The following is a 230,686-nucleotide window of genomic DNA, read 5'->3' as shown; positions in this document are numbered from 1 at the left end:
ACTGGTTTAAAAAAGAAACGAAACGAATTAAGAAACATTTGAAAAACTAGAAAACCCGAGCCTCTGCTCGGGTTTTCTAAATAAGTTGAACGAAAGAAATTCACTGAATCCGATGACTGAGATCGGTCTTTGCGAGTGAATGCTTGCATATTGGGTGTTGAAATTCATCTGTTTGCCGATCGTTGTTCGTCACTGTAAGGGTTGCGGACAACACGAAAAACGTTTGCCGAAGGGTAAAAAGTCGTGACCTAGGGTCACCACCTGGCACAAGCGTGTGATGGCCGGTCACGTATGTGACAATCCAGCCCTCAAACCTGGCACTTTCGGCACGCAACTGTCACAAATCGCAATATTTGTGACAGTTGGCACCGTTTATGTGCGCATTCACGTTTAAAATGATGATTTTTCTTTCTCAAGTGTCACATTAATGAATATATGGGGCATTTGGACTTCTTTCCACACACCGTAGCCAAGAGGCAGAAACGTGAATCTTGTCGCCCTTGTGTTCTGGAGTATAAAGAAAACACGGTGGACGTCTTTTGGGGCCACCGATGTTGCACTTATGCTCTGGAGTGCATTGAAAACACGGGGGCCGATTTTTGGCCTCCAATGTTGCACTTGTAGTCTGAATTATAAGTTTGATATCAACTTTAAATACCGCTTTAGAGGTGATGATTCTCGCATAAAGGAGGCGATGATAGTGACTGCCCTTGCCCTCTATAACGATTACGATTGGCACATCTTTTTACACGTGGGCATTCTCGATGAGCGCATTCCGTGCATTTCTTTTTATTCACCATCGATCGTTTTACAATTTGAATTACTGTCGATGCAAGAGTAATCCTCTCTTCCCCATATCGTTTGTCACTTTAATCATGAACATTAACGACGATGTAGTACTTTTGCTTTCACAGCAAGAGTTATTCTCCGTCTGCCTCGGAATATCCCTCAATGAGTACCAAATGTTTCATCATATCCCAAGCATATCGTTTGTGGTTTTATCAGTTTATCTTTATACTGATAAATAAGGAGGTCATTCTATGGACCACACATCGACACATGACCGCCGACTCGCCATATTATTATGGTTTAGGTTGGCTCGTTTCTACAATCAAAGCATTAAAGCCTCCAATAAACACCTTGAACAGTGGCAGTTAACGACCGCGCAATTTGATCTACTCGTACAAGTAGGCGCCCATCAGCCCGTAACTCAGCAACATTTAGCTGAAAAGCTACTCGTTACAAAAGGGAACATTACACACCTCGTTAAAAAGATGGAAGAACGTGGCCTGATTATGAGGCAGCAAGATTGGAAAACCAAATACTTGTCTTTAACAGACGAAGGAACCACCTTCTACGAGGAAGTTGTTCCGCAGCAAGAACAGTTTCAAATTGACCAATTTGCTGAGCTTGATACGGCTGATCAAAAAGAACTGCTTCGACTGCTCAATATACTTCATAAACAAGGAGAGAATTAACTTGCACTTACGTGGCATTCATCACGTGTCCGCCATCACCGCCCATGCAAGCGCAAATTATGACTTTTACACGAAAATTCTAGGCTTAAGACTCGTGAAAAAATCTGTTAATCAAGACGACCTAGGCGTATATCATTTGTTTTATGGTGATCAAACTGGAACCCCAGGATCAAAGATCACGTTCTTTGAAATGCCAGAAGCTGAAGTGAACAAACACGGGTCAGGTAGCATTTCAAGCACTTCATTTCGAGTGGCCAATGAACAGGCGTTGCAGTATTGGAAAGAACGCTTTCTCGACAAAAACATTGAACACGGAGTAATCAGTCGCTGGGCCGGAAAACTCGTCCTTCCTTTTCAAGACTTCGAAGGGCAACGATTGAGGATCGTCTCGAATGATCCGGACACCCCCTCGCCAGATGGTTCACCTTGGCAGCACTCTCCCGTCCTGAATCAAAAGCGATTCACGGGTTGGGTCCTATTGAGATTAGTGTGCGAAATGAAAAGCCAACCCTAAAGTTACTCACAACGGTATTTGGCATGCATGTCGTACACGAAGAAACAGTAGATGAAAAGAAAACATTGTATCGACTCGCTATGTCTAGCGAACAGACGACCGACGAGGTGCACGTCATACGTGACCCGGCACTTCATTTTCAACGTCCCGGTCGAGGTGGTGTTCACCATGTTGCTTTTCGTGTAAAAAATCGTGAAGAACTTCTAAACTGGGTCGACAATGTGAATGAGTTAGGTATACCTAACTCTGGTTTTGTTGATCGCTATTACTTTCAATCGTTGTATGTAAGAGACCCAAATGGCATTCTGTTTGAGATTGCCACCGATGAACCTGGTTTTCTGATAGACGAAGCGGAACATCGATTGGGTGAATCTCTTTCATTACCTCCATTTCTGGAGAATAAACGAGACCAAATTGAAGCCAAACTACTGCCATTGAATACTACTTGGCATAAGGAGTGAAACATTATGAAACACATTTTTCAAAAAGGTACCGACAGCCAAAAACCTGTTCTGCTACTTTTGCACGGGACGGGTGGAGATGAGCAAGACTTACTTCCACTCAGCCAATTAATTTCACCTGGATCTTCTGTACTCAGTGTAAGAGGAAACGTTTCTGAAAATGGTATGCCACGTTTCTTCCGTCGCTTAAGAGAAGGTGTATTTGATGAAGAGGACTTGATTTTTCGCACGAAAGAGTTAGCAGAATTTCTCGACCAAAGTGCAGAACAGTACGGATTTGATCGCAACAACATCGTTGCCGTTGGATATTCTAACGGGGCAAACATTGCCGCTAGCTTGCTTTTCCATTTTGAACACGCACTTAAAGGGGCAGTGCTTCATCACCCGATGGTCCCAAGGCGTGGCATTGATCTTCCAAACTTAGCTAACACTCCGATCTTTATTGGTGCTGGAGAACATGATCCAATTTGTCGTCCTGAAGAAACGGAAGAACTAACAAACTTGCTCAAAGGTGCAGATGCTGATGTACACCTTCATTGGGAACCAGGCGGTCACCAATTAACTCAAACTGAAGTAAACGAAGCTTCTGCATGGTTCAAAAAGAATTTCTAATACACATTCATGCATTGGGCTGCCTCTTCAATACGAAGGCAGCCTTTTACATTCGTTATAATGGCACATTTCCATTTAAGATGTATGCAGCAGCCTTTCTTACGAGCGGTGAACTGTTCAACTCCGTCATCTCCTCTAACCCGATCCATTCAACACCACTCGAATCATTTGTCGTCACCGCTTGACCTTTGAGCTGAGCTTCTATTTCAGGCGTAGTCCAATGTTCAATTGAGACATCGACGAAAATGGCGATATGATGCGTCAGGTCTGTCTGTTTATAACGATAATCAACTAAAAAATCAAACGTGCCAATTTGATGATTGATCAAAATGTTTTGACCTGTTTCTTCAAGAAATTCCCTTTTCAAAGCTTGCCTCAACGTTTCGTACTCATTTATAGACCCGCCTGGCAAATCAAACATGTCTTTATACGGACCTTTAATTTTGTGAATGACGAGTAGTTTATTGTGATCGTAGCAAACTCCATAGATCCCTAGATGCCGATGCCAACGCGACAACACATTCCCCCCTTATCGTACGAACCACATATGTACTGAAAAGCCACACCAAAATCTCAATAGATTTTGGTGTGGTGATTGGGTTGTACGTTTATGATTCTACTTGTGTGATGCGATCTTCAACGCTTGGAATTGTTGCACCAGACTGAAAGTAGTCAATCAAGATTTCACTTAACAGCTCACCTGTTGACAAAACGACTTCCTGATCGCTAAACATAGAATAACCGTCGCCTCCAGCTGCTAGAAAGTCATTTGTCCCCACGACATACTCGGCTTCGGCGTCCAATGGTTCATCACCAATCATAACGTCTTGCACGCGGTTGTACGGTTCAGCATTCGGGTCATACGTAAAGCTCATTCCCGAGACATGTAAGAAACCACCATTGCTCTCAGGATATAGGCTGACAGATTCTTCAAGTGCCTGAGCAATGACGTCGCCTGTCATCTTTTGGGCTTCAACAAGATTAATAAATGGGAATGCATTCACAACGTCATGCATCGTCACTTCGCCTGTATCAATACTGTCACGAATTCCCCCACCATTCATAAAAGCAATGTCAGCGCCAGTGCGCTCACGCATCGCATCGGTAATTAAGTTACCAAGATTGGATTCGGCTGAGCGGACAACTTCACGGTCGCCAACGAGACGCTCACTCGTCTGCCCAACCACTTCACCGAGAGCTTCCTCCACTTCAGAGACGACGCTCGAACTTTATCTTCGGTGTCAGGATGGTTTTCAAACCTAGAGCCATCATCACGGATGAGCTGCCCGTTCATTGACGCCAATTCTCCCTCGTAATAAAACATATTTACAACGCCTACGGCTTTCGTATGCTCATGCGCTTGGGCGACGAACGTTCCCGATTCATAAAACGGACGTTCAACCGCTGTGTGACTATGACCCCCAATGACTAGGTCTACGCCTTCAATCTCTTCAGCCATCGTTTGTTCAACAGCGTGACCGGAGTGTGTAAGTAGAATGACGTGGTCCACATCATCTTGCATGGCTTCAACTTCACGTTTGGCAATCTCGACATCATCATAAAATGCTAAGCCTTCCACATTACTCGGGTGCGTACGAATTGGTGTATCTTCTGTTACAATCCCGATAACGCCTACTGTTTTATCTCCTAGCTCTAGAATGGTGTTTCTCTCAAGCAGAGGATCTCCCGTTTCCTCAACAATGACGTTGCTTGCTAACACGTCAAAATTCGCTTGATCACTTAGTTCAACTAACCGCTCATATCCATAGTTAAATTCATGGTTGCCTGCAGCCATCGCATCAAAACCAATGTGATTCATCAGATCAACCATTGCTTGTCCTTCGGTGAAATGGACATTGTTCGTACCGTGGAACGTGTCTCCTGCATCTAAGAGGAGCGTACCTTCGCTCGTCTCTTTAATGTGATTGTAGATCGTGTGAACACGTGGTAAGCCCATCACATCTTCGTCAAGCTCCTCTACGACACGTCCGTGTATATCATTCGTATGGACAATCGAATAACGATCAAACTGCTCGTCAACCCGATTTAGAATGGACTCGACTTGGTGAGGATAAATCGTTTGTGCCGGTCGTATGGAGCCGTCTGAATATCCCGTCATAATGCCATACGCTGCGGTCGCCGCTATTGCCTCAACACCCCAACTGTTCTCATGAATGTCAGTAAGTCGTTCGATTGCATCTAAATTATCTGTTTGCAAATTCATCGCTCGTGTGAGAAATAATGAAGCATGCGCACGGGTAACCGGGTCATCTGTCCCAAATGTTGTCTCCGTTCTCCCGGTTGTGATTCCTAGCTCTAAAGCAGCCGCTACATAAGGTTTATACTCATCATTCACATCTTCAAACGGAAGAGACTCTGTATCATAATGATGAACCTCAACATTTAAACTCGTCATCATACTCTTCAAGAATTCCCCTCGAGAAACATCTGCTGCATCTGTCACTGCGGGTAGACAAAGCAATGAAGCCCCTAGACCGAAGGCTACAATATTCTTTTTCATTCGTTCTCCCACCTCCTATAAGATTACTTCTATCGTAGCAAAATCTCATATATCGACAAGACACGAGAAGGAACTTTTACACAAAAGAAGGAATTGTTTACAAATCAACAACAAAGACCTGCACCTTTCGTCTAAGGCGCAGGTCTTCGTGTTTATGAATGCGGGCGACGATGTCGTTCTTTGTTCTCAGCTTGTCGCTCTTCTTGCGTCCCGAGAATTGGCTCTAAATCGTCTTGAACCGTCCTCTTATCTAGTGGGACACCACTTCGATAAGCTGCTCTGCAGACAAGATGACCTGCAACAGGTGCGGTCAAGAAGACGAATACAATTCCAAGCACGAGACGAATGCTAAAAAATCCTTCTTCAAGACCAAAAAACATAAAGGCACCTGTCAACGTGACGAGTACGCCGAGTGTAGCACTTTTGGTCGCAGCGTGGGACCTCGTATAGACGTCTGGCAATCGTACGAGACCAAATGCACTAATCAAGGCGAGGATGACACCGAACAATACCAACACACTAACAATCACTTCAATCGTCGTTACGTTCAATGGCGACACCTCTCTCAATGTATTTGGCAAAGGCGACTGTACCAATAAATGCTAAGATCCCTAGTAAGAGAACCGCTTCGAGATAAGCGGTCGACCTCATATAAATGGAAAAGACGGCAATCAGTGCAATCATATTAATCCCAATTAAGTCCAGAGCATAGACGCGGTCTGGCATCGATGGACCTTTAATGACTCGGTACAATCCAACGAGTATAGAAAGGGTAAGAAGCAATAGCGAAATGAGAAGTACAACATCAAACATCTCTTGTTACCCCCTTAATCGCTTTTTCAAATTGATCTTTTGAGCGCAGTACCATGTCACTCGAATCCGGAATGTCCATTGCATGCATGTAGAATGTCTTACCATCTTCAGAAAGCTCAACAACAACAGAGCCCGGTGTGAGCATTAATAGCAATGCTAAAAGCGTAATTTCAAAATCTGTCTCCAGTGATGTTTCCATCGTGAATATCCCTGGTTTAATTGTTAGTTTCGGACTCATAATCTGTTTTGTAATGAGAATACTCGAAGAAATCAACTCTCGTACAAATAAGATTAACAAGGACACTAATGCACCGACACGTTTCAGATAGAAAGGAGCGTTGAAAAACCTTCGCATGAGGAAGATTAACAAGAGGCCGAGAATATACCCTAACGTAAACGTGCTGATGCTCCAATCATTTTGCAAAAACATCCATAGAACAGCAATAAAAATGTTAACTAATAACTGAATCGGCATTCTCTCACCTCTTTTACTCCGTAATCTGCATCACTGCATCAATATATAGTGAAGGATTGCTCATCACTTCTGCTGCTTGCATGATATATGGACTGACAAACTCTGCACCTACACCCATACCAATAACTAAGACGGTCAAAATCGCACAAGGCAAAAGCGTTCCTTTTGTTGACATCTTCTCATCTTCAACACTTAATTGGTTTTCACCCCAGAAGCCGTTAATGAATATCTTCACGACAGAGTAGAGAACCATCAAACTCGTAATCAAACCGACGGCCGCAATGACATAAAAGCCTTCACCAATAGCCTCATGCAACACTAACAGTTTACCCATAAAGCCACTGAGCGGTGGAACACCTGCAAGTGCAAGTGCCGCAATAAAGAACATCCACCCCAACGCAGCGTGATTTCGAATCATCCCGCTCATTTCTCTTAATTTGTCTGTGCCCGTCAATCCAATCATGATTCCACCGAGAATAAAGAGCAGCGCTTTAACGAGCATGTCATGCACAATATAGAAAACAGATCCTGCCATTGACGTTGTTGTAAAGATGGCAAAACCAGCGATCATAAAACCAACCGCAACAACGACGTTATACGCGAGAATCTTTCGTAAGCTCCAATGTGCAGCGGCACCTATTGCACCGAGAATCATCGTTATAATTCCAAGCCACGCAAGAATCTGGTGTGTCATTCCCTCTTGGTGATAAAACACAAGGGAAAACATCCTAAAGATCGCATAGATTCCTACTTTCGTTAAAAGAGCGGCAAACAGTGCTGAAATTGCCATCGGTGGTGCTCCGTACGGCCCAGGTAACCAGAAATACATGAGCAATGCTGCCTTAAGTGCAAAGACGAGCATTAAGAAAATCGCCACCGTTGTAATGAGACCATCTTGTCCTGCCTCTGCAATGCGCATCGACATATGTGCAAAGTTCAACGTTCCTGTAATTCCGTATAAGTAACCGATGGCTACAAGGAAGAACATTGAAGACACGATGTTAACGAGTACATATTTAATCGACTCTCGAAGCTGCCTTTTCCCTCCCCCTAGAGAGATCAGTACGTAAGAAGATAGGAGCATCACTTCGAAGAATACGAACAAGTTGAACAAGTCGCCGGTTAAGAATGATCCCATAACACCGACAAGCATAAAATGAAAGAACGTATAAAAGTAAAAGCGTTCCCTCTCTTCCCCAATGGTTTTAAACGCGTACAACAAACAGGTGATGGCCACGATAATCGTCGCTAACACGAGCAGCATCGCCAACATATCAGCCACAATGACAATCCCAAATGGCGGCTCCCAACCACCGAGGTTCAACGTTTGTGTGCCTTGAATATGAACGTGTTGTATGACAACAACGGCGACAATCCCGTTAATAATAAGACTGATAAGACTGGTCCATCGCTGCAATCGCAAATGATTTCTAAAGAAGATTAAAACCAGACCGGTTATAAGAGGAATGATTAATAATAAGATTATGATGTTAGTCATCTTCAGTACCCCTTAATTTATCCATATCGTCCGTGCCAAGTTCTTTATATGACCGGTATGCAAGAACGAGGAAGAAACCCATCGTCGCAAAGTTAATCACGATTGCGGTGAGTATTAGTGCCTGAGGTAGCGGGTCACTAAAACTGACGGCGTCCCCACCTGTGATTGGCGGTTCTCCTTGCTGCAGTCCAGGTGTTGTTAACATCAACAGCAGTGCTCCATGACCAATAATTGCCGTACCTAAAACAATTCTTAGTAAGCTTCTTGCCATGACTAAATAAAGACCTGCAGTAAAGAGAATGCCGACTAGAATGGATACAAGTATTTCCATAATTAAACATCCTCACTAATACTTAGAATGATTGTCAGAGTTCCCCCAACTACCGTCAGCACAACGCCTAATTCAAATAGGACGGAGGTCGCTAATTCAATCTCACCGAATAGCGGGAAATCAACATACTCAAATGTATGGCTCAAAAACGGGAACCCTAATACGATGGACCCTACCGCAGTAACGGTTGAAACAGCCAGTCCGATACCGACTAACAGTCGATAGTTAATCGGAATTCCGTTACTTATCGTGCGAATATCAAAAGCTAAAAATAGCAAGACGAGAGCTGAGGCGGTCACAAGACCGCCAATAAACCCACCGCCTGGATCGTGATGTCCGGCAAAAAACAAATAGGCTGCAAATGACAAGATGATAAACGATACGACTTTCGTAACCGTCTGCAATATCACATCATTGGCTTTCATCGCGACCCCTCCTATTCAAGCGTAATCGTATGAGCGCAAAAACACCAAAGCGCGGCGATCGCTAATACGAAAATCTCTAGATACGTATCAAACGCTCGGAAATCTGCAAGGATAGCGTTCACCATGTTCGCAGCACCCGCAAGTTCATAAGCATCTTCGTAATACCACGAGATGGATTCGAACAATCGATGATCATTCACACTGAGCATAATGAGTGTAATGAGTGTTCCTGTTGCTAACGCCACGATGAAGTTAAACGGTTGGAACTTCTCTCCTTGCTCTTCTTCTCGAGATCGAAGCTTCGGTAGATGATAGAAACAAAGCAAGTATAACGCGACAGACACGGTCTCAATCGCTAACTGTGTAAGCGCCAAATCGGGTGCACGTAAGATAATAAAGAATAACGCAATTACGTACCCTAGCACACCTACTGAGACAACGGCTGTTAGCCTTGAACGTGTAATCACGACGAGCGCTGCAGCACCGATAAGACCAAATGCAAGCGCATATTCAAACAAGTTCACTTCCCCAATATCTGATTGCATTGAGAAACTGTTTGTCAAAAAGAAGCTTCCACCAACGATAATTAAGAATGTAATCAAGATGTAGACAAGATAATCACGAATGTATCCAGTCATATGGAAATCAATAATCTTATGAGACACTCGCTCCATACGTCGAATACCCCCACTGAACCAGTTGTTCAGATGCATGCTTTGCGGGATATTGTTCTACATCCACATCCATTTTTTAAGCGTAGAGAACAGGATAAGACCGAGGGCAACGACCGCTACTGTCATCCACAGTTCAATTGCGTCCCACCCATGCCATGCTTCAATCGTATAATCAAGTGATGGACCGATTGAAGGTGCAATGGAATTCACCATCGGATGAAGCACGTATTCGTACAACACATTCGGGAAGAAGAAGATCGCAATCACAAAGAACCCAAGAATTGACGGAGGAATAAGCATGCCGAGAGGCGCTTCATGTGCTTCTTTTTCAAGCCGTTCTGGTTGGTACTTTCCGAAAAACGTCTTAGCGACAAGGACAATGCTGTACACGAATGTAAAGATACTCGCAATCCAAGCGACAATCGGAATCATTACCCCATATGTTCCAACGTTAAAGATGTCTAATTGAGCAGCATTTAATGTTCCAGTAAAGAACATTTCTTTACTTAAGAATCCGTTAAATGGTGGCAAACCAGCCATCGCTAAACTTCCGATCAATGCGAGCGTAAATGACACCGGCATAATCGACATTAAGCCGCCAAGTTTTCGCATATCTCTCGTTCCTGTTTCATGGTCAACAATCCCAACAACCATGAACAAGCTTCCCTTAAAGGTTGAGTGGTTAATGAGATGGAATACGGCTGCTAAAATCGCGATGAGATGAATTTGAGCAGCATCATCTCCCGAACCGAAGTACAGCGCTGCAGAACCCATTCCAAGAAGAGACATAATAAGCCCTAATTGACTAATCGTCGAAAACGCAAGCAATGCCTTTAAATCTCTTTGTTTCACAGCATTAATCGAACCCCAGAATAAGGTGAATAGCCCGACACCTGTCACAATCCAGAACCATTCAGGCGTACCACCGAAGATCGGTGTGTAACGAGCAACAAGATAAATTCCTGCTTTCACCATCGTAGCCGAGTGCAAGTAAGCACTAATTGGCGTCGGTGCTTCCATTGCATCTGGTAACCAGATGTGAAACGGAAACTGTGCGGACTTCGTAAATGCACCTAAGAGCAGTAACAGCATCGCTGGTAGAAACAACTCATGTTGCATCACCACATCGCCTTGTGCGATGAGTTCTTGAATGCTAAATGTACCTCCAATATTATGCAGCATTAAGATTGCTGCAAGCATTGAGAAGCCACCAAACACTGTAATGAGCATCGCCTTTTGTGCACCAAAACGTGATTGCTTACGCTGGTACCAATAGGCAATAAGTAAGAATGACGAAACGCTTGTTAACTCCCAGAACAAATACAACACAATCATGTTATCTGAAAGTACGACACCGAGCATCGCACCCATGAACATCATTAAATACACATAGAAATTATGAAGAGCTTCTCTCGCTTTCGATAAGTAAAAGATCGAATAAACGACGACAAGAGCACCAATTCCAGAAATAATTAATGCGAAAATTAATCCAAGACCATCAACGTAAACATCAAAGTTAATATCAAAATAGGGGATCCACGGCACTTCCAACATTGCCGTTTGCCCACTAGCTACCATCGGTAGAAAACTGGCTAAATAGCCAAAGATAGCGACAGGCACCGCCAATACAAACCAACCTGTATGTATCTTCGGAAATGCCTTATATAGAAACGGAATGAATACAGCAAATAATAGTGGTAAAACGATCATTACATGTACCCAGGACAATAGATTATGGCCTCCTCTTGCTTATATCGAATCAGGTCATCATACACAGTCATTATAACTTCCCCGATTGTGTGTATAGTTATTACGAAGCTTTCGCTTGCTGACCGAATATGCTTTATTGTTCATTGTACAAGTTGGAAATCGAACCGAAGAACGGTTCATAAAACGGGGTGTGAAACATGGGGGGGGTTTACGTTCGTCAAAAAGACTGAATTTTCTCACATGGATGTTCGGGACAACAGGGTTATTCATCTGTCTTATTAAAAGAGCGATACCAGAGTATCGTTCCTCATACTGCGTTCTTTTACGATCATATTATACTCATACAGTACTTTTCGATGCAAAAGATACGCTTCAAGAATCGCACAAAAGGCTTGCTGTTCTATTTAATTCTTCACTGAGTATATAACAGATTGATATTCAATGCACGACAGAAGCATCCTATTTAAGAGGTTGTTGATGAATTGTAACATTTATGTCTGAATGTATAATTCCCATTCACTCATGCCAAACTTTATAGACACTCGTGTTTTTATCCTTGATTTACACCAGTCAAATAAAAAAATATAAAAAAGAACGAAACTACAATTGACAGCATAAAACAAACAGGAGTAAGCTATTAGTTGCATGAATTCATGGTGCGGCCTTTGAAAGCCCCCATTTCGTATAGAGGTGAAGAACATATGGAACAACAAATTCAAGCGAAGATGGAAGAAAGCCTGCTTGTGTGTGTTTACCATGGCCCTAACGGCGAACGATTGATTCGAAGAGGGGCTAGAATTGCATCGAAACTACAATGTCCGCTTTACATTCTCACGGTTGACGCGGCTCCTGTAGATGAGCTTGACCATGAAAAGAGCCAATATCTTGATTATTGGAAAGAATTATCTAAAGAAGTCGATGCCACAGAATTTATTATTAAAGACAATGAAAAGCGGCCTGCTGCAAAAGTAATTTCAGAAGTCGCCAAACAAAAAGATATTACGCAAGTGCTTATCGGGCAAACCGCTAAAAGCCGCTGGGAGGAAATTACAAAAGGATCGCTCATTAATGTCTTACTAAAAGAGCTACCTTTCGTTGACCTTCACATCATTGCTGTTACACGGGGCTTGAAAAACTATACAGAAGAGCACTTTGAAAAAGGTGTTCGTGCGTATCTCGTGAAAAATACATCCGGAAATGGATACCAACTAAGCTTTAACCACACGATGGCTTGTGCTTATGAAGGCATTTTCTTTAAAGAAGTCGGAACCGATTTTAACAACGGCGTATTTAAGTTTATGAAAGACAATAAAATGATTGAAGTTCACGTCACTGACGACCACGTGAAACCGTCTGAGAAGTTCTTAAATGAACCTAAAACATAAAATGCAGAGCCAATTGGCTCTGCATTTTATGTTTTAGCGTAAATTTATACGTACCTATCTATATAGAATGAACGTAACATTTTCCTAGTTGCGCAGTTTGTTGTTGGTTGGAGGGGAGTGCGGTACTAGGTGCCATTTTGCGCGCAGTTTGTTCCAACTGGAGGGCACATTCAATGCCCATAAGCGAGTACTGTCGGCCCCAGCAGGGCCGAACCCAAATCGAACTCGGGTCGGGGCGGGTGTACACATGACCCGGTGATCTGTTACCGAGTTAGCGCATTCTGTTCTCTAGTTTTAGGAGAATCTATCGTTTTTCCTGCGATTTTCCCCAACTTGAGAACCGTTCGGTCGTTACTGGAGCACAATTTCCACTTTACCAAGCTTCCCATTGGCTCTTGAAGAAACTCTTTCGTTCAGCTTATATAGAAGCAATTTCTTTTCCTTCCTCCATCGGCATACTACGACTTTTCTTACTGAATATCTGGCTTTTCAATTGCCAAATACTCACACCCACTCCTTATTTCTTCTCACTCGTACTGAAACGAGTATAAAACCTTGCTGTTACTAAGTGGTATAGACCTATTGATCATCTATACGGGCGCTGTATGATTACATAAAGGCTTTTGCGTGTATCACGTTATAATTCAAAATATTTAAACATCTATTAAAATGTAAAGAGGAGGCATGTACATTGAAACCGAAGATCAAATCGCTCTTATTTATCACGACGTTCATCGCCAGTACGTCTGTTCTACCAGCCGAAGGACAAACGAAGCAGACATTGCCCCTTAATGGAACAATCCCAGAAACTGTGGACTCAGCAAAAATCGAACTAGAAAACGAAAAGACAGCCCCGATTTACTCTACAGATGATGTGATTATTGAGCATCTCTACGTGGAAACCGAAGTTGATACCGATGGGGACGGTGAATTAGATCGTGTATCGATTCAAGTGATGCGCCCGAATACTGATTCAGATGTAGAAGTTCCAGTCATTTACGAAATGAGTCCATACCGTTCTGGAATTAATCCGATTAACTTCCATGATGTTGACGTTGATCTCACTCCAGTTGAAGCGCTTGCCGGTGTGCCTTTTGCAAATGAAGCTACCACCCAAAACCTTGGCAGGCTAGGAAACTACTACGTCCCCCGCGGATATGGCGTCATTTTAGGTGAGAGTATCGGAACCGGGCTTTCTACAGGGTGTCCAACGACCGGTGACATGAATGAAATCTTAGGTACAAAAGCCGTTATTGATTGGCTAAACGGTGAAGCGAGAGCTTTTAATGAAGAAGGTGAGGAAGTCGGTGCCGATTGGTCAACGGGCAATGTCGGTATGACCGGTGCATCGTATAACGGTACCCTCCCGAACGGAGTGGCTACAACCGGTGTAGAAGGACTGAAAACAATCATTCCCGTCGTTGCCATTAGCAGCTGGTATGATTACTTTCGAGCAAACGGCGCTGTTGTCGCACCTGGAGGGTTTCAAGGAGAAGATACAGACAACCTCGCTGAAGGAGTACTCACCCGTGATAACCGGGAAGTTTGTGAAGGGATGATTTCTTCTCTATTTGAAGGACAAGACCGGGCTTCTGGCGATTATAACGAGTTCTGGGCTGAGCGTGACTACGTGAAAGACGCTGATCAAATTGAAGCGAGTGTGTTTGTTGTGCATGGTCTTGCAGATTGGAATGTGAAAACAACACAATTTGCGCAGTGGTGGGAAGCACTGAAAGAACACGACATAACCCGGAAGATGTGGCTTCACCAAGGTGGCCATAGCGGTGCTCCTGTTTCTATGTGGCAAGAAACTGAGCACAGGTGGTTTGACTACTGGTTATATGGAATTGAGAACGGGATTGTGGATGAACCGATGGTAGACGTTCAACGTGAAGACGGTAGTTGGAATCAAGAAGCGGATTGGCCAGCCGTAGAGATGGAAGAAAAGACGCTTCACTTTAATTCTCTGAATGAAGGTTATGGAGGGACGTTGCGTGTTGACGCAAATGCTGACGCGGTGAATGAAATGTTCACAGATAACCCAGCGATACGGGCGAATCAACTTGTCGAAGATCCTCAATTGAGCAATCCCCATCGCTTATCTTATCTGTCTCCTGCACTTAGTGAAGATGTACGTTTAAGCGGAACACCAAAAATAAGTCTAGAAGCAAGTATTGACCAACCGGTTGCGAACCTCACCGCACTGCTCGTTAATTACAGTGGCTCCAATGCTGAAATTATCTCACGAGGTTGGATGGACCCTCAAAACCGCAACTCTGTACAACATTCCGAGGCCATTGTCCCGGGAGAAACGTACACATTTGAATGGGAAATAGAACCGAAAGATCACGTATTTGAAGCCGGGCATCAAATTGGAGTCATCATAATGGCGAGCGATCATGAGTATACACTTCGTCCCCCTGCAGGCACAGGATTAACCGTCGTACCTGGCGCCAGCAACATCACGCTGCCACTTGTCGGAGATGAAAATTCTTGGACCATCTCTTCGGGCAGCATACAATCACACATTCAGCAATTTGCTGACGAGGGTGCTTTTGAAAACGAAGAAACCGTTCGCGCTTTGCAGCTACATTTAATCGCAATCAGTCGTTATGAAAGCCAACAAAGCAGTGAAAAGATTGTGCGTCACATGGGTGGATTTCAACATCTACTCACTCACCAACTTGAAAACGATTTGATCTCTGAACAAGCCTACGACACATTGCGTATACAAGGGCAAGAATTGGTAGAATATTGGAACTGAAAAATTGAACTAACGAAAGCCGACCTAAGGAAATTTCTTTAGGTCGGCTTTTCATCGGATTATAGTACTTTTCTAAGCAAAGCACACCAAAAGTTCACAACGAACGGAAACTTCTGGGGGGAGAGCGATCTGCTTATCAGCTGTTTCGTTTACGTCGCTTTTTTATCCAATGACTCGTTCCACTCATTGATGCCATTGAGCAATTCTTCCACAGACTGCTCAAAAGGATACTCTTTCAGAATGATGTGTCGCTCATTGTCTGAAAGCTTCTCCCATGCGTGCTTGAGTTCATTGCCCTCTCGCGTAAACTTCATCAGCTCGTACTTAAAATCCATTCATCATCACTCTCCTTAGAAGGTATACGTATACGTACCCTTCACTAGCGACACGCAAACTGTAAATTCTGTTATCATTGCGATATGCTACCACCTAAAGGAGGGTTTCCTATGTTCCATATTTCAAATTTACTCACACTCATCGTATTCTCTATTATTGGATTTTATCTACTGTATTGGACAATACGCCTCGCGGTAAAACACGGCTTAGCTGACCACGCCAGAGGAAAAAAATAAATCTGTCTTACGTTTCAGGATAGAAATGACGCAAATCCAATTCAAGCTCGATACCGAGTATAAGGTCGGCGAGTAATTTGCCTGCTCCTGGTGCCATCGTGAGGCCTGTTGCCCCAAATCCATTGCAGTGAAAGACATTGTCATAGGCGCGCATTGGACCGATTAAAGGCTTGTTATCGGCAGGTATAGGCCGAAACCCTATTCTCGTCTCTAGTAACTCATATTCGTGAGCACCTGGTATGACGCGTTTTGCTTCACTGAGCACTTCGTGAAGTCCGCCTGCGGTTAATCGATAATCAAAGCCTGTATCATCCTCTCTCGTCGCTCCGACGACGAGCCGCTCATCATCAAATGTGAGCATATAATAGCTCGATTCTGGTTGTACGATCGGCCACTCACTCGTATCCTTTCCGTTCGGTCGTAAATGCACAATTTGACCTCGTTGCGCGCGAATTGCATGGCGTGGTTGAACGGGCATATTCAGCTCATTTGCCCAAGCGCCGGTAGCAAGAACGACTCGCTCGGCTTCAATCTGTTCACCGCTTTCGAGCTTAATACCCGTCACTTCGTCACCTTCGATGACGATTGATGCTTGACCATTCATCCACGTTGCACCATGATTTACCGCTGCTTTTTGAAGTGCAAGTTGCAATTTCTTTCCATCAACGTGCTCCTCCGGTAATATGTAGCGCATGTAACGCGTCAGATAACGGTGGAAACAAGCGTCTCGCCTCTTCGTTAGACACTCTATTTACTTCACCAATTTCAGGTGATGTTCGCCGCTCTTCTTTTAATTTCATCACGCGTCATCGACTGCCTGTTCCTCAGTAAATACACCAAGCGATCCCACTTGTCGATAGCTCGTATCCGAAAAGCCTGTCGCTTCTAATGATTGCTGCAATCTTTTGTAGTAGCGCGCACCATATGTTGATAACTGATATGCCATTGTGTTTTTGTTACGCTTCGTAATCCATGGACAGATAATTCCTGCCCCCGCATCTGTTGCCCTTCCTTCGTGATTTGCATCAATGACCGTTACGTTCTCACCTTGTGCTGCTAAATGGTATGCGACACTGCTTCCTGCAATGCCACCGCCAACAATAATGGTCCTCATACATGTCCTCCATTTTGCTTATTTTTTATTTTTTATTCTACACGATCTATCCGGGTTGAAAAATACAATTCGTGTCAACACTAATGCCGAAAGCGCTTACTTAATTTCACAGCTTCTCAATCCACGTCATACACTGTATAACCAAATGAGTTTTTTCTTTTAAAAACATAAAAGCCTTGATATGATGGAAGATAGGCTAACGCTCAACAACAAAGACAGAGCGTTGTATTTTCACGCTGGATTGAACAAAAAGGGTGAATGACATGACTGATTGGATTTATAATGCACTAACGAAAACAATACCTGAAGATAAAATTCTTATAAATGAACCGCTTAAACATTATACACATACACGCACAGGCGGCATCGCGGATTACCTTGTTCTTCCTGCAACGTACGAAGAAGCTCAGCATGTAGCTGCACTCGCGCATAATGAAAACATTCCACTGACCATGCTCGGAAACGGTTCCAATCTCATCGTTCGGGATGGTGGAATTCGGGGGATTGTTCTACACTTTCTCCATTTGGATGCGATTGAACAAGATGGAAATTTGCTTATGGCTCAAAGCGGTGCGCCGATTATTGACGTGTCACAACGAGCATTAAGCGAGCACCTAACAGGGTTGGAGTTTGCTTGTGGAATTCCTGGCTCTGTCGGCGGAGCACTCGTGATGAACGCAGGCGCTTACGGTGGAGAAATATCTAACGTATTGAAGCACGCCAAACTGTTAACGCTTGAAGGCGATATTATTACACTTACGAATGATGAACTTGAGCTTTCCTATCGGAGTAGTGTGATCTCGAAAAAGCATTATATTGTGTTGGAAGCTGTTTTTGAACTTGAGGTTGGCGATGTGACAGCAATTCGAGCGAAGATGGATGAGCTCACGTATTTGCGCGAGCTCAAACAGCCGCTTGAGTATCCTTCTTGCGGCAGTGTATTTAAGCGTCCACCAAACCATTTCGCAGGGAAGCTCATTCAAGATAGCGGACTTCAACAAACACGAATCGGAGACGCCGAGGTTTCCGAGAAACATGCTGGGTTTATTGTGAACCGTGGAAATGCTACCGCTACAGATTATGTTTCGCTCATTCAGCACATCCAAAAAACGGTGAGCACAAAATTCAACGTCGACTTGCATACCGAAGTGAAAATTATTGGAGAAGACTGAGCCACAGTGCTCAGTCTTCTTTGTACGGTGCCCGCTGGTACAAGTAGTTGGGTAACTTTAGTTGATCGTCAATTTCTTGATGAAAAATGGCGGTTGTAGCCGGAGACATGGGAGGAATTAGCCAAGTCCAATCTCCTGTCACTTCCCTTCCCGCGTCTTTTTCTAATTGCTGAAAGTACTCAAATTGTTTGGCTGCCGTATGATGATCAACAATCGTCACACCGTTTTCTTGATAGGAATGTAGTACCGCTCGATTTAATTCAACGAGGGCTTCATCTTTCCATAACGTTGACGGGTGACCTCTTGGGATATTTAGCGCATCGGCCACTTCTGGAAGTTTGTGATAGCGAAATTCATCCGCCAAATTTCTCGCGCCAATCTCAGTCCCCATATACCAACCGTTAAACGGTGAGGCAGGGTACGTTACGCCACCGATGGAAAGACTCATATCAGAAATAATTGGCACGGCATACCATTGTAAATGCAAGTTGTCGAATCGCTCGTCTTTCGGATGCTTAATGGCTACTTCTCGTACGATGCCTTCGGGTACTTCTTTTAGTTGAGGCGGCGCATTTCCAAATTGAACGACGAATGGCAACACATCATATTCTGTGCCTTTTCCTCGCCACCCTAACTGTTCACAAACTTGTGTAAAGGGAATGGAGGCGGCATCTCCAATGATTTCACCATCACGTTCATAACCGGCGTAACGTATGAGCTGATGGTTCCATATTCTACATTCATTGTTACTGCCAGCTGCTGGGAACACTGTAATTAGCGAGCGAATTCGGCCGTTATTCGTTGCCTTAACAATATGGTTTTCTAAATGCAAGAAGATGTCTTCGGTCGATTCAACGTGTCGAGCGTCCACGACCTCCAGGCTATTCCAAAACAATCGCCCAATACAGCGGTTGCTATTGCGCCACGCAACTCGTGCACCGTACGTCAGTTCTTCTGTCGTCTGAACGTACGTGCCTGTACGTTCAATCTCTAATTGGACATCGTTCCACCTGCTATGACAAATGTCTTGTTGATTTGTTTCTTGATAATAGCCCCTTAGAAACTCCTGGGCATCTTGTTGTACATTCATGACCGTTTTGGCACCTCTTTTTCATGTCATACACGTATCTTTCGTCAATCATCTAAGATCCATGAGAAATTTTGAAACCTTTATGTTATCTTGTCGTATAATCAATAGGAGTGCTTTTTCGACTTAACAGCGAGACCAACTTCGCTTACAATATATATGAGTTCCTAGATAAAAGGAAGTGTTACGCACATGAATATTGGGTTTTTCCTACTGCCAAAACAAGAGGTCAAGTACTTAAGCCCGGATGCGACAATTAGACAAGCGATCGAAAAAATGCGGCACCATCGGTATACAGCTGCCCCACTTGTGAATCAGGACGGAAAGTATGCCGGCACAATAACCGAAGGTGACTTACTTTGGGTCATTATGGATAATAGAAATCAAGCGATGGAAGATATTATGAACTTGCGATTAAAAGATATTCCGCAGCGCGTGAAGAATATTCCCATCTACATTCATGAAGAGATGGAAGATCTCGTCGCACTATCATCTGACCAAAACTTCATCCCCGTTATGGATGATTCTGGCTACTTCATTGGTATTGTTCGCAGAAGAGATATTATTAAGTACTGCTCCAACCGTCTATTCGAATCAAAACAAGAAGAAAACATCTAATCCGAAGATTAGATGTTTTCTTTATGAATGATATTGCTTGACGACATGATGAAGCTTTAGCGCATGGCTAATTTCACCATCAATTTTTAACTGGCCTGTCATGTAAGCGGTTGTAGGATTCCAGTCCCCATCAAGTAACTTCTCAAAGTTCTTGTCGCTCATCTTCAAAACACAGTCTGCTTCCCCAGGAACCGGGTTTGATTGCACCTGAACGGAACCTCCGGTAAAAGCAATGCCATGCAACCCTTCGGTCTTTAATTCAAAATGGTAGGTTCTCTCCAAATGTTGGATATGTTCAGGATTGTTGTTCATTTGATCGGCTAGTTTTTGAATCTTCTCTTCAGTTGACATACAATTTCTCCCTCTCATTCCAAGCGTTACGTGCCCTTTCATTGTACCTAAAGGCTAGAGAAGATTAAAGAGAAAAATCATCAAAATCAACGAAAAAATGAGACGATTCTACGGGCGAGCTGTCGTATACGAAGCTGCCTGTTCCCGCAACTTATATTTTTGGATTTTTCCCGATGCTGTCATCGGGTATTCGCTCACGAAGAATATGTCTCTTGGAATTTTAAAGTGCGAGATCTGGTCTTTACAATACGCCTTTACATCTTCGGTCGTTAAACTCGCTTCTTCTTTTAGAATCACCCAAGCTGTTACAGCTTCACCTAGTCTCGCATCAGGGACACCCACTACTTGTACGTCTAAAATATCTGGATGTGTATACATGAACTCTTCAATTTCACGTGGATATACGTTCTCTCCACCCCGAATGATCATATCTTTTAATCGCCCTGTAATTCTGCAGTAACCGCTTTCATCCATGACTGCCAAATCACTTGTACGTAGCCAACCATCTGCTTGAAGAACAGCCGCAGTTGCTTCTTCATTTTTGTAATACCCTCTCATTACATGATAGCCACGTGTGCACAATTCTCCTTGAACATTTGTTGGAACTTCTTCATCTGTTCCAGGGGTAACAATCTTCACTTCAACATTCGGTAGCGCCTTCCCTACCGTTTCCACTCGTACTTGCAAAGGATCATCGACTCTCGTTTGTGTTGAAACAGGTGATGATTCTGTTTGCCCGTAAGCAATCGTAATTTCCGTTAAGCCCATGCGCTCAACTACCCCTCGCATCACCTCTACTGGACAGTTTGACCCTGCCATAATACCCGTACGAAGCGAAGATAAGTCAAACGAATCAAACCGCTTTTCATTCATTTCTGCAATGAACATCGTAGGAACCGTGTAAAGCTGTGCACTTTTCATCTTGGACCGTTTGCAACACTTCAAGCGGTTGAAATTCTTGAACCGGCACCATCGTTGCACCAACAGACACAGAAGCGATCGTCCCCATCACACATCCGAAGCAATGAAAAAACGGGACAGGGATGCATAACCGATCTGTACTTGTTAACTCCATACAAGCGGCAACGTTACGGGCGTTATTCACGATGTTCCTATGAGTCAGCATCACACCTTTAGGAAACCCGGTCGTCCCGGATGTATACTGCATGTTGATGACCTCATCCGCATCGAGGTCAGCCATACGTACGTCCAATTCTTCTTCAGTCACACTGTCCGCAGCAGCGATAACATCTGGCCAATTGTACATACCGGATGCCTCTCATCCCCCATAAAGATGACGCGCTTAAGGTGCGGAAGCTTCCTCAATTGCAACGCACCAGGGGTAGCCTCTTTGAGTTCTGGAATAATATCATATAACATGTCGATATAAGACGTTTCTTTATATTTGTCCATCAAGATTAATGTCGAAGAATCAGATTGCTTCAGTAAATACTCTAACTCCTTCTTTTGATAATTCGTATTGACTGTAACTAAAACAGCGCCCAACTTGGCAGAAGCAAATTGCGTGGTCACCCACTCCGGTTTATTCGTTGCCAGATCGCTACATGGTCACCTTTTTCAATCCCTAGCTGCATAAATCCCCGAGCCGTTTGCCGACATAACTCTTCAAACTGTGCATAAGAAAGCCGCAATCCTCGGTCTCGATAGACGAGCGCTTCCCGCTCTGGCTGTTTTTTTGCTGTGTTTTCAAGAAGGTGACCTAATGTATCATGAATCATTTCTACCATTTCAATAACCGCCTCCTGTTTCGTAAATGAATGTATTACTTGATTCGCTACAACCCATCCAATGTCCTTGCCAAAGTTTCTATTCTATAGTCATAGGGCCCATTTCATTAAGAGCGGTAAGTTTTCCTATCCAGATGGTCGGCAAGTATGAGTCCTATAGGTCTTCTCTCGATTGTATCGCTAAAACACGTACGTTCTGTCCACTGATTGGACGTGTTCGCCTGTTGAGAATCAAGGTGTATGCAAAAGAAGTTAAATCATAAAAATTTTAATTATGTTTTAAAATACTTACATGATGCCTTTAATGAAAGGACGAGGGGGAAAGATGATATGAAAAAAATACTCACGATCATATTAATTTGTGCCATTTTACTTTTTGTATTTTGGCGATTTAATGCCGAACCGGAAATAGCAGAAGAAGAAGCACTTTCGTCTTTCATAGATCAACATAGTAATGACATCGCAGAAATGGAAATATTGTCTATAAATAAACGGTGGGGGAACTATATTATAGAATGGGAGAATGAAGAAAACTGCGAAAAAGGTACAAATACTGTTGATGGAGATACCGCAGCGATTATAAAAGGTGAAGTGACTCTATGCTAATTTAGGTTTTACAATACAATAATTATATATAGATATGCTGAACTAAACATATATTTCTTAGTTCTTATTTGGATGGGTACGCTTTGCACAAAGTTTTTTTTCGGCACCTCCGGTCCCGGTAGTTACTAGCCTCGGAGTTTAAGTGGGTAACTATTTGTCTTTTTCCTCATTGGAACAGAAGTGATCTGAATGCTTCGCTGTCATCATAAGAAACAAGAGCAGTTACGTACTCTGACTCTCTTATGTGACAATCCGCTCTTCAAACGAGTCACTTTAGGACGCTAACTGCCCCATATATTACGATTTGTGACAGTTGACAAAGTTTTTGTGACAACCTAGGTTAAGAATGACGGATTTTTCTCAATGAATTGCCTCAAAAACTGATATTTAAGGCAATTTGAACCTCATCCACTGTTTTTAAAGAACAGCGGAAAGAGGAACGAGCGCATGCCGTACTTGGGGTCTGGTATACACAGTAAAACGGTGGCGAGAGTTGATGTCGCACTTGTGCTGCGGAGTACAAGCATCTGACTAAACTGGCAATCAAGCTCACAATCCCATTCAGGAATATCAATAGGTCAACATATGTACGACTGATTATGAGTGTGGCGGTCGTTAACGACTGTGCACAATTCCTTAGTCATATCAAACCAGGAGGTGCTAAGGCACCTCCTGGTTTGAATAGTTTATACTCTTACGATGTGAATTTCGTCTGCATTTGCGTTAAGTGCAGTCGTTAACGCGTTTAGCACGTTCTGGTGTTCACCATAAGCACCTTCTGCGCTTCCATCCACATACACTTGATACACATCTCCTGACCCAGGAGACGGGTACTGATAGTTGTTGCTACTTCCAACGCGTTGGACGGTAATTTCTCCAGCAGTTCCTAAAGCTGACGACACACTGTTCGTAATATTGTCTGTGTCCCCATAGGCACCTTCTTGAGTCCCGTCAACGATGACACGATACGTTGATGATGGTGGCTCACCACCACCGCCATCTTCTAAATCAAAGATGTCAGCAATCCCGTTTGCATGTCCGACAGCGACCGATTGCAAAAAGCTAGAATCTGAAAGAAGCGCTGCATCGCTTGAATTGTCGATGAATAGATTCTCCGTTAAGATCGCTGGCATCGATGTTTCACGAAGTACCGCGAAGTTTTGTGATTTTTGACCTCGATCAGATACACTAATTTGGCTCATGATCGCATTGTGAATTAACGGCTGAAAATTCACCTCATCTTGGCTTGGAGCAGAATGAATGAACGATTCAAAACCTGTTCCTCCACCTGCGTTGATGTGAATGGAAACGAAATAATCAGCACCCCAGTTGTTTGCGAGTGTTGCTCGTTGACTTAAATCAACAAACACATCCGTTGTCCTTGACATTTCAACCTCTACCCCAGCGTACTCTTCGAGCAAATCTCTCACCCGAAGGCCAATATCAAGCACTAAGTCCTTCTCTTGCAGACCATTGCCTACTGCACCGGGATCGTTACCACCGTGTCCTGGATCTAAAAAGATTCTTACCATGCTTATCATCTCCTTTCGTTACATAAAGACGATAAGCATGCCAATCATCAACACGAAATCAAAATTAGGCTTTGGTTTAGTCCTTTTCGACCTCATTGTCTCCATAAGAAATCCAGTCACTCCAACTTCCTGGATACAGTTTAATATTTTTTAATCCTGCTTTTTGCATGGCAATAATGTTCGCATTTGCGGAAACCCCAGAACCACAGTAGACGATCACTTCTTCTTCGTTCCGTAAATGATCATACATTGCCCGCAAATCTTCCTCTGGCTTCCATGTCCCTCTTGCCGCAAGGTTATCTTTCCAAAACATATTGATCGCTCCAGGGATATGTCCCGCCTTATGGTCCAATGGTTCACTTGTACCGTTGTACCGTTCAGGTGCCCGTGCATCAACAAGCGACACACCGTTTCGATCTTTTCTTTGTTTCAGTTCATCCATAGAAATAACCATGTTCTCATTCACATCGGATTCAAAAGAAACCGGTGTAAGTGTAGGTACTTCCGTTGTTACGGGATACCCTTGCTTCATCCACTCTGAAAAATTCTCATCCATAATCGATGCGTTTTTTTGACCGACATAATGGAGCAACCACCATAGCCGGCCCGCCATCTGACCATGATCGTCGTCATAAATGACGACGTGCTTCTCTTTGTTTATCCCTTTTTCACGAAGCTGCTGAGCGAACACTTCTGGATCTGGAAGCGGATGTCTCCCCCCGTGTGTACCGACAGTTCCTGATAAATCATTTTTTAAATCGAAGAACATTGCACCTGGAATATGAGATTTACGATAAGCTTCACGACCGGCCTTCGCGTCTTTCAAGTCAAATCTGCAGTCAGCAATCATGACATCGGAATCATTCATATGCTCAAAGAGCCATTCCTTTGATACAGTACATGTTGTGTTCATTCGTATCACCTCTTTAAAAATTGCCGCGCGTCCTGATCTTCTTATAGAAGATCAAAGTCCCAACATAGACAAGCTATGATGGGACCCTGGTGTTTTCAATTAACATCCCTTAATCGCCTACTATTCCAGTGCTAGCAATTGTTAGGAAAAGATTTACGTCGAATATGTTCGTTTTTGTAAAACAGCACCTAAAGATACAAACAAAACAGCGGTGGCTAGTAGGACAAGAAAGCTCCAATGTGCTTGTGTACCTGGTGTGAATAACATTGGGAAAAACGCCCAGCCTATCGCAATCGTTCCAATTCCAATACCTAGCGTATACAATCGATGACCTGTTTTCATCATTGCACCCCTCTATATTATCAAACTGTTCTCATGATTTTGTCAACATAAATGAATTAACAAATGTTTATTATTGTAGTAATCTTTAAGAAATAACGAGAAGGGTGTGTTTCCTTGAAGAAACGATTGGACCAACTTAAACAAATGGCAAAATCACAAGGTCAAGAAGCTGTTCTAATTACTTCAACAGCCAACGTATATTACTTAAGTGATTTTTATTGCAACCCGAAAGAGCGATTTCTCGGCCTGCTTTTATATACAGATGACCGTGAGCCTGCCATTATCTGCCTAAAATGGAGACAAGCCTAGCGATTGATGCTGGCTGGACGCACGACATTATCGGCTATGAAGATACTGAGAATCCATTAGAGAAAATTCCTTTCGTGACATCATTGGCGATTGAGGAAGATCATCTCATTGTCGGAAGATACAACGAGCTAAAGCGGCTTCAACCAAGTCTAACGCTTTCTTGCATTGATGGCGCACTGCTCGCACTTCGGGCAGCTAAGGAGGATGAAGAAATTGTCCGTCTACAAGAAGCTGCAGAGTTTGCTGATATCGCTGTTGAACTTGGTGTATCTGTCCTTCGCGAGGGCGTTAGTGAGCTTGAAGTGATTGCCCATATTGAATCTGAATTGAAGGCAAAAGGCATAACTAAAATGAGTTTTGATCCCGTTGTGTTGTTTGGACCAAATGCCGCAAATCCTCACGGTAAACCTGGGACATCAACATTGAAGCGTGGAGATGCCGTATTGATGGATTTAGGTGTCATGTGGAAAGGGTATGCCTCCGACATTACCCGAACGGTCTTTTTCGGCGAACCAACGAGCGCTCACCGTCACGTATATGAAACCGTTCTTGAGGCAAATGAAGCCGGAATTTCAGCTTGTGTGGCAGGTGATCAAATTAAACAGGCCGACATCGCGGCCCGAAACATCATTGAGCGTGCCGGTTTTGGTGAGTACTTCACGCACCGCCTCGGTCACGGTTTAGGCATTGAAGTTCATGAAGCGCCGTCGATGCATGGGAACAATGAAGAGCGTCTAGAAAACGGGATGGCGCTGACCGTTGAACCAGGGATTTACCAGTCTGGGGACATCGGCGTGCGCATCGAAGATGACATAATCGTAACCGTGAATGGACCACTCGTGCTCACGCGCTATCCGAAAACATTACAAATCATTTAAACGCAAAAAAGCAGACAAGGAACGATCCTTCGTCTGCTTTTTTATGTGTTTGCATGAACGGGCAAAAAGAAGTTACGAATGTCTTTCCAATGATCGACGCGAGTGAATCGATCTTCTCCGTGATTGTGAAATGCAGTGTAGAGAATCCCTTCACCCGTAAATCCTTCTAGCTTTGATACGTGATCATCCACGAGGTAATCGGCATGAATAATGCTTTTATCTCCACAGAAAACGAAGTTTTGTGGTGTGAGAAACGGGAAATGTTCACGCAACCACTCGTACTTTTCATTGAAACAAGTGGGTACTTCCATTGCTGCGGTAGCAATAAATAGTTCATAGTGTTCGTCTAACTCTTTCATGACTTCTACCGCATTTTCCATAACTGCTAACCCTCTAAAAAATCCAGGCTCTTGCAAAATTTCATAGATTTCTTTTGTGTGATGCGGTCGTAAATCTTGAAGCTTATGTGTGACCAATTGGTCAGGTTGGATGCTGTCTTCAAAACGCTCATTGTATCGTTTGAGTAACTCAGACACGAGATCCGCCATCACTTCATCCATATCAAATGCAATTCTTTTTCTCAAATTTTCACCCCCATCATTCTAATTGTACTAGAAATACAACTGATGAGCCATTCTCACTCATTACGATCTCGGCTTACCGACAAGCAAGGTCACATCAACCGTTACGTCTAATTCAATTAGACGTAACATCTGCTCTTTACGATTCTCACTCGCATCCCAACTCACTGGCGTCATGTGTATAAGTGCGGGAATGTGTTGATCGGCGACGGTTTTTACATGGTGGACTTGTTCTTTTTCCAAAATATAAAACCGCCTTTCAAAGTTCTCGATCACATCAGTAGGATCGAGAGGACCAATCTGATCTCCATACAGCCGGACGCGCAATTCCTTTAGATATTCCGGTCCCGGCAATGCTTTAATGACGAAGCCATCTGAACGTAATACTCGAGAAAATTCACGGCTATTTACCGGAGAAAAAAGGTTCAATATCACATCAACAGAATCATCTTGAACGGGCAGTTGTTCAAGGTTAGCGACAACCCACATAAGGTTTTCTGTGAAATCCGTCGCCTTTTGAATTGCATCTTTAGATAAATCCAATCCAATTCCTATCGAACCTTCAAGCTGACGTTGAACAGATGCCAAGTGACTTCCTTCTCCGCACCCCACATCTAACAGCTCTCGCGCATCTTCTTTATGCCGCTGAATCAATGCGCCAATGTGTTCAATCATCGGTTGATATAACCCTTGGTTGTAGATGTCCCGTCTTGCCGTAAACATCTCTTTCGTGTAATCACTATTCACCGCTTTTTGGAGTAGGTGTACGTAGCCTTTTTTTGCGAGGTCGTACACGTGCCCTCCAGCACATTGGAGCTGTTTATCAAGGAGCGTCAAGTTTCTGTGGCACGCCGGACAAACTATTAAGTGCCCATGTTCCCGAAACGTTTCAGTGGCAATCTCAATCTTTTTCACAGTGATAACTCCTATCGTTTTAAACTTCTCACATCATATCATAATACCCTCTATAGCTTATTAAACCTGTTGATAAAGATGTATTTTTTAAAAAAACGTCGATTGATTATTATTTTTTTGGACAGGCTAAAGTGAAGCTTCATATTATAATTTTGTGGAGGGTTTACAACATGAAAAAGATAATTCTTTGTACAACAATGATGGTTATGCTTACCGCTTGCGGAACTGGCATGGATGAAACAGACACAAATGGAAACGGAAATGGAGGAACTGATGGTGCGGAAACTTCTGAAGAACCTACAGATATGAGCATGAACCTATCTAATCCTAATAGCCGAGTAGACAATAATGAGTCTGGTAACGGCGAAAATGCGATGAATGAAAACGGATCAGCATATGATCGGGGCGTCGTGGAACTTGAAATTGATATTGAATTTCAAAATGGTGAGGATTGGGAATACGACTACGAAAATCAAAATACGAATGTGAAGGCGGATGTGGAAAAGGGAGAACAGGATTTAGAAGGAGATGAAGCGATTGAGGAAGTAGAGAATTTACTTAAAAATGTTGAGCTTCATGGAGACCAAGGCTCCGAGGAGATGGTTCAAGAAGTTGTTAACGCTCTTGATTTAGAGGATGGCGATTTATATAAAGTTGAACTTTATATTGAATTTGAAAATGGAAACATGTACCAAGTATCACAACAGATGTAAGGTAATGCATTTTTTTAAGCACGAGTCTTTAGTAAATATAGCAAGGTACGTTCTTTAAGCCCTCAAGGTCATTACGAAAAAAGTATTCACAAGTATGGAAGAGAAGTATTGAATATCTTCATGTGATGTGATTCGTTGGGGAAAGGCATATATAATTTCACCTTATATCTTGCCTTAGGTGTTGAGAATTCCTCAAAATAAAGATAGCACATTTCATACTTCTTTTCTTCTATATAGAATGAACTTTAGATTTTCCTGATTTGCGCTGTTGATTGTTGCTTTCCACTACAGGCGGATACTTGCAGTCCAGACTATAAGGGCAACATCGGTGGTCAAAAGACGCCCACCGTATTTTCTTTACACTCCAGAGCACAAGTGCAACATCGGTGGCTAAAAGACAGCCACCGTGTTTACTTGACCGCGAAGGACCGGCCGAGCCTCCTCGGTCTTACGACCTGCGGGGTCTCGTCTCGGCCCAACTTCCGCAGGCGTCACCGCCTTTCGTTCCAATCAACGGTACTGAATCGGCGACGTTGCTGAATTGGGGTTGCTCAATATTGGCATTCAACTCGATCCGTACACTTTGGAGGTCAATGACAGTAGATATTCCTCATTGCTACGTCTATTGTGAACGATTAAGATCGATCTTCAAAGTCGTTGAACGTTAGGCTGTAATGGTTGGTCTACCATTCGTTCGTGAAGAAATTCTTTCGTTCAGCTTATATAGATCGCGCACGAAACAATCTAGATCGCTTTAGAACATCGCAAATCACCTTATACTGGACGATCTATGAACATTCGTTTCTATACCGAACGTAAACCTGTTTATTCATATAAACCTCAAGCGCTAGTAACCATCGGCACCTCCGGTGCCGAAGATATACCGAACGGTCGTCGCATGACTCATGCCGACCTCTCGTTAGCCTTTGTGATGGAAAATGATGGGATTAATAAGTCACGCCTATAAATGAACTGTCCAGCTCAACGAATACACTATAAAGACTGAGAAATGTACTCAATGTAAATCACGGATACGAGAGTGCTTTTTTCTATATTTCCCTTGCCTCATATAGACGCTTAGTGGGAGTAGGAGGGACAATGCCTTCTTCAGCTGCCCGAGCTAGTAGTTCGTGTATCGCCCGATACCCTTCAGTGCCTAAATCTCTAGTAAACTCATTTACATATAGATCAATGTGTGACGCTGCGACGTGTTCGTCCATCTCTTGCGCATGTTCCATCACGTAAGACTTTGAGGCTTCAGGATGCGCCCATGCGTATTCAATTGATTGGCGAATCCAGTCTGTAATTGTGGACACATCAAGCTCTCGCTTGGCAATAATGGCCCCAAGTGGAATCGGCGAGCCTGTGTCAGTCTCCCACCAATCGCCTAAGTCAACAAGTTTAGATAGCCCAAATTTTTCGTACGTAAATCGCGCTTCGTGAATGACGAGCCAGCATCCACCTCACCTTCTTTCACCGCTGGCATGATTTCGTGGAACGGCATGACGACAATCTCACCAAATTGACCTTCTACTTGTTGCTTTGCCCATAACCGAAACAGCATATATGCGGTTGACCTTTCACTAGGGACAGCGACTCGCTTCCCAATCATATCTTGAGCTTGTTTCTCACCGTTTGTAAGCACAAGTGGACCGCACCCTCTTCCAAGTGCACCCCCGCATGGGATAAGGTGATAGTTTTCTAACGCCCAAGGAAGTGCAGCAAACGAAATCTTCATCACGTCATGATCATGGGGGTCTCCGTCAATAGCAAGTGTATTCGTCACATCAATATCTGCATACGTCACTTGAAAGTCAGGTGCACCTTTAATCTTACCGTGCGTGAGTGCGTGAAAGACGTATGTATCGTTCGGACATGGTGAAAATGCGATTTTCATCGTAAAACCTCCATTGTTTTCGCAAGTTGTTCCAACGCCTCAGGAATTTTCCAGGCGTCTCTATCGCGTTTGCCGACATAATTGGATATTGACCGTATTTCGACGACAGGTACGCCGTACTCCTTTGCAGCTGAAGCGACGCCAAATCCTTCCATTCCCTCAGCTACCGCCTTAGGAAACCGCTCTAGTAAATCTAGCGCTGTCTCGTCTGTTCCTGTCACAGTAGATTTGGTGATGATAACTCCTGATTTCATCGTTTGCATAATTTGGGGGGATTCAATACGGGAGGAACCAAACCCGAGTTCTTCTACCGGGATAAAAGAATCCGCTGTCTCTGCCCCTAAATCTGCACAAACAATGTCCGAAGAGATAACAACTTCTAATAGTTCCACTTTTTCCTTAAAGCCACCACCGATTCCGGCATTGATTACGAGATCGTAGTCACCTTTCGCCAACCATATTGCTGTCCTTGCTGCAGCACTTGCGGGGCCAACACCTGCCGTTTCCACTTGGATGTTCGGATTTGTACCGATGCCTTTTTCCACAGCTTTTTTTTCCGCATCAACTGCTGTCATAATTAATATTCGTTTCATTGTCGAACTCCTCACGTTAATGCCCAGTCTGTTTGCCATTGCGTCGGAAGCGGGTAGCCTGCTTGCTTGAGTGCAACATAATATTGTCCCGTATGAATTCCTTCGTGTTGAACGGCAATCTGCATTAATTCTACTGGTGTAATCGTACGATCGTCAAAAGTAATACGGTTCTTTTCGGTATACAAAAAAGCCTCCGCAAGTCGCTCCGCACTAGACAGAAGTAGTGAACGAACAGGAGCATCATCTGGCACCCTCTCGCCTGGGAATTGCACTTTTCCCGAGAATAGCGCTGATCGGTACACGAGGCGCACCCGAATAAGGTGGGCAAACAACTGTGATGGTGTGCCTAATTGTTCAAGAATAGATCCCCCCCATCGTTCTTCGGGAATGACATCTGCTAGTTGATTGTTCAGCGATGTTGCATGCAACAGCCCGTCTGTTTCGATGCTCATCCCTTCCTTTCATCATGTATAGTGTCTTTAACTACGCGCTGCACGGCTGTAATCGTCGCTTCGATTTGAGTGGAGGTCACGTCTTTATGAGTGACAAGACGGATGATGTTCTTTCTATAAGGGTTTGCGAGAACGCCTTCAGAATAGAGTCGGTGTGAGAACTCTTTTTCTGTGCATTGGAGTCCATCTGTTTCGACAAGAATAATATTCGTTTCAACCGGTGTGTGAATGCCCATCCCTGGGATGTTTCCAATCCCTTCAGCAAGACGTTTTGCGTTCGTGTGATCATTCTCTAAGAGCTCAATCATATCGGTGAGTGCAATCTTTCCTGGCGCTGCGATCACACCCGCTTGCCGCATTCCACCACCTAATCTTTTTCGCCACTTTCTTGCACTCTTTATGAAAGTTTGGTCCCCAGCGATGATGGAGCCAACAGGCGCCCCTAATCCTTTTGAGAGGCACACTTGTACCGTCGTGAATGATTTAGTAAAATTCTTAATTGGTTCTCCCAATGCCACACTCGCATGAAACAAACGCGCACCGTCAAGGTGCGTAGGGATTTGATAACGCCTTCCCAAGTCAGTAACTTTTCTCATTTCCTCAGGGGTTATGATGGTACCTCCATGTCGATTATGAGTATTTTCCATGCAAATGAGCCCAGTCTCAGGAGCATGAATATCATCTGGACGAATCGCTTCTTCAACATCCGCGGCGTCCATCACCCCGCGCACCCCATAAACCGTATGAGGTTGCACACCAGCAAATGCTGCAATGGCAGCTCCTTCATAGTGAAAAATGTGGCTTTCTGCTTCCATGATGACTTCGTTGCCCGGCTGGCAATGTGCCAGAACCGCAATTTGATTTCCTTGTGTTCCACTCGACACAAATAATGCTGCTTCTTTTCCGAGCAGCTCGGCTGCGTATTCTTCCAAGTCATTCACCGTCGGATCGTCTTCATACACATCATCGCCAACAACCGCATCTACCATTGCTGCTCGCATCGCTTCTGTCGGCTTCGTTACCGTATCACTTCTAAGGTCAATCATCGACCTGCCTCCTTGTCGTAAAAGTGCAAGTTTTGTAGAAAATAAGGAAAGGTTATCCTTTCGACAAGATTATCGTGCATAATGACCACCTGTCCTTTATAATGCACTAATGGATCATAAGAAACAGTAAAGGAGCGTACCCTATGGACTTTGGATTATTGGCCCTTTTGCCCCTGTGGTAGCCATTATTCTAGCCATCTTAACGCGTAATGTTGTGCCTGCCTTATTTGTAGGTGTTTGGATTGGTGCAACGATGCTTAGTGGTTGGAACCCATTTCTCGGCCTATACGCAACGTTTAATGACTTTATCATACCTTCTTTAGGCGATGAATGGAATGCAACGGTCTTATTGTATTGCGGCTTATTTGGTGTTCTCATCGTCGTATTCCAGACGACCGGAGGTGCCCAGGCGCTAGCGAATGCTTTTGCAAACCGCATCCGCTCACGAAAAGGTGCTCAAGCTTCAACAGGATTTTTAGGATTAACGTTGTTTATTGATGATTACTTTAACGCATTAACGGTTGGTAGCGTCATGCGTTCAATCACAGATAAATTGAGAGTATCTCGAGAAAAGCTTGCCTACATCGTTGACTCAACGTCAGCACCGACATGTCTATTAGTACCGGTTTCAACGTGGGTCGTTTATGTGATGGGCTTAATTGGCACTGAGTTTGTGCGAATGGATATTGACCAAAGCGAGTATCTCATGTACTTAGCCACAATTCCGTTTAACTATTACGCGATTTTGGCGATCTTCACCGTATTTATCGTCATCTTTTTACGATTTGACTACGGACCTATGGCAAAAGCCGAGCTCCGTGCAGTTACAACTGGAAAACTCATTCGTGACGGAGGTCAACCGCCTACAGCTGATGAAATTACACAAGCGGAACCCGTGACTGGCACACCCAAAATTCGAAACTTGCTCGTTCCGATGTTCGTGTTGCTAGCGCTCATTCCACCTCTATTCTTGTGGACTGGAAACTACCCAGAAAACAGCTTTGTTGTTGCAATCGGTGAAGCGGACGGAGGCATCTCGATTTTACTTGCCGCTGTCGCTGCCATTTTCATTGCACTTATTATGGGTGTATCTCAAAAAATGTTTAGCTTCATGGAAGCTGTTGCGCTGATTATGAAAGGCATCAAAGGCATGATGCTCGTTTTCGTTATCTTAATTCTCGCTTGGTCAATCGGCTCTGTGTCATCTGAAGTCGGTACCGATCAGTTTCTCGTAAATGTAGCTGAAGAGTCCCTCATCTCACCGGCGTTGATTCCAATCCTTATTTTCATTGCTGGGGGAATTATCGCTTTTACAACGGGCACATCTTACGGTACCTTTGCCATCATGATTCCGATTGCGATTCCGTTAGCGGTATCGATGGACATTAGTTTACCGTTAGCAATTGCAGCTGTTTTGAGTGGAGGAATTTTCGGAGATCATTGTTCTCCAATCTCGGATACGTCTGTGCTTTCCTCTGCAGGTGCTGCGAGTGACCATATCGATCACGTCAACACGCAGCTTCCGTATGCCATTACTGCTGGGATTGTAGGGATGCTCTGCTTCTTCATTGCCGGCATCACCAATTCATGGTGGATGGCTCTTTTAACAGGGCTTGTAACCATGACGGTCGTCGCCTTCTTGCTTACAAAACTTTGGGGCCAAAAAATACCAGCAGAAAACCAGTGATTTTCATCACTGGTTTTTTTGTCGTCATCGGTTAGTGCACGAATTAACTGCTCGGGGATGGCGTATTGTGTATTTTGTACGTTGACCGATTGCAGTGAATCAGCATCGATCGCCTCTTTCTTATACTCGTTTGCTTGTTGATGTAAGCTTTCCATTCTCTGATCTAACCTCGCCGCTGCTTCTGCAACGTCTTTAAGTTCTGAGGACAGCTCTGATGGAACGATCTCACCGAATTTGTAAAAGATCTTGTGCTCCAAGCTCGCCCAAAAATCCATTGCAACCGTTCGAATTTGAATTTCGACGGCGACGTGTTCAATTCGGTCAGACATGTATACAGGCACTTCCACAATCAGATGCAAGCTCCGGTAGCCATTCGGCTTTGGCGTTTGCAAGTAATCTTTCACATCCAGAATACGAATATCCTCATGCGTCTCTAGCATGTGTTGAATTGCATATATATCCTTTTGAAAAGAACAACTAATGCGAATTCCTGCAATATCTTTAATATGTTCTCGAATGTCTTCCATGTTCATTGGAATTCTTTTTCGCTGGACTTTTTGAAGAATACTTTCAGGAGATTTCAACCTTGATGAAACGTGTTCGATCGGATTGTATTCATGAACGTATTGAAATTCTTCTTGTAAGATGCCCACCTTCGTATTCATTTCATCTAACGCAAACTTGTACGTCATTAAAAACCTCGTCAGTTGATTCTTCATCATTTTCAAACGTGCTGGATCAATAGGAATTGAAGTGTGCTTTCTTTCCATTTTCGTCCCTCCTCGTTACAGCATATCCAACTCATACACAGACTTCAAGAAAAGCCATTGACGCGCACTCCCGATCCCCGCAAACTAAGTGGAAAGGAGGACTTATCTTGGCGCGACTTTTCCAAAAAATCATTCGATTTATTTTCGCAGCCTTCGGTATTACTTTTTTTGCTGGCATTGGTTATCTCTTTTACTGTTTGTTATGACTGATACGATGCATGCTTATTTATACTTTGGAGCGTACGTATTGATCGTTATTTGGACGTTCCTTGCTGTTTTTGATATCTTTACTAGAAAAGTCCGAGGGAGCAGTCTTGGCATAGGTTTGTGTTTGATCCTCCTCACACTCGGAGTCGTACAGTTCCAATCTTATCAAGAATCTCAGCTAGAAACGATCACTGAGGCGGATGTTGAGATTGATCACTACATCCCTTATACGAACGACAATACGTTAGCCACTCTCGATAAAGAAGCATCAATCCAGTTTGACGATGATCTTCCTGTACTAGACGGTGCGACGGCTCTTTATCCCATCTATGCAGCTTTTGCAGAAGCTGTTTACCCAGAGGTACGTATAACCCTGACCGAAGTGCCGTTCGAAGAACGCAAACCGACAACGCCTTTACAGCGCTCCTACACGAAGAGGTGGATATAATTTTTGCACCAGCACCTTCTAGCAATCAACGAGCAGAAGCTGAAGACCTTAGTGTAGAATTTGAGCTTACCCCATTAGGTAGAGAAGCTTTTGTTTTCTTTGTAAACGAAACGAACCCTATCCAGTCCCTCACTCATGAACAGTTACGATCGATTTATACGGGACAGGTGACCGACTGGGCTGAGGTAGGCAGTGAATCTGGCACGATTCAAGCTTTCCAAAGGCCGGAAGGCAGCGGTAGCCAAACCGCTTTACAACAATTCATCGGTGAAGCGGAACTAATGGATCCTCCTGCCGAGGATCGTGTAGCGGGTATGGGTGGCATCATAACCGAAACGGCTGATTACAGAAACCACCCCCAAGCAATTGGTTATTCCTTTCGATTCTTTGCCACAGAAATGAATGATACTGACGGGATTCGATTATTAGCGATCGATGGTGTGGAACCAACACGAGAAAATATCGCAAACGATACGTATCCCCTCTCATCCGAATTCTATGCCATTACTCGCGTTGGGGAAGATGACGAGAATGTGGCTACACTGGTCGAATGGATGATCGGACCCGAAGGCCAAACGATCGTTGAAAGAACGGGTTATGTAGCAAACGAGTAACCGTCGATCTATTAAGACAGCACTCACACACTTTCAAAAGGAGCTAACCTACGGTTAGCTCCTCAATGCTCTAGTATTCTAATTCAAAATCCTTAACATACGCCTGCGGGGTCATGACCGCTTTGCCATCGAAGTGATCCAATGGCTTACCTTCTTTCACCCGATTTGGCGTATCTGGATTCGCTAATGCTTGGCGAGCGATAGCAATATAGTCGGCTTCCCCTCGCTTTAATACCCTTGCTGCTTTTTCTGGATCGCCTAAATCTCCGCACGTGATGATCGGTTTGTTCGCATATTGTTTCGCCGCTTGCGCCATCGTTTTCGTTCCTTCACCAAAACCAGGAGCAGACGCATCGATATCCGAGATGTGGATGTAGTCAACGCTCGTCTTCCCGAGTGCAGAGAAAATGATCCGTGCATCACTTTCTCCTCCTGGCCATACATACGACCCGTTCGTCGCTTTCAACTGTGAAATGCGGATGCCTAGCATCATCTCAGTGCCAACAGCCGCTCGTACTTCTTCAATTAATTCAATGAGCAGACGGACACGATTCTCCACACTGCCGCCATATTCATCGGTACGTTTGTTGCTCACTTCAGAAAGGAATTCATCAAGTAAATACCCATTCGCCCCGTGTAATTCAACGCCGCTAAACCCAGCCTGACTGGCAAGCTTCGCTGACTGTACGAACCCTTGTTTGACTTCTTCAATCTCTTGTTTAGACAATTCTTTGGCTGTTGGGAACGGTCCACTTCCATAATACACTTCCACTTTATCTGCAGGTGGTGAAAACTCAGAAGGAGCAACCGTGACGTCCGTATAATGATTTCCTTGTGTTTGCGCCCCTCCGTGCATTAACTGCGCAATCATGAGCGCGCCGTGACTTTTCACACCTTCTACAATCGGTGCCCAAGCCCTTGCATGTTTCTCTGTCGCTAAACCGCCTTGGTAGCGATACGCTTGACTATGATTTGTATCCGGATAAACACCCTCAGTTATGACCGCAGCAAAGCCACCCTTAGCAAAGCGCTCATAATATTGTTGGACACGTTCATTCGGCGTTCCATCTTCCTCAGAGCTCACACGCGTCATCGGCCCAACGATATATCGGTTTTTTAATATATGATTTCCTATAGATCCTTTTGCAAATAACTCGTTCACAGTTTCACCTAGCTTTCTAAAGTCTCTGTTCATGACATTCCTGTTCTTTTGTCATTTTAAACCTCACGAAATTGTTTCGCTTTGAAAAAGATAAAGAACCAAATGACGAGCCCCACGACTCCAAGACCAAATAACACGAGTTGAATTGGAATCTCGAAAGCAACCATCCCGGTTACAATCCCGTAAGATACCGGGTCAAACCCATTCATGGCTAAAAAGATGATGCTCATGACTCTTCCCATAATGTGTTGATCCGTATTTTCTTGAGCGACAGTAAAGAACGGAATATAGACAAACACCATTGAAAACCCAATAAAAAAGATTAAGATCGTTAACCCCGTTAAGTTCGGAATGAGGCTAAAGATAATAAAGAGCACAAGAGCGGCAAGCAACCCGTATAGGTCATTGCGCCTCTTCGCCTTTTAATTGTATACACGCCGAGAATCATGCTTCCGAGTAACATGCCGATCCCAAGACTTGCCTCCATGAAGCTGAGGTTTAATGGAGAGCCTCCGTGAACATCGACTAAGAGTGGAATGGCAATATGAAGTGCGCCAAAGACAAAGAAGTTAAGCGTAATTAATACGAGCAAACCGACGAGCAAAAATTGCGACCTGCGTACGTATTGCAAACCGTCTTTAAGATCTTGCATTGGGCTTTGCTGTGTGCGCTCTTCCACAGCTGCTTCTTTAATGAGTGGTGGAAAGATGAATATCGCTGAAAAGAACACGAGAATCGTGGCAACGAGAAAGCTTCCGGCCACCGAGTAGGCTTCCATCAACACCCCAGCAAGAATTGGACCGATGATAAATGAAATTTGGTCAGCCCCTTGAAACACGGCATTTGCCCGTTGCAATTGTGATTTAGCAACAATCTTTGGAATGAGCGAAGAGCTTGCCGGACCAAAAAAGGCATCAAGCATGCCAAAGATCCCCGCCAACACTAAAAGAATCGTTAATGTCAGGTTGTCACTTGCAACAAACAGATACAAAAGAAGCAATAAAAACCCTTGCGTCAGGTTCGTAATAAACATGATTGTTGTTTTCTTATATTTATCGGCAAGAACACCGCCAAATACCATCATTAGCAGTCGAGGAATGGTCGCTGCCATCAGCACTAAACCTACGGCTGCAGCCGAGTCCATTTCTGTAACGGCATACCATGATACCGTCGTAAGAAACATACTAAACCCTACTACTGCAAAGACGCCAGCAATAAACATGAGGATAAATGTGCGGTTCCTTGATAGTTTAACTTCTGTCTCCATCATGATTCCTCCTTTACACAGACCGAGCGGTCGGTCTATAATATAATCGATAAAAGAACTTTCGTCAAGGAGGAATTTCACTTGAAAGAGCAATCCATCATTGAAGCCGCAAAGCAGCTGTTCATTGAAAAAGGATACCGAGAAACATCGGTTGCCGATATTGTTCGAGCATCAGAAAGTAGTAAAGGGAATCTTTATCATCATTTCAAAAACAAAGAAGCTTTATTCCTAAAGATTATTGAAGAAGACGATGATCACTGGTTACATGGATGGTCTCTTAAAAGTCATGAATTCAACAACGCAAGAGAGAAATTCATCGGACTCGCCACATATAGTGCGACCCGGCAGACGTATCATCCAATGAGAAGTGCTGTTGCTGAATTTTATGCCTTGGAAAGTCATTACTCACCAGAGATTAAAGCCAAAATCAAAGAAATTGACGACCGTTACACCGAATGCTTTATGGACATTATTCAAGAGGGGAATGATCAAGAAGAGTGGAGTGTAGGCAATTCGTGGGAAGTGAGTGAAATTGCAAGCGCTCTTTCTGTCGGCATGGACATGCTGTATGGTGATTATCCAATTGACGAACGAAAACGACGCTACGTAAAATCCGCGGAAATTTTCCTAGATGGACTGAACTAAACATTTTCCTAATAAGCACAATTAGTTGTTGCTTTCCAATATAGGCGGATGGTTGTACTCCAGAGCATAAGGGCAACATCGGTGGTCAAAATACAGCACCGTGTTTTCTTGACACTCCAGAGCATAAGGGCGACGCGGTTCACGTTTCTGCTACTGGCTACGGTGTGTGGAAAGATGTCCAAATGCCCCATATATTCATTTATGTGACACTTGGGAAAGAAAAATCATCATTTATAATGTGGATCCGCACATAAACGGAGTCAACGGTCACAAAACGTGATATATGTGACCGTTGAGTGCCGAAAGTGGCCAGTTTGAGGGCTCGATTGTCACATACGTGACAGGTCATCACTTGCTTGCTCCAGGTGGTGACTATCGGTCACGTCTTTTTACCCTTCGGCCAACGTTTTCTGTGTTGCCCCGCAACCTTTGCAGTGACGAACAACAATCGGAAACGAAGTAGTCGAAGTGAAATGAACTTCAACAGACGATAAGGAGGCGTTTGCCCGTAAAGACCGATCTCTTTCATCGGATTCAATGAATTTATTTCGTTTAAGAACCAATGGTAAGCTTGGTAAAGTGGAAGCTATGCTCGAGTTGAGGAACATCGCAGGAAAAGCGGTATATTCTCATAAACTAGGGAACAGATTGTGCGAACACGAGAACAGATCATAAGCTCATGTGTACATCCCTGCCCCGAAGTACCCACAAGTTGTCGGCGCGAGCCGCGCCGAACCGAGTCCGACTTAGTTTCGGCCCTGCTAGGGCCGACAAATTGCTCGCTTATTGGCGCCCAGCAACTCGCTGCCCCTTCCCCCAACGTCCAACAGCCTAATCAGGAAACTCTTACGATCATTCTATATAGATGGACTCTCATAATAAAAAACTAGCCGGAGAAGGCTAGTTTTATTGAGGTTTTGATTTCGGGCACCACACAAGCGATTTAGTATCGTTTTAACTATACTTTAGTTCACTTCCATGGAAGCAATGACGGGCGGGTCAACTGCCATCTCCCCTGTTGTTTCCGATTGAGCGATTTCTTCGACAACGTCCATTCCGTCAACGACTTCTCCAAAGGCGGCGTAATCCCCGTCTAAAGATGCATGCTCCCCGAGCATAATGAAGAATTGGGATGATGCTGAATTGGGATCTCCTTGAACTCTAGCCATGGAGAGCACACCTTCTTGGTGATCTAACGGATTTTCAAATTCATTACTTGCGAACTCACCGGTGATGGTTTCAGGAGAGCCCCCCATTCCAGTGCCGTCAGGGTCACCGCCTTGGACCATAAACCCTGGAACAATACGGTGAAACGTAAGTCCATCATAAAAACCATCTTCGATAAGAGAGACGAAATTGTCTACAGTTTCGGGCGCATTGTTCGGATACAAGTGCATCTCGACTTCCCCGCCTGTTTCCATCGTCATCGTCACTTCAACCGCATCATTACGGTCAACCCCGTCTTCAGAAACTTCCCCTTCTGTGCTACACCCAACGAGAAGTACAGTTAAGCCTAACAACAAACCAATTCTTTTCATCTGTATTTTCACCCTCATCTGTTAAACGTTCGACCATTCTATTCTAGCAGAATTCTGCTAGAATAGACGGGAGGTGACCAGATGTTACGAAAATTATTCGTGCTAATGATACTCGTATCATTAGCGCTTGTTGCATTATTATATGGAGAAGAACTTGCTCTTTGGATTGACCAAGAAGGTACCGAGTCAATATTCATCACCGCAGCAATTGCTACATTGCTCTCGCTTTTCCCAATTATTCCTTATCCGATTATCGGGGGTATTTTAGGTGCGATTTACGGCTCTGTTCTCGGAAGTTTCGTTACATGGGTCGGCTCTGCAGCCGCTTCAATAATTATGTTTATGTTCGTCCGCTACGGCTATCAAGATTGGGGAGAACGCGTGCTCAATCGGTATGCTACGTTGGCGCGTATCAACGGCTTATTTGAACGGAATTCCTTTATGACGATCTTTTTGACACGGTTAATTCCGATCGTGCCGTCAATTATTGTAAACATATATAGCGCGCTTAGCCGCGTTGGGTTTTGGAGTTATGCCATTGCCTCTTCACTCGGCAAAATTCCATCAATGATTTTATTTGCGACGGTCGGGAGTACGATCGTACATAACCCTCTCGGCTTAGTTTATGTTGCCGTTTTTTACGGTTTGTTTTTACTCGTCGTGTACAGTTGCTATCGCTTATGGGTTCGTTATACGTTAAACAAATAAACACGACGTTTGGCTGAGCGCATTGCGAAATAGAGTACACCTCCGCTAAAGGCACCCATCACATTCAAAATAAGATCATCGACGTCAGCAACTCGATACGTGAGCAAAAACTGCATCACTTCGATCCACAAGGATACAAAAAAACCTACGAGGACAATGCGCAGGATCGTACGCACCTGTCTGAATAATAACGGCAGAAAAAAACCAAGCGGCATAAACATAATGATATTTCCAATGAGAATACGGACAGGCGCTACCCATTCAGGACTAAAAACAGCAATCCGGTAAATGCTCCTCACTGGAGTGAGATTATAATTTCTTCCCCCAGGACCTTCAGGCCCGAGGGACGCCCCGTGATTCCAAGCAAAAAACGTCACGTATACCAACGCGCCCATATAGAGCGTGAACAATACCCAGTACCAGGTCCTCACAAAATCTCCCCCAGGACATGCATTTCTATTACTGTATGCACACACCAAATGAGCAATGACTTCTAGCAATGCCGTTAGTAACACTACGTAAGAAAGAGAAAATCCTTTTCTCGTTCACACGGGCTAGCGGCACCGAAATTTGTGAGGGAAGGTTTTCTCTCGTTTGATCGCGTATAAAACGAAAATCATGCCATTGAACTTTGATATGGTAGGATTTCCCAACGGACCACACGCAGCCGGCACCTCTCAGTGGAACACTCATCGAATTGGCCCGCCAAGTATGGTAAGCAACCTCCTCTATATCTCGATCTTGGTTAGTTCATACAAGCATAACGAAGGGGGGGGGCGACTCAAACATCATACGGTTCTAATTCCATAGACACCTTTTTGAAGTCACATGCCCACCGATTGGAAGCAGAAAGTAGTCAAACAAACATGACCGCACGTTCGGACGGTACAATCTCCATTCATCGACCAGCACAAAGCGGCCTATGATCGTATCTGTTTTTTTATCCCATCTATTTAAAAAAAACGGTTCCCTCACCTAGGTAAGAGAGGTCACTGAAAAAAACGTCTCTCTGAGTTACTTGCTAAAGTAGACCACCGAGTCCAACTGATGGGGGGGTTCCTACTAAAAGATGTTCCTAATTGATGAAAATCAAGCTAAACATCGTTATACGTATTTTTAATTTCCCTTTTTCAGTGAACATAGGTAACACAGTAGAGAGCAACCACCCAGCGCCCAACATGAACACATGGAGCTCGGCACACTCTAAAAAAAGGTTGATGAGAAGTGATCTTCTCATCAACCTTTGCTCGTTTAGGAAATTTCTCCTCGTTTCCAGCGTTCACGTACTAGATAGAGTGCAGGTACAACAAACAACGTTAATATGGCGGAGAATAGCGCGCCTGAAACGATGGTAATCCCTAACGGTTGGAACAATGTGCTGTTACCAAGGGCGACAGGCATTAGACCGGCAATTGTTGTAAGGGACGTGAGCACGACCGGGCGGAAACGCTGCTCTGCAGCGAGCGTAACTGCTTCTTTGGCACCGAGCCCTTCTTTTCGTCTCTGTTCAATGAATTCGATAAGCACAATTCCGTTTCGGACGACGATACCGGCCAAGCTCACACCACCCATAAGTGACATGAAGCCAAGTCCTGTTTGAGTGATAAATAAACCAATCATTGCGCCGGAAAACGCTAAATACACAGCGCTTAATATGATAAACGGAATGGAAAGCGAATAAAATTGAATTGCCATCACAATTAAAATGAGGAACACAACAACGATAAAGATTAGACCGATTTGGATGAACACATCCGTTCTCTCCGCTGTCTCCCCTCCGATCGTGATGGATGTGTCGTCATCTTCTAACGCTAACAGATCGTCTTCGACTTCAGCGATAATATCGTCAGCGCTCCGTTCACCAGGGAAAGCCCGTACCGTTACGATACGATTGCCATCTGAATGCGGAATGCGCGGCGTAACTTCTGCTTCTTCAATCGTGACGATATCTGAAAGAACAACGGACTCTTCTATACCTTCTAAGGTAACTTCATCAAGCAAGTCAACTTCATTGCCATCATAAGCGACACGCCAATCGAGTAGTTCCCCGTCAACGTCAAACTCTCCCAGAGGGACACCTTCTCCAATTGCAGCAAGTGCATCACTAATTTCACTACTTGAGAAGTTGTTTTCCTCCATTACATCTCGGTCGAGCTGCATTTGATACGATTCAACAGCTGTTCCAATATCATCATCTACATTCAGCACACCTTCGGTGTTTGCGAGAATTTCTTGCGCTTCTCCACTCTTATCAAGTAGTGCATCAATGGATTCTCCTTGAATTTCAATAGCAATTGGCGCTCCTACTGGAGGACCTGATTCAATGATCGACACTTCATACGACTCAAGATCGCCAAAAGCTTCTGGTAGCTCTTCGCTCCATTGATTCATCGCGTCTCGCGCATCAATCATGTCTTTATCAATATAGATGAGGAAGTTTGCGAGATTCTCACTTTCCTCACTCCCACCATCTGATGAAAATAGATCAGGGATGGCCGTACCTGTAAATGTAGATACCGAACGTACAAACGGCTCCTCATTAACCCAGTCAGCAATCTCCTCTGAATAGGCTTCTGTTTCTTGCAGCGGTGTCCCATCCGGGAGCGTAGCTTCAATGAACACTTCTTCGCGGTCAGAATCAGGGAAGAATTCCAACGGAATAAATGGAATGAGCGCAAATGCCGCGGTTCCTAACCCTAACCCGATAAAGGAGACGACAAATGGGCGTCTGACGATGCGCCGTATTAATTTCTCACTGTATACTTTCCCTGAACGCTCGAACAATGAGCCTAAAAGCCCAGGAGGCTTTTCATTAACGGACGATTTTCTGCGTTTCTCTTTCCAAGTTCGGTAAATCGGAATCAGAAACAAGCTAACGACTGTAGAAGCGATGATTGCACTGATGAGTACGACGGGGAGCGGTCGGATGAACTCCCCTGCGCCGCCTGGCAACAGCAGGATCGGGAAAAATGTAAACACGACGACAATCGTCGAGGTGACTACCGACCAGAATACTTCTTTCGTTCCTTTGTACGCAGCTTCTTTCGGGCTTTTTCCGTTTCGAAGCTGACGTTCGATGTTGTCGTTCACAACAATCCCGTCATCAACAAGTATGGCCAGCACGATGATATAAGCGATTAATGAAATTTGGTTCAACCCAATGTCAAAAAATGGAATGGCGATCGACCCAATGCTTAGCGATACCGGGATGGCAATTGCGACACTAATCGCGGAACCGATACGTAAGCCTAATGAACAAACGATCAGAACGGCAACAACCGCAATCGCAAAAGACAAGGCCAAGTCTGCAAATAAGTCCGATACGAGATCATCTTGTGTGTATAGCAATTCTGCTTCTGCGGATTCTGGCAATGATTCATTAAGTTCTGCAACAATGTCATCGAGCTGTAATTGCGCCGTTGGCACACTGCTCCCAGGGCCGAACGTAAACGTCAATGCTAAAGACTGATCGCCGTCATAAGTCACTGCTTGTTCACGCGCTTTGAAACTGACGTCCATCGTCGCGACATCTTCTAGTAGAATCGTGTCCCCGTCTTCATTCACGCCGACAGGCAATTCATTAAACTCATCTATAGATGAATAGTTGCTCACGTCTACTGGGTAGATATAATTATCGTCTTCCCACTCTCCAACAGGCGCGAGGTCTTCTTCTCCGTTCAATACGCCAATGATCTGTTCATAAGTAAGATCATTGTCTTCCATTAAAGCAGCATCAAGACTAACGAGCACCTCTCTGTCTAAACCACCTTGCACATCGAGTTCTAATAAGTCGGGGGCATTTCCAACTTTTTCTGCATAGTCATCGAGTATTTCTTGAATGGCAGGAAGTGCGTCATCATCGTTATATTTCACATGGTATGTAGCAAGCCCTTGATCACCGGATGTAGTCGTAAATTCAGGCGTATTGCTATCGTCTGGAAATGAGGAGGCGAGGCCATTTACTTGCTGGTTAATTTCATTCCAAATGACGGCGGAATCGTCAATGGATTCATCCAGTTCAATTGTAATGAGTGATAAGCCTGGAGCAGATACCGATTCATATGATTCTATTTCCTCATATTGAGTTAAAGCATCCTCAATAGGGTTGGTCACTTGTTGTTCAATTTCTTCTGCTGAAGACCCAGGATATATCGTCGTCACTTGCGCAATCGGAGGCGAGAATTCCGGAATTTCACGTTGTGGCATTTGTGAAAAACTGATCGCCCCAATGATCGTCAACATAATAAAAAACAACACGGTAATCTTCGGTCTAGTTATGAGCCATTTCATCATGTTCCTCTTTTCTATGCAATCTTCTTGATGAAATATACCCTTAACTATGCCGTATTAAAACATTTTATCGTTCATTGTCATTTTCCATAAATACTGAATCATTCCTCTTTTAACACCCGATACACAAAGCCATCCTCTCGGTCTAAATGTTGCTCCGCTTCTGTTTCTGATACATTCAACAGCTCCATGACAATGCAATTTTCGGTCTTTGGCCGGAAAGTTGAAACAATTGCTCTGCCCGCTCTTCACTACAGTCGGTTGCGAACTGTATCATCCGTTTGGAACGGCTCACAAGTTTCTTATTTAACGGTTTAACATCGACCATTAGATTTCGATACACTTTTCCGAGCTGAATCATCGTCGTCGTCGTAATCATATTCAACACGAGCTTCTGTGCGGTTCCTGCTTTCATGCGTGTTGAGCCCATAACAATTTCAGGGCCTACTTCAATGCTGAGCTCGTGTTTAGCATAAGCATGGAGCGGTGCGTGGTGATTACACGTAAATGATACCGTAACCGCACCTAGCTCTTTTGCCGCTTTAAGTGCCCCGATAACATAAGGGGCTTTCCCACTTGCTGTAATGGCGATTACCACATCTGTTTCTTTAACACCTCGTTCGAGAAGATCGTCTCTGCCTAGTTCTTCATTATCTTCCGTTCCTTCAACAGCTTCAAATATTGCTTGGTCTCCACCAGCAATAACGGCTTGAACTAGCTCTCGTTCCGTGCCATACGTTGGAGGAATTTCTGACGCATCCAATACACCAATTCTTCCGCTCGTTCCAGCACCGACGTAAAACAAGCGCCCGCCTTTTTGCAAAGCGCGCACCGCATCTTGTACAATCCCTTCAATCACATCAATGTGATTGGATATGATCGATGCCACTTGTTGATCTTCTGCATTAATCGCACGAAGTATATCTCCAGTCGTTTGTCGATCGATGTGAGCGGACCGCTGATTCCTTGATTCTGTCACGCTTTCAAAAGATTCTCCCATGGCATATGCTCCAACTATTGAATTCTGAAACTTTTAATCATTTTAATATTTTAATAAAGTGTTGTCAATTTAAAATTATATTTTAAAGCGTAGTAACAAAAAAAGATCGGCACATACCGATCTTTTTCTAAGAAAATAAAATTAAGTTTAGCGCTGATATGAGGACTAAAAACATCGCCAATTTGCGTATCACTTCGTTGTTCACCTTCGCAAATAACCTTAAACCAATAAATGTCCCAATCATTACCGCCAACGTACCCGCAATAAATAAACCGATGAAAGAAGATTGAAAGTCACCGTTTATTGCGTGCAATACGATGGAAAACAAACAAACGATAAGGGTAACAAACTGGACGTTTACTAAGTACTTGTATTTATCTGTCGCAAATACCATGAGAAAGTAGAATACGAAAAACGGTCCACCAACGCCGAAAAGCCCTCCAATAAATCCGCCCAATAACCCAAGCATAATCGCAATCCACAACGTCGGCTCTTTCTTTTCTGGCTTCATGACAGATTGAAACAAAAGATAGCCAACCATTAAAATGAGAAAAATTCCGAGCCACGTCTTCAAAATATCTAAATCACCGTATCTCGACAGAATGAAGAACGCAGCAATCCGGCCTAAAAGTGCAAAAATTAAAATTGCTCGTACTTTTTTCCACTCAATATGCTTCGCGTTTTTAATAACAACCGTCACCGCAGCAACGACTAATAAAGATATGACGAGCAACGTGCTTTCCTTAATTGTTAAAAATAAGGGTAAAACGCCCATTGCGACAAGTCCTAACCCAAAACCACTAACGCCTTGAACAATCGCACCTAATAGAATAATAGCGAAGACCACAACAAATTCCCACATAACATCCACTCAAATCTACTCTGAATAAATTCATCTTATCATAGATTTTCAGTGTGCGTTTCTAGCGGAAAGTGCGAAGGGAAGGACAATCATGTCCAGGTTTTCACGGGTGTGATTCATGGCACGTTAATTAAAAAACCTCCCAATCACATTTTGGAAGGTTTTTATGAAATATAGATACACAACTTTATAAACGGTAACCTAGTGCAGATTGGGCTATGAATATTCATAAAACCCTTTACCTGATTTACGACCGAGTCGGCCAGCTTTCACGTATTGGACTAAAATCGGGCACGGTCGGTACTTTTCACCGAGTGTTTCATACAAATAATTCATGTTGCGAAGACGACTATCCAGCCCAACGAGGTCAGCAAGCTCCAATGGACCATCGGGTGATTTAAGCCGAGCTTAATTGCTTTATCGATATCCTCGGCAGATGCGACGCCTTCCATATACATGTTCATCGCTTCATTTCCAATGAGGCAGTTCATTCGGCTAGTGACAAAGCCAGGAAATTCACGTACTTCCACCGTCTCTTTGCCGAGTTGTCGCCCAAGCTTTTGTACCCGTTCGACTGTCTCATCCGATGTATCTAGGCCACGTACAATTTCAATTAGTTTCATGCGATGGACTGGATTAAAGAAATGCATCGCTACGACACGATCTGAACGAGTTGTGGCCGCACCAATTTCTGTAGGGCTGAGTGTGGACGTGTTCGTGGCGAGGATGGTTTGCTCATCCGTCAACTCGTCAAGCTCCTTGAATACGTTAACTTTTAGCTCCATCTCTTCCAACACCGCTTCAATAACGATATCAGCCTCTTTCACTGCTCGCTCTAAGTTCGGTTCATAGACGATATTCTTCTCGACGTATACTTTTTGTTCGTCTGTTATAAATTCACGAGTAGCGCTCTTCTCAGCAAGCTCCACATTTGCTGATTTTGCACGAGTAAGAGCTGCTTCATGCACATCATAAATACGCACAGTAAACCCGTGAATCGCTGCAGTATAGCCAATGCTTCGGCCCATCGTACCCGCACCGATGACAGCAATCCGATTCATTACGCTTCCTCCCTCTCGAGCAAGAGCGCCATACCTTGGCCTCCACCTACACAAAGCGTTGCTACCCCGTACTGTTGTTTCTTTCTCATCATTTCAAAGAGCAATGAGATGGTAATGCGTGCACCTGTTGCCCCGAGCGGGTGGCCGAGGGCAATTGCCCCGCCGTTTGGATTCACACGATCCATAGGCAAGTTCAGCTCACGAATGACCGCAAGTGCTTGCGATGCAAAAGCTTCATTTAGTTCCCATACACCAATGTCCTCTGCGCTCATTTGCGTGTTCGCTAATAGTTTCTGCACAGCAGGAACAGGACCTATGCCCATCACTTCAGGGGAAACGCCAGCGGTTGACCAACGTCTAATTGTCGCAAGTGGCTGCAGACCGAGTTGTGCTGCTTTACTTCGCTTCATAAGCATCACAACCGCTGCCCCGTCATTTCGTCCGCATGCATTGCCAGCTGTGACAGACCCACCTTTTTTAAACGCAGGCGACAGGCTCGACAGCTTCTCCAACGTTGTGTCTCGAGGATGCTCATCAACAGCAAACACGAACGTTTTCTTGCGTTCTTTCCCTTCCAGCGGCACAATTTCATCCTTAAAATTTCCAGCGTCAATTGCCGCTCGTGCACGTCGTTGACTTTCTAGCGCAAACGCATCTTGATCTTCACGAGAAATTGCATATCGTTCAGCAACGTTTTCTGCTGTCATTCCCATTCCTAAGTTCTCCCCGTAGGTTTCCTGAGGCTGTTGCCCGGCTTCTAGGTTGGAATCGACGAGTTTCGGATTCCCTTCACCGTAACGCGAATTCCGAAGGTAGATCGGCGCTTGGCTTAAGTTTTCAGTCCCACCGGCAATGACGACTTGTGCTGTTTCAGACTGGATCTGTTGAACACCTGACGTAATCGCTTGAATGCCCGACGCACAGAGACGATTGACCGTAAATGCAGGGGTCTCTTCAGGTAACCCTGCGCGCAGCGCTGCAACACGAGCCACATTGGAAGATTCTGTTGTGGAACGAACTTCTCCTAATATGACTTCATCTACACTCGACTGTTCAATACCTGAACGTTTGATGACGCTTTCAATAACCTTTGAGGCTAATACACCGCTGTTCATATGTTTAAGACTTCCGCCCGCTCGTCCAACGGCTGTTCTGACTGCGCTTACAATCACTACGTCGTTTTCGCTTTTCATATAACAACACTCCTCTCTCGAGTAAATAAATGCAAACATTGTGCCAATGAAACGCGAGGAACATGCTCGTTTAGAACAATGAACCGATTTACTCTTGCATTATCGATTCATTTTTGAATTGAATGTTGTATTTTTGCAACTTGCGAACGACTGTCGCTTGGCTCGTGCCGAGCCGTTCTGCTAAACGATACGTATTCTGGGTTTCCATCGAAGCTGCAACGAGTAATTCTCGTTCTGCACTGTCTCTCGCCTCTTCTAACGTCGCAGGTAAATGCCGTTTTTTCATCCCTGCAATTAAATCATCTGGCAAATCGGCAATCGTAACGAACGAATCGTGAGTCGTAACGACAAGCCGCTCGACGACGTTGGAAAGTTCACGCACATTTCCCCGCCAGTCATGCTTATAAAAGAAATCCAACACTTCACTTGAAAGTTGTTTTTCAACGTCATATTTCTCATTAAATCGATCAAGAAAAAGTTGAGCTAGAGCAAAGATTTCGTCTTTTCTTTCGCGGATTGGTGGTATTCGAATGGGAATGACATGAATTCGGTAGTATAGATCCTCTCGAAACCGCCCGGCTCTGACGAGCGCTTGCAAATCTTGATTCGTCGCACAAATGACACGAACATCAATCGCTTTTGTTTGCTCACTGCCGACTCTTCTTAACTGTTTGTCTTGCAAAACTTGTAAAAGTTTCACTTGAAGGTCGAGTGGCATTTCTCCAATTTCGTCAAGGAACAACGTCCCCCCGTCTGCAAGTTCAAACATGCCTGCTTTGCCATTTTTATTCGCGCCTGAGAACGCACCCGCTTCGTACCCAAACAGCTCTGATTCTAACAGCGTTTCTGGTATGGCACCGCAATTCACTTTAATAAACGATCCAGTATGATTCCTCGGGCTCTCTTGATGAACGAAACTTGCAAATACATCTTTGCCAACCCCTGTTTCACCAAGAATGAGTATGGACGCATCAACATTCGCCAAGCGTGCACCGGTTTCATAAATGCTTTGCATCGCTTCGTTCTTACAAACCATACCTTTTTTTTCTCCTTGCCTGACTCGCTCCAATTCTGCTCGATAAAGCGTATTCAATTCTCTTACTTCACGCATTTCATCACTAATTCTCCGCAAATCACTCATATCACGAATGATCGTAATAACCTTCTCCACTTCACCATTTTGGTTCATGACTGGACTACCCGTCATCATAATTTCTCGATTCCCTCTGCCACGTTCATGAACCGTCACTGGACGTTTCTCCTCAACGACACGAAATGTAACCGGCCTTGAAAGAATACCTCTGTCTTTGAGTTCTGTTACATTTTTCCCGATAAAATAATGTTTCGGAATCTTCGTAATCCGTTCAACAGCGCTGTTTACCGACAATGTTAAGCCGTTTGTATCGGTAATATAAATGCCATCATAAGCGCTTTCTAATACACTGTCCATTTCACGCCGTAAAGCGTGAACATCAGAATGCGTAATCGGGAAAAAGAAATACAGTTGGCCGTTGTGATCGTCGGCTTCGGTTTCGTTTACCTTAACCATTTCCCATCGTTCATAAATCAATCGTTCTTCCCCTCGACCGAGCACTTCCTCCAAACGGTTACGATGTGCCAGCAGCTCCTCGGCAGCATCATTCCACGAATCAATACGTTTATCTTTTACTCTCACGACTGGAATGATTAGTTTATCAATCGATGCGTCCATACGAACACCGCTTTCTACTTTGTAGAGTTGTTTCTATTATACATCTCTTAAACGACGATTGACTGTATGAACTTTTTCGTTTGCCTTTTTCAAGTCATCCAGAAGCGCTTCTTGATCTTGAATTCGTTGCTTTTGCTTCTCTACTTCCTTTGTCGCCATTTTTTCATACGACGCATAACGATCCGGCATATTCCTTCTCTTTACCAACTGCACAAACAACACGACGAGCATAACAACAATTGCAAGTATAATAAACATCATGAGTAATGCAGCAATAGAATAAATGACGGTTCCCCAAAGAATTCCTTCTTCCATAATCTCCAAACCTCGTCATCCTTTCTTTCTTTCGTTCGATAGCGTCTCCGTTGCGCGAGCAATGTAAGCCGCTGTTATCTCTTCATAAAATGGTTCCAGTGCGTAATAATTCATCGCTTTCCCACTCTCAGATATTTCCCGTTCACTTGTTACAATTTTCGCTTCCTCAAGGCGATTGAGGTGCATGTAGACGAGGGGGCGGCTTAATCCTAATTCTCTTGCCAATTGGCTTACGTACTTGCGGTCTTCATAGAGCAGGGCAACCATTCGTAACCGGTGACGGTTCGCTAATGCCTCAAAGAAAGCGAGCAGTTCATCGCCTGTTCTCTCTTCGCTCATTCTCGCACCTCATGCAGAAGATGATCCAAGTTTCCGATCGCTTGCTGTAGTTTCTTTCTCTCTTCTCCAATTTCTGTCTTCAATACAATTTCTCGTTCGTCTAGTTCTTCAATCGTTTGAGCAACTGCACTTTGTTCGTTGCCCTCATTGTTTGTTTGTTTTCTCATTCGCCTAAGCACGACGATAAGGTAAATGAACAAACCAATAATTGGCAATACGAAAAGAACCTGTACGACAATACCGAAAATATTAAAAGATTCCATCGTATGATTCCTCCTGACTATTTATTTTTTCATATGTAAATAATTTATTACACATGAAAGTTATTGTCAAATTGTCCGTTTCGCGACACAGTATGGACGTTTCGTAACCTCCCGTACGGTTGGCGCCATTTTAACGTCGCTTCAGCACATCACCGTCTGTTTCATGACATGAAACGAACGTCTCCAATCTGAACTACCGTCAATTTGCAAAATCCAGTGTATGGTTAACGTACCAACAAAACAAGGAGTGCATGACCATGATAAACGATTTCTTAGTCTATTTACTTGAAGTGAATCCGCTCGTTCAACACCTCGGAATTCTTCTTCTTGCTATGATTCCATTTTTAGAGACATTCTTTGGAAGCTTTGTGGGTGCCTTTATCGGTGTACCGATTGTTACCGCCGCCATCAGCAGTATGATTGGCAACTGGTTGTCCGTTATGGCGATCATCCTTCCGTTTAATGCGTTGTTCCGTATGCTTAGAGAACGACGCGAAGCGAAAGGAAAAGAAGGGTTTTTCGGCAAACGTGCAAAGAAAGCGCAAGGCTACTACGACAAGTACGGTGTGCCTGGATTAGCACTCATTGCACCGCTCATCGCTTCTGGCCACATCGCCGCATTCATCTCCCTTGCTGCAGGCGCAAGCCGTGGAAAAGTTATTCTTTGGCACACGGTGAGCATCGTTGTATGGGGCGTGCTAGGTGTTGTTGCGGGTTACTTCGGCTACCTTGCCATTCTTCAATAGGGTTCAAAAAACGCTCATCATACGTTCACGTATGATGAGCGTTTTTCGTTTAAACCCGTAATCTTCTCCGTAAGTAAAAGAAGCGATTCACTCGTTGATCAGAGAAATCTCTTTCCTTCATTGTCTGTATTTTTTGTATACTGTAAAGACGAACATATCGTAAGGAGATTGATATGATTACATTTACAAATTTGACAAAAGTTGAAAACGGTCGCTCGATCATTCCTTCAATAAACCTTGAGCTTCCAAAAGGATCGGCAACGGTGATTCATTGTAGTCAAAAGCAAGGGAACCATCTCATTACACTCATCACAAAACAGGACCAACCTTCGAATGGCTCTATATCCGTAGGTGATTTCCCAATCGGTGTGTTCACACAAAACGATACACTTTATGAACGACTTTCCGTTCGCGACAACCTCATGATATTCGCGCAAATGTACGACTCTTCTATAGATATAAAGGCAGTTGTCGGGGATTGGGGACTTTCTGATTATGTGAATGAACCTTATAAAAAATTGCCACACTCTGTAAAACGGCGGGTGCTCATTGCCCGGGCAATAATTCATGAGCCAAAGACGATTATTCTTGAAGATCCTGAATCTGGTGTTGATGACGAAACGAAGCTGATCTTGCGAGCAAACCTCGAAAGCTGGCAACAAAAAGGGATTACGACGCTCGTGACGAGTACATTTTTAGAAGATGCATTGTCAATGGGGGCAGCTGTGTATCGGCTCACACACCGCGCGCTTACGTTTCTTGAAACCGACGGTGAACATACATCATCAGAAACTCCTGAACGAAGCCAGGCTCCGCCACCTTCATTCAAAAAAATTCCTGCTCGATCTGAGGAGAAGCTCATTTTGTTTGATCCTGAGGAAATTGATTACATAGAAAGTATTGACGGCACGTCAATGTTGCACGTCCAAACAGAAACATTTCGCTCGACGTTAACACTGCAAGAATTGGAGTTGCAACTACTCCCCTTTGGCTTTTTTCGAACACATCGGTCGTATCTCGTAAATTTACAACGAGTGCGGGAAGTGATGAAGTGGACGAGAAACAGTTACAGCTTGATTCTTTCTGTGGAAAATACGAGCGTGCCGTTATCACGAGCAAATGTCTCGCCTTTGTATGAGAAGTTGGGCATCCAAACGTGAACCATTCACCTGTCTATTTGCATCACTGGCAAGATCAACGTCACCACTCGTCGCTCAAATGATGCGATCTCTTCTACCATTTCATACACTTGAAACATGGAAGGAGGGACGACACTAAAGTCATGAGCCGGTGTGTACACACCCTCATTGAACGGAGAGAATTCGAACATGGACTTATCCATTAAAAGAATACGATATTTATTTATAAAAGATGTGAAAGATCACCTTAAACATCCACTCATCGTCATGTTGTTAATCATGCCTGTTTTTCTTGCGGTGCTGTATACGTTAATGTCTGACCCGAGTCAACCGAGAGAGAACTTTGAACTCGTATCGATGCCGATATTAATGGCGATTTTGTTTCTTTGCGGGACAATGCCGGCAACGTCGATTGCCGAAGAAAAAGAAAAAGGGACATTTCACATGCTTCTCTCATCTCCAACGAATGTAAAGGAGATGCTCATGGCAAAAAGCATCTTGTTTTTTGGTCTCACCGTAATCATTTGTGCCATCTGCTTATTTATTCAAGGGCTCAGCGTTCAGCCACTTCCTTTTGCTCTGTTCTTCCTGCTGTCTTGTGCATTTTATTTGCTACTTTCAACGTCAATTGGACTGTGGTCAACATCTCAAGTCCAATCAACGAGCATTCATTTGCCTGTTGCACTAGGCCTTTTCTTTTTGGCTACATTCGAACCACTCATCGATCAAAGGTGGGTGTCATCCATCAATGCACTCTTCCCGATCAAATACGCTTACGAAGGACTAGGCTTAAGCATCGCTGGAGGGAATGTATCCGATTATTATCTGCCCCTCATCGTATTAAGTGGATGGACCGTCTTCTTTGGTATTGTTCTTTATCTAGTCCACCGTCACAACGAACAGAAAGGATAAAGAGAAATGATGAATATCCATATTCAAGATCTTGTCAAAATATACGACGACCGGCGCGTCCTAAACGATGTGACCCTCACAATTTTAGAAAATCAGACCTTTGCGATTTTAGGAAGGAATGGTGCAGGGAAAACGACGCTCATGGAATGCCTCATCGGACTTACATCTTACGACTCCGGGTCTCTGTCCATTAATGGCAAGCAGGTTTCTTCAATACGAAATTCTGTCGGCGTCCAATTGCAAAACCACGCCATGTTCGAACGCACCACGGTTCAAGAATTATACTCATTGTTTGCTAGCTTTTATTCAAAACCGATATCTCCTGATCACTTACTAGATCTTTTACACTTGGATGCTTTGAAGCATCAGCGCATCCACAAGCTTTCCACAGGTCAAAAACAACGAACAGCGATTGGGTTAGCCCTCATTGGCGACCCAAAAGTGATTTTGCTTGATGAACCGACTGCCGGCTTAGACGTCCAAGTGAGAGAATTGATTTGGGAAGTACTCGCCGATATGAAAGCAAAAGGAAAAACGATCGTGTTTACGACCCACTATATGGAAGAAGCCGAACAATTTAGTGATCAAGTTGCTGTCTTGCACGAAGGAGCTATTCTCGACATAGATACATCGGAGCAACTCATTCGAAAATACGCAAATAAAAACAAACAAACACTTAATGAAGCGTTCAAGAGTCTCACAGGTTCTACAATGCGGACAGGAGTAGATTGATATGCAAAAACAAACGTTAGTTGAACTGTCCAAAGTTCAATGGTTAGAAATAAAAAGAGTTCCAAGAACATTCTTTCTAATCATGATATTCCCTTTATTATTTTTGCTCATGTTTTGGGGGATTGATATGCTCACTCCAGCCCAGGCCGATGGCCTCTCGTTCATGGAGTATCTATTCCCTGGACTTATCGTGTTCGCGTTGTTATCATCTGGTCTTCTTGGAACAGCCATCCCTCTCATTGAGCAACGAAAGAGTGGTGTTCTTCGACTGTTAGAAATCTCACCGCTAAAGAAAAGTACGTACGTACTCTCACAAATTTCTGTTCGTTTCCTTATTGGCGTGTTTCAAATGGTATTATTTTTGCTACTTGGCGTGTTACTTGGAATCATATCATTCAGCCAGTTTCTCCCTGGAATAGCCATCTCGATGCTCACGCTCGCCATGATGGTTACACTCGGATTCATTTTTGGTTCAATTTTACAATCCGTAGAAACCGCTGGTGCATTGCTCGGTGGATTATCTGCACCCGTGCTCATTCTTAGTGGCGTACTTATGCCGTTAAGCATTTATTCCAGTCAAGTAATGAACACGATCGCTTTATTTTTCCCGTTTACCTATTTGGGTGACGTAAAACGTGACCTCTTAATCGTAAATTATTCTGCTGAGTACCCGTTATGGCTAAGCCTAACCGTGATTATTATCACCATCGTCATTTTATTTACGATCGCCATTCGCGTATTTTCTTGGTCTAAGACTTCCGCTTAACAATAGCGCCTTCTGACACACAAAGCCCGCCTAGTGCTGATGCACAGGCGGGCAATTGTAATGGATTGGAGCTACTTAAACGTTCCATCAGCTACTTAGATCTGAACGAAAAATACGAGTCCGATAACAAACGACAACATCGTGAAAGGAAGCAACATCGCAGGCAATGGACTGCTAGCGTCGTTCGCGAAATTTGTATTTAGAATATCTAAAACGTCGGCAAGGGGAATCGCAAAAATGGCGATAGGAATAACTCTTATTCCATATAAAAGGGCTGAGATGAATATGAGCCCAATTAAAGGTGTACGTGAGATCGATTCATTTTTCCTTCTCCAAATTTTAATTTTTTCCACTCTAATCGAGCCCGTCCCCTCGTCAAGGTTCGCCAATCATTTGTTTTGTTCAGCATATGCTCTCATCGCTTCGTGCATCCAAGCAGCTAATCCGTCACCAAACTGATCGATGTTGTTCTTAAACCGCTCATCTGAAACGTACATCTCCCCTAAGCCCGCGAATGCATCCAGTGAGTATGTACCCATTTCATTTAAATACTCATACCACGTTGCGATTGCTTGTTGAGCTTCTTGTGAAGCCGGGTCTGTATCACGCATTGTAGCAAGATCTCGATAAATGTCGTTCATACGCTCAGCCATCTTCGTCTCCTGCTTGTGTACGTGACTTTTTGCTTCGTCCACAGCTTTATCCCCCCATTTGTCTCTCGCTTCCTTCTCATATTGCTCGCCTTCTGAAAAATCAAACCCTGCAAAATGTTTTTTATCTGTCATATCAATCTCTCCTTCTTTAGCGTCTAATGTTCGATCGATCGTTTCAATCATTTGAATGATCGCTCGCTTTTTTTCTTCCAAACTTTTGCGATGAAGCATTAATGCATCTCGATGGTCAAATTCAGGATTACTTATAATTTCCTTTATTGACTTCAATGAGAGGCCGAGTTCTTTGAAAAACAGAATTTGTTGCAAATCTTTTAGATTCTCTTCCGAATACAATCGATACCCTGCCTCTGTCGTTGTCTCGGGTACGAGTAACCCAATCTCATCATAATGGTGCAACGTGCGCACACTAATCCCTACAATCTGGCTTACTTGTTTGACTTTAAGCAATCCGTCACCTCCTACAATAAATACGTTAAACTGTCACGTGGCGTTAGAGTCAACATGAAATAAAAAGAACAAAAATGAATAAAACAGCATAAAAACATTCACAAAACAGAATTAATGCTGTATACTACCATTAACCAAACCGAAAGGGTGATCACATGTATTTGGAAGAACGAAGAGACACGATCGTGGAAATGTTGAAAGCAAAAGGCCGCGTATCAACAAAAGAACTGTCAGAAAAGTTCGGAATTTCCATCGATTCAGTACGTCGTGATTTGTCGATGATGGAGGAACTAAACCTTCTCAAGCGGACCCACGGTGGGCTATTCCAATGCCAATGAGCAGACAAAGCCCCAGATCAAATCAAGAAAGATATGGCAAAGCTAGCCTCAACAACAACAAATCGCAAAAGAAGCGGTAGCACGCATGGAACCTGAGCAAACCATATTTATCGGTGGTGCATCCATTCACTACGCTCTTCTTCAGTATTTGCCTGTAGACTTTGCGTATACAGTCGTGACAAACTCTGTTGAGATTGCCTATCACTTGCGTGATTATACGCACGTGACCACCTATTTAATTGGAGGAGAAGTTAAATCCTCAGGAAATATGACCGACAGTTTAGCGCTTGAGAACAGTCGGCGATTCTCTGTCGACCTTTGCTTTGCTTCTGCTGGAGGTATATCAGCAAAAGGGTTAAGCACCGCAACACCAGAAGTCGCTGTTTTTCATGAACACATCTATGCGGCATCCGCAAAAGTGATTGCTCTTGTTGAGCATCATAAATTCGACACGACGATGTTTTCTTCCATTTGTCCGCTCGCACGTATTCATGAGGTGATCACAGACAGCGATACCCTTGACGATCACTTGGCCCCAATGAAAAATGCTGGAGTATCAATTACCATAGCAGACACAGAAGTCGCTAGATGAATGCGCTTCTCGGGCGACGGGCCGAGACGCTGGCCTACGCCATGCCCTCTTTAGAATTATATAAACGATCTATATAGGATGAACTTAACATTTTCCTAATTGCGCATCTTGTTGTTGCTTTCCACTGCAGGCGGATGCTTGCCGCGGAGGACCGGCCGAGCCTCCTCGGTCTTGCGATCTGCGGGGTCTCGTCTCGGCCCTTCTTCCGCAGGCGTCACCGCCTTTCGTTCCAATCAACGGTACTGAATGGACGACGTCGCTGAACTGGGGTTGCTCAATATGGGCATTCAACTCGATCTGTACACTTTGGAAGCCAATAGCAGTAGATACCCATCATTGCTACGTCTATTGTAAACGATGAAAATCGATCTCAAAGTTGACGAACTTCAGGCTTTAACGGTTGGTCTACCATTCGTTTGTGAAGAATTTCATTAGTTCAACTTATATAGATAGAATGAACGTAACATTTTCCTAATTGCACAGTTTGTTGTTGCTTTCCACTGCAGGTGGATGGTTGTACTCCATAGTATAAGGGCAACATCGGTGGTCAAAAAACGCCCACCGTGTTTTCTTATGCAGTCCAGACGATAAGGGCGACATCGGTTCGGTGCTGCCTCCTTGCTACGGTGTGTGGAAAGAAGTCCAAATGCCCCATATATTCATATTTGTGACATTTGAGAAAGAAAAATGATGATTTTAAACGTGAATGCGCACATAAACGAAGTCAACTGTCACAAATCGTGCGATTTGTGACAGTTGCGTGCCAAAAGTGCCCGGTTTGAGCTGGATTGTCACATACGTGACCGGCCATCACATGCTTGTGCCAGGTGGTGAGCCTCGGTCACGACCTTTTACCCTTCGGTAACGTTTTTCGTGTTGCCCGCAACCCTTGCAGTGACGAACAACGAGCGACAACGAAGTTGTCAAAGTGATATGCACTTCAACAGTCAATAGGTAGGCGTTTGCCTGCAAAGACCGATCTCAGTCATCCGATTCAGTGAATTTCTTTCGTTCCACTTATATAGAAGTATTTCTGTACAATCATTACCTCAACATCGGTAGTGAGCAGGTAAAAGTTCTCCTCCGTGGAAATCCAACACCGTAAGCAGGAGTCAGGAAAGAGTAGATCGCCAGACCCCTTATATTCCGGTCAAAGATTCGAACGATTGCGAGATGTCACCACCTCTGCCTCGCATCATAATAAAAAAGCGGATGTCTGCTATGCAACATCCGCTTTTTTCACGGGGCTCTTTCTTTACGGGTTCGTTGCCCATAACCCTGCTGTTTTCACAAAAACTCTTGGGTGCAATTTCAACTGCGCAGTAATTAGTTCCGCTAAATCCTCTGGCTGCATCGCTTTTTCTGGGTTCCCATCAGTGAGATTGTTTTCTATGGCTAAGTCGGTAGCGACTGTACTCGGTGTGAGCGCGGATACGCGAACGTTATGCTTTCGCACTTCAAGCATGAGTGACTCGGTGAGCCCCATGACTGCGTACTTGGAGGCGCTATACGCACTCGTCGCTGGTGCACCTTTCGTACCTGCTGTTGAGGATATATTGATGATGTCTCCTGCTTGTTTCTCAATCATATCTGGGAGCACGATACGCGTCGCATTGTATACACCTTTCAAGTTCACGTCAATGATCTCTTGCCATTCTTCTGGGGTAAGATCTAAAAAGCCACCAAACTTTCCAATTCCAGCATTATTAATAAGAATATCAATCGTCCCAAGATCATTTTTAATGTGCGAAAAGGCTTCTTCCATTGCGTTTAGGTCACTCACATTTGCTGAGGCGGCAGAAACGTTGATGTCGTATTGCTTTAGTTCTTCAGCCGTTTTTTCTAAGTTTTCAAGAGAGCGCCCAATTAACCCTACATGGATGCCTTCTTTTGCAAAAGCAATCGCAGTTGCACGGCCAATGCCTCGTCCTGCCCCTGTAATCACTGCTGTTTTATTCGTTAATGTTTGCATTGTTTCAACCCCTTTGTATTTCTTGCGAACCACAGTGTACCCTAGTTTTGGCGGTTTTGTCTAAAATCATGCTTACCGTGGGTTCGTTGCCCACAGCTCGGATTGTTTCACGAACATGCGAGGATGTAACATGAGCTGAGAAACGATCACATCGGCTACATCTTCGGCTTGCATAAATGCGTCCTCTGTATTTTCCTCAGGCTCACTGCCGCCAAATCCAGTAATGACTTTACTCGGATTGATCGTTTGTACACGAATGTTGTGTGGACGCATCTCTTGCATTAACGCTTCTGACAACCCTCTTAATGCGAATTTAGATGCACTGTATACACTTGATCCTTTCGTTCCGCGTAGACCAGACGTTGACGCAATGTTGACGATGTCCCCACGGTTGTTCTCAATCATGCCTGGCAGTACCGCTTGAGTTACCCGGAATACACCTTTCACATTAACATTTAAGATGTCTTCCCAATCTGACTCGGTCAGTTCAAGAAACGGGGATGATTTTCCTGCGCCTGCATTGTTAATAACAATATCAACGTCGCCAATGCTTGCTTTAATACGATCAACTGCCGCTTCAACGGATTTTGCTTCGCCAACATCCATGACTTCTGTTACAACGTTCACTTCATAAGCTTCGAGCAAAGAAGCGGTCTTAAGTAGCTTGTCCTCTGTTCGTCCAACAAGAGCAACGTGAACACCTTCTTCAGCAAGCCGTTTTGCAACGGCTTGCCCAATCCCTGAACCTGCTCCTGTAATGAGTGCTTTTCTTTCTTGTAAGCTTTGCATGAAACTCTCCTCCTTAAAATGAAAAGGCTTGCGGAGTTCGCAAGCCTTTTATGATTGTACGTGCTTCATGATTCGGTACATGCCGAGAAATAGATTGATTTGCGCCAAACTGAAGAAGATAATCCACAATAGGCTTCCGAAATACATGATGACTGCTGAGACAATCGTCAACATCACGGCTGTTATCAATGGCAGTAGTACCGTTTTATCTTTAAAAATCTCTTTCATTTTGTTCTCCTTATTGCCATAGCTTGTACACAGCTTGTGTACCGCTGTTTTCTTCCCCTTTCAAAGCGAGCTCGTCATAGAGACGCTTCGCAAGTCGAAGTCCCGGTAAGTCATGGTCCATGGACTCTAGCTCTTCAAGTGCTACGTCCATATCTTTAATAAAATGCTTCACATAAAAGCCAGGCTCAAAATCTCCATTCAGCATTCGTGGGGCTAGGTTGTTTAGCGTCCAACTGCCACCAGCCCCCGAAGAGATGGTGGCAAGTACCTTTTGTTCATCCAGACCTGCTTGCTTTGCATAACCAAGCGCTTCAGCCGCACCAATCATACTTGCAGCAACCGCAATTTGGTTACACATTTTTGCATGTTGGCCGCTCCCTGCCGGTCCGTGTCGTTGAATGTTGCTGCCCATCACTTCAAAGAGAGGAAGACAAGCGTCATACACGTCTTCATCGCCACCGACCATAATTGTAAGTGCGCCGTTTCTCGCACCAACGTCGCCACCGGATACAGGAGCATCCAGAGCAGCACATCCTCGCTCCTTTGCCGCTTCTTCAATTTTAACAGCTAATGATGGTTTGGAGGTAGTCATATCAATGAACGTTGTGTGTGCATTAGCTGAATTCAACAACCCTTCTGTGCCAAAATAAATGTCTTCGACATCTTTAGGGTACCCAATCATCGTAATGACAACATCAACATCTTGGGCCAGTGCTTGGACAGAATCTTTCCAAGTTGCACCGCCGTTAACGAGCTCGTCTGCTTTTGACGGTGTCCGAGTGTAAACACTTACGTCAAAACCCGCATCCATCAAGTGTTTTGCCATGCTTTTACCCATCACACCGATTCCGATAAATCCAACCTTCTTCATGCTATCCCTCCGATTATTCAGTAGATTACGACGATTGCGTTGTTGAGCGCGCCCGAACCCGGGCGCGCTTCATTACGTAACGATGATCGGTTCATCTTGTGTAACGATAATCGTATGTTCTTTTTGAGCGACGTATCCTCGTTCTTTTGTCAGCAACGTCCATCCATCGTCTTTTTCATAGATCTCTTCAGCCTTGGTCGATACAAACGGTTCATAAGCAATAACAGAACCATTCGTGAAAACTTCTTTATCCCACGGTATATAGTAGTTAAAAATATGATCAGGTTCATCGCGCAAGGATGAACCTACACCGTGACCCGTGAGGTTTTTGATCACTGTATACCCAAGTTTTTTTGCTGTACGGTGAACAGCGCGACCTACACCGTTCATTTTCGCTCCAGCTTTAAACTTCTGAAGACCCGCATCAAATACAACATCCGTCGCCTTCAACAGCTGTTCCAACTCTTCACTCTGCGTCTCCCCAGCAATCAATGATTTTCCAGTATCTACCCAATAGTCGTTATACGCTCCGGACACGTCGATATTTACGAGCTCTCCGTCTTGGATGACTCGATCACCAGGAATGCCATGAGCCACTTCTTCATTTACACAGATGCACGTGTAGCCCGGGAAGTTGTACGTACTGATCGGTGCAGAAATGGCGCCGTACTTTTTGAACATTCGTTCGGCTATTTCATCTAACTGCTTTGTTGTGATGCCTGGTTTTGTGTGGGCAATCATTTCATCTCTGATTTCTGAGATGACTTTCCCTGCTTCTTTTAGTCCGTGTATATCTTTCTTAGATGTCGCAATCATCGACCGGTCTCCTTTATTCATCGCTGTGGACTATTGTATCCTATCCGTTCATTTGCAAACAACTGAGGCGATTGCAAACGATACACATGTCACCAACGATGAATTTTTGTATTCGATTTAGATTCTCTCGTACACTTCGTCAGGGTCCGGTCCTCTTCTGGCATCTTGATTTAGTGCATCAATGCGATGCATCTCTTGTTCTGTTAATTGAAAGTCGTAAATGCTCGTATTCTCATAAATTCGTGTTGGTGTCACCGATTTCGGAATGATGACGGAGTCTTGTTGCAAATGCCAGCGCAATGCGACTTGTGCGGCTGATTTGTTGTGATTCTTCGCAACCTCTTGAAGAACGGGATCTTCAAGAACACTTCCCCGCCCGATCGGACTCCACGCTTCAAACACAATATCTTGCTCATCCATGTAATCTTTTAGTGCGTATTGCGTCAAGTACGGGTGGCATTCCACTTGGTTAATCATCGGTTTAACGTTTGCTTTCGTAGCTAACCGTTCCAAGTGATCAACTTGATAGTTGCATACACCAATGGCTCTTACCGTACCTTCATCATACAATCGCTCTAGTGCTTTCCACGTGTCGAACAGATGCTGTCTACTCGGCCAATGCACGAGCAAAAGATCTAAACGATCCAGCTGCATCTCGTTCATCGAACGCTCAAACGACTGGAGCGTGTTGTCATACCCTTGATGGTCATTGTGAATTTTCGTTGTCATAAACACGTCGTTTATCGACGGTGATGTTCCTCTTAATTGCTCTGCAATAAGCCGTTCATTCTCATAGAGTTGAGCCGTATCAAAAGATCGGTACCCAGCATCAATAGCTGTTGTAATCGCGGTCTCTGCCTCCGAAGGTTCATTAATGAGATAAACCCCAAAACCGTGCTGCGGCATCATGACGCCGTTATGAAAACGAACAACATCTTTCATTGATTCATTCGACATTAATCAACCCTCCTCTAATCATCGATATACTCTTCATTATATCTTTCTTCGCCTTTAGATTCCAAGCATGTTCTTCTCAATTTTTGGAAATACTAACAGTAAATCTTTTAGGAGGCATGGTCATGTTAAAACCGATCTTGTTCACCGTTGCTCTATTACTCACCACAATTGTCGCATCAGAGGACACTGGCGTTTCCATACATAAGGCACAATCAGAAGAAACCGCACGATTAATCGAAATGATTGACGGTTCTTTTGAACAACCTACTCCTGATTCCCCAACAAAAGCCGCGAAGGTTTTTCTTTCAACCCTCTCACCAGAAGAACAGCATCGTGTTCAGCTTGATTTCAAGCAAGAGACAGCGATCGATTGGGATAACGCTCCTCTTTATGAAGAAACGAGAAATGGCGCTTCTTTTGATGAGCTAAATGCAGAAACTATTCGCGCCGCATTACAGCTCATTCGCTCCACACAAAGCGAAGAGGGGTACAAACAGCTTACAGACGTAATGAAAGCCGATGCGTTTTTGCACACCGACAATACCGATGACACTCTCGGTGCTGGGCTTTATTCGATTTCCATACATGGAACCCCTTCTGATGATGATGTATGGATGCTTCAATTTAGCGGCCATCATCTTGCAAAAAACATCGTCATTCACGAGAACATCGCCCATGTTACCCCTCAATTTCTCGGGGTAGAACCGGGTCAGTTTACCTGGTGGGATGGGGTGACTTATGAACCCCTTTACGATGAAAAAAACAGCCTACAGACGTTATTTGATTCTCTAAGTGAGGAGCAAATCGATGCGGCAAAACTCGGAGAGCTACATGAAGATGTTGTTCTCGGTCCAGAGAAAGACGACAGCTTCCCAGAAAAAATGGGCATCGCATACATCGCGCTTTCCGCTCAGCAGCAGGAGCTCTTTCAAGATGTAGTGACTACTTGGACAGTCGCTTCTCCTGCAAGCGAAACCGTACATGCTTACCTCGAAGAAGATGCGCTTGACGAAACAACCATTGCTTGGTCTGGTCACACTGACATGAATGAACCTGGTGCTTACGCAAGAATTGATGGTCCAAGAGTTTGGCTAGAGTGGTCTGCAAAAGATGGAGCTTCTAACGCTAGCGATCCTCATTTCCACACGATTTGGCGGGATAAACAGTTTGACTATGCTGGAGCATTTGTGGACTAATCGTCCAAGCACCTTCAGTTTTGTCTAAACGATACAATGCCGGCATTGGCATATTCATCCAATGTCGGTAATTGTATGCCCGATCAAAAGAATAGAGCAACAGTGTGAGAATGTTTCCGTGTGTTGAAATGAGTGTCGAACCCGTTTGTGCGTGTGCACAAAAACCATCAACAATACGACTTGTGCCTACTTCATTGGATTCACCGTCAGGAAATGAGAAGGATGGTTCTGCCACATCTGCTTGACTACTTCAGTAAAATTTTCAATATGTCCTTTCGTGATGAGACGTTCTCTAAACCGCTCATCGTAAGTAATCGGCAACCCTTTCTTTTCCGCAACAGTTTCAACCGTTTGAACTGCTCTTCGATAAGGACTAGACACAATTGCTGTGATCGAAATCCCTTCAAAATAATCAGCGAGGAGCTGGCGCTCTTTCATTCCTCTTTCCGATCGTTCACGCGTTCGTTCATTGGCTTTATAAATTGCATGCGCATGACGAACAAGGTAGATTGTCTGATCCATTTCTATGCCTCCATAGCGATATTCATGATAGAATATACTGTATATTTCGCTTTCATTGATTGCAAGGAGGAACTTCTTTTGATTTTGATACACCCGATCTATTCAACAACCAAGTCTTCATTAAAAAGCATTAACTTTTACATCATTGAGACGGATCGGGATCTTTTACTGCTCGATGCGGGCTATCCTACAGAAACATGTTGGGATGATTTACAAAGTGAATTACATCGCTTAGGCTACGAAGTTACGGATTTGAGTGCAATTCTACTTACTCACCACCATCCTGATCATGTCGGACTCGTAAACACCATTAGAGACAAAGTGGAAATTCCTTTATATGTTCATGAAAAGTCTACATCTCGATTGCGACGTGAGCCGAACTTTATGGACATGCGCATCGCTTTCTATGAACAACTCTATCGTGAATCTGGTTGTGGTGACGTTGGCAAGGAACAAATTCAACATCTGCTCGCGTCATTAGATGCGAATGCCAGTCAAGCCATTGACGGGGAATTGACGTATGTGGATGTGGATCAATCACTTTTTGGATTCAAGGTGTTAGAAGTGCCAGGGCATGCACCCGATCAGATTGCATTTCAATATCACGATTTGCTCATAAGTGGTGATTTGCTCATTGGACATATATCCAGTAATGCGATTGTTGAACCAAACGAGGATGGAGAACGAATCCAAGCACTCAGTCAACATGTGCAGTCATTACAAAAAATTGCAAACACGAATGTGAATACGGTTCATCCCGGTCACGGTTCAGTAATCACTGACCCTAGAGCGCTCATTCACGAACGGCTTGAAGGGGTCAAAAGAAAAACTGATGCCATTCGCGATTTGCTTTACACATCACAACACACAGCTAGTGACGTGGCAAAGCAGATGTACGAGAAGCGTTACAAGAGTCAATTCCCCCTCGTCATGTCAGAAATCATTGGTCATTTAGATTACATGGAGCAATTGCACATGGTTGATAAGGAGTATAAGCACGGTGTGTACATGTATTCTGCCCGCTAAATATATATAAACAAGTCAGCTAGCCTAAGGGTTGTTACCCTTGAAATGCAAATGCCCTGCCGCCTGTTATTCAGGGGGCAGGGCATTTATAGATTTAAGATTCGAGTACTTTTAACGACTCCCGGTTAAATGCGGGTAAATCATCTGGTGTTCGACTCGTGACAAGATTTCCTTGGCAAACGACAACTTCTTCATCTTTAAAGTTTGCGCCTGCGTTTTTTAAGTCCGGTACGATCGGTTTCACACCAGTTACAGTTCTTCCTTTTAATACGTCTGCATTAATGAGCAGTTGTGGACCGTGGCAAATGGCCATAATCGGTTTTCCTGCATTTGCGAATGCTTTCGTAAAATCAACAAAGCGGTCATCGCCACGCAAGATGTCTGGGGAAAATCCTCCAGGTAAGAGCAACGCATCAAATTGCTCTGGCGATACGTCGTCAATGCCTTTGTCGATTGTCACTTTCGTTCCATCTTTCTTGCCAGTCACTTCGTTGCCTGCTTTTTTCTCTATCGTTACAATTTCATGTCCTGCTTGTTCAAGGTTTTTGGCTGGATCTGTAAACTCACTGTCTTCAAAAAGATCTGTGATGAGTACTGCTACTTTCTTTGCCATTGTATATTCAACCTTTCTTTGCATGATCGGTTAAAGGCTACTGCCTTATTAGTCATGTTCTTCCCTGAACATAGAACTCTTAAACAACTGATTTACGAAAAATAAATCGATAACGTTTCATTATACATGGATAGCAAATCTATCATGAAAGTTAGCAATATTCACTGAAAATGAATTGACTTGGGCGTCTACTTCCATTATTGTAATACTATCAAGACGCCATTTTCTCAATATTCTCATTAAAAACACACTCCATAACGAGAAAGGAGGAAACAATGACTTGCTTCAATTCATAGGAAAGCGCTTTCTTTGGCTACTCGTGACATTATGGGTCATCATTACAATTACCTTTGTTCTGATGCAACTAGCACCCGGCAGCCACTAGATGTTGATGATGTCGGCATGTCGGAACAAGCTCGTGAGAATATGATGGCACATTATAACTTAGACCAACCCGTGATTATGCAATACTTTACGTACTTAACGAACGCCGTCACGTTTAATTTCGGACCGTCGATGGTCACGCGTTCAAGAGAAGTCAACGATATGCTCATTAGCGGTTTTCCTGCATCGTTGCAGCTCGGTTTTGTGACGTTAATTTTTGCGGTGATTTCAGGCATCATTCTTGGTGTTCTCGCCGCGCTTCGACACAACCGAATGATAGATTATGCAACCATGTTTATTGCAATTATTGGAATATCAATACCGAACTTTATTCAAGCAATGTTATTCATCCAGTACATAAGCACACAATTTGACTTCTTTCCAACCGCTCAGTGGGGTACGTGGAGGCATATGATTTTACCCGCACTTGCACTTTCTTCTGGACCGATGGCCATTATTGCCCGGATGACTCGTTCCAATATGCTCGAAGTGTTAACCGAAGATTACATTCGTACGGCAAAGGCGAAGGGCTTATCTGCTTGGCAAATTGTCGTAAAGCATGCGTTAAGGAATGCTTTACTTCCCGTCATCACCATTCTTGGTGTACTTGTAGCAAGTATTTTTACCGGAAGTTTTGTCGTTGAAAGAATTTTTGCAATTCCGGGCGTAGGTCAATATTTTGTCGACAGCATTACGAACCGAGATTATCCGATGATTATGGCGACAACGATTATTTACAGTACGATTTTTATCGTCATGATGTTTATTGTTGATGTTGTTTACGGCATTATCGACCCAAGAATACAACTTCATAAGAAGGAGGAATAACATGGAATCAAAGCGTAAGGAAACAAGCCCTTCTCGCGTTCCTGATGACTTGTTTGTTCCTCTTCCGAAAGAACAACAGGTCGATACTAGGCAGCAAAAAGGCGATAGTTATTGGCGAGATGTAATGGGACGATTATTTTCAAACAAACTGGCGACACTCGGTTTAATTCTCATTATCCTTCTCTCCATTATGGCGATTATTGGTCCGTGGCTAACGGAACATACTTATCGATCCCAATCTATATTGGAATCCAACACTTCACCTAATGGCACGTATTGGTTCGGTACTGACGAGCTAGGGCGAGATGTGTTTACGCGCGTTTGGTACGGTGCACGTGTGTCCTTATTTATTGGACTCGCCGCTGCTGTTATCGAATTTATTATCGGTGTCACGTATGGAGGAATTTCAGGCTACCGCGGTGGACGTGTAGACAATGTGATGATGCGTATTGTTGATGTGCTTTACGGGCTACCGTACTTGCTCGTTGTTGTACTTCTCATGGTTGTGATGGGTCCTGGATTGTTTACAATTATTGTCGCCCTTTCTATTACTGGCTGGATCGGGATGGCCCGACTCGTCAGAGGACAAGTGTTGCAACTCAAATCAGCTGAATACGTCCTAGCATCAAGGGTACTCGGCGGTAGCAACTCAAGGATTATTCGCAAGCATCTCCTGCCGAATACGTCCGGTCCGATTATCGTCTCGATGACCCTCACGATTCCATCAGCGATTTTTGCTGAAGCATTTCTTAGCTTTTTAGGTTTAGGCGTTCAAGCACCCGTAGCAAGTTGGGGGACGATGGCCAACGATGCATTAGGGTCATTCAAACCGGTTATTGGTGGCGACTGTTTTTCCCGGCCTTCTTTATATCATTAACGATGTTTGCGTTTAACGTATTTGGTGACGGATTACGTGATGCACTCGACTAAGATGAGGAAGTGAAACTATGGCTGATCGAACAAATCCGGAATTGCTTCTAGAAGTAGACAACCTACACGTTTCCTTCTCCACAAAGCGCGGGGAGGTCCAAGCGGTTAGAGGCGTTAGTTTTTCCCTATCAAAGGGCGAGACACTTGCGATCGTTGGCGAATCGGGCTGTGGGAAAAGCGTCACCGCCCAGAGCATCATGCGCTTGATCGCACAACCTCCAGGCAAATATAAAGAAGGAAGCATTCGATACAAAGGCAAAGAATTGACGACACTCTCGGAGAAAGAAATGCAAAAACTTCGTGGACTCGAAATGGGCATGATTTTTCAAGATCCGATGACTTCCTTAAACCCGGTCATTACCGTCGGTGAGCAAATCCGTGAAGGGCTTATGAGACACCAAAAGATATCTAAAGCAGATGCAACGAAAGAAGCCATTGAAATGCTTCAACTTGTCGGCATTGCTGACCCAGAAAAACGAATGAAACAGCACCCTCATCAATTTAGCGGTGGGATGAGGCAGCGCCTCATGATTGCGATGGCCCTTGTTTGTAAGCCGGATATCCTCATTGCTGATGAACCGACAACCGCGTTGGATGTCACCATCCAAGCACAGATCATTGATCTTTTCAAAGAAATACAACGTAAAACTGGCGTTGCTATCATCATTATTACCCATGATTTAGGAGTTGTTGCGCAAATTGCCGATCGCATTTGTGTCATGTATGCTGGCAAGATTGCTGAGACCGGGATGAGTGCTGCTGTTTTTCAGCAACATCAACATCCATACACCGAAGGCATCCTAAAATCGGTCCCACGCCTGGATGGTGACCGAGACCAGCCTTTAATTCCAGTGCCGGGCACACCACCAAACCTCATGAATCCACCGGAAGGTTGTCCGTTTTATTATCGTTGTGAGTATGCTATGAAAGTGTGTAAAGAGCACGCTCCACCAGAGTCAGACCTCGGGGATGGTCATTATGTCCACTGTTGGTTGCAAGATGCGCGCGCTCACTCTATACAAGCAAGTCGTCAACACACATAACTAAGGGGGAATTTGTATGAAAAGGAAATGGTTTGTTTTACTATTCGCAATGCTTCTCAGTATGGTACTCCTTCTCGCTGCATGTTCAGGTGAGGAAACCGATTCTGAAGGAGACGACACGTCAACAGACGATACTGAATCTGAGGCCGATGATGCCGCAGATGATGTTGGCGACAATGTGCTCGTCATGAATAACGGGCAAGAGCCAACGTCTCTTGATCCACCGATTGGTAACGATGAGTATTCTTATACGATCCTCAACAACACAGGTGAAGGCTTAACCCGCCTAGCACAAGACGAAGCTGTTCCTGAACCTGCGATGGCAGAAGATTGGGATGTATCAGATGATGGATTAACGTATACATTCTATATTCGTGACGGGGTTGAGTGGTCAAACGGTGAGCCTGTAACTGCCCACGACTTTGAATATTCGTTTAAGCGTTTAGCAGATCCTGACACAGCGTCTGGGGCTGCCCAACATTCTTACTGGATTGCCGGTGCTGAAGCATTTAACGCCGGAGAAGGTGACGAAGAAGACGTTCAAGTAACAGCGATTGACGATCAGACGTTGGAAGTGGTAATGGAAAACCCTACTGACTTCTTCCCTTCAATCACTGCAATGCCACAGCTTTTCCCTGTACATCAAGAGACGGTTGAAAATGATGCAAACTGGGCAGGAAGCATCGATACGATCGTAACGAACGGTCCTTTCAACATGGTAGAGTGGGACCACGACGTTCGCATTGTACTTGAAAAAAATGAAAACTATTGGGATGCAGACAGTGTAAACCTTGACGGTGTGCAGTTTGAAATGGTCGATGATTCTTCGACTGCCTATCAACTATACGAGGATGGCACGTTAGATATTGTCGACATTCCAGCAGACATGATGGAGACGCTTGTTGATAGCGAGGATTCATTCGTAGCCCCTCGTGCTGGAATTGAGTTCCAACGATTTGATGTGAATGAAGAACCGTTCCATAACAAGAAAATTCGCCAAGCATTTAACTATGCGATTGATAGTCAAGTGATTGTTGATCAGATTATCCAGGGGAATGAAAACGTTGCTCACGGGTTCGTGGCGTACGGCTTCTTAACGCCTGATGGCAATGACTACCGTGATTACGTTGAAGATTTCTATGCGTATGACCCAGAACGCGCGGTACAACTGTTGGAAGAAGGAATGGCAGAAGAAGGCTATGACGAGTTGCCAACGGTTACGCTTTCTTACAACACATCTGATCAACACAGCATCGTATCCCAAGCAATGCAGGAGATGTTGTTAACCAACTTAGACATTGATATTGAGCTAGAGAATAGTGAGTGGTCTGTATTCCTAGAAGCTCAACAAAATGTGGACTTACAATACTCTCGCTCTTCGTTCCTCGGTGGCTATAATGATCCAATTAACTTCTTAGACGTATTCACAACGAACAACCCGATGAACCGTACAGACTTTTCAAACGATGAGTACGATGCACTGATCAGTGAAAGTTACACTGAAGAAGACCCAGATGCTCGCTTTGAGTTGCTTTATGAAGCGGAAGCGATTCTTATGGAAGAAGCTCCAATTGTACCTCTGTACTTCTATAACCATACGTTCTTGTATAAACCTGAAGTGAACGATGTTGTTCGTCATGCTGTAGGCTTCGTAGAACTGAAATGGGCGAGCTTAGACTAATCCTTCATAGGGTGTCCGCATGCGGGCACCCATGCTTTATCCTTCCGTCGGTTTTGTAGATACAAAGAGACTAGGTTAGCAGGTGAAAACATGACAGCGGAAAAACTACTGGAAGTCAAACATTTAAAAAAGCATTTTCACGTCGGTAAAAATCAAGTTCTAAAAGCCGTGGATGACATTTCCTTTGACATTTATAAAGGAGAGACATTTGGTCTTGTCGGTGAATCTGGTTGTGGTAAGTCAACGACCGGAAGAACAATCATTAACTTGTACAACAGCAGTGAGGGTCATGTGCAATTTAACGGTCAAGAAGTGGCTCATATTCGTGGCCGGAAACGAAAAGAATTCAATCAGAAGGTGCAAATGATCTTTCAAGATCCATACGCTTCCTTAAACCCGAGGATGAATGTTGCCATGTGTATCGGTGAAGGCATGGACATCCATAAGTTGTACCCGGGTAAAAAACGTGAGAAGAGAATTCACGAATTGCTAGAAACAGTAGGACTGCAAAAGGAACATGCGAGCCGTTATCCACACGAATTTAGTGGCGGGCAACGACAACGGATTGGCATCGCACGTTCTCTTGCTGTAAATCCTGAATTCATCATCGCTGATGAGCCAATCTCAGCGTTGGATGTTTCCGTCCAAGCACAAGTCGTTAACCTTATGAAAAACTTACAAAAAGAGCATAACCTGACGTATTTGTTTATTGCGCATGATCTAGCAATGGTTAAACATATTAGTGACCGAATTGGTGTGATGTATCTTGGTAACCTTGTGGAAATGACGACGAGTGAAGATTTATATCGAGAGCCATTACACCCGTATACGAATATCTTACTATCAGCCATTCCAGTACCTGACCCTTCTATTGAACAGACACGAGATCGAATTATCGTAAAAGGCGAGGTGCCAAGCCCTGTCAACCCACCAAGTGGTTGCGTATTCCGCACCCGCTGCCCAGAGGCTATGGACATCTGTTCACAAATGAAACCGGTGTGGCAAGAAGCAAAACCTGGACATTTTGTCGCTTGTCATCTGTATGAGGAGACATCACATGCTCGCTAACTACTGGCACGAAGAAACAACGATCCATGACATTCATGAAGCTTTTCGCGTGGGTACGCTAACAGCTCAGAAGTTAACGATGTACTATATGGAGAGAATTGCACTGTTTGACCAAGATGGACCGTGCATTAACGCTGTGCTTGATATTGCACCAGACGCCATCACCATTGCAAAAACGTTGGATCAAAAGTTCAAACAATCCGGTCTTACAGGTCCATTACACGGCATTCCTATACTCGTTAAAGACAATATCCAAACCGGGGATACGTTGTCTACAAGTGCAGGGACAACTGCACTCAAAGATTGGAAAGCCGCTAATGATGCGTTTCTCGTTAAAAAGCTTCGCAATGCCGGTGCAATCATCCTCGGCAAAGCGAACATGACTGAGCTCGCACACCGCATCGGTAAAGAAGGAATGCCAAACAGCTTTAGTAGCCGAGCAGGGCTTGTTCTTGCCCCATACGCACCAGAGACCTTTGATGTTGGCGGAAGTTCTTCTGGTTCTGCCGCTGCAATCACCAGCAATTTCGCCGCTGTGAGCATTGGCACAGAAACGTCTGGTTCACTACTCAACCCAGCAGCTAGAAATGCTTTAGTCACCATTAAGCCTACGTTTGGTCTCGTCAGTCGCTCCGGCATCATCCCGCTGTCTTATTCACAAGATGTTGCGGGTCCACTAACGCGGACCGTTGCCGATGCAGCGATTGTTCTCGACACGATCGCCGGTGTGGACGTGGATGATCCGACGACGCACGGCGTTCCAGGTTCACCGACAAAATATAGTGAGCACTTGGACGAAGATGGATTGAAAGATAAGCGAATCGGGATCTACCGAGGAGCCATACCTGAAGATATGACCCCTCATGTGAACGATGCCCTTTATGAATCCATCGTTCAAACGGTCAAATCGCGAGGGGCAGAAATCGTTGAGAACATTGATATTCCCGATATTCATAAACAGATTCCGTCATTACTTCGTTATGAAATTAAACATGCACTCACTACATTTTTTCAAACAGCTACTCCACAAACAAACTTTCAAAACTTCGATGAACTGCTCGCTTATTATTTTGAACATGCTTCTGAGCAACCGTATGGGTTTGACAGCTTACTATCCGGAACGGATCGAAAAGAAGCGCTCGCAAACCGGGAATGGCTCTTACAAAAAATCAAGAACGAAGGGTTGCATGATGAGGAGAGCATCGAAAACACGCTCACACACTACAACCTGGATGCGATTTTGTTCCCTAGTGCCACTGGATTTGCAGTGGGCGCTCGTGCTGGTCTCCCGTCCATAGCGATTCCGGCTGGTTTCATGCCAAATGGTCAACCTTTTGGCGTAACCTTTACAGGACGAGCATTTCATGAGCGCACCTTGATTGAAATTGGATCTAGCCTGGAACAGGCCACCCGACTACGTAAGCCACCTGTATTTTCATAACGCATGTATCTCTAGACCTTTCTATTGGTCTAGAGTTTTTCGTTCGTTAATTCAAAGAAAATTATACAAACTTATGGCATAATAGAGATATATGCTTTTATACCTACACGTGAGGAGCAATGTGATGAAAAGAAGCGTAACAGCCGCCTTGGCGATGAGTGCTCTAGCGCTCGTGCCACAAATGACAATTGCCGCAGAATCCCCGACGTTTTTAGATGTGAATGAGAACCACACTCATTATGGAGCCATTGAGAGAGTTGCAGAGTACGGATTTATTAACGGGTACTCCGACGGTACATACCAACCTCAAGCGTCCATAAGCCGAGGCCACGTTGCCGTCATTATTGCAAGAGCATTGCAACTTGATCTACCAGATCAAAGCGCACTACCAAAGAACCTTTTTGCAGACGTTACAAGCGAACACCCGCACGCTGCAGCGATTTACGCCGTTCAAGAAGCAGGCATTATGAATGGCCGTGAAGGAAACACGATATTCGCACCTCTTCAAGACATATCTCGGGAACAAATGGCTTCGGTTCTCGTGCGAGCTTTTGAACTAGAACTCATAGTTGAAGGTGGGAATCAGGAACCGATTACCGATATTGACCGAGCAAGCGAAGCCCACCAAGCCAATATCGGTATCCTCTCCCAACACGAGATTACTCGAACGAGTGATGGGAACTTTCGACCACGAGAAAATGTGAGCCGTGGACAATTTGCTAGCTTTATTGATCGTTCATTGAGCGTTCAATACACAGAAGCTCTCGGCATTACGAGAGTTCAGCAAATCGACCGAAACACATTTGATGTCCACTATACCGAAACGATTGAGAACTTATCTCCGGATAACTTCTCCTTCACGAACGATCTCGACATATTGGATGCGACACCGATGGATGACGTTGCAGTCATTCGCTTAGTGACGACAGACGATACGTTTGGCATTGAATACACACTCTATTATCAAGAAGGTAGATTGAGTTTTTCATTTATTGGTAATGGCAGTAGTGACGTCGAAGGCATGATGCCGGTCGGTACATTGATCAGCGATGTGAAAAAGGTAAAAGGCACTCCACGAGTGGAAGATTGGTTTATGGGAGGAGCTTATATCTTCTATGACCAAAATGGCTATTTCTATGACGAACTCGCAAACAATCCTACGGTCAATGGTTATTGGATCGGTAACCCAACGACCGATATTTTCGGAGCACACATTGGCATGACTCCTACTGAATTGAATCAACATTTCGGCACAGTTTCAGAAGGTGTGAGGCTAGATAGTGAAGGCGGGATGTACGCCTATGACTATGCAACAGAGGACTATACCATTATGTTTTTCGCAGATGAGCGCGGCGGGAAAACAACAGATGCCATTATTCAAAGTAAGGAACACCGCTAAAGCTAGGTTGTTTCTCTAACCTATGCTTACACGAATAAAATCTTCCCAGAGCACTGTCTATGGGAAGATTTTTGTTGTTTTACTCAGTTAGTCGGAGAGAATCACACCATAGAAACTAAAAATCTTACTATAGAAAGTTCTATGGTAAGATGTTACCTGAAAAATGGCTCAATTTTGATAAAATCAGCTTATAGAAGTTCGAACGCCAATGACAGACACGGTCACCAAAAACGAGCGTCGACCGTATGGTCAGCGCTCGTCTTTTGGTTGTTCCTCGGTAGTTTCTTCTTCGTGATCTTCTGAGCTAGCTAGATCGACATTCTCACTTTCGATTGACGATTGTTTCTCTTCTTGCTCAGCATGAAGTAGATCGCGAATTTCTTTAAGATACAGTTCAGACGCCGTTGGTTCTTCTGGTGCTGGCTCTTCTTCATTTTCACGCTTTTTCATAAGTTTAGTCGCCACTTTTACAAAAATAAAGATGGCCATAGCGATAATGAAGAAGTCTACAATCGCTTGAATGAACAGGCCGTACTCCACTTGTGCTTCTCCAACACCGATGACGAGTGTCGAAAAGTCCACACCACCAAGAATGACTCCGACGAGTGGCATAATGATATTGTCCACAAGTGCGCTAACAATTTGTTGAAATGCGGTGCCGATAACGACAGCGACCGCCAAGTCAATCACATTTCCTTGAGCGATAAAAGCTTTAAATTCTTTCCACATACACGTCTATTTCCTCCACAGCATTTGATTCAGTGTTTATTCTACTCTTTTTTATCAATCACTGCCATTGTACAGCGGGATGTGCAAATGAGTTTATCTTGTTCATCGGTAATTTTGATTTCCCAAATCATTGTTGTTCGCCCTTTATGTACAGGAATTGCCGTCGCGTACACTTCCCCTTCCTGCTTACTGCGAACATGATTTGCATTAATCTCTAATCCGACGGGTATCTTTTTTGACAAGTCGATGTTGATTGCGGTCCCAACCGAAGCAGCTGTTTCGGCCAAAACGACTGACACCCCGCCGTGGAGAATTCCAGCAGGCTGATGCGTTGCTTTTGTAATCGGCATCTTTAAGACGAGCCGGTCAGGATCGGTTTCAATAAACTCGATATTCAAATGGTCAATAATCGTGCCCGAGAGACGTCCGTCGATATTTTCAAAATAGTCTTGTCCCACTTTCATTACCACCTTGTTATCATTTGTACTGCTCCGTAACGTAGTTCAGGATTCCTGTGCGCTCTAGTTTCTCAACCGGGTAGAGAAACGTTACCGTGACGACCCCTGGGTGTCGGCCAATTTCAATGGATCCGTTCACTGTCGCGCGGTTCATCACTTCCGGGACTGTAATGCCTAAAAACTCGGCAGCACGAGCTAAACCGTTTTCTGTAGCCACATTCAGATCTTCGCCTGTACCGATAAATGAAATGGGCAGACTCTCTTCGAGCTGTTGAGGAATGTTCCACTCCAACGCTAACGCTTCGGCACGCGTACGCTCGGCTTCAGTGATCGGTTTGGCCAAAAAAGGCAAATCTTCTTCGACTGGGAGAAGGATGGGGCCAGATGTGTGTACCCCTTTTATAACTTCCACTTGTAATGTAACGATGCCTGAAACATCGGTCGTATGCCCAGCAATCTCTCCATCCCCTTGCATCGCATGCATGTCACCAAGATACACGCCACCACCTGGAACTTTAACAGGACATATAATTGTGGCACCTGCGCGTAACCGGTTTACGTCGAGATGTCCATCTGTACGTTCTTCGAGTTGTTCCTTCGTCACACTGTATTCGTGGGGAGCGTCTACGAGAAAACTGCCAAAATCCCCTGCATTATGTGAATCTGGTAACACTCTAGACGGAGTAGTCCCTAACTGCCCAAGAAATGGTCGTAATCTAGCAATCATTCCGACAATATCATGAGGAGCAAAAGTGACGACGGGGTTTTGAACGGAATTCTCAGGTTTAGCCATATAGTGCTCACCTTCTCGTGCAATTCTCTCCGCCACTTCCTTATTAACAGTAATTCCGATATCTTTTGTATCATTGAACGTCATCGTATATCCATTCGTAAAGGTGAACGGGGTGACATCTTCACCGCATTCTACGCAACGAATCGCCCCATTGCCAATGCCATCAATCTTCGTCTCTGGGTGGTCGGTTCCACAGCCAGGACATTTCGCAGCCACAAAAGGATCACCTAAAAATCGCCCCTCAACTGTCTGATCATTCCCCGAAGAGGTGGCAATTGATGTCGGGTGAATTGAGACAATTCGAATGGCGATGGCGTCACCTACGTCCGCTCCTTCTACGTACACCGGCTCGGTCACTTCGTGCCCACCACGTAAGCTCGGTGTAATCATCGGACCCCAACACCCAGGAGCTGTGTTCGCAACGATATATCCGCCACTTTTTACTGGACCGAGCATCTCACTCGACGGATCCAAAAGACCATTTGTGAATGTGTTGACATAAACGGTTTGATGCGCATTCGTATCCTTCATGAATGAACCCTCCTGTTTTATGTTACGTATTCTATCGTATTGGTCACATCTTCGACATGGAGCACTTGCCCTGTCTCATCAATCGTCTCGACCGTTCCTTCAATGTCTTCGGAAAGGGCTGGAGTTGCCGTCTCGTAGTATCCGAATACGGCCGTACCTTGCTTTTCTTTTGTATCGGAATCGGTGTAACTGATATGAGCAACTGAACTAAGCGCAAGTAATGAAGTAATCATTCCTGTTGTCATTTTCTTCATGGTCAATCATCCCCTTCTAAAGGTTATACGTTCACTGTACAAGAACGATCTGAAGTTCGTCTGTAGTTGAGGTGAAAAACCATGAAGATTATGTGAAAATAAACCACTGGAGTGATTCTTACTAAACTATTCGACAAAACTCGTGATTTCCCTTGCACGATTGTGATTAAAAACGATCCACACAGGGAAATGCTGAAACAATGAGGGAAAGGGTGAAAAGAGGCATGTCTTGGCCTGCAATTGTTTTTTTAAGCATCTTACTTTTGAATATTATTTTTGGCCTTATTATTATTTTTCGAGAACAAAAAAGTGCCCAGGCTACATGGGCATGGTTAATGGTTCTATTTTTTATCCCTGTCGTTGGTTTAATCCTTTACTTTATCTTTGGACGTGAATTGAGAAATAGTTCTTGGAATGAGAACGCGTTGTTCAAAACAAACAGCTTACTGTTGCATCAAAGAGAAGCATTTCAAGAGGAAACATTATACCGTAAATCACCGAGCATGGACGGCCTGGAAAGCCTTATCTATATGCACCTTACGCATAGTCATGCACCGCTGACATACGCGCAGTCCGTCGATCTTTTGACTGACGGTGACCAAAAGTTCGCTTCCCTATTCCAGGACATTAAAGACGCGACAAACTACATTCATTTGCAATATTTCTCCATTAATACAGATGAGCTTGGCGATACGCTCATTTCACTGCTCACTGACAAAGCAAAACAAGGCGTACAAGTGATGTTGTTGTACGATGGACTCGGTTCATACAAGATTACGAAGCGCTATTTGCGTGATATTTAGAAGCAGGCGGTAGGGCACGCGCGTTTTTCCCGCCGCGTTCCATGTTCACGTACGGCAGTTTAAATCATCGAAATCACCGAAAGCTCGGAATTATCGACGGAAAAGTGGGATACCTCGGCGGGTTTAATATCGGGGATAAATACAATACGGAGGATAGCGCGCTCGGCTATTGGCGAGATTCTCATTTGCGCATGACCGGAAGCGCCGTTCACCATCTGCACGATCAATTTATTTCGGATTGGAATAAAGGAAAGAAGTACCGGTCAAAAGCTTTTGAAGATTATGCTGTTCCGGTCTCCTCATCCTTAAAGGGCGGTGTACCGATGCAAATTGTTGCAAGCGGGCCTGGCTTTGAGACCGATCAAGTAAAAAATGGCTTCATCCAAATGATCCAGAATGCGAAGAAATACATTTACATTCAGACGCCCTATTTCATTCCCGATATTGGTTTACTTGATAATTTACGTGTCGCGATTTTAAGTGGGATTGACGTTCGCATCATGATTCCTAACAAGCCCGATCATCCGTTCATTTATTGGGCAACGTACTTTCATATCGGTGAATTACTTCGTATCGGTGCGACGATTTATATTTATGATCGCGGCTTCCTGCATGCAAAAACGATGGTCGTCGATGACCGAATTAGTACGATTGGAACGACGAACATGGACGTACGCAGTGTGAGCCTGAATTTCGAGGTGAACACATTTATGTATGACGAAGACATGGCCGTAAAAATGAAGTCAACGTTTCAAGATGACATCATCGACTGCCATGAATTAACTTTGGAAGAATATGAACAACGCTCCAATTGGGTTCGAATTAAAGAGAACATTGCCAGGCTGCTGTCACCGTTATTATAAACGAGCAGCAGCCTGACGGTTATCTGCGCACACCACCGAGTGAAATGCCAGCGATAAGATGTTTTTGCAAGAAGATAAACATGATAAGCATCGGAATGGTAGATAGGAAAGCCGCTGCCATCAGAAGTGGAAAGTCTGTACTATACTGGCCTTGGAAAGAAGCAATTCCGACCGACAACACCCGCATGCTTTCTGAGTTGGTCATGACGAGCGGCCAAAGGAAGTCATTCCAGGAGTTTAAGATTGTAAAAATCGCGAGCGCCACAAGTGCCGGTTTGGCATTTGGTAAGATGATTCGCCAATAGATTCCCCAATGGGAACAGCCGTCGATAAGGGCGGCCTCATCCAACTCTTTTGGAATACCCATAAAGAATTGCCGAAGTAAAAACACTCCAAATGCACTAAACATGCCCGGTACAATCAACGCGTAAAACGTATCGACCCAACCAAATTCAGTGAGAAGTGCATAATTAGGAATCAAAATCACTTGCATCGGGACCATTAAGACAGACAAAATGAGAATGAAAATCGTATTCTTAAATGGAAACACAAGACGGGCAAACGCATAAGCCGCCATTGAACAGAGGAGCAGTTGTGCGAGTGTCCGCCCAGCTGTCATTAAGAACGTGTTTATATAATAGAGAAAGAAATCCGCACTTTCAAAAACGGCTAGATAATTTGAAAACTGCGGATCACTCGGCATAATTGTTGGAGGTATTTGAACCGATTCCACATAGGTTTTTAAGGAAGTAGAGATCATCCAAAAGAAAGGAACAACCATGACAACCGCACCAACAATCAAAACCAAATGAATCCAGATTTTACTTTTCATGGTTCGTACCCCCTTGTTTACGCATCATAATGCACCCACTTCTTCTGTCCCCAGAACTGAATAATTGTGAAGAGGAGAATCATTAGGAATAAAATGAACGCTTGAGCGGATGCATACCCCATTTGACTTAACATAAATCCAGATTCATACACGCCGTACACAATCGTCCGAATCGGATTGACGATCGCAGGTGTGTCACCGATCATTACGAAAATAAGGTCAAACACTTGTAGTGACGTAATCATTGAAGTAACCGTCACAAAAAAGAGTGTAGGTGTAATTAACGGAAGAGTGATCTTAAAAAACTGATCCATTTTTGAAGCCCCGTCAATTTTGCTCGCCTCGTAATAAGTTGTGGATACCCCTTGTAAACCGGCGAGAATTAAAATGACACTGTTACCGACCGTCATCCATACGTAGACGGCAATCACCGAAAGAAGGGCAATGTTTGGATTAAAGAGCCACTCTGGTTCAGGTAAACCGATGATTCCGAGTACATAGTTAATCAGACCAAACTCGGTGTTATAAAGCCACAACCAGACCATTCCTACCGCTACAGGCATCGTCACGACGGGCAAGAAATACAATGTTCGATAAATGATCATGCCTTTAATTCGTTGATTGAGCAAAACCGCAATCATCGTAGCCAACGATACGGTGACAGGTACAGCTACCCCTGTAAAAACGATGGTGTTTACGAGTGAGCGCATGAAGATATCACTGTTAAAAAGAGCGATGATATTATCCAGTCCTGCAAAAGATGGGGCAGTAAGCCCGTCCCAAAACGTAAAGGCGAGTCCAAATGAAGCCAGGGCAGGCATCATGTAGAAAGTGAACAACCCAAGGAATACTGGGCCGACGAACAACACTGCCCATAACCTATGGTCATGCAATTTCTTTTTCTTCGTGTGCCGTGTACCTGTCCGGTGCTCCGTTGCCACGTTCGCCATCTACTCATCCCCCTCTTCCTCGACATCAATGCCTTCTTGAAGTATTTGATCCATTTCGTTGGCAACCGTTTCTAACGCTTCTTCAATCGTCTTCTGGCCTAAGAAAGCGCCTTGAATCTCGGTTTGTTCGACACGTTGCCACTCGGCTGTATTGTTTGACACCGGGTAAGGAGCACCGGTTTCTTGCGCCTCAAGAAACACTTCTAAATTGATTGATGGGGTAGACTCCAGCCAGCGTTCTCCTTGTGAAATCATCGCCGGTGTGGAAAAACCACTGTCGGCAATTTCTGCATTTCCAGTTTCGCTCGTCAGCTCACGCAATAAGTCCCAGGCAACACTAGGATCAACGACATCTTCGTTCATCGCCCATCCAATGCCATGGATGATGGAGCATCTTCTTTATGACTGGGCAAAGGAGCCACTTCTACTTTATCGCCAAGCGCCTCAACGACCTCACCGAGCATCGGGGACAACTCTGGATACATCGCTACCATCTCAGATTGAAAAAGCTGTGTCATTGCCGATTCAATTTGCATGCGTACGCCAGGTGAAATCCCTTCTTCAATGAGATGCTCTGAGAATTGCAACGCTTCTAAGGCAGCCTCTGTCCCAAAGCCTGAATACAGTCCATCATCGCTCACAATTTGGCCACCTGCCTGATGAATGAGGTTGTAATAGCCTCTTTGATTACTCGTAATGGTTGCCCCATAGCCGTAAACTCCTGCTTCTTCATCGGTTAATGCTGCCCCGGCTTCTTCTAAGTCTTCCCACGTCCAAGTTTCATCTGGATAGTCGACACCCGCTTCATCAAACAGTTCCTTGTTATAAACGAGCGCAATCGCATCGACAAAATAAGGTGCGGCATACAAAGAATCTTCATAGCTGTACAATTCAACTGCATTCTCGTAGTAATCTTCTTTATCGTATTCAGCGTCCGCTTCAACGAATGGATCGAGATCTTTAATTAACCCAGAATCTGCATAGCGATGAAAGTTGACGGCATTCATCCAAAAGAGATCTGGACCACTGCCCGCACCCATGCTTGTACTTAGATTCGTCCAATATTGTGCGAATGGGGTATATGTAACTTGCACATCAATGTCTGGGTGAATCTCATTAAAGGAAGCGATGGCGGCTGTTACCGCATCATCGGCATCCTCATCCCACAGGGCAATCTGCAACGTATCCTGCGTGCGTTCTTCACCTGAACAAGAAACGAGCAACACGCTAGCTACACACGCCAATCCGATTTTCTTACGCATATCCACCCTCCTTATAATTGACTAGATGAGTATCATTTTGCCGGTCTGAAAGGATTGATTCGCTGCAAGTGTGACGGCAAGTGTGTCTACACCTTCTTGATACGAAGCTTTGACGAGTGTCTGATCTCCTTGCCGCACGGCTTCGATGAACGCTTGATCTTGGGCTTTATAGAAATCTTCATCTGATGATATCGTCTTCGTATCATCTGCGGTGACATAGGTTAACGTACGACCGCTCACTTCAATGCGAAATCCCCTCCCGAGAAGCTCAATGCCCATGCGATGATCCGGCTGCGTAAATGTACTCGTTAGATTGGCGATGGCTCCTGAGTGAAGGCGCATGTTTACTGAACTCACATCAGGAATATCCAAGCTTCAATTTCTTTGGAAACCGTTAGTGCCATGTCAGCACTGACGGTTTTAACGTCTCCTGCGAGATAGCGAACAAGGTCCACAATGTGGTGGACTGTTCAACTAATTGTCCCCCGGACTTTTCTTGATGCCGATACCAAGGTGTGTTAACAAACGAACTCAAGTATTGACCTCTAACCATCGCCACCGTTTGATCACCGAGCAGTTCTTTCGCCTTCGCTATGAGATCCCAATACCTTAGACAATATCCCGAGGCGTTAATAATACCTGAACATTCAATCATTTCGGCTTTTTCTTTTGCCCGGGACAATTCGAGCTCTACCGGCTTTTCTACCATCAAATGAATGTTACGAGCGACAACTTTTTCTTCCAAGTCACTGTGCGCAAACGGTGGTACACAAAGAAAAATTGCGTCCAAGTTCTCTTTATCCATCATCTGTTCAGCATCTGCATACGCTCGTGCTTTATATTCAGAAGCTGCTCTTTTTGCAGCTTCTGAATGAATATCGGTAACCGCCACAATCGAAGTATGTTCAATTTCGGCAATGTTTTTCATGTGCACGCGTGCAACACCACCTGCACCGATAAAACCAATTCGAAGTGTGTTCATACGATCCTCCTTAAATCAGTGACTAAAGATGACGTCCATATGATGGGCCGTGTCTATCGCCAACGCTTTGGCTGAAGTGTCATACGGGCTCAGTTCTGCCACGATCGTGCTGTCATAACCAATTTCTCTAAGAGCATTCGCCACCTTTTCCCAATCGACATCTCCAGATAGAAGGTTAGTGAACCCTGTAATGTTTCCTGTACTCGTCTTAAAATCTTTGACGTGCACTTTCAAAATGCGCTCATTCAAAATTTCAATCCACTGTTCTGGATAACCAAACTGCAATACATTACCGACGTCAAAATATGCACCGACAAATGGGGATTCACAACCGTCAATAAACGCTGCCATTTCCATCGGAGACAGTAAGAAGCGATTCCATACATTTTCTACACCGATGGAAATATTCGCTCGTTCAGCGTAAGGGGCCAACTCTCGTAAAGCCGTTTGGGCACGCTCGTAACAGTCACGATAGGATACATCTTTTGTAACAACGCCTGGGACGACGAGGATCGTCTCCATCTCCATCACGTCAGCCAAGGTCAACATCTTTCTCACGACCTCTTTGCCTTTTTCACGAATGTTTTCATCATTTGCTGACAGTGGAGTTTTCCATAAAAGTGCGGTCGATAAGCTCCGCAATCGAATATCAAAACGATCGGCCAACTGTTTGATGGCAGTCGCTTCTTCGGCTGTCGTTTCCGTTGTTAGTCCGACACTGCCTGGTTCTCCAACATTCAGCTCCACAACATCCATCCCGGCTTCTTTCGTCCATGAAAACACATCTTCAAGCGGTGTACCTTCTGGAAAACACCATTGATTAAGTCCCGTTTGCATGTCAGACGCCTCCTTTACGTAATGGCTACAGGTCGTTTTTGTTTGCTAGATTCATAAGCCGCCAATGCGACTTCTACCGTGCGTAGCCCATCATCCCTGTAATGGAAGGTGCGCGATTTGCACGAACAGCACCGACAAAATCCTTAACGAGGCCTGCATCCATATCATCGCCCCAGAACGTCCATTGCAGTCCATTGCTGTGATACACATCAAATTTCTGGGCAAAAGCATCGACAAATAACGTTCCATCCGTTCCTATAAATTCAATCGTGACATCGCCCCACGTCGGAAAATTACTCGGACGTGACCAACTACAATCAAGCGTCGCAAAAGACCCGTCCTCCAACGTCATCGTTAAGATGCCACTGTCGTCGATCGTACTCTTCGCAGTTTGTTCAATTTCGGCATACACGTGTGTAAATTCTTTCTCTGTAATCCAGCGGATAATATCTGCGACGTGTACGGTATGGTCCATTACAGCTCCGCCACCGGAAGACGATTTGTCCACAAACCACCCGCCTGGATTTTTCCCACGATTCGTTCCTTTAATGGCGACAATCTCGCCAATTTTGTCTTCTTGAATGACGTTTCTAGCACGTTTTATCGCTTCATTAAAACGAACAGGGAACGCGGTTTGCAATAAGACCCCTGCCTGTTTACAAGCATTAATCATCGCTTTAGCATCTTCGGCTGTCGGCGCAAGCGGCTTCTCGCAAAGTACGGCCACACCTGCCAAAGCTGCAGCTTCTACATGCTCACGATGACGGCTGTTTTCTGAAGTAATGATTACAGCATTCACGCTCGCCTTTAACAATGCATCGTAGGAAGAAAAGTAGTCTGTTTTAAAACGATTAGCCGCCGCTTGGCCACGCTCACGGTCATCATCTGCAATTCCGACAAGTTCAACATCTGGTATATTTACGAGTGCATCGGCATATGCATTCGCATGCCCATGAGCAAAACTTATAATTCCTACTCTCATGACAACTTCACTCCTTCTGCAGTAATTTCAACAACGTCACCATCGGCAATAGACGCAAGTGCAGCATGCGAAATGACGACGGCTTCATACGCATCTTCAGCGGTGACGACCGGTTCAGAGCCGGTTTCAATGCATGAAATAAAATGCCTAAGTTCTCGGTCATATGGGGAGAGTTGTAACGGGCTTTCTGGGACAGCAACTCCAGCACCACTACCTTCAGTCTGGTGAATTTCTGTCATGACGGCTTTTTGTTTTTGACTATCGTAATCAATGACACCATCGGTACCGGAGAACTCAAATGCCGTTGAAAACTGGCGATGCGCCCACGTTCCTTCCACATGAGCGATGACGCCACTTGAAAACCGCAACGTCACCAATGCATAGTCCCGTTTTTTCTCATTTACGCCTTTGGTCCAGCAATGCTCTTTGCATACACCCGCGTAACATCTCCAAAACACCAGCGTAAAAAGTCAAAGTCGTGGATAATTGTATCGAGAACAAGTCCACCGCTCCTCGAGTAGTCACTATACCAATCACTTGGTACTTGGGGAAATGCACCACCACGCCTTGTCCGAACAACATTGATCGTACCAATCGCACCTGAATCAATTATTTTCTTCGCTTCAACATACTCTTGGAAAAAGCGGACGACATGTCCAACAAATAATTGAACTTTCTTTGCTTTGCAATAATCAATTAACTCTCTCGCTAATTCTGGTGTTCTTGCGATCGGCTTCTCACAAATCACATGAATACCCGCATCAGCGGCTTGCTTGACGTATTCAGGATGCTCATCAGTTGGTAGACAAATGGAGACCACATCAATACGTTCATTCAATTGTATTAGCGCTTCTTGAAATGTTTCGTATTCATTTGTTTCATAACGTTCTGAAAACTGATGACGCTTTTCCGGATTACGGTCCACAACTCCAACAAGTTCTGCGTCTGGCATCTCATAGAACGCTTTCGTATGAACAGAACCCATCGTTCCTAACCCGATGACAAGTGTACGTTGCATGTGTTTCCCTCCTAATAATTGATTTGCTATTGAGCAAATGGAATTTGATCAGAACAGGCGACAGATAGTGCCCCAAAGAGTTCAACTTCCTCACTCAATGACGTTAGTTTAATATTCGTTTTGCTAGCTAGCGCAGGTAACTTCCTCTCTTCAACAATTTGTTGAACTTTCTTTACCAACTGATCATTCCCTTGCACGACTTTGCCGCTTAATACAATCGTATCCGGGCTTAACAAGTGAAGAACATTGATAAACGCGGTTGCCACATATTCTGCGACTTCATTGTTAATGACAACGGAAAGGGGATCGTTGTTTTGCACGGCTCGGATAAACATTTCAGGTGTAATCTTCTCATATTGATTGCCCACCCATTCATGTAGGCACGTGTCTGATCTTCTTGCCATTAACAAGGAAATAATCCGGCCTCGTATCGCCGGCCAACTCACATAGCTTTCTAAACAGCCACGGTTGTTGCATGAGCATAGCACTCCATTTTGAACGACGGTCATGTGCCCAATTTCTCCTGCCGCACCATGTTGGCCTCGATGAATGGAACCGTTGACGAGTAAACCTCCACCCACACCATCGCCAATCGTAACGTAGAGCATATTCTCTTCATGCAATGCGCCCATGTAACGCTCTGCTGTAACAAATGAATTCGTATCATTCTCGATATAGATAGGGACCGCGTAAAGCTGTTGAAGCGATTGCTTTAATGGGTACTCATAAATTTTTAGTTGTGCGTTGTACAACACCACACCACGATCAGCTTCAATTACACCTGGCAAAATGACCGAAATCGCCATACAATCATCCAAATGAACGATAAATTGATCGAGTGTTTGTAAAAAATTCTGAATATAAGCTTCTCCAGTTAACGATTCCACCCTGCCGGTCTTTCGATCCAGCACAACGCCTCCAAGCGACACTTTAGCAAATGTCATCGTATAATCTTTCAAAGAAGCACAGATCACATATCGAATATCATCATTCACTTTATAAAGCAGCGGCTTTCTTCCACCTGTCGAGTGACCGATGCCGTCTTCTTGAATGAAATTGTTTTCTAAAAGGTTTTGAACGACCGTATTTACTGTCGTTGCACTCACATCATTTTGTACACTGATGAGATTTTTTGATGCTTTTCTCTGTAAACGTATGGTATGAAACACTTGCGATGCAATTCGATTCAGCATGCGAACACGTATCCACCCCTTTCCCGATCTTTTAACACTAACTTTAAAAAGTATAGTACAGGAAGTCGGTTCAACTGTCTAGTATTTTTCTGAATAGCATAAAATTTCTGTGATAACGATGACTTAAGACCCAACTTCCAACAAATAAAATAAAAAGTACATAAAAAAGCGCCACAAGGGGGGACCTTGCAACGCTAATGATCTTACCTAGTCATACACAGCTCAAATCGTTCACAAACGAGTAACATTGTTGGGTCAAACGTTCGACCATACGTTTCTAGTAGCTCAGAAAAGTATCGAACATGTCCATCATGCCAATACGAGTAACTTAGATCGCCTTCTCCTTCTGCTCGGGCAAAATCTTCGCCAACTTCGTTAAATGGGATGATTTCAACAGATGTCTGGCGAGTAATCGCTGTAGGCTCACCCGCTCCATCAAGAATAATGTTGTAGCCACCCACTTCTGGAATCGCCTCATCGTCAATTTCATACAAAGCATGAAGTGAGCAAGTTGCTGTCTTTCTGCCTGTAAGTGCAAGTTCTAATAATTCATTGGCCATATCCGCCCCACTGCCAAAGCTCCATGCCTCTGGAGGGTGTTCAGGCGCATTCGGTTTTGCTTCTTGTACTCGTTCCAAAATTGTTCAACCACCATTGATTCACCTCTCTATAGCTCTGTTGCGATTTCTTCTTTTGTAAGTAGCGTCTTAACAATTGGGTTACTAAACACATGTTGTTCGGTATGATATTTCTTTAAGACGTCTGTATCTTTCAACATATTTCCAGTTAGTATACATAATGCCTGCTCTTCTTTATCAATAGTTTGGTTATCGACGAGCTTTTTTAGACCGGCAACTGTCGCAGCAGATGCGGGTTCGCACCCTATACCACTTTGGTCAATGACAGCTTTTGCATTTAGGATTTCTTCGTCGGTCACTGCAACGGTCACTCCGTCAGTTTCCTTTAACACCCGCGCTGCTTTTTTCCAGCTCGGCGGGTTGCCAATATTTAACGCACTGGCAACGGTATTTGGCTCACGTTCAGGCTCATACGGCGAGCCTGTCGCCATCATTCGGTGAAAAGGGCTTGCCCCCTCGGCTTGCACGATCGCCACTCGTGGAAGTTTGTCGATAAACCCTAGCTCGTATAAGTCTTGCAAGCCTTTCCCAAGAGCTGTACTATTGCTAAGTGCTCCGCCTGGAACAATGATCCAGTCAGGCAACTTCCAATCTAAATATTGGGCGAGCTCAAAGACGATGCTTTTTTGGCCCTCGATGCGGAACGGATTAATGGAGTTGCAAACATAAAGACCAAGTTCCTCACTGTATTGCTGCAAAAACTCAATACCTTCATCGTACTTACCATCAGTGCTAAATACTTTTGCCCCGTAAGCGATCGTTTGCATCACTTTGTTCATCGAGATGTTCTTATTTGGGACGAACACGTATGATTTACACCCAGCCATTGAACTGTACATCGCAAGCGATGATGAAGTATTCCCTGTAGACGTACATGTAAATTTATTATATCCAAGGCTTCTTCCGTGAGAAACTGCAACCGCCATGCCATTATCTTTAAAGGAACCACTAGGATTTTCACTTTGAGCTTTAAGCAAGACGCTCTCTTTCATTCCTGTGTACGAACGCACCTGTGCGGAATGATATAACCCGGTATTCCCTTCGTACTTCGTCACCATGTGCTCTTCTTGTACTTCAGGGAAGATCAGTTCTTTGTAGCGCCACACACCGCTTGCTAATGGCGTCATTCGCTCAGCTAACCGTTCGTGGAACGTATGTTTTAACTTTTCTGCATCCACACCTTCAAAGTTGTGAACGATGTCAAAAAGCCCTCCACATTCACATTGGTATTGAAAGTTATTCACTGAGTATGTATTCCCGCAGTCGACACATTGTAATTTCATGTTGAACAGACGCCACCTTTGCTTTTGCTAGTTCTTTCTAGCATAAGAAAGGTTGTCTTATAAAGCAATGGATATTTTCTGAATTGGATTATTGTTTTAATTCAATAACTTCGGATGGTTGCTTGTTATTCACATGGTTTTGATTTGCTTCTACACTGCAACTGGCCGCCATTGCAATTAGCAAAGAAAATGCAATGAACCATTTATTCTTTCTCATCCGTCAGAGCTCCTTTATTCTTCCTATTGGATCAGTCGCTCTTCCCAGTTATTGGTTACATATATTCCAAAAAAATATTAATAAAAAAATGGAGAAACGGTGATGACTCACCTTTCTCCACTCCAATGAAGTTACTTGTTATCTTTTGTTTCTTCATTTGTTTCTTCATTTGTTTCTTCTTCATTTGTTTCTTCTTCATTTGTTTCTTCTTCAATTGTTTCTTCGTATGTTTCTTCCGTATCATCAATTAACTCATCTGGCATTCCTTGCTCAAATTCTTCACGCTTTTCTTTAAGCTCTGCCTTCGATTCTTTAAGGAATGACGGTTCATATTCTTTATGCTTGCTCTCCAACCTTAAGATGTCGTACTCGCCACTTAACGCTTTGAGTAAGGATATCGCCATGAACAAAACGACAAAGGTGAACGGGAACGCGGCAATCAACATCGCCATCTCTAACGCTTGCAATCCACCTGACAGAAGCAATGCCGCTGCTGTCGCAGAAAGGATCACACCCCAGATGACTTTAATCTTCACTTGTGGGTTTAGCCGACCACCGGTCGTTAACATTCCCAATACGAACGTTGCCGCATCGGCTGAAGTAATAAAGAATGAAGAAATTAGAAGAATTGCTATACCCATAATGACAGGGCTCCAAGGATACTGCTCTAGGAAAGCAAATAAGGCAACTTCGTTTCCTTGTTCACTAACGATTTCATACAAACCGCCACCGAGTGCATTATCCATCTCAATACCGGCAACACCGAAAATAGAGAACCATACTGCACTAAACAATACTGGTACTGCTGTAACACCAATGACAAACTCTCGAATTGTACGGCCTCTAGATACACGAGCAATAAATGTACCTACAAACGGAGACCAACCGATCCACCAGGCCCAATAAAACAAAGTCCAATCATTTAAGAACTCACGGTCACCTTCAAATGCATTCATACCTAAGGTCATTTGCGGTATATTCTGGATGTAAGTACCTAGGTTTGTTGTAAGGGACTCTATCATTTGCACAGTTGAACCGAGAATGAATACAAAGAACATAAGTGCAATTGCTACAACGATGTTCATCCAACTTAAATATCGAATGCCTCGATCAACACCCGTTGAAGCGGAAATGATAAAGATAACAGTAACTACAGCAATTACGATCATCGTCGTTGCTGTCGTATTACTAATCCCATCAAACGTGTAACTTAGACCTGCAGTAATTTGCGATGCACCCAAACCAAGAGACGTTGCAATACCGAAAATTGTCGCAAACACAGCAAGTACATCAATACTATGTCCAAGGCCACCTTGAGCTCGATGCCCAATGAGGGGTGTGAACGCTGAGCTGATTAACGCCGGTGCTTGGTGGCGAAACTTAAAGTACGCTAGGGTTAGTGCAACGATGGCGTATGTAGCCCAAGGATGAAAACCCCAATGAAACAGCGTATATCTTGTGGATTCCTCAAAAGCCGCAGCCGTACCCGGGTCAACTACTGGTGGATTGTGATAATGTGTGAGCGGTTCTGATATTCCAAAAAACACCAAGCCAACACCCATTCCTGCTGTAAACAGAAAAGCAAACCATGTAAAGTAACTGTATTCCGGCCTTTCATCAGGCTTTCCTAATCGAATGCGCCCGTAAGGTCCAAATATGAGAAACAAGGCGAGTAACACAAACAAGGTTGTTGCAATAATATACACCCAACCAAAGTTGTTCGCTAAAAATCCATCAATAAATCCTAATACTGTCTCTACATTGCCAGGAAGAAAAACTCCCCAAAGAATAAAAACGCCCGCAATAGCTAGAGAGACCCAAAAGACAATACTTAATTTGTTATTTTTCACAATAAACCTCCTCTAAATCGTCTTTGGAATATTATTAACCAATTTGGATTGAAAAAGACGGTAAATTATGTACAACCCAAACTAGCGTGTCGTTCATATCCTCTCCTTTTTACGTAAAAGTATTAAGCAACAGTTATAGGTGTTTCCCTTTTTTCAACCGACTTTAAACCTATATTCGACAAATCTTTCCAAATGTCAATGAGCACAAGCGACATTTTCTCACATGTTTGTGAAGTTGTAAACATGCGAATCTTGCTGTAAACACTTACATCCTTGCCCTGTATCCGCTTATATTTTTTACATACCCCTGGATTCATTACTTTTTACGTTTAGGTTCGACATGCACATTTGTATGATCAATTTCATGTTCATTTTTAAGGTTGTTTTCAATCTGAGTTGCAATTTCATGACTATCTTCTACACTAAGGTGGGGTTCGACCTCAATAACGACATCAGCGTGGATCGAGCTACCTTGCTTTCGTGCCCGTATCATCTTCAATCCATGTACATGTTCTAATTCTTCAATTGTCGCACGGTACGGCGTTAAATCCTCTTCATGAAACCCATCCGATAGTGAGTGTGCCGCATCTCGAAAAATGTGCCAAGCTGTATAACAAATCACAAGACCGATGATGAGTGCAGCTAATGAATCGACCCATCCTAAGTGAAAATACGCCGCAATAATTCCGATAAATGCCCCAACGCTTACAAACGCATCCACTCGGTTGTCTTTTGATACAGCAAGTAACCCTTGGCTATTAATCTTCTTGGCGAGACGTTTGTTATACCACGATACTGCAAACATTATCGTTGCAGCTCCGATCGCTACCCAGGCCGCAATCAGATTCGGTGATTCAGTCCTCGTTTCTCCAAACAATGAGGTTCCTGCCCCCCATAATACTTGGAAGCCAACAACCATAATGATAAACGCTGCAAGCAGTGCTGCAATGCTCTCAGCGCGAAAATGCCCGTAAGGATGGTCCTGATCTGGAGCTTTTGCGAAATTCGAAGCCCAACGAGAACAGCAATCGATACAACGATATCTGCCGCATTATTATATCCATCTGCGATTAACGCCTGAGAAAAAAACATATAGCCAATTGTGAGTTTCACACCAGCTAGACCGAGGTACGTAGCAATGCTTAACCACGCGCCTTTCTCCCCTTCTCGCAATCGTTCATATCGTCCCATCAGTCAACCTCCTCCAACAGACTATGTATATGTATCGTAGCAATCGCTATATGAGTGGGTCTACAGCAACCTTTTTCGCTACCCACAGACAAGTTGATGCACCTATATATTGTTGCAAGTGGGCAAAAACTATGCACAGCCTTTGTACTCTTACATCATCATGGCTTCCATTCTGCGTGTTGATTTGGAATAATCTAAATTATATATTTTTACGATTCAGAAGGAGGGGTTACAATGTATCATATCATTATCATTATGATTATAAACGTCATCATTACTGGCACCGTTTCACTATTATTTAGTTCTTGATTCGCTGCAGGGTTTATTTCTGAGAGCAACAGTCCGGAAACCTTTGTCGCACCGGAATTTTTCTTGATCATGGCTGTATGGGTAGTTGGTTTGAGCTTGTACGGTGTGAGAGCTATCGTAAAGAGTAATTCTCCAGCGTTAAAGCTTAGCTTAACCATCACATCTTTACTGCTTATGTGGGGCGCGCTGCCGATTGGAACGGAGCTTGTCACAACCGTTCTTGTACTTTTACGCTGAATTCGATGCATCATTTTTTACGCACTGTACGGTAGGTGTCGGGCGTAGTTTGTCGCATTTGTTGTAAGCCAACAGAATTTTTCATCAATATAGGTTAAACTTTTGATTTTTTTAATTTGCACTATTGGTTCTTGCATTCCACTACGAGCAGAAGCTTTTACTCCAGAGCACAAGTGCAACATCGGTGACCAAAGTACGCTCACCGTGTTTTCTCTATACTCCAGAGCACGAAGGCGACATCGGTTCACTTTGCTGTCTACTGGCTCGGGAAAGAACTCCAAGTGTCCCATAAACGATTTTATGAGACACTTGAGCAAGGAAAAGTCACCATTTTTAAAATGGATTGTCACATATACTTCGTCAACTGTCACAAAGAGAAAAATAAGTGACTGTTGAGCCCTAAGGCACACTGTTTGAGGCTGGATTGTCACTTAAAAAGTCAGGGTCGTCACGGTCCTTGCGCCAGGTGATGACTACTGTTCAAGTCTTTTTACCTTGCGGCAAAAGTTTCTATTTTTCCCCGCAACCATCTCAAGGATGAACAACGATCACACCGAAACTTTAGAAATGAAAAGACGAACATAGGTAGTCAATATGTAGGTGTTCACCTAAAAATAGCGATCTCTACCATAGGATTCAGCGAATTGCTTTAGTTCATCCTGTATAGTTTCAGTCATCTATACTCAAGCTCGTCTAACGCCTACGAAACGTATCATCCCTTGCAAACTCCAGATTAGAATAAACACTAAAAAAAGGCCGCCCACGTATCGGGCGGCCTCGTCTACTTCCATTTTTCATATTGACGTTCCATCGACTCGGCGAAGATTCTCATCTTCTGCAGTGACGGAACGGGTACCATTCGGTTGTACTTTTTAATCTTCTCATTCACTTCGGTAAGCCGCTGCTCCTTTTGCGACTCCGTGAGCATTTTCTGCTCGTCAATGACTGCTTTAATATCGTCTCGAATCTCATGTTGAAACTCGAGCCAAGGCGGGACATAGTTGGCATTTTTCAAGATCCCATTTAACGTATCGCCCTTTAAATACTCGTCTGACAATGGTTTTCCGTGCCCTTTTAGCTTTTGGAAATCTTCTTGCTCTTTTGCTTGGCGAATTGAAGATTCGACTTTTCGATCCCACTTATCCGACATCTGTACACCCCACTTTTAAGCTAGTGCTTCATAAAGTAAACGTGCAGCCATTACTAGTACCGTAGCAAATAAAATCCACTTAATCCATTTCGTTTGTGAACTCATAATAATCTGGCTTCCAATCCACGCGCCTGTTGCATTTCCTAATGCCAGTACGAGACCGAGCCACCAGTTCACTTCGCCATTTAAGCCAAAAACGAGCAGTGAGACGAATATGTACGCACCCGTTACTAACACCTTAACACTGTTTGCATGAATAAACGACAATTGAAAAATAAACATTGCTGTAAGTACGATATAAAACCCTGCACCAACTTGAATAAATCCACCATAAAACCCAATCGCTAAAAATAACAAGGCGCCTAACGCTTTACGGTTTAGTGAGAGGTTCATTTCTTTTCCTGACCGTTTTGTCGGGTCCCAAACGATAAAAAATATCGTGACGACCATCGTGATCGCTAAGATGATTTGAAACAATCCATCACTAATGTTCACCGCTGCCATCGATCCAAGAATGGATCCAACGATTGCAGGCAATACCACGAGGGAACTCACTTTCGTTTCAAGCTTCCCTCGCTTTCTAAAGGCTAACACCGATGTGATGCTTTGCACGACGATGGCTACTCGATTTGTTCCGTTCGCTTCCGATGACGGCAATCCTAAAAAAATCAACATCGGCAACGTTAGGAGTGACCCACCAGCAGAAACCGTATTAATCACCCCGGCTACAATGCCGACAAAAAATATAATGAGATACGACCACAATTGTAAATCCACATACATCCCTCATATCTTCGCTGTTCGTTTACTATATCACACAAATCTCAAGCTCAGAATTGGGATTTTGTCCGCACAACGTATATAATACACGAAAGAACTGTTTAGACTGGAGGCAATACTGTGAAACCAATCAATGCTGAAGATGTTCAGCGTCTCATTGAAGAATACGCTGAAAAAGATCTTTACTTGCACTTGGAAACGACGAACGGCGCGTATGCTTCGCACTTTGATCAATCATTTTTCTCAGCAAGTGCATACATTCGCAATGCCAACGTTCAGTACAAGCAAGGAAAAATACGCGGCGATGGTCCTTACCGCGTCGGTTTAGAACTGCCAATTGGCTGGATCTACGGCGAGGGGCTCACTCACTACGAAGTAAATCAAAACGGACAATTCATTCTCGCAGGCCTCAATCAAGACGGAAAAATTGCGGTTACACTTGAATTGTCCGAGCAACCGTTTCAATATGACTAAGGAGGAATTGAACATGCACGATGAAACACATGTCCTTGTCATTTTTCCACATCCGGACGACGAAGCCTTTGGGGTGTCCGGTACGATGGCAGGGCAAGTCGCCAAAGGAACACCGCTCACTTACGCATGTCTTACTCTCGGTGAAATGGGGAGAAACGTTGGGAACCCGCCAATTGCAACCCGTGAATCACTTCGAGACATTCGCGAGCGGGAGTTACTTGAAGCTGGAAAAGCGATGGGCCTCACAGACCTACGTATGATGGGTTTTCGCGACAAAACATTGGAATTCCTAGAAGATGGCGTATTGGAAAGTGTTGTAACGGACCTTGTACAAGAATTAAACCCTTCCGTCGTCATCTCATTTTATCCCGAACACGGTGTGCACCCTGACCATGATGCAACAGCGGAAGCTGTTAAAAACGCTCTAGCTTCAATGACAAAAGAAACACGCCCGCGATTTTGGGGCGTGGCGATCACAAAGGACAACCCAGATGTGGTTTATTCCATCAAACCGTACATCGAACAAAAGATTCAAACGTTGAAAGCTCATTATTCACAGTTCGGGGCAACATTTCCTGAGCATGAGCGATTATATCGTGAAGGAAATAAAGAGGCTGTGGAACGTCTGGAGAATGAACGATTTCACACGTTTACGTTTGATGATGAATAAATTCTAGAAGCGAGAAGCTGTCATTTTTTTTGACGGTTTCTCGCTTTTTTGTCGAATGCTACTTTCTAAGAAAACCTTCTCCGCAGTAGACATTTCGCGTTTTGCGAACGTGCAATGCTAGAAACCGTCGATTTGTGTAAAAACTTATTTAGAGGGGATGTTCAGTTCTTGCAGAAATGTGTAATAACAAGAGAGGGAAGGTGAGAGGATTGCTGAAATGGGTACCGTTAAAAGAACAAAATTCGTATGAACGTAAACTTCTAAAGACGATGAAACGACTTAAAATTAAAGACTTCCAATTTAACTGGGACCGAATTGGCTGCTCAATTGATTTCCGGTATCAGCAAAATTCCTATCGAATGGAACATTCTGTTCAGAAAGCACGGCGCAAAGGCATCATTTTAAGCAATGGCCTTGACTGTTTAGCGGAACTCACCCAGTCGCTGTCGATGCTAGCAGAAATTATCGAACGAGGAAACTATGATTTGGAAACGTGGATTCGGGGGATGCAAGTCGTTACTGAAGATGAGCCTTCTGAATACGATGAAGAGTTTCATGTTCGGTATCGACCGTTAGACCAAGATACTCTTGCCCCATTTAATGCTGGGACGAATCTAACCAACTTTGAGCGAAACCACGCCGTTCGTGATGCCGCTCGTCACTGACAACACAATCATGTTTGGCTGTTCGACAAAGCGTCGAACAGCCAAAAATTTACACCGCACGTTTGAACTCCTTCACAAATGGAAAAACCATTTCTAGGAGGTTTTTTTATGAGAGCGATTACGGTAACTGGCGCCATCCTTATGATTACTGGATGGTTTGCCTCGTTGAATTTGATACATTTTCGGAAGAACACCGCAAAGAAATTCTTCAAAAAATTAAAACAAGTTCGTCCCTCATTCTACTCATCGTTTTAATGCCCCTCGGTATACTGATTAATATTGCGGGAGCGTTTGCCGGTTCATTGCTTTTGACGGTCAGTGGCGCTACGCTAATTTTCATCCAAGGGATCATTGTCTCTACTCTTATCCTTAGACGGAAACGCTGGAAAGGAATGCTACTTCTTTCTGTCATTTCATTGCTTGGTATCTTTATATATATTCCATTATTCATCCATTGATTTGTCCCTTTCCTGTGCGTATACTTGTTGCGTACATCAAGAGGTGGGATTAAATGGAGTTTAATGTGAAGTTTCTATCATTTTATGTGATTGAAGTTGAGGGTAGTGGCGATGACGCGAGCCGTCACTATAAACATTATCAAACCTTAGACCAAGAGCAATTTGACGAAAGTGAACTGAAGGACTTTCTCGACGGTGAGTTAAAGAAAATTGTTAAACGAAAAGCAGAGCACCATCCGAAGTCCGATCAAGTGCCAACGAAAATTGGACGATTTCTAACAGAGGCCGACTATCCGCTTGATTCGAACCCGAATTACGCATTGTTTCAAAAGACGATACGTGCAGAAACGAGCGACGTGTTCACTGAACATAGCAACACTTTCGCAAAGCTATACACCGAAACTGCTGCGGTTCGTGGCGGTGTCTTTCTCGTGGCTTCAGCTGTACCTAAAAAGTATTTTTCCGATGAGTTCGTATTTATCTTAAAATGTGATTTCGAACCAAAGGTGGCGTCGATTAGCGACGAATCGACGCTTTTGCGAAAGATCGAGTACGCCATCACTACGAAGAATATGAAGTCGATTCAATATCCGTTCATGATTGAAGAAGGAATGGTTCAACCTGCGGAGCTGAAGATTCACCAAGCCTCTCATGCTCGTTACTTCCAAGACTTCCTCGCATTTGTTGAGTACGGAGACAGCGTCCCCGTCATGATGAGAGAACAGGTAAAGGGCATGATGACCGAGCATATTTCAGAGAGCTTTGCAGAAGAAAGCGAAGAAAAAGTAAACTGGGAACGTTCCCTCGATGAGTGGGAAACGAGCGATAAGCGTGAGATCAATGAGCACCTTGAAACCCATCAAGTCGTCGAAGCATCTGCGCAAATCGTTGAACAAACCCCCGAAGCCCGGATTCAGGTAAAGCTCGGTGAAACCGAAGTAAAAGGCTTGCTTGCCGACTTTGGTGAAAGCTTACACATCGCCAAACTAAACGGACGATATGTACTCATCGCCGAAGCCGATGAGCTTACATTCGAAAAAGGCGCGACACCCGTCGAGTTTTACAAACCTGAAGACATCTATTCCTTAATTAAAAAGATGAATGACCGCTCTGCCGACTAAGTCTAGTAGGAAAGCGGTCTAGAGATTAGATCGAAACCCCGTTCCACCTGATCGCAGGTATCTTTCATCATCTTTATTAGGCAAGGGATTCTACCGAGTATTGTTCCTACTAGCGCAGCAAAGCGCGCGACAGTAGAAGGCTTTGGAAGTAGAGTTGGGCTCATTTTCTTTATAGCACTGAATCTATTTCCATATCCGCCTGTTTGGAAGCAGATAGCCATTGATTGGAAGCAAAATGAGACGGAAACGGTCATTTATAGGTGAATCTGTTTCCAAATAAATGATCTTTGGAAACAGATTTTCAATACGCTTCCCCCCCTTAAAAACTAGCTTTTCCTCCAAATACAAAGCAATTTCCCGTACTTAAGTAAACCTACCCTCAATGATTACCTTCAATCCTTGCTAAACGTATGCCGAAGTCCATCTGATCTTGTTTCGGCACCTTTGGTGCCGATGGTTGCTAGAATAATGGGTTGAAGTTCAGTGTAGAAACGAGCGTACATAGATTGACCATTGTCAGGTAAACAGCGGTGTTCCAAAGCGATCTAGAGTATTTGAGGCGTGATCTAGATCGCTTATCTCTAAAAACTACCAATATGAACGGCCGCCGCCATCACCTGTGCAGAAAATCGTGAAAAAACGATCTAGATAAGTTGCACGAAAGAAATTCTTCAAAAACCAATGGTAAGCTTGGGGAAAGTGGAAACTGTGCTCGAGTTGCGGCCGAACTGTTCTCAAGTTGGGGGAAATCGCAAGAACAGCGGTCTATTCTCATAAACTCGGGAACAGATTACCGGGTCACCTGTACAATCCCCGCCCCGAAGTACCCACAAGACGTCGGCGCAAGCCGCGCCGAACCGAGTTCGGTTTCGTTTCGGCCCCGTTGGAGCCGACATGTCGGTGGCACTTCAGCCTGGAATCTGCGCTCCAGTTGGAACAAACTGCGCAATTAGGAAAATGTTAAGTTCATTCTATCTAGATCGCCGATCTCATAAAAATCCCCAAACGGTGTACAACCAAGCGTTTATGTAAGCAAAAACCACCTCAACCTATGTAGAGAGCAAAAGCGAACGTGACGGTTCGTGTAATTTTAATGATTTAACAATGTAAAGCTCACCTTATATAGTTCACACTTCCCCGCTATATGCCAAGCACTAGAAACCCTTCTCTACCTAACATAACCGGGCAGACCCCACCGCACCTCCACCCCGTTACTCGGCTACCGATAGCCTAAGACGTTCGGTAAAATCTCCTACTTCAACGACATTAAACCCGTGTTTTTTGTATAAAGGAATGGCTTCGCTTCCTTTGAACACGTGCAGAGTGAGGTTTCGCCCATTCTTCCTCTGCTCACGGATAATTCGCTTTAACACTTCTGTTCCGTACCCATAACCTTGAAACCTTGGATACAAATAAAAGTGTTTTAGCTCATCTTCCCCACCTTCACCTGGTTGTACTGAAACACAACCAATTTCATTATTTTCAAGCATCAGTATTGATGTGTATTGTGGCTGAAAAGCTTTGGCGAAATAATACTTCGTTCGATTTACATCAATTTCGTGTCGCTTAAAGTCGTCAGCCATCACTGTCGTGCGTAGCGCTAATAGCTTGTCAAAATCATCTTCCGTCGCCTGCACATATGCAATCATGAAACCCCTCCTCGTCTCTTTTATCTATTTCCCCCGCAACCTCCGTCATACACATTATTCATGGTTCATGTTTTTCTCCAGATAAATCTGTAGTTTGTCCTCTACACAATTAATACCCAAACATTTATAATAGTCAGTGAGTCACCTTCGCACGACTTACTTACCTCAAGCTGTTACTTCTTTAAACCCTCAACTTTGCGATCCTTTATCCCCAACCTTTTGCCCTTTATGCACACCTGTCCTTGAAATACGAAGAAGACGAGGTGATTATTTGGGATTAGATATGTATTTAGTCGTTGAAAAGAGAAATGATTTTGATGATGTATACCACGAAGAAATCGCTTATTGGCGCAAAGCGAATCACATTCATCGCTGGTTTGTTGAGAACGTTCAACATGAACAAGATGACTGCAAAATGTATCCTGTCACCCGAGAGCAACTTGAACAATTACTCCACGTATGCTCGGAGACGTTAAATGACCCTTCCACTTCCCATTACACGTTGCCCGCCCTAGCTGGTCCTTTTTTTGGAGAGACTTCCTATGACGAATGGTATTACCAAGATGTTTCGTATACTGCTCAAGTGTGCAAAACCATCTTAGCTTTGTTTAACTTTAAAAGCGATGCTCGGCTTCTTTATTACAGTTGGTGGTGAGACTTGTCCCTCACGTGCATAGCAGCAGTAATGAATTCCACAACTTCTTTAGTCATTGGATAGAATAAGACACTTTCACTCTCATTTGCAATCATGTCCACGTTTTGCCAAGGAATTGCTTATCCTCACCATACATCTCGTACGTGCCCGCTAGCCAACGGTCAAGCAGTTGCTGGGCTACCGTCGAAGTCGGCAATTCGTGAAGATTAGAACGAATGTCTTGAATAAGCGCGAGCCATTGTTCTTCCGTCTGTTGATCATAACTTATAGAAAGCATTCTTTCTTTTTCCTCATTATTAAGGTATTGGTTCAATGTATCGTTCGCAGGCATCATCCCTTCTTGATAAAGGTTCATCACTTGAAAAATGACAGCCCAGTTTACGTCATGTTCAACTTTCACTGAGTAGAGCACACTGCGAATCGCTGTTTCAATTTGGGTTAGCCGTTCTTTTTGTTGTTGCACCATTCGCATTTGCCTGGATAGTTCAGCTTCCCACGTAGTTGTTCGTTCTTTCATGAACGACTGTATCGTCTCAAGAGACAACCCTAAAAATTTCAGCGATAGTATTTTCTCTAATCTGAACACTTCTTCGTCACTATATAAACGATGCCCTCCCTCTGTTTTGTTATGAGGAGATAGTAAGCCAATCTCATCGTAATAATCTAACGTACGGATGGTGACTCCCGTTTTTTTGGACAGTGTGCCGATCGTATACAATTAAACCACCTCTTTTAACCGTTACTCATTCCTTATCATTGTACAGAACGTGTCAAATCGAATGGATCATCTCTTTTGTTTGACTATTTTTTCTCGAAATGTGAATGTTGTTAGCGAGTTGGAAATGCTATGATAACAATAAACACATTCGGGGGAGTGCATGATGGACCAGTGGTATAAAATTGATAATGCCGGGAAAGTCTTTCATGCTGTATCTGAACGTGCGAATTCATCTGTGTTTCGCATTGCGATGATCATGAACGAACACGTACAACCGGACAAGCTGCAAACATCATTGGATCACGTAATGAAGCGGTTCCCGATGTTCGCAGTGAAATTAGGTCGTGGCGTGTTTTGGGATTTTCTCGTGGAAAATGACAAGAAATTATTCGTTAAAGAAGAATCAACATTTCCGTGCTCACCCGTCGACCCGATTGAGACGAATGGGTATTTATTTCGCGTGCTCTATTACAAAAAGCGAATCTCTGTAGAGTTCTTTCATTCGGTAACTGATGGTACAGGAGCGCTTGAATTTCTAAAAGCACTCGTCTTTGACTACTTGAATCAAACCGGTGAACAACCGAACAATGACGGCACAGTCATTGATGTATCGGGTACACCTAGCGAGTATGAGCTTGATGATAGTTATCAGAACTACAAGTCTAGCGATTCATCGAAACGAACGAAGGAAGAAAATGCCTATCAAATAAAAGGAACACCGATTGAAGAAACCGTAGTGATTCACGGAGTGATGAGTGCACTTGAACTACGAAAAGCGGCGAAAACAATACAGGTACAATCACTACCTACCTTACTTCGGTTTTAATTATGAGCATTTATCGTGAAAAGCTGCGATTTAGAAACCGTAGTGAACCAATAAAGATTGCCATCCCCGTGAATTTACGGTCCATTTTCCCTTCCAAATCATTGCGTAATTTTTTTGCGGTCGTGAACGTTGGAATGGAAGTGACTGAAGAAACATCACTGGAAATGATTCACACAGAAGTTGTAGAACAATTAAAGAAAAAAACAGAGCAAGAGAAATTACAACAAGGTCTGAACCACCATGTGAAATTACAAAACATGCTCACCGCACGGTTCGTACCAGCGATTTTGAAATATCAAGCCATTCGCTACGGCTACAAAAGTTACGGGGAACGAACGAAAACGATCACGCTCACGAACATCGGCAACATATCCTTGCCAAAAGACGTGAGCACAGCGATTGAACAGATGGAAATGGTGATGTATCCAACAAAAAAAAGCCCTATAAATGGGGGAATTTGCTCAATTAACGACCGCTTTGTTATTTCTTTCGCCCGGTCGATTGAGGAAAGCGATGTGATTCGTGCTTTCTTCACGCAACTTGTGGAAATATCAGGGATCGATGTCGAAGTTTACTCAAATGACGGAGGATGATTTCCTTGCAGCATTGCGAACACTGTCAAGTGCAAACTCAACAGCAAGTCTGCCCACTATGCAGCCGGAAATTGACTGAAGAAGAAAAACTCGCCGATCATTATCCGGTCTACCATAATCGCTCAAAACAGCGATACATGAAACAGAAAGTCACACTATTTATCGCTCTTTTTATCATTAGCGGCTCGCTGTTAATTAATTTGCTGACAACACCGGACGTGCTCTGGGTATTTTATATAGTTGGACCTGTGCTGTACGTACTTCTTCTCGTCAATCACACGATCCTCTCCCGTGCACATGCAGGTTCAAAAATTATTTTTCAAGTGCTCGCATTATCGGCGATGCTCATTGTACTCGATACTGCTGCAGGTGCGACCCGTTGGTCGATCCACTACGTCATTCCCTTTCTCGTCATCAGCGCAACATTAATCGTTACGATTATCATTCTGAACAAACCGATGAAGTGGCGAGAATACTTAGGGTACATGATGACGATGATCGTTCTTGGCTTTATGCCTGTTTTATTGTTCTTAAGCTCTCTGTCGCTCGTCTTATGGCCGAGTGCGATCACTGCATTTTATGCGCTGCTCACCCTCATTGGCATGGCGCTATTCGCGAATCGCACGATGCGTAATGAATTCGTCCGACGGTTTCATATTTAAGGAGTGGTTTCAATGAATGTACGTCTAGCAACAGCAGATGACGGTTGTTACGTAACTGATTTGATGACCCAATTAGGCTACCCAACGAACACTTCACGTATGGAACGACGTTTACAAAAATTCGCCACACATCCTGATTATCGAACCTATGTAACTCACGAACACCACTCCAAAGAAATACTCGGCATGATTGGCTTACATGCGAGCATGTATTATGAAAAAGACACGACATATGTTCGAATCGTCACCTTAATCACCGATGAGTATCATCGCGGTAAAGGCATCGCATCTCTTCTCATAAGTGCTGCGGACGATTGGGGCAAGAGTATCGGGGCAGATCAGCTTTTTGTCAATACAGGCAACCGCAACGAACGCCTGCTTGCACAACAGTTTTATGAGTCACAACAGTTCACAAAAATCGCCAGTGGCTGGGGCAGAGCGCTAAATTAAAAAAAGCAGCAGGTTTTGTATACCTGCTGCTTTTTTGTCGGTTAGTTTTGAAAGACATCCGTTTCAGTAAATTTAACATCTGAGAAATTTGAAGGAGTATCGAGCGTACGATTTGTGCCACTTTCCCAAATAACATCACCTTGCTCGTTCTTCTTAATAAACTTATATTCAATTTCTTCATTTATCGGTACGCTTACCGGTAAAAACCAGTAAGGATGTTCAGGATTAAGAAACGCCTCAGTCGATCGATCCGCATCCCAACTTCCTAGTTCTGGTATGTTTCCAACTACATGAATCGTCTCCCCAAAATTCGTGTTCGCTTCAATATTAAAGACAACTTGGGTTTGTTCACCACTTAACTTATGGAAAGTAAAAGCATTACTTGTTGTTGCTCCAGATTGAAGGGTAATGGATACATCACCCGCATCTAATCCTGTTGGCACTAGAGTGACCAATTCTTGATCACCTCGATCAATAACTTCTGCTTCTACGTCACCGAACCAAACACTCGCTTCTGAGAGGTTTTCTCCATATAAGTGAACACGGTCTCCTGCCACGCCCATTGTAGAAATGACATCCCCAATCATCGGTTGCTCACTTGAATGATTGTTATAAGACCATACAGCAGAAGCTCCACCTGATAATTCAAAACTTGGCAATTGACCGTCACTGACTTCAACACTTTGTCCATCTAACAACCCCCTTAGAACATCTTCATAAGTGTCATTAGGCAATTGAGTCGGAACTGAGGGCACGTTAAACGCTTCATCTGGATGGCGGTTAATGGCTACAACGACTGTATAATCATAGAAACTACGCTCATAAACGAGTACGTGTTCGCTACTATGGCGTATGTTCGTCAAACCGTAAGCAATCGCTGGGTTCTGCTGTCGAAGTTCAGCTAGAGATGAAATGGTTTGAAATGCTACTGTATTTTCATTAAATTCTGTTTCTCTTTCCATGAACACTCGACCCGCAATATCACTTGCATCATCGGAGTCCAGATATTGTTCTGTGCCATAGTAAATATTAGGAATACCTCTACTCGTCATTAAAGCGACGATCCCTGCGTGATAAGGCCTATCATTTTGTTGTGTATACCTAAATCGAGTCACATCGTGATTATCAAGAAATGTTACAGCTTGGTTTTCATAAGAATAATCTTGTTCTGTTTTCACAAGCATATCTCCAAAATCACTCATAGATTCCGAGAAATTTCCGAAAGTATTGGCGGATGCTCGATACCATTCAAAATCGAGGTTGTTCACGCCAGTACGATCTGGAAAGCTAACGTACTCATCATATTTTTGATCCGGTCTACCAATAAAAAATTCCCCAAATTGTGTTATTGGACCGTTGTTATTTGAATCAATTCTCTGCTTAAATCCCTTCATAAAAGCAGGGTTTAAATGAAGTGTTGCATCGTGTCGAATGCCATCAATCCCGGTGTTAACCCAAAACTGCACTGCATCATCTAAATGTTGAATTACCGCAGGATTCTCATGATTGAAACTTGCTAATGAACCAAGATCTTTGTAACGGAATCCGTATCTAGATTCATCATTACCTCGATCACCAATTCGGTAAAACCAATTAGCGTTTAAACTGCCATTTGGATCAGCTAACAGCTGTTCTGTCCTCCCGTTAACGACAGTAGGTTCACCGTCATCATCAAACATATACCTCCCATTTTCGTCCCGATTCGGTTCGAATAGCTGCCCATCTTCAGGTACATTACCGATGGTAGGATTTTGCCAACGACTTGTATGGTTAGAAACAAAATCTAGTACCACTTTAATTCCGTTGTTTTGCAACTCGTTTTTCATATCCATAAAATCTCTCATAGATCCAAAATGCTGATTCGTTTCAAAGAAATTTCGGGCGTGATAGCGTGGAAGCTCGTCCAGCGATCAATGCTTCCATCGGATTGATAGTCCAATATTTCTGTATCTCGATTACTGTATGGCGCGGAAATCCAAACAGCAGTAATGCCCATCTCCTTTAAATAAGGTATTTTTTCAACGATTCCTGCAAAGTCTCCACCTTGGTAAAGCTTTAAATCCTCTCCCGTCCCATCAAATAATGTCGGATCAAAACCTTCTGGCACATTGTTGTTCGAATTTCCATCAACAAACCGATCCGTTACGATTTGATAGATTGTATCCCTTGAGGTAACAGGTCCAAGATTGTCTCCGACAGGTGCATTAGGTGAAGAGATTGCTGCTTGCCCTACGTCTACCAGGGTTAGTGTAGTAACCAGGAAAACTACAATGATAAATTTCATAAGTTGAATAAGTTGTTTCATCGATTAGCTCCTCTTATGATTTAATTCATCGTGTCAATATCTTGTTGAATTTGCTCCACTGCCTCCGTCATAATTTCTTCTGCATCTTCACCATCTGCTAAGAACAACATCGCATCCCCCATTGCCCCAAATACTGGATCAATCTCAGGTACATTTGGCATCGGCTCTCCATTTACAATTTGCTCTGCAAAACCTGACATCAATTCGTCATCCGCTATTTCTGGTGCCTCTAATAAAGTTGATACTGCAGGCATTTCGCCAGTAGCCATATAATAAGACATGTTCTGCTCATCTGACGTAAGGTGAAGCATAAGGTCTTGCGCCCAGTACTGATGTTCAGAATAAGGGGATAAGAGCCATGACTTAAAACCAACAAGTGACGAAGCTGGCTCTCCATTTTCTAAAACAGGAAGTGGAGCTGAGCGCAAGTTCTCCTCACCAATGGCTTCTCCATAAGGGTTGATATTCCAAGGACCTGTGTGCGAAACGCCAATCTTGCCTTCTGCAAATAACCCGTCTTGAATTTCAGGGTTGATCGAAGACGGAATCAAACCATCTTCAAACAGAGACTGAAATCGTTCCGCGCCTTCAATAGCACCATCATTTGCTAAACCAACGTCTCCAACATCGTAACCGCTTTCATTTTCTCCAAATATATAACCACCGTAGCCTGTAATAAATGAATGAGAGTAATAATAGATGGGAACAGTCAGAAACCCATATTCATCGTTCCCTGCGTCTGTCAGCTCTTCAGCGATCAGTAGCAAATCTTCAATCGTCTCAGGAGCTTCTTCAACGAGCTCCACATTGTATAATAAAGCTGCCGTTTCTGAGACAAATGGTAAACCGTATAATTCCCCTTCATAGGTCATCGCCTGTAAGCTCTCTGGAGTGAATCGTTCGAGTTGCTCTTCATCCAAATCTAGAGGCTCTGCGAGACTTTGCACAGCAAGTTCACCGGTATAATCATGGGGCTTAAAGTATATGTCAGGCCCTGTGCCTGCTGGTCCATCTAGCGCAATGTTCTCGGCTTGGTCATCATAATTCATCCGTGTCAACTGAACTTCAATACCTGTAGCTTCGGTATACTCACTTGCCATGTCTTCAATGGCATTGGCTTGCTCATCATTGTCATGAATCCACATATGTAGCTGATCTGGTTTATCAGGTTCTGCACCTTCACTTTCAGTATTGTCTGGGTCTTCAACACTCGCTTCTTCTTCACGATCCGGGGCACATGCCATGAGCAATAAGCAGCTCGTCGCAATCAAACCGTAGTGATACTTCATATGAATCTCCTCCCTTTTTCCGTGCAAACGATTGCATAAAATTCAAAATGTTATAACTCATTTTATTAGACCATACATATTACTCTTTGTCTATCTTTATATGGTAGCGCTTCCAATAAGATTGTTACAACCACAATTAATGAAACCCTTATGCAAGCATTGAAAGCTACTGCTTTATGTTTTGTCGAAACGATTGCATAACACAATTAAGTACGCGTCCACCGGACCACATTCGTACTATACAAAACATGTTCAGACAATCGGTGCGAGGCTGCGATGTTTGGGTGTTGGAATGTCTTCTCAAAGGCAAAATTTAAGCGTTCCATCACGCGTATGGACGGTTGGTTCGTACACGCTGTGAAGCTGTAGACATCTGTAAAGCCTAGCTCATTGAAGCCATAGGTTAAGCATGCGGTTGCCCCTTCGGTAGCTAGCCCTCTTCCCCAAGCCTTTGGGGATAGGCGCCAACCAATTTCAATACACGGGGTGAAATCAGCGGGGAAGGTGGCGTGATGAAAGCCGATAAATCCAATAAATTGTCCGGTTTCTTTCAAATCTACGGCGTACAATAGATAGCCGTATTCGCTCATTTCTTCAATGATACGTTTCTGTAGATTTGCTGACTCTTCCGTTGATAGCCTGCTCGGGAAATGTTCCATCACCTTCGGGTCACTGTTGATCGAGTAAAAAGGATCGGTGTCCCCGTCTTCCCAATCACGTAACCGTAGTCTAGGTGTTTCAATATGAATCACTCCGATCCCTCCTTCATGTTTCGTCATGGCCACACTGTACAATCTGCGCTCTAGTTCGAAAAATAAGTGGTCTTATAAATACAACCTTGCGAACTTACGCGCACAATACGTAAACTAGAGCGCAGATTCCAGTCACAAGTCGTTACCCGTTGCTGCGTCCGTATGTCCACTTTCTCCACAAGAACTCCATTGGTCCTTGGTTGAATTTCTTTAAATACAGTGTGCTGAGAATAACTTGAACGACGAACAGGCCGACACCGAGGAGAAATCCTACTCCTTCGCCTACTTGACCGTACAGTCCAAAGCCAAAGCCGTAAAAAATGAAAACGAGTACGATGCTTTGCATGAGGTAGTTGGTGAGTGCCATTCGGCCGGCATTTGCGAATGGCTTCAACATTCGTTGCCATGTTTCTTTTTGGGTAAGAAGCACGAGTGAAGAGACGTAGAACAACATAAGAATTGGCCCTGTCAACGTGCGTAGGCCTTGTGCTAGTCCAAATCCAACTGCACTCGGTAGCGGCGTGAAATTGTGGATGAGTGCGGTGACGACTATCGTTCCTAACAAACCTGCCCACAAGCTATGCACCCAAATCTTTTTCCACACCCGAGCGTACTCCTGAGCGTTTTTGAACATCCCCTTCTTCCCAAAATATAAACCGAGCAGGAAAAGAGGAAGAATGCCGGGAATAACCATAAACGCATTGAAGAACATGAGCAAGACGTCTGGCAAGCGCGCCAACCACACTTCTGCATACCCGCCGCCTGCCATCTGCTCTGCCAATGCTGTGTCGTACGCTTTCATTTCAGATAACGATGAGAGGCCCGCGGATTTGGAAAGCTGTATTCCAATTCCACCGAGGACATTTAGTAATGTCAGCAGAACCGTCGCACTAACAAGGATGCTAACCGCCCAGATCAAGATAGTCTTTGGCGTTCTTGACACAAAAGCTAGGAGCAAGAATCCTGTAATTCCGTATGTAAACAAAATATCTCCGGACCAGATCATGAAGAGATGTACGAGCCCGATGACGATGAGAAAAACGAGGCGCCGCACGAAGACGCGCGTTGCATTCACATCTTTTTGAAGCAATCGATGATAAAAGATGTAAAAGCCTAGACCGAACAACATACTGAACATCGGGTAAAATTTCCCGTCAATAAATGCAGTCGTAAATAGACGAGCTGCCGCATCAAACCCACCATCTGGCAACACATACCCTTGCACTAGCATTACCTCACTCATAATAGCTTGTGACTTGAAAAACGACATGTTGGCTAAAACGATTCCCAGTAGTGCAATTCCTCGAATGATGTCGAGTGATTGAATTCGTTCGTTTGCTGCTAATCCTTGTTGTTTCATGGAAACTCTCCTCTCTATGCATCTATACTATAACTTGCTCAGCAATAAAAAATCCGAATCTTAAGCTTTTTTTAATGGAGGATTTTGTGGACGGATCTCGAATGAGTAATCATTAGACAGGAGCGTGAAACATTATGTTAGAACGTGTCGATACGATATGTGTTACCGTCAAAGACCTCCAAGCTTCCATACGTTGGTACCATGAAAAACTACAGTTCACACTGTTGCACCAGGGTGAACAATACGCAATCTTAGGCTTTGGCGATCATTCAGCCCCTTTCACAATTGAAGAAGGCACACCTTCAGTAAAAACGAATACGACGTACCCTATATTTTATACGAGCAACATTACACGAGCTCATCAGCATCTTCAAGAGCTTGACGTTCAAGTAAGTTCGATTGAAGAAGATGCGGATCAGCGATTTTTCACGTTTTATGATCCTGACAACAACAAAATGCAAGCATGTTTCTATTAACCCGGCGTCGTTTACCTCTCCATCAATAAGGGTAAAAAGTATACTAAAAGTAGGAGGTATGAAAACATGAAAAGTACAGACCTTAAAGAACGTGGCTTTAAAGAATACCATGGTGAAAAGATCAATGTCTACTTCAATAAGGATATGTGCGAACATGCCGCAAAATGTGTCGGAAACTCACCAGACGTTTTTGATACAGAGCGACGACCGTGGATCCTTCCTGACAAAGACAGCCCTGACGAAGTCGAACATACGGTCAAATTATGCCCAAGCGGCGCCCTCCAATACATTCATAAGGAGTCTTCCTAATGGAGATCAAGCGACAAGAACGAAAGCATGTGATTGAGAATACAGACGGGAGATGCTTGCTGAGATTACTTTTGTACCTTCGGGCAGTTCTATGGTCATTATTGACCATACGTATGTATCTGACGAAATGCGTGAGAAGGGGACGGGTTCTAAGCTAGTCGCTTCCGTGGTGGATGAAATGAGGCAACAAGGAAAGAAGATTATGCCACTATGCCCGTTTGCCAAAGCAGAGTTCGAAAGACACAAAGAGTACGAAGATGTGCTACACAAAAAAGATTAAATTCAGGGAGTCGAATCATGTCAATTATTCAATTGGATGCACGTTATAGTAACATCTACCGTACGTTGCGATTAGAGTCATTAGAACAATGTCCAGAATGCTTTGCATCAAGCGTTGACGAAGAAAAGAGCCTGAATTTAGAAGCGTTCCAAAACCATTTGTTTCGGGATGACCTTGCCACTTTTGGTGCTTTCGATCATGAGAAGCTTGTTGGCATGACAACCCTTGCAATGAATGAGCAACAAAAACTGAAACATAAAGCGACTTTGCTTGCGGTTTATGTTACACCTGATTACAGAGGAAAAGGATACGGCGCACGTCTGTTGGAAAGTGCCATTGATTTGGCGCGAGAGAAAGCCGCTATTGAACAAATACATGTCACGTTAGCAACGAATAACGAAACCGCCCTTAACATTTACCATCGGTTAGGTTTTGAGCAATACGGGAAGATGAGTCGTTCTATGAAGCTAGGACCCGACGTATATTGTGATGAATTACAACTCGTTTTACATCTATAGATGAAGAAATTGGCCCCATCGATCTTGATGGGGCCAAGCGCATTACCTAAACGGTAGGTCGGTGATTGATGACTCGTTTTCTTAGAAGGTTTGCACCTGTAAATCCAGACGCAAAGTACAACTGGTTATGCTCATCGACGGTCATAAGGTGAACGTCATTTTCAATCAGACGGTGATGCAACGTTTCTGGATCAATCACGGTCAACTTTCTGCCTGCCGTCGTATAGATAAGTCCGTCCGGAGCAAATCGCAAATGAAATGGACGCCATTTGCTTGCACTGAAATTACTTGAGTAGATGACTCTACTTTTCACAATTTCAAGCGTGTCAGGATTCATTGCAAACACCGTTCCATCCATTAGCCCCCAAATGAAACCGTCGGGACCGACCGCAAGTTCTCCGATCATTTTTGGTCGCATATCGCTGCCAGAAACGTTCGGGGTGAGTACCGTCTCGACTTCGCCTTTCTCGACATCCCAAACAAACAGCTTCGCATGATCTTCGGTCGGCACTGACCCATCCCCACCCCAAATCGATGTACCTCCGTACACCTTTCCATTTAGGTACGCTAGCCCAACAATGCTCTGGTTTTGTACGACATGACGGTGAACGTCCCAACGATCGTTGGTTTCATCATAGATCGATAGTGCACCACCAAGTTGACCGTAATCTGGAATGGTTCCAACGAATAAATGATCGTTCCCAGATGTTAACGTAAACGGGCGGTCTTGAGCTTCACCAATCGCTTTGAACATTTCTGGATTCGTTCCAAAGTCAAACGGTTCGGAGGGGTTGTATCGATAGATTCTCGCTTGGCCATACGTACCGAAGTAGACGTTCCCATTCATAAAGCCGATGCCTTCCGATTGTTGCATATTCTCCACGCTATGAATAATCTCTTCAGCAACAGGGTCATAAATCGTCATTCCCCTATGATAACCACCCATATACACGTTGCCATCAAACCCGATTTCTATCGAATGAATAGGCACCCCTGTCGGAGCGGCGTCAATCGTCAAAAACTGAAAGTCACCAGATGCGGGCTTATATTCAAACGCTTCTGCAAGACGATTCAATCCGATGAGTACGTACTCGTCTTCTTTTTTCAACCAGCCGAGAGACCGCATATCCGCATCCGACAAGTTGCTCACATTAGAAACATCATGCTCTTTGTTATCTTCCATATTATAATAGTACAATCTCGTCCCTCTCGTGTAATAAAGGTCACGCTCATTATTAGGGTTTGGAGGGGAGATTTCATTTCGATATCGTAACGTTTGCAGCAGTTTATGGGTCTGTTCATCAATGACGAACACTGTACAACAGCCGGAACGAATGAACAGCTTGCCCGCGTACACTTCAATGTTCGCAATAATGCCTTCTTGCCCGGCATTAGGAATCGGCACTTCGTCGCGGTCTCCTGTTTCACGATCAATTCTCACGACACCCGCTGTCATACCAATGCCTGCATAAATGTAGCGATCCGTCGCACCAATGCCACGAACATACTGATCTGTTTCACTCATACTGCCAAGGTTCGCGAACGTTCCAGTGGCAATGTCGTATTCAAACACCATTGCGCTCGTCATCGTTCCTCCGTAAACCTTCCCATCTTCTGTTGCGGCTAAATCCCATACCCATGGCTCAGAAGGGTTGGCTCCTAAATTTTCAAGGCGTTGTTCTACGCGATCGTACCGATACAACATGCGGTTGCTCGTACCGGAGAAATATACGTTCTCATCTGACCCGATGGCAATGCCCCAAGCTGTATCAATCCCTGGGATTCGTTCTTCAAAGATACGCTCACCTGTGTATAGATCAATCACTTGAAAAAGCGCAGGATCCCCATTCGTTGCAAAGAACAACTCACCATACTCATTTTGAGCAGCATTGGAAGTGATCGTGCTCAGAACCATATCCCCTAAATCTTCTTTATCCTCGGTATCCAGTTCCAATTGACTCTCCCAGCGAATGTTCAAGTTTCGCAAATTCGCCGCCGCTGCCATTCCTGCCGTGATGGACAAAGAAGCAGTCACAGCGTGTTCTGGTGCTCTTCCGTACACATACACGCCCATCCCTTCTCTAGCATCAATATTCGTACTTCGAAATGGCATGCATGCGGATTCTACCGTCGTTCCTTCCTCATCGAAGTAGTTTATCTCCAGTTCTACAGAACCGCTTTCCATGACAAGGTCAGCACCTAAGCGGTAAAGCTCATGAGCACTCACCTTTGCTTGCTCACTTGTGAGCGTAACTTCTCCGTCTTTAAAGTCAACGGATACGATGGGTAATGACTCACTCATGCTAATCACTCCTTTTCTCATAAAGAGTGATACGTCGTTTATTTTCAACGATCGGTCTTGCTCATTTTCAAAAGACGAGTCCATGAGGCTTGCAATGTGTGAAGGCGCTGGTGCAAATATTCCATGTACGCTTCTTCATGGGTATCATCTATATCGGCAATCTGCAGCTTGGCGATGTGCAACTGCTCAATGACGCGCTCTGCGAGTGCTTCGTTTTCAATTGTTACGGACGGATCGACGACACGGTGCGGGAAAAGCGGAACGTTGAATGCTGTGAATGCACTCAAAATGTGTTCAAGTTCGTTGTTCATAATGTTAAATGTTCGTGCGTCTGCCTCACCCCACACCGCCCGTGAGAACGCGTAACTATTTTGCGCTTGCAAGTCGTACCATTTCTTCTTGTAAAACGGGTCATCGCCCGAATACGGAACGACAAGATTAAGCATTCCTTGTACACCCGCAGCGTGATACTCGACGGCATCTTTTTCGATACGTTTTTGGAGCGGGGGGAACAGGTCCGTTTGCATAAAATGATCGCTATAGTATTCAAATACGGTAACATCATTCGTGGCAAGCCAGTTGGATAACGCTCGCTCCCCGCGCTCGTCTGGTGCTGCGTTCATATGATAATCACGCCCCCAATAGGCGAATAACGTCGGTAGTTCACTCGATGTACTCGTTCGTTTTTCCAATAACCGCCAATCCAACCCGGCATTGTACGCAATATGCTCGACGGGGATATCGAGAGCCTCATCCATTCGTTCACAAAAGCGAATATAATGCGCGAGATCGACCGCACCCGCAATATCTCTTGGCCATAACGATAACTTTGAAATGCGCGGGTTGTCTTTTACATACATCTGTAGTTGTTGGATAAACGCTCGCTCGTACTCGAGATCCCCGACTTCTCCATACAATGAAAACTTCTGATTCAAATAATCGATACTATGTCCACCTAATGTTACCTCGAGTCCACGGCGCTGTAACTCTGGAGCTGCTCGATCTTTTACTTCGTCCCATACAAGAAACGTAAAAAACAGCTCGTTTAGTTTTTGTTTCGCTGCCCAATCAATGGAAGCGACAATATAGTCGGCATCAAAGTTCACTTCAAATACGAGACCGCGACGTTTGAATTGGGGACGGGAATGAATGTGAACATTACTTTGTTGCTCGTCATTCCCGACAAACTGCAAATCCCGATCTGGGTAAGGCCACTCCACGCCTAGCACGAGCCGCAAAAAATCGTATACGCCATATAGTAGGGCCCGCTCACTACCTGCTGTCAGCGTCCACTGTTGGGCACCGGATTGGATCAGAAATTTTTCTGTTTCAAACCGATCGTCTAATTTCATCCGCAAATTCGGTAACGCATACGTTGCTTGCATGCGTTTCAACTCTTCTTTAGCAAACGTCCGAGGTGTTTCCATCTTTTCTTCACCCTTTCATGCAAAAATGACCGAGACGACGTTCATTCGTCTCGGCCAAAGCTTCAATTAACGGTCTTCTAACCATTGCTCACTTTCTGCTTGAGCATTTTCTAGTGCATCCTCAGCATCTGTCCCTCCGGTGAGTGCATCTTCAACTGCCGTTTGCAAAATATACCTTGGTTGTGACGATGACCACGGATAACGAGGTGTCCAAGGATTCGCTGCTGCCTCTAGTACCCCCTCCATCAATTCGAGCTCTTGAATGCTCGCCCAGTCACTTGCGGCTTCAACGACAGGCACGCCGCTATGTTGTTCCCACATAAACTCTTGGAAAAAGTCACTTGCCGTAAATTTTAGAAACTCAAAGGCGATGTCTTGATTCTCACTGTCTGCGGCAATGGAAAGTGGACTGCCAGCGAACATACCGCCAATGCCCTCATCGTTTTTAAATTCTTGCACGACATGAATTCTGTCTTCTAACCCTTGAGCTTGCACTTGTTGTATAATTTCGGCGGATTCGGCATGAAGACGGATGGCGATGTTGTTGTTTTCAGTCATCCATTGCTCATTGCCTTGAGCACTCATGTTGCCATCGGGTGTGAATTCATTAATGTCAACTAACCACTCTAATCCAGTGACCATCTCATCTGAGTTAAAGGCGAATTCAATCTCTGACCATTCATACCCTTCTCCCCACTGCCTATTTTGACCTTCTGCGGCATTGACGAGCTGGAACAACGTACTGTGCTCTCCAGAGAACCAAGCGCCGTAGTTTTGTTCACCGGTCACTGGATTTTCTCCTGTCATCTGTTCCGCTTTTTCAAGAATCTCTTCCATATCTGGGTAATCAGACAGAGGTTCTACTCCCCATTCTTCAAACAGTTGCCCGTCGTAGGCAACAAATCGAGAGTCACCAAAGGCAGGCAAGCCGTAAATGGCTAAGTCATCATCATCTGGACCTTGGGTGAGCCAACCTTCTACTTGATTATCAATATACACATCCAAATCAAATCCGTCTTCATCGATGAGCGGTTGGAGTGGTTCTAACATGCCTTGGGCTGCAAAATCATTAATGCCTGGCATCTGATAGATATCGGCTTCACCACTGCTCATCATCGCTTGAGTGTTCGCCACATGATTGCTCCACGGCATAACGATAAACTCGACTTCAATATCAGGGTTTTGCGACTCAAATTCGTCTTTAATGACTTCTAATCCTTCCACTGTTTCCCCTGTTATCGGGTCCGTTGTCGAAGACATTTCATAACCGCCTATGAGCGCTACCCGTAGGGTATCCGCATCTCCTGAGGACGAACTTTCACCATTCCCCGTTGCATCATCTCCTGAGCCAGCGTCTTCTTCACCGTTGCAAGCAGCAAGCGTAAGTGCGGCTACAGCGCCGACCATCCCTACCTTTCTCATCCAACGTTTGTGCACAATAAACCCTCCCCTAAATTTTTATTCTTTGATTCCGCTAAGTGCAATGCTTTGAATAATGTATCGTTGTAAAAAGAGAAACAACACAATAATTGGTAATACACTCATCGTCGCAAGCGCCATCGTCATTCCTGCAATTTGTGTCTGATTTTGTTGTGAGAAACTGGCTAAAAAGAGCGGGATCGTCTGTAAGCTCTCCGAGTTGATGACGACGAGCGGCCATAGGAATTCATTCCAATTGGACATGAATGACAAAATTACGAGAGTGGCAGTAATTGGGCCTGCAAGCGGCAAGTAAACTCGGAAAAATGTTTTAAACTCTCCTGCCCCATCAATGCGAGCTGCTTCTCGCAACGTGTCTGGCAATTGATCGAAATATTGCTTGCATAAGAAGATGCCTAAACCGTACAAAATGGTCGGTAAAATTAAGGGCCAAAACGTATTAATGAGATTCACTTGATTAAACATTTGGTAAAGCGGGATTAAACGCGCTTCAATCGGCACCATCATCGTGGCGAGCACGAGGATGAATAGAATTCGTTTGCCTTTAAACCGGCCCTTGGAAAACGCATAACCCCCAAGAAGCGCTGCGGATGCTTGTATCGCGACCGACACAAACGTGACAAAGGCTGAATTCATATAGGCACGAAAAATTCTTCCATTCTCAAACACGAGTTCATAGTTGAAGAGCGCAGGTTCGTCCGGAATGAGAGATGGAGGAAATGGAATTTGTATATTAGCAAGCCGGTCAAAACTGACCGTAATCATCCAAATAAAAGGAGCGATAACGATTAGCCCAAAAACGAATAGAAACACTGTGATAAGAGCATTTATGATTTTACGTCGTTTAGCCACCGGTCTCCCCCCTTACATTCTCACGCGTGCTAACCGAAGATTGATGAGCGTAAGCACGAGTATGATGATAAATAGAATCACTGTTGCTGCAGAAGCGATCCCAAATTCAAAGCCACTGAATCCCCGTTCGTAGATGAACAGCACCATCGTCTGCAAGGAGCGACTCGGACTTCCTGACGCGCCTCCAAAAACGAACACTTCATTGAAACGTTGCAGTCCAGCGATCCAACCGATGACGAGTAAGAACGCAAATGTTCCTCCCATATTCGGAATCGTAATGAAGAACCATTTCTGCAAACCACTCGCCCCGTCAATGTCAGCGGCTTCATACAACTCTGAAGAAATGGCTTGTAAGTTCGCAAGACAAATGATGATGACAAACCCGAGCCAATGCCAGACAGTGAGTAGAACGACGCCACCTTTGGAACTATCAGGGTGAGATAACCACGAAGATGTCGGTAACCCGAGTGAATCAAGAAAGTAATTGAATAACCCCATTTCCGGATGCAACACAAAGGAAAAAATCATCGCCGCTGCGACCATAGAGGTGACGTGCGGCAGGAAGAATACAGATTTGAAAAAATTTTGAAATCTCGTAATGCTATTAATGAAGGACGCGATAATAAACCCGAGCGGAATGGCAATGAGCAATTGGAAAAACGCAATATAAAACGTGTTGTATACGGAATTCCAAAATGATGACGAAGTAAGTACTCGTTCGTAATTGCTCAGTGCGACCCACGTTTCACTTGCCCCTGATGACCGAAAGAAGCTAAGTCGAAACGATTCATATACCGGGTAGAGAATGAAAAGCACAATCCCAACAATCGTCGGTAACAAAAACAAATACCATATGTAGGATTGGCCTGATTTCTTCTTTTTAGGCACGGTTGCCGTCATCTTCATCCCCCCTCAGTTGTCTAATCGTTATACATGATTGTAAAGAATGAGCCGAGCATTGTCTTACTAGTTTCGGCTTACAGTTCTCATTTTCGGCTAAGCCATTTCTTCAATACCCGAGCATCATCTAGAAATTGTTGATCATCGTTGTCCCGCACAAATTCCACTAAAAAATATCGGTCATCACCGGCAAGTTGATCAATGTAACGGTGCCAATCTTCGACCCCGTCACGAAGGGGAAGACGCGTCGTATCCATCCAGTGGAAGACGTGAACGTGACGGATCCAAGTGTGCAACTGTTCAATAGATGCCATCCGCTCATAGTAGGAAATACTTTCTGCAGGCTGCCAATACAAGCGGACATTTTCGTGATTCGTTTCATTCATTAGTTGCTCGGCGCTTTTGGGCGTGTCAGTCAGTGTCCCTTTATGATATTCAACATCCACCCGAACTCCGGCAACACGTGCTTTCTCACCAATGTTTATAAGGTCTTCAGTCACAATTCTCCGTTCTTCCTCACTCATCGTGTCAGAGCCTTTGGCCCCTGCCCATACTCGAACGGAAGGTGCTCCTAATGCACAGGCCGTATCCACTATTGGCTGAACGTCTTCGCCTTTACCGACAACATAATACGAGCCGTAAGAGCTAACCTTTAACTTTGCCGCCTCGGTCTTTTGTTTGACTTGTTGTGCGTGCAGAATATCTCCAGGCTTCACATGCACATCCGCTCCCCATTCAATCGCATCTAGGCATGCTGATTTTGCAATCTCGATAACTTCATCCACTGTTTTTTGCCGGAATGTAATGGAACATACTCCGATTTTCATACGAAGGCCTCCTTTATGCTTGAATTTGGGACTGGGCTCGAGTGACTTCATGTTCCAGTGGCACGCCCGCTTGATAACGCAAGTATTCTTCAACCATAAGCGCACCCATCCGTTCACATTCTCGTTCTTCACTGCCAGCGATGTGCGGCGTCACAATCACATTGTTTAACTTCCACAACGGATCATTACGTAAAGGAGGTTCTGGGTCTGTCACATCCAGCACGGCAGTCAAGTCTCGCCGTTCACCGAACACACGCACGAGATCCTGCTGACGAATAATTTCACCACGTGCCGTATTAATAAAACTGGCATTGGCTTTCATAGATTGGAAGTGGTTCCCATGAACCATGCCTTTTGTTTCCTCAAGCAGCGGTGCGTGTAAAGATACAACATCAGATTCTGCGAAAATCGCCGCTAACGTCGCACGCGTAGCCCCTGCAGCTGCAATCTGTTCATCAGTTGCATATGGATCATACACTTGAACATTCACATCAAACGTCTTTAGTCGCTCGCATACGAGCTTTCCGACTTTACTTAAAGAGATGATGCCAACGGTTGAACCGTATGCACCCGCAATTTCACGATACGGTTTAGCCGGAAACGATTGATATTCCTTTACACGTCGGATCATCGGCCATCCTTGTTTTAGAGCAAATAGAATTTGTGAAAGCGTATATTCTGCGACAGGGATGGCATTTACGGCATTTGCAGATGAAAATCGAATGCCTCGTTCCCAAGCCGCTTCTGTCACGATCGTTCGCAAAGATCCCGCTGCATAAAAAAACGCTTTCAGTTTGGGGGTTGCCTGCAGAAACTGCTCATCGAGCGTCGGGCCACCCCATCCTGAGAAAATCACATCCACCTGTTCTAGCGCTTCTTTATGTTTATACACGTCCAAAGTGTCCATCGGTGCTCGAAGCACGTGGCTCGCTTGTATGAGACGGTCGCGGTCAGCTTGTGCGTATACTTGCTCAAAAGACGATAAATTCATAATGTACAGACTATTGATCATACAATCTCTCCTATCTATACTCAGTTAATCAAATCAGCTGTATGCTGTCTTACTGAATTAAGAAACGTTTCTTATTTTCAGAACGTATTATTGATAGATTTTGCCGTTTTGATGACGGTACGCATTCGGAGGCATACCTACGGCATTCTTAAAAATTCGATAAAACGTTGAGACCGATTCAAACCCTACTTCAAAACAGATTGAAATAATATCTTTATCCGTATTTAACAATAGATTCTTGACGACACGAATGCGAATTTCCGTAAGGTATTGCATCGGGGTTCGGTCATACCGATCTTTGAAAATCGTTTGGATGTAGCGTTTGCTCACATTCATCATGCTCGCCATATCTTCAGCACTTTCAATATCAAAATAGCGCTTATCAATATACTCTTTTAAACGTTCAGCAAGACCAGTGTCCGAATGTTTCCGCTGATCATCCGTTGTTCGTATGATGAGCACAAGAATCTCCATTAAATGTGCCTGGATAATTAAAGACTGAAGCTCATCTCCATAACGCTTTTCATAGAGCATTTTCCGAAGCAATTGTTTAAAGTCATTGCACTCGTATACGTTCAGATTAAGAACAGCTGATGTTAAAAACGCTTGGGGTAACAAGATATTCCGACCATTCTTCTCGAGATCGAGTTCCGTAAAATCTAGAACAAGGTTCGTCATTTTCGTTTCCGCATGAATGGAATGCAATTGACGTGGAGCAATGAGAATCAAGCTGTCCTTTTTAATAAGTTGCCGCTCATGTTGGAAACCACACACACCTGAACCTTCTAACACGTACAAGATCTGAAAGCGATCGTGCGAATGTTCTTTAACCGAATCATGTTCCTTATGATTGCTTTCATAGATGTTCAAGAAACTCACCCTTTCTATTTGTCCATAAAAAACAACGACACGCAAACAACTAACCCTTGTTCTTTTTCTTCGTCTAAAGGTAACGTATACTACGACTAAAGACGTCAACAAAGGAGTCGGTAAACGTGAAGAAGCTATCTGTCCAAACAAAAGCAGAACGGTCCATCGACTACACGCACGTACAAAATGGCATGAAAGGCATTTGTTTTATGTTTTCAGGGCTTGGTTATACGTATGACAAACCCCTGTTTCACTATGCCTCTATGCTCATGAAACAAAAGCATATCGACTTTGTTCATATTGAATATTCATATAGTCCGGAATTATTCGAATCAGATTACGAAACGATTTTAGAAGAAATGATGAACGACGTTTCCCCTGTTGTTGATGACATTATGCGAGAAGGCCATTACCAAGAAACCATTTTTCTCGGTAAGTCCATTGGTACAATTCCACTCATCGGCGGATTGTTGGAAGATGAACAATTCAACGATGCGAAATGGATTGCCCTTACCCCGCTCGTGAAACTTGAACCTTTAAAGGAGTCCTTACTCGCCACGAAAAACCGAAGTCTACTCGTCATTGGTGACCAAGACCCACATTACGATGAAGAGATTGTGCAGCAGTTACAAGGATTACATCAAGTCAACGTCGTACCCCACGCCGATCACTCACTTGAAGTAGAGGATACAGCCACGTCCCTTCAAATTTTGAGTGATACCGTACAATCAATTGCAGATTGGGTGAACAGTTAGATCGTAAAAAACCGAGCGCGCGGCTCATGCCGTACGCTCGGTTTTTTATACATTTTAGACGGTGGGGAAAGTGTACTTATAGTTCAGAGGTTCATCACTCTCTTATTATTTCTTTACGCTTCTGGAAGTGTAGCCCAAGCATCCGATGAGACGGTTGAGGCTGGATGGTAGAGCGCGGTCCATAAAACCGTCACGTTCGCTTCCGCATCGAGTTGCCCGAGCAATCCTTGCATTAGAGTATACACAGATGTTTGATTTTACTGCATACCGAAGTTGAGGAGGTATTTGCTCACAAAAACCGCTAGTTGTATAACCGTTAGGGAATTTTAGCAGATCGGTGATCTATATAGAATGAACTTAACATTTTCCTAATTGCACAGTTTGTTGCTTTCCACTGCACGCGGATGCTTATACTCCAGAGCACAAGGCAACATCGGTGGCCGAAAGACAGCCACCGTGTTTTCTTTACACTCCAGAGCAACAAGGGCGACACGGTTCACGTTTCGGCCTACTGGTCACGGTGTGGAAAGATGCCCAAATGTCCCATATATTCATTAATGTGACACTTGAGAAAGAAAAATCATCATTTTAAACGTGGATGCGCACATAAACGGAGTCAACGGTCACAAATCCCGATATATGTGACCGTTGAGGCTGAAATTGGCCGGTTTGAGGCTGAATGGTTACATAAGTGACAGGAGATCACATGCTTGTGCCAGGTGGTGGCCCTAGGTCACGACTTTTTACCCTTCGGCAAACGTTTTCCGTGTTGCCCGCAACCCTTGCAGTGCCGAAGATAGACCGAATTGTCCTCGGCACGACTCATGCCGACAGCTTGTTGGCATTTGAACGATAGCGTAGTCAACAGGAAGGGACTTGGCAGCAGCTTTTTCATACCTAGTATGTGCTGTTAGCAATGGCCAAATAAGCGCAAGTATGCCTACTTAAAGAGAACTATGACCTTTGGTCGTACGATCTAAGGAAATATGTACCTAGATAACGGAAGTCACAGTACCTGGGATGCGGTCTAAGGGGAAAGACAAAAATACGCTGAACCTTTGGGGCATTTGCTCAGCAAAGTGCCCCAAAGGTTGTTTTACGTTTGCCATTCGTACTGGAGCATGCCGTATACCACATGGTTGTGGTAGGTTCCGTTGACGTTTTCTACTTCTCTAAGTGTTCCTTCAGCGGTAAAGCCTAGCCTTTTAGGGATGGCCTGGCTCTTGTCATTCCCTTCGGCTGCTCGGATATCAACTTTATGCATCGCCAATGTTGAGAAGGCACGATCAACCAATGTTCTTGCTGCTTCGGTCATTAACCTTTTCCTTGATGCATCTCACCGAGCCAGTATCCGATGTATGCCGTTTTGTTTTGCCAATCAATGAGGTTGAAACTGATGACACCAACGACTTGATCTTCTTCTAGGATTACATACGTCTCGCCTTTTTTATCGTTCATCGCATGCAACGAGCTTTCAATAAACGCTTCGGTATGTGATATGTTAGTTGTTTTGTCTACCCACGGCAACCATGTGCGTAAATACTCTCTGCCCGTTTCGGTGAGCGCAAATAGTTGTGGGGCGTCTGATGGGGTAATTTTTCGGATAGTCACAGTCGTCAACGCCCTTTCTTATACCCAGCTTCTGCTTTTTCTTTCACTTCTTGCAAGTTGGATCCAAGCCCTGCAGTGATGACCGCCACATACCCTGCTTCGATCAGCGGAGCGTCACTGATTTCAATTATGCGATCAGGGTACATTTCTTGCACAATTTCTGCGTTCATCTTGGCACTACCGATATCGTAAAAAACGAGAATCTCTTTCTGTTCATCGATTCGCTCAATCATCGGTGTGATGCAGTCAACACTTGTGCCAATTTCTCCATCTTCGAGGCCACCGACAGCGATGACCTCCACCTCGGCATTCGCTTCTGATAGTAGTCTAGACGCTCCTCGTGCCAGTTCTTCAACGTGAGAAAGAAGCAGAATGGTTACGTTCGACATTCGTCATCGGCTCCTTTCATAACCCGAGCAAGTGCTTGAAAAAGATAATCGCTTGAGACTGCACCAGGATCAAGGTGTCCAATTGAACGCTCACCGAGTAAAGCCCCTCTGCCACGTTTCGCTTCTAACTCTTTCGTGCGCTCCATTGCATCGCGAGAAACGTCAGCTACTCGGTTCCAATCAAGCCCATGCTCACGTACCGATTTACTAACAGCCGACCACACATCAAGCAATGTTGCTTCTCCAACTTCAGCCTTACCGCGCTTGGCGATTCCTTCTGATGCACTCTCCAAACCATCACCCCAGTTTACTTCGTTCTTAAACGAGGTGCTTAATCGCATAAAGCCCGTCCCGAGCAATGGTCCTGACGCCCCTCCCACTTTTGAAATGAGCGTCATACCGATTTTTTGAAGTGTCGTGGCGAGTGATTCTCCTGCCCAGTTTGGGAGTTCCTCGACAATCGCCTGAAAGCCACGGTTCATGTTCGTACCATGATCCCCGTCGCCAACTTCTTGATCGAGTGCCGATAGTTCTTCTTTATTGTCTTGAATCAATTGGTATGTTTCTTTCATCCATTCGTGCAATTGTTCAGTCGTCATTGCCCGCCTCCGTCCATGTCGTTGTTTTTGCTCGTGCGTGCAAGAGTTGCAAGAGTTCATCATCAACCGTGAGCAGCGTTAACGACACGCCGGCCATATCCAAACTCGTCATATAATCGCCGACATACATCTTTTTCAACGTGACCTTTCGTTTTTCAAGTTGCTCTTGCACATCTTTTGCGAATACATATTGTTCTAAAAGAGGTGTGCTGCCCATGCCATTAATAAGCGCCACGTACGACCCGTTCTCATCAAGCTCTTCTAACGTATGTTCAGTAAGGAGTTGCGCGATTTCCGCTGATCGCATCACTTCCCGTCTTTCCATCCCTTGTTCTCCGTGGATGCCAATGCCAACTTCCATTTCGTCAGTCGCAAGCGAAAAGCTCGGTTTCGACGATGACGGCAATGTGCATGCTGACAATGCTACACTCATACTCCTCATCTTCTGGATTGCCTTTTCCCCAAGTTGTTTCACTTCTGCCAATGATTTTCCAGCCTCTGCTGCGGCACCGGTAATTTTATGCACAAGAACGGTTCCAGCAATCCCTCTCCTTTTCGCAGGATCATCAACGGCTACATCATCATTTACGATAATCATCTCGGTCTGAATACCTTCTGCCTCCGCCATTTCTTGAGCCATTTCAGCATTCATAACATCGCCGTTGTAATTTTTGATCACAAGTAACACACCGCTTCCACTGTCCGCTGCCTGTATTGCGGCGAGAAACTGATCGGCTCCAGGAGACGTGAACACCTCACCCGCGACTGCTGCATCTAACATACCTGGACCAACATAGCCCGCATGAGCCGGCTCATGGCCGCTGCCACCCCCGCTAATGATGCCAACTTTGGTTGCGACCTTATCAATGCGTGTGATGACATTTGTGCCATTAATTCGCGTCAATGAATCGCCGTGAACGGTGATAAACCCTTGCAAAAACTCCTCTACAATTTGCTCGGAATCATTCATTAGTTTTTTCATGAACGATAAGACCACCTTTCGTTTTCGTAAATTATCTCATTAGATGCTAGACCCGTAAACGATATGCAAAACATTTCGAAACTTCTTTTCAGGACGATTCGTAGTATGGACAAACACTTAAGGAGGCAATTTCATGATTTATCTCGTTCGACATTGTCGTGCAACGGGACAAGAGCCCGATGCACCGCTCACCAAAGAAGGAGAACAACAGGCGAAGAATCTCGCTGCATTCTTTCATAAAAAAGAAGTGTCTCGCATCATTAGTAGCCCTTACACACGGGCGACGGCGACGATTGCTCCGTTTAGTGCTGAGAGCGGCGTTCCGATACAAACCGATGAGCGGCTAAGAGAGCGGGTACTGAGCGAAGAACCGATGGACGACTGGCTCACCCCGTTGGAGCAGAGTTTTCAAGATCCCGATTACACGTGCGTTGGTGGTGAATCGGCTAGAGACGCGCTTACGAGAGGTCGGGCTGTGCTGGACAGCCTTCCAAAGCACACGATTGTTGTGAGCCACGGCAATCTGTTGGCCCTTCTATTAGGGTTCGGTTTTGATGAGTGGAAGCAAATGAAAAACCCCGATGTGTTTGTGTTAGACGCGGGTCGTGTCGAGCGAGTAATCCCGTTTTAATAGACTCATCTGCACAATATCAAAATACTCTCCGTTTCGATAGACGGCTTCGCGCTTTATGCCTTCTCGTGTGAAGCCGAGCTTTTCATACAATTGTAATGCGGCCGTATTAAATTCAAACACTTGCAAATGCAAACGATGGAGGTTCATTTCCAAAAAGCTATACGCTAGGAGGAGACCGAATGCTTCGCGTCCATACCCTTTGCCCCAGTAGTCTTTGTCCCCAATATCAATAATGCATTCTGCGTTGCGATTTTTCATATCAATTCCGATCAGTGACGTAACACCGATCGCCTCATTACTCTCTCGATCAACAATGATGTAACTCTTTGAGTGGGGCGAACCTAGCATGACTTGCTGGACAAACTGTTCGGTTTCCTCAAGCGTATACACATCTAAATAAGGATTCGTCGTTTTCATTACATCCAGATCGTTGCGCCAGCGGTGATACTGTTTGGCGTCGTCGACCGTCATTTTCCGCAGTCTCACTCGTTCAGACTTTAACATGCGATCCGCTCCTTTTCTGTCACTAAGTGTAGATACTTTATTTCTCTGGCATCTGATAAGAGGGACGATCTGGCGCCTCACTGCTCAGGCGCTCAAATATGTGATTCACCACTTCTTGTGCTCGCTCCGCTGTTTCGTACTTCCCGAGCGTACTGCTCCATTCAGAAAACGAACCTTTACCGAGTACGCCTTCTACATATTTTCCTTTGACGGTAATTTGTTGTACATGAAGGATGGATTTCTTATTTTGAGACTGGATCCACATGGCAAGTCTCCTCTCTACTTACGTGACGTTTGACGAACAATTGTCTTCATTGATAAGATAACATAAAGATACTCTATATATAAAAAAGCTACTAGGGGTGCCCACGTACGGGCTGAGATGAGGAAACTCAAACTCTTGAACCTGAACTGGTTGATACCAGCGGAGGAAAGTAGAATGTGTGACCATGCATGGGTACCTACTATGTGACATTCGTCGATCTTTTCTCCAAAGAGGTCGGCTTTTTTGTGTATACAAAAGTAGGAGCGTGAGACCGATGTCTTGGCATTTAGTAACTGACGCACAACTTCCATTTCATATGCAAATACGCATTCTTAAACAATGCGTTCCTCATATTACGACGATTCACGTGAGGGACAAACAAGCCTCATTGCAACGTTTGAAACAACAGATTGACCATATGCTTCGCTTAGGGCTTAGAACAGACCAAATGATCTTGAACACACATGCCGAAGCTGCTGCAGCTTGGGGGCTAAAAGGGGTGCACTTGCCCGCAAGCTACGCCTATCGTATTCGTGAGCTTAAAGCGAAATATCCAGATTTGGTGATTGGTGCGTCTGTTCACTCTAAAGACGAAGCACTCACACAGGAAGGCGAGGCAGACTACCTATACTTTGGGCACGTCTTCGAAACGAACAGCAAACCGGGAATCACCCCACGAGGGTTGGCGCAGCTAGAAGATATCACGCAACACGTGAGCGTACCCATCTATGCGATTGGTGGGATTACTCCTGAAAACTTGCCAGACGTGCAAAAAGCTGGAGCCTCTGGTGTTGCCATCATGTCTGGGGTATGGTCATCTGAAAACCTCGAGTGGATTCTCAAACTTATGGACAGTACGGGAAGGATCGTGCGACACATGAAGCATCCAACGTATGACCTACTTATTGTCGGGGCAGGCATCATTGGCTTATCCACCGCTTATTATGCCGCCAAGCACGGGCTGAAAACGGCCATTATCGACCGTGCTCAGCCGGGTTCTGGCACAACAGCTGCCGCAGCCGGGATGCTCGGAGTGCAGGCAGAGTTAGAAGGGCCGTCCGAACTGTACCCGCTAGCCAAACAGAGCCGCGAACTATACGCGCACCTGAAAGATGAATTGGCTGAACTTACCGGTACAGACATTGGTTGGACCCGCTCTGGTGCACTCAAACTGGCCTTTGATCAAACCGAAATGACGCACCTGAAAGACATCCAATCGTGGCAAAAGCGCGAAGGGGAACACGTTGAGTATGTGGATCAAGAAACATTGCAACGCATCGCACCTGCTGCCTCACCCGAAGCGATCGGTGGATTGCACTTCCCATACGAGGCGCATATCCAACCCGCTCAAACCGCGCGGGCGTTCACACAAGCCATCGTCTCAAAAGGTGTCGACCTATACTTGTACACAACCGTCATCAAACCGCTCATTAACGGCGTAGAGACGACATCTGGCACCTTGCACGCCGACCAGCTCGTCATTGCCACGGGCGTAGACACCTTACCTGAACTGGAAGCGCTTTGGGACGTACATCCGATAAAAGGGGAAATTGTGAAGGTAATGACCGATCGAGCAGCGGTGCAACAGACCCTCTTCTATAAAGGAATGTACGTTGTTCCAAAACCAGATGGGGAGCTAATTCTCGGGGCGACGTCCGAAGCCTCGCGCAACCGAGACGTCACGGTGCACGGCGTTCAACAATTGCTCAGTCAAATCACAACGCTCATCCCTTCTCTAAAGCATGCGAAAATTACGAACATGTGGGCAGGGCTCAGGCCACAATCGACAACAGGGCTTCCTTTCATCGGACCGCACCCCGCCCAACAAAACTGTTGGCTTGCTGGCGGACACGGGCGTAACGGCATTCTACTCGCACCGATCACCGGCAAGCACATCGTCCAACAAATCATGCACGATTCTGTTGCGTTGCCAACATTTCAACCGAAATATGGAGGGATTCCACATGGAAGTCATCATCAACCAACAAAAGCGTGAACTGCCAAACCACGTGACCACTATTGAGCAGTTACGCGAACATTTCGGCCTGCAAAACACGGTCGTCATGATCGAGCATAACGGCAAGGCACTTTCCGCCGACGAGCAAAACGATACCCACATTACTGCAGGTGACCAGATTGAGATGGTTCGCTTTGTAGGAGGAGGATAAACGATGTTAACGATCGGAAACTACACATTTACGTCGCGTTTATTATTAGGTACAGGGAAATACCCAAATGCCGATATTCAAAGGGAAGCCGTCAAAGCATCTGAAACGAACGTGCTCACATTTGCGCTAAGCCGCATTGACCTAGACAATATCGGACCTGATCCGATTGAACAATTGGACAGAAATGACTTTACACTTTTGCCGAACACCGCAGGAGCGAAAACGGCTGAAGAGGCGGTTCGATTAGCTCGCCTCGCGAGGTCTTCAGGCATTTGCGACATGATTAAAGTCGAAGTGATTGGCGACCCGCCAACGCTATTGCCCGACCCCGTTGAAACGTTAAAAGCAACCGAGATTTTGCTAGCCGAAGGATTTACCGTTCTTCCGTATCTGTCAGATGACCCAATGCTCGCTCTTCGAGCTGAACAACTCGGTGCACATGCAATTATGCCAGGCGCTTCGCCAATTGGTAGTGGTCTTGGCATCACCAACCCGTACAACTTGCAACTCATTATCGAAAAAGCCAACGTTCCAGTCATTGTTGATGCCGGTGTGGGCGCCCACATGATGCGGCCGAAGCGATGCAATACGGAGCGGATGCGGTGCTGTTGAACAGTGCAGTGTCAAAAGCGAATGACCCGGTTAAAATGGCCGAAGCGATGAAGCTTGCCATTCAAGCTGGACGCCTCGGCTTTGAAGCTGGACGCATCCCCGCACAAAAGTATGCCAGTGCGAGCAGTCCCCAGGAAAGCTGGGCGAAGAAATGACACGCTATAGTCGTCAAGAACGCTTTAAGCCCATCGGTGAACAAGGCCAGCACAAAATCCGAGCGTCTCACGTCTTAATCGTTGGCGCTGGAGCCTCGGTACAGCTGCGGCTTCGACCTTGTACGCTCCGGCATCGGCACGTTAACACTCGTGGACGGAGACTTTGTTGAACTTCACAACCTTCAGCGTCAACAATTATTCACCGAACAAGACGCCGACGATCATCGTGCTAAAGTAAAAGCAGCCGCTGAACGGCTCAGGCAAATTAATTCATCGGTTCTTATACACGAAGCTTTTGCGGAATTAAGTGCAGCAAATATCGACGAGTATGTCCAAAACGTCGATGTGATTGTGGATGCAACAGACAACTTTGCAACGAGAATGCTCATTAACGATGCGGCGAGGAAGAACGGGGTTCCTTGGGTATACGGAGGTGTATCGGGGAGCTACGGCGTTTCAATGCCTTTCTACCCTGACCAGTCTCCGTGTTTTCGCTGTTTATCTCCTTATATTGGAGAAGATGAGGATTGTGACACGAACGGGGTGTTAGCGACGGGCATCCAAATCGTCGCCGCTCATCAGGCGACACACGTGTTGCGAATCCTCGTCGGCGATGTGCAGACGCCGAAGTTGTACACGTTTGATGTGTGGAAGGCGGAGTCTTCTTACGTTGCGGTTTCTAAGTTGGCGATGGCGTCATGCGAAACGTGCGGCCCGGCGCCTTCGTACCCTGCGCTCCGTGAGCGCCCTCGGGAGAAGCACATCCAATGGATGTGCGCGCGGACGGGGGTGCAAGTCCGCCCTGCTCAGTCTTTACAACTAGATTTCCCGGATAATCTAAATGCGGACGAATGGCACTATAAGCGCTTTCCTGATCTATCGACGTTCCGTAAAGACGGGCGGCAAGTGATTCTGTTCAAGGATGGACGGGCGATGATTCGCGGGGTGCAAGATACAGAGGAAGCGGAAGCCATTTATGATGAATTAATGGGACTTGCCGGAGAGTCGTCATGATAATCGTTTTTTTGTTTCTATGATTGGCTTTGAGCAGTTGGGACAGAGTTGAAATGCCCCCTGTCTACTTGACAGGGGGCATTTCACTTTTTGCATAGTGGCTCTTGCTCTTCTTCCTATAAGATTAACGCTCCTCCTATAACTCCCGTTACAACGATCAGCCACGGTGGCAATTTCCAATAAACGAGCATAAAGAACAGAATAGCCGCAAATGCGAATTCGAGAGGGCCAACGATTGCGCTTGTCCATATTGGTGTATAAAACGCAGCGATAAGTATGCCGACAACCGCAGCGTTCACGCCCATCAACGCTGCACGAGCGGAGTCATTTTGGCGGAGTGTATTCCAAAATGGCAACGCCCCTAGAATAAGCAGGAAAGCGGGTAAGAAAATTGCAGCCGTTGCGATGAGTCCTCCAACCCATCCTCCGAGATCCGCTCCAATGTAGGCAGCAAATGTGAACAAAGGTCCCGGCACAGCCTGGGCCGCACCATAACCCGCCAGGAAGCTTTCTGCACTAATGAGACCCGTCGGAACGAACTCTCTTTCTAAAAGGGGTAAAACGACATGCCCACCACCAAAAACGAGAGCGCCTGCACGGTAGAAGCTATCAACGACGCCGATCCACACGTTCGTGCTTAGTTGACTTAGCATCGGCAGACCAAAGAGCAGCACGACAAACAACGCTAGGCAGACCACCCCAAACCGGCGTGATAGCGGAAGCAATAAGTTCAACGTCTCATCTTTTGCTAACCGTTCCCCTCGATATAGCCAAAAGCCGACAACTGCAGCAGTGATGATCACGATGATCTGAATCATAAAGTGAGGAATTAAAAGTGTGAGTACGAGTGCTCCGAGTGCGATCGCTTTACGAGTCATGTCTGGTGTTAAGTTTCCAGCCATGCCTAGAATCGCATGAGCAACGATGACGACAGCTACAATTTTTAAGCCTTGAATAAATCCGGCATCAAGCACTCCGTAAGATTGGGCAATGTACGCGAACACGATGAGCAACACGACGGAAGGCAGTGTGAAACCAACAAAAGAAACCAACCCACCAACGACTCCCCCTCGTGCAACGCCAATGCCGATTCCTACTTGACTACTTGCAGGCCCTGGTAAGAACTGACTTAACGCAACAAGGTCAGCGTAGCTTTTCTCATCCATCCACTGCCGCCTTCTCACATATTCTTCATGAAAATAGCCCAAGTGAGCAACCGGCCCTCCAAATGATGTTACTCCAAGTCGAAAAGATACAATTAAAATTTCTAAAAGCTGTCGCACAATCTGTCTCCTTTTACGCAATATAATACAAACGGTAAACGACGCTTCACTTCCGATCAATTCTTTCTAGAAATCTTAACAAAAGATTTACATCTTATCGGCCTCACTTTTAATGATTCGAAATTTTAAGCAAATAGTAGACAGTCACGAGCGGATACACAAGGCCTAGGATGGGGGCAACCGCAAACAGGTAAACATTCACACCGAGGCTAACGAGTAGAAAATCGATGAAAATCGGCAACGGAAGTAACGCCGTAATGAATGCGAGCCATGCCATAAGGTGACGCAAACTTCGATAAATTGGCTCGGCATTCTCTTCAGTAACAGACGTTGGGATGTTCGTCCATTTGGAATACGGATTCAGCCACCTTCGCAACATGAGTAATAAAAGAGCAAGGACTGTAAACGTAACACTCATCCATAAGTTTGAACTGGGCGCTCCGTAACTGTAGCCATTGATCCCCCAATGAACGACGACGGGGCCAGAGAACACGAGCCACATCCAGATCGAGACCCCCCATAATAAAAGGAGGCTGCCCACCACACCGGCAGTCAACCTTCTTTCAATTGGGTGGCTTACATAATCATCATTTAATTGTTTCTTAGCGCTTAGCATCCGTCCCACCTCCGTAAAAGTCAAACATATTAGATTTGACGTTTATATGAGCAGGGGCTTCGTGCGCGCGCCCAGCCGCTCTTAAAAAGATGTACGTTTGCTCATTCTCGATCGTTTCGCCGCGCCCGCGCTCATAAAGCAGCGCTTTCCCGAGAATGTATTCTTTTTGCCTGCTTCACTCAGTACGTTTTGTTGGATGAGATACCCCCACATGACAAGTGCCGAAACGATTAAGCCCGCACCTGCGAAAGCAAATCCATTGCTTTGTGCAAAAAAGAAGACGACGCCGACGGAAGCGAATCCAATACTTGCGAGCGTATTGGCGATGACCACAGGCTTTGCCGGTTGAACCAGCCGCGACGAAGAAATCGCTCTTGGTATAATTTCCCTTGTTCTAAATAGGCACGCTTGAAGCGTTCTTGAAAAGCTTTGTCTTGTTTTATTCGGGATTTGACTCGCTCCGGTTCAAACGTCCCCGCTGTCTCGCTCAATTTAGTGAACACGAGCTGAACGAACGGTTTTTCGTAATCCAAAAGCCCTTCCTCATGAACGAGAACAAACAACCCGTCTTGTTCCTCGACATAGCCACGGCGAATGAGATCGACGAAGAGCGCGTGTTGCACGTTCGGGGTAAACAACGCTTTTCGTTTCGTGATGAGCGCAAGCTCCACCGGATAACGCTCGTTAAACGCTTCAGTGGCTCCGGAATAGCTTTTCGATTCACGGGGCGTTCGCTTAAATTGGAAAAGCGCCACGAGGAAGTAGATGAAGTAGATTGGAATCGTAATGAGCAATAGCAACGTCATCGACGCGTCTGGAAAGCCATCAGCCGCAGCTTGCGCGCCAGGAACGCAGCCACTGGCAAGCACGATGAAACCTAGTGGTACAATTCGTTTACGCAAGAATATCGTCCTTTCTACGAGTTGGATCGACTAAAGCTAAATGTAGCGAGAATGATGAGAATGGTTGTAAATCCAACAATGAAGAGAATCTCTCCTGCCGGTGTTACAGGGATGCCAAAGAAATTAAGGTTCAATCCCATTTCTTCATACACTTCTGCACTCAAGTTCTCCACATCAATCATGATATGTTTCATTAAGTCCACGCCGTATGTAACCGGGTTTAATGTAACGAGAAAATCGACCCATGCCGGCATATTGTTTAATGGAAATAATGCCCCTGACAAAAAGATCATCGGCATCACAAGTGCATTAACGACGAGTTGAAACGCTTGTGTTGATTTTAAAATGCTCGCCACGAGTAATCCTAATGACGCAAACGTACACGCGAGCAAAAACATGACTGGCATGACGAGGAGAAACGACACCAAATCGATACTCACCCCGAGCACAGGCATGAGAATAAATAGCATCAACCCTTGCATAAACGCGACCGTTGCTGAGCCGAGCATCTTCCCGATCGCGATATTCACCCGTGAAACGGGCGAGACAAGTATTTCTCTCATGTACCCAAAATCCCGATCTTGAATGATCGATAGTGATGAAAACACCGACGTCATGAGCAACGTCATGGAAACGATACCTGGAAAGATAAACTCGACATAATTAAACTCAAGGTCCCCGCCGACAGCTGAACTCATCAACGATTCCATAGAGCCGCCCATACCGACACCGAACACGATGAGCAATAAGACCGGCATCGTCATCGAACCGAACAGTCGGGCTCGATCTTTAAAAAACTTCAAGACGTCACGCTGCCATATGGCAATCATTCCTTCCATATACTCCCCCTCCTTCTAGTCTCTAATTGCTCTTCCGGTAAATGATAGAAACACATCATTGAGCGTCGGCTTGCGGATGTCCAAACCGGTCAGTGGTGTTTCTAGTTGCTTTATGAAGTCCGACACGAATGCGTCACTGTTTTCGACTTTGCAATGAATCGTATCTTCAACAATCGCGGCCTCAACCACATCAAATTTTGTTTGGATTTCTTCAAGAGCACGGGCATTATCCGCTGTCGTGAGCTCAATAATATCTCCACCAAGTTGCTGTTTTAACGCTTTTGGCGTGTCGATTGTAATGATCTCACCGTGATCCATAATCGCCACCCGGTCACTAATTTCTGCCTCATCAAGATAGTGGGTCGTAAGAAACATCGTAATGTTCTCTTTCTCTTTAAGTTTGAGAATGTAATCCATATGTGTGCTCTTGTCTGAGGATCAAGGCCAACCGATGGTTGGTCAAGAAACAATACTTTCGGATAGTGCAATAACCCTCTTGCGATTTCTAACCGGCGCTTCATCCCTCCGGAAAATTTCTCAACGGTACTGTTTAGGCTGTCGGTCAAATCAACGATCTCTAACACTTCATCAATCCGTGCCTTTCGTTTTGATCTTGGCACGCGGTACAACTTGCAATGAAGCATCAAGTTCTCTTTAGCCGTTAATTTCTCATCGAGTGTATTCTCTTGAAAAATAATTCCAATGCTCTCGCGAACTTTGTTTTTATGTTTGGTCACATCATACCCATTGATGATGACCGTGCCGCCCGTCGGCTTGAGCATCGTTGAGAGAATGTTAATCGTCGTACTCTTTCCTGCTCCGTTCGGTCCGAGAAACCCGAAGATCTCCCTTTATCCACTGTAAATGTACTATCTTTGACCGCCTGAAAGTCTTTGTATGATTTGCTTAAGTTCTTTACTTCAATCACGACGTTCACCCTTTCTGCGGAACCAATCTGCATTCTCATCCATATGAACAAATGGTAGGTCGGTATCAACTCTTCCGTACACCTTTGTACCTTTAGCATCGGTCCCGAACAGCCACGATTCAAAGTCGAATTTCTTCGGTGTCTGATCCCCTCCGATGCCAATCCAAGCACACATCTTCTCTGGCTCATAGACCGACGTGTGAATCGTCCCTGACCAACTGCTATATTTTAGGGAAAATATATCATCTTCAGGCGAGTTTAATAGTGCAAATGCTTCTTCAGCTGTTTGCACGTTCGCATTTTTCATGAGATCTAGACGCCGATGAGAATCGTCTAAATTAAATCGGTTTTCTTCGGTTAACCGTTCGAAATGGTTCGTACACGCATCTGCTGAACGTGCTTCTACACCCCGTGGTGAGCTTTCGATAACGACCATTCCGTCGGTCTGGTCGTAGACGATATAGCTAAACGAGTGGCGATGAGGATGGCACGTACACACTCCACCGCTTCGGTTACATCTGCACACGTCTCAAGAATAATGCGGCCAATCATCGTACAGATGAACCGTCCCCTGGCTTCTTTCGGTTCGTCAAGTTATAGCCCATCGCCAGTCCTTTTTCATTCATGCCATCCATTCTTCCGGTAATGCGTTGACTCGGTCCAATCGTTGCGTACCCTCCATCTGTCGGCTGATAGAGCACATAACGCCCATCATACGTTTTCGGATGATAGTCGTAATTACGTACAAGATATGTATCACCGGACAAGATGGAACATCCGGAGCGTTCACCGTTGACCCGGTAGCCACCAAACTCTTGCAACACTTTTTCCATTGACCAATCCAAGCTGTCGCGAAGACCGTTCAGCTCTTCCCAAATGAGTGGCGCCAATTTCATGAATACTTCTTTCGTCTCTTCGACATCAATTTGAAACCTAGGTTGCCGAACTTTCCACTGATTCTCTCGATTCACAAGCGTGAGTGAACGCCTGAGTTTCTCGCCTTGCAGCACACCAAACTCATAGTGACTGCCACGGTATTGAATGAGATCACTATATACTTCCTTCATTTGATTTCCTCGCTTTGTGTGTCGTTCTCTCTATTGTAGAGCATTTGCCTTGCTAGAAGAAATATATCGTATTACTTGTAATTCTCTTCCATTCTAGTATGATTTAAAGATACAAAAATATCATTGGGGGTCAAAATGAAAAAATTACAAACCATTCTAGCAGTTGGCGCAACCGCAGTTCTACTCACTGCATGTGGAGACGACACAGACGAGACGACCGAAGAAAATGATGGCGCAGAAACTGATGAGAATGGCGAGGATGGTGAGGACAACGTTGAAGCGAGTGATCAAGAACCTGCAGGTGGTCCAATTTCGATCAGCCATAACAACTACGCAGAAGGTATTGTAAAAGCCGAATTTTTCCGACAAGTCCTTGAAGAAATCGGTTACGAACCGACAACCTCTCTTGTAGAGAAAGCATTCTTGTTCTCTGGTTTAGAGAACGAGGAGATTGATTTAGGAATCTCTGCTTGGCTACCACACACGGATCAACAATTCCTCTCTCTTGACTCTGACAATATTGATACGTACGAAGATGGTGTCATGTATGAAGGTACAGAAATGGGACTCGTTGTACCCGAGTATATGGAAGACTTGAATACAATTGAAGATTTGAACGACTACGTGGATGAACTAGATGGCATCATTACCGGTATCGACCCTGGCGCCTCCCTTTCCGACATTACACAAAACGAAATTCTTGACCACTACAACTTGGACGATTTCACATTGCAAACCTCATCAGAACAAGCGATGATTGCAGAATTAAACAGCAAATACAACAATGAAGAGCCGATCGTCGTTACCCTTTGGAGCCCACACTGGACATTCGGGGAATACGATATGAAATATTTAGAAGACCCTGATCTCATTTACGGAGAAGGGGACAACATGTATTATATGACCCGCCCTGGTCTTGGCGATGAAGATCCAGGATTAATTGAATTTATGAACCGCGTCTTCTTTACCGACGATCAACTGTCTGAAATGCTCGTTCTGTATGCGGAACTTGACGATGAACAAGCCGCCGCCGAACAATGGATCGAAGATAACCGCGATCTCGTCGATGAGTGGATCGAAGGCTAAAGTATTTGGTGATTCCCAATTCGGGTCGCCCTTCCCCTAAATAATTTCAAAACAGATCCACACATCGGCACCTGAGGTGCCGAAACAAAACCGCCTCTTACATGTGAACATGTAAGAGGCTTTTCAATTAGGGGGCGTAGGGGTGATCTATATAGGATGAACTTAACATTTTCCTAATTACCCAGTTTGTTGTTGCTTTCCACTTCAGGCGGATGCTTGCACTCCAGAGTATAAGGGCAACATCGGTGGCCAAAGTACGCCCACCGTGTTTTCTTGACACTCCAGAGTATAAGGGCAACATCGGTGGCTAAAAGACAGCCACCGTGTTTTCTTTACCGCGGAGGACCGGCCGAGCCTCCTCGGTCTAACGACCTGCGGGGTCTCGTCTCGGCCCTTCTTCCGCAGGCGTCATCGCCTTTCGTTCCAAGCGACGGTACTGAATAGACGACGTCGCTGAACTGGGGTTGCTCAATATTGGCATTCAACTCGATCCGTACACTTTGGAGGCCAATAGCAGTAGATACTCATCTTTTCTACGTCTATTGAAACCGATGATGATCGATCTCAAAGTCGATGAACTTTAGGCTTTAACGGTTGGTATACCATTCGTTTGTGAAGAAATTCTTTAGTTCAACTTATATAGATCATGATTTCCCAAAATTATCTCAGAGAGGTGACGGGCAGAGGGTATAGGGTGCATCGATTTTGCATACCCATTTTCGGTACTACGTTTCCAGTATTTGGATGCTCAATGCCGGTACTTGGCTCTTTTCGGTACTACGGTTCCAGTATTTGGATGCCCAATGCCAGCACCTCGCTCTTTTCTGTACTACGTTTCCAGTATTTGGATGCCTAATGCCGGTACTTCGCTCTTTTCGGCAATACTCTTCCAGTATTTGGATATCCGGCGCCGAAATATAAATCGACTATATTCAGTGGGGAGGGGGAGTGGTTTAACAGCTCCCCGAGTTAAGGAGACGTCATGCAAATGTTTGTATAGCTTGTAGTAGGGAATTGATGAGTAGAATATGTATTCTAGGAGGGATTTCCTTGCATTACGGAGAGCACGCCATCCACGCACATTACATGACGGTCTTAATTTTTTTCTTTTTAGGCATCATGTTCTTGTTACTCTATCCACTACTGAAAGAACGGAGCAAAGCGCTAGGCTATACCGCACTCACGAGTGGAATTGTAATTATGCTTTGCAGTCTGTATTTCGTCATTATACATATGAGCGGTAGCAGCGAAGGGGTCTTGCGATTATTCCGTATTTTCTAAGCGGGAACGATGAGGTGGGGATCGGATGAAATCATTAAAATGGAGTGCGGTTACGCTATTTAGTGTTTTGTGCATTCTTACAGTGATTACGCTTTATCAAACGTTTACGTACGAATACGTTGAGTCGATCAATCCTTGGGTAAACGTGGCATTTTCACTCGTTGCTGCGCCTGCGTCTTTTCTCGCCATCTTGCATGCGTACGTAAACCCTGCAGATCCGATGAACAAAGGATGGTTTATTGCTTTTTGCCTCTTACCCGCGGTATTTTTATTTACTGGAATTCATTCGTTAGTGCTGGTGCTGATTTGAAGGGTCATTTCAGCAAATGATACGATTTGATCTCTTTGACCATACCTTTGTTGGAAGCGCTCGTAAAGGTAAGCACTTCACAAAAATAAAGAGCAGAATCGTCTTCATAATGGACAACGCCATCAATCGATGCAAATTTCCCGTGCGTAATGACAGATGAAACCTCAACGTCAGTCAACTGTTGTTCGTTCTCATCCAAACGGTCCACAATCTGATCGACGCCACGTAACTCTTCACTCGTTGCAATGTTGATCCAAACAGCCGATTCGCTCACATTCGTACGAATCGTACCCCCGTCCCCCGCTAAAAAAGCTACGATTAAGTCAATGACAATCTTTTTTCGCGGGGCATTATCACACCCCTTCGGAATGGTCATTGTGACGTTCGTTAATGGATTCACTCCCAGATCACCTCCACAAATCGCTTGTTTATGACATACGAAGCTCGCTCCATACGTCAAATTTATTCCCATTTGGATCAAAGAACACAAAATTTCTTCCAGCATGGCCCCGGTTTTCAATGTGTCCAACCTTAATATCATTCTCTTTGAATTCTTTATGCAAAGTTTTTAACGATTCCAATCCGTTTACTTCAAATGTTAAAGAAAAACATTCCTCACCATAAACATCAATAAAATTAGACGTTTGTCCTTCGCTTGACTTCACTAAGAACATACTTTGATTAGCAAGGTTTACTATTGCTTTATCCCCATCTATATATGTGAGGTTTGCGCCTAATTTATCTGTATACCACCGGGCTGATCGTTCAACATCGGTTACGGGAATGTACGTCGTTCCAACTCTTACTAATTTTTCGTCCAAAATGGTTACCTCCACTTGTCGTATTCCTTGCTTCGTTTGCTTAATCGGTGAAGCCATTCCTCTATGGTATATCCCAGCATATCAAGTGTACGATCCCCAATGAAGTAACTCTCTCCACACACTGGTCGTCCATCACGGTTTGCTTAACGAAAGAACATGCGCCAAGTCTTCTTCCGTTAACGAGTGATTTAGCTTTTGTTCTAACGTGCTATGAAGTTGGTTTAATAACTCTTTCCCCGTTTTTGTTAGGCGAATCGCATATCCTCTTTTATCATGATCTAGGGAATGCTTTTCAATAATGTTCAATTGCTTATATTTGATCAACCGCACAATCATTCTAGACAGCGCACTTGGCTTAGTTCCATCAATGTTTGCAATTGCGACTGTTGCAATTCTCCTTCGTCAGCTTCTCCAAGGAAGTAAAGCAAGTAAAAATCATTCATTCCTAATTGATACTCTTCCATTAATGTGTGATTCATTGCTTTTAAGATTCTCATATGAAATTTCGAATAGTTCATCCAAGCATCAATAATGTTCATTTCCTCCACCTCCATTCTTAAACTCATGTGCTAGCCATATAAACCGCTATACTTGCAAAAATACACTGATTGTTTATAATTCTATCATACGGGTATATATTTGCGTGCGCAAACAAATAAATGACAGGAGTGATTGAATGTCTCTCATACAAACACCTTATACGCTAAAAGGTCTAAAGCTAAAAAACCGGATTGTTATGCCTCCGATGTGCCAGTATTCGGTAGATGCCGAAGATGGGGCTCCTAATGATTGGCACTTTGTGCACTACGTATCACGAGCTGTCGGTGGTACAGGTCTTATGATTATGGAAATGACGGGTGTAGAGCCTGACGGACGAATTACGGATCAAGATTTAGGCTTATGGGACGATGCTCAAATTCCTGCGTACGAACGAATCATTACGGAAGTTCATAAGCATGGCACGAAGATGGGTATTCAAATTGCACACGCAGGCCGGAAAGCCGAAGATGCTCCTCAACCCGTTAGCCCATCGAACATTCCAGTTGACGTTATTCCAGAAGAAACGAAGAATGGCACATTAACTCCTCCAAGAGCATTGGAGACACATGAAGTAAAACGAATCATATCAAGTTTTAAAGAAGCGGCAGAGCGTGCCGTAAAAGCAGGGTTTGATACGATTGAGTTGCATGGTGCGCACGGGTATTTGATTCACCAATTTATGTCACCTAGTATTAACAACCGTACAGATGAATACGGAAACTTATCCAAGTTTGGTGTGGATATTATAAAAGCTGTAAAATCCGTTATGCCAGAACAGATGCCCTTAATTATGCGGATTTCAGCCATTGAGTATATTGATGGTGGGTATGACGTCGATCATTCCATAAAAATAGCAAAAGAGTATCAAGACGCAGGCGTAGACCTCTTCCACATCTCCACAGGTGGTGAAGGTTTGCCAGGAGAAATGAAACCATTGAACACCCCTGCATATCAAGTGCCTTATGCTAGGAAATTTAAAGACACACTCAATGTACCTGTCATCGCAGTAGGAAGGCTAGAAAACCCACAAGTGGCAGAATCTGTTCTTTCAAATGGGGATGCTGAATTAGTAGCCATTGCCCGTGGGATGCTGAATGACCCTTATTGGGCAATGCACGCCATTAAAGACATTCATAAACACGTCACCCCTCCAAAACAGTATGGTCGGGCAATTCGATAAGCACGTACGGGAGCAAGCCTCATTTGCTCCCGTATCATTTTTTGTAAAGAAGCATCCAGAGCCTACTTCCCTAAAAAACCACCTTCACAGCGGATCATTTGTCCGGTTAACCAATAGGAATCATCACTCGTTAAAAAGGCAATCACTTTTGCTACATCTTCAGGTTTTCCTATTCGATCGGCAGGAAATTGAGCGAGCAGGTGACGTTTCGTGTCTTCGTTTATCCACCCTGAATCCGTCGGGCCAGGATTGATTGAATTAACAGTGATTCCTAATGGAAGAAGTGCTACAGATAAGGCTCAGTAATGGCAATGGTCATTCCCTTCGTCGCAATGTACGCTATATTGTTAGGGTCTAGTCCTCCAGAAACAAGGTTAATAATTCTACCTTCGTGCTTGTTTTGAAATGATTTTTCATATTGTTTTGCAAACTCAACAGATAACATCAATGTTCCTCGATTATTCACTCGGTAATGTTTATCTAAAAGATCAATACTCAAATTACGGAAATCCGTTGGCGATTCATGCGTCGCATTATTAACTAGAATACTCGCAGGTCCTAACGTTTCTTTCACTTTGTTTAACAGCGTAGCGGGTGCCTCGTCTACACTTAAATCAAGAGACAAATGTTCTGCTCTTACGCCAAAACTTTTAATCTTGTCACATAATTTGTCCGGGAAATCACGCTCTTCCCCATTTCCTCTATCCGATCAAATGCCGTCCAATGTGTAAAAAATACGTCAACTCCTGCTTTTGCAAGAGAAAGGCAAACGGCCGTACTAATGCCGCTTGCGCGACTCGCGCCCGTCACGATGGCTACTTTTCTATTCATTGATTCCATAACGAACCCCCTTAAAATCGGGACGAACAACTAGGCACGTCCTAAAAGTGAAATTTCCCTTTTTACATCGTTATCAATCGTTGCCATATGAATTCTCCTTTGAGTTTCAATATTTAATACATACTCATCATTTGAGTATCCTTTTTGGTGCCGCTTCTACCTTCCGATAGGCACTAAATAGAATGCAGTGAGATTTTTATTGCCAGGTAATATCTTTTCATTTATGATGTCATCTTTAAACCCACCGATTGGAGCGACGGATTGATGAAGCGCACTTGCAACCAACATAATGTTTTGAACGATATGACCTGCTTCTAGCAAACAAAATCGATACCCCCGTTCTCCATAACATCTCGTCGATTCTGCCAAATCAGCAGCTACAATAACGCACACATTAAAATCTATGTCTGTTTGAACAAATGCATCCTCAATTTCGTGATGTCTGCTCACCCAAGCTAATGCATGATCTTTTAATAAATATTGATACAACCCACTTTCAATATTCTTCGCTTCTTTAACCGCAACGTAAATCTCATTGGGATATAGCGCCCCTGCCGAAGGGTATGCTCTTCGGTGTTGTTCATCATCATGAACACCTACTGCCCACTTTAATAGCGTACCGATATGAGTGATGTCCATTTCAGGATGGATCTCTATCGCCTTTTTGCTCTTCCTCGCAAGAATACAATTTGATAGTTTCGTAACGATATTTTCATCATATTTTAAAGGGATAACATGCCGATACGTTTCATCAGTGACTCTTTCTCCATGTTCATCTTTTTGAACAGGTGGCCAACTAGACGCTTGATGATAACGCTCATAACTATTGCTCAATCTCGATCCACCTCCATTAGTCTATTTGTTTATGACAGACGAAGCCCATTCTATCGATCGAATTGAATGACATCCCAAACAAAGAATTCATCCAGGATGCCCACGGTTTTCAATGTGCCTGACCTTAACGATCATTCTCTTTATAGAATGAAGCTTACACAATATACTCCATTACTGGTAGCTTCCTTCCAGGAAATACCTCGGAGTGAACACTTCCGACTTTAATTGCGCCCATTCGCACGTAAAAACTTTCTGCAAATGGGTCACTTTCCAACTGAAAGCGATTTAACTGGTATGCCTTGGCCTTCTGTAATAGATCCACCCATAGTAATTTCCCAATTCCTTGGCCGATGAACTGAGGATGCACAAACAATGATTCCAATCTTTTGTCTTCTATGGATAGGCAATAAAACCCTTTGATTTCTCGATCCTCTAGAAGATAAACTAGTTTTGATTGAATATCTGTTCTGCTAACTTTCAATTCATCTTTACATAAAGACATGAATTCTTCTGAGTAGCCCCAATAGGTTTTTGATGAGATCGCTATTTCTGTTAATCGGTGTTGGTCACCTTGAGCCGCTTTTCTAATTTTCAATTGACCCTCCCCCATTGATTGTTAGTCGTCTCCCTTTACACGCTTCCAGAAAACAGGTTGATGTTATGGGTAGTTTTCTGTCCCTCTTCTTCGTGAAGTAGCGTTTCGCTCCCAGATAAAAAAAGCGTACCACCAGACATATCTTTCACGTAAGAGCACTACCCAAAGATTTGTGCTGCAATGGCATACAGTTGACCGCTTCTTTGGGGCATTTGGTCGGCATTGTTGATCATGAGTTCAGGGGTTCTCACCTTCTTAAATCCACTTTGTTGCAGTGATTCTTTAATATGATCAATCGTGTTTGCCGGCACGTCAATCCTTAAATTCCCTGTATGGAGACGCGCAAGTTCATGGATTAACCGGATTGCCGTAATTGAATCAGCCGCAACAATGGGGCCAATCAACAAATTCTCTGACCCTAAAATAGATAGGCCGAACCCTACCTTTTCACCTTGTTCATTTCTTGCTACTAAAGATTGTTCGGCTTGGTTGATTCTAGTCATGAGAAATTGACCTCTTTGATCTCCAAAAGCCGCGGCGTCTAATTGAATAATTTCTTCTAAATCTCGCTCTTCAACATTCTCAATCGTTATATTTTCTGCATTTGCTATTTTAAGTGGAACATACTTATTGCTTATATACTTATGCACAAAATCAACCGTCTTAAATTCTAACGCTCATACAATGGCTTTCCTTCATCCGTGGAAATAAGCATAACCTTCGTATGCTGAGCTGTTGAATCCATACACCGTTTCGTAACCTCTTTCGCTAGTCCAATCCCTCTATAGCTAGGGTTCACAATGACCATACCGATTGAAGCTATGTACGAATTATATGTAATAATTGCAGCGCTTGAAACAATTGTTCCAGTCACGTTTTTGTGCCCGTAAATGGCTCCAGACTCTAAAACTGTAACAATTTCGCTCCTGTCATAATCCCAACCAACAGATTCAGAAAGATCAATTAAACCTTGAATATCTGATTTGTCAAACCTACATATCTCTAGATGATCTTGAATTGAAATCACCTCCATACTTGTTAGATTGTGAATTGCGGCAAAACATGGATAACCGGCTCCTCATACGGGTGAATATTTTTTATAATTCTCTTCGCTACTTCGACGCGATCAGCACTACACGTAAACTCTACTCGGCACTCTTCTCCAAAAGAAACTTTTCCTTTCGTGCCACGATAAGGAGTTGATGATTGTAACGGACGCCAATAGCCTTTTACATGAACATAAGACAATACATGATCATAATGACCAACATTTAAAAGACCCGCATCGTTTAATTCATCCCGAAGCTTATGAATATACTCCTCCGGAATTAACACTTCAAATTTTACGTACGTAAATTCCATGATTCATCTCCTCTTACTCCGTTTTGTTTTCTTGATTTTCTTCTTGGCTTTCTTCTACTTGAAGTTGAGGCTCGGGCTCTTTGTTAACAAAAAACGTACCTCCAGACACGTCCTTCACATTATTAACGACGACAAAGGCATCGCTATCCACTTCACTAATAATCTTTCTAAACTTTACGACGGTATAATTTTTGACGATGATATAGAGAATATGATGTTCATTATTTGTGTAAACGCCTGACCCCTTAATGTATGTCGCACTTGAAGAAAGTTCTTCGGTCACTCTTTGAGCAATCTCTTCATTTTTTGGTGAGATGATGTTGAACGCCTTCTTAGAATCAACACCTCCAATAATATAATCGGTCGTCAGCTTACCGACAAACAGCCCAATAATCGTATAGAGTGTGTTCAATACACCGATAATCATAACACCGGCTAATACAACAACTACATCAGAAATAAAGGTGACGAGAACAACATTCCAACCGAACTTCTTTTTTAATACGAGGGCGATGGTCGATCCCCCACCGATGGAACTGCCTGCATAAAGAATAATCGCAAACCCAATCCCCATAAAAAAGCCATAAAAAATCCCGCCTACCAATCCGTCTCCAACCGGCTCACCAAACGACTCAGTCAAAAAGGTGAAGAAGGAAACCAAAACGACCGTGAGTGAACTTTTCATTAATACTGACTTCGAAAGATGCTTATAACTAACGAGCAGAATAATGATAAAGCCGATGAAATTAACGACGGCAGGCGAAAAAGAAAAAGCGTGATAAAGAAGAAGGGCAATCCCAATGAGTCCGCCATCAGCAATTCCATTTGGCATTCCGAGAAATGAAATGCTAACTGCAATTACAATTGATCCTAAAAAAATGAGTAAAATATTTTTCATAAAAAAACCTCCACATGTAATGACGTGTCTACGTAACGGAACCTCTTATATGTAGACGGAATCCCCCTATTCATTTTAACAGAAACGAACATGGTGCCTTGCCGCTAGCAAAGAGAACGGTCGCAAAATAAAAAAAACGCAACCGCCAGGAAGCTAGTGCTTCCCGACGGTTGCGTTTCATTCATGTGTTGCACGTGTTTAGTTAAACAAGAACCCTGTAATATTCGCCCAGATAGACGCGAACCAATTTCCTGAGCTTGATCCGCCCATCCCCGTTTGCGGCATATCTGTCGGCATGTTCGCTTTCTCCATTGCCGCGTCTTGTGCATACTCATCTAACTGTCCGCGAATCTCACCTTCTGGGTATTCTTCGGTATGAAGGTTCGCATAAACTTCACCAGCGACAAGCGCCATTGAGAATTCTTCCCACGTTAAATCTCCGACGAGGTCGTCAGCATATAACGTACCTGAAGCCACGTCACCGTTGTAATCCATCGGCTCATCGTTTTCAAAAAGGAATAATTCTACCGGTCCATCTTCACCCGCAGCGCCACTATGCAAGTGACCCGCCGTTGCTCCGTACAAATGTTCCGCGTGAATCCAGTATTCTAATGAATCTCCGTCTTCACTTACCTCAAAATGCGCCTCTCCCATTGCGTCGCTTTCAACGTCCATCACTTCATTCTCAGGCTAAGTTCAACTAAAAACTCTCGGCCTTCGTGATCGGCTGAAGCTGTTCCAGCAAATCCAGTGACAGCTAACACGCCAGCCAATGGAAACACCATTGCTTTTTTCATCGTAATATCGCTCCTTTTGAATTTAGTGAAATCACACTCGGCTAATCGCACACATTCACCAGCCAATATGTAACCTCTTACCTAGATAACGAACGATTCACGACAATGGATCACTCATTTAAGAAAAAAGTTGTAAATTATTGGGAAAAGCACGTAAGTGGGGAGGAGAGGGCGGGGAAGGTTGTCGAAAGTGTGCTCACAAAGCTTCGAGCAATTTAACAAATGTATAAGCCATTACGCTTCTTCAGCAGAAGCGTTGATGGCTCGTTTTTCGTGTAATCGGTAGTGAATTGTCAGAAAGCGTATGCCGAATATTGTGAGTTGTTGTTTGGCTTGCAGTCTATTTTCTTCAAGTGCTTGAACGTGAAATGTCTCATATAATGGTGTGCGGACGGTGAGTCGTCCGAACGTCAAATAGATGCCTTCTTCGCCTTCAACGGGTCGGCTAGATAGGATGAATCCGTCTGTGTTGTCGTTTGCCGGTCGCAATATACCGGTCATTGTCCCGAAGGGTAAGGGCAAAGCGATGTTCATAAATGAATGGTTCGCCCGATGTTGCATGCTGTATACGGCAGTGAAAATGGCTTCTTCGGTTGCCGCATTTCGACGGAGCCACGCACTCGCGTAGAGTCGACCGTCTTCTGTTGGATCAATCGGAAGCACGCGACCGGTCATTTCCACTCTACCAGAAGGAACGTTCAATTGCCCCATGCGCCGAGTGATGGCGTGAACCATTGGTTTTAAAGGACGAATCCAGCCTGCCCACTGTACATCGGCGTGCATGTTGTACGACTGTGGGTCGGCATAGAACTTCTGAATGTTCGGGTGCATTGTTTCTAAATCCCCGACGAAACGATGCCAGTCGTGAACAAGCTTCGCGCGATGTGTTCCAGCGGGCCAATCGCCGCTTTGAATCGGTTTGTCGCCGACATATCCACGGGTTCGCAATCGACTGACTTCGATCGTACGCACATCTGGACGAGCGTGTGTTTGCCAGATAACGAGCACCGTTAAGAGGGAAAATACGGTCGCATTGATTGCCCCGTGCCAAGTCACCATCCACGGGATGTCCACAATCATTGTGCCGGTGTATAACCCGTAACTGTACAGCACACTAAAACTAGACGTACATAAAAATACGAGCGCAGCACTTGACATTACGACGCGAACCCACCCGGTCAAATCCGTTCGACGTGTTGCATCAATGAACCACCAGACCGAGAATCCAGCGAGTGCGAGCCAATAAAAGACGACAAGATAAAATTCCAGTGGTGGCCCTTGATCAATACCGATCGCTATTAGCACCGGACCGATGGCGAGCATACTTGCAAGGGGCGGCCAAACGATCGGGACGGACCGCTTTTGTCGCAAGTGTCTGACGTACAGTCCGGCAATGATCAACAATAAAAAGGATGCATAGTGAAAATGGACAGCTGTGAGCCATACAATGACGTCAGAGTACGGCAACCATGACGACGCTCCAGATACGGATAACACGAGCCAACCGCCACCAACCGGCAAGTAAACGAGTGCAAGATTGATGAGCATTTCCTCACTCAGAAACAATCCGTAGCGAAGTTGTCGTAAAACTCCAAGTACGCCAATCACGAGTGTGAACACGAGCCAAATTCCAGCAAGAATTGTGCTCTCAAGCACAACAGCGAGACCTCCAGCGACGGCAAATAGCAACGACCAGCGCCCCGCCTGAATGAGCCACCGATCCGCCGATATGCCGGTGGACAGAGGGACGATGTAGTGGAGAAGAACAGGTACCCATACAAATATTGCGAGAAATAACGCCAGCTCAATGAGAGAAACGGAGAACAGTACAGAGAACCCGAATACGAGAATTAGACCGATAATCGCTCTTATGCCTACACTCATAACTGTTTTCTAAGCATAATCATCACTTCTCCCTCTTGATTTAGGTGGGTGCCATAAATCATGAAGCCTGACTGGATGTTGAGGATGAGCATCCCCCGCCATTTGTTCATCGTTTTCGTTTCTACTGTCGTATACTTGTGTTGTTTTACGTATTCGTGTTGGGCTTTCATAAGTTGCTTCCCAATGCCTTGTCCACGGCTTCGTTCATCTACACCGCCAAGCCAGCTATAAAATGTACGGTCATTTTGTGGATAACCGATTTTGTACCCGACAACCCGATCACCGCTCGTCGCTACGGTCGTGATTGTTGCGGGCTTTTTTGACAAACGATCTTGTAAACAGTCTCCGAATATTTGTTCGTGCAGTTCTAGTACCCCGGCTTCTGGTTCGTTGGCTGTATGGTAAATGTTCACGTGTTGCCCCCTATTTCTTTTGTATGAATAGGACTTTCAAGTAGTTGCCTGCAGGGTATGCGCCGCTCGTCTTAAAATCTTCAGGCACACCGCGCGTTTCCAGTAGTTCATAGGCTTGGTTGCTGTTTTGAAACGCATCTTGCACAAACCCTTTGAATTTCTTCAACGATACGTTGCTTGCGTTCGTGGATGCAACAATGACCCCGTTTGCGGACGTAATTGCAATCACTTCTTCCAACATGGCTCGGTAATCTTTGGCCGCACGGAACGTTTTCTTTTTTGAGCGCGCAAAGCTCGGCGGATCAACAACGACGACGTCAAAGTTGAGTGATTTCTTCTTTGCGTATGACATGTAACGAAAAACATCCATGACGACAATGTTCTGATCATCGGTCGGAATGCCATTAACGAGAAACTGCTCTTCTGTTTTCTCGAGGCTTCGATTTGCGAGGTCAACACTCGTCGTTTTCGTTGCTCCACCTAGAGCAGCGGCGACAGAAAATGCGCCGGTGTATGAGAACAAGTTCAATACGTGTTTGTCGTAAGCATAATGATCGCGAATTCGCTTTCGGACTTCACGCTGGTCGAGAAAGATTCCTGTCATCGGCCCATCGTTTAGGTTCACGGCAAAGTGCATACCGCTCTCCTTCACGAGCATCGGAAATTCTGCCGGCGTACCCGCAACAAAATCATCTTCCCCCGTATATTTGCCGTCTGTCGCAAAACGTTTCTTTTCATAAATGCCGGTCACATCATCAAGTGTGAGTAAAGATTCAATGACCCAATCTTTGAATGTATAAATGCCTTCACTAAAAAACGTCACGACGTAGTGGTGGTTATATCGATCAATCGTGAGTCCTCCAATTCCGTCCCCTTCACCGTTAAACACACGAAAAGCGGTCGTCTCTTCATCGTCATACGATCGTTTTCGAAGACGGACAGCTTCTTCAATTTTATTTTGAAAAAATGATGGGTTGATGTCTTCTCGCTCGTCCAATGAAAGCACCCAGCCAATCCCAACATTTTGCTTCCCGTAATACGCACGGGCTACAAACTTCCCCCGGTCGTCGGTGATGTGGATCACATCGCCTTCAGTTAACGCATGGTTCGTTGCTTCAAAGTCTTCTTTATGTAGTAGCGGATTTCCGCTTTTTAATCGTTGAATAACCGTTTCATCCACGGTTAACTTTTGTTCTTTTCGATTCATGTGCTCACCCCACCGCACATTATAGCACGGTTGAAAAGAGACTGCTCGGTGTTGTCGAAAGGAATAGCACATGCACTTCGTGATGAAACCTTCATTAGGCATACAGTGGTTGCTGTAAAAATAACGTCTCAAACCCTTCGTTGCTCATTATTGCGAACAATGGGCTTTCGTATATGTGGCGGTTTTAACGGTATCGATCATTGCGAACATAAACGCTCTCATCATAGAAAGCGTCTAAATAGAGTGAACTTTACATTTTCCTGAATTGTGCTGTTGGGTCTTCAGCACGAGGGGCAGCGCGGTGCTAGGTGCCATTTTGCCTATTTTACGATTTATGCAGGATGTTCCAATTCCTCTGCAAATATAATGCTAAGAAGCAAGCAACCAGTCGGCCCCAGCGGGGCCGAAACGAAACCGGTATCTGTTCGGCGCGTCTCGCGCCGACGTGTTGCTGGAACCATGAGCAGGGCGCAGGGCTAAATCTTCCCATAGTATATCCTATGGAATGATTTTTCTTCTTTTACGCGCTTTGTTAGTGCAAACCCTACCATAGAAACGAAGAATTTTACCATAAACAAAACAATGGTAAGATTTCAGCTAAATCGGCCCTCAAATTGGAGAAAGTTCAATCATAGGCTGGAGACTTTTAAACGAATCCTTGAGTAAATCCACGCGAGCACTGAAAAAAACGCATCGCTCTTTGCACTAGTCATTAATGCAAACCTATGGGTCCGATCTATGTGGGGATTTCAATAACACGGAGCGTTGCGATCGCGTATTTTCCCATCATAGACAGCGTGAGGCCAGGAGGGCTATACGGAACAAAAGGGAAAGCCCTCTGAATTTTGTGCCGGAGAGCGCTGAAAAAATAACCTCTCTCTTCCTAAGTTAATCGTTAACGCGACGTATTGGTCCGATCTATGTGGGGATTTCACTAATACGGAGCGTTGCGATCGGTAAGAATCCCATCATATCACCGTCTATGTGGGGATCTAGCCTTGCAATGTGGGGATTCCAACAAAAAATGGTTCCCTATTAAAGAAAATCCCATCATAGACAGCGTCTATGTGGGATCTTCGATTGATTATAAACGAAACACAGTTATACGTTTTCAGTGCGCTAACATGCAACCAAATAGGGGCAATGCGCCACCTGCCTTTGCCTTAATTCAGCTCTTTCACTGGCATCGCATAAATTACATAGCGCTCCGGTGCTGCACCCAGTAGTTGAAACGGATAACATGTGGAAAGCACGAGCACTTCTTCCCCCATGTTGCGGATGATGGTCGTATCGTCTTTATCGACGATTTCATGGTCGACCATCTCATATTGAAACGTACCGTACGAGAGATCCACAATGAATTCATCACCATTTTGGAGTTGACCGAAATTGCGAAAGGCTGTATCTCGATGGCCAGATAACAAGATTTGTTCCCCTTGCCCAGGCCATACCGTTGATGTCATATGACCGACGCCTTGTGCAAGCATCTCTTCTTCGGTGCCTTCTACAATTGGAAGGGTAACGTCAAGTGTGGGGATACGAAGTACACCCACAGATTCGCCTAGCTGTGGGCTGAATTCCACATCTACTCCTTCATCCAGTTCACCCGTACTTTTTTCTAAATTCTGTACTGCCGCCCCTAGTGCTTGGTCTGTATTCACCTTGGTTGAGGCCCAGTCATAAGCTGAAACCCCGACAAGCAAGAGACCCGCAATCAAAAGCGTCGTCCCGAGAAATTTCCTCACGAAGCGCTTACGCGACGGAATCTAAGCATAGCGCCAAGGAGCAATGCTAACAATCCCGCAAAGCCAAAGTTGTATATATTCGTCGATGTATCCGGAAGTCTTTCCCCACCAGACTCTACTGTAGAGTCTACTGATTTTACGATTTCAGGCGTATAGGCAACTGGTTGTGATTGTACAGGCTCGGCTTCTTTTACAGGTGAAGCGCCTCCTTCAACCGGCGCGCCTCCTTCATCCCAACAGTCTTCATCCCAATCCCAGTCAATGTCATCGAAATCATAATACCACCATAACATCTCTAAAAAGTAGTCCAGCCAATCTTCACTTAAATGCAAGAACCAAAGGGTTAACTCTTCTTCACTTAATGATTCCCAGTAGGCGATCCAACGTTCTGCCTCTGCTTCTGTCCAGCTGTCTGGCGCTGGTCCTGTTGGAATCCATAAGTCATAATCAACCTCGATCAGTTCCCAATCCCCATGAAAAGGCGGGGTTGGCTCACTTGGTGCTGGTGCACCTGAGTCAACATTCTCTTCTTGATCTTCTTCGACAGGCGTCACTGGTTCAGGCTCTTCAACAACAGGCTCGCGTACTTCAACCTCTTCTTCAACAACTTCTGAAACCTGATCTTCCTCCTCAAGAACACCCTCTTCAACAACCGGTTCCTGATCTGTTTCTGGTTCTACGAATTCGGGTTCATCAACGATAAACTCAAATTCCTCCTCCACGACTTCTTGCTCAATAACCGGAGATTCCTCTAGGGTTTCTTCAACGTCAACAATGACCGTTTCTTCTTCCGCTGCATCTGCATCCAGGGTATCGGACTCTGCATTCGCATAACCGTCTGTAAGCATGAACGGTACGATTGCACAAGCCGCAAGTGCGGACACTGCGTTCCATTGACGTCGTTTTCTTTCCCCTCTCTTATGTAATCCCCTACCGTGAAGACTGACTTTCCTCATCTTCTTTTTCCTTCTTCCCATTGTGTAATAAGAACGGCTTCATATGAAGCTGATCTTATTATAATGAATTTCCAGAAAAAGTCACTACTTTTCAGAAAATATTTAAATATTTTTTCTTCCTACGAAAAATTCTGGATGTTCGCCTATACGTGTAAGCATACAGAAAGGTGGGTACACCCTAATTAGGAGGTTTTACACATGAAAGGAATTGGCATTCATCGTTATGGAGACGAACGTGAACTCACTGTCGTCGATATGCCCGACCGGGATGTTGGCGCAAATGAAGTTCGCATATCACTACGCGCAAGCGGAGTGAACCCGATCGATTGGAAACTTCGTGAAGGATATTTGAAAGATGCACTATCGTTCACACCACCGCTCACGCTCGGTTGGGATGGTGCCGGTGTTGTCGTTGAGACAGGTGAGTACGTGAACAAATGGCAACCGGGTGACGAAGTCTATTTTCGTCCAGAGCTTACCGAGTATGGAACGTACGCCGAAGAAATTATAGTCGAGGAAGCGTTGCTCCAACATATACCTGCTGAACTGTCGTTTGCTGAAGCCGCTTCGCTTCCGCTCGTTGGTCTCACATCCATCGAAGCGCTCATGAATATCGCCCAGGCTCAAAAGGGAGATTCTGTGCTCATTCTCGGAGGTAGTGGCGGTGTCGGAACGGTTGCCATCCAAATCGCCAAAGCAATTGGAGCTACTGTGACGGCCACATCCAGTGATAAAAACCGTGCGTTCACAAGTGCCCGTGGCGCTGATCACGTGATTGCTTATGATCAGGATGAAGTGATTGAGGGCGAGTTCGACGTATTGTTTGACGCTGTTGGCGGTGAGCCTTACAAAAAAGCGATCAGCCACGTTAAAAACGGCGGTGTCGCTGTGAGCATTGCAGGTGGTGTCAGCCAAGACGAAGAAACCATCAAAATCGAGCAACAAAAGCTCATTCAAGTGAACGAGATGTTCATGCAACCCGACCAAGAAAAAATGAAGCAATTAAACGATTTCGTTACCGCACACCAAGTAAGCCCGGTGCTTTCCCATACGTATCCGATGTCTGTCGAAGGAGCCAGAGACGCTCATCAGGATAGCGCGACGAACCGGACGAAAGGGAAAATCGTGCTCGTTCGTGACGAAAATACACCCGTGCAATAATGAATGAAAGAAATCCGCCGAATAATTCGGCGGATTTCTTATTACACTTCCGTTTATTCTCCGTTTACGACGAGTTCGAGTTTGCCTGTGCCCGGGTCAATAACGAGACCATGCACGGGGATTCGCTCTTCGAGCAGCGGGTGATTTTTAATCATACTTACGCTGTTTCGCACGCTGTCTTCGACGCTATCAAACCCAGTGAGCCATGTTTTTAGCTCAATGCCCGCGTTCTCTAGTGTGTCGACCGTTGACTTCTCGGCGTTTGCTTTCTCTAGCAATTCTTCTGCATTCAGGCTTGCCATCCCACAATCATGGTGCCCAACAACGTATACTTCCTCTGCGCCAAGACTATGAATGGCGACAAGTATGCTTCGCATAATCGAACCGAACGGATGGGACACGACTGCTCCAGCATTTTTGACGATCGCCGCGTCTCCGTGTGCTACGTTCATAGCTTGCGGCAACATTTCAACGAGGCGCGTGTCCATACACGTTAATATGACAATCTTCTTATCTGGATATTTCGTCGTATTATAGGAAAGGTACTCCTCTCCATCGACGAATTCACGGTTAAATTCCATTACTTTTTCGAGGTGTGACATGGACGTTTCCGCCTCCTTATATTTTCTATAAGCGTACAATGAATCTAATCGTTTGGCTATGCTTTTTGCAAGATCGCACGCTCAATGCAAAACTGTTTGAGGAACTCTTTCTCGCCGTGTTCGTGGAAGTCAATGCGGACGCTTTCCTTGTTGTAATCAATGATGGTGCCTCTGCCGAATTTATTATGGATTACTTCGGTATTCACTTCGAAATCCCCATGATTCAACGCCCCTGCGGGAACGTCTATAATCGACTTCAACTGTGAAAAGAACGATGAGGGAGTGCCTGATGAGAGTAGCTCTAAATGCTCCCGGGCTCTCGTAATTCCTACATAAAATAAACGAACCGCTTCTTCCATTAAGGCAGGGTCATTGGCATCTTCTTTCGTTGGCAGCACATCTTTATTTACGTCCACAACATACACACAGTCGAATTCCAGCCCTTTCGACCGGTGCAATGTCGAGAGAGTGAGCACCTCATCGTGCTTTTTGAACTTGGATTCTTTCATGATCTGCTCCAGTCGTTGCAGTCGATTTGCAAAGGCTTTTAGTGTCGGCAATCCTTTGGCAATTTGCTTGAGCGCATCCAATACTTCCGTCGCCCGCTCAAGGTTAAATCCTAGCGCTTCTGACGTTTTTGCCATCGTCTTTCGATAGCCAAGCTCTTGTTCAATGATCTTAATCGCCGCTTCAGGTGACAGCTTGTTCACTTGCTCAAAATGGCTTTTCGCTTCTTTTAGCCGCTTCACTTGATACGGTTCTGGGCTGTCTTGAAGCAAGCGATCAAACGCACACGCTCCCGAGCCTTCCGCTTTTAACTTCTGCATCTGCACCTTTTTAATATAGCCGTTAAATTTCATATAAATCTTCTCTAGCACATCGACACGGCCGGTATGGTAGGAGAAGCGCATGAAATTCAAAACATCTTGCGTCACCCAATGCCGGAGAAACTTCGTATCCACTTCCTTCATATAGAAAGGAATGTGGTTGCGTTCCAACATATCGACTATCGCAACAGCCGATAAGTTGTTCCGATAGAGGATGGCGAGCTCTTTATGATTGTCATTGTCTGTCACAGCCTGCTCGAGGTGCGAAATCTGAACTTGTCTTTCTTTGAAATGATGAAAAGAAATCGGTGCGGCTTCTCGATTCTCAGTGTACATGTTCTTTTCATAACGGTTTTCGTTTCTTTTAATAAACGTGTTCGCTGCTTTCACAATTTGCGAAGAGGAGCGATAATTTCGGTTCATCGTAAGGACCGTTGCGTCTGGGTACGTGTGCTTGAACTCGAGCAAACGATTCACATCAGACCCTCGCCACATAAATACAGACTGATCGTCATCCGCAACGACACACAAGTTGTTACGAGGCTTGGCGATGATTTCGACAATCGCGTGCTGAATGAGAGAATTGTCTTGGCTTTCGTCGGTGAGTACGTAAGCATACTGCTTCTGATAGCGCGTCCGAATGTCACGGTCTACTTGCAAGACTTCATACGCATACACGAGCATGTCATCAAAATCGAGCAGCAACGTTTCCGTTTCATTTTTTTTGAAAGATTCGTAGGCAAGGTACACGTCTTTGGCCGCGTCCACGCTGCACTTGACTGCAGATAGTTCTGCTTTTGGGGTCATGCGATTCTTCACATACGTAATGTATGTCGCAAGCGACTCCATTTCATCTTCGGTAAGCTTTTTCCCCGTCACCTTCGTATACAGCTGAGCGAGTAGCCGTCTTTTTTCATACATTCCTTCGGTTTTACCTTCGATCACTTGAAACGACTGGCGCTGTTTCTGAAAGTATTCACGAACGATCCGAAATGCGAAGCTATGAATCGTTGAAAAATGAACCCGGTCGCGCGTCATGTTGGAGAAAAACTGGTCAAAGCGTTCCGACATATCTTCAGCACCAGCACGACTAAATGTAACCGCCATGATGGACGATGGCGCAACTTGCTTCTCCAGCAGCAAATAACCAATTTTCATGTTCAACGTGGTCGTCTTTCCAGAACCCGGGGTGGCGAGTAAGAGAAGCGGACCATCCGTCTCATACACCGCCTGCTTTTGGACGTCATTTAATTCAACCCCCGTTTCTTGTTGCATTCTAGCGAAGAAATCCACGGTTACCCCTCCTTACATACGCCTCGACACGTTCACCTTCATCGGTGTGACGCGGATAATGATTTTGTTTCGCTACCTTGTCCGATAGTGCGCTAAATAAAGCGAAACTTCGCTCCAGCGCGCGCCACACATCCGCTTTTTCACCCGTAGCATACGTTTCGACGAGTCCTGCCCATTCTTCTTCATCGGCATACTGTTGGATGTATTTTCCACTTTTTCCGATGTTCACTCGATACGCATAATCATGGCCGATTCGCCACACGAGCATTTGCATCAACACGTCCCGTAGCTTATGCAAGTGATCGTGGGCATAGAGAATCTCATCACGCCAAAGCCCCTTCGCCACATACGTACTTAACCAATAAAACTCATTGCAACAGTCACCGTAAGAGCGCACAGTTGGGGGTGTGACCCAGTACATCCGCTCTGATGGAGGAGGAAGCGTACCGATACGCTCATCTTTATCGAGGAGCATGACGGTTAGCGTGTCCTCATCCACATACGCTTCCAATTCCGAGGCGGGGGCGATCGTCAAATCAATTCTCGTTCCATCTGTAAATAGCATGAGAAACGAATAACGCCCCCCAAGCTCTGGGGGGTATAGCTCCATATCTTCAGGCGTCTGCATAATGAGGCGCTCACCAAATACATGAAGCCAATCGTGATGCTTCGTATACGTGCTCATATCCGTGACAAAGTAGACGATATCATAGTCTTGAAATTGATCGGTTGGCGCGTTCGGGTTCGTCCTCGAACCGTTCATCCCGACCGCTCGAATGCCTGAATCCTCTTCAGCCACCTGTATAATCATGTTCATCATCTGTTCAACTGATCGCATCCGTGTACCACGTCCGTTCTGTTCAATACCTCTAGTATAACATCGAACACATTTAGGACGGAGGAGGATTCTCTTGGGATTTTTCCATTGTCTTGTGCATGTCGTGTAGCTTCAGTAGAATGAGTCCGAGCATAATAAACGTCACAAACTCAGCCGTGAAAAGTGCCACGATGGCAAGCGCAATCATGACGATAATCTCGATCGCACGGTTGTTTGAAAACATCATAAAACCTCCAATTTACAATTTATAACCAACCTGGTGAAATGCGTGCGAGGAAGTTGGATAGATGTTGGAATTGTCCGGTAAACAATAACACACCTAGCACTACAAGTAGGCCGCCGCTCACTTTTTGAATGCCAGGTAACCAGCGATTCATGCTGCTTAACCGATTAATCGATTGCGAGAAGACGAGGGACACAACGATAAACGGAATGCCTAGCCCCATTGAATAGAGCAACAACATGCCCATGCCTGCCGCCACCTCACCCGCTAACTGACTAGAAGCAATACTTAGCACCGACGCGAGAACAATGCCGACACATGGCGTCCACCCCGACGCAAACACAAGCCCAAATCCAAATGAACCGAGAAAGCTAGATGAACGTTTCGGTTTCCTAATCCGCTTTTCCGTAAACAACGCACGAATAGAAATGATGCCTGTCATCTGCAACCCGAAAATAATAATCAAAATACCACCGATCTGCTCCAACACCCCTGAATACATTGAGAAACCTTGGCCAATGAACGTCGTAGACGCTCCGAGCAACAAAAAAATGACGGTAAAGCCCATAATAAATCCAGAACTTCGAACCATGATCGTACGTCGATCCGTATGTACAGCACCATCCGCAATCGTACCGCCCGTCAACTGGGCAATGTACGCGGGCACAAGTGGAAAAATACACGGCGAGAAAAAAAGAAACCAAACCCGCCACAAACGCCAGCCCCGCCAACCCGAATGTAATCTCATCCATCCACGCACACCCCGTTTCATTATTCTTAATTTAAAGACTACACGTCCACAACTCAATGTTCAATGCATGAACCATGACGAAAGGATGACGTTTCAGCATGGTCAAGGAGCAGATCTATGCTCGCATCGTACCGGGGAATCGAAACTGCTTTCGATGCGCGAAACGCCAACACAATGTCGGCACCGATGGGTTCAAATTGTCATGGTTTTGCGGGAAAGCTTGAACCGGATGTTTCTGGGGATTCTTCTGGGGAGCAAGAGAGTCGCTCTTTTAAGTGACACATCTCCCCTTTCATACAGGGTGCTTTAAGGTGGAAACTGTCACATTTATTATTTTTAGTGACCATTCGCAAAGTTTATGTGATCATTTAGATCAAGATTGATGACTTTTGCTCGGTCAATCGTCTCAAAAATTCGTTTATGAAGCATTGAGAGGTCTCACGTCACATGTGCAAATATGCGGCGAAGAACATCACAATCTAGTGACCGAACACCTCTCCATATACAAAAAAGACGCTGTCCATTTCGACAACGCCTCTTCTCAGTTATTCTTCCGCTGATTGAACGATCACGAACCCGTCCCCTTTAAATTCCATCTGGAACGATTCGCCACTACCGCGACCGATGAACGTTCTGAAGTTAATATCGGTACGTATGTCTGGTTCTAAGTGACCGGACCAGGCGACAGTTGTGCTCGGGTCAGTCATGATTGGTTTATCTTCGTTCACACGGATTGTGAGTGGTTCGTAATGAGAGGTAATCGCAACGAGCCCGCTACCTTGTAAAACGACATAAAAGAGCCCATTCGACATCATACCTGCAACCCGGCGCATCATTTTGATGTCCCACTCTACTGAAGGCTCAAACGCTAGCAAGTCATTGCTATTGACAGCAATCGTGTCGTCCTTGAGTTCTAATATAGTCACGCGTTTTCCTTTGTCGGCAAGGTACAACTGCCCCTGACCTGTCGCTTTCATGAGCGTGCCGCCTTCGCTCGTAAATGCTTTTTTAAACATTCGACTTGTGCCGTGCTCCATCATGCGTTCACGCTCAAACTTAATGGAACCGTTGTACGACACCATTGATCCAAGCTTCGCCCACACCATTTCTTCCAAGTTCACTTCCAAGATTCTCGGCGTTTCCAGTTGAAAATAGTCATCGCTTTCATTCTCTTGCTCTGTCTGTTCAATGAATTCTTTAATCGAATATTTGCTCAACTCAACCACTCCTCAATTATTGTTCATATACCACAATGAGGGTAGTTTTACACCTGTTCTCTTCTGAAAAATACCTTCAGTTACACTTTACATATAGGGTAGCTCTTTTACGCTATCCAAAATTGTGGTGGGTATAATAGGATGGTTCTCTGCTGCTTTTTTAGTCGTAACACCTGTAAGAACGAGCACACTATTCCACTTTGATGTATTCGCCATGAGAATGTCTGTTTCTAGACGGTCCCCTACCATAAAACAAGCAGATGCAGGAAGATTTAAGGCTTCTTGAATCACTTCCGCAGCAATCGCAGACGGCTTTCCAGCAACCTCTTCAATCTTCGCACCAGTCGCTCCTTCAATAGCACCAATAATTGCTCCACAGTCTGGTATAGGCCCTGTTTCGGTAGGACACGTCCGGTCTGGATTCGTCGCGATAAACACTGCACCTCTCTCCCATGCCTGATAGGCTTGGTGCAACTTCTTATACGTAAAATCCCGATCCCAAGAAACGATAACAACATCGGCAAGTAATGGGTTGTGAGTGATCTCAATTTGCTGGCTTTGCAGTTCCTCATACAACGGCCATTCCCCGATCACCCATGCTTTTTCTCCACTTCTCATCCTTTGTTTTAAGTGAGATGCTAATATATAGTTTGAGTTGTAGATTTCGTCAATCGTCACGTCAATGTTGAAATGCTTCAGCTTTTTTTGAAAATCTGTACGAGAATATAAAGGATTATTTGATAAATAAATGACTTTGTCTCCTCGATCTTTAATATGGCGAATGGCTTCCTCAGCGCCATTAATTAACTGATTTCCTAAATAGATGGTCCCATCTAGATCAAATACATATCCCCTTTGCACAAGCTTCACTCCTGATTAATAAAGTGAATTCTTCGTTACTCGATTGGCAAGCATCTGCAACACGAGTACAACGACAATGATGAGAATCGCCATCGCTGAAGCGGTATACATCTGCCCACGTAGAATATTTTGAAACACCATCAAGCTCATTGGTGCCCAGTCAGATGGTGCTAATAAAATCGTTACACTTGTTTCTTTTATAACGGTGACAAAAACTAAAATAGAGCCTGCTGCAATTCCTGGCAACATCAGAGGCCCGACAATGGTCGTAAGGGTGAGTAACCTCGAAGCACCTAAGTTCACTGAGCTTCTTCTATATCTGAGCGAATTGCCATCATACTGCCCATCGTTGAACGAATCATATAAGGCATTCTTCGAATAGCATACGCGACAATTAGAATAAACGCCGTGCCCGTTAACTGCAGTGGAGCAGTGTTGAATGTTTGAATAAAGGCAATCCCTAAAGCAATGCCTGGTACAACTAATGGGATGGAAGCAATAAAGTCAAGCTTAGTCGCATTTTGTCTGACAACGAAATAAGACACTAATGTTGCTACGATGACGCTAATGACGAGTGCGCCTCCAGCTAAAATAATACTATTCATAATGTTATCGGTTGAACGTGTGAAAATGGTTTGATAATGCTCTAAAGTGAATCCCCTCGGCAGCAAATCTGCGCCCCACGTTGTTGCAATAGATTGCATGAATACTGATAAGACAGTGAGGACAGGAAGCAAAACGACGAGGCTTGTGAAAACAAACAATGACGTCGTCACTGCTCGGTTAGCATTTAGTTTTACTGACTTTGGCTTCCCAGACACCGTTCCATAATCTTTTCCCTTTGTAGCGAGGCGTTGCAACCAGAAGAATATTGCAGCTACCATCACCATAATGACTGTTAATATCGATGCCCCGGCCCAGTTAAAGAAACCCGATATTTCACGATATGCTTCAACAACGATTAGGTTTAGACCATCAGGGCCAAAATAATCGGTGTTCCAAAATCAGAAAAACTTACCGTAAAGATGAGCAAAGCACTCGAAATCATTCCGGGTAGGGCCAATGGCAACGTCACAAATAACATCGTTGACCAACTTTTGGCTCCTAAATTACGAGACGCTTCCTCGAGTGATAAATCCGCGATCTTAAATGCCGCAACCATTGGCCAAAGAGCAAACGGAAAAAAGAAAAAGACTTGCACGAGGACAATGCCTGTCATTGAATAGACATTAAAGATACTTCCTTCAGTCCCTAGAATGGAGTTGTAGATCGTTGTGACCCAACCCGTACGACCAAACATAATTATAAAACCTGCTGCCGAAATGAATGTGGGTACGATGATTGGCATGGTGCATAATGCCGCCAACGTTTTCTTAAACGGCATGGCCGTTCTAGCAAATGCATAGGCAATAGGAAAACACATCGCAATCACAATAACGGACACGAATATTGATAATAGAAGACTATTATTAAGGGCAGAGAGGTACACATTCCCGCCCGTAAATAAATCTCGATAATGTTCAAGAGAGGCGTTAGAAAGTCGTTCAAGATTCGTAGACAAAATCTCTGGATTTACAAAGGAACCTAGAATGTTTACTGGTTCACCTGTAAAACTCACAATAAAGACAGATAATAAAGGTAGGACGAGAAACAAAAAGAAAAAAACAACAACAGCCCACTTTAATAACTTTAAACTATCAAAGCCTTTGCTGCTCTTGACTTTCCTTTTCTTCGTGGGAGGTTGCGTCCCTAGTTGGGAACTCATAAGAGCAACACCCTCTCCTCTGGAATGTGTAAGTACACGTGTGCACCTTGTTCAAAGACAGCAAGTCCAGGTTGAAAATCTTGTTCAACGACAATGTTTGAGCCGCCAACATTAACATCGTAGCGTACACTGGGCCCAAAATACGTACTCATCGTCACATTCCCTTTAAGGATATTCTGTTCCCTATTCGGTTTTTGTAATAGTTCGACTCCTTCAGGACGAATGAGCAGCTTCGATTCCTTCTTTGTAACTGGAAAGCTTGTTTGCACAATAAAATCATCATTTACTTTTAGTTTCTGACCCTCGACTTGAACAGCGTCATAGATGTTCGAAGAGCCAACAAAATCTGCAACAAATGGCGTTAACGGTTTGCCATAAAGTTCTGTTGGACTAGCCTGCTGGATGATTTCTCCATCTTTCATGACGGCAATACGATCGGCCATACTCATCGCTTCTTCTTGGTCGTGCGTAACAAATATAGTAGTGATTCCTACTTCTTGCTGAATTTTTCGAATGGTTGTTCTCATTGTATTGCGTAATTTCTTGTCTAAATTCGATAGAGGCTCGTCCATGAGCAGGACTGCAGGCTCCATGACGAGCGCTCTGGCTAATGCGACTCGTTGTTGCTGACCTCCAGATAATTCGCCAACGCCTCTATTCGCATAGTCTTCTAGTTCTACAGTTTTTAAAGCTTCCATAACTTTCTCATGAATATCTTGAGTTGTTTTCCAAATTTCTTACTCATCAACCTTCCGAAGCTCTTCACACGATTACCAACCGACCCTTTGTACAGGTCTCTTACCGTCAAACTATAGGCAACATTCTCAAACACATTGTAATGAGGAAATAGCGCATAACTTTGAAAAACCATTCCGCAATTCCGACGGTTGGCAGCCACATCGTTCACACGCTTGTCTCCGATAAAAATATCTCCTTCTGTTATATCTTCAAATCCAGCAATACAGCGCATTGTCGTTGTTTTACCACACCCCGAAGGGCCAAGGAGAGCATAAAACTCTCCTTCTTGAATGTCTAGGTCTACACCTTTTAGTGCTGGAACATCATTGTATTGCTTCACAAGACCTTTTACAGTTACAGACCCCATTGTTATCCACTCTCTTTCACTCTAGTATCTCTGTTGCCATTCATTTCTCGCTTCATCATAATTTTCAATCACCCAGTCAACATCGAGTTCCATGGCGTGGTCTTCCAGCACTTCCGCATTTAATGGGGTTTGTGACTCTACATCTGGATGTAGAGGGATGTGACCCCAATCTGCTTTGATCTGCTGACCTTCTTCGGACAACAGAAACTCAATAAATAACTCTCCGCCTTCAGGGTTTGGACCACCTGCTATAAGTGAAGCTGGGTTCACAAGTACCGGTGTGGACTCAGGAACGTGGAAATCAATTGATTCTCCACGATCTTTCATTTGGTACGCCATGAAATCAAAGCCAATGCCAATAGAAGCTTCACCTGAGGCAGCTGCTTGGTTGGCGCTAAACCTGAGTCTGGCATGGCACTCATCTGTTGAACAAGTTCGTCAAAGTATGCCCATCCCTCTTCCTCACCCATCTCTAGCAATTGACTCAATACAAGGAGTGTCGCTGTTCCGGATGCTGCTGGGTTCGGCATTTGCAACTCCCCTTCCCAGCGTGGGTCGAGAAGGTCTTCCCACGTTTGTGGCAATTCATCTTCTGAAACCAAATCAGGGTTGTATGCAAAACCTAGCGCAAACAATTCAATGCCTGTATACATCCAATCTTCCTGCCTCATTTTAATATCATTCTCGTAAACTTCCCAATCGCTAGCGGCTTCAGGTTGATAGGCTTCTAATATGCCCATGTCTATCGCAGACTCGAATGGCATAAATCCTCCACCGCCGTACCAGACATCCGCTTGTGGATTATCACTTTCTGCAAGCATTTGATTTACGAGGACGTTTGTTCCTGCATATTCAACATTTACCGTTCCTCCATACTCAGCTTCAAACGCTTCTGCCAATTCCGCCGACATATCAGGAGTTTCTGGAGAATACAATGTGATCGTTCCTACATCATCGCCGCCGCTGCCATCACCACACGCAGATAAAATAAAAAGCGAACTCACTCCTGTTATAAACATCGAACTCTTCAACTGTTTCAATGCACTTCCCCCTCGTATAGAATTTTCGACAAAAGAAATAAAGAAAGACGACCACAACAAACAGAAAGGCTCTCCGCCTTGCATGTTTGTTAGGGTCGTCTCATTTATTATCTCTTCCCTATATTCTATTGTCGTATATGAAAGCCCTTACACTTTCATCGTATTAAACAGTTTATAATACCTTTACAATTCCGTCAATATTCAATTATTTTATATTATTAACTGCAAGTTTCGCCTCTCTATGATGTTAAACACCTAAATTCCACAAATCTGCTTCTCCAGTTGATACCGCTAGAACACCTGCTTCAAGCGCTTCGTGAACTTCCTGTTCACGGTCAACGAGACCACCTGCAATGATCGGAAGTTTACTAGATTCCAAAAATTGATGAATTACCTTGGGGATAATTCCTGGCAACACTTCAATCGCATCAGGTTGAGAGTCCTTGGTCATTGTAATTCCTTTTTGTACGGCATTGCGATCAATAATGAAAAGTCTTTGTATCGTTAAAAGGTTTTGCTTTTTTGCAAGCTTTATGAGAAAGCTTTTTGTCGTTATGATACCTGTTGGTTTTACTTGTTTCGCAATATAATCAATCGCACTTTTATCGTTTGCAAGTCCGTCTATAAAATCTAAGTGCACAAACACATGCATTCCCGTGCTCTTTAGACGTTCCACATAAGATGGCAACACCATAATATCTCCAGTGAGTAGAAACGCCACATTCGACTCACTTCTGATCGCAACGTCAAGTTTATCCTCTGAGCTGATCGCTGCAATGACTTGAGATTGTACAATATCGTTAAGATATCTCGTCGTTTTCTTCATACTAAACCCCTCTCCCTTATCACTTCCATCTTCTCCCTACTCCCGATTTTGAAAGAATCCTGCCATAATGAGCAGGCCGCTCGCAACGAGAAGAAATGCCGATGTGCCTTCTACGTGAAAATAAGTGCTGTTAGGCAAAAATCCGACATAGGGCATGAGGTAAATGGCAATAAAGACGAGCGCCCCAAACCAGGCGATGTAAGAAAATAGACGGATTTTGAACTTTCGAACGTCGATAAAGATCAGACTTAAGAAGACGCCTACGAACAGTTGTAAAATCGATGCTGTTGTAATGAGTGCGACCACATCAAAGCTTATTTCTGATTGCTCTCTTACGGAAGCTAAGATTTCGGTGTACACAGCGAAGAAAATGATGATGAGAACGAGTACTCCTACACTATACACATGTCGCATAATTTAACTCCTCCTCATTTGATAATGTAAAACGAAAAATAAGATGGACACGATCGCCATAAGTGTGGCTAATGTGAACCAAGCGACTTGGAAACTGCCGGTCACATCGGTGATGAGTCCGAATAGTGGTGGACCAAGGATCACTCCCCAAGCTCCGAAGCTCGTCGTAAACCCGCTCGCTAAGCCGCTTTGTTCTTTCGGCACAACTTCGGTTGCAGCATTGAGCCAGATGCCGTTATAGCCTGCGATTGAAAAGCCAAATAGGATAACTGTAGTAACGAGCAATATAACTGGAGGTTCTGCAGGCAACACTCCCATAACGAGCGCACAGCCTGCTGAAATGATTGCGATGATACAAAGGATAATGAAACGATTGCCATGAAAGAGTTTGTCACTAACGATTCCCCAGATGATGCGACCCGAGGAGCCGCTAATTTCTGAGATGACGAGCAACATGCCGGCAAGAACGAGTGGAATGAGCAAAATTTGATTCGTATATAAGATGAGATAAGTGTTCAATGACATTTGCCCCGCACTCAATGTGCCTGCGCCAACTGTGATGAGTAGCAAATGACGGTTTTTCCCGACAGCGGCCATCTGTTTCCACATTCCTGTGCTCGTCGCAAGTTTCTCTTTAGGCGGATCTCGATAAAATAGATACGCAATCGTGCCTCCGATGATTAAAACTGCGGCAGAAATGAACAGCACCGGTCGCCACCCGAACTGATCAGAAAGCGGGACGAGAAGGAATGCAGCGAGTGCAGAACCGGCAGTCACGCCCATTTGCTTAATGCCCATCGCTGTGCCGCGATTGGTCGTTTCAAACCAGTCGAGTATTCCTCGGGTCGAAACGGGGTGATACGCTCCGTAACCAATTCCACCAATTGCCATAAAAGCGAGAAGTAATATGAAATGAAACGTGACCGATACGAGCATGAAGCTAATGCCAAGCGTAAGACTAAGAACAAGGATCAGCCTCTTTGTCCCTACACGGTCAACGAGTATTCCGAAAGGAATCGAAGCAACAAATTGACCGAAGAACAGCGCCGCTGGGAGCATGCCAATCTGGGCATTCGTTAAGTGAAGGGAATCGCCGATGAATACACCGAGCGGTGAGACACTTCTCCCTATAAATGCAATTAAGATTTGACCGATAAATAACCAGACGAGCATTCGCCACGGGTTCATAGCCGTAGGTCCTGATCCCATTCGCTTTTCTCCTCATTAAAACAAACAAAGGTCATTGTCTCTTCGCGTTGTTCTTTCCCGACGGTATTCACGGAAATGTGCTCTACGTCAATACGCCTTACGACTACTAGGTAACCGTTTGCCCGGTGATCATTCTCCCCACACTCACCCCCTCGCCCGACCGGCTCGGCTGGCTCATCAAACCCGCTCATCACGTACTGTTTTACGATTTGTGGACGACCTGCAACATAGTTGTCTCTTCGAATGACGTTCACGTACGGTCCCCCTCAAAATAATAGTGATGATGATATTTACAGTTTTCATTCCACAACGACGAACACCGTGGGCAATGGGTATGGTTCATATACGTTTGAATGGTGTGCTCGGATTTACATGCCCCACAATAAATGGCACGTTCATCGCGTTCGTCTGTTGCCCACGTGCGCCGCCGGTGCGACTCATTCTCTTCATGACAATGTATACACGGATAATACCGACCACAACATGCAAATTTTATTGCAATAATATCTGTTGGCCCGTCGTAATGAACACATCTCGTCTCTTCATCTAATACTTGCCCGTGAATGTGAATCATCGCTCATTAATGTCCGTTTGCTTTAATGTCGCATACACAATAAACACATAATCATTTTGTTGGATAAGGCTTTGAATGTGATCTTCCTCATACCATGCCTCAACGACTTGGCTAGAATCAAACCTTGCGAACAGCGGGCTTTTCTCCCCTGTCTGCTTAATCTCTGGGGCGTATACGGTCGACAACCCTTGCACACTGTCAAGTGGTTGTTCCATCGTTGAATTGACTGAAGTCACTCCGTAGTGGCCATTTTCTAACCACCGGATCATCAATTCAACCTCTTGCTCATCCCCTACTGTTGTCGTGTTGTAACCGATCATGAGGTCTTCAAGTTCGAATGGGTTCTCCCTAATTCCTGTTGAGACATTGCTTTCATCCACTTGCTCACCTTCTATGTACACTTCATAGGATACTTCCATTCCAGTAATATCCTCACGAAGATCTTCCCCAGCAAAAAACGCATAGCCGTCAAGAATAAGTGGCATGAATTGCTTCTCATCATCTGTTTGCTCCCGCACTTCCACAATTTCTTCAGATCCCGAATCTCCACATGCAACGAGCAACATGAGCAATACGGGCAAACCAATTCGCTTCATCGGGTCGTTCCTCCTGTATGTATCGTTCTATTGTTCTAATTATTCCGATATATTCATCATACAATGCTTTACGATTGAAAGAAACCTTTGCACGTCTTCAACCATCATGATACACTTAATTGACCATTTTAGTATTTTGGTCATTTTTAGATGGAAAGAAGTGGCGGTCTGTGATTACTAATAAACGTCAATCCATTAAAGAGGCGGCGAAACACGCATTTTCTCTATTTGGATACAAAGGGTCTACGGTCGCACATGTTGCGAAAGTCGCGCACGTCGGCAAAGGGACGATTTACACGGAATTCAAAAACAAAGAAGAGCTGTTTGAAGCCGTCATGGACGACTTACTTGCTGACTTTAAAGACCTGTTTGACAGTGTATTACAGCACGATGGTCCGACTCTTCATACGTTACACAAAGCGCTCTACGGCGTGATGCAATATCGCAAAGAACATAAATTGTTGGCGCAACTGACAGAGGAAGTAAACATATACGGAACACACGAAGCGGTTCAAGCCATTGCTCGTGTCGAACAATTTATTTTATCGACGCTAGAACAAGCGGTCGAACGAGGCGCAGAAAAGGGGCGGCTTCGCATCGCTGACGCGAAGATTACGGCGTTCACGATTTATAAATTGTATATGGCGTTTATCGTCGATTGGGAGCAAAAAGAAACACCCCTTACTGAACAAGAATTGTATGATGTATTTCGGAACCATATTTTTGATGGCATCGCGATCCAATAAGCGTAGCGATGTTTCTTTTTTACAATAAAATGACCATATTAATAATTCGGTCATTTGGTTTTAGGAGGAAATACATTGCGAGGATATATAGATGAATGGCGAGCCATTCTTTCGGATAAAAAGATGAGCATCGGAATTCTTGGCATTATGGTCATTCCCGTCTTATACGGGGCGCTGTTATTGTGGGCGTTTTGGGACCCATACGGGGAGATCGAAAATCTGCCTGTTGCGATTGTGAATGAGGATGCGGGGGCACAGATTGATGAGGAACATGTAAATGCAGGAGAAGAATTTGTTGATACGCTACTGGAGAATGAAGATTTCCAATGGGAAGTGACCGATTCCCGGCATGCGGAACGTGGACTCCAGGATTTTGACTATTATTTTTACGTTCACATCCCTACTGATTTCTCTAAAAATGTGACGAGCATTCGTGATGAAACGCCTGAACAAGGGGTGATCCACTACAACATTAACGAGGACATGAGTTTTGTCGGTGGGCAACTCGGTTCGGGAGCAGTCGATGAGATGGAGCAAGAGCTCCAGCGTACACTGACGGAAACGTATGTAGACGTTGCTGATGACGCGTACAGTACGCTAACAGAAGCGGTTGCTGACTTGCGAGACGGCGCAGAAGAGATTGCTGACGGTACGACGCGGGCTTTTGAAAATATGGAAACGCTCGTAAGTGGGCTGGATGACTTGGAGTCAGGATCAGAAGAGTTGGAAACAGGGCTACACGAAGCGTCAGCCGGCGTTTCACAGCTTCACCAAGAGGTAAACAAGCTGATTGAGCGGTATGAGTCGAGCGAAGAAGTGGACCAGATTGGCAATCGACTGGATGAGTTGGAGCGAGAGACCGCACAAGCGATCGGTTATTTGGAAAGCGAGTCGTTCAACGATGTGGTGCGCGCGGTCGCTAATCTTGAAACGACGTGGCAACAAACGAGAAGCACACTTAGTGACGCTCAACAGACGTGGAATGAATGGGAAGAACAGCTAGAAAGCAGTCAAAGTTCCATTGAAACTGCGGCAGAGGTGCTTCAACAAGTGGAGGATGTGAACGAGAGTGTACAGCTTGTTGGTGATACGGTCGATGAGCAGCTTCAATCGATCGAGGATCGACTTGACGCGTGCGAAGAGCAGGCGGTATGTGAGGAATTGGAAGATGTTCACGCTTCCTTGCAATCGTTATCCAATGAATTGGAGGAACGCACGGACCGTGTCGATACACTTACAACAGATGTTGAACAAATGTATGCCGATGCCTCATCAACGCTCTCTGAAGGCAGAGCTGAAATTGAACAATGGATCGCTGACGTGAATGCGAGTTTCGATGCTTTGGCGTCTTCATTGCCAGACGGGTTAGGCACAGGCGGTTTTGATGAATTTGAAACGGTAGAAGATTTAACGACCACTCTTTACAATTTGCAATCCGCTCTCCAACAAACCGATGACCTTGTCCGTACGATTGAAGACACATTTTCTGAAGCAGCGTACGCAATTTCAGACCTAAATGACGGTATGGAGCAGCTTGATGACGGGGCGTCCGAACTCCACACAGGTGTGCAGGGTGCGTACACCGGTAGTGACGAGATTCGCGAAGGCATTCTTGATTTAGATGACGGTGCACTGGAATTATATGAAAATCTCATGACGCTTAGTGACACACTGCTCGACAACCAGCTGAATGAAGAGCAGCAATCCTTGTTTCACTCACCTGTACAGTCAGCATCTGAAGAGCCTTTAAATGAATACACGTACGGGGAAGGGCTAGCCCCGTATTTCTTATCGCTTGCGTTATACGTTGGCGGTTTGACACTATCGATTATTTATCCTTTTCGCACCGCACTAGCGGACCACCAAACGAGTTGGCGTTGGTTTTCAGGAAAGCTCGGTGTCGTTTGGACCGTAGCTACCGTTCAATCGGCCGCGTTGCTTGCCGCCGTATTCTTAATGCTCGATCTAACGATCTCAAATCCGGTGTGGTTCAGCCTATCTCTCTGGTTTTCTAGCCTCAGTTTTATGGCCATCATCTTCCTGCTCGTTGCCGCACTCGACAATCCCGGGCGATTTATCGGCATCATTCTATTAATTATTCAACTCGGTGGTAGCGGTGGTTCATTCCCTGTTGAATTGGTTCCTGCTCCGTTCCAATGGGTGCACCATCTTCTTCCGATGACGTACTCGGTCTTTGGCATGAGAGCAACCGTTCATATGGACCGACCGGAACTTCTTGTAGACACTTGGCCGCTTCTCCTTATGCTTGTCATTTCTGTAGGCCTTGCGTTTCTTTACTTCTTCTTGGCTCACAAGAAGAAACAAAAACAAGAAGATGATGAGTAAAGGTAGGATCCTTATCGGTTCGGCGCGGCTCGCGCCGACAGGATGCTAGGGTTTTGGATTGGGATTGGGATTGGGATTGGGATTGGAAATGCAAAGGAAGGTTCTCTGAATCCGTTGCCACAGGGGATGGCGGCACATACGGGCAAGACGAAAGACCGTTCTGCGCGCAAGTTACCGGTAAGCATCACGTAAATCCTACGCCAAGTGCAAACTTGCGCGCAGAAAACAGAAACTTGCGCGCAGATTGGAGGGATGATTAGACACTGGGAGGTGCACGCTTCCGACACGGGTGTGCACCTATTCAACACCCATGCACGTCACACCAGTCAGGTCTGACAAGTCCGTAATATTCGTGTTATTAAGTTGCAACGGCCTTTGCTTTTTAACTTTCCACTTTAACGATCATGTTTACGAGTGACGCGCCCATACCGCGAATGCGAAGCGGTGCTGCAAATGCAGACCTAAGTTTCTGGCTGATGAGGGTTCGGGATTTATATCTTCATAAATGAGTAAGGAACGTTCGCTGAAATCCGGCTTTGTAAGCAGCGCGTTGTGCACGGCGAAGTGATTTTCTGGTGCATCGTTCACGTTCTCGATGCTAATCGTATCAATTGCAACGGCTTTGCACACAGGTAGTGACGTCCGGATAAAGTGTGCAGCCTCGACAGATAGCGCAGGGAATCCATTCGCGTACTTTACGAAATCCTCATTGCGGTATTTCCAATATCCTGTATTAAAGATCAACAGGTCTGACCTCTCCAACTGCTCCCCTGCTGCTTTTAACATATCCACAGTAATGTATTCATTTCCCCAAATTCAACATCAAACAGCAGTGGAGACTCATAAATGAAGTCTTCAATCGGCACTTGATCATTACCACGGTCGTTAGAATCATAGTGAAAAGGTGCGTCCACATGAGTTCCCGCATGCAAATACATTTTCAGTACACTTCTATACCATGGATCTCCATTCGCAATCCGTACTCTTTTGTCCACCTCTGTTTGTGGCAAACCCGGATATACCGGCATTCCATCAAAATCGAGTACGCTAATTTAACGTATTTAACTATTTATTCTCATTCCTAACTCTAAAATTCTATCCATTTATGCTGCGTCTAGTGTATACATTTATCAACATTTGTATATGATTGAGATTTTTAAAAGGTTTCATTTCCCGGGAAATGATGCGACAGCATTTTTTGACAACTTGCAACATGACATTTCGTTTCACATCCTCTAAAATGGGGAAGCTATACCATACAGAGATGCTTCCAAGGAGTGACACAGATGGATATTGTAACAATACTTGTCATAGCGATTATGGTTATTTTTATCTTTCCGATTTTCATGCGTGGCGTCGGTTGCCTTATTCGAGCATTGCCGGCGGCGTCTTGATTGCTGGTGCAATCATTTTGCTCATGATGTTATTGTGAACTCGTGATCAGTATAGGCAAGCGAACTTACACCCACCATGCATTTATATGATGGGTTTTAGGTTCGCTTGCGACTGTTCGACTACAGAAACGATATGTTATAATAAATTCAAATTGTTCTAACTTTTCTACCTTTACGAGGAGGGACTCGTGAATGAAGGTGCGATGGGTTGTTATTGGGATACTTGTGCTCATTATCGGCATCACGGTTTTCCTTTTGTTTCCAAGAACAACAACGTTTGGTGAGGAATTGCATGAAACGATTACGGCTGAGCAATTTACATCGGTTAGCATGTACGAATTGCATGACACAGACCCCATTACCGTTCAGATTGAAGGTAGTGAGAATGTTACCCGTTTTCTTCAACCATCCAGTTCTATGGAAATGGTTCAAGGGAGCGCCCCTCCAATAAATGTTTCTTACAGCTTAACGATCGTAAGCTATGATACCGGTCACACATATTCATTACTCGTGTCGGAAACAGGAATCAGTATAGAGAACAAGAACTATGAAATTGTGAGTGAGAATACGCTTTTTCAATCCATTCATGATGAGCTCGACGAAGCTGAGTAATCTTCTATGTCGGGAACACAGCAAGGAGTTACTAATTATTTAAACCCCTAAGTTAAAACTCTTTTTTACAAAACATGCATATTGCTTTTCATTACGGGCTCAGTTTATTATAATTATAATGTGAGAATCGTTATTTCCATTTCAAAATTTCATACTTATTTCAAACAAAAGAGAGGGGAATTTTTACATGGATGCAAATAGCAATAATGGTAAGTGCCCGGTGACACACGGGAGCACGACCAACCCATCAACAACTGGAACCCAAAATAAGGATTGGTGGCCAAACGCACTTAATCTTAACATTCTTCAGCAGCACGATACGAAGTCGAACCCGATGGATGAAGACTTTGATTATACAGAGGAATTTCAAAAGCTTGACTATTTCGCGCTGAAAAAAGACCTCGAAAACTTAATGACGGATAGCCAAGACTGGTGGCCTGCAGATTATGGTCATTACGGTCCGTTCTTTATTCGTATGTCTTGGCACGCTGCAGGTACGTACCGTACATTTGACGGACGTGGTGGAGGAGCGACTGGTTCTCAACGTTTTGCTCCATTAAATAGCTGGCCAGATAACGGTAACTTGGATAAAGCGCGTCGTTTGCTTTGGCCAATTAAGCAAAAGTACGGGAACAAGATCTCTTGGTCTGACCTTCTCGTACTCACAGGAAATGTAGCCATTGAATCGATGGGTGGAAAAACCGTTGGATTCGCTGGCGGTCGTCCAGACATTTGGCATCCAGAAGAAGATGTGAACTGGGGACCTGAAACGGAGTGGCTCGGCAATGACCGTTACCACGGAGATCGTGAGCTCGAGAACCCGCTTGCCGCCGTACAAATGGGTCTGATCTACGTAAACCCTGAAGGTCCAGATGGTGAACCTGATCCGCTTGGAAGCGGACGAGATATTCGCGACACATTCCGCCGCATGGGAATGACAGATGAAGAGACCGTTGCGCTTACCGCAGGTGGGCATACGTTCGGGAAATCTCACGGTGCCGGAGATGCAGACAAGCATGTCGCTGATGATCCAGAGGCTGCGCCGATGGAAGCTCTTGGTTTAGGCTGGGCTAACAGTTACGAATCAGGAAATGGTCCGTACACGATCACAAGTGGCATCGAAGGTGCATGGACACCAACACCAACGAAGTGGGACATGACGTATTTTGATCTACTTTTTGGTTACGAATGGGAACTAACGAAAAGCCCTGCAGGCGCTTACCAATGGAAAGCCGTTGATCAAAAAGAAGAAGACATGGCTCCTAGTGCTGCAGACAGTTCAAAACGCGTACCTACGATGATGACGACAGCTGATATGGCGATGCGCATGGACCCAGACTTCGAGAAGATTTGTCGTCGTTTCCACAGTAACCCTGAGGAATTTGCGGATGCATTTGCGAGTGCATGGTTCAAGCTTCTTCACCGTGACATGGGACCAAGGGATCGTTATCTTGGCCCTGAAGCACCAAAAGAAGAGTTTATTTGGCAAGATCCAATTCCATCCGTTGATTACGAATTAAGCGAGCAAGAGATCGATCAGCTAAAAGCGACGCTTCTCGATTCGGGTCTCACGATTAGTGAACTCGTCACGACGGCTTGGGCATCAGCAAGCACGTTCCGCGGCTCTGATATGCGTGGTGGAGCTAACGGTGCGAGAATTCGTCTTGCTCCTCAAAAAGACTGGGAAGTCAACGAACCAGAAAAGCTCGATAAAGTACTTTCAGTACTTGAAGGCGTGCAAAGCAAGCTCGACAAGAAAGTGAGCCTTGCTGACCTGATTGTCCTCGGTGGTTCTGCTGCTGTTGAGAAAGCAGCGAAGGATGCCGGCGTTGATATTCGCGTACCGTTCACACCAGGACGCGGAGATGCCACTCAAGAGCAAACAGACGTGGAGAACTTCGAAGTATTGGAGCCATTTGCAGACGGCTTTAGAAACTACGAGAAGAAACAATATAGCGTAAGTCCTGAGGAACTTCTCATCGACAAAGCTCAACTATTAACACTTACTGCCCCAGAGATGACCGTCCTCATCGGCGGGTTACGTGTTCTTGGCGCCAACTACGATGATACCGACCACGGAGTGTTCACAGATTCTATCGGTACACTTTCAACAGATTTCTTTACAAACTTGTTGGACATGAACATTGAGTGGAAGCCCGTTGACCACAACCTATATGAAGGTCGGGACCGCAAAACAGGCGACGTTGTTCGTACAGCAACGAGGGTAGATCTCGTCTTCGGTTCAAACTCTGTGCTTCGCGCACTTTCAGAAGTGTACGCGCAAGCAGACAATAAAGAGAAATTCGTCAATGACTTCGTTCAAGCTTGGGTGAAGATCATGGACGCTGACCGCTATGATGTGAAAGTCAGAAAAGCGACAGAAAATGTTGCAGCTGTGAAGTAAATTATAAAAACCGCCGAGCATACGGTATGCTCGGCGGTTTTTTTGGAGTTGCGCACGTTTGTATTTTGACAAATGAAATCGCCACATAACACACTCTACGTGGGAATTTCACTAACAAAAGAGACAATTCCCCCTTGCTTATCCCCACGTAGAAACCGTAAGTTCCAACATTGACGTACTTATGTTGGAATTTGGGTAGGTTTTCGGATGACAGGTGTCTAAAATCCTCACATTAGAGCGGAAGCTTTACTGTGGGCGTCCGAGATTTTTAATGAGATAGTCATAGACGAGTTCATCTGATTTATGCGTCTTTTTGTAATGATAACCTAGTTGCTTATATAATTTCTCTGCTTGACCATTGTCTTCTCTTACAGACAGCGCGGTGCTGTTTGTTGTTTTTAACGCTTCTCTTTCTGCATGTTCAATTAATTTTGTACCTAACCCTTGTCCTCGTGCCTCGGCACTGACGGATAAGAGGCCGATATAATACTCTGGACTAGGTTCTTCTTTTTCGGGAGGATCGGTCTTCCCGTTTGGATAATGTTCCCTGACATATTCCATGACTGGTTTGAAAAGGGCTTCATCTTGTTCACCTGGATAATGAACAACAATGCCATCGATACGCCCGTTATTCTCATACACATCGGTACATTGATAGCTAAAGGCGTTGGCTCCGTTTTTAAAAAAGTGGTGAATTAACTGCAGTCGTTCTTCTTCATCTGCACCACCTGTCCACCGCCGAATATGTGGCTCAAACACTACATCGACAAGGCGTGCGACTTGTTCTGCATCATCTTTGGCTGCTTTTCGAATCATGATGAGTTTCCCTGCTTTCCTATGTTTAAAAATCAGTACAATCTTATCGTACCATTGATCTGTGCAATTCAAACATCACAAATGTGCCCTTTTATTTATTCCAAAATTTAGATTAATGATAAAATGAATGTATTGACTGGACACGGAGGTATGAACATCATGCGTAGCCGCTGGGTAGCTCTAACTGTCATCGTCGTGGCGCAATTGTGTGCGTTAAGTGTTTGGTTCAGCGCTTCTGCCGTCTTGCCGAGCCTTCAAGAAGAATGGGGATTATCGGTGGACCAAGGTTGGGTTGTGACCGTTTCTGTGCAGCTCGGTTTTGCATGTGGAGCGACTGTTTCAGCACTACTCGGTCTTGCTGATCGTTACAATCCGAAACGAATTTTTATGGTCGCGAGCATTGCCTCAGGTGTTTTTAATGGACTTCTCATATTCAGCTCTACGCTCGAACTTGCGCTCGTGTTGCGCTTTCTCACCGGCTTCGTGCTCGCAGGAGTCTACCCGATTGCGATTAAACTTGTCTCTTTGTGGTTCCAAAGTTTTCGAAGCATTAGCATCGGAATTCTGATCGCGGGGTTAACACTCGGTTCAGCCCTACCTTACTTGTTGCTCGGCTTTCAAACCGATTTACTCTGGCAAACGACGATTTTGATAAGTTCTGTTCTTGCGATCATTGCCGGCTTGGCACTTTTTGTATTGCTTCCAACGAAAGAGACGAAAGCTTCGTCTTCGAAGTTTTCGTTTCGTAATATCCACTATGTAGTAAGAAACCGCAAAGTTATGTATGCCAACTATGGCTACTGGTTTCATATGTGGGAGCTGTACGCAATGTGGACGTGGCTTCCGTTTTTTCTAATGGCAAGCTTCACCAATTCTGACTCGTCTTATAGTTATTTCATCGCCTTTGTTGCCATTGGTATATTTGGTGGGATGGGTAGCTTTCTTGGCGGCGTTTGGGCGGAGAGAATGGGTAAGGTACGGTTTACCATTATTGCGATGACTACGAGTAGTATATGCGCCATTCTGATCGGCTTAACATTTCAACAGCACCCACTCCTTACAGCTCTCGTCGCCATCATTTGGGGCGCCTCGATTATTGCTGATTCTGGACAATTCTCTGCCCTCGTATCTGACTATGCTAGTCCCGAATACGTCGGGACTGCTTTAACGATGCAACTAGGCGTTGGCTTTTTACTAACAGCAGTATCCATTTATCTTGTCTCTGTATTCGTTCCTGTAATTGGCTGGGGAGCGGTGTTCTTAATCATCTCGATCGGTCCTTTGCTCGGCGTTTTTGCCATGCTCCGCCTTGAAAAAATGACCCAATCCACGTAACTGCATCGCTTGACAATACTGAAAATGAGCGTAATAGTTATAATTGCAAGACATTTATGACACTATTTCGAAAATGGAGGGGTCGTTTTGAACTATCATAAGGCAAGACCGAAGCTGTATGTGATGGATAACGGAAGATTGTCCATGGATGCCAATCTATTAATTGCCGGCAGTAATCAAGCAACAAACGCTGAACCTAGCAAGCCTAACGAAATGGTGAAGTTCCCAATTTATACAGTTTTGATTGATCATCCCGAAGGAAAAATTCTATTCGATACGGCATGCAACCCTGATTCTATGGGTTCAGAAGGTCGTTGGCCTGATGCTGTTCAAGTCGGCTTTCCTTTAGATCAACCTGAAGAATGCTATTTACCTCATCGTTTAGAGCAGTTAGGTGTGCGACCGGAAGACATCTCGTTTGTCGTATGTTCGCATTTGCATATGGATCATGCCGGCTGCTTGGAATTGTTCACTCGTGCGAAGATCATCGTGCATCGAGATGAATTGAACGGAGCGCTAAACGTTTATGCTCATCGATAAAGCTCAGGAGCTTATATATGGGATGACATCGATGCCTGGATGAAAAACGGTCTCATGTGGGAGCCAATCGAACCCGACAAAGCATCAATCAAACTGGCAGAAGGTGTTGAAGTGTTGAACTTCGGTAGTGGACATGCCTGGGGAATGCTCGGCTTGCAAGTAGAGCTAGAAGAGAAAGGCACCATCATATTAGCATCTGACGCTTTATATACAAAAGACAGTGCTGGACCACCATTACGCCCGCCAGGCATTATTTATGACAGCATCGGTTGGCAAAAGACGGCAAATTACATTAAAGCGTTAGCTAAAGATCGTGATGCAGATATTTGGTACGGACATGACGCCAATCAATTTGAAGCATTCCGCAAATCAACCGATGGCTACTATGAATAAGGAGGATTCATTTATGGTCAAGTGTAAAGCCGCCGTGTTATATGAAAGCGGTTACGATATGCCATACGCCAAGTCAGAGCCGCTAAAGATTGAGACCGTCACACTGGCAAGCCCCGGGCCAAACGAACTGTTAATTCAAGTGCGCGCCGCCGGTCTTTGCCACTCCGACCTATCTGTCATTAACGGCAGTCGCAAGCGGCAAACGCCGATGGTTCTCGGTCACGAAGCTGCCGGTGTCGTCACAGAAGTTGGGGAAAACGTTACTGGTTTTGACGTTGGAGATCACGTCGTATGCGCGTTCGTCCCAAGTTGCGGACAATGCCTTCCGTGCAAAGAGGGCCGGCCAGCACTTTGTGAACCTGGCGCAGCATCCAATAACGCCGGTGAAATGTTCTCCGGTGGCACACGCATCCAAAAAGAAGACGGTACCGATGTGTATTCGCATATTGGCATTTCCGGATTCTCCGAATACAGTATCGTGTCCACCAATTCGGCAATCAAGATCGACCCCGACCTTCCTTTTGACCAAGCCGCCCTGTTCGGATGTGCCGTCATTACTGGTCTTGGCGCTGTCATCAACACAGCTGCAGTAAAGCCAGGCACAGATGTCGCCGTCGTTGGGCTAGGTGGAATCGGCATGAATGCGGTGCTCGGGTCGGTATTAGCAGGTGCAAAAAGCATCATCGCTGTTGACTTGAACGAGGAGAAGCTCGCACATGCCAAAGAGCTTGGTGCCACGGCTGTATACAACGCATCCGACGATGGTGTAGTGAAGCAAATAAAAGCTGATACCGCTGGCGGCGTCCATTATGCCTTTGAGACTGCCGGTGTTGTGCCTGCAATGAAAACGGCGTACAACATCACTCGGCGCGGCGGTACGACGATTACAAGTGGTTTGCCAGATCCTAAAGATGAATTCTCGTTTCCGCAAGTCGTTTTAACTGCCGAAGAGCGGACAATTAAAGGATCGTACTTAGGAAGCTGCGTACCTACCCGAGATATTCCAAGGTATATTTCTTTGTTTAAACAAGGCAAATTACCTGTCGACCAACTCATTGGCGAGAAGATTGCACTCGAAGATATCAATGAAGGTTTTGACCGGCTTCACGCTGGCAAATCACAGCGCATTATCGTTGAGTTCCCTGCAACGTGAGTAAAGCGACCCACAGTTGTGGGTCGCTTTACTCATCGGATGGAAATACAAGTACCGCAACGGGCCTCACTAGAGCTAAGAGCGGGTAGACTGCCTCTCCTACGCTTCCCACTCAAACTCAATGGTTTGTGCCGAACGATTGGCCATCTCCTCATCGAATAGTGTGCCGACAAGGTGCAAGCTCATGTGAATGCCCGAAGAAACACCTCCGCTCGTAACGACCGATCCTTCATCAACTTAGCGGACACCTGTTTTCACTTGCACATTTGGAAACATTTGTTTGAGCCATTTTGCTGCGACACGGTTTGTTGTCGCACTTCGTCCTTCTAACAACCCCGCCTTTGCCAAAAAGAAAGCGCCCGTACAAACAGATGCTACTTTCTTCTCTTTATGGCTGGCAATCCAATCGACGGTTTCTTCATCGGCTAACCCACGTTGAATCGCTTTTAATGGGCCTCCAGGTACGATTAGAAGATCAAAATCCGGGCACGTATTGAAAGAAAAGTCAGGCGTGACGTTTAATCCATTGTGCACTTCAATGGCTGCCCCATCTTTTGATACCGTGCGCACTCGGAAAGGCTTACGTTTTAAGCGATTCGTGAAAAGCTTCTCCACATCGGCTTCAGCATAGGTCGATAAATTAAACACTTCATAAGGGCCCGCAAAATCTAAAGCATCCACATCATCAAACAGCAAAATAACGACGTTGATCTCTTTCATGTTCATCACCTCTTTAAATCAATATACCCCATATAGGTATATTGAGCAACAAGAACGAAACTTTAAAATTGCCCGATCATACTTAAGATGAGCGCAACAAAACTTGGTAAGCTAAAGAGAAATACGCGTGTAGACCAATTTGTTTTTAGGTTTCGCTCACTTGTTGTTTCACGGGTAAAACTCTCCCCCGGCGCCGCTTTTACTTGGAAAGCACCCGAGATAATACCGCCTAAAATGATGCCACCGATACCCATTACACCGAGTGGTACGATGAGCCATTCGATTTGTTGAAAATAAATATAGGACAGATAAATGACGGCCGATAGGAACAACCCTAATCCAAACGAAATCATTGTAGACCTCCCGTTTCGAACTATAATACTCTCATGATCGTATAAGTGAGGCATGCACCCATAATGATGATGAGTACGATATTTCCTTTGATTACCCGTTCAGGGATCCCCTCCTTGACGCTTCATCTTGATCATCTGGAAAACGGCAATCCTGCAATAGGTAATTGAAATGAGCAAAACAACATAGGCGACAAGCTGCGCGTAAGGGGTAAACAACTCGATGATTATCCCTAATAAAACTAGCGTGATAATGACTATATAAGCTGAACGAAAGAATTTCTTCAAGAACTAATGGTACGCTTAGAAAAGTGGAAACTGTGCTCGAGCTGCGGACGAACTGTTCTGGAGTTGGGGGAATCGTAGGATAAACGATCTATTCTCATAAACTAGGGAATAGAATGAGCAAACTCGGTAACTGATTACAAGATACCTGTACATCCTCGCCCTGAAGTACCCACAAGCTGTAGGCGGGAGCCGCGACGAACCGAGTACGGTTTCGTTTCGGCCCGGCGGGGCCGACGTGTCGTTGGCACTACAGCTTGGAATCTGCGCGCAAGTTGGAACAAACTGCGCGCAAGTTTGGTGATATCGGCGCTAACATCGGTGAAAAGCGCAAACTTGCGCGCAGATGGGGGAAACTAGCGCGCAGAATGGCATCCAGCACCGCGCTACCCCTCCAACCCAACAGTGCAAGTCAAGAAAATGTTACGTTCATTCTATATAGAAACGCATAATAGAAAAACGGGTGATGATGAAATTCTCTCTTGATGAAATGTCTAAAGCGCTCATTTAACATTTGTATAGAATTCACCATCTATGAGTATGTGTTCTAATTTTCTTGAATTTCAATAAACGACGCCACCTAATATTTCGATGCTTCTTCGTGAAAATGTTCCTGCAGCCATTCCCCTTCCGTTATAAAAAACTGCCGTACTTCATCAATGTTTTGTGGCGGTGTGTCTACCCATTGGAGGAGCGTATCGAGTGTTGACTGTTTCTCTGGAAAATATGTGATGACGACCTCGGCTTGTTCATGTAGTTTTGTTGTCCAGATTTGAGAACGAGCTTTAACCATGGAATAGTATGTGCGTATGAGTTTCTTTGAGAAACTGTGCACGATGCGTGGCAATTCCTGTTTTGAAGCGGTATGTAGCCTGTTCTTCACACGTTGGAGTGATGCCCCGATATCCCCATTAAAACGTATGGCCAGTTGTGGTGTGAGCGCATACGGTCCAAAATGATCCCCGAGGTCGTCGCCATACACATTGACACTCATTTCCTTAATAAAGGCTTGTTCTTCGTACGTAGATGGGTCCATCACTTCATCATATTGCGCAAGGGAAAACCCTATATCACGAACGAGCTGCTTGTAATCATCGGACAACTGTTTCTCTAACTTCCTCAGATGTTCGTTCTCTTTTTCGGTAAGTGCTCTAGTAAACACTACGATAAGATCAAGGTCAGATGTGACGGGTGTTGCATCCCCTCTCGCCACGCTTCCATACACGTAGATGCTGTGTACTTGCTCTTTGAATTGCTTGGACAACCGCTGAACTGAATCTTCTATACAACCCTCGTAATGAGATGAAATACACTGTTTTGATACGTCACTCACGATATACCCGTCATGATTCAGTCCATACCCTCTTTTAATTTTTTTCATTGTGCTCTCCTTTTTAAAGCGAAGTTCTTGCTTTCACAATAAGAAAATGTGGATGAGTGTTCAAATATTGGTACGCACGTTCATGAGTTTCTTTCATTTCTTCTAACGGTTGAGGTTCAATAAGTGACTCTAATCGAAAAAACTGAGTCGTATCATGAATGATCTGTTGCATTGGTCTACGATAAAAGCTGACATCAACTGTAATCGACGGCTTTTCCCACGTGTCTGTTAGCAACGTCGTATCAAAATAATTCGTGCTCTCGAACTTCGTAAAGTCCATAAACGGATGGTGAACAGAAAATATGAGTGTTCCGTTCGGTTTTAGGATCCGTCGGAATTCGGAAAACGTCGGCGTCCACTCTTCCACATAATGAAGAGTCAATGAACTGATAATGATGTCGAATGTATGATCAAGAAGCGGGAGCTCTTCTTTAAGGTCATGACAAAGAAACGTAGCGCCACCTACACGTTCTTCGGCAGCATTCACCATCTCAGGGCTCACATCAATGCCGGTCACAACCGCTCCAAGGTCCGTCAACTGAGAGGCGTACCATCCAGCTGAACACCCGGCATCGAGTACACGTTTGCCTTCAAGGCAGTTTGGAAGTGCTGCCATCATCGCCGGCCGCTCATAAAGAGCATTATACGGACTCGTTTGATCAATATCAGATTGATACGTGGTTGCGAGTCGATCAAAGACCGCTTTTGGTTCGTGCTTCATAGGAACCTCCTGTCTAAACGAGTGTTAGCCAACGGCGAAACAAATGTGCAGCCCAGCTTTGCGCCTCTGCTAGATCACTCCCATCAATTTTTTCTACACGTCGGTTTTGCTGTCCAAAATGTTCGACCCACTCACTAGCAATGCGGGCATTCACTTCTGGATGGAACTGCAACGCATACGTTTTGCTTCCAATCCGAAAAGCTTGTTGTTCACATACATCTCCGCTACAGAGCTGCAAAGCCTCTGTAGGTAGCGAAAATACATCTTCATGATACTGCATAAACTTCATTCGTTTCGGCAAATCAAAAAATAACGGATCTGAATTCGCACTTGAAGTTTTATGTAGCAACGTTAATCCAAATTCCTTTGTTGGCATACGGGTAATCGAAGCCGAGAAAGCACTAGCAATCATTTGTCCACCCAAACATATACCTAGAATAGGTTTGCTTTTTTCATGAAACATTCGTATTAGCTGTTGAGTGCTTTCTATAAATGAATAGAGCGCTTTATCGTTAACACTCATCTCTCCCCCTAGAACGATGAGCGCTGTAAATCCGGCATCACTCGTTGGCGGCACCTCGCCTCGCTCAATTTGAATGGACGTATACGGAATCTGCTCTTCTACTATATACGTTTCTAAATCGCCTAACGGAGAAATATTGCTCGGTTGAATTACGAGTACAGTCAATGGATGTTCTCCTCTCTACGGTGACAGTCTTTTTTATCGTATCACGTTTTTCTGGAGAATTTAATGAACTGTCAGATTTTTATATGCAAAAGAAGGGTAGAGAATGTTGCCCGAGTGCTCGAACTGCCAACGTTTCCAGTTTTAGGGTTCGTCTGTCCTTAAACGGCACTTTTGACGTAGCTATGCACCAATAACGAGTATCGATCACCTTCCACTCTTGCTCATTCCACCGAAAATTGTGCAAAACAAAAAACTCCTAAAAGGCACTATGGCCTCTATAGGAGTTCTATACCGTCTCTGCCGCTTCTGCTTGGAACGCGTCTAACAGCGAGCGTACTTCGCCAGTTGAGTTGGAGTTCATGAGTTGGTTGCGCAAGTCGCTGGCACCACGGAAATCACGCACGTATATTTTGAAGAAGCGATGCAACGGCTTGAACGCTCGTGATTCAACTTGATGATATTTATCGTGTAAATCAAGTTGTAGACGCAACAGGTCGAGCAATTCTTCGCTCGTATGCTCTCTCGGTTCTTTTTCGAAGGCAAATGGGTTTGTGAAGATGCCTCGACCAATCATGACACCATCTACACCGTATTTTTCAACGAGTTCTAATCCGACTTGTCGATTCGGAATATCTCCGTTAATGGTGAGTAACGTGTCTGGTGCAATTTCATCTCGAAGCTTCTTGATCTCAGGGATGAGCTCCCAATGTGCTTCGACTTTACTCATTTCTTTCTTTGTTCGTAAATGAATGGATAAGTTCGCAATGTCTTGTTTTAGGACGTGGGTTAGCCAGTCCCGCCACTCGTCGACATACGTGTACCCGAGCCGCGTTTTCACACTGACTGGAAGCCTCCTGCTTTCGCTGCCTGAATAAGTTCAGCCACTACATCCGGACGACGAATGAGGCCGCTCCCTTTTCCATTACCTGCAACATTTTGCACGGGGCAACCCATATTTAAATCGATGCCGCGAAAACCTTCTTCTGCCATGCCAATACTCATTTGCTCAAAGAGCTCAGGCTTATCTCCCCATATATGCGCAACCATCGGCTGCTCATCTTCAGTAAACGTCAACCGTCCACGGACGCTTTGCTTCCCTTCCGGATGGCAGTAGCTTTCAGAGTTCGTAAACTCCGTAAAAAACACATCCGGCCTTGCTGCTTCACTCACGACGTGACGGAATACAACATCAGTCACATCTTCCATAGGCGCAAGGATGAAAAACGGCCGTGGCAATTCACGCCAGAAATTGTCTTTCATACTCATCTCTTTCCTTTCGTAACGGTAGTGCTCTATATTTAGACTTCTCTTTTATATAACTATATTTCTTGCCCGCATTATTGTACCATATCAGGTGCTAGGATTCACGGATTGGTTAAGCTCTCCGTTTACCGTCAGTAACTATATCGCTAGTTTGAAGAGAAACACCAGAATTAAAAACCTTCAAACTAAACCCATCACCAAAAGGATCGTTTTCCCAACCAATTTCCACCGCATTCTTAAATCATAAAGCTAATTCCAATAACAATACTAACGACAATTGCGAAAAAGAGTACGTACCGAATGGCGCTTTGCTTCGTTGTCATCGCTCGTTTTTTCGTTCGCGACGGTACAATCGGAATAAAGATCATCGCTAATATAAAAATTGTGGCCGCAACCGTTACGATTTGCAACAAGTCAATGTTCATGTCAAGCACCCAAAATAATCCGAACGCGATCGGGATTCCAAGCGCAATTCCCCCGCTGCTTTTAGTACGTGTACACCATATTCTTTGGCACTCATTCGAACACCCTCTCCATTCAACTGAGAAATTCTTATACTTACACGTACCCCAAATGAATTCAAAATAATCTGACATTAGTTTTTCTCGTATATACCGAATATATATTGCATTTGAGGTGTGCAGATGTCTGTTCAACTCTTCATACTCGGACAGATAATGGAAAGCGACACATATCCTTATGAGTTAAAGAAAAAACTATCCGAGCCGATTCCCCTTGATCGTTTTGGCGGAATAACGGAGAGCAAATTGTATTATCACTTCAAATCAATAGAGAAAAAAGGATTCGTTGCACGTACTGAGGTTGTGAAGGAAGAAAATCGGCCTGATAAGCAGCTTTTTCAAATTACGGAGCAAGGAAGACACTCGTTGCCGAAACAAATTTATGATCAGAGAGACAGAACACTCGCGACTTTAGTCGTGAAATGAATGGCTCTCCGTTTTGAATTATCAGACGTTTCAATCCATTCATGGTATACTGAACATAAGAATATATGTTCCCAGAATGGAGGTTCGCTATGTTGACGTACAAAGGCATTCAGTTTCGGTTGTACCCCAATCTAAAGCAACAAGAACAAATTGCTCAGACAATTGGCTGCTGCCGGTTCGTCTACAACCATTTCCGTGCCTCCTGGGAGCACACTTACACCGAAACCGGCAAAGGCCTTACCTACAAGGCGTGTGCGAATGCATTGCCCTTGCTAAAGGGTGACGTTCCTTTTTTAAAGGACGTGGACAGTACCGCTTTGCAAAAATCTGTGTGGTCGCTTGCCGATGCCTACCGACGATTCTACGCAAAGCTAGGCAAGTACCCACGGTTTAAGAGTAAGCGAAATCCTGTGCAATCGTACACGACGGCCATCCAAGGAAAAGCCCAAGTATTTACTAACACGGTCACGAACAACCGAATTAAGCTCCCGAAACTCGGCTGGGTGAAGATTCGTGGGAGTCGTGTTATCGAAGGACGCATCATCGCTGCAACCATCACTCGCAAAGCGAGCGGTCGTTATCTCGTATCACTTAAGGTTGAAGCCGATGTACAGCCCCTGCCGTCCACAGGGCAATCGGTGGGTGTTGACCTTGGAATCACCAACTTCGCCATCCTATCGAGCGGTGAAAAAATGGACAATCACCGCTTCACAAAGGCGATGCGACAAAAGCTCGCTCGTGAGCAACGAAAGTTGTCACGTCGAGCTGAAGGAGCAAAGCGTCGTGGAACTCCGTTACACTTGGCGAAAAATTATGAAAAGCAAAAACGTGTTGTCGCTCGTCTCCATGAAAAAGTGGCCAACCAACGAAAGGACTTTTTGCATAAGCGATCCACCGATCTCATCAAAAACCACGATCGGATCGTGGTGGAAGACCTTCATGCGAAAGGGATGCTTCGCAACCGTAAGCTGGCTTCGGCCATCAGTGATGTCTCCTGGTCGATGTTTGTGACACAGCTCACGTACAAGGCTGACTGGTATGGGAAACAATTCATTAAGGTTGACCGGTGGTTCCCATCTTCCCAGCTTTGCTCGAGTTGTGGGCACCATGATGGCAAGAAAGGACTACACGTTCGTGAGTGGTCCTGCTCAGCCTGCCATACCTCTCACGATCGCGACATCAACGCTGCCAAAAACATTCTTCAAGAAGGACTCAGAACCGCAGGGGCTGCGGGGATCGCCTAGCCATGAACGAAACCCGCTGTCCAGTATCAATCATGCTCGGTCAAGGTTTGTGCTTCTAGGAATCTCGGTACTTTAGTGCCGAGTAGTTCAATCATTGTTTGAGAAATCCGAAGACATTCAAGGGATGATTGTGGGATTGGCAAATCTCCACCATGTCGACACAGATCAAGTGATTGCGATTATCCAGAAGAAAATCGATAAAATAAATACCGATTGGCAAGAAATCACACAATATCGCAATCACCCGATCGACAATGTTGAAGAGTTACGCTTGTTTCTAGACAGCTATCTTGTCAGTCACCATGAACATAAGATTAATTGGTTAGAAAACTTAATTCACTGGTTAAAAACAGGAGGGTATCCGAATGAATAATGTTTACGTAATTACAGGTGGTACAGGCGGTATGGGAAAGGCAACGGCTGAGCAGGTTGGTCCACTTGGCACGGTTTTGTTAGCGGATATAAATGAAACGCGGTTGCAAGAGGCGAAACAGCATTTACTTGAAAAAGGGATTACGGATGTTCATTATCAAACGGTTGATATTACGAATCGTCAAGACGTACAAGCATTGGCAGATCGCGCGGCTTCATTAGGAAAATTACGGGCACTCATTCATACGGCTGGGGTCTCTCCAACAATGGGTGATGCAAGGCAAATGCTTAACGTCAACCTTGTTGGCACAGGAATCATTTTGGACAGCTTCTACCCACTTGCAGAAGAAGGAACTGCAGTCGTTTGTATCTCATCGATGAGTGCTCACAATCCGCCAAAAGAGGGGCCATACACTCTGTTACTAAAGCAACCGTTAGCGGACAATACGGTTGAACAGCTACTTCCGATGACCGAAAATAATTCTGGCAGTGCTTACGCTTTATCGAAGTTGGGGGTACTGCTTATTGTAGAAGAACAGGCGCTCGCTTGGGGGAAAAAAGGCGCACGCATCGTATCCGTATCACCAGGCTCAATTAATACGCCCATGGGCAAACAAGAAGCAGCGGGCCAACCGATGATGGCAAAAATGCTGGAAGTGACGCCTTTGCAACGTTTTGGTGAGGCTGAAGAAATTGCCTCAGCCGTCGCTTTTCTAGTTAGCGATCAAGCTTCTTATATCACCGGAACAGATTTACGTGTCGACGGCGGGACAACCCCGAGCGTCGCAAAAATGCTTAAGGAACAAGGGTAAACCGACAAATCGGATAGATGAGGTGCTACGAGCACTTTATTTATCCTTTTCTTTGCTCGTAACGACTGCAATGACTAGCAATGCAGCTCCACCGAATGCAAGAACGATGCTCAGAAAATAAGGAACAGTACCAGAGATTTGCGATAGCGTAGCGAGCAAACGAGACCCAGAATAATCCCCAAGATGAGGCGAATACGTAGCTATGGCCACGTGCATGAAGCCGAGTAGCATCAAACCACTAGCAAATAGTAAGCTGCCGATTACTGTTAAGTATCTCAATTTAAACACCTCCAAATTTATAGGGAGATTTATACCCTCATACGATCACGTCTCGCACTAGTTACCATTGTTATGCTAAGCATTGAGGTCAGCCGCGAGCAATTGCTTGATTCTGAAGGTGATCACGCAACACGTCGGCTTGTGCCAACGCCATTCGGTCGTCATGAATGTCACCGGGTTTACTGGCGTGACCGATGATGTATGAAGTAAATGACTGTACACCTAAAAATTGAAACGCCAAGTTGAACTGCTCGATCATCGGTAATGCTTTTAACCGAGGGTTATCTCCCCAACAGTGACGACAATCGTTTCCATCTTTTGCAAACTTGTTTTCAATTCCTCTCCGTACCGTTCATCCCGAACTGCTCCGCTAAACCGGTCGATCATATTTTTCATCGGACCGCTCATCCCGTACCAATATAAGGGCGTAGCAAAAATAATCAGATCACTCGTTAAAAATAGATCAACAATTTCTTTGAAATCGTCATTCACAGGATCAAAGCCACCCTCGTCATGCCGTTGATCAATAATCGGCCGAATGTTCAAGTCTGACAAATAAATACTCCGATGATCGATCCCTTTCATCATGCGCTCCACGAGTAACTCTGTATTGCCCATACGACGTGTGCTCCCATAAATCGTTGCAATTCTCATCCAAATCCCTCCAAAAAAACTTTGTTGTTTCTTCATAGTACGGTATACTATCCATTAATAAAAACGAATAATTATGATGTTATCAATTACTATTTTCGATTTAGAGGTGTTGTATGGACATTAAACAATTAACAACGTTTCAAGAAGCGGCCGAAAGCCTGAACTTGACGCAAACTGCGAAGAAACTGAAATACTCACAATCCAATGTGACCGCACAAATCAAAGGTTTAGAACAAGAGCTTGGCATACCTCTATTTGAGCGACTCGGGAAACGCATCCACCTCACCGATTCAGGCCACACCTTTAAACGGTACGCAGATCAGATGATCGCGACAAATCGAGAAGCGAAACTCGCTTTACACGAAGATGAAAGTTCCGGAACGATCATTGTCGGTGCTCAAGAGAGTCAATGTACGTACCGGCTAATGCCGATCTTGAAATCTTTCAAAAAAGCTATCCAAAAGTCAAAATCATTTTCAAACCCGCCCACTCCGACGAACGAGCAAGGCAGCAAATTGTGAACGGCGCACTCGACATCGCATTCATCATGGACCGCTCAAAGCCTGCTGCACAATTGAACATAGAGACGCTCATAGAAGAAACGCTTGTGCTCGTCGCTTCACCAGATCACCCGCTTACAGATAAGTCACATATCTTGCCGAACGACTTACGAGACGTCACCGTCCTCTTAACAGAAAGAGGGTGCTCTTATCGAGAGGTTCTAGAGCAATTCATACAGCCGCAGGGCATAGAACCAAACAATCAAATCGAGTTTGTTAGTATAGAAGCAATCAAGCAATGTGTGATCGCTGACCTTGGGATTGCGATTCTACCTAAAATGGCTGTAACTCGTGAGCTATACAACGGGGAAATGAAAGCACTCTCTTGGACACCTCCCATCGCCCCGATGTACACCCATCTAGCATGGCATAAAGATAAACGCCTCACCGAGCCGCTTCAAGCTTTTTTGGAACTGACGAGAGCGGTATTTATTTAACTACCCATCGCCTTCCAGTTTTTGCAATGGAAGGCTCTCTTATTATTTACTTTATGTCACGCTAAACGTCCAAAACGATTCTCACTAGATAACACAACAAAATGAAGAGATCGATTATATGCCCGTACCCAAAGAACGTATCCTGTTTTCATAATCACCCAAAGACATAATAACCTGTGCTAGCTTGATGTGAGAAATTCAAGCGAGTGAGAACTTTTTTCATATGTACAATCCAATAATGGAATGATTATTTAGTCTATTGATCATGTTGTTTTTTTATCATTTTTGTTTACATACCCTTCTAGATGTTCACGTTTAATAGGTTCATAGCCTATACATTCAGGTGAATCGTAATTCTGATTGAGAATATAGTCTTTTAGTGGCATTCTACTTTGCCAAGATTGTAGCAACAGAATTTCTATTGAACGTAAGCTCGCAGTAAAAAACCTTCTGTGCTCTCCCCAAGTCTAGCTGCTACCTCTTTTTCATACTAATCCATGAGGTCTTCTATACTTTGATTGTTAAAGACGTAAATACGATAGTCTTTAGACGGAAACTTTAAATAATCATTAAAGTAATATGAGCTTGATTCAAGGGTGAAACAAGTTCCAAAGTTCATCCACTCGTCTGAGCTTCCTCGCTTTATATCATTCAGACAGTTGGATACATACCATACGCTAGTGGCTCGCTCCCCCACGTGGAAGCATTTTGTAAACTCCGTCCAATTTTTAGTTCATCGTTGACCCTCTTAGTGTTTGAGAAATGCACACTAAACAAATGGTACAAATACATTGATCATTAACTTCCTAAACAAGCCCTCTAATTATAAAGTGCAAAACGTCGATCGACGTTTTGCACCTGTTAAACATAGATAGTTGGCACTCCATACATTTAAAGAAAATCGTTTTTGTCTTGTGGAGAGACGATGTTCTCTTTAGCGAACACTGTATCATCCGTTGTAGCAGAACTTCCAACAAACAAAGCGACAACAACCAACACAGCAAATACTTTTTTAGTCATACTATTCAGCTCCTATTAGATAATTTCCTTTAGTCGCTTGCTGAGAAATATGCAAGTACGAAAGGGCTTTCTCATAATTCTCATTTAATTTGTAGTAATTGGATAAGTCTTCTGCTAATTCATTCATTTCAAAGAAAAGATGGTGCTCTTTTAATATCATAAAACCTCGATTAATTAATGATTCGTCAACTGTTCTTTCTAAATATAGACCACGTGTGACAGAGCACCTGGCTACATATTCTCTTAAACCTAAAGAATGGTCTTCTAGTTCTTTTTCTACACGTTCCAATAGTTCCTTCCCTTTATCATAAGCCCCTATTTTTAACAATGTATTTGCTAAGTTATAACGTGTCTTAACACCGATAATTGTGTTCTTTTGACCTCCTGTGTCTAAAGCTTCACTATACAGATTGATTGCTTCATCAAGCCTTCCGTGGCGATATGAGTTGTTCGCTTTCCCACGAATAGCAAGAGATTTAGCGTAAGGTTCTTGCGTAGCTAACATAATCGCTTGATTCGAGTATTTGTCCGATCTATCGTAGTTCCCTGCTTCTGAATAAACACCAGACTTTAACATCAAAGCATTAATTTTTAGCTTCGTATGTCTTTGTGAGTTCTTAATCATTTCAAATGAATGATTAGCATAACTCAAAGCAGTTAAATTTTGATCCAATCGATAATATACGTGTGCTTGCCTAAAATAAAATTCTGCTTGCTCATTTGTACTTACGTAAACGAGATACTTTTCGGCTTCGCGGTAATATGACAAAGCTTCTATGTACCTTTCTGTATTTGTTGCCAGCAGTCCCTCCATATAGTTATAAAGGTAATTTAGTGTGTTGTCTGTTTCTTCAACATCAACTACCTGAGCTGATATTTGGCCATCTAGCCGGTGTAGAATCTGATTTGCAAGCATTTGATGTTTAAAGTTTACTAAATCATAGTATGAAGTTACTTGTTTTGATATCGTATTGAATCGCATTAATTCAGTGATCTGGCTTGCATTTCTTTAGCCTGCTCCAATTCATAATCAGACAGTAATTTTAACCACTCCCCAATAAGTGTTACCAGCTTATTCTCTAATTCTTTAGACAAAAACCAACACCCTTTCAACCAATTGAATAACTGAATACTAAGAAATATTCCCTAATATCTACTCTACACTATACAGATCACAATTGCACTTTATATTCTAAATTTATAGATAAATATATTTTTTCTTCACTCCTCATTCAGAAATAAAAACTCATCTTGAACATATACAATATACAGTGGCAGCTATTATGGAAGGTATTATGTCTACATACATTTATTTAGCTTCAGGTTTCTTTAATTGAACAGCAATTGAAGAAAGTTGAAATTACCGAGGACATTTTGCGTTGGAAAGGACTTCGGCTGTTTAGTCCCACGAGAGCATGACAATGAACAACTTGAATTTGGATCACTCGAATGGAGAAGTGCCACTTTCGATGACGACAGGGAGACGATACAATACGCTGACACCATCGTTGCCATTTATGACGAACAAGGCCCTGGCACGATGTGGGAAATTGGTTTGCCTATTCACACCAAAAACCAATCATCAACCTTCATACAATTTCTGAACCTGTCAATATTATGATTCCCTAAAGCCTGCACGTTTACCTTCGCTCCTTCAATCAATTAAGTTCCATACCTTTTCGAGGCGAGGTGACATAATATGCTAATTCATGTTAATCTTACATACAAATCGTTAACACGTGATCATGGAGAGTGACTAACACCCTGAGTGCTATTGTATAAATTTTCAGTTTAACACTTCCGAACATATACGTGATTCGCATGATGTTCTATCCTTAGAAAAACGGTAGCGTTCGTTCTTGCCAAATATCGTATTCTTTCTTGATCAAGTATCTTGGAATGCTAAGAGTAATCCCACCACTCACTACTACCATTAAGATAAAACGTGACATAAAAGGCTTTATGATGAAAAGGAGTGAGTCAACATCGAACCGAAAAAGCTCCGATCACTCGCACAACGATTTAAATGGTTGGCCATTGCCTTCGGCTCAATCACCGTAGTCATTGCATTTATAAATGTATTTCAAATCGGGGAACGAACAATCGACGCTCTATCGTCCGCAGCTTTGGGTATCAGCTGCTTAGCATTGTTCTTCGCCTTACAAAAACATGCACAAAGAAAGATTAACCTACAATCATAGCCGTTTATTTTAATATCATGTCGACAACGCAATCAATCTACATGGGTGGAGTATGCGACTATTTATCTGCCTCATCTTCTTCTGGGTTCATATGAATCTCCTCTTCCTCTTGTTCATTTCCTGAAGGCCTTCTTCATCTCCTGGTGACCAGATCGTGATGGGCGCAATCATGAACAGTAGCACAACGACTGCGGGTATAGGAATAAAGATCTTTTTCAAAAAAGTGCGTCGACGATGTTGCTTTCTAGCTTCTTTCACTGTTTCGTGCGCATAAGCCAAGCCTTTCATTCGGGCTTCTTCTTCCATTGACGGCTTCATAGCTGTCAGCTTTGATTCAAAGGACTTCCAATCTGTAGGTCGCTGCTCATCCTTCATCCTACTCTGCCTCCTTACGTGCGAGATCCATCAATTTCTTCTGCGCCCGATACTGGAGCGCCTGAACCGATTTGTATGAATGCTTCATTACTTCTGCTGTTGACTCTATAGAGTTCTCCTCCACAAAACGAAGAAAAAGTACTATGCGGTATTGTTCAGGCAACTGCTGTAACAACGAGATCGTTTCATCGTAACTTTCCTTTGCTGTAACTTCTCGGTCAACAGACGCCCGCTGAGGCATCCTAAGTTCTAAGTCCTCTACCCTTTTTTAGAAAACGTTGACGTTTCTGTTCCCGGGATTGGTCTATGATTGCACGGCAGGCAATGGAGAATAACCACGTTTTAAAAGAAGATTGCCTCTGAAATTTATGTAAACTCTGCATTCATTTCCAAAAAAACGTTTGCGTTAACTCTTCTGCATCGTGGTAATCTCCTAGATGAACATAAGCATAGCGAAAATAGAGTCCACATACTTAAAATATAGTTCTCAACTGCCCCATCATCTCCGTCCAAAGCATGCTCTACAAGAATATCATCCTCATACATCGTAGCTACCCTCCCTCTCTGGTTTAGACGCCCGAAGGCAAATATTGTTGCAAATCATCCGCAACAATATTTGCTCATTTACGTCTACGCGTATAAGAACGACCCATACAAATACGGAGGTTTGCTAAATGAATAAATGGCTTCTTTACCCAACAACGATCATCAGTAGTGCACTCCTACTCGGAATCTCAGCAGATGATGAAGCGACTGACCCCGCTGAAATTTCCAATGAAATTGAGGCTACTGAAGTTGAAGCCGTACCGATTGAAGAAGCGATATCAGAAGAGATCCAAACCTACCAAAACCGTTTTTCAGAATCAACAAATGCCGACAGTGCACAAGTGAATTCATTTGGGTACGACACGGTAACCGAAGAACCCGTCAAAGTAACCGCACTGGAAGAAGCAGAGGAAGTGATTTATCGTGAGGTTACTGATTAAACGAAATTTGCTTGGCCCAACTGAGCCTAGCCAATTTTTGCTAGGGCTCTTTGTCTTTACAAAGCGAAAATTTTATTCCCTCCCGATAGAAATTCTAGTTCCTCATTCAACTTCAAATATATACCTTGTCAATATTTGTCTAAATTTAGCTATACAGAGAGAAAAATCGTTAGAAATTGCAATTATTGTAGGAATATAAATGTAAATCGCTTATCATATACACTAGAAAAGCACTAGACCTTTACGTCTTATATGTAGGTGAAGCCATGAATCAAAACTCACAAAGTGTACTATTAGACAAATTGAAAATGTGGTTTAAGTTTGTCGGATTGCTAGACATTGATCAAGCGGAACAATACCGCTCTAGCATTCGTTCAAAATTACAGAACGAACTATTACCAGAAGCCTTTGAGTCAATCTACAGCCTTATTGAATTTCGCCACCAATTAGTGATCGGTACTTTGCGAAATCATCCTATCCGGCAAAAAGAATACTTGGTTGATGCTGTCGGAGAAATGTTTTTTAATGATTTTCACAAGTACGTGTTCTTCTCAAACCAAGGAATCATACATTTTAACAATAATAATTATATGACCGCTTTGGACTGCTACCGTGAGGCAGAAACAGCACTCATTGATCTTGACTCCATTGAACAGGCCAACTTCTACTATCGATTCGGGCAAATCTATTATCGACTTCATCAAAACATTGCTGCCTTTAGTTACTTCGAGTCGGCAGCTTTCATCTATGAACTAGAACCGCCATTACGTTATAAACTTGCAAACTGTCAAAATTACATTGCAGCAATCTATTCAGAGTTAAGTCAGATAGAAGATGCAGAGCGGATGTTTTTTAAGGCAATGGAAACCTCAAAGGGGATCACCAACACAACAGGATCGTAAAGCGCACATATGGACTACACCTAATGCGTTATAAGCATTATCACCATGCGAAGCAAGTCATAATATCCTCTCTTGATGATATGAGTAATAACACGACTCTCCAAATAAAATCGAATTTTAATTTAGCTGTCATTCATATCCGATTAGGAGAGATCGAGCTTGGTCTTACCAAGTTATCCGCACTAAAAAGCTCCCTTAATCGATTTCATCTTGTCGAACAACAAGCAAAACTTATCATTCTTGAAGGATTGTTCCATAAAATGGGGGTGTGCTACGAAACGATTGATCAAGGAATAGATATGATGGTTGAACGTGAATTGTATTTTGAAGCTCATGAAGCTTGTGAGTCTGTCTCTGAAATACTTGAGTCACAATTTAATGAGACGAGCAAAGCGCTAGTATATTTACGACAATCCATGGAATTTGCAAGAAAATTAAACCATATAGGGGTAGCTAATCATGAAAAAAATTAGTTCATCATTATTCGTATTAGTGCTTGCGATAAGTATGTTGTCGGGATTCTCATCGATGGACGGGTCGTTAGAAGACGGGGTAAGCACGAACTCTATATCGGTAAACGATGCAACTCCGGATGATAAAGCTGATGGCGAAGATTAAAAACCAGGAAAAGAGGAAGCATCTGTTCTAAGATTGCTTCCTCTTTTTAGCAACAATATCTTTAAATGTATTCATCTTCTTTTTTCGGATGGCCCGTTAAATTCACGACAAGGACTAGCTAATTCAAATAGACACCTTAGTTATCGCCACTCTCCATTTTGAAAACCACGACCCCGGTAGCTATGACGGATCCTACTATAAGAACAACACTCATGATCGCCGTCCGCGTTTCTCCTATCAACCCTTTCATCAGTGGCCCTAGCAAAAGAGCGACGCCAACAACGATGAGCATGGTTTCGATTGTTTTTGCTACTCGATCTCTAGAGGCTCGTGACGAGATCTTCTGAAAAGCCAATCCAAACGAATGAGAGCAAGTGTAGCTTTTTCTTTACACCAATCAAATAGCCGAATATTATTAATAATATTCCTAGTATATATGCGATGGCACTCATAAAACTGACCCCTTTGCGCAATTGAAGATGCTCGTTTTTGAAGTCTTTTTGCATCATTCCGTGTGCTAAGCTTCTCTCTAGCTACGTTTATACTCATGTCAAAGATTCACAATAATCAATCCCCTCTCCAAAAATTAAACTTCGCTAACTATAGATCCATATACTTATCCATTATTTTTTAAAAGCCCTCCCTCATTGCAAACTTTCTCGTCATGCTCTGCAAAACGAGTTCGATTCTTACTTAGTACTAATGAAGTTCATTCGTTGTTTTATCAATCGAAGTGAATGGGTATGGGTTTTTAACAAACAGTATGTCTTCTTACCAATTTAAGCTGGCCTTTTAACACCTCGGGTTCTCTACGTATCTTGAATGGGTCACCAACTAACCTGCACTGAAAAGGAAGGTTTTCAATGCGTAAACTAGTGCCATTAATCATAATAATTTTTTTGGCCGCGTGTAACGATGATGACTTATCCATTTTCTCTGGGAATGTAACGGAAATAACGTCCGCAAACAATAATTTTAAGTGGGTTTATGTTGAACAAGAAAATGAAGGGAATGAAGACGAAAATACCATTATCTTTTCTGTTCCACCTGAGATGTATGAAGAAATTGAAGTAGATGATGATATCACCGTTTACTATGACGAGTTTGTCGGCAGAAATGAGTCTTTACCGCCGCAGCAATTTGGTGTTGAGAGAATTGAGTTCAACGGGATTTAGAGATGGAGGAGTGAGGATTTGTTTAATAGGTTTTTGTACTGACGAATTAAATTAATGAACGAGTATTACTCCCCTTTGTTTTCTTTTACACCTGAAATATAACGAAAAAAATTACAGCCAAGCCTATTGTTAACAAAGCTATAGCAATAACTACTTTTAGAATATATAGTTCCTGTAAATGAGATGTAACCGAGTTGCGTGTTATAACATCGTTCGATACAATAACACCACTACCTGTTGTCCACAATAAAATAGAATACATTAGGAAGCCTATGACAACTACTGATATAGCTAGCACAAGTTGTAATCACTCCAAGAAAGAATTATATATCTTACATCATATCCCCTCTGAATATATTGAATACACATTATTATGAATAAAATTAATGAACGAAACATTAATTGAAATACCTAATATAGCGGAGTACATTCCCCTATACACACACTATAGTTAAGGAATTTGTGAAGTTAAACCTATCTATATAAGTTGAACGAAAGAATTTCACTGAATCCGATGACCGAGCTCGGTCTTTACAGGCAAACACCTACCGATCGTCTGTTGAAGTTCATCTCACTTCGATGTCGATCGTTGTTCGTTACTGCAAGGGTTGTGGGAAACACAGAAGACGTTTGCTGAATGGTAAAAAGACGTGACCGATGGTAACCACCTGAAGCAAGCGTGTGATCTCCTGTCACGTATGTGACAATCCAGCCTTTAAACCGTGAACTTTCGGTCCTCAACGGTCACATATATTCAGATTTGTGACCGTTGACTCCGTTTATGTGCGCATCCACGTTTAAAATGATGATTTTTCTTTCTCAAGTGTCACACAAATAAATATATGGGGCATTTCGGCTTCTTTCCACACCGTGACCAGTAGGCCAGAAACGTGAACCGTTTCGTCGTTATGCTCTAGAGTGTTAAGAAAACACGGTGGGCGTACTTTGACCACCGATGTTGCACTTGTGCTCTGGAGTGCATAGAAAACACGGTGGGTGTATTTTCGCCACCGATGTTGCCCTTGTGCTCTGGATTGCAAGCATCCGCCTGCAGTGGAAAGCAACAACAAACTGTGCAATTAAGAAAATGTTACATTCTATCTAGAAACGAGGACGTTATTAATGAAGAATATTGTAATCGGAGTTCTTGGTATGGGCTTTGCAGTAAGTCTTATATTTAATTTATTTCTAATTAATGAAGAGCAAAATCGAATTCATGGATTTACCTCTTATATTAGTGAATTCAGGAGTCAGGCGAGCGGGGCTTCATATGCAGCTCAATTGCACTTAGAAAATCAAACAGATGAATCATACCACCATTTGTTAATGGAGGTAAAACAACTGGAAAATTTGTGGGTGAAGGGTCCCTCATTTTTTCAGAACGGAATGAGCAGTCCTAGCCCATTAGAGCCGTGGGGTAAGTTACATAGAGTTATTCGTGGTGAAACGGGTGAAGAGTATGAGTTTAACTCCCCACAAGGGTTAAGAGAAGAGGAAGAACAATTCTTAGAAGAGATTAGTGACACGTTTTCTCATATTGATTACAAGATTAGGGAGAAAGGAACTTTGACTGTTGAAGAATACAACGATATCATACGCGAGTTACCAGCCACTTAAGGGCACTTAACATTCCAGTGGTATCATTGAGACAGAGCAATTTAGGCAGATGGTTGCTTTAGTCGTTGCGCGCCAATCAGGTTTAGCACCAAAATATTTATCAGTTACTCTCTTACTTTTTATCGCGCCATCAGCAATATCGTTACTTAGACCTATCGGCATTTTTACTACTAAGATACGCACGCTGTAAGTTTGCGAAAATATCATATTTTAAATTCACTCCATATAAAATCAACAGTTGATGGCACCCCTACCCCCAACTGTTAAGCGCCAGCCGTTCAGCGCACAGACCGAGATGTTGAAAGCCTGAATGACGGAATGACTTGGGTTATCTAATTTATACAGAAAAAAACCGCCCGCAAAGCGGACGGCTCACTACTTTATTCTACGGTAACGCTCTTAGCAAGGTTACGTGGTTTATCTACGTCACAGCCGCGGTGTAGGGCTGCGTAGTAAGAAATGAGTTGGAGCGGGATGACGGATACGAGCGGTGTCAAGTAGTTGTGCACGTTCGGTACAACGACTTGGTCATCTGGGCGGTGCGTGCCTTCCATGCTGACGACGCACGGGTTGGCGCCGCGGGCAACGACTTCTTGGAGGTTGCCGCGAATGTTCAGGTTGACGCTCTCTTGAGTAGCCAGTGCAATGACCGGTGTTCCTTCTTCGATGAGCGCGATCGTGCCGTGCTTTAATTCGCCACCTGCAAACCCTTCTGCTTGGATATATGAGATTTCTTTAAGCTTTAGTGCGCCTTCTTGAACGACGTGATAGTCAAACCCTCTTCCGATAAAGAAAGCATTGCGCGTCTCTAGCAAGAAGTCGCGGGCGATCTGCTCCATGTCGTCTTTGGAATCGGTGAGTGTCTCCATTGCATTGGCAACGATGCTCAATTCATGGATCGCATCAAAGTCACTGTCAATCCCCGCTGCTTGGGCAGCATCCATCGCCAAGATGGATAATACCGCCATTTGCGCCGTGTATGCTTTCGTTGAAGCAACAGCAATTTCTGGGCCGGCATACGTGTACAAGGCGTGATCAGCTTCACGGTCAAGTGTTGAGCCAGGAACATTGGTAATCGTTACTGACGGATGACCCGCTCGTTTGACGTTTACGAGCACGCCGCGGCTGTCTGCCGTTTCTCCACTTTGAGAAATGAAGATGAACAGCGGTTGTTTTGACAAAAGTGGCTGGTTGTATAGAAATTCGCTTGCGATATGCACTTCAACGGGAATGCCTGCAACATTCTCAAGCAATTCTTTTCCGACAAGGCCAGCGTGATAACTTGTGCCTGCTGCAATAATATAAATGCGGTCCGCTTCGGTTACAGCTGCACGGATATCTTTGGACAGTTTAATCTCATTGTCCTCATCTTGGTACTGCTGGATGATGTTTCGGATGACGAATGGCTGCTCATCAATTTCTTTGAGCATGAAATGAGCATACGTCCCTTTCTCCGTGTCGCTCTCATCCAATTCTGCTTCGAATGATTCGCGCTCAACCGGCGTACCGTCCAGCTTTTTGATTTGGACCCCATCACGATTTAAGATGACCATTTCTTCATCCATCAGTTCAACAAACGTTTTCGTCACATGAAGCATCGCCATTGAGTCAGACGCGACAACGTTGGCTTCATCGCTAAGACCAACGAGCAGCGGGCTCTTGTTCTTACCGACATAAATCGTGTCATGGTCCTCTTCATCAAGAAGGGCAATGGCGTAAGATCCTTCTAACAAAGCAAGCGTTTTTCGGAACGCTTCTTCTGTACTTAAGCCTTTTTTAGCAAACGTTTCGATGATCTGTACAATGACTTCTGTGTCTGTGTCACTGACGAGATCCACACCTTGAAGATATTCAGCTTTGAGCTCTTCAAAGTTCTCAATCACACCATTGTGTACAAGTGTATAGCGCTCCGTTGTACTTTGGTGAGGGTGCGCATTCGTAATGTTGGGTACACCGTGCGTCGCCCATCGTGTATGACCACACCGATTGTGCCTTTCGGGTCTTGAATGTCTGCTTTTTCACGAAGGGTCGCGATGCGTCCCTTTTCTTTCACAACCTCTACGTGCTCGTCTACGATCGCGAGTCCAGCAGAGTCGTATCCGCGATACTCAAGCTTTTCCAACCCTTTTAATAAAATATCTTTCACCGCTTGTGATCCTACATAGCCTACGATTCCACACATAAATGATTCCTCCATTATGGGGACGAGGACAATGCTGTTCACTGGGGACAGTTGTCACACGTCCCCGCTCCGTTTATTTAAAATTCACATGTGCCAATGTGTGTTCTTTGTACGAAAAGTCGCCTCTTCGTTTTCAGTACACGCTTGCGGTCGTGACATACAACCGGGAGGTATCCGCCGATGTTCGATAAACCTCCTCCTCGTCAACTGTTTTATCTTCGTCCAAAACAGTCCGGGCGCTTATGAATCATTTTGTATGATCCCCGATGCTCCTTTCTATGTTTGAATAACATGGCAATCGTACTACACGTTTGAGACGAGCGTCAATCAAAAAAGGGCTGAGCAGAAATCAGCCCCACAGTTAGTGTTATGACTGATTTCCGAGTTGCTCTTGAATGACTGCTGAAATCTCGTTTACATACTGTACGCACAGTGCGTCACTTTCTGCTTCGACCATCACACGAACGAGTGGTTCAGTCCCAGACGGACGGACGAGAACTCTGCCATTCCCATTCATTTGCGTCTCGACAGCTGCAATGATTTCTTTCACAGCTTCGTTGTCTTGAACTGCGTGTTTATCAACGACACGAATGTTCTCTAATCTCTGTGGAAAGGTTTGAACTTCTGCAGCAAGCTCCGAAAGTTTCTTGCCTTTCACTTTCATGATATTCACAAGTTGCACAGCGGTTAACATGCCATCGCCCGTTGTTGTGTGATCGAGGAAAATAATGTGCCCAGATTGCTCACCGCCAAGGCTGAACCCACCTTCGCGCATTCTTTCCATCACATATTTATCGCCAACGGCTGTTTGTGTCGATTGAATACCTGCTTGGTCTAACGCTTTGTATAACCCAAGGTTACTCATGACTGTCGTTACAATGGTATTGTGGGCAAGCATCGCTTCTTCTTTCAAGTACTTCCCGCAAATATAAAGAATTTTATCGCCATCTACGAGCTGTCCATTTTCATCAACAGCAATGAGGCGATCCGCATCTCCATCAAAGGCAAGCCCAATGTCGGCTTCTTTCTCACGCACAAGTTGCACGAGCTTTTCAGGTGGGTAGAACCCACGCCGTCATTAATGTTCGTACCATCTGGACTATTACCAATGGTGGAAATGTCTGCGTCTAAGTCTGCAAACATCCTCGGTGCGACAGAAGCGGCTGCACCGTGTGCACAATCGAGCGCAATGTGAATGCCTGTGAACTCTTCATCACTCGTTTGTTTTAAATATTGAACGTACTTCTGGACACCTTCATAATAGCTACTTACACTTCCTAGACCGGTGCCTGTCGGACGCGGAAGCGTGTCTTCTTGATCAACAAGGGCTTCGATTTCTTCCTCTTGCTCTCGTGACAACTTAAATCCGTCACTGCCGAAGAATTTAATGCCGTTGTCTTCTACTGGGTTGTGTGATGCGGAAATCATAACCCCTGCCTCCGCATTCACAGCTTTCGTAAGAAAGGCCACACCCGGTGTAGTGATGACACCAAGCTTCATAACCTCCGCACCAATCGAGAGCAGTCCTGAGACTAATGCTCCTTCAAGCATCGTTCCAGAGATTCTCGTGTCTCTCCCAATTAGCACTTTCGGCTGCTTGTCATCTTTGGCCAACACATACCCACCGGCACGCCCTAAGCGGAACGCTAACTCCGGGGTTAACTCTGTGTTTGCTACACCTCTTACACCATCTGTGCCAAAATACTTACCCATTTCAATATCTCTCCTTCATGCTTACCCTGTTATAAACTATTCAACTAATCGCTTTCTGTTATCTCAACAGGCACATTATCGATTTCTACCGAGTAATCAAAGTCAGTTGGACCCTCGATTTGAATAGGTTTACGCGTTTCCCCAGTTTCCAATTGTTCATCCTCAAAATCAATATACAGGCGTAAGTTCTCTTCACTAAACTCCTGTAACTCCTCTTCATCCCCATGTACGTTGACCATATACGTTTCAGCTTCTCCTGCGGGTATTGTCGCATCGAATCCCGCAGGCAGGTTATCGAAGTCGAGTGGCATTTCTATACTCATCACATCTTCAGCATCCGTCACTTCAATTTCAAGTGTGACCACTTCCGGACGAACGTGCTCTACACCGTCTGGAACGGGAACTTCAACTTCTCGGACTTCGCTTTCGGCCACTCCCGACAAATCAAGTGTTCCTAAAAAGATGGATTCAATATCTTCGATTTGATCCATGGGACCGTAAATCGTCGCCGTTTCTGTATCAATACTCATGTCAATGAGTTCGAGTCCTTCCGGCAAGTCTCCTTCGACGTCATAGTCAAGCGTCACTTCAGCGGAAGGACGAATGATCGGCACTTCAACTTCTACTGTCTCTGGTTCAACATTCGTATCCAACTGTTCACCATATGGACCATACACAATCACATCGACCGTTTGCGTAATCGTCTCTTCTGCACCCGCAACATCAATGAACGCTTGCAGTGAACTAATGTTATCCAGAACAGAGGCGCCTGCATTGATTTCAACTTCTCCTGGCGTAACTTCTGGCTCACCGACAGTATGTCCTTCTGCTATTTGGTCTTCATTCATTAACTCCACTTCCACCGGAAGCGTGACCGACTGCCGTTCTTCAAGTACGACTCGCGCCGTACTCGGTTCCACACTGACCGTCAACCCACTCGGGAAGTTCGCTGTCTCCACATCTACAGTGTGAACCCCTTCTGCATACCCTTCCAAATCAACATAAATCTCGTAGGAAGGGTTGGTCACTTGGAAAAGCGTCAGCGCGCTTTGTGTTCCTGACACTCTTACATCAATGTCATCATCAATCTCCGCAATCGCATACTGCTCATTGTCGTAATACACTTGGAGCTCTGCTTCGCTAAGAGAGATTTGCTCGGTGCTCATTACTGGTGTCGTACCTGGATTGCCAACGTCATCAAGGTTAACGAAAAGAAAGAGCATCGTTGCAATAAGCAAAGAAACAAGCTTTAAAAACCAGTGATTATTGAAGAGCCTATCCATCTTTTCGCCCTCCCCATTGCCAGAATGATGCATTCGATGACTTCGTATTTTTCAGAAGTTGATTTTCCAACATTTTCCTTATCGTATCATCGTCCAAATCCCGGTGCAATTCTCCGTTTTTCGTCACAGAGATTGCTCCTGTTTCTTCAGAAACCGTTATTGTAATTGCATCGGTTACTTCACTCACACCTATCGCAGCTCGGTGTCTTGTGCCCAACTCTTTTGAGATAAACGGATTTTCAGAAAGAGGCAAATAACAAGCAGCCGCCTCCAATATGTTGTTCTTAATAATCACCGCACCGTCATGAAGCGGGGCGTTAGGCATAAAGATATTGGTGACCAGCTCCGTAGAAATTTGAGCTTTCACTGGCACACCCGTTTCAATATAGTCGTTCATTCCCGTTTCATTTTCAATGGAAATCAAGGCGCCAATTCTACGCTTCGCCATGTATTTCAATGACTTCATTAATGCTTCGATCGTGTTAACGGAATTCTGCTCTTCTGGTGTTGGGCCTCGTCCGAATAAACGCCCTCTTCCTAGTTGCTCCAATGCTCTACGCATTTCAGGTTGGAAGATAATAATAATGGCGAGGACTCCATACGTAATCACCAAGTTCATAATAAATGACATCGTATGTAAACCGAAGAAGTTACTCAGAAAGCCGGCAGCTAGAATAACCGTAATTCCTTTTAGTAATTGTACCGCTCTTGTACCACGTACAATCGAAATCAATTTATAGACAACAAACGTAACGAGCAAAATATCAACAATTCTGCGTATCCACGTTAAAAGTTCGAAATCCTCACCAAACATTGATCTTCCTCCCATTAGGATATAAACGAGAAACCTCGAGAGGTTAGCACGCAACCATTATAACATAGCTGAAACCCGATGTTATCATTTCCAATGCGCCGCCCTATCTTCAGTATATCTCTGGCAAGTTTCTCCTATCCCTCCTGATTGTAGAAACGAGTTCCACTACACCTATTCCTACGACAATCGTAATCCCTCGTTACATGATTTTCCAATAAAAACCGCCTAAAACTACGGAATTTTAGCGGAAGAATCGTGAGAAATTAACGCATTTCGTTTTTTGGAGGATTTAGAAGGAAACACAAAAAAGCGATCCGGCACAGTTCGTACCCGGATGCATTTTTGTACATTCTTCCCGCTCAATGGGGAGTGGTGCACGAACGCATCACTCCATGCTTACGAATCGTCCCCAGTCGTTAACCCTGAGAAAAGCGATTTCGTCTCGTACCAGATCCACGAAAGAATTTCATTTATCTCTTCGACATTGCCCGCAACATTGCCCGCAGATGCCATATATTGTTCCCCATTAATAACGGTGAGATCACCTTCTACTTCACCTTGTACGTCAACATTCCCATTCCTTACCGTTAAGTCTCCTGCAACGGTTTCACCTTCAGGGATAATGACAGTGTTCGTTTCATAATTCACATGCACGTCGCCAGTCGCTCCTCGGACCATGACGTCATCTCCACTCATGCCGGACCAGTTTACCCATACCATCGAGGACATGAGCACAAGGAATACAGAAGCCGCCACGAGCATCGGGTGGTTTCTTGACCAGCGCTTCCAAGCAACAGAGCGTCTCTTTCGTTTCGGCAATGCATCCATCACGCTTTCTGTAAACTTACTCGGCGCGGTAATATGTGAAGCGCTCTGTACGAGCGCAATTGATTTCTTCACTTCATCATAATGGGATTTGCAATCTCCGCATTCACGCAAATGCTCATACAGTTGCATTCGCTCATCCCGGGTTAAGTCACCATCGAAATATCGCTGAATACGCTCACTGCTGCAGCTCATGTTGCCTTTTCCCCCCTTACTACCATTTTTTCAATCGCTTCCTTAGTGCCTCTCGTCCCCGATGAACGTGGGTTTTTATCGTACCTACAGGAAGATCAAGAATTTCACTCATTTCCTGCAAGGAGAGGTCTTCCATATACTTAAGAATAATCGCAGCGCGATATTTAGGAGGAAGTGCATTGATTTCTTCTTGAATCGACGCTTGCCATTCAAGGGTCACGACTTGCTCATCCGGAAGGGCGTCCGTTGCCGCCAATTGCGAGTATCCATCCAAGCCTTCCGTCCCGCTAACCTCAGCATCTAGCGAGTAGTCAGGCTTTTTCTTTCGGAGCTTGTCGATACTTAAATTGGTAGCAATTCGAAACAGCCACGTCGAAAACTTCCGATTGGTGTCATATCGGTCGATGTTCGTGTAGGCACGGATAAAGGCTTCCTGAGCAACATCCTGTGCTTCTTGGGCGTTGCCGACCATGCGATAGGCTATTTGATATACTTTATCTTTATATGCTTCAACAATTTGAGCAAAAGCCTCTGGGTCTCCAGCCTTCACTTCCTTTATGCATTGCTTTAACCAATCGTCCATCCCTATCCCGCCTTACGTCCGTTCTGTATGATTACGTCCCTGTCTATGTATAGGTTTCATTTATTTTTTTGATTGTATAAATAGTATAGAGGTCTTCACTATTCACAAAATAGTTCGCAACCTTCTTAGTGTACCACGGGATCAAAGGGTGGGTATCATCTTAATAATTTTTTAAAAGGGAGAGACCTTTTCGGTTAGTAAAACATAAAAAAAGAGAGCGGAACAAGGTTGTTCTACTCTCTTGAGTTCATATGTATGGAGCGGGTGATGGGAATCGAACCACATCATCAGCTTGGAAGGCTGAGGTTTTACCACTAAACTACACCCGCAAATTGGGAACATTTACTATGTTATCACAAAACGAATTGGTAAGCAATGGAGCGGGAGACGGGATTCGAACCCGCGACCCCCACCTTGGCAAGGTGGTGTTCTACCACTGAACTACTCCCGCATGTGAAATGGTGGAGGGGGACGGATTCGAACCGCCGAACCCTGAGGGAGCGGATTTACAGTCCGCCGCGTTTAGCCACTTCGCTACCCCTCCAAAAGAGTATAAGTAAATGATAAAACCAGCAAAATCGTTTGCTGGAGCCTTTATATCGCTATAGATAATTATTGGTGACCCGTGCGGGATTCGAACCCGCGTTACCGCCGTGAAAGGGCGGTGTCTTAACCCCTTGACCAACGGGCCGGACGCTTACATCTCTTGCTGACAAAATATATTATATGATCTCCACAACGAAAATGCAATAGTTTTTCTCAAAAAAATTTCATGCATTTGTTTAGGGGCAAAATAAATCGATGATTTCGCAGCCAAATGCTTAATGAGACACGGTTATGCATGAAAATATGCATTCAATTAAAGAAATCTACAGAACCCTATGGTCTAGATTGCTCTTTATGGGTAAAGCCTCCCTAATTTCATCTTGTTTCATTTCAAAAGTTCCAGTGCCGATCATTAATAGCCCTCGAAATTTCTGCGTTCAAAAACGAAAAGCTTTTGCCTAAGGGTATAAAGACGTGAACGGTAACCATCACCTGGCGCTAGGGCTATACCGACCTCTGAGGTTTTTATGTGACAATCCAGCCCTCAAACAGGGCGCTTTAGGGCCTCAACTGTCACGTATATCTCTTATTGTTACAGTTGACGGGGTATATGTGATACTTCAGTTTAAATATGATGACTTTCCCTTCCCAAACCGCCTCATAAATTAGTTTATGCGACACTTGGGCCTCTTTCTAGCCCCTAGACAGAAAGTGAAACGCGCACTTGTGCTCCGGCGTAAAAAGCAAACACGGTAGGTGTGCTTTGCCTACCGCTGTTTCACTTATGCTCTGGAGCAAAAACTTCCGCCTGTGTTGTAACCAAAAACCAACCGTGCAAGTGTGGTAAGGTTTACGCTTCTAACCTCGCGCAAGCGGCAATTCTATGTTTTAATACTGGGCTATTATTTCCTCAATCAGCTCTTGTGTTCGTCCATGAGTAAACCCATCAAAACCGTGTCTTCATACTGTCCGTCCACCCATTCATTGTCACGAAGCGTACCTTCAATCTGAAACCCGCACTTCTCGTAACATTTAATGGCCCTAATGTTGCCTGACCACGTGTCTAGTTGGAAGCGACGAACCGCAATGGTTTTATGCAAATACTCTACAAGCAGTTGCATCGCTTCGCTACCAAATCCTCGGTCCCAATAATTACGGTCACCAATGACCATGCCGACGGTGCAACTGTTCGTTAATGGGTGGTACTCGCGGTAATCACAATACCCGATAAACCGATCTTCATGATAGATGGAATAGATTCTTCCTTTTTCTAGTGAATTGGCTTGTTGGTAATGAGTATCATACCAGCTTTCCATTTGCTCAATCGTCAGACCTGACCAAAGGTGGGCATTCGTTCCTGCAGTAAGCTTGGCAAGTAGCGGGTCGTTTCTCCACACAAAGATCGTCTCTAACTCTTCTCTTTTTGGTGCACGTAACTCCACACAGTTTCCTTTTATCATTTGCCGTCTAGACCCTCATTTCCACTAATTTTCTGATAATATAGTAAGTGTACATCATCTTTATAATTTTCTGCAATCGGAGGTCATCATGGCATTATACGGAGAGTTTAAAAAGGAAGATTGGCTTCGCTCGTTGAATTTACAAGAGTCGGACATTCCAACTGCCACAATTATTCATGGAGAGTTTCTTCATGAGACGAATTTGCTTTATTGGGAAGGAACGCTCAATCACTCTCGTGCACCAGCGTGGAACTTACGGTTCGGTACTATGAATAACAAAAATATCGCCTACGCAAACGTGTATGGCAGTCCGATGGCAGCGACGGTTGTGCACCCTCTTGCCATTTGTGGCTGTGAACGATTTATTCAAACCGGCTACTTCGGAGGACTACAGGCTGATTTAACCTATGGAGAAGTCTTGCTCGTAACATCTGCGGAAAAAGACGACGGCGTTTCCGATAAGTACGGGCCTGCGAAGACGAGCCCAGCACTTTTGGAAGCAGCTCAAGCGTTTTGTGAAGAGAACAACATTGCTTACCGGCTAGGCTCAATTGTCACGACAGGTAGCTACATCTATGAAACGTCACCGATGATCGAACGCTGGGCTGCTGTTGGTCATACCGGTGTTGAAATGGAGGCGGCTGCAACGCTTGCCATTGCTGCTCAATACGGGCGGGAAGCGATTGCCGTGTTAAGCATGTCAGACCACTTGCCAAGTCAACATACGTTTTACAATGCGACAGAAGAACGGGCCGAGTTAGAAGAGCAAGCCGAAGAGAATGTTCGTCGCATCGCTAAACATTTGGCAACGCTAACTCGGGCATAGATCTTGCATTAATATACCATGATGCATACTACGGAAAAGGAAAAGGAAGTGAAAAGAATGAGCGTTAACGTTCACGTAAATGATCAAGGGTTGGCTACTTTGGAATTGGATCGACCGAAAGCAATCGGTTCCCTTAATCATGAAATGGTCCAAACGATTCAAGAGCAGCTTGAACATTGGAAGAACGATGACCACGTCAAAGTAATTCTTCTAAAAGGAAACAGCGAAAAAGGGTTTTGCGCAGGCGGTGACATTAAGACACTCGCTAACGCGAATAAGAGCGACGAAGATTTTGAACGAGCCCGTCAATTTTTCCTCGATGAGTACGCGCTGGATGCCGATATTGCCAACTACAAAAAACCGATCGTTGCTCTCTTGCACGGTGTCGTAATGGGTGGGGGCGTCGGCTTGTCTCAAGGAGCAAGTCACCGCATCGTCACGCACAATACGAAGTGGGCCATGCCAGAAATGAACATTGGATTCTTTCCAGATGTTGGCGCTTCTTATTATCTAAACCAAGCTCCCGGATACTCCGGAACGTACCTTGCTTTAACAGCTAAGGTCATCCCAGCAGAAGATGTTCTCTACATCGGTGCCGCAGACTTTTACGTCGATGATGTCACCCGTGTAGAAGAAACGCTTCGCAGTAAGAACTGGATGAACATTGATGCGCCAAGAGAAACACTCGATCAACTGCTCAAAGACGTGAGTGAAGAACCGAAACCGAGTGCACTCGCCGCCAAGCAAACACTCATCGATGAATTCTTTCATTTACATCAAGTCGAAGACATCGTGAAAAAGCTACGGGACGATGGCGGAGAATTTGCAACGAAAACCGCTGATACGCTTGAATCGAAATCTCCCGTTTCTTTAAAAGTAACTTTGAGACATATGCTCGAAAGCACACACCAGCCACTGGAAAAGGTATTGGAAGCTGACGCGACTCTAGCAATCAACTTCTTAAAAGCAGACGACTTCTACCGAGGAGTCGAGTCCGTTCTTATTAAAAAGGACAACAATCCACAATACACGTACCGCACATTGGAAGAAGTTAGAGAAGATGTGGTAGATCAATACTTCAAATAAAGGCAAAGTGCAGGGATTGCAGGGGGCGTGGGTGGTTAGTGTGCGCTTCGGTGTCGATTGTGTGCACTCTCATGTCGAAAGCGCGCACTTTGATTTTCTTTCTCGAAAATTGCTTTGTTCAACGGATATAGAGCACCACAAAGTAGCGCTCTATATTCCTTAACCGCGTGTTTAGGTTTTTGAAGGTAAAATGCCTTGAAGTACAATTGCTTGCAGCTGCTCCATCCCTTCCTCGAACGTTACGTTATGTTGCTGTAAATATTGAGTGTCTAAAAAATTTAGGAGCATCTCTTCTAACAGTGTTTTCAGCACCGTTACATAAGCGGTTGGAAACTTCGGCTCAACTAACTCAATGAACGGTTTCCAAACCGCACTTACTTGGTTTGCAACTTTTTCATGTAAAGCGGGGTATTTCTTTTCTAACTCGTCCGCATGTTGAATGATGATGCCTACGTCATAATTGACTGGCAAAGAAGCGAATACTCGCTCCATCTTCTCCGCTTCAGATAACGTGTGATCGTTCACAATCGTTCGGTCAATCGCTTGGATGTCACGGAACACAAAGTCAATCGTCCGGCTAAGCAATTCTTCTTTGCTAGAGAAGTATTCATATACCGTGCGCTTACTCGTGCCGAGCGCTCGTGCTACTTGCTCTGTCGTAAAGCGTATGCCATTCTCAGCAATTACACCGATAATGGTGACGTAGATGGCGTCATTCAGTTCCTTTGTCATCGCTTTGCCCCCTCATCTACCTGTTTGACCATGCGATACACCGCAAACGGCTTTTGGTCAGACTGATGAACGATGTGAAAACCAACACGCTCATAAAGTTTACGTGCTGCTGGATTGTTTTGGTCTACGGTGAGTGAAAGCTTGTCTAGCCCTTGTTCGCGTGCAAACTGCTCTGCCTTGTGAATGAGCATCGTACCAATCCCTTTTCCACGGCTTTCTGGCAACATCGCCAACGTACCGATATGAAACTCACCTTCTTTTGCTTCTTTTAATCGGAGCATGGACCTGAAGTCTTTTCGATTCTTTAAAGAATGAATCAAGAAGCCGAGATGACGATATCGTAAAATCTTAACCGCTGTCGGAAAAAGCAATCGGTCCATCGTTTTCGCAGGATAACACGTCATTAACCCTAGAATACGGTCGCCTTCCTTTGCAACATACGCATATTCGTGACTAAAACGGTTGTTATCCGCTCTCCACAACATCAACATCGTGTCGTCGATAACATGTTGATTGTTTGACCCTACAACTGTTTTCGTAAACGTATTGAGCGCCATCGCATTTAATTTCGCCCCTACAGAAGATCCGCGTTCTGCTTTTTGAATCGTTACTTCTGTCGTCATCTTCATCACCTCTTGGTACTGTATTGTAAATTATAGTACCATCTACTGAATCAAATAAACAATACCTCGCGAGAACTCCCAGAAGTTGACAACGAAAGAACGTCCGTTTAAATAATTGGTGATGAACCGATCTAGCTTTAATGCTTCATTCATTTTGATTGTAAGAATGCTTATTCAGTGTCGAGCCTTGACGTACTGTTAACAGAAAAAGAGTTACCTAGTAACGGTTTAAATCAGCAGTAAAACGTGAACGCATTACTTCTTAAAAACGTCTTTCAGACGATCACTAAATGAACGCTCATCCTCAACGACTAGCTGTATTTCTGAACTGCTAACACTCCTTTGATCACACACATGGAGGGTTGTATGACCTTCCTTTACTGCTTCAATCGTACACGTTCGTCCGTTCATCTGAATAACCTTTACGACTCGCTCATCTGCACTTCTCCACATGAGCTCGTCTTCATCAAAGTCTTGCTCATCCGGCTTTAGCGCTGCCTTCACTTGATGCTGTTCTCCTACGGTTAACGATTGTTCTTCAACATTCGTGACTAGGCGATCAACCGTATCCGTTTGCTCTCGCCACGTATTGTGTAAATGAGTAATCGTCAAATCCTTTACCGTTATGGTCCCATCTGCTGCATACCACTCGATGCCATCATTCGTCGGTTCGGTATAGATGAGTGAAGTAAACACCGTCACTCCTTGCTGAACGAATAGTTCAATTGACGACTCGTCAACGAGCACTTTCAAATTAATGTATTTTCGGCCCCCATCATACTCTGCCTCATAACGTTGTCCAAATGGAAACTTCTCACCACACCGATCGACGATCGTCTTCAAGCCCGCATTGGTTCGGTCAATAAAGACTTTGTTATATTCCACATCCACACCAATTAAGGCTTCCACCCCGTCTCCGTGACGCAGACGAAGTCCAAACTCACGTAGCTCTTCCCACGTTACGGTAGCTTCCAACAAATAATTCGTCCCTTGGAAATGTAGTCGAAATGGTTCATCTTGAACTTCAAACGTTTTGAACTGCCTTTCCTTTGAATGCAGTTGTTCAATTTCAGCCATCGGTTGTTGTGCCAACCGGAGTTGACCTTCAGGATTCGTGACTAAGCTTAACTCTCTAGGAAAACTCATCGAGCCCATCCACGGATTTGTTGGGGATTGATACGGATAACGCCAATTTGCCATCCAACCTAGCCAAATCGTTCGGTCATTTACATTATAAAACGTCTGGGCTGCATAAAAATCTTGACCATAGTCGGTAACGAGTACTTCATCCGATGGATTGTCATTTTGAAACGCATACCCATCAAACCGACCGATAAAGTACTGTGCAGTCGAGCCTTTCGTTTCGTCATTGTCACCTACGCTCACGTGCAATACCCATTTCTCGTTTGCACGTGAGCCATCTACAGGCAATGGAAACAGATCTGGACATTCCCACACCGCAACGTGCAAGCCTTCGTGCTCACCAAACTCACTACTATACGTCCAGTCTACTAAATTATGTGAGCGGTAAAATGATACGGTTTGATCCGTTGAAACGACCATGACCCAAGCATTTGAATCATCATACCATAAGACTTTCGGGTCGCGGAAATCTTTTATACCCGGATTGTTGATGACCGGATTGTGTGGGTATCGTTGCCACGTGAACCCGTCGTCACAACTATACGCAAGCGACTGTGCTTCTCCACCCTCTGTACTCGTATAAAACGCAACTAACCCTTCACCACGATCAAACAGACCAGAATGATTGGAATGATCCATAACTACACTTCCAGACAGCGCTTGTCCTAATTTATCATGTTCTAATGCAAGCGGAAGGTGCTTCCAATGCAACAAATCTTCGCTGATTGCATGAGCCCAATTGCCATCTTTTTGATGAAATAGATGATACGTTTCGTTGTAATAAACAAGGCCATTTGGATCCGCCAAGTTGCCTTTTGGTGTTGAAAAATGAAATTGCGGGCGGTAGCGTTCGGTGTACTCATGCTGATTGGATGGACCTTTGTTCATATCTTCCTCTTACTCCTTTACGTCAATGCTTCATCTACTTTCTCTATTCTCGGTAAGTACGTCATATAAACATTTGTTTATATGATTTTATAAGCCGTTGATATTTCTCTTATCAGCCATTAACAATGCTTTGTTAGAGTCAAAGTCAAGGAGGGGTACTGATGGTATTACTAGATGTAAATGGCGTGAGCAAAATCTATTCTCCACGCTTTTATGCACTAAACAATTTGTCCGTTTCGTTTGAAGAAGGCTCATTTACAGCTATTATGGGAAGTAGCGGGTCAGGAAAATCGACGCTACTACATTTACTGGCTGGTTTAGATAAGCCAACATCAGGCACGATTACTTTGAAAGGAAACGAGATTACCAATTTCAATGATAATCAATTAACGAGGTTACGAAATGAAGAGTTCGGCTTTGTTTTTCAACAGTTTCATTTACTGCCTGTCCTCACGGCCTTAGAAAATGTGATCATACCAACAAGCTTTACGAAACATAGACCGTCATCAAAAGAAATCACCGCACGAGCACAGACATTATTGGAACGGTTACACATTGGTCATTTGGCACACGTTTTGCCGAAGAAACTATCTGGTGGTCAGCAGCAACGAGTCGCCATTGCTCGGGCAATGATTAATAAACCGAGTATTGTAGTTGCTGATGAGCCTACGGGAAGTCTTGATTCCTTCACTTCATCCATTGTCATGAAAGAATTTAAAGACTTACACCAATTTTTAGGTTATACGATGATTATCGTTACTCACGATCCTACGGTTGCTGCTTTTGCTGATCGAGTAGTCATCATGAACGATGGAAAACTTGTTTCGAATCTACCTTTTTCTACATCTCAATCTATGGATCAAAAAGTAAAAACCATTCACCATACACAACTTCAGAATGGACAAATGGTCGAATGAATTTACGTACACTTGCTTTTCGTTATCTTTCAAGACAACGTTTGAAAACCATGTTAATTGTTATAAGTATAAGTTTAGGAGCAGCATTACTCAGTGCATCACAAGTCTTTATGGCATCCATCGAAAAGTCGAATGAATTATCAATTCAATCGGTCTACGGGGATGTTGATCTTTATGTAGGTTACCAATTAAGTATCCATGATGAGCTTCGTAAACCTCTAACAGAAGAAGATTTAAAAAACCTTGAAAGTCTCACTGAAGTACGTCAAATCGGAACCATTCACTACCCTTATTTAGGATACGAAGAAGAATATAAAATGTGGGATGACATTTATGTAGGATTTAATGAGGAACCTTTAGCATATGAAAGTACGATGGTTGATATTGGTGAACAAACCATTCCTGCTGAACGTGAAGTGATTGTCTCAAGAGCTTACGCTTCGATTCATGACGTAGCGATTGGTGATTACATTGACTTATTATTTCCACCAGGAGAAAAGGAACAAGTTAAAATTGTCGGCTACTCAAATGAAGATCGAGAAGATCTGTCTTCCGTTTTGCTTTTTCAAGCCGAGTGGTTACAATCCGTTACTCGAAAAGGTCCGACAATGGCGATGCTACAACTCGACTCTCATGAATCAAAACAATCTGTCCACGATCAAATTGTACAGATGAACCCGTTGTTAAACGTTGATCTTTTAGAAGAAACAAACGATTTACGTGAAAATGTCGGAGGACTGTTGCCCATTCTGACAAGCATAAACATCGCAGTGATCATCGTTAGTGGCTTATTATATCGAAGTATTATGGAGGTGATGATTCAAGAACGAAATCAACAACTAGCCGTCCTCAGGCTCGTCGGCGCCTCAAAGAGAAATCTACTCTTCCTTGCATACAACGAGACTTTGTTCATGAGTATCGTAAGTCTATTCATTGGTTTAGTGATCGGGATCTGCACTGCCTTGATGATTTTATCAGCCCCGATGACATTTGCTGATGTCATGATTGTAACTACAGAAATTCCTTGGCTAAGCATCGGTTTCTATTTGCTCTTGTATGTAGCCTCACTGTTCATCTTCTCAGTATTTCCGGTCTATCAAGCGAGTAACGTTTCACCGATAAGTACTTATCAGCAATCTTCTTCCCAACTAACGTTAACAAGAAAACGGGTTCGTTTATTTATCGTGCTACTCGTGTGCACGCTCATCCTTTCAATACTCAGTTTTGTTACTACGAGTGTTTGGTTACACGTACTCTCCATGTTCAGTATTGTTATGCTATTTTTTGTCTGCATCACTCACACTTTACGTTTTGCTTTACGGGTCGTTCATAGTATTATAAAGCCACTTCGTCACTCGTCGGTATGGACGTTGGCGCCCTTACAACTCCTTCGCCACATACAAAAGACGAAGGCAATCGCGATGTTACTCTCAGCCTGTATCATCTTAACTACACTCGGATTTACGACATTAGAAAACCTAAAAGAAACATCCATTGACCAACTGTTTTCTTTAAATCCTGCCGATTTTCGTGTCACGTCCTATGCCTATGGCAATTATGCACTGCAAAATCAAGGATTCTCACCAGAGCTATATGATGAGATTACCTTACAAAACGATGTGTCGGAGCCTTCCAATTACTTTACAACTCCTTTTATTGGGCTGACAACGAATCTACCTAATGCCACTTGGGCAACAGAAGACGTTGACGGCACAGCACAAGTGCTCGCACAAATTAAAGGCACTGATTTACATCCATATCTTGAAGTAGCACGACAAGGAAAAACAACAATCAACGAGTTGGACCCGTTTGATGTTGTTATTACGGAGCGAACCGCCGATGCACTCGGCTATGAGATTGGCGATCAAATTAACCTTAAAAGCATTGAAAGCGATGAGGAAGCCTTTGACTTTTCCTTTACAGTAGCTTCCATCGTTTCGAATCATCCGTTTTTAAGCAACGAGCAGTTCGAACCGTTTGACTCTTTTCTCATGACACCAAAACAGATGGACGATCATTTCGCGATTACACAACATTCTGAGCTTCTACTATCAAGCGCAAATCGCCAAGCAGAACAACAAATTCATGAAACAATTGAATCCTTGCAATTAGAGAACGACGTACACGTTATTAACCGTTATGCAGCGCTTGAGGAATTCCAAGAACAATATAACGAACGCTTATACGTTTTGGCATTTACCATTGGCATCATGATTGTTCTAACGATGGCTGGTCTTTTTACGAGTTCAATGAGTACCTTTCAAGCACGCTTAACCGAATTGTCTATTCTTCGTTCAATTGGCTTGTTTCACAAACAGCTACATCGAACACTCTTGTTAGAAGGCGCTTTTCTCACATTCATAAGTGCTTTGATGGCTTCTGTATGTTCTCTATGGCTATCTATGCACTTAACATTCTCACTTCAAGGAAGCTTAAGCGTCTTGCCGGTTACTGAACTCTTTATTATTATTGTTTTGTCACCCGTGTTAGGGATACTCGGTTTCCTTCTTCCAACACGATGGGCTTTACGACAAAACATTCTTAAACATTTAACATAAATCGGATGAACGGCGCTTGCCGTCCATCCACTCTCTCTACTAAGTAACCATCGCACTTGCGATTAGACTGTGCTTAAATGAACTAGAGGTGATATGGATGCTAACCAAGAATATCTTACTTATTGACGATCAACCCGATATTTTGGAATTATTAACAGATTATTTAGAAGCCTCAGGGTATACAATTTTCCAAGCAAACAATACGACAGAAGCATGGGCTCACATTGAACGAGAACAACTTGATGTGATTGTTTTAGATGTGATGATGCCTGGGGAAGATGGGTTTTCGTTTTGCAAAGCATTTCGCAAACATCAAACGACACCCATTTTGTTCTTAAGTGCGAAAGAAAGTGAACAAGATCGCATACGAGGTTTAACCATTGGTGGGGACGACTATATTGTTAAATCAGTAAGTCCAGCGGAAGTCGTTGCTCGCGTAAATGCCATGTACCGCCGGCAACAATTTAACCAAGTGAACAACAAACAAAGAAACATCCATGTCCATAACGGCTCATTAGAGCTAACTATTAAGGACAAACGCATCGACTTAAGTCTCTATGAATACCGTTTATTTCATTACTTGTATGAAAACCGCGGAATCATTCTTTCTTATGATCAAATCCTTTACAAAGTTTGGAAAGACGAACTACAAGATCCGCAAATTGTACGTGTCTATATTGCGAAATTACGAGAGAAATTGCGTACCTATGATGATATTCTGTCTATCCGAACGATCCGTTCATTAGGGTACCAACTTATTGAGGTAGACTTCGATGAACCGTAAACTCTCACTAAATGTTGTACTAATTTTGTTTTCGATTAGTCTACTTGTTCTCCCACTTGCGGTCAGTCAACTGTATCAAACTTACGAGAATCATCAGACTCCACCAAACCCAATTGAGGAACCAACCGAATGGATTGATGAATTTATTAAGGTTGATCAATCTTGGCCATCAAAAGAATGGCTCAAAAATCTTGATGAAATTGCAAGAGAAGAGCAGTTACATATCGACGTCGTACTCCAAAACGGTACTACATACTATCACCATCGACCAGCCGATCAATCAGTTGATCAAACACTTGAAGTTTCCTACAAATATTCGATTGTTCAGTCCTCTTCTGTTGTTGCGACGTTGTACTATAGCCAGCCATCATCACCACAGTATGTCACAACAGCGTCAAATGATTCCGCTGCACTGACACTGATCCTATTTACCATCGTCTTTCTTCTACTATTATTCTTGTGGTATGTCCGTATGCACACGGTCAAACCGCTACAAACGTTAAATGATGCACTGACGAACATTACGAAACAAAAAAACAATCCACCTCCCATTCATTCACATATTAAAGAAGTGAATGAATTGACCGAAGCGTTTACGACGATGAATCGAAATTTGCAGCGCCTTCAAAACGAACGGTCACAACTTGAACACGACCGTGATTTATTCATGTCTTCAATTGTTCATGATTTACGTACCCCTTTATTCTCTCTAAAAGGATATTTAGAAGGAATTACTACAGGTGTTGTGGAATCCCAAGATAAAAAAGCTCACTACCTTTCTAAATCGCTTCGACAAGCTTGGCGAATGGATCATTTACTCACTCTTTTATCGAATTACAATCGCTCTCTTTACTTAACTAAACACATTCAAACAACACGTACTCCAATCATTCCATTGATAAATGAACTAATTGAAAGCTTAGACTATCAGATTAACGACAAACAACTTGTGATTCAGACTAAAATCGAATCGTACACGCTCTCTCTCGACCAAGAACTCATGCATCAAGCGCTTGAAAATATCCTTGCGAATGCAATACGTTATAGCCCTCTTAACGGAACGATTCAAGTTGAAGGTTTTTCCGATGACCAACAGTACGTTTTACGCATTACCGATGAAGGTCCAGGGATTAAGCGGTCTAATTTAGAAGAAATCTTTAAACCACTTGTCCAAGGGGATGAATCTAGAAACACCCACAACCACATCGGACTCGGATTAGCCATTAGTCAGCAAAACATAGCCAGTCACGGTGGGCAGATTGCAGCCTACAATTCAGAACACGCAGGAGCAACGTTTGTCATTACTCTTCCTCTATTTAAGAATTATTGAAAAATCCACGGTCAATATGGTCCTTCAGAAATTATTGTTACGACATAAACTACCTTCTTACATTTAAAAATGAGTAGCCGAGAGCAGTTGCCCTCGGCTACTCATTTTCAATTTAGAACCAGCGCTCTGTGACGACTTTCTTTCTTGTATAGAATTGAACACCGTCTTTTCCGTTTGTTCCAAGATCTCCAAAGAATGAGGCTTTGTTCCCGGCAAACGCGAAGAATGCCATCGGCGCGGGCACGTTCACGTTAATACCGACCATCCCCGCATCAATTCGGTCTCTGAACAGTTGCGCTGATTTTCCACTAGACGTATAGATGACCGCTCCATTGGCGAATTTTGAGGCGTTCGTGACTTCAATCGCTTCTTCCAAATCTTTGACGCGAACGACGCTAAGCACGGGTGCAAAGATCTCATCTTGCCAAATTTTCATTTCTTGCGTGACATTATCAAAGATCGTCGCTCCAACGTAATAGCCGCTTTCTTTTGCATCGCCCTTTTCTCGCCCGTCTACAATAAGGCTGGCGCCTTCTTGCACGCCGGAGTCAATATACCCAACGACGCGTTCTTTATGGGACTCGCGAATGAGGGGGCCGACGAAGTTCTCTTCGTAACATCCGTCGCCAACTTCAAGGGAGCGAGTACGAGCAGTGAGACGCTCCATAAACTCATCGGCAATGTCTTCAGTTACCGCCACAACGGAGCAAGCCATGCAACGCTCCCCACTACTACCGAATGCCGAACCAATAACGCCTTCGATCGTTTTATCCAAGTTGCAGTCAGCCAACACCGTCGCATGGTTCTTCGCACCTGCAAGAGCTTGCACGCGCTTACCATAAGCTGTACCGGTTTCATATACAATCTTCGCTACCGGCTCAGACCCGACAAACGAGATCGCTTCAATGTCTTCGTGAGTCAGAATGCGGTTGACGACATCTTTCGCACCGTGTACGAGGTTTAGCACACCTTTTGGAAAGCCTGCTTCGTAAAAAAGCTCAACGAGACGCTCTGCAAGCACTGGTGTCCGTTCTGACGTCTTTAATACGAATGTATTCCCGCAAGCAATGGCGAGTGGTACATCCAAAGTGGCACCATCATCGGGAAGTTAAACGGCGTAATCCCTGCTACGACCCTAGTGGATAGCGCCAAATGGAGCCGTCAATGCCTCCGGCAATACGAGGCAGTGCATCACCCATCATTAAGTTTGGCGCAGATGTAGCCAGCTCCACAACTTCAATCCCTCTTTGTACTTCGCCGTGGGCATCTTTTAACGTTTTGCCGTTTTCGAGCGTGATAATTTCTCCTAGCTCTTGGCGGTTTTCGTTTAAGAGTTGCAAATAACGGAACATGTAACGTGCCCGCTCAGGGACTGGCACTTGTGACCAAGTCTCGTACGCTTCTTTTGCCGCCTGAACCGCGCGGTCGACATCTTCACTTGTCGAGATCGGAACTTTGGCAATTTCCTCACCTGTCGCTGGATTCGGAACCGACTCATACGTGCCACCCACGGTTTCTTGCCACTGATCATTAATGTAATTTTTCATTGTTTTTACTTCTGTGATCATTTTGAACTCTCCTTTACAGATTGGAATGAAATGTCTTGGTCTCCGACGCGTTCATACAATACGGCCATATCGCGATCGCCTAACCCTGCATCTTCTGCTTCTTCATACACATCAATAAGCGCATCGGTTATTGGCAAGTGCAACCCTTCTCTTGTCATCGTCTCCTTCACGAAGTTCAAATCTTTCCGCAATAAACTTAGCGTAAAACCAGGGTTGTAGTCGTTGTTTGCAATAAACGTCTTGTAGTTTCGTTCATAAATTCGGCTCTGCCCGTAACTCACATTCATCACATCAAACAACGCGTCCAAATCCATGTTCTGTTTCTTCGCGAGCGTAAGTGCTTCACTTACCCCGGCAGTATAAAAACCGATGAGTAAGTTGTTGATGAGCTTCGTCATCGTTCCGCTAATGATTCGCTCATCGACGTGGAAGAGGTTCGCCCCGAGCACGTCCATGACGGGTGTCGCTGTATCAAACGCAACTTTCGGGCCGCCGCACATGAACGTAAGCGTGCGGTTTTCAGCGCCAACGACGCCACCGCTGACAGGTGCCTGAAGAAAGAGGACTTCACGTTTCTTCGCAGCTCCTTCTACTGTTTCATTGTTCTCCGGTGCAACGGTGCTCGTATCCATGAGCAACACATCGTCATGGGCGTTTTCAATTAACCCTTCAGCACCTAAAAACACCGATTCGTAAGCTCGTGCGGACGGCAAGCTTGTAATGACCATATCACACTCTGCAGCCAATGCGGCTATAGACGCGCCAATGCTGCCGCCCGCGTTTTCAAACGCACGTTCAGCTTCGGCATTCAAATCAACCCAACGACTTGATACCCCGATTCAATGAGATTCGTTGCCATCGGCATTCCCATGTTCCCTAACCCAATCCAACCAATTTTCATTTCGGATCCCTCACTTTTACGAAATATAGTTTTTAGCTTCAATTACTCGTTCACTAATCTTTCGCTTCACTTTCGTCAGGTCACTTCGTTCTGGCGTTCGACTTTGTCGTTTTACACGATTCGCCTCTTCCGGCTGATCAAGTGCTAACCAAAGTCTCGTCATGTTACTCTCGACGTTCTCATAGCCCTCTTCACAAATCACTCGGGTCATCCATTCTTTTAGCTCGGTCGGGTGCTTCACCGTTCGTGTATACGATGACCGCATCACAGCTACGGTTGCAAACGAGTCTGCGACCATCCGTAACACTTCTTGCTTTTCAGAAACTTCATCGGTGCGAGACAGCCCTTCTAAAACTTCAGACATGATTCTTTCTGTAGCCGCAATCCATTGCCCGTTAACATCCGTGTCACTGATTGGATTCTCATTGACGTGAACGTCTTGCTTGAGCAGAGCTTTTGCTGATGCCATACGATTGATTTCATTTGTCCCTTCAAAAATCCGGTTAATGCGGGCATCACGGTACAGTCTCTCAACCTCATACTCTTGCATAAAGCCATAACCACCATGAATCTGCACCGCTTCATCAGAAATTTTGCCTAACACTTCTGAGGCATAGGTCTTGCACATGGCACAGTCTGGAATGAACGCCCGCACGATCGTAGACGAATTCACTCCCTCTGAGGAGTCAAGTGCATTCTCTACACTTCCTGCTGTCCCATAGGCGAAGCTTTCAACCCCAAACAGTGCCGTGTTCATATTCGCCAACTTCTCTTGAATGAGCGGAAAGTTCACGAGTGATTGCTGAAATTGTTTTCGCTCCAAACCATAGTTGACCGAAAGCTTTAACGCCCGCTTTGATGCACCAATGTTGTTAAATGCTAATTTTAGTCGAGCGAGGTTTAAAGTATTCAGCGCAATCTTGTGTCCTTCACCGACTTCCCCGAGCACACGATCTGGATTTACAGTTACATCCTCAAGCAAAAGCGTTGCCGTTGATGAACCATTGATGCCCATCTTCTTCTCTTCTGGCCCGAGCGTTACACCGTCTTGTGTTCTTTCTACAATAAATGCGGTCATTCCTTCATCCGAATTCGCAAACACCACATACACATCGGCAATGTGCGCATTCGTAATCCATTGTTTCTCACCGGTTAAATGCCATACACCGTCTTGATCATTCCACGTCGCTCGTGCTTTTCCTTTCAACGCATCTGAGCCTGCTGATGGTTCAGTCAGTGCGTATGCCCCTACCCATTCTCCGGACCCGAGCTTTGGCAAATATGTGGCTTTCTGTTCTTCTGTTCCATAATAAATGAACGGCGTCGTGCCAACGCCCGCATGAATATTAAACGCCACACTAAACGAGCCACCGCCATTGCCAATCCCCTCTGCAACGAGCCCAGCGACATGCTTCCCAAGCCCAAATCCTCCGTACGCTTCTGGAATTTCAACCGCCTGCAAACCGAGAGAACCCGCCTCTTGAAAGGCATCTTTGGCAAACGTATAGTCATGCGTTTCCGCCTGTTCCATATTGGCAAGAATGGTATTCGTGACAAACTTCTCTGTCGTCTTCTGAATCATTATTTCATCGGTAGAAAGGTCTTCTGGCGTAAACGCATCTCGCATGCTCTGTAAGCTACCGCCCCACATTGGCCTTGAATATTTTGTTTTCATGCTCATGACCTCCTCGTCATCTAACAAACTGCAAAAGATATGCCAACAACTTCTTCGAACTCCCGAGCGTTGGCACTGCTCAAACTGTCTACGTGTCTAAACACTTTTACATCATCGATCGTTGGAAACGAGACATTTTGTTGTACAGCGTTGCTCTAGAAATTCCAAGTTTCTTTGCCGCTTGAGATTTATTGCCATCCACTTCTTGCAAAGCCGCTTCAATTTGTTCCTGCTCATACTCTTGCACTTGCTCTCGGTTCATCTCTTGCCATTCGATATAAGGAACAGAAGGCGCCTCATCCTGAAAGGTCCGCAATTCACCTGGCAAATCCTCCACTGTAATTCGATCATCATCACAAAGGTGAAACATGCGTTCCACAACGTGTATGAGCTCTCGTACGTTTCCTGGCCAGTCGTACTGGAACATTCGCTCAATCACTGCTTTATCCATCGTCCGCTCTTTCGCACCAGTGTCTCGACTAAGCGTTTTGAGCTGGTGCGCGATGATTAACGGGATGTCTCGCTTTCGTTCCCGTAGCGGCGGAATGGGAATATCGATTACATGTAACCGGTAATACAAATCGGCCCGGAACTTTCCTTGCTTTATTCGTTGTTTCAAGTCTTGATTCGTTGCGGAAATTAACCGAAAATCAACCGGTGTCGGAGACGTACTGCCTACCCTGTCAATCTCTTTACTCTGAAGTGCTCGCAGCACTTTCGCTTGAGCCTCGAGCGGCATATCCCCAATCTCGTCAAGAAACAACGTCCCCCCATGGGCAAGTTCCATCTTGCCGGGCTTGCCTTCACTCTTTGTGCCCGTAAACGCCCCTTTCACATAGCCAAACAGCTCGGACTCCAAAAGGTTTTCAGGGATTGCGGCACAATTGACAGCAACGAATGATCCTTCTCCTCGAGCACTCATATTGTGAATCGCTTGGGCAAACGGTTCTTTACCTACACCAGACTCTCCTGTAATTAAGACAGAAGCTGTTGTCCTCGCCGCTTTTCGACTCATTTTCTTGGACTCGGCAATCTTCGCGCTTTCCCCGATAATGTCTTCAAAACGAATATCTGGAATGCCTCGCTTCTTCTCGACAACCGTCTCCTGCTCAGGTTTGCTGTAATCCAAAATATCCATCCGCTCTAACGTTTCCAAAAGCTCCTTTTTCCCTTCATACACGAGCATCCCCACCGCGCCAATCACCTTGCCGTCTCGCCACATCGGCAAGCGATGCACAACCAGTTCTTGTCCTTGCAAGCGATGCGCCTGACTTCGCTCAGGAACACCCGTCTTCAAGACAACAGGCAAACGCGTATTCTCAATCACCTTCTCAACCGCTCGGCCGATCGCTTCCTCTTTCGTCACACCAACAAACCGGGCGTACGTATCATTGAATAATTGAATGATCCCCCGCTCATCAACAATCACAACCCCCTCATAAGCAGTGTCTAAACTTAGCTTCATCCAATCAATCGCCTGACGAGCCACTTCCTCTTGTTCCTCAATATAACGGTAGAACGCAAACCATTCATCCCGACCGACAATACCGAGCAACGTGCCCGTCTTCACTTGAATCACATAGAGAGGACATGGCTTACTTGATCTCAAGGAAAAATCCTCTCCTACGGAAAAGAATTCAGTGTTCATGACGTGCTGAACGTGGACGTTTGCATCTTCAACACGAAGGCAATCGCGAATTGTGATGATTCCGACTAACTTGCTGGCATCTACAACAGGAACTTCACCATCGGCGACTTCGGCCATGACAGGAAGTACGTCACGGATACTGTCCGTAGGTGCTACTGTACGTGGAGCAATCCTCATCCACTGGCCACTATGGTCACGAGAACTTCTTTGCCCCACTCAAATCACCTCTTTGCTTTCGTATGATCACTTTCATTCCTTAATGACACTCGTCGAATTTTTCCGGATGTTGTTTTAGGTAGATCGTCAATAAATTCAATTTTTCTTGGGTATTTGTACGGCGCCGTCAACCGCTTCGTATGATCTTGCAATTCTTCCACAAGACCGTCATACGCTTTGTCCTTAAGCACGACGTAAGCTTTGACGATATTGCCCCGAATTTCATCAGGTTCAGCGACAACTGCACACTCTTTTACCGCCTCATGTTTCACAAGTGCGTCTTCAACTTCGAACGGGCCGATTGTATATCCTGAGCTAATGATGATGTCGTCGCCTCGACCGACAAACCATAAGTACCCATCCGCATCCCGGTACGCTTGGTCTCCGGTAATGAACCATTCACCACGATACGCAAGTGACGTGCGGTCCGGATCTTTATAGTACGACTTAAATAAGGCGGGTGAACTTTTGTGCACACCAATGTCTCCAACGATATTGTCAGCGCAACGCTCACCATAAGGATCAATTACTTCGACCGTATTGCCTGGCGTCGGCACGCCCATTGAGCCAGGGCGAATTTCCATGCCTTCCAACGTTCCAACGAGCAAAGTGTTTTCCGTTTGTCCATACCCGTCTCTCACATTGATATTAAATGCGTCCAAAAACGCATCAATAACCGGACGGTTTAACGGCTCACCTGCAGAGACTGCACTTTTTAAGTGAGGAAGCTTGTAGCTTGCGAGCTGGTCGACCTTTGCCATTAAGCGATACTCGGTTGGTGTGCAACAGAGCACGCGAATCCCCTCGTTCTCTAAAAGAGAAAGATACTTTTTGGCATCAAACGGTCCATCGTACACAAACGCGGTCGCACCGAGCATAATTGTTGAAAGAAACGGACTCCAGATCCACTTTTGCCAACCCGGTGCTGCCGTTGCCCACACAAGATCATTCTCTTTCGCACCGAGCCAATTTTTCGCCGCGGTCTCTACATGGGCGTACCCCCAACCGTGTGTATGGGCAACCCCTTTTGGATTACCGGTCGTCCCTGACGTATAGGATAAAAACGCCAAGTCTTCACGCGTCGTTTCGCTTCGAACAAGCGTATCGCTTTCCCCGTCAGCTAACTGCTCCAGATCTAACCAGCCGCTCCCTTTCTCTCCGATTAGAAATTGGCGTTCCCGCGCATCATAATCTCCGGCAATTTCGTTTACTTCCGCAGCCGCTTTTGCAGATGCGACGATCGCGCGCGCCTCTGAATGCTCAAACCGAAACTGGAGGTCCTTCGTTCGCAGCATCTCTGAACACGGAATTGCAACAAACCCTGCTTTTAAGCAGGCGAGATACGTTACGTACGCTTCTGGTATGCGAGGCAAGCTAATAATGACACGATCACCTTTTTGTAGACCATGATTTTGGAGAACACGCGCATATTGATTTGCCCGCGAAACTAGCTCACTGTATGTGACATCTTTCTTTTCACCCGCTTCATTCAACCAGCGAATCGCTAACTTCTCATCCTCACCTGCATATTGTTCGACGTCATCAGCAATGTTGTACTCATATGGTGCAATCAAATCCATGATTCATCTCCTCCTTCATTTCAAATTCACCTTTAGTCAACTTAAAAAAGTAAGCGTTTACAATTCGAACCTCCGTTAAATGGTAGAAGTTTCAGTCCTTCTACTATGCAATAGTTGTGCCAATAATTATTAGTTGTGGTTGTATAACTGTTTAGACATTCGGTGTATAAATTCCTCCATGAAAATGAAAAAAATCTCGGCTCCGCCATTCATCGCAATCGTTTTTAGACGATTGAAAACCCGGATTGTTCTTACAAGACATCCGGGTTTCACACACATCCATTTCGGTTCTAGGTAAGTTGAACGAAAGAGTTCCATCGAAAACAAATGGTGAGCTTGGAAAAATGGAAACTGTGCTCGAGTTGCGGCCGAACTGTTCTCAAGTTGGGGGAATACGCAGGAAAAGTGGTCTATTCTCATAAACTAGGGAACAAAATGAGCAAACTTGGTAACAGATTACAAGGTACCTGTACATCCTCGCCCTGAAGTACCCACAAGACGTCGGCGCGAGCCGCGCCGAACCGAGTACGGTTTCGTTTCGGCCCCGGCGGGGCCGACGTGTCATTGGCACTACATCTTGGAATCTGCGCGCAAGTTG

General features: G+C 44.4%; 238 protein-coding genes, 4 tRNA genes, 26 pseudogenes and 1 riboswitch (1 of these 269 cut by a window edge). Of the genes and pseudogenes, 89 read left to right on the top strand and 179 right to left on the bottom strand.

Annotated features, from left to right (window positions below; translation table 11 throughout):
• The 6 genes from JCM19039_RS01185 to JCM19039_RS01165 form a co-directional block, all read left to right on the top strand.
• Positions 1-50, top strand: the 3' portion of a protein-coding gene (locus tag JCM19039_RS01185; RefSeq protein WP_042423056.1) for a hypothetical protein. It extends 1,168 nt beyond the left edge of the window; the window shows 50 of its 1,218 coding nt (coding positions 1,169-1,218); the start codon falls outside the window, past its left edge; it ends in the stop codon at positions 48-50.
• A gap of 650 nt (positions 51-700) precedes the next feature.
• Entirely contained in the window at positions 701-841 is a 141-nt protein-coding gene (locus JCM19039_RS24135) for a hypothetical protein (RefSeq protein ID WP_193744110.1), read from the top strand.
• 199 nt (positions 842-1,040) lie between these two features.
• Entirely contained in the window at positions 1,041-1,478 is a 438-nt protein-coding gene (locus tag JCM19039_RS01175) for a MarR family winged helix-turn-helix transcriptional regulator (RefSeq protein WP_042423050.1), read from the top strand.
• 1 nt (position 1,479) lies between these two features.
• Positions 1,480-1,992, top strand: a complete 513-nt coding sequence (locus JCM19039_RS27000; RefSeq protein ID WP_307190114.1) for a VOC family protein — start codon at positions 1,480-1,482, stop codon at positions 1,990-1,992.
• 23 nt (positions 1,993-2,015) lie between these two features.
• On the top strand, positions 2,016-2,453 hold the full coding sequence (locus tag JCM19039_RS26995) for a VOC family protein (RefSeq protein ID WP_373974721.1): 438 nt from the start codon (positions 2,016-2,018) through the stop codon (positions 2,451-2,453).
• Positions 2,454-2,459: 6 nt separating this feature from the next.
• The gene (locus tag JCM19039_RS01165) at positions 2,460-3,065 is read left to right on the top strand and encodes an alpha/beta hydrolase (RefSeq protein ID WP_042423047.1); all 606 of its coding nucleotides are present in this window, start codon (positions 2,460-2,462) and stop codon (positions 3,063-3,065) included.
• 55 nt (positions 3,066-3,120) lie between these two features.
• Here the strand turns inward: JCM19039_RS01165 and JCM19039_RS01160 are convergent, their stop codons facing one another.
• The 10 genes and pseudogenes from JCM19039_RS01160 to JCM19039_RS01120 all read right to left on the bottom strand — a co-directional run bounded on the left by JCM19039_RS01160 (position 3,121) and on the right by JCM19039_RS01120 (position 11,530).
• Positions 3,121-3,582, bottom strand: a complete 462-nt coding sequence (locus JCM19039_RS01160) for an NUDIX hydrolase (RefSeq protein WP_193744109.1) — start codon at positions 3,580-3,582, stop codon at positions 3,121-3,123.
• Between the two features lie 91 nt (positions 3,583-3,673).
• On the bottom strand, positions 3,674-4,252 hold the full coding sequence (locus JCM19039_RS21300; protein WP_052398400.1) for a bifunctional UDP-sugar hydrolase/5'-nucleotidase: 579 nt from the start codon (positions 4,250-4,252) through the stop codon (positions 3,674-3,676).
• Positions 4,174-5,586 carry an S-layer homology domain-containing protein gene (locus JCM19039_RS21295; RefSeq protein WP_052398399.1) on the bottom strand — a complete coding sequence of 471 codons (1,413 nt, stop codon included), beginning with the start codon at positions 5,584-5,586 and terminating at the stop codon, positions 4,174-4,176. The genes JCM19039_RS21300 and JCM19039_RS21295 overlap by 79 nt, the downstream gene beginning before the upstream one ends.
• 152 nt (positions 5,587-5,738) lie before the next feature.
• On the bottom strand, positions 5,739-6,137 hold the full coding sequence (locus tag JCM19039_RS01150) for a Na+/H+ antiporter subunit G (RefSeq protein WP_042423041.1): 399 nt from the start codon (positions 6,135-6,137) through the stop codon (positions 5,739-5,741).
• On the bottom strand, positions 6,118-6,399 hold the full coding sequence (locus JCM19039_RS01145) for a Na(+)/H(+) antiporter subunit F1 (RefSeq protein WP_042398294.1): 282 nt from the start codon (positions 6,397-6,399) through the stop codon (positions 6,118-6,120). Before JCM19039_RS01145 ends, JCM19039_RS01150 begins: the two co-directional genes overlap by 20 nt.
• The gene (locus JCM19039_RS01140) at positions 6,392-6,874 is read right to left on the bottom strand and encodes a Na+/H+ antiporter subunit E (RefSeq protein WP_042423039.1); all 483 of its coding nucleotides are present in this window, start codon (positions 6,872-6,874) and stop codon (positions 6,392-6,394) included. Before JCM19039_RS01140 ends, JCM19039_RS01145 begins: the two co-directional genes overlap by 8 nt.
• Positions 6,875-6,887: 13 nt before the next feature.
• Positions 6,888-8,372 (bottom strand): Na+/H+ antiporter subunit D, encoded by a 1,485-nt coding sequence (locus tag JCM19039_RS01135; protein WP_042423036.1) that lies wholly within the window; start codon positions 8,370-8,372, stop codon positions 6,888-6,890.
• Positions 8,365-8,703 (bottom strand): Na(+)/H(+) antiporter subunit C, encoded by a 339-nt coding sequence (locus JCM19039_RS01130; RefSeq protein WP_042398291.1) that lies wholly within the window; start codon positions 8,701-8,703, stop codon positions 8,365-8,367. Before JCM19039_RS01130 ends, JCM19039_RS01135 begins: the two co-directional genes overlap by 8 nt.
• A gap of 2 nt (positions 8,704-8,705) precedes the next feature.
• The gene (locus JCM19039_RS01125; RefSeq protein WP_042423033.1) at positions 8,706-9,128 is read right to left on the bottom strand and encodes a Na(+)/H(+) antiporter subunit B; all 423 of its coding nucleotides are present in this window, start codon (positions 9,126-9,128) and stop codon (positions 8,706-8,708) included.
• Positions 9,115-11,530: pseudogene (locus JCM19039_RS01120) on the bottom strand (Na+/H+ antiporter subunit A). The gene JCM19039_RS01125 and the pseudogene JCM19039_RS01120 overlap by 14 nt, the downstream one beginning before the upstream one ends.
• 683 nt (positions 11,531-12,213) lie before the next feature.
• Between JCM19039_RS01120 and JCM19039_RS01115 the strand changes: the two are divergent.
• From JCM19039_RS01115 to JCM19039_RS27655, 3 genes and pseudogenes are all read left to right on the top strand, one after another.
• Positions 12,214-12,897 (top strand): universal stress protein, encoded by a 684-nt coding sequence (locus tag JCM19039_RS01115; RefSeq protein ID WP_042423452.1) that lies wholly within the window; start codon positions 12,214-12,216, stop codon positions 12,895-12,897.
• Positions 12,898-13,588: 691 nt separating this feature from the next.
• A pseudogene (locus JCM19039_RS01110) lies at positions 13,589-15,379 on the top strand (Xaa-Pro dipeptidyl-peptidase); the annotation flags it as partial.
• Complete coding sequence (locus JCM19039_RS27655) at positions 15,359-15,661, top strand: hypothetical protein (protein ID WP_373974797.1); 303 nt, start codon at positions 15,359-15,361, stop codon at positions 15,659-15,661. The pseudogene JCM19039_RS01110 and the gene JCM19039_RS27655, both read left to right, overlap by 21 nt.
• 149 nt (positions 15,662-15,810) lie before the next feature.
• On the opposite strand, the gene JCM19039_RS01105 is transcribed toward JCM19039_RS27655, so the two are convergent.
• On the bottom strand, positions 15,811-15,996 hold the full coding sequence (locus JCM19039_RS01105) for a hypothetical protein (protein ID WP_042423030.1): 186 nt from the start codon (positions 15,994-15,996) through the stop codon (positions 15,811-15,813).
• 111 nt (positions 15,997-16,107) lie between these two features.
• Here JCM19039_RS01105 and JCM19039_RS26185 point away from each other — a divergent pair, with 111 nt between their 5' ends.
• A complete protein-coding gene (locus JCM19039_RS26185) occupies positions 16,108-16,233 on the top strand; it encodes a hypothetical protein (RefSeq protein ID WP_255343602.1) in 126 nt (41 codons plus the stop codon).
• A 7-nt stretch (positions 16,234-16,240) separates the two neighbouring features.
• Here JCM19039_RS26185 and JCM19039_RS24920 read toward each other — a convergent pair.
• A pseudogene (locus JCM19039_RS24920) lies at positions 16,241-17,347 on the bottom strand (NAD(P)/FAD-dependent oxidoreductase).
• A 263-nt stretch (positions 17,348-17,610) separates the two neighbouring features.
• Here JCM19039_RS24920 and murB point away from each other — a divergent pair.
• Positions 17,611-18,519 (top strand): UDP-N-acetylmuramate dehydrogenase, encoded by a 909-nt coding sequence (gene murB, locus JCM19039_RS01095; protein ID WP_042423029.1) that lies wholly within the window; start codon positions 17,611-17,613, stop codon positions 18,517-18,519.
• 10 nt (positions 18,520-18,529) lie between these two features.
• On the opposite strand, the gene JCM19039_RS01090 is transcribed toward murB, so the two are convergent.
• On the bottom strand, positions 18,530-19,609 hold the full coding sequence (locus JCM19039_RS01090; RefSeq protein WP_042423028.1) for a nitric oxide synthase oxygenase: 1,080 nt from the start codon (positions 19,607-19,609) through the stop codon (positions 18,530-18,532).
• Between the two features lie 189 nt (positions 19,610-19,798).
• Between JCM19039_RS01090 and JCM19039_RS01085 the strand changes: the two genes are divergently transcribed.
• Complete coding sequence (locus JCM19039_RS01085) at positions 19,799-20,224, top strand: CBS domain-containing protein (protein ID WP_042423026.1); 426 nt, start codon at positions 19,799-19,801, stop codon at positions 20,222-20,224.
• A gap of 21 nt (positions 20,225-20,245) precedes the next feature.
• Here JCM19039_RS01085 and JCM19039_RS01080 read toward each other — a convergent pair whose 3' ends face one another.
• From JCM19039_RS01080 to JCM19039_RS27640, 4 genes and pseudogenes are all read right to left on the bottom strand, one after another.
• Positions 20,246-20,575 carry an SCP2 sterol-binding domain-containing protein gene (locus JCM19039_RS01080; protein WP_042423023.1) on the bottom strand — a complete coding sequence of 110 codons (330 nt, stop codon included), beginning with the start codon at positions 20,573-20,575 and terminating at the stop codon, positions 20,246-20,248.
• Between the two features lie 108 nt (positions 20,576-20,683).
• Positions 20,684-20,953: a hypothetical protein gene (locus JCM19039_RS27650; RefSeq protein WP_238544546.1), complete on the bottom strand. Its 270-nt coding sequence runs from the start codon at positions 20,951-20,953 to the stop codon at positions 20,684-20,686.
• A 225-nt stretch (positions 20,954-21,178) separates the two neighbouring features.
• A pseudogene (locus JCM19039_RS27645) lies at positions 21,179-21,743 on the bottom strand (AMP-binding protein); the annotation flags it as partial.
• 56 nt (positions 21,744-21,799) lie between these two features.
• Positions 21,800-22,314, bottom strand: a pseudogene (locus JCM19039_RS27640) (AMP-binding protein).
• A gap of 249 nt (positions 22,315-22,563) precedes the next feature.
• On the opposite strand from JCM19039_RS27640, the gene JCM19039_RS01070 reads away from it, so the two are divergent.
• A complete protein-coding gene (locus JCM19039_RS01070; protein ID WP_042423020.1) occupies positions 22,564-22,929 on the top strand; it encodes a hypothetical protein in 366 nt (121 codons plus the stop codon).
• A 686-nt stretch (positions 22,930-23,615) separates the two neighbouring features.
• On the opposite strand, the gene JCM19039_RS26990 is transcribed toward JCM19039_RS01070, so the two are convergent.
• From JCM19039_RS26990 to JCM19039_RS01055, 3 genes are all read right to left on the bottom strand, one after another.
• Positions 23,616-24,461, bottom strand: a complete 846-nt coding sequence (locus tag JCM19039_RS26990) for an N-acetylmuramoyl-L-alanine amidase (protein ID WP_081834248.1) — start codon at positions 24,459-24,461, stop codon at positions 23,616-23,618.
• 76 nt (positions 24,462-24,537) lie between these two features.
• Positions 24,538-25,374, bottom strand: a complete 837-nt coding sequence (locus tag JCM19039_RS01060; protein WP_042423018.1) for a sulfurtransferase — start codon at positions 25,372-25,374, stop codon at positions 24,538-24,540.
• Positions 25,375-25,527: 153 nt separating this feature from the next.
• The gene (locus tag JCM19039_RS01055) at positions 25,528-25,716 is read right to left on the bottom strand and encodes a hypothetical protein (RefSeq protein ID WP_042423011.1); all 189 of its coding nucleotides are present in this window, start codon (positions 25,714-25,716) and stop codon (positions 25,528-25,530) included.
• A gap of 114 nt (positions 25,717-25,830) precedes the next feature.
• Between JCM19039_RS01055 and JCM19039_RS24905 the strand changes: the two genes are divergently transcribed.
• Positions 25,831-26,025 (top strand): aminopeptidase P family N-terminal domain-containing protein, encoded by a 195-nt coding sequence (locus JCM19039_RS24905; protein ID WP_238544879.1) that lies wholly within the window; start codon positions 25,831-25,833, stop codon positions 26,023-26,025.
• The gene (locus JCM19039_RS01050; RefSeq protein ID WP_238544878.1) at positions 26,010-26,903 is read left to right on the top strand and encodes an aminopeptidase P family protein; all 894 of its coding nucleotides are present in this window, start codon (positions 26,010-26,012) and stop codon (positions 26,901-26,903) included. The genes JCM19039_RS24905 and JCM19039_RS01050 overlap by 16 nt, the downstream gene beginning before the upstream one ends.
• A 41-nt stretch (positions 26,904-26,944) precedes the next feature.
• Here JCM19039_RS01050 and JCM19039_RS01045 read toward each other — a convergent pair whose 3' ends face one another.
• Positions 26,945-27,463 (bottom strand): 5'-3'-deoxyribonucleotidase, encoded by a 519-nt coding sequence (locus JCM19039_RS01045; protein ID WP_042423446.1) that lies wholly within the window; start codon positions 27,461-27,463, stop codon positions 26,945-26,947.
• Between the two features lie 84 nt (positions 27,464-27,547).
• Positions 27,548-28,399, bottom strand: coding sequence for a methyltransferase domain-containing protein (locus JCM19039_RS01040; protein ID WP_042423007.1), 852 nt, complete (start codon positions 28,397-28,399; stop codon positions 27,548-27,550).
• Between the two features lie 170 nt (positions 28,400-28,569).
• Between JCM19039_RS01040 and JCM19039_RS01035 the strand changes: the two genes are divergently transcribed.
• Positions 28,570-29,112 (top strand): YusW family protein, encoded by a 543-nt coding sequence (locus JCM19039_RS01035; RefSeq protein WP_042398263.1) that lies wholly within the window; start codon positions 28,570-28,572, stop codon positions 29,110-29,112.
• Positions 29,113-30,161: 1,049 nt separating this feature from the next.
• On the opposite strand, the pseudogene JCM19039_RS01030 reads toward JCM19039_RS01035, so the two are convergent.
• From JCM19039_RS01030 to JCM19039_RS01015, 4 genes and pseudogenes are all read right to left on the bottom strand, one after another.
• A pseudogene (locus JCM19039_RS01030) lies at positions 30,162-31,009 on the bottom strand (1,4-dihydroxy-6-naphthoate synthase).
• On the bottom strand, positions 31,006-31,602 hold the full coding sequence (locus JCM19039_RS01025; RefSeq protein ID WP_193744107.1) for a futalosine hydrolase: 597 nt from the start codon (positions 31,600-31,602) through the stop codon (positions 31,006-31,008). The pseudogene JCM19039_RS01030 and the gene JCM19039_RS01025 overlap by 4 nt, the downstream one beginning before the upstream one ends.
• An 11-nt stretch (positions 31,603-31,613) precedes the next feature.
• The gene (locus tag JCM19039_RS22850; protein ID WP_081834283.1) at positions 31,614-32,054 is read right to left on the bottom strand and encodes a DinB family protein; all 441 of its coding nucleotides are present in this window, start codon (positions 32,052-32,054) and stop codon (positions 31,614-31,616) included.
• Entirely contained in the window at positions 32,051-33,100 is a 1,050-nt protein-coding gene (locus JCM19039_RS01015; protein WP_042423001.1) for a low specificity L-threonine aldolase, read from the bottom strand. Before JCM19039_RS01015 ends, JCM19039_RS22850 begins: the two co-directional genes overlap by 4 nt.
• 175 nt (positions 33,101-33,275) lie before the next feature.
• Here JCM19039_RS01015 and JCM19039_RS01010 point away from each other — a divergent pair, with 175 nt between their 5' ends.
• Complete coding sequence (locus tag JCM19039_RS01010; RefSeq protein WP_202963181.1) at positions 33,276-34,787, top strand: Na+/H+ antiporter NhaC family protein; 1,512 nt, start codon at positions 33,276-33,278, stop codon at positions 34,785-34,787.
• A gap of 242 nt (positions 34,788-35,029) precedes the next feature.
• Here JCM19039_RS01010 and JCM19039_RS26180 read toward each other — a convergent pair.
• A pseudogene (locus JCM19039_RS26180) lies at positions 35,030-35,452 on the bottom strand (GTP pyrophosphokinase family protein); the annotation flags it as partial.
• Positions 35,453-35,804: 352 nt separating this feature from the next.
• Here JCM19039_RS26180 and JCM19039_RS21280 point away from each other — a divergent pair.
• Together JCM19039_RS21280 and JCM19039_RS21275 are read left to right on the top strand one after the other, a co-directional pair.
• Positions 35,805-36,212, top strand: coding sequence for a hypothetical protein (locus JCM19039_RS21280; RefSeq protein ID WP_152550038.1), 408 nt, complete (start codon positions 35,805-35,807; stop codon positions 36,210-36,212).
• A pseudogene (locus tag JCM19039_RS21275) lies at positions 36,197-36,826 on the top strand (PstS family phosphate ABC transporter substrate-binding protein); the annotation flags it as partial. The gene JCM19039_RS21280 and the pseudogene JCM19039_RS21275, both read left to right, overlap by 16 nt.
• A 70-nt stretch (positions 36,827-36,896) precedes the next feature.
• On the opposite strand, the gene JCM19039_RS01000 reads toward JCM19039_RS21275, so the two are convergent.
• The 3 genes from JCM19039_RS01000 to JCM19039_RS00995 are packed head-to-tail and all read right to left on the bottom strand — an operon-like array spanning position 36,897 to position 39,255.
• Complete coding sequence (locus tag JCM19039_RS01000; RefSeq protein WP_042422995.1) at positions 36,897-38,021, bottom strand: NADH:flavin oxidoreductase; 1,125 nt, start codon at positions 38,019-38,021, stop codon at positions 36,897-36,899.
• Positions 38,022-38,044: 23 nt separating this feature from the next.
• Positions 38,045-38,365 carry a hypothetical protein gene (locus JCM19039_RS26985; RefSeq protein ID WP_307190112.1) on the bottom strand — a complete coding sequence of 107 codons (321 nt, stop codon included), beginning with the start codon at positions 38,363-38,365 and terminating at the stop codon, positions 38,045-38,047.
• On the bottom strand, positions 38,329-39,255 hold the full coding sequence (locus tag JCM19039_RS00995) for an MFS transporter (protein ID WP_307190111.1): 927 nt from the start codon (positions 39,253-39,255) through the stop codon (positions 38,329-38,331). Before JCM19039_RS00995 ends, JCM19039_RS26985 begins: the two co-directional genes overlap by 37 nt.
• Before the next feature lie 81 nt (positions 39,256-39,336).
• On the opposite strand from JCM19039_RS00995, the gene JCM19039_RS24895 reads away from it, so the two are divergent.
• Complete coding sequence (locus JCM19039_RS24895) at positions 39,337-39,900, top strand: TetR/AcrR family transcriptional regulator (RefSeq protein WP_042422993.1); 564 nt, start codon at positions 39,337-39,339, stop codon at positions 39,898-39,900.
• 965 nt (positions 39,901-40,865) lie between these two features.
• Here the strand turns inward: JCM19039_RS24895 and JCM19039_RS00985 are convergent.
• Entirely contained in the window at positions 40,866-41,438 is a 573-nt protein-coding gene (locus tag JCM19039_RS00985) for a peptidylprolyl isomerase (protein ID WP_042422991.1), read from the bottom strand.
• Positions 41,439-41,519: 81 nt separating this feature from the next.
• Between JCM19039_RS00985 and JCM19039_RS00980 the strand changes: the two genes are divergently transcribed.
• Entirely contained in the window at positions 41,520-42,146 is a 627-nt protein-coding gene (locus JCM19039_RS00980; protein WP_042422989.1) for a TVP38/TMEM64 family protein, read from the top strand.
• On the opposite strand, the gene JCM19039_RS00975 is transcribed toward JCM19039_RS00980, so the two are convergent.
• From JCM19039_RS00975 to JCM19039_RS00930, 10 genes and pseudogenes are all read right to left on the bottom strand, one after another.
• A complete protein-coding gene (locus JCM19039_RS00975) occupies positions 42,128-42,577 on the bottom strand; it encodes a VanZ family protein (RefSeq protein ID WP_052398394.1) in 450 nt (149 codons plus the stop codon). The genes JCM19039_RS00980 and JCM19039_RS00975 overlap by 19 nt on opposite strands.
• Before the next feature lie 820 nt (positions 42,578-43,397).
• On the bottom strand, positions 43,398-46,436 hold the full coding sequence (locus JCM19039_RS00970) for an efflux RND transporter permease subunit (protein WP_052398393.1): 3,039 nt from the start codon (positions 46,434-46,436) through the stop codon (positions 43,398-43,400).
• Positions 46,437-46,614: 178 nt separating this feature from the next.
• Positions 46,615-47,436, bottom strand: coding sequence for an N-acetylmuramic acid 6-phosphate etherase (murQ, locus tag JCM19039_RS00965; RefSeq protein ID WP_238544877.1), 822 nt, complete (start codon positions 47,434-47,436; stop codon positions 46,615-46,617).
• 127 nt (positions 47,437-47,563) lie between these two features.
• Positions 47,564-48,298 (bottom strand): sulfite exporter TauE/SafE family protein, encoded by a 735-nt coding sequence (locus JCM19039_RS00960; protein WP_042423441.1) that lies wholly within the window; start codon positions 48,296-48,298, stop codon positions 47,564-47,566.
• A gap of 216 nt (positions 48,299-48,514) precedes the next feature.
• Positions 48,515-49,359: pseudogene (locus JCM19039_RS00955) on the bottom strand (3-hydroxyacyl-CoA dehydrogenase family protein).
• Positions 49,359-50,552, bottom strand: a complete 1,194-nt coding sequence (locus JCM19039_RS00950) for a thiolase family protein (RefSeq protein WP_042422985.1) — start codon at positions 50,550-50,552, stop codon at positions 49,359-49,361. Before JCM19039_RS00950 ends, JCM19039_RS00955 begins: the two are co-directional and overlap by 1 nt.
• Positions 50,553-50,640: 88 nt before the next feature.
• Positions 50,641-52,263 (bottom strand): sigma-54-dependent Fis family transcriptional regulator, encoded by a 1,623-nt coding sequence (locus JCM19039_RS00945; RefSeq protein ID WP_052398391.1) that lies wholly within the window; start codon positions 52,261-52,263, stop codon positions 50,641-50,643.
• A 36-nt stretch (positions 52,264-52,299) separates the two neighbouring features.
• Positions 52,300-52,587, bottom strand: a complete 288-nt coding sequence (locus JCM19039_RS00940; protein ID WP_042422982.1) for a hypothetical protein — start codon at positions 52,585-52,587, stop codon at positions 52,300-52,302.
• Between the two features lie 6 nt (positions 52,588-52,593).
• Complete coding sequence (locus JCM19039_RS00935; RefSeq protein WP_042422979.1) at positions 52,594-52,917, bottom strand: winged helix-turn-helix domain-containing protein; 324 nt, start codon at positions 52,915-52,917, stop codon at positions 52,594-52,596.
• Positions 52,914-53,180: a hypothetical protein gene (locus JCM19039_RS00930; RefSeq protein ID WP_042422976.1), complete on the bottom strand. Its 267-nt coding sequence runs from the start codon at positions 53,178-53,180 to the stop codon at positions 52,914-52,916. Before JCM19039_RS00930 ends, JCM19039_RS00935 begins: the two co-directional genes overlap by 4 nt.
• 257 nt (positions 53,181-53,437) lie before the next feature.
• Between JCM19039_RS00930 and JCM19039_RS00925 the strand changes: the two genes are divergently transcribed.
• Complete coding sequence (locus tag JCM19039_RS00925) at positions 53,438-53,926, top strand: small multi-drug export protein (RefSeq protein WP_052398390.1); 489 nt, start codon at positions 53,438-53,440, stop codon at positions 53,924-53,926.
• A gap of 173 nt (positions 53,927-54,099) precedes the next feature.
• Positions 54,100-55,086: a LytTR family transcriptional regulator DNA-binding domain-containing protein gene (locus JCM19039_RS00920; RefSeq protein WP_052398389.1), complete on the top strand. Its 987-nt coding sequence runs from the start codon at positions 54,100-54,102 to the stop codon at positions 55,084-55,086.
• Positions 55,087-55,091: 5 nt separating this feature from the next.
• On the opposite strand, the gene JCM19039_RS24120 is transcribed toward JCM19039_RS00920, so the two are convergent.
• Entirely contained in the window at positions 55,092-55,256 is a 165-nt protein-coding gene (locus JCM19039_RS24120) for a hypothetical protein (RefSeq protein WP_193744106.1), read from the bottom strand.
• Here JCM19039_RS24120 and JCM19039_RS00915 point away from each other — a divergent pair.
• From JCM19039_RS00915 to JCM19039_RS00905, 3 genes are read left to right on the top strand one after another with little or no spacing between them, the layout of a single operon-like run.
• Complete coding sequence (locus JCM19039_RS00915; protein WP_042422965.1) at positions 55,255-55,977, top strand: ABC transporter permease; 723 nt, start codon at positions 55,255-55,257, stop codon at positions 55,975-55,977. The genes JCM19039_RS24120 and JCM19039_RS00915 overlap by 2 nt on opposite strands.
• Positions 55,978-55,983: 6 nt before the next feature.
• Positions 55,984-56,709, top strand: a complete 726-nt coding sequence (locus tag JCM19039_RS00910) for an ABC transporter ATP-binding protein (protein WP_052398388.1) — start codon at positions 55,984-55,986, stop codon at positions 56,707-56,709.
• Between the two features lies 1 nt (position 56,710).
• Complete coding sequence (locus JCM19039_RS00905; RefSeq protein ID WP_042422962.1) at positions 56,711-57,475, top strand: ABC transporter permease; 765 nt, start codon at positions 56,711-56,713, stop codon at positions 57,473-57,475.
• A gap of 95 nt (positions 57,476-57,570) precedes the next feature.
• On the opposite strand, the gene JCM19039_RS00900 is transcribed toward JCM19039_RS00905, so the two are convergent.
• Both JCM19039_RS00900 and JCM19039_RS00895 read right to left on the bottom strand, forming a co-directional pair.
• Positions 57,571-57,828, bottom strand: coding sequence for a hypothetical protein (locus JCM19039_RS00900; protein ID WP_042422959.1), 258 nt, complete (start codon positions 57,826-57,828; stop codon positions 57,571-57,573).
• Positions 57,829-57,864: 36 nt separating this feature from the next.
• Positions 57,865-58,596, bottom strand: a complete 732-nt coding sequence (locus JCM19039_RS00895; RefSeq protein WP_042422956.1) for a MerR family transcriptional regulator — start codon at positions 58,594-58,596, stop codon at positions 57,865-57,867.
• Positions 58,597-58,751: 155 nt separating this feature from the next.
• Between JCM19039_RS00895 and JCM19039_RS21270 the strand changes: the two genes are divergently transcribed.
• Together JCM19039_RS21270 and JCM19039_RS00890 are read left to right on the top strand one after the other, a co-directional pair.
• Entirely contained in the window at positions 58,752-58,934 is a 183-nt protein-coding gene (locus JCM19039_RS21270) for a DeoR family transcriptional regulator (protein ID WP_052398387.1), read from the top strand.
• Positions 58,935-59,019: 85 nt separating this feature from the next.
• Positions 59,020-59,526 carry a DeoR/GlpR family DNA-binding transcription regulator gene (locus JCM19039_RS00890; protein WP_052398386.1) on the top strand — a complete coding sequence of 169 codons (507 nt, stop codon included), beginning with the start codon at positions 59,020-59,022 and terminating at the stop codon, positions 59,524-59,526.
• Positions 59,527-60,781: 1,255 nt separating this feature from the next.
• Here JCM19039_RS00890 and JCM19039_RS00885 read toward each other — a convergent pair.
• The 6 genes from JCM19039_RS00885 to JCM19039_RS00860 all read right to left on the bottom strand — a co-directional run bounded on the left by JCM19039_RS00885 (position 60,782) and on the right by JCM19039_RS00860 (position 65,159).
• Complete coding sequence (locus tag JCM19039_RS00885) at positions 60,782-61,498, bottom strand: 3-ketoacyl-ACP reductase (RefSeq protein ID WP_042422954.1); 717 nt, start codon at positions 61,496-61,498, stop codon at positions 60,782-60,784.
• 72 nt (positions 61,499-61,570) lie between these two features.
• Entirely contained in the window at positions 61,571-62,287 is a 717-nt protein-coding gene (locus JCM19039_RS00880; RefSeq protein WP_042422952.1) for a 3-ketoacyl-ACP reductase, read from the bottom strand.
• Between the two features lie 48 nt (positions 62,288-62,335).
• Positions 62,336-62,515 carry a hypothetical protein gene (locus JCM19039_RS00875; protein ID WP_042422950.1) on the bottom strand — a complete coding sequence of 60 codons (180 nt, stop codon included), beginning with the start codon at positions 62,513-62,515 and terminating at the stop codon, positions 62,336-62,338.
• 10 nt (positions 62,516-62,525) lie between these two features.
• The gene (locus tag JCM19039_RS00870; RefSeq protein ID WP_255343608.1) at positions 62,526-63,407 is read right to left on the bottom strand and encodes an NAD(P)-dependent oxidoreductase; all 882 of its coding nucleotides are present in this window, start codon (positions 63,405-63,407) and stop codon (positions 62,526-62,528) included.
• 51 nt (positions 63,408-63,458) lie between these two features.
• Positions 63,459-64,202 carry a type I methionyl aminopeptidase gene (map, locus tag JCM19039_RS00865; RefSeq protein ID WP_042422945.1) on the bottom strand — a complete coding sequence of 248 codons (744 nt, stop codon included), beginning with the start codon at positions 64,200-64,202 and terminating at the stop codon, positions 63,459-63,461.
• A gap of 117 nt (positions 64,203-64,319) precedes the next feature.
• Positions 64,320-65,159, bottom strand: a complete 840-nt coding sequence (locus JCM19039_RS00860) for an aldo/keto reductase (RefSeq protein ID WP_042422942.1) — start codon at positions 65,157-65,159, stop codon at positions 64,320-64,322.
• 122 nt (positions 65,160-65,281) lie between these two features.
• On the opposite strand from JCM19039_RS00860, the gene JCM19039_RS00855 reads away from it, so the two are divergent.
• The gene (locus tag JCM19039_RS00855) at positions 65,282-66,355 is read left to right on the top strand and encodes a DUF3500 domain-containing protein (protein ID WP_052398385.1); all 1,074 of its coding nucleotides are present in this window, start codon (positions 65,282-65,284) and stop codon (positions 66,353-66,355) included.
• 186 nt (positions 66,356-66,541) lie between these two features.
• On the opposite strand, the gene JCM19039_RS00850 is transcribed toward JCM19039_RS00855, so the two are convergent.
• Complete coding sequence (locus JCM19039_RS00850) at positions 66,542-66,877, bottom strand: histidine phosphatase family protein (protein WP_042422939.1); 336 nt, start codon at positions 66,875-66,877, stop codon at positions 66,542-66,544.
• 78 nt (positions 66,878-66,955) lie between these two features.
• Between JCM19039_RS00850 and JCM19039_RS00845 the strand changes: the two genes are divergently transcribed.
• On the top strand, positions 66,956-67,903 hold the full coding sequence (locus JCM19039_RS00845) for an MBL fold metallo-hydrolase (RefSeq protein ID WP_042422935.1): 948 nt from the start codon (positions 66,956-66,958) through the stop codon (positions 67,901-67,903).
• A 94-nt stretch (positions 67,904-67,997) separates the two neighbouring features.
• Here the strand turns inward: JCM19039_RS00845 and JCM19039_RS00840 are convergent, their stop codons facing one another.
• A complete protein-coding gene (locus JCM19039_RS00840) occupies positions 67,998-68,516 on the bottom strand; it encodes a type 1 glutamine amidotransferase domain-containing protein (protein WP_042422932.1) in 519 nt (172 codons plus the stop codon).
• Between the two features lie 280 nt (positions 68,517-68,796).
• On the opposite strand from JCM19039_RS00840, the pseudogene JCM19039_RS00835 reads away from it, so the two are divergent.
• The 7 genes and pseudogenes from JCM19039_RS00835 to JCM19039_RS00805 all read left to right on the top strand — a co-directional run bounded on the left by JCM19039_RS00835 (position 68,797) and on the right by JCM19039_RS00805 (position 77,290).
• Positions 68,797-69,728, top strand: a pseudogene (locus tag JCM19039_RS00835) (ABC transporter permease).
• Position 69,729: 1 nt separating this feature from the next.
• Positions 69,730-70,658: pseudogene (locus JCM19039_RS00830) on the top strand (ABC transporter permease).
• A 17-nt stretch (positions 70,659-70,675) separates the two neighbouring features.
• The gene (locus JCM19039_RS00825; protein ID WP_042422929.1) at positions 70,676-71,701 is read left to right on the top strand and encodes an ABC transporter ATP-binding protein; all 1,026 of its coding nucleotides are present in this window, start codon (positions 70,676-70,678) and stop codon (positions 71,699-71,701) included.
• A 16-nt stretch (positions 71,702-71,717) separates the two neighbouring features.
• Positions 71,718-73,382 carry a peptide ABC transporter substrate-binding protein gene (locus JCM19039_RS00820; protein ID WP_042422926.1) on the top strand — a complete coding sequence of 555 codons (1,665 nt, stop codon included), beginning with the start codon at positions 71,718-71,720 and terminating at the stop codon, positions 73,380-73,382.
• 90 nt (positions 73,383-73,472) lie between these two features.
• The gene (locus JCM19039_RS00815) at positions 73,473-74,450 is read left to right on the top strand and encodes an ABC transporter ATP-binding protein (RefSeq protein ID WP_042422923.1); all 978 of its coding nucleotides are present in this window, start codon (positions 73,473-73,475) and stop codon (positions 74,448-74,450) included.
• On the top strand, positions 74,440-75,891 hold the full coding sequence (locus tag JCM19039_RS00810) for an amidase family protein (RefSeq protein ID WP_042422920.1): 1,452 nt from the start codon (positions 74,440-74,442) through the stop codon (positions 75,889-75,891). Before JCM19039_RS00815 ends, JCM19039_RS00810 begins: the two co-directional genes overlap by 11 nt.
• Before the next feature lie 124 nt (positions 75,892-76,015).
• Entirely contained in the window at positions 76,016-77,290 is a 1,275-nt protein-coding gene (locus JCM19039_RS00805) for an S-layer homology domain-containing protein (protein ID WP_042422917.1), read from the top strand.
• Positions 77,291-77,635: 345 nt separating this feature from the next.
• Here the strand turns inward: JCM19039_RS00805 and mscL are convergent.
• The 4 genes and pseudogenes from mscL to JCM19039_RS00785 form a co-directional block, all read right to left on the bottom strand.
• Positions 77,636-78,019, bottom strand: a pseudogene (gene mscL, locus JCM19039_RS00800) (large conductance mechanosensitive channel protein MscL); the annotation flags it as partial.
• Between the two features lie 41 nt (positions 78,020-78,060).
• Positions 78,061-78,477 (bottom strand): PaaI family thioesterase, encoded by a 417-nt coding sequence (locus JCM19039_RS00795; RefSeq protein ID WP_304413201.1) that lies wholly within the window; start codon positions 78,475-78,477, stop codon positions 78,061-78,063.
• Between the two features lie 19 nt (positions 78,478-78,496).
• Positions 78,497-79,801, bottom strand: coding sequence for an acetamidase/formamidase family protein (locus JCM19039_RS00790; protein WP_042422911.1), 1,305 nt, complete (start codon positions 79,799-79,801; stop codon positions 78,497-78,499).
• 17 nt (positions 79,802-79,818) lie between these two features.
• Positions 79,819-80,055, bottom strand: coding sequence for a hypothetical protein (locus tag JCM19039_RS00785; protein ID WP_042422908.1), 237 nt, complete (start codon positions 80,053-80,055; stop codon positions 79,819-79,821).
• 224 nt (positions 80,056-80,279) lie between these two features.
• Here JCM19039_RS00785 and cls point away from each other — a divergent pair.
• A pseudogene (cls, locus tag JCM19039_RS00780) lies at positions 80,280-81,721 on the top strand (cardiolipin synthase).
• Between the two features lie 19 nt (positions 81,722-81,740).
• On the opposite strand, the gene JCM19039_RS00775 reads toward cls, so the two are convergent.
• From JCM19039_RS00775 to JCM19039_RS00720, 16 genes and pseudogenes are all read right to left on the bottom strand, one after another.
• Entirely contained in the window at positions 81,741-82,553 is an 813-nt protein-coding gene (locus JCM19039_RS00775; RefSeq protein ID WP_042422905.1) for a carbohydrate ABC transporter permease, read from the bottom strand.
• 17 nt (positions 82,554-82,570) lie between these two features.
• Complete coding sequence (locus JCM19039_RS00770) at positions 82,571-83,503, bottom strand: carbohydrate ABC transporter permease (RefSeq protein WP_042422902.1); 933 nt, start codon at positions 83,501-83,503, stop codon at positions 82,571-82,573.
• Positions 83,504-83,866: a hypothetical protein gene (locus tag JCM19039_RS24890; RefSeq protein WP_238544876.1), complete on the bottom strand. Its 363-nt coding sequence runs from the start codon at positions 83,864-83,866 to the stop codon at positions 83,504-83,506.
• Positions 83,863-84,765, bottom strand: a complete 903-nt coding sequence (locus JCM19039_RS00765) for a sugar ABC transporter substrate-binding protein (RefSeq protein ID WP_238544875.1) — start codon at positions 84,763-84,765, stop codon at positions 83,863-83,865. The genes JCM19039_RS24890 and JCM19039_RS00765 overlap by 4 nt, the downstream gene beginning before the upstream one ends.
• Positions 84,766-84,786: 21 nt before the next feature.
• Entirely contained in the window at positions 84,787-85,122 is a 336-nt protein-coding gene (locus tag JCM19039_RS24885; protein ID WP_238544874.1) for a hypothetical protein, read from the bottom strand.
• A 37-nt stretch (positions 85,123-85,159) separates the two neighbouring features.
• Complete coding sequence (locus JCM19039_RS24880) at positions 85,160-85,747, bottom strand: Gfo/Idh/MocA family protein (RefSeq protein ID WP_238544873.1); 588 nt, start codon at positions 85,745-85,747, stop codon at positions 85,160-85,162.
• 15 nt (positions 85,748-85,762) lie between these two features.
• Positions 85,763-86,584, bottom strand: coding sequence for a sugar phosphate isomerase/epimerase (locus JCM19039_RS00755; RefSeq protein WP_042422899.1), 822 nt, complete (start codon positions 86,582-86,584; stop codon positions 85,763-85,765).
• Positions 86,585-86,598: 14 nt separating this feature from the next.
• Positions 86,599-87,566 (bottom strand): annotated as a pseudogene (locus JCM19039_RS00750) (Gfo/Idh/MocA family protein).
• A complete protein-coding gene (locus tag JCM19039_RS26980) occupies positions 87,563-87,940 on the bottom strand; it encodes a Gfo/Idh/MocA family oxidoreductase (protein WP_307190125.1) in 378 nt (125 codons plus the stop codon). The pseudogene JCM19039_RS00750 and the gene JCM19039_RS26980 overlap by 4 nt, the downstream one beginning before the upstream one ends.
• Before the next feature lie 26 nt (positions 87,941-87,966).
• Complete coding sequence (locus tag JCM19039_RS26975) at positions 87,967-88,584, bottom strand: Gfo/Idh/MocA family protein (RefSeq protein ID WP_307190110.1); 618 nt, start codon at positions 88,582-88,584, stop codon at positions 87,967-87,969.
• A gap of 26 nt (positions 88,585-88,610) precedes the next feature.
• Positions 88,611-89,777: an ROK family protein gene (locus JCM19039_RS00740; RefSeq protein ID WP_042422897.1), complete on the bottom strand. Its 1,167-nt coding sequence runs from the start codon at positions 89,775-89,777 to the stop codon at positions 88,611-88,613.
• Between the two features lie 203 nt (positions 89,778-89,980).
• Positions 89,981-90,415, bottom strand: coding sequence for an ASCH domain-containing protein (locus tag JCM19039_RS00735; RefSeq protein WP_152550037.1), 435 nt, complete (start codon positions 90,413-90,415; stop codon positions 89,981-89,983).
• Between the two features lie 29 nt (positions 90,416-90,444).
• Entirely contained in the window at positions 90,445-91,698 is a 1,254-nt protein-coding gene (gene thrC, locus JCM19039_RS00730) for a threonine synthase (protein ID WP_042422892.1), read from the bottom strand.
• Positions 91,699-91,786: 88 nt separating this feature from the next.
• Positions 91,787-91,915: a hypothetical protein gene (locus JCM19039_RS26175; RefSeq protein WP_255343601.1), complete on the bottom strand. Its 129-nt coding sequence runs from the start codon at positions 91,913-91,915 to the stop codon at positions 91,787-91,789.
• Between the two features lie 131 nt (positions 91,916-92,046).
• Positions 92,047-93,768 carry a BCCT family transporter gene (locus JCM19039_RS00725; protein ID WP_042422889.1) on the bottom strand — a complete coding sequence of 574 codons (1,722 nt, stop codon included), beginning with the start codon at positions 93,766-93,768 and terminating at the stop codon, positions 92,047-92,049.
• Between the two features lie 313 nt (positions 93,769-94,081).
• A pseudogene (locus JCM19039_RS00720) lies at positions 94,082-94,956 on the bottom strand (cation diffusion facilitator family transporter).
• Between the two features lie 378 nt (positions 94,957-95,334).
• On the opposite strand from JCM19039_RS00720, the gene JCM19039_RS24115 reads away from it, so the two are divergent.
• The gene (locus tag JCM19039_RS24115) at positions 95,335-95,502 is read left to right on the top strand and encodes a hypothetical protein (RefSeq protein WP_193744105.1); all 168 of its coding nucleotides are present in this window, start codon (positions 95,335-95,337) and stop codon (positions 95,500-95,502) included.
• Between the two features lie 781 nt (positions 95,503-96,283).
• Here JCM19039_RS24115 and JCM19039_RS00710 read toward each other — a convergent pair.
• Together JCM19039_RS00710 and JCM19039_RS00705 are read right to left on the bottom strand one after the other, a co-directional pair.
• Positions 96,284-96,652, bottom strand: a complete 369-nt coding sequence (locus JCM19039_RS00710; protein WP_052398384.1) for a DUF1992 domain-containing protein — start codon at positions 96,650-96,652, stop codon at positions 96,284-96,286.
• A 15-nt stretch (positions 96,653-96,667) separates the two neighbouring features.
• Positions 96,668-97,429: a sulfite exporter TauE/SafE family protein gene (locus JCM19039_RS00705; RefSeq protein ID WP_052398383.1), complete on the bottom strand. Its 762-nt coding sequence runs from the start codon at positions 97,427-97,429 to the stop codon at positions 96,668-96,670.
• A gap of 123 nt (positions 97,430-97,552) precedes the next feature.
• On the opposite strand from JCM19039_RS00705, the gene JCM19039_RS00700 reads away from it, so the two are divergent.
• From JCM19039_RS00700 to JCM19039_RS00680, 5 genes are all read left to right on the top strand, one after another.
• Positions 97,553-97,906 (top strand): YojF family protein, encoded by a 354-nt coding sequence (locus JCM19039_RS00700; RefSeq protein ID WP_042422882.1) that lies wholly within the window; start codon positions 97,553-97,555, stop codon positions 97,904-97,906.
• Positions 97,907-97,919: 13 nt separating this feature from the next.
• A complete protein-coding gene (gene bshB2 / locus JCM19039_RS00695) occupies positions 97,920-98,576 on the top strand; it encodes a bacillithiol biosynthesis deacetylase BshB2 (protein ID WP_042422879.1) in 657 nt (218 codons plus the stop codon).
• A 209-nt stretch (positions 98,577-98,785) separates the two neighbouring features.
• A complete protein-coding gene (locus JCM19039_RS00690; protein ID WP_152550036.1) occupies positions 98,786-99,241 on the top strand; it encodes a hypothetical protein in 456 nt (151 codons plus the stop codon).
• A gap of 108 nt (positions 99,242-99,349) precedes the next feature.
• Complete coding sequence (locus JCM19039_RS24110; RefSeq protein WP_193744104.1) at positions 99,350-99,496, top strand: hypothetical protein; 147 nt, start codon at positions 99,350-99,352, stop codon at positions 99,494-99,496.
• A 256-nt stretch (positions 99,497-99,752) separates the two neighbouring features.
• The gene (locus JCM19039_RS00680) at positions 99,753-100,820 is read left to right on the top strand and encodes a DUF3900 domain-containing protein (protein ID WP_042422869.1); all 1,068 of its coding nucleotides are present in this window, start codon (positions 99,753-99,755) and stop codon (positions 100,818-100,820) included.
• Between the two features lie 1,211 nt (positions 100,821-102,031).
• On the opposite strand, the gene JCM19039_RS00675 is transcribed toward JCM19039_RS00680, so the two are convergent.
• On the bottom strand, positions 102,032-102,469 hold the full coding sequence (locus JCM19039_RS00675; protein ID WP_052398382.1) for a GNAT family N-acetyltransferase: 438 nt from the start codon (positions 102,467-102,469) through the stop codon (positions 102,032-102,034).
• 271 nt (positions 102,470-102,740) lie between these two features.
• Here JCM19039_RS00675 and JCM19039_RS00670 point away from each other — a divergent pair, with 271 nt between their 5' ends.
• Positions 102,741-103,124: a hypothetical protein gene (locus JCM19039_RS00670; RefSeq protein WP_042422866.1), complete on the top strand. Its 384-nt coding sequence runs from the start codon at positions 102,741-102,743 to the stop codon at positions 103,122-103,124.
• Positions 103,125-103,215: 91 nt separating this feature from the next.
• Here JCM19039_RS00670 and JCM19039_RS00665 read toward each other — a convergent pair whose 3' ends face one another.
• Positions 103,216-103,842 carry a MerR family transcriptional regulator gene (locus JCM19039_RS00665; RefSeq protein ID WP_052398381.1) on the bottom strand — a complete coding sequence of 209 codons (627 nt, stop codon included), beginning with the start codon at positions 103,840-103,842 and terminating at the stop codon, positions 103,216-103,218.
• Between the two features lie 163 nt (positions 103,843-104,005).
• Here JCM19039_RS00665 and JCM19039_RS24765 point away from each other — a divergent pair, with 163 nt between their 5' ends.
• From JCM19039_RS24765 to JCM19039_RS00650, 4 genes are all read left to right on the top strand, one after another.
• Positions 104,006-104,668, top strand: coding sequence for a hypothetical protein (locus JCM19039_RS24765; RefSeq protein WP_052398380.1), 663 nt, complete (start codon positions 104,006-104,008; stop codon positions 104,666-104,668).
• Between the two features lie 2 nt (positions 104,669-104,670).
• Positions 104,671-105,261: a hypothetical protein gene (locus tag JCM19039_RS24760; RefSeq protein ID WP_052398379.1), complete on the top strand. Its 591-nt coding sequence runs from the start codon at positions 104,671-104,673 to the stop codon at positions 105,259-105,261.
• 71 nt (positions 105,262-105,332) lie between these two features.
• Positions 105,333-105,923, top strand: coding sequence for a DUF6320 domain-containing protein (locus tag JCM19039_RS00655; protein WP_238544872.1), 591 nt, complete (start codon positions 105,333-105,335; stop codon positions 105,921-105,923).
• A 12-nt stretch (positions 105,924-105,935) separates the two neighbouring features.
• Complete coding sequence (locus JCM19039_RS00650) at positions 105,936-106,373, top strand: GNAT family N-acetyltransferase (RefSeq protein WP_052398378.1); 438 nt, start codon at positions 105,936-105,938, stop codon at positions 106,371-106,373.
• Positions 106,374-106,414: 41 nt separating this feature from the next.
• Here the strand turns inward: JCM19039_RS00650 and JCM19039_RS26170 are convergent, their stop codons facing one another.
• The 5 genes from JCM19039_RS26170 to JCM19039_RS00630 form a co-directional block, all read right to left on the bottom strand.
• Complete coding sequence (locus JCM19039_RS26170) at positions 106,415-108,205, bottom strand: alpha-amylase family glycosyl hydrolase (RefSeq protein ID WP_052398377.1); 1,791 nt, start codon at positions 108,203-108,205, stop codon at positions 106,415-106,417.
• Positions 108,206-108,213: 8 nt separating this feature from the next.
• Entirely contained in the window at positions 108,214-108,678 is a 465-nt protein-coding gene (locus JCM19039_RS26165) for an alpha-amylase family glycosyl hydrolase (protein WP_052398376.1), read from the bottom strand.
• Between the two features lie 20 nt (positions 108,679-108,698).
• Complete coding sequence (locus tag JCM19039_RS00640; RefSeq protein WP_042422863.1) at positions 108,699-109,967, bottom strand: extracellular solute-binding protein; 1,269 nt, start codon at positions 109,965-109,967, stop codon at positions 108,699-108,701.
• 206 nt (positions 109,968-110,173) lie between these two features.
• Complete coding sequence (locus tag JCM19039_RS00635; RefSeq protein ID WP_042422860.1) at positions 110,174-110,719, bottom strand: GNAT family N-acetyltransferase; 546 nt, start codon at positions 110,717-110,719, stop codon at positions 110,174-110,176.
• Between the two features lie 142 nt (positions 110,720-110,861).
• Positions 110,862-112,079: a DUF418 domain-containing protein gene (locus JCM19039_RS00630; RefSeq protein WP_042422858.1), complete on the bottom strand. Its 1,218-nt coding sequence runs from the start codon at positions 112,077-112,079 to the stop codon at positions 110,862-110,864.
• A 134-nt stretch (positions 112,080-112,213) separates the two neighbouring features.
• On the opposite strand from JCM19039_RS00630, the gene JCM19039_RS00625 reads away from it, so the two are divergent.
• The 4 genes from JCM19039_RS00625 to JCM19039_RS00610 all read left to right on the top strand — a co-directional run bounded on the left by JCM19039_RS00625 (position 112,214) and on the right by JCM19039_RS00610 (position 113,662).
• Positions 112,214-112,555 carry a VOC family protein gene (locus JCM19039_RS00625; protein ID WP_042422855.1) on the top strand — a complete coding sequence of 114 codons (342 nt, stop codon included), beginning with the start codon at positions 112,214-112,216 and terminating at the stop codon, positions 112,553-112,555.
• Between the two features lie 66 nt (positions 112,556-112,621).
• A complete protein-coding gene (locus tag JCM19039_RS00620; protein ID WP_042422852.1) occupies positions 112,622-112,864 on the top strand; it encodes a (4Fe-4S)-binding protein in 243 nt (80 codons plus the stop codon).
• Between the two features lie 52 nt (positions 112,865-112,916).
• The gene (locus tag JCM19039_RS00615; RefSeq protein WP_042422849.1) at positions 112,917-113,144 is read left to right on the top strand and encodes a GNAT family N-acetyltransferase; all 228 of its coding nucleotides are present in this window, start codon (positions 112,917-112,919) and stop codon (positions 113,142-113,144) included.
• Between the two features lie 17 nt (positions 113,145-113,161).
• Complete coding sequence (locus tag JCM19039_RS00610; protein WP_042422846.1) at positions 113,162-113,662, top strand: GNAT family N-acetyltransferase; 501 nt, start codon at positions 113,162-113,164, stop codon at positions 113,660-113,662.
• Positions 113,663-113,708: 46 nt separating this feature from the next.
• Here JCM19039_RS00610 and JCM19039_RS00605 read toward each other — a convergent pair whose 3' ends face one another.
• From JCM19039_RS00605 to JCM19039_RS00570, 8 genes are all read right to left on the bottom strand, one after another.
• Positions 113,709-115,964, bottom strand: coding sequence for a hypothetical protein (locus tag JCM19039_RS00605; protein WP_042422844.1), 2,256 nt, complete (start codon positions 115,962-115,964; stop codon positions 113,709-113,711).
• A 44-nt stretch (positions 115,965-116,008) separates the two neighbouring features.
• Positions 116,009-117,391, bottom strand: a complete 1,383-nt coding sequence (locus JCM19039_RS00600; RefSeq protein ID WP_042422842.1) for a hypothetical protein — start codon at positions 117,389-117,391, stop codon at positions 116,009-116,011.
• A gap of 66 nt (positions 117,392-117,457) precedes the next feature.
• Positions 117,458-118,828 (bottom strand): ABC transporter substrate-binding protein, encoded by a 1,371-nt coding sequence (locus tag JCM19039_RS00595; RefSeq protein WP_152550035.1) that lies wholly within the window; start codon positions 118,826-118,828, stop codon positions 117,458-117,460.
• 21 nt (positions 118,829-118,849) lie between these two features.
• Entirely contained in the window at positions 118,850-119,683 is an 834-nt protein-coding gene (locus JCM19039_RS00590) for a carbohydrate ABC transporter permease (protein WP_042422840.1), read from the bottom strand.
• Between the two features lie 12 nt (positions 119,684-119,695).
• Positions 119,696-120,583 (bottom strand): carbohydrate ABC transporter permease, encoded by an 888-nt coding sequence (locus JCM19039_RS00585; protein ID WP_238544871.1) that lies wholly within the window; start codon positions 120,581-120,583, stop codon positions 119,696-119,698.
• Positions 120,584-120,669: 86 nt separating this feature from the next.
• Positions 120,670-121,410, bottom strand: a complete 741-nt coding sequence (locus tag JCM19039_RS00580; RefSeq protein ID WP_042422836.1) for a sugar phosphate isomerase/epimerase — start codon at positions 121,408-121,410, stop codon at positions 120,670-120,672.
• A gap of 13 nt (positions 121,411-121,423) precedes the next feature.
• Positions 121,424-122,422 (bottom strand): hydroxyacid dehydrogenase, encoded by a 999-nt coding sequence (locus JCM19039_RS00575; RefSeq protein ID WP_042422832.1) that lies wholly within the window; start codon positions 122,420-122,422, stop codon positions 121,424-121,426.
• 87 nt (positions 122,423-122,509) lie between these two features.
• Entirely contained in the window at positions 122,510-123,292 is a 783-nt protein-coding gene (locus tag JCM19039_RS00570; protein ID WP_152550034.1) for an AraC family transcriptional regulator, read from the bottom strand.
• Positions 123,293-123,417: 125 nt separating this feature from the next.
• Between JCM19039_RS00570 and JCM19039_RS00565 the strand changes: the two genes are divergently transcribed.
• Positions 123,418-124,047, top strand: coding sequence for an alpha/beta hydrolase (locus tag JCM19039_RS00565; RefSeq protein ID WP_042422827.1), 630 nt, complete (start codon positions 123,418-123,420; stop codon positions 124,045-124,047).
• A gap of 1,096 nt (positions 124,048-125,143) precedes the next feature.
• Here JCM19039_RS00565 and JCM19039_RS00560 read toward each other — a convergent pair.
• The 4 genes and pseudogenes from JCM19039_RS00560 to dhaK all read right to left on the bottom strand — a co-directional run bounded on the left by JCM19039_RS00560 (position 125,144) and on the right by dhaK (position 127,628).
• Positions 125,144-125,658 (bottom strand): annotated as a pseudogene (locus JCM19039_RS00560) (GNAT family N-acetyltransferase).
• Between the two features lie 5 nt (positions 125,659-125,663).
• Positions 125,664-126,047 carry a dihydroxyacetone kinase phosphoryl donor subunit DhaM gene (gene dhaM / locus JCM19039_RS00555; protein ID WP_042422824.1) on the bottom strand — a complete coding sequence of 128 codons (384 nt, stop codon included), beginning with the start codon at positions 126,045-126,047 and terminating at the stop codon, positions 125,664-125,666.
• Positions 126,035-126,646, bottom strand: a complete 612-nt coding sequence (dhaL, locus tag JCM19039_RS00550; RefSeq protein WP_042422821.1) for a dihydroxyacetone kinase subunit DhaL — start codon at positions 126,644-126,646, stop codon at positions 126,035-126,037. The genes dhaM and dhaL overlap by 13 nt, the downstream gene beginning before the upstream one ends.
• Positions 126,636-127,628 carry a dihydroxyacetone kinase subunit DhaK gene (gene dhaK / locus JCM19039_RS00545; RefSeq protein ID WP_042422819.1) on the bottom strand — a complete coding sequence of 331 codons (993 nt, stop codon included), beginning with the start codon at positions 127,626-127,628 and terminating at the stop codon, positions 126,636-126,638. Before dhaK ends, dhaL begins: the two co-directional genes overlap by 11 nt.
• Before the next feature lie 133 nt (positions 127,629-127,761).
• Between dhaK and JCM19039_RS00540 the strand changes: the two genes are divergently transcribed.
• Positions 127,762-128,259: a histidine phosphatase family protein gene (locus JCM19039_RS00540; RefSeq protein WP_042422816.1), complete on the top strand. Its 498-nt coding sequence runs from the start codon at positions 127,762-127,764 to the stop codon at positions 128,257-128,259.
• Here the strand turns inward: JCM19039_RS00540 and JCM19039_RS00535 are convergent.
• Both JCM19039_RS00535 and JCM19039_RS00530 read right to left on the bottom strand, forming a co-directional pair.
• A complete protein-coding gene (locus tag JCM19039_RS00535; RefSeq protein WP_042422811.1) occupies positions 128,221-128,766 on the bottom strand; it encodes a GNAT family N-acetyltransferase in 546 nt (181 codons plus the stop codon). The two genes, JCM19039_RS00540 and JCM19039_RS00535, sit on opposite strands and share 39 nt — an antisense overlap.
• A 37-nt stretch (positions 128,767-128,803) precedes the next feature.
• Complete coding sequence (locus tag JCM19039_RS00530) at positions 128,804-129,031, bottom strand: hypothetical protein (protein WP_042422808.1); 228 nt, start codon at positions 129,029-129,031, stop codon at positions 128,804-128,806.
• A gap of 83 nt (positions 129,032-129,114) precedes the next feature.
• Positions 129,115-129,216, top strand: a riboswitch (TPP riboswitch).
• Between the two features lie 89 nt (positions 129,217-129,305).
• Between JCM19039_RS00530 and thiO the strand changes: the two genes are divergently transcribed.
• The 4 genes and pseudogenes from thiO to JCM19039_RS00510 all read left to right on the top strand — a co-directional run bounded on the left by thiO (position 129,306) and on the right by JCM19039_RS00510 (position 132,980).
• Entirely contained in the window at positions 129,306-131,027 is a 1,722-nt protein-coding gene (gene thiO, locus JCM19039_RS00525) for a glycine oxidase ThiO (RefSeq protein WP_042422806.1), read from the top strand.
• Positions 130,996-131,199, top strand: coding sequence for a sulfur carrier protein ThiS (gene thiS / locus JCM19039_RS00520; RefSeq protein WP_042422803.1), 204 nt, complete (start codon positions 130,996-130,998; stop codon positions 131,197-131,199). The genes thiO and thiS overlap by 32 nt, the downstream gene beginning before the upstream one ends.
• 3 nt (positions 131,200-131,202) lie before the next feature.
• Positions 131,203-131,966: pseudogene (locus JCM19039_RS00515) on the top strand (thiazole synthase).
• 81 nt (positions 131,967-132,047) lie between these two features.
• Entirely contained in the window at positions 132,048-132,980 is a 933-nt protein-coding gene (locus JCM19039_RS00510; RefSeq protein WP_052398375.1) for a ThiF family adenylyltransferase, read from the top strand.
• 116 nt (positions 132,981-133,096) lie between these two features.
• Here JCM19039_RS00510 and chrA read toward each other — a convergent pair whose 3' ends face one another.
• From chrA to JCM19039_RS27635, 6 genes and pseudogenes are all read right to left on the bottom strand, one after another.
• Positions 133,097-134,263, bottom strand: a complete 1,167-nt coding sequence (gene chrA / locus JCM19039_RS00505) for a chromate efflux transporter (RefSeq protein ID WP_081834237.1) — start codon at positions 134,261-134,263, stop codon at positions 133,097-133,099.
• A gap of 109 nt (positions 134,264-134,372) precedes the next feature.
• Positions 134,373-134,879 carry a hypothetical protein gene (locus JCM19039_RS00500; RefSeq protein ID WP_042422800.1) on the bottom strand — a complete coding sequence of 169 codons (507 nt, stop codon included), beginning with the start codon at positions 134,877-134,879 and terminating at the stop codon, positions 134,373-134,375.
• 230 nt (positions 134,880-135,109) lie between these two features.
• Positions 135,110-135,781 (bottom strand): DUF2207 domain-containing protein, encoded by a 672-nt coding sequence (locus tag JCM19039_RS00495; RefSeq protein WP_042422797.1) that lies wholly within the window; start codon positions 135,779-135,781, stop codon positions 135,110-135,112.
• A 14-nt stretch (positions 135,782-135,795) separates the two neighbouring features.
• Positions 135,796-136,620, bottom strand: coding sequence for an ABC transporter permease (locus JCM19039_RS00490; protein ID WP_042422794.1), 825 nt, complete (start codon positions 136,618-136,620; stop codon positions 135,796-135,798).
• Between the two features lie 15 nt (positions 136,621-136,635).
• Positions 136,636-137,581: pseudogene (locus JCM19039_RS00485) on the bottom strand (ATP-binding cassette domain-containing protein).
• Positions 137,541-138,615 (bottom strand): annotated as a pseudogene (locus JCM19039_RS27635) (C45 family autoproteolytic acyltransferase/hydolase). Before JCM19039_RS27635 ends, JCM19039_RS00485 begins: the two co-directional pseudogenes overlap by 41 nt.
• 135 nt (positions 138,616-138,750) lie before the next feature.
• Between JCM19039_RS27635 and JCM19039_RS00475 the strand changes: the two are divergent.
• The 3 genes from JCM19039_RS00475 (at position 138,751) to JCM19039_RS00465 (ending at position 141,292) form a co-directional block, all read left to right on the top strand.
• Complete coding sequence (locus JCM19039_RS00475; protein ID WP_042422791.1) at positions 138,751-139,701, top strand: glycine betaine ABC transporter substrate-binding protein; 951 nt, start codon at positions 138,751-138,753, stop codon at positions 139,699-139,701.
• A 1,050-nt stretch (positions 139,702-140,751) separates the two neighbouring features.
• Positions 140,752-140,982 (top strand): hypothetical protein, encoded by a 231-nt coding sequence (locus JCM19039_RS00470; protein ID WP_042422788.1) that lies wholly within the window; start codon positions 140,752-140,754, stop codon positions 140,980-140,982.
• A 25-nt stretch (positions 140,983-141,007) separates the two neighbouring features.
• Complete coding sequence (locus JCM19039_RS00465; RefSeq protein WP_042422785.1) at positions 141,008-141,292, top strand: hypothetical protein; 285 nt, start codon at positions 141,008-141,010, stop codon at positions 141,290-141,292.
• Between the two features lie 4 nt (positions 141,293-141,296).
• On the opposite strand, the gene JCM19039_RS00460 is transcribed toward JCM19039_RS00465, so the two are convergent.
• The 4 genes from JCM19039_RS00460 to JCM19039_RS00445 form a co-directional block, all read right to left on the bottom strand.
• Positions 141,297-141,692: a hypothetical protein gene (locus JCM19039_RS00460; protein ID WP_042422782.1), complete on the bottom strand. Its 396-nt coding sequence runs from the start codon at positions 141,690-141,692 to the stop codon at positions 141,297-141,299.
• Between the two features lie 28 nt (positions 141,693-141,720).
• Positions 141,721-142,113 (bottom strand): VOC family protein, encoded by a 393-nt coding sequence (locus JCM19039_RS00455; RefSeq protein WP_042423409.1) that lies wholly within the window; start codon positions 142,111-142,113, stop codon positions 141,721-141,723.
• Between the two features lie 132 nt (positions 142,114-142,245).
• On the bottom strand, positions 142,246-142,437 hold the full coding sequence (locus JCM19039_RS00450; RefSeq protein ID WP_152550032.1) for a hypothetical protein: 192 nt from the start codon (positions 142,435-142,437) through the stop codon (positions 142,246-142,248).
• Positions 142,438-142,445: 8 nt separating this feature from the next.
• Positions 142,446-142,652, bottom strand: coding sequence for a hypothetical protein (locus JCM19039_RS00445; RefSeq protein ID WP_042422779.1), 207 nt, complete (start codon positions 142,650-142,652; stop codon positions 142,446-142,448).
• Between the two features lie 137 nt (positions 142,653-142,789).
• On the opposite strand from JCM19039_RS00445, the gene JCM19039_RS00440 reads away from it, so the two are divergent.
• A complete protein-coding gene (locus JCM19039_RS00440) occupies positions 142,790-143,833 on the top strand; it encodes an NADH:flavin oxidoreductase/NADH oxidase (protein ID WP_042422777.1) in 1,044 nt (347 codons plus the stop codon).
• 62 nt (positions 143,834-143,895) lie between these two features.
• Here JCM19039_RS00440 and JCM19039_RS26955 read toward each other — a convergent pair whose 3' ends face one another.
• The 16 genes from JCM19039_RS26955 to JCM19039_RS00375 form a co-directional block, all read right to left on the bottom strand.
• The gene (locus tag JCM19039_RS26955) at positions 143,896-144,087 is read right to left on the bottom strand and encodes an SDR family oxidoreductase (protein ID WP_307190124.1); all 192 of its coding nucleotides are present in this window, start codon (positions 144,085-144,087) and stop codon (positions 143,896-143,898) included.
• 32 nt (positions 144,088-144,119) lie between these two features.
• Entirely contained in the window at positions 144,120-144,458 is a 339-nt protein-coding gene (locus tag JCM19039_RS26950) for an SDR family NAD(P)-dependent oxidoreductase (RefSeq protein ID WP_307190103.1), read from the bottom strand.
• A gap of 11 nt (positions 144,459-144,469) precedes the next feature.
• Complete coding sequence (locus JCM19039_RS26945) at positions 144,470-144,673, bottom strand: hypothetical protein (protein WP_307190102.1); 204 nt, start codon at positions 144,671-144,673, stop codon at positions 144,470-144,472.
• A gap of 156 nt (positions 144,674-144,829) precedes the next feature.
• Positions 144,830-145,507 carry a SagB family peptide dehydrogenase gene (locus tag JCM19039_RS00430; RefSeq protein ID WP_042422774.1) on the bottom strand — a complete coding sequence of 226 codons (678 nt, stop codon included), beginning with the start codon at positions 145,505-145,507 and terminating at the stop codon, positions 144,830-144,832.
• 154 nt (positions 145,508-145,661) lie between these two features.
• Positions 145,662-146,102 carry a GNAT family N-acetyltransferase gene (locus JCM19039_RS00425; RefSeq protein WP_042422771.1) on the bottom strand — a complete coding sequence of 147 codons (441 nt, stop codon included), beginning with the start codon at positions 146,100-146,102 and terminating at the stop codon, positions 145,662-145,664.
• Between the two features lie 158 nt (positions 146,103-146,260).
• Complete coding sequence (locus JCM19039_RS24865) at positions 146,261-146,752, bottom strand: hypothetical protein (RefSeq protein WP_238544870.1); 492 nt, start codon at positions 146,750-146,752, stop codon at positions 146,261-146,263.
• Between the two features lie 20 nt (positions 146,753-146,772).
• Positions 146,773-147,129, bottom strand: coding sequence for a GNAT family N-acetyltransferase (locus JCM19039_RS24860; protein WP_238544869.1), 357 nt, complete (start codon positions 147,127-147,129; stop codon positions 146,773-146,775).
• 11 nt (positions 147,130-147,140) lie between these two features.
• Positions 147,141-147,464 (bottom strand): cytochrome c biogenesis protein, encoded by a 324-nt coding sequence (locus JCM19039_RS00415; RefSeq protein WP_042422769.1) that lies wholly within the window; start codon positions 147,462-147,464, stop codon positions 147,141-147,143.
• A gap of 13 nt (positions 147,465-147,477) precedes the next feature.
• The gene (locus JCM19039_RS00410) at positions 147,478-148,362 is read right to left on the bottom strand and encodes a YitT family protein (protein ID WP_052398373.1); all 885 of its coding nucleotides are present in this window, start codon (positions 148,360-148,362) and stop codon (positions 147,478-147,480) included.
• A 198-nt stretch (positions 148,363-148,560) separates the two neighbouring features.
• Positions 148,561-149,037, bottom strand: a complete 477-nt coding sequence (locus JCM19039_RS00405) for a CHRD domain-containing protein (RefSeq protein ID WP_052398372.1) — start codon at positions 149,035-149,037, stop codon at positions 148,561-148,563.
• The gene (locus tag JCM19039_RS26160; protein WP_255343600.1) at positions 149,037-149,159 is read right to left on the bottom strand and encodes a hypothetical protein; all 123 of its coding nucleotides are present in this window, start codon (positions 149,157-149,159) and stop codon (positions 149,037-149,039) included. Before JCM19039_RS26160 ends, JCM19039_RS00405 begins: the two co-directional genes overlap by 1 nt.
• Positions 149,160-149,393: 234 nt before the next feature.
• Entirely contained in the window at positions 149,394-151,043 is a 1,650-nt protein-coding gene (locus JCM19039_RS00395) for a YndJ family protein (protein WP_042422763.1), read from the bottom strand.
• Positions 151,040-151,456, bottom strand: a complete 417-nt coding sequence (locus JCM19039_RS00390; protein WP_042422760.1) for a GNAT family N-acetyltransferase — start codon at positions 151,454-151,456, stop codon at positions 151,040-151,042. Before JCM19039_RS00390 ends, JCM19039_RS00395 begins: the two co-directional genes overlap by 4 nt.
• A gap of 10 nt (positions 151,457-151,466) precedes the next feature.
• Positions 151,467-152,663 carry a class I SAM-dependent rRNA methyltransferase gene (locus JCM19039_RS00385; RefSeq protein ID WP_042422757.1) on the bottom strand — a complete coding sequence of 399 codons (1,197 nt, stop codon included), beginning with the start codon at positions 152,661-152,663 and terminating at the stop codon, positions 151,467-151,469.
• A gap of 1,163 nt (positions 152,664-153,826) precedes the next feature.
• Complete coding sequence (locus JCM19039_RS00380; RefSeq protein WP_238544868.1) at positions 153,827-154,381, bottom strand: class D sortase; 555 nt, start codon at positions 154,379-154,381, stop codon at positions 153,827-153,829.
• Between the two features lie 23 nt (positions 154,382-154,404).
• Complete coding sequence (locus JCM19039_RS00375) at positions 154,405-155,364, bottom strand: hypothetical protein (protein ID WP_042422751.1); 960 nt, start codon at positions 155,362-155,364, stop codon at positions 154,405-154,407.
• Between the two features lie 198 nt (positions 155,365-155,562).
• Between JCM19039_RS00375 and JCM19039_RS00370 the strand changes: the two genes are divergently transcribed.
• Positions 155,563-156,525 (top strand): NADP-dependent oxidoreductase, encoded by a 963-nt coding sequence (locus JCM19039_RS00370; RefSeq protein WP_042422748.1) that lies wholly within the window; start codon positions 155,563-155,565, stop codon positions 156,523-156,525.
• A 53-nt stretch (positions 156,526-156,578) separates the two neighbouring features.
• Here JCM19039_RS00370 and JCM19039_RS00365 read toward each other — a convergent pair whose 3' ends face one another.
• The 20 genes from JCM19039_RS00365 to JCM19039_RS00300 all read right to left on the bottom strand — a co-directional run bounded on the left by JCM19039_RS00365 (position 156,579) and on the right by JCM19039_RS00300 (position 170,666).
• Complete coding sequence (locus JCM19039_RS00365) at positions 156,579-157,127, bottom strand: carbonic anhydrase (protein ID WP_042422745.1); 549 nt, start codon at positions 157,125-157,127, stop codon at positions 156,579-156,581.
• A gap of 56 nt (positions 157,128-157,183) precedes the next feature.
• Positions 157,184-159,247, bottom strand: a complete 2,064-nt coding sequence (locus JCM19039_RS00360; RefSeq protein ID WP_052398371.1) for an ATP-dependent helicase — start codon at positions 159,245-159,247, stop codon at positions 157,184-157,186.
• The gene (locus JCM19039_RS00355) at positions 159,231-160,085 is read right to left on the bottom strand and encodes an aminoglycoside 6-adenylyltransferase (protein ID WP_042422741.1); all 855 of its coding nucleotides are present in this window, start codon (positions 160,083-160,085) and stop codon (positions 159,231-159,233) included. Before JCM19039_RS00355 ends, JCM19039_RS00360 begins: the two co-directional genes overlap by 17 nt.
• A gap of 52 nt (positions 160,086-160,137) precedes the next feature.
• Entirely contained in the window at positions 160,138-160,308 is a 171-nt protein-coding gene (locus JCM19039_RS24105) for a hypothetical protein (RefSeq protein WP_193744102.1), read from the bottom strand.
• A gap of 22 nt (positions 160,309-160,330) precedes the next feature.
• On the bottom strand, positions 160,331-161,056 hold the full coding sequence (locus JCM19039_RS00350; protein WP_307190101.1) for a cytochrome c biogenesis CcdA family protein: 726 nt from the start codon (positions 161,054-161,056) through the stop codon (positions 160,331-160,333).
• A 548-nt stretch (positions 161,057-161,604) separates the two neighbouring features.
• Complete coding sequence (locus JCM19039_RS00345) at positions 161,605-162,276, bottom strand: AIM24 family protein (protein ID WP_042422737.1); 672 nt, start codon at positions 162,274-162,276, stop codon at positions 161,605-161,607.
• An 87-nt stretch (positions 162,277-162,363) separates the two neighbouring features.
• Positions 162,364-163,137 (bottom strand): HAD-IIA family hydrolase, encoded by a 774-nt coding sequence (locus JCM19039_RS00340; protein WP_042422734.1) that lies wholly within the window; start codon positions 163,135-163,137, stop codon positions 162,364-162,366.
• A 15-nt stretch (positions 163,138-163,152) separates the two neighbouring features.
• Positions 163,153-163,440: an ABC transporter permease subunit gene (locus JCM19039_RS24855; protein ID WP_238544867.1), complete on the bottom strand. Its 288-nt coding sequence runs from the start codon at positions 163,438-163,440 to the stop codon at positions 163,153-163,155.
• Entirely contained in the window at positions 163,437-164,024 is a 588-nt protein-coding gene (locus JCM19039_RS24850) for an iron ABC transporter permease (protein WP_238544866.1), read from the bottom strand. Before JCM19039_RS24850 ends, JCM19039_RS24855 begins: the two co-directional genes overlap by 4 nt.
• 80 nt (positions 164,025-164,104) lie before the next feature.
• Positions 164,105-164,902: an iron ABC transporter permease gene (locus tag JCM19039_RS24845; RefSeq protein ID WP_238544865.1), complete on the bottom strand. Its 798-nt coding sequence runs from the start codon at positions 164,900-164,902 to the stop codon at positions 164,105-164,107.
• Positions 164,899-165,600, bottom strand: a complete 702-nt coding sequence (locus tag JCM19039_RS26155; protein WP_193744101.1) for an ABC transporter ATP-binding protein — start codon at positions 165,598-165,600, stop codon at positions 164,899-164,901. The genes JCM19039_RS24845 and JCM19039_RS26155 overlap by 4 nt, the downstream gene beginning before the upstream one ends.
• Positions 165,588-166,007, bottom strand: a complete 420-nt coding sequence (locus JCM19039_RS24095) for an ABC transporter ATP-binding protein (RefSeq protein ID WP_193744100.1) — start codon at positions 166,005-166,007, stop codon at positions 165,588-165,590. Before JCM19039_RS24095 ends, JCM19039_RS26155 begins: the two co-directional genes overlap by 13 nt.
• Before the next feature lie 21 nt (positions 166,008-166,028).
• Positions 166,029-166,346, bottom strand: a complete 318-nt coding sequence (locus tag JCM19039_RS26150) for an ABC transporter substrate-binding protein (protein WP_255343599.1) — start codon at positions 166,344-166,346, stop codon at positions 166,029-166,031.
• The gene (locus JCM19039_RS26145) at positions 166,331-167,047 is read right to left on the bottom strand and encodes an extracellular solute-binding protein (protein ID WP_255343598.1); all 717 of its coding nucleotides are present in this window, start codon (positions 167,045-167,047) and stop codon (positions 166,331-166,333) included. Before JCM19039_RS26145 ends, JCM19039_RS26150 begins: the two co-directional genes overlap by 16 nt.
• Before the next feature lie 247 nt (positions 167,048-167,294).
• Positions 167,295-167,873 (bottom strand): glycerol-3-phosphate responsive antiterminator, encoded by a 579-nt coding sequence (locus JCM19039_RS00320; protein ID WP_042422733.1) that lies wholly within the window; start codon positions 167,871-167,873, stop codon positions 167,295-167,297.
• Positions 167,874-167,909: 36 nt separating this feature from the next.
• Positions 167,910-168,287 (bottom strand): hypothetical protein, encoded by a 378-nt coding sequence (locus tag JCM19039_RS00315; protein ID WP_042422731.1) that lies wholly within the window; start codon positions 168,285-168,287, stop codon positions 167,910-167,912.
• A 3-nt stretch (positions 168,288-168,290) separates the two neighbouring features.
• Positions 168,291-169,496, bottom strand: a complete 1,206-nt coding sequence (locus tag JCM19039_RS00310; protein ID WP_042422728.1) for an MFS transporter — start codon at positions 169,494-169,496, stop codon at positions 168,291-168,293.
• Entirely contained in the window at positions 169,472-169,750 is a 279-nt protein-coding gene (locus tag JCM19039_RS00305; RefSeq protein ID WP_042422725.1) for a hypothetical protein, read from the bottom strand. Before JCM19039_RS00305 ends, JCM19039_RS00310 begins: the two co-directional genes overlap by 25 nt.
• Complete coding sequence (locus tag JCM19039_RS22835; protein WP_081834236.1) at positions 169,747-170,070, bottom strand: CHY zinc finger protein; 324 nt, start codon at positions 170,068-170,070, stop codon at positions 169,747-169,749. Before JCM19039_RS22835 ends, JCM19039_RS00305 begins: the two co-directional genes overlap by 4 nt.
• A complete protein-coding gene (locus tag JCM19039_RS00300) occupies positions 170,067-170,666 on the bottom strand; it encodes a hypothetical protein (protein WP_042422723.1) in 600 nt (199 codons plus the stop codon). Before JCM19039_RS00300 ends, JCM19039_RS22835 begins: the two co-directional genes overlap by 4 nt.
• A gap of 170 nt (positions 170,667-170,836) precedes the next feature.
• Between JCM19039_RS00300 and JCM19039_RS00295 the strand changes: the two genes are divergently transcribed.
• From JCM19039_RS00295 to JCM19039_RS00285, 3 genes are all read left to right on the top strand, one after another.
• Entirely contained in the window at positions 170,837-171,412 is a 576-nt protein-coding gene (locus JCM19039_RS00295; protein ID WP_042422722.1) for a TetR/AcrR family transcriptional regulator, read from the top strand.
• Positions 171,413-171,487: 75 nt separating this feature from the next.
• On the top strand, positions 171,488-173,758 hold the full coding sequence (locus tag JCM19039_RS00290) for a YhgE/Pip domain-containing protein (RefSeq protein WP_042422720.1): 2,271 nt from the start codon (positions 171,488-171,490) through the stop codon (positions 173,756-173,758).
• A gap of 53 nt (positions 173,759-173,811) precedes the next feature.
• A complete protein-coding gene (locus JCM19039_RS00285) occupies positions 173,812-174,018 on the top strand; it encodes a hypothetical protein (protein ID WP_042422717.1) in 207 nt (68 codons plus the stop codon).
• A gap of 148 nt (positions 174,019-174,166) precedes the next feature.
• Here the strand turns inward: JCM19039_RS00285 and JCM19039_RS26140 are convergent, their stop codons facing one another.
• Positions 174,167-174,520 (bottom strand): cyclase family protein, encoded by a 354-nt coding sequence (locus tag JCM19039_RS26140; RefSeq protein WP_255343597.1) that lies wholly within the window; start codon positions 174,518-174,520, stop codon positions 174,167-174,169.
• A 17-nt stretch (positions 174,521-174,537) separates the two neighbouring features.
• Entirely contained in the window at positions 174,538-174,786 is a 249-nt protein-coding gene (locus JCM19039_RS26135; protein WP_255343596.1) for a cyclase family protein, read from the bottom strand.
• Between the two features lie 558 nt (positions 174,787-175,344).
• Here JCM19039_RS26135 and JCM19039_RS00275 point away from each other — a divergent pair.
• A complete protein-coding gene (locus JCM19039_RS00275) occupies positions 175,345-175,764 on the top strand; it encodes a hypothetical protein (RefSeq protein ID WP_042422714.1) in 420 nt (139 codons plus the stop codon).
• 187 nt (positions 175,765-175,951) lie between these two features.
• Positions 175,952-178,168: a catalase/peroxidase HPI gene (gene katG / locus JCM19039_RS00270; protein ID WP_042422711.1), complete on the top strand. Its 2,217-nt coding sequence runs from the start codon at positions 175,952-175,954 to the stop codon at positions 178,166-178,168.
• A 246-nt stretch (positions 178,169-178,414) separates the two neighbouring features.
• Here the strand turns inward: katG and JCM19039_RS00265 are convergent, their stop codons facing one another.
• A complete protein-coding gene (locus tag JCM19039_RS00265) occupies positions 178,415-178,984 on the bottom strand; it encodes a GNAT family N-acetyltransferase (protein ID WP_042422708.1) in 570 nt (189 codons plus the stop codon).
• Positions 178,985-179,143: 159 nt separating this feature from the next.
• Here JCM19039_RS00265 and JCM19039_RS00260 point away from each other — a divergent pair, with 159 nt between their 5' ends.
• The 3 genes and pseudogenes from JCM19039_RS00260 to JCM19039_RS00250 all read left to right on the top strand — a co-directional run bounded on the left by JCM19039_RS00260 (position 179,144) and on the right by JCM19039_RS00250 (position 182,405).
• On the top strand, positions 179,144-180,319 hold the full coding sequence (locus tag JCM19039_RS00260) for an MFS transporter (protein ID WP_193744099.1): 1,176 nt from the start codon (positions 179,144-179,146) through the stop codon (positions 180,317-180,319).
• A 123-nt stretch (positions 180,320-180,442) separates the two neighbouring features.
• A pseudogene (locus JCM19039_RS00255) lies at positions 180,443-181,252 on the top strand (N-acyl homoserine lactonase family protein).
• Between the two features lie 13 nt (positions 181,253-181,265).
• Positions 181,266-182,405 (top strand): zinc-dependent alcohol dehydrogenase family protein, encoded by a 1,140-nt coding sequence (locus JCM19039_RS00250; RefSeq protein WP_042422704.1) that lies wholly within the window; start codon positions 181,266-181,268, stop codon positions 182,403-182,405.
• 237 nt (positions 182,406-182,642) lie between these two features.
• Here the strand turns inward: JCM19039_RS00250 and JCM19039_RS00245 are convergent, their stop codons facing one another.
• The 7 genes and pseudogenes from JCM19039_RS00245 to JCM19039_RS23515 all read right to left on the bottom strand — a co-directional run bounded on the left by JCM19039_RS00245 (position 182,643) and on the right by JCM19039_RS23515 (position 188,238).
• Positions 182,643-183,125 carry a DJ-1/PfpI family protein gene (locus tag JCM19039_RS00245; RefSeq protein ID WP_052398370.1) on the bottom strand — a complete coding sequence of 161 codons (483 nt, stop codon included), beginning with the start codon at positions 183,123-183,125 and terminating at the stop codon, positions 182,643-182,645.
• A gap of 62 nt (positions 183,126-183,187) precedes the next feature.
• Positions 183,188-183,478: a DUF5316 family protein gene (locus tag JCM19039_RS00240; RefSeq protein WP_042422701.1), complete on the bottom strand. Its 291-nt coding sequence runs from the start codon at positions 183,476-183,478 to the stop codon at positions 183,188-183,190.
• Positions 183,479-184,340: 862 nt separating this feature from the next.
• On the bottom strand, positions 184,341-185,141 hold the full coding sequence (locus tag JCM19039_RS00235) for a nucleotidyltransferase domain-containing protein (RefSeq protein WP_042422698.1): 801 nt from the start codon (positions 185,139-185,141) through the stop codon (positions 184,341-184,343).
• A gap of 13 nt (positions 185,142-185,154) precedes the next feature.
• A complete protein-coding gene (locus JCM19039_RS00230) occupies positions 185,155-185,862 on the bottom strand; it encodes a class I SAM-dependent methyltransferase (protein ID WP_042422695.1) in 708 nt (235 codons plus the stop codon).
• Positions 185,863-185,875: 13 nt separating this feature from the next.
• Positions 185,876-186,550 carry a type 1 glutamine amidotransferase gene (locus JCM19039_RS00225; RefSeq protein WP_052398369.1) on the bottom strand — a complete coding sequence of 225 codons (675 nt, stop codon included), beginning with the start codon at positions 186,548-186,550 and terminating at the stop codon, positions 185,876-185,878.
• Between the two features lie 286 nt (positions 186,551-186,836).
• A pseudogene (locus JCM19039_RS00220) lies at positions 186,837-187,810 on the bottom strand (tRNA dihydrouridine synthase).
• Positions 187,811-188,049: 239 nt separating this feature from the next.
• Positions 188,050-188,238 (bottom strand): hypothetical protein, encoded by a 189-nt coding sequence (locus tag JCM19039_RS23515; protein WP_152550031.1) that lies wholly within the window; start codon positions 188,236-188,238, stop codon positions 188,050-188,052.
• Positions 188,239-188,457: 219 nt separating this feature from the next.
• Here JCM19039_RS23515 and JCM19039_RS00210 point away from each other — a divergent pair, with 219 nt between their 5' ends.
• The 4 genes from JCM19039_RS00210 to JCM19039_RS00195 all read left to right on the top strand — a co-directional run bounded on the left by JCM19039_RS00210 (position 188,458) and on the right by JCM19039_RS00195 (position 191,188).
• On the top strand, positions 188,458-188,760 hold the full coding sequence (locus JCM19039_RS00210) for a PadR family transcriptional regulator (RefSeq protein WP_042423395.1): 303 nt from the start codon (positions 188,458-188,460) through the stop codon (positions 188,758-188,760).
• Positions 188,761-188,849: 89 nt separating this feature from the next.
• The gene (gene tnpB / locus JCM19039_RS00205) at positions 188,850-190,004 is read left to right on the top strand and encodes an IS200/IS605 family element RNA-guided endonuclease TnpB (RefSeq protein ID WP_042422690.1); all 1,155 of its coding nucleotides are present in this window, start codon (positions 188,850-188,852) and stop codon (positions 190,002-190,004) included.
• A gap of 94 nt (positions 190,005-190,098) precedes the next feature.
• Positions 190,099-190,377, top strand: a complete 279-nt coding sequence (locus JCM19039_RS00200) for a hypothetical protein (protein WP_052398368.1) — start codon at positions 190,099-190,101, stop codon at positions 190,375-190,377.
• A complete protein-coding gene (locus JCM19039_RS00195; protein WP_042422687.1) occupies positions 190,370-191,188 on the top strand; it encodes an SDR family oxidoreductase in 819 nt (272 codons plus the stop codon). The genes JCM19039_RS00200 and JCM19039_RS00195 overlap by 8 nt, the downstream gene beginning before the upstream one ends.
• A 36-nt stretch (positions 191,189-191,224) precedes the next feature.
• Here JCM19039_RS00195 and JCM19039_RS00190 read toward each other — a convergent pair whose 3' ends face one another.
• The 3 genes from JCM19039_RS00190 to JCM19039_RS00185 all read right to left on the bottom strand — a co-directional run bounded on the left by JCM19039_RS00190 (position 191,225) and on the right by JCM19039_RS00185 (position 192,121).
• On the bottom strand, positions 191,225-191,467 hold the full coding sequence (locus JCM19039_RS00190; RefSeq protein WP_052398367.1) for a hypothetical protein: 243 nt from the start codon (positions 191,465-191,467) through the stop codon (positions 191,225-191,227).
• A gap of 88 nt (positions 191,468-191,555) precedes the next feature.
• Positions 191,556-191,726: a hypothetical protein gene (locus JCM19039_RS24835; RefSeq protein WP_238544721.1), complete on the bottom strand. Its 171-nt coding sequence runs from the start codon at positions 191,724-191,726 to the stop codon at positions 191,556-191,558.
• Between the two features lie 11 nt (positions 191,727-191,737).
• Entirely contained in the window at positions 191,738-192,121 is a 384-nt protein-coding gene (locus JCM19039_RS00185; RefSeq protein WP_052398366.1) for a flavodoxin family protein, read from the bottom strand.
• A 113-nt stretch (positions 192,122-192,234) separates the two neighbouring features.
• On the opposite strand from JCM19039_RS00185, the pseudogene JCM19039_RS00180 reads away from it, so the two are divergent.
• Positions 192,235-193,118, top strand: a pseudogene (locus tag JCM19039_RS00180) (LysR family transcriptional regulator).
• A gap of 891 nt (positions 193,119-194,009) precedes the next feature.
• Here JCM19039_RS00180 and JCM19039_RS26130 read toward each other — a convergent pair.
• The 5 genes from JCM19039_RS26130 to JCM19039_RS27630 all read right to left on the bottom strand — a co-directional run bounded on the left by JCM19039_RS26130 (position 194,010) and on the right by JCM19039_RS27630 (position 197,097).
• Positions 194,010-194,138, bottom strand: a complete 129-nt coding sequence (locus JCM19039_RS26130) for a hypothetical protein (RefSeq protein WP_255343595.1) — start codon at positions 194,136-194,138, stop codon at positions 194,010-194,012.
• A 1-nt stretch (position 194,139) separates the two neighbouring features.
• Positions 194,140-195,120 (bottom strand): hypothetical protein, encoded by a 981-nt coding sequence (locus JCM19039_RS00175; RefSeq protein WP_042422683.1) that lies wholly within the window; start codon positions 195,118-195,120, stop codon positions 194,140-194,142.
• A 1,306-nt stretch (positions 195,121-196,426) separates the two neighbouring features.
• Positions 196,427-196,714: a hypothetical protein gene (locus tag JCM19039_RS00170; protein WP_042422681.1), complete on the bottom strand. Its 288-nt coding sequence runs from the start codon at positions 196,712-196,714 to the stop codon at positions 196,427-196,429.
• Position 196,715: 1 nt separating this feature from the next.
• Entirely contained in the window at positions 196,716-196,955 is a 240-nt protein-coding gene (locus JCM19039_RS00165; protein WP_052398365.1) for an RNA polymerase sigma factor, read from the bottom strand.
• Position 196,956: 1 nt separating this feature from the next.
• Positions 196,957-197,097, bottom strand: coding sequence for a sigma factor (locus JCM19039_RS27630; protein ID WP_081834232.1), 141 nt, complete (start codon positions 197,095-197,097; stop codon positions 196,957-196,959).
• A 291-nt stretch (positions 197,098-197,388) separates the two neighbouring features.
• Here JCM19039_RS27630 and JCM19039_RS00155 point away from each other — a divergent pair, with 291 nt between their 5' ends.
• The 4 genes from JCM19039_RS00155 (at position 197,389) to JCM19039_RS24090 (ending at position 199,220) form a co-directional block, all read left to right on the top strand.
• A complete protein-coding gene (locus JCM19039_RS00155) occupies positions 197,389-197,700 on the top strand; it encodes a hypothetical protein (protein ID WP_042422678.1) in 312 nt (103 codons plus the stop codon).
• A 266-nt stretch (positions 197,701-197,966) separates the two neighbouring features.
• The gene (locus JCM19039_RS00150; RefSeq protein ID WP_042422675.1) at positions 197,967-198,602 is read left to right on the top strand and encodes a tetratricopeptide repeat protein; all 636 of its coding nucleotides are present in this window, start codon (positions 197,967-197,969) and stop codon (positions 198,600-198,602) included.
• Between the two features lie 23 nt (positions 198,603-198,625).
• On the top strand, positions 198,626-199,075 hold the full coding sequence (locus JCM19039_RS00145; protein ID WP_042422673.1) for a hypothetical protein: 450 nt from the start codon (positions 198,626-198,628) through the stop codon (positions 199,073-199,075).
• On the top strand, positions 199,062-199,220 hold the full coding sequence (locus JCM19039_RS24090) for a hypothetical protein (RefSeq protein WP_193744098.1): 159 nt from the start codon (positions 199,062-199,064) through the stop codon (positions 199,218-199,220). The genes JCM19039_RS00145 and JCM19039_RS24090 overlap by 14 nt, the downstream gene beginning before the upstream one ends.
• A 320-nt stretch (positions 199,221-199,540) precedes the next feature.
• On the opposite strand, the gene JCM19039_RS26125 is transcribed toward JCM19039_RS24090, so the two are convergent.
• Positions 199,541-199,672, bottom strand: coding sequence for a hypothetical protein (locus JCM19039_RS26125; RefSeq protein ID WP_255343594.1), 132 nt, complete (start codon positions 199,670-199,672; stop codon positions 199,541-199,543).
• A gap of 411 nt (positions 199,673-200,083) precedes the next feature.
• On the opposite strand from JCM19039_RS26125, the gene JCM19039_RS00135 reads away from it, so the two are divergent.
• Complete coding sequence (locus JCM19039_RS00135) at positions 200,084-200,395, top strand: hypothetical protein (protein WP_042422668.1); 312 nt, start codon at positions 200,084-200,086, stop codon at positions 200,393-200,395.
• A 1,122-nt stretch (positions 200,396-201,517) separates the two neighbouring features.
• A complete protein-coding gene (locus tag JCM19039_RS00130) occupies positions 201,518-202,012 on the top strand; it encodes a hypothetical protein (RefSeq protein WP_042422665.1) in 495 nt (164 codons plus the stop codon).
• Positions 202,013-202,392: 380 nt separating this feature from the next.
• On the opposite strand, the pseudogene glmS reads toward JCM19039_RS00130, so the two are convergent.
• The 11 genes and pseudogenes from glmS to JCM19039_RS00075 form a co-directional block, all read right to left on the bottom strand.
• Positions 202,393-204,194, bottom strand: a pseudogene (gene glmS / locus JCM19039_RS00125) (glutamine--fructose-6-phosphate transaminase (isomerizing)).
• Between the two features lie 367 nt (positions 204,195-204,561).
• Positions 204,562-205,907, bottom strand: a pseudogene (gene glmM / locus JCM19039_RS00120) (phosphoglucosamine mutase).
• A gap of 44 nt (positions 205,908-205,951) precedes the next feature.
• On the bottom strand, positions 205,952-207,190 hold the full coding sequence (locus JCM19039_RS00115) for a YbbR-like domain-containing protein (RefSeq protein WP_052398364.1): 1,239 nt from the start codon (positions 207,188-207,190) through the stop codon (positions 205,952-205,954).
• Entirely contained in the window at positions 207,183-208,004 is an 822-nt protein-coding gene (cdaA, locus tag JCM19039_RS00110; protein WP_042401772.1) for a diadenylate cyclase CdaA, read from the bottom strand. The genes JCM19039_RS00115 and cdaA overlap by 8 nt, the downstream gene beginning before the upstream one ends.
• 396 nt (positions 208,005-208,400) lie before the next feature.
• The gene (locus JCM19039_RS00105; RefSeq protein ID WP_042422662.1) at positions 208,401-209,024 is read right to left on the bottom strand and encodes a zf-HC2 domain-containing protein; all 624 of its coding nucleotides are present in this window, start codon (positions 209,022-209,024) and stop codon (positions 208,401-208,403) included.
• A 19-nt stretch (positions 209,025-209,043) separates the two neighbouring features.
• Positions 209,044-209,607: an RNA polymerase sigma factor SigW gene (sigW, locus tag JCM19039_RS00100; RefSeq protein WP_042401767.1), complete on the bottom strand. Its 564-nt coding sequence runs from the start codon at positions 209,605-209,607 to the stop codon at positions 209,044-209,046.
• Positions 209,608-209,863: 256 nt separating this feature from the next.
• Positions 209,864-209,936: transfer RNA gene (locus tag JCM19039_RS00095), tRNA-Gly, on the bottom strand.
• Positions 209,937-209,983: 47 nt separating this feature from the next.
• Positions 209,984-210,058, bottom strand: a tRNA-Gly gene (locus JCM19039_RS00090).
• An 8-nt stretch (positions 210,059-210,066) separates the two neighbouring features.
• Positions 210,067-210,151: transfer RNA gene (locus JCM19039_RS00085), tRNA-Tyr, on the bottom strand.
• A 72-nt stretch (positions 210,152-210,223) separates the two neighbouring features.
• A tRNA-Glu gene (locus JCM19039_RS00080) sits at positions 210,224-210,298 on the bottom strand.
• A gap of 769 nt (positions 210,299-211,067) precedes the next feature.
• Complete coding sequence (locus JCM19039_RS00075) at positions 211,068-211,595, bottom strand: GNAT family N-acetyltransferase (RefSeq protein WP_052398363.1); 528 nt, start codon at positions 211,593-211,595, stop codon at positions 211,068-211,070.
• Positions 211,596-211,701: 106 nt separating this feature from the next.
• On the opposite strand from JCM19039_RS00075, the gene JCM19039_RS00070 reads away from it, so the two are divergent.
• On the top strand, positions 211,702-212,439 hold the full coding sequence (locus tag JCM19039_RS00070; RefSeq protein WP_042422655.1) for a hypothetical protein: 738 nt from the start codon (positions 211,702-211,704) through the stop codon (positions 212,437-212,439).
• Between the two features lie 57 nt (positions 212,440-212,496).
• On the top strand, positions 212,497-213,525 hold the full coding sequence (locus JCM19039_RS00065; protein WP_042422652.1) for a 3-hydroxyisobutyryl-CoA hydrolase: 1,029 nt from the start codon (positions 212,497-212,499) through the stop codon (positions 213,523-213,525).
• 171 nt (positions 213,526-213,696) lie between these two features.
• Here JCM19039_RS00065 and JCM19039_RS00060 read toward each other — a convergent pair whose 3' ends face one another.
• The 3 genes from JCM19039_RS00060 to JCM19039_RS00050 form a co-directional block, all read right to left on the bottom strand.
• Positions 213,697-214,257 (bottom strand): TetR/AcrR family transcriptional regulator, encoded by a 561-nt coding sequence (locus JCM19039_RS00060; protein WP_042422649.1) that lies wholly within the window; start codon positions 214,255-214,257, stop codon positions 213,697-213,699.
• Positions 214,254-214,880 carry a GNAT family N-acetyltransferase gene (locus JCM19039_RS00055; protein ID WP_042422646.1) on the bottom strand — a complete coding sequence of 209 codons (627 nt, stop codon included), beginning with the start codon at positions 214,878-214,880 and terminating at the stop codon, positions 214,254-214,256. Before JCM19039_RS00055 ends, JCM19039_RS00060 begins: the two co-directional genes overlap by 4 nt.
• 255 nt (positions 214,881-215,135) lie before the next feature.
• Positions 215,136-216,911, bottom strand: coding sequence for a glycoside hydrolase family 32 protein (locus JCM19039_RS00050; protein WP_081834229.1), 1,776 nt, complete (start codon positions 216,909-216,911; stop codon positions 215,136-215,138).
• Positions 216,912-217,072: 161 nt separating this feature from the next.
• On the opposite strand from JCM19039_RS00050, the gene JCM19039_RS00045 reads away from it, so the two are divergent.
• The 4 genes from JCM19039_RS00045 to JCM19039_RS00030 all read left to right on the top strand — a co-directional run bounded on the left by JCM19039_RS00045 (position 217,073) and on the right by JCM19039_RS00030 (position 222,500).
• On the top strand, positions 217,073-217,828 hold the full coding sequence (locus JCM19039_RS00045) for an ABC transporter ATP-binding protein (protein ID WP_042422644.1): 756 nt from the start codon (positions 217,073-217,075) through the stop codon (positions 217,826-217,828).
• Complete coding sequence (locus JCM19039_RS00040; RefSeq protein ID WP_042422642.1) at positions 217,825-220,386, top strand: ABC transporter permease; 2,562 nt, start codon at positions 217,825-217,827, stop codon at positions 220,384-220,386. Before JCM19039_RS00045 ends, JCM19039_RS00040 begins: the two co-directional genes overlap by 4 nt.
• A gap of 97 nt (positions 220,387-220,483) precedes the next feature.
• Complete coding sequence (locus tag JCM19039_RS00035) at positions 220,484-221,170, top strand: response regulator transcription factor (protein WP_042422639.1); 687 nt, start codon at positions 220,484-220,486, stop codon at positions 221,168-221,170.
• Entirely contained in the window at positions 221,160-222,500 is a 1,341-nt protein-coding gene (locus JCM19039_RS00030; protein WP_042422636.1) for a HAMP domain-containing sensor histidine kinase, read from the top strand. The genes JCM19039_RS00035 and JCM19039_RS00030 overlap by 11 nt, the downstream gene beginning before the upstream one ends.
• A gap of 112 nt (positions 222,501-222,612) precedes the next feature.
• On the opposite strand, the pseudogene JCM19039_RS00025 reads toward JCM19039_RS00030, so the two are convergent.
• The 5 genes and pseudogenes from JCM19039_RS00025 to JCM19039_RS00005 form a co-directional block, all read right to left on the bottom strand.
• A pseudogene (locus JCM19039_RS00025) lies at positions 222,613-224,068 on the bottom strand (CoA-acylating methylmalonate-semialdehyde dehydrogenase).
• A pseudogene (locus tag JCM19039_RS00020) lies at positions 224,065-224,969 on the bottom strand (NAD(P)-dependent oxidoreductase). The pseudogenes JCM19039_RS00025 and JCM19039_RS00020 overlap by 4 nt, the downstream one beginning before the upstream one ends.
• A gap of 16 nt (positions 224,970-224,985) precedes the next feature.
• Positions 224,986-226,644, bottom strand: coding sequence for an acyl-CoA dehydrogenase family protein (locus tag JCM19039_RS00015; protein WP_042422633.1), 1,659 nt, complete (start codon positions 226,642-226,644; stop codon positions 224,986-224,988).
• 106 nt (positions 226,645-226,750) lie between these two features.
• Positions 226,751-228,508: a sigma-54-dependent Fis family transcriptional regulator gene (locus tag JCM19039_RS00010; protein WP_238544864.1), complete on the bottom strand. Its 1,758-nt coding sequence runs from the start codon at positions 228,506-228,508 to the stop codon at positions 226,751-226,753.
• A 5-nt stretch (positions 228,509-228,513) separates the two neighbouring features.
• Positions 228,514-230,088, bottom strand: a complete 1,575-nt coding sequence (locus JCM19039_RS00005) for an acyl-CoA synthetase (protein WP_042422631.1) — start codon at positions 230,086-230,088, stop codon at positions 228,514-228,516.
• Positions 230,089-230,686: the final 598 nt, after the last annotated feature.

This window comes from Geomicrobium sp. JCM 19039, assembly GCF_000698145.1.
Taxonomy (GTDB): domain Bacteria; phylum Bacillota; class Bacilli; order Bacillales; family Marinococcaceae; genus Geomicrobium_A.
Note: the sequence above shows the minus strand (reverse complement) of the source record. Positions and strands in the feature narration are given on the sequence as shown.

What these genes read in the sequence shown, in the direction of transcription:
- JCM19039_RS00775 (WP_042422905.1), bottom strand. Translation starts at nt 82,553, where the DNA reads ATGAAAAGTAAAATCTGGATTCATTTGGTTTTGATTGTTGGTGCGGTT.
- JCM19039_RS00135 (WP_042422668.1), top strand. Translation starts at nt 200,084, where the DNA reads ATGCGTAAACTAGTGCCATTAATCATAATAATTTTTTTGGCCGCGTGT.
- JCM19039_RS24765 (WP_052398380.1), top strand. Translation starts at nt 104,006, where the DNA reads ATGGACCAGTGGTATAAAATTGATAATGCCGGGAAAGTCTTTCATGCT.
- JCM19039_RS00235 (WP_042422698.1), bottom strand. Translation starts at nt 185,141, where the DNA reads ATGAAAAAAATTAAAAGAGGGTATGGACTGAATCATGACGGGTATATC.
- JCM19039_RS00170 (WP_042422681.1), bottom strand. Translation starts at nt 196,714, where the DNA reads ATGAAGGATGAGCAGCGACCTACAGATTGGAAGTCCTTTGAATCAAAG.
- JCM19039_RS00675 (WP_052398382.1), bottom strand. Translation starts at nt 102,469, where the DNA reads ATGATTGCATATGTGCAGGCGACGGAAGATGATTTTGACAAGCTATTA.
- JCM19039_RS00850 (WP_042422939.1), bottom strand. Translation starts at nt 66,877, where the DNA reads ATGGATCAGACAATCTACCTTGTTCGTCATGCGCATGCAATTTATAAA.
- JCM19039_RS26975 (WP_307190110.1), bottom strand. Translation starts at nt 88,584, where the DNA reads ATGCAACGTACACTTGTCATCGGGTTAGGAACGATGGGTTCTGTTCAT.
- JCM19039_RS24105 (WP_193744102.1), bottom strand. Translation starts at nt 160,308, where the DNA reads ATGTTTTCAAACAACCGTGCGATCGAGATTATCGTCATGATTGCGCTT.
- JCM19039_RS01115 (WP_042423452.1), top strand. Translation starts at nt 12,214, where the DNA reads ATGGAACAACAAATTCAAGCGAAGATGGAAGAAAGCCTGCTTGTGTGT.
- JCM19039_RS00130 (WP_042422665.1), top strand. Translation starts at nt 201,518, where the DNA reads ATGAAGAATATTGTAATCGGAGTTCTTGGTATGGGCTTTGCAGTAAGT.
- JCM19039_RS00310 (WP_042422728.1), bottom strand. Translation starts at nt 169,496, where the DNA reads ATGGGATCAGGACCTACGGCTATGAACCCGTGGCGAATGCTCGTCTGG.
- JCM19039_RS00860 (WP_042422942.1), bottom strand. Translation starts at nt 65,159, where the DNA reads ATGTCGAATGAATCAATGAAAGATGTTGTTCGTTTTCATAACGGCGTC.
- JCM19039_RS00030 (WP_042422636.1), top strand. Translation starts at nt 221,160, where the DNA reads ATGAACCGTAAACTCTCACTAAATGTTGTACTAATTTTGTTTTCGATT.
- JCM19039_RS00385 (WP_042422757.1), bottom strand. Translation starts at nt 152,663, where the DNA reads ATGAATCGAAAAGAACAAAAGTTAACCGTGGATGAAACGGTTATTCAA.
- JCM19039_RS00005 (WP_042422631.1), bottom strand. Translation starts at nt 230,088, where the DNA reads ATGGATTTGATTGCACCATATGAGTACAACATTGCTGATGACGTCGAA.
- JCM19039_RS22835 (WP_081834236.1), bottom strand. Translation starts at nt 170,070, where the DNA reads ATGATTCACATTCACGGGCAAGTATTAGATGAAGAGACGAGATGTGTT.
- JCM19039_RS01080 (WP_042423023.1), bottom strand. Translation starts at nt 20,575, where the DNA reads ATGTCAACTGAAGAGAAGATTCAAAAACTAGCCGATCAAATGAACAAC.
- JCM19039_RS00535 (WP_042422811.1), bottom strand. Translation starts at nt 128,766, where the DNA reads ATGTTAAAGTCTGAACGAGTGAGACTGCGGAAAATGACGGTCGACGAC.
- JCM19039_RS00740 (WP_042422897.1), bottom strand. Translation starts at nt 89,777, where the DNA reads ATGCTGAATCGAATTGCATCGCAAGTGTTTCATACCATACGTTTACAG.
- JCM19039_RS00145 (WP_042422673.1), top strand. Translation starts at nt 198,626, where the DNA reads ATGCGTTATAAGCATTATCACCATGCGAAGCAAGTCATAATATCCTCT.
- JCM19039_RS00625 (WP_042422855.1), top strand. Translation starts at nt 112,214, where the DNA reads ATGTTAGAACGTGTCGATACGATATGTGTTACCGTCAAAGACCTCCAA.
- JCM19039_RS00185 (WP_052398366.1), bottom strand. Translation starts at nt 192,121, where the DNA reads ATGAGAATTGCAACGATTTATGGGAGCACACGTCGTATGGGCAATACA.
- JCM19039_RS01085 (WP_042423026.1), top strand. Translation starts at nt 19,799, where the DNA reads ATGAATATTGGGTTTTTCCTACTGCCAAAACAAGAGGTCAAGTACTTA.
- JCM19039_RS00875 (WP_042422950.1), bottom strand. Translation starts at nt 62,515, where the DNA reads ATGAAAGAGATTTTTAAAGATAAAACGGTACTACTGCCATTGATAACA.
- JCM19039_RS00825 (WP_042422929.1), top strand. Translation starts at nt 70,676, where the DNA reads ATGGCTGATCGAACAAATCCGGAATTGCTTCTAGAAGTAGACAACCTA.
- JCM19039_RS00640 (WP_042422863.1), bottom strand. Translation starts at nt 109,967, where the DNA reads ATGAAGTATCACTACGGTTTGATTGCGACGAGCTGCTTATTGCTCATG.
- JCM19039_RS01035 (WP_042398263.1), top strand. Translation starts at nt 28,570, where the DNA reads ATGAAAAAGATAATTCTTTGTACAACAATGATGGTTATGCTTACCGCT.
- JCM19039_RS26155 (WP_193744101.1), bottom strand. Translation starts at nt 165,600, where the DNA reads ATGGAAGCTTTAAAAACTGTAGAACTAGAAGACTATGCGAATAGAGGC.
- JCM19039_RS00370 (WP_042422748.1), top strand. Translation starts at nt 155,563, where the DNA reads ATGAAAGGAATTGGCATTCATCGTTATGGAGACGAACGTGAACTCACT.
- JCM19039_RS00195 (WP_042422687.1), top strand. Translation starts at nt 190,370, where the DNA reads ATGAATAATGTTTACGTAATTACAGGTGGTACAGGCGGTATGGGAAAG.
- JCM19039_RS00855 (WP_052398385.1), top strand. Translation starts at nt 65,282, where the DNA reads ATGTTAAAACCGATCTTGTTCACCGTTGCTCTATTACTCACCACAATT.
- JCM19039_RS00580 (WP_042422836.1), bottom strand. Translation starts at nt 121,410, where the DNA reads ATGAAAATCGGAGTATGTTCCATTACATTCCGGCAAAAAACAGTGGAT.
- JCM19039_RS00840 (WP_042422932.1), bottom strand. Translation starts at nt 68,516, where the DNA reads ATGGCAAAGAAAGTAGCAGTACTCATCACAGATCTTTTTGAAGACAGT.
- JCM19039_RS00610 (WP_042422846.1), top strand. Translation starts at nt 113,162, where the DNA reads ATGTCAATTATTCAATTGGATGCACGTTATAGTAACATCTACCGTACG.
- JCM19039_RS00935 (WP_042422979.1), bottom strand. Translation starts at nt 52,917, where the DNA reads ATGAGCGAAGAGAGAACAGGCGATGAACTGCTCGCTTTCTTTGAGGCA.
- thiS (WP_042422803.1), top strand. Translation starts at nt 130,996, where the DNA reads ATGGAAGTCATCATCAACCAACAAAAGCGTGAACTGCCAAACCACGTG.
- JCM19039_RS21270 (WP_052398387.1), top strand. Translation starts at nt 58,752, where the DNA reads ATGTATTTGGAAGAACGAAGAGACACGATCGTGGAAATGTTGAAAGCA.
- JCM19039_RS00300 (WP_042422723.1), bottom strand. Translation starts at nt 170,666, where the DNA reads ATGAAGCGAATTGGTTTGCCCGTATTGCTCATGTTGCTCGTTGCATGT.
- JCM19039_RS00960 (WP_042423441.1), bottom strand. Translation starts at nt 48,298, where the DNA reads ATGTGGGAATTTGTTGTGGTCTTCGCTATTATTCTATTAGGTGCGATT.
- JCM19039_RS00040 (WP_042422642.1), top strand. Translation starts at nt 217,825, where the DNA reads ATGAATTTACGTACACTTGCTTTTCGTTATCTTTCAAGACAACGTTTG.
- thrC (WP_042422892.1), bottom strand. Translation starts at nt 91,698, where the DNA reads ATGAAATTACAATGTGTCGACTGCGGGAATACATACTCAGTGAATAAC.
- JCM19039_RS26160 (WP_255343600.1), bottom strand. Translation starts at nt 149,159, where the DNA reads ATGAAAAAAGCAATGGTGTTTCCATTGGCTGGCGTGTTAGCTGTCACT.
- JCM19039_RS00710 (WP_052398384.1), bottom strand. Translation starts at nt 96,652, where the DNA reads ATGTCGGATAAGTGGGATCGAAAAGTCGAATCTTCAATTCGCCAAGCA.
- dhaL (WP_042422821.1), bottom strand. Translation starts at nt 126,646, where the DNA reads ATGACGACTGAACAATTGCACGAATGGATGAAAGAAACATACCAATTG.
- JCM19039_RS00115 (WP_052398364.1), bottom strand. Translation starts at nt 207,190, where the DNA reads ATGGATAGGCTCTTCAATAATCACTGGTTTTTAAAGCTTGTTTCTTTG.
- JCM19039_RS26990 (WP_081834248.1), bottom strand. Translation starts at nt 24,461, where the DNA reads ATGGTAAGAATCTTTTTAGATCCAGGACACGGTGGTAACGATCCCGGT.
- JCM19039_RS00250 (WP_042422704.1), top strand. Translation starts at nt 181,266, where the DNA reads ATGGTCAAGTGTAAAGCCGCCGTGTTATATGAAAGCGGTTACGATATG.
- JCM19039_RS00365 (WP_042422745.1), bottom strand. Translation starts at nt 157,127, where the DNA reads ATGTCACACCTCGAAAAAGTAATGGAATTTAACCGTGAATTCGTCGAT.
- JCM19039_RS01175 (WP_042423050.1), top strand. Translation starts at nt 1,041, where the DNA reads ATGGACCACACATCGACACATGACCGCCGACTCGCCATATTATTATGG.
- JCM19039_RS00035 (WP_042422639.1), top strand. Translation starts at nt 220,484, where the DNA reads ATGCTAACCAAGAATATCTTACTTATTGACGATCAACCCGATATTTTG.
- JCM19039_RS00055 (WP_042422646.1), bottom strand. Translation starts at nt 214,880, where the DNA reads ATGACGACAGAAGTAACGATTCAAAAAGCAGAACGCGGATCTTCTGTA.
- dhaK (WP_042422819.1), bottom strand. Translation starts at nt 127,628, where the DNA reads ATGAAAAAACTAATGAATGATTCCGAGCAAATTGTAGAGGAGTTTTTG.
- JCM19039_RS00410 (WP_052398373.1), bottom strand. Translation starts at nt 148,362, where the DNA reads ATGAAAAATATTTTACTCATTTTTTTAGGATCAATTGTAATTGCAGTT.
- dhaM (WP_042422824.1), bottom strand. Translation starts at nt 126,047, where the DNA reads ATGTCGAACGTAACCATTCTGCTTCTTTCTCACGTTGAAGAACTGGCA.
- JCM19039_RS00245 (WP_052398370.1), bottom strand. Translation starts at nt 183,125, where the DNA reads ATGAAAGAGATCAACGTCGTTATTTTGCTGTTTGATGATGTGGATGCT.
- JCM19039_RS00150 (WP_042422675.1), top strand. Translation starts at nt 197,967, where the DNA reads ATGAATCAAAACTCACAAAGTGTACTATTAGACAAATTGAAAATGTGG.
- JCM19039_RS00605 (WP_042422844.1), bottom strand. Translation starts at nt 115,964, where the DNA reads ATGAGTGAGTCATTACCCATCGTATCCGTTGACTTTAAAGACGGAGAA.
- JCM19039_RS00985 (WP_042422991.1), bottom strand. Translation starts at nt 41,438, where the DNA reads ATGAAAAGAATTGGTTTGTTGTTAGGCTTAACTGTACTTCTCGTTGGG.
- JCM19039_RS24760 (WP_052398379.1), top strand. Translation starts at nt 104,671, where the DNA reads ATGAGCATTTATCGTGAAAAGCTGCGATTTAGAAACCGTAGTGAACCA.
- JCM19039_RS00355 (WP_042422741.1), bottom strand. Translation starts at nt 160,085, where the DNA reads ATGCGATCAGTTGAACAGATGATGAACATGATTATACAGGTGGCTGAA.
- JCM19039_RS01055 (WP_042423011.1), bottom strand. Translation starts at nt 25,716, where the DNA reads ATGAAAACAGGTCATCGATTGTATACGCTAGGTATTGGAATTGGAACG.
- murB (WP_042423029.1), top strand. Translation starts at nt 17,611, where the DNA reads ATGACTGATTGGATTTATAATGCACTAACGAAAACAATACCTGAAGAT.
- JCM19039_RS01105 (WP_042423030.1), bottom strand. Translation starts at nt 15,996, where the DNA reads ATGGATTTTAAGTACGAGCTGATGAAGTTTACGCGAGAGGGCAATGAA.
- JCM19039_RS00920 (WP_052398389.1), top strand. Translation starts at nt 54,100, where the DNA reads ATGATTACATTTACAAATTTGACAAAAGTTGAAAACGGTCGCTCGATC.
- murQ (WP_238544877.1), bottom strand. Translation starts at nt 47,436, where the DNA reads ATGGGAGAATCTTTTGAAAGCGTGACAGAATCAAGGAATCAGCGGTCC.
- JCM19039_RS00540 (WP_042422816.1), top strand. Translation starts at nt 127,762, where the DNA reads ATGATTTATCTCGTTCGACATTGTCGTGCAACGGGACAAGAGCCCGAT.
- JCM19039_RS24090 (WP_193744098.1), top strand. Translation starts at nt 199,062, where the DNA reads ATGAAAAAAATTAGTTCATCATTATTCGTATTAGTGCTTGCGATAAGT.
- JCM19039_RS01125 (WP_042423033.1), bottom strand. Translation starts at nt 9,128, where the DNA reads ATGAAAGCCAATGATGTGATATTGCAGACGGTTACGAAAGTCGTATCG.
- JCM19039_RS00395 (WP_042422763.1), bottom strand. Translation starts at nt 151,043, where the DNA reads ATGAGTGTAGGCATAAGAGCGATTATCGGTCTAATTCTCGTATTCGGG.
- JCM19039_RS00890 (WP_052398386.1), top strand. Translation starts at nt 59,020, where the DNA reads ATGGAACCTGAGCAAACCATATTTATCGGTGGTGCATCCATTCACTAC.
- JCM19039_RS00445 (WP_042422779.1), bottom strand. Translation starts at nt 142,652, where the DNA reads ATGAACATTATTGATGCTTGGATGAACTATTCGAAATTTCATATGAGA.
- JCM19039_RS01165 (WP_042423047.1), top strand. Translation starts at nt 2,460, where the DNA reads ATGAAACACATTTTTCAAAAAGGTACCGACAGCCAAAAACCTGTTCTG.
- JCM19039_RS26175 (WP_255343601.1), bottom strand. Translation starts at nt 91,915, where the DNA reads ATGAGAAAGAATAAATGGTTCATTGCATTTTCTTTGCTAATTGCAATG.
- JCM19039_RS00785 (WP_042422908.1), bottom strand. Translation starts at nt 80,055, where the DNA reads ATGAAGAAAATGACAACAGGAATGATTACTTCATTACTTGCGCTTAGT.
- JCM19039_RS00260 (WP_193744099.1), top strand. Translation starts at nt 179,144, where the DNA reads ATGCGTAGCCGCTGGGTAGCTCTAACTGTCATCGTCGTGGCGCAATTG.
- JCM19039_RS00925 (WP_052398390.1), top strand. Translation starts at nt 53,438, where the DNA reads ATGATAAACGATTTCTTAGTCTATTTACTTGAAGTGAATCCGCTCGTT.
- JCM19039_RS00885 (WP_042422954.1), bottom strand. Translation starts at nt 61,498, where the DNA reads ATGCAAACATTAACGAATAAAACAGCAGTGATTACAGGGGCAGGACGA.
- JCM19039_RS00315 (WP_042422731.1), bottom strand. Translation starts at nt 168,287, where the DNA reads ATGCGACATGTGTATAGTGTAGGAGTACTCGTTCTCATCATCATTTTC.
- JCM19039_RS26170 (WP_052398377.1), bottom strand. Translation starts at nt 108,205, where the DNA reads ATGGATATGAAAAACGAGTTGCAAAACAACGGAATTAAAGTGGTACTA.
- JCM19039_RS00765 (WP_238544875.1), bottom strand. Translation starts at nt 84,765, where the DNA reads ATGCGTAAGAAAATCGGATTGGCGTGTGTAGCTAGCGTGTTGCTCGTT.
- JCM19039_RS00175 (WP_042422683.1), bottom strand. Translation starts at nt 195,120, where the DNA reads ATGCGATTCAATACGATATCAAAACAAGTAACTTCATACTATGATTTA.
- JCM19039_RS00880 (WP_042422952.1), bottom strand. Translation starts at nt 62,287, where the DNA reads ATGCAAAGCTTACAAGAAAGAAAAGCACTCATTACAGGAGCAGGTTCA.
- JCM19039_RS00070 (WP_042422655.1), top strand. Translation starts at nt 211,702, where the DNA reads ATGGCATTATACGGAGAGTTTAAAAAGGAAGATTGGCTTCGCTCGTTG.
- JCM19039_RS01145 (WP_042398294.1), bottom strand. Translation starts at nt 6,399, where the DNA reads ATGTTTGATGTTGTACTTCTCATTTCGCTATTGCTTCTTACCCTTTCT.
- JCM19039_RS00585 (WP_238544871.1), bottom strand. Translation starts at nt 120,583, where the DNA reads ATGACGGCAACCGTGCCTAAAAAGAAGAAATCAGGCCAATCCTACATA.
- JCM19039_RS24835 (WP_238544721.1), bottom strand. Translation starts at nt 191,726, where the DNA reads ATGATCGAGCAGTTCAACTTGGCGTTTCAATTTTTAGGTGTACAGTCA.
- JCM19039_RS00065 (WP_042422652.1), top strand. Translation starts at nt 212,497, where the DNA reads ATGAGCGTTAACGTTCACGTAAATGATCAAGGGTTGGCTACTTTGGAA.
- JCM19039_RS00105 (WP_042422662.1), bottom strand. Translation starts at nt 209,024, where the DNA reads ATGAGCTGCAGCAGTGAGCGTATTCAGCGATATTTCGATGGTGACTTA.
- JCM19039_RS00060 (WP_042422649.1), bottom strand. Translation starts at nt 214,257, where the DNA reads ATGACAAAGGAACTGAATGACGCCATCTACGTCACCATTATCGGTGTA.
- JCM19039_RS24845 (WP_238544865.1), bottom strand. Translation starts at nt 164,902, where the DNA reads ATGAGTTCCCAACTAGGGACGCAACCTCCCACGAAGAAAAGGAAAGTC.
- JCM19039_RS00350 (WP_307190101.1), bottom strand. Translation starts at nt 161,056, where the DNA reads ATGAGATTACATTCGGGTTGGCGGGGCTGGCGTTTGTGGCGGGTTTGG.
- JCM19039_RS26150 (WP_255343599.1), bottom strand. Translation starts at nt 166,346, where the DNA reads ATGGCGTACCAAATGAAAGATCGTGGAGAATCAATTGATTTCCACGTT.
- JCM19039_RS26125 (WP_255343594.1), bottom strand. Translation starts at nt 199,672, where the DNA reads ATGAGTGCCATCGCATATATACTAGGAATATTATTAATAATATTCGGC.
- JCM19039_RS01025 (WP_193744107.1), bottom strand. Translation starts at nt 31,602, where the DNA reads ATGAAACGAATATTAATTATGACAGCAGTTGATGCGGAAAAAAAAGCT.
- katG (WP_042422711.1), top strand. Translation starts at nt 175,952, where the DNA reads ATGGATGCAAATAGCAATAATGGTAAGTGCCCGGTGACACACGGGAGC.
- JCM19039_RS24880 (WP_238544873.1), bottom strand. Translation starts at nt 85,747, where the DNA reads ATGAACACACTTCGAATTGGTTTTATCGGTGCAGGTGGTGTTGCACGC.
- JCM19039_RS01090 (WP_042423028.1), bottom strand. Translation starts at nt 19,609, where the DNA reads ATGAATGTACAACAAGATGCCCAGGAGTTTCTAAGGGGCTATTATCAA.
- JCM19039_RS00240 (WP_042422701.1), bottom strand. Translation starts at nt 183,478, where the DNA reads ATGATTTCGTTTGGATTAGGGTTGTTCCTATCGGCCGTCATTTATCTG.
- JCM19039_RS00620 (WP_042422852.1), top strand. Translation starts at nt 112,622, where the DNA reads ATGAAAAGTACAGACCTTAAAGAACGTGGCTTTAAAGAATACCATGGT.
- JCM19039_RS27650 (WP_238544546.1), bottom strand. Translation starts at nt 20,953, where the DNA reads ATGTATACACATCCAGATATTTTAGACGTACAAGTAGTGGGTGTCCCT.
- JCM19039_RS26135 (WP_255343596.1), bottom strand. Translation starts at nt 174,786, where the DNA reads ATGCCGGTATATCCGGGTTTGCCACAAACAGAGGTGGACAAAAGAGTA.
- JCM19039_RS24095 (WP_193744100.1), bottom strand. Translation starts at nt 166,007, where the DNA reads ATGGGGTCTGTAACTGTAAAAGGTCTTGTGAAGCAATACAATGATGTT.
- JCM19039_RS00630 (WP_042422858.1), bottom strand. Translation starts at nt 112,079, where the DNA reads ATGAAACAACAAGGATTAGCAGCAAACGAACGAATTCAATCACTCGAC.
- map (WP_042422945.1), bottom strand. Translation starts at nt 64,202, where the DNA reads ATGATTGCGACATCTAAGAAAGATATACACGGACTAAAAGAAGCAGGG.
- JCM19039_RS00575 (WP_042422832.1), bottom strand. Translation starts at nt 122,422, where the DNA reads ATGATCAATAGTCTGTACATTATGAATTTATCGTCTTTTGAGCAAGTA.
- JCM19039_RS01050 (WP_238544878.1), top strand. Translation starts at nt 26,010, where the DNA reads ATGGAGACAAGCCTAGCGATTGATGCTGGCTGGACGCACGACATTATC.
- JCM19039_RS00970 (WP_052398393.1), bottom strand. Translation starts at nt 46,436, where the DNA reads ATGAAATGGCTCATAACTAGACCGAAGATTACCGTGTTGTTTTTTATT.
- JCM19039_RS26130 (WP_255343595.1), bottom strand. Translation starts at nt 194,138, where the DNA reads ATGACTAAAAAAGTATTTGCTGTGTTGGTTGTTGTCGCTTTGTTTGTT.
- JCM19039_RS00050 (WP_081834229.1), bottom strand. Translation starts at nt 216,911, where the DNA reads ATGAACAAAGGTCCATCCAATCAGCATGAGTACACCGAACGCTACCGC.
- JCM19039_RS00405 (WP_052398372.1), bottom strand. Translation starts at nt 149,037, where the DNA reads ATGGACGTTGAAAGCGACGCAATGGGAGAGGCGCATTTTGAGGTAAGT.
- JCM19039_RS00210 (WP_042423395.1), top strand. Translation starts at nt 188,458, where the DNA reads ATGTCTGTTCAACTCTTCATACTCGGACAGATAATGGAAAGCGACACA.
- JCM19039_RS00440 (WP_042422777.1), top strand. Translation starts at nt 142,790, where the DNA reads ATGTCTCTCATACAAACACCTTATACGCTAAAAGGTCTAAAGCTAAAA.
- JCM19039_RS01045 (WP_042423446.1), bottom strand. Translation starts at nt 27,463, where the DNA reads ATGGATGAAGTGATGGCGGATCTCGTGTCTGAGTTACTCAAACGATAC.
- JCM19039_RS24890 (WP_238544876.1), bottom strand. Translation starts at nt 83,866, where the DNA reads ATGAACGAAGATGTCGTTGATCCTAGTGTTGCCTGGGACTTATTGCGT.
- JCM19039_RS00680 (WP_042422869.1), top strand. Translation starts at nt 99,753, where the DNA reads ATGGAGTTTAATGTGAAGTTTCTATCATTTTATGTGATTGAAGTTGAG.
- JCM19039_RS00755 (WP_042422899.1), bottom strand. Translation starts at nt 86,584, where the DNA reads ATGCAAACGGGACTTAATCAATGGTGTTTTCCAGAAGGTACACCGCTT.
- JCM19039_RS00490 (WP_042422794.1), bottom strand. Translation starts at nt 136,620, where the DNA reads ATGGAAGGAATGATTGCCATATGGCAGCGTGACGTCTTGAAGTTTTTT.
- JCM19039_RS00980 (WP_042422989.1), top strand. Translation starts at nt 41,520, where the DNA reads ATGTTACGAAAATTATTCGTGCTAATGATACTCGTATCATTAGCGCTT.
- cdaA (WP_042401772.1), bottom strand. Translation starts at nt 208,004, where the DNA reads ATGTTTGGTGAGGATTTCGAACTTTTAACGTGGATACGCAGAATTGTT.
- JCM19039_RS00945 (WP_052398391.1), bottom strand. Translation starts at nt 52,263, where the DNA reads ATGGACGCATCGATTGATAAACTAATCATTCCAGTCGTGAGAGTAAAA.
- JCM19039_RS01135 (WP_042423036.1), bottom strand. Translation starts at nt 8,372, where the DNA reads ATGACTAACATCATAATCTTATTATTAATCATTCCTCTTATAACCGGT.
- JCM19039_RS26185 (WP_255343602.1), top strand. Translation starts at nt 16,108, where the DNA reads ATGTTCCATATTTCAAATTTACTCACACTCATCGTATTCTCTATTATT.
- JCM19039_RS00930 (WP_042422976.1), bottom strand. Translation starts at nt 53,180, where the DNA reads ATGGAATCTTTTAATATTTTCGGTATTGTCGTACAGGTTCTTTTCGTA.
- JCM19039_RS27630 (WP_081834232.1), bottom strand. Translation starts at nt 197,097, where the DNA reads ATGCAGAGTTTACATAAATTTCAGAGGCAATCTTCTTTTAAAACGTGG.
- JCM19039_RS00790 (WP_042422911.1), bottom strand. Translation starts at nt 79,801, where the DNA reads ATGAAGGATACGAATGCGCATCAAACCGTTTATGTCAACACATTCACA.
- JCM19039_RS00770 (WP_042422902.1), bottom strand. Translation starts at nt 83,503, where the DNA reads ATGGCGAACGTGGCAACGGAGCACCGGACAGGTACACGGCACACGAAG.
- JCM19039_RS00530 (WP_042422808.1), bottom strand. Translation starts at nt 129,031, where the DNA reads ATGTGGATCCAGTCTCAAAATAAGAAATCCATCCTTCATGTACAACAA.
- JCM19039_RS21295 (WP_052398399.1), bottom strand. Translation starts at nt 5,586, where the DNA reads ATGAAAAAGAATATTGTAGCCTTCGGTCTAGGGGCTTCATTGCTTTGT.
- JCM19039_RS00805 (WP_042422917.1), top strand. Translation starts at nt 76,016, where the DNA reads ATGAAAAGAAGCGTAACAGCCGCCTTGGCGATGAGTGCTCTAGCGCTC.
- JCM19039_RS00155 (WP_042422678.1), top strand. Translation starts at nt 197,389, where the DNA reads ATGAATAAATGGCTTCTTTACCCAACAACGATCATCAGTAGTGCACTC.
- JCM19039_RS00820 (WP_042422926.1), top strand. Translation starts at nt 71,718, where the DNA reads ATGAAAAGGAAATGGTTTGTTTTACTATTCGCAATGCTTCTCAGTATG.
- JCM19039_RS00230 (WP_042422695.1), bottom strand. Translation starts at nt 185,862, where the DNA reads ATGAAGCACGAACCAAAAGCGGTCTTTGATCGACTCGCAACCACGTAT.
- JCM19039_RS00465 (WP_042422785.1), top strand. Translation starts at nt 141,008, where the DNA reads ATGAAATCATTAAAATGGAGTGCGGTTACGCTATTTAGTGTTTTGTGC.
- sigW (WP_042401767.1), bottom strand. Translation starts at nt 209,607, where the DNA reads ATGGACGATTGGTTAAAGCAATGCATAAAGGAAGTGAAGGCTGGAGAC.
- JCM19039_RS22850 (WP_081834283.1), bottom strand. Translation starts at nt 32,054, where the DNA reads ATGAGCATCGAAACAGACGGGCTGTTGCATGCAACATCGCTGAACAAT.
- JCM19039_RS01000 (WP_042422995.1), bottom strand. Translation starts at nt 38,021, where the DNA reads ATGAACAGAGACTTTAGAAAGCTAGGTGAAACTGTGAACGAGTTATTT.
- JCM19039_RS01140 (WP_042423039.1), bottom strand. Translation starts at nt 6,874, where the DNA reads ATGCCGATTCAGTTATTAGTTAACATTTTTATTGCTGTTCTATGGATG.
- JCM19039_RS24120 (WP_193744106.1), bottom strand. Translation starts at nt 55,256, where the DNA reads ATGTTCGAATTCTCTCCGTTCAATGAGGGTGTGTACACACCGGCTCAT.
- JCM19039_RS00415 (WP_042422769.1), bottom strand. Translation starts at nt 147,464, where the DNA reads ATGGAATTTACGTACGTAAAATTTGAAGTGTTAATTCCGGAGGAGTAT.
- JCM19039_RS00165 (WP_052398365.1), bottom strand. Translation starts at nt 196,955, where the DNA reads ATGCCTCAGCGGGCGTCTGTTGACCGAGAAGTTACAGCAAAGGAAAGT.
- JCM19039_RS00950 (WP_042422985.1), bottom strand. Translation starts at nt 50,552, where the DNA reads ATGAAAAGCGAAAACGACGTAGTGATTGTAAGCGCAGTCAGAACAGCC.
- JCM19039_RS24115 (WP_193744105.1), top strand. Translation starts at nt 95,335, where the DNA reads ATGGCTGTATGGGTAGTTGGTTTGAGCTTGTACGGTGTGAGAGCTATC.
- JCM19039_RS01015 (WP_042423001.1), bottom strand. Translation starts at nt 33,100, where the DNA reads ATGATTGACCTTAGAAGTGATACGGTAACGAAGCCGACAGAAGCGATG.
- tnpB (WP_042422690.1), top strand. Translation starts at nt 188,850, where the DNA reads ATGTTGACGTACAAAGGCATTCAGTTTCGGTTGTACCCCAATCTAAAG.
- JCM19039_RS00615 (WP_042422849.1), top strand. Translation starts at nt 112,917, where the DNA reads ATGCTTGCTGAGATTACTTTTGTACCTTCGGGCAGTTCTATGGTCATT.
- bshB2 (WP_042422879.1), top strand. Translation starts at nt 97,920, where the DNA reads ATGCACGATGAAACACATGTCCTTGTCATTTTTCCACATCCGGACGAC.
- JCM19039_RS00600 (WP_042422842.1), bottom strand. Translation starts at nt 117,391, where the DNA reads ATGGAAACACCTCGGACGTTTGCTAAAGAAGAGTTGAAACGCATGCAA.
- JCM19039_RS26165 (WP_052398376.1), bottom strand. Translation starts at nt 108,678, where the DNA reads ATGAAACAACTTATTCAACTTATGAAATTTATCATTGTAGTTTTCCTG.
- JCM19039_RS00275 (WP_042422714.1), top strand. Translation starts at nt 175,345, where the DNA reads ATGAAGGTGCGATGGGTTGTTATTGGGATACTTGTGCTCATTATCGGC.
- JCM19039_RS00500 (WP_042422800.1), bottom strand. Translation starts at nt 134,879, where the DNA reads ATGCTAAGCGCTAAGAAACAATTAAATGATGATTATGTAAGCCACCCA.
- JCM19039_RS01060 (WP_042423018.1), bottom strand. Translation starts at nt 25,374, where the DNA reads ATGAACACAACATGTACTGTATCAAAGGAATGGCTCTTTGAGCATATG.
- thiO (WP_042422806.1), top strand. Translation starts at nt 129,306, where the DNA reads ATGTCTTGGCATTTAGTAACTGACGCACAACTTCCATTTCATATGCAA.
- JCM19039_RS24110 (WP_193744104.1), top strand. Translation starts at nt 99,350, where the DNA reads ATGAGAGCGATTACGGTAACTGGCGCCATCCTTATGATTACTGGATGG.
- JCM19039_RS01130 (WP_042398291.1), bottom strand. Translation starts at nt 8,703, where the DNA reads ATGGAAATACTTGTATCCATTCTAGTCGGCATTCTCTTTACTGCAGGT.
- JCM19039_RS00475 (WP_042422791.1), top strand. Translation starts at nt 138,751, where the DNA reads ATGAAAAAATTACAAACCATTCTAGCAGTTGGCGCAACCGCAGTTCTA.
- JCM19039_RS00650 (WP_052398378.1), top strand. Translation starts at nt 105,936, where the DNA reads ATGAATGTACGTCTAGCAACAGCAGATGACGGTTGTTACGTAACTGAT.
- JCM19039_RS00995 (WP_307190111.1), bottom strand. Translation starts at nt 39,255, where the DNA reads ATGGAGACAGAAGTTAAACTATCAAGGAACCGCACATTTATCCTCATG.
- JCM19039_RS00375 (WP_042422751.1), bottom strand. Translation starts at nt 155,364, where the DNA reads ATGAGGAAAGTCAGTCTTCACGGTAGGGGATTACATAAGAGAGGGGAA.
- JCM19039_RS01070 (WP_042423020.1), top strand. Translation starts at nt 22,564, where the DNA reads ATGCAAAAGAAGTTAAATCATAAAAATTTTAATTATGTTTTAAAATAC.
- JCM19039_RS00265 (WP_042422708.1), bottom strand. Translation starts at nt 178,984, where the DNA reads ATGATTCGAAAAGCAGCCAAAGATGATGCAGAACAAGTCGCACGCCTT.
- JCM19039_RS00320 (WP_042422733.1), bottom strand. Translation starts at nt 167,873, where the DNA reads ATGAAGAAAACGACGAGATATCTTAACGATATTGTACAATCTCAAGTC.
- JCM19039_RS00815 (WP_042422923.1), top strand. Translation starts at nt 73,473, where the DNA reads ATGACAGCGGAAAAACTACTGGAAGTCAAACATTTAAAAAAGCATTTT.
- JCM19039_RS26995 (WP_373974721.1), top strand. Translation starts at nt 2,016, where the DNA reads ATGCATGTCGTACACGAAGAAACAGTAGATGAAAAGAAAACATTGTAT.
- JCM19039_RS00045 (WP_042422644.1), top strand. Translation starts at nt 217,073, where the DNA reads ATGGTATTACTAGATGTAAATGGCGTGAGCAAAATCTATTCTCCACGC.
- JCM19039_RS00905 (WP_042422962.1), top strand. Translation starts at nt 56,711, where the DNA reads ATGCAAAAACAAACGTTAGTTGAACTGTCCAAAGTTCAATGGTTAGAA.
- JCM19039_RS00015 (WP_042422633.1), bottom strand. Translation starts at nt 226,644, where the DNA reads ATGAAAACAAAATATTCAAGGCCAATGTGGGGCGGTAGCTTACAGAGC.
- JCM19039_RS26945 (WP_307190102.1), bottom strand. Translation starts at nt 144,673, where the DNA reads ATGGAATCAATGAATAGAAAAGTAGCCATCGTGACGGGCGCGAGTCGC.
- JCM19039_RS00910 (WP_052398388.1), top strand. Translation starts at nt 55,984, where the DNA reads ATGATGAATATCCATATTCAAGATCTTGTCAAAATATACGACGACCGG.
- JCM19039_RS00915 (WP_042422965.1), top strand. Translation starts at nt 55,255, where the DNA reads ATGGACTTATCCATTAAAAGAATACGATATTTATTTATAAAAGATGTG.
- JCM19039_RS23515 (WP_152550031.1), bottom strand. Translation starts at nt 188,238, where the DNA reads ATGAACATTGACTTGTTGCAAATCGTAACGGTTGCGGCCACAATTTTT.
- JCM19039_RS00810 (WP_042422920.1), top strand. Translation starts at nt 74,440, where the DNA reads ATGCTCGCTAACTACTGGCACGAAGAAACAACGATCCATGACATTCAT.